The organism is Dulcicalothrix desertica PCC 7102 (genome assembly GCF_003991905.1).
In the GTDB taxonomy this organism is placed as follows: Bacteria; Cyanobacteriota; Cyanobacteriia; order Cyanobacteriales; family Nostocaceae; genus Dulcicalothrix; species Dulcicalothrix desertica.
In genome coordinates this window covers 230,687-461,372 of the sequence record NZ_RSCL01000001.1, presented here as the reverse complement: position 1 = coordinate 461,372, position 230,686 = coordinate 230,687, and the positions used below count along the sequence as shown (strand labels likewise).

Annotated in this window: 207 protein-coding genes, 1 tRNA gene and 6 pseudogenes (1 of these 214 only partly in view); 106 read left to right on the top strand and 108 right to left on the bottom strand. The window is 39.3% G+C overall.

Annotated elements, in window-relative coordinates:
- Positions 1-1,258, bottom strand: the 5' portion of a protein-coding gene (locus DSM106972_RS02020; RefSeq protein WP_127079107.1) for a 1-acyl-sn-glycerol-3-phosphate acyltransferase. Its footprint begins 152 nt before the window's first position; 1,258 of the gene's 1,410 nt are visible here — the first part of the coding sequence; its start codon is at positions 1,256-1,258; its stop codon lies beyond the left edge, outside the window.
- An 83-nt stretch (positions 1,259-1,341) separates the two neighbouring features.
- Between DSM106972_RS02020 and proS the strand changes: the two genes are divergently transcribed.
- Together proS and DSM106972_RS02010 are read left to right on the top strand one after the other, a co-directional pair.
- Positions 1,342-3,147, top strand: a complete 1,806-nt coding sequence (gene proS, locus DSM106972_RS02015) for a proline--tRNA ligase (protein ID WP_127078332.1) — start codon at positions 1,342-1,344, stop codon at positions 3,145-3,147.
- Between the two features lie 232 nt (positions 3,148-3,379).
- On the top strand, positions 3,380-4,369 hold the full coding sequence (locus DSM106972_RS02010) for a nuclease A inhibitor family protein (protein WP_127078330.1): 990 nt from the start codon (positions 3,380-3,382) through the stop codon (positions 4,367-4,369).
- A gap of 119 nt (positions 4,370-4,488) precedes the next feature.
- On the opposite strand, the gene DSM106972_RS02005 is transcribed toward DSM106972_RS02010, so the two are convergent.
- From DSM106972_RS02005 to DSM106972_RS01970, 8 genes are all read right to left on the bottom strand, one after another.
- Positions 4,489-5,196 (bottom strand): calcium-binding protein, encoded by a 708-nt coding sequence (locus tag DSM106972_RS02005; RefSeq protein ID WP_127078328.1) that lies wholly within the window; start codon positions 5,194-5,196, stop codon positions 4,489-4,491.
- A gap of 376 nt (positions 5,197-5,572) precedes the next feature.
- The gene (locus DSM106972_RS02000; RefSeq protein ID WP_127078326.1) at positions 5,573-6,433 is read right to left on the bottom strand and encodes a TrbL/VirB6 family protein; all 861 of its coding nucleotides are present in this window, start codon (positions 6,431-6,433) and stop codon (positions 5,573-5,575) included.
- Between the two features lie 472 nt (positions 6,434-6,905).
- Entirely contained in the window at positions 6,906-7,685 is a 780-nt protein-coding gene (locus DSM106972_RS01995; protein WP_127078324.1) for a M10 family metallopeptidase C-terminal domain-containing protein, read from the bottom strand.
- A 258-nt stretch (positions 7,686-7,943) separates the two neighbouring features.
- Complete coding sequence (locus DSM106972_RS01990; RefSeq protein ID WP_127078322.1) at positions 7,944-8,621, bottom strand: SAM-dependent methyltransferase; 678 nt, start codon at positions 8,619-8,621, stop codon at positions 7,944-7,946.
- A gap of 203 nt (positions 8,622-8,824) precedes the next feature.
- Positions 8,825-9,211 (bottom strand): cyclic-phosphate processing receiver domain-containing protein, encoded by a 387-nt coding sequence (locus DSM106972_RS01985; RefSeq protein WP_127078320.1) that lies wholly within the window; start codon positions 9,209-9,211, stop codon positions 8,825-8,827.
- Positions 9,212-9,467: 256 nt separating this feature from the next.
- Positions 9,468-9,767: a hypothetical protein gene (locus tag DSM106972_RS01980; RefSeq protein ID WP_127078318.1), complete on the bottom strand. Its 300-nt coding sequence runs from the start codon at positions 9,765-9,767 to the stop codon at positions 9,468-9,470.
- A 1-nt stretch (position 9,768) separates the two neighbouring features.
- On the bottom strand, positions 9,769-10,005 hold the full coding sequence (locus DSM106972_RS01975) for a hypothetical protein (RefSeq protein WP_127078316.1): 237 nt from the start codon (positions 10,003-10,005) through the stop codon (positions 9,769-9,771).
- A gap of 96 nt (positions 10,006-10,101) precedes the next feature.
- Positions 10,102-10,686 carry a TetR/AcrR family transcriptional regulator gene (locus DSM106972_RS01970; protein WP_127078314.1) on the bottom strand — a complete coding sequence of 195 codons (585 nt, stop codon included), beginning with the start codon at positions 10,684-10,686 and terminating at the stop codon, positions 10,102-10,104.
- 108 nt (positions 10,687-10,794) lie between these two features.
- Here DSM106972_RS01970 and DSM106972_RS01965 point away from each other — a divergent pair, with 108 nt between their 5' ends.
- Positions 10,795-11,352 carry a carboxymuconolactone decarboxylase family protein gene (locus DSM106972_RS01965; RefSeq protein ID WP_127078312.1) on the top strand — a complete coding sequence of 186 codons (558 nt, stop codon included), beginning with the start codon at positions 10,795-10,797 and terminating at the stop codon, positions 11,350-11,352.
- A gap of 8 nt (positions 11,353-11,360) precedes the next feature.
- Positions 11,361-11,654, top strand: coding sequence for an isochorismate lyase (locus DSM106972_RS01960; RefSeq protein WP_127078310.1), 294 nt, complete (start codon positions 11,361-11,363; stop codon positions 11,652-11,654).
- A 90-nt stretch (positions 11,655-11,744) separates the two neighbouring features.
- Here the strand turns inward: DSM106972_RS01960 and DSM106972_RS01955 are convergent, their stop codons facing one another.
- The 3 genes from DSM106972_RS01955 to DSM106972_RS01940 form a co-directional block, all read right to left on the bottom strand.
- Positions 11,745-12,431 carry an N-acetylmuramoyl-L-alanine amidase family protein gene (locus DSM106972_RS01955; RefSeq protein WP_127078308.1) on the bottom strand — a complete coding sequence of 229 codons (687 nt, stop codon included), beginning with the start codon at positions 12,429-12,431 and terminating at the stop codon, positions 11,745-11,747.
- Between the two features lie 122 nt (positions 12,432-12,553).
- Positions 12,554-12,871 carry a sigma-70 family RNA polymerase sigma factor family protein gene (locus DSM106972_RS01945; protein WP_145837634.1) on the bottom strand — a complete coding sequence of 106 codons (318 nt, stop codon included), beginning with the start codon at positions 12,869-12,871 and terminating at the stop codon, positions 12,554-12,556.
- On the bottom strand, positions 12,837-13,073 hold the full coding sequence (locus DSM106972_RS01940) for a hypothetical protein (protein WP_127078304.1): 237 nt from the start codon (positions 13,071-13,073) through the stop codon (positions 12,837-12,839). The genes DSM106972_RS01945 and DSM106972_RS01940 overlap by 35 nt, the downstream gene beginning before the upstream one ends.
- A 211-nt stretch (positions 13,074-13,284) precedes the next feature.
- Between DSM106972_RS01940 and DSM106972_RS01935 the strand changes: the two genes are divergently transcribed.
- Together DSM106972_RS01935 and DSM106972_RS01930 are read left to right on the top strand one after the other, a co-directional pair.
- Positions 13,285-13,632, top strand: coding sequence for a type II toxin-antitoxin system Phd/YefM family antitoxin (locus DSM106972_RS01935; protein WP_127078302.1), 348 nt, complete (start codon positions 13,285-13,287; stop codon positions 13,630-13,632).
- Complete coding sequence (locus DSM106972_RS01930) at positions 13,633-13,929, top strand: type II toxin-antitoxin system RelE/ParE family toxin (RefSeq protein ID WP_127078300.1); 297 nt, start codon at positions 13,633-13,635, stop codon at positions 13,927-13,929. It abuts the gene before it with no gap.
- A gap of 50 nt (positions 13,930-13,979) precedes the next feature.
- Here the strand turns inward: DSM106972_RS01930 and DSM106972_RS01925 are convergent.
- Together DSM106972_RS01925 and DSM106972_RS01920 are read right to left on the bottom strand one after the other, a co-directional pair.
- Positions 13,980-14,330: pseudogene (locus DSM106972_RS01925) on the bottom strand (carbohydrate porin); the annotation flags it as partial.
- 39 nt (positions 14,331-14,369) lie between these two features.
- On the bottom strand, positions 14,370-15,266 hold the full coding sequence (locus tag DSM106972_RS01920) for a helix-turn-helix domain-containing protein (protein WP_127078296.1): 897 nt from the start codon (positions 15,264-15,266) through the stop codon (positions 14,370-14,372).
- 422 nt (positions 15,267-15,688) lie between these two features.
- Here DSM106972_RS01920 and DSM106972_RS01915 point away from each other — a divergent pair, with 422 nt between their 5' ends.
- The 4 genes and pseudogenes from DSM106972_RS01915 to DSM106972_RS01900 form a co-directional block, all read left to right on the top strand.
- Entirely contained in the window at positions 15,689-15,997 is a 309-nt protein-coding gene (locus tag DSM106972_RS01915) for a hypothetical protein (RefSeq protein ID WP_127078294.1), read from the top strand.
- A gap of 79 nt (positions 15,998-16,076) precedes the next feature.
- The gene (locus tag DSM106972_RS51100) at positions 16,077-16,259 is read left to right on the top strand and encodes a hypothetical protein (protein WP_127078292.1); all 183 of its coding nucleotides are present in this window, start codon (positions 16,077-16,079) and stop codon (positions 16,257-16,259) included.
- Between the two features lie 559 nt (positions 16,260-16,818).
- Positions 16,819-18,426, top strand: a complete 1,608-nt coding sequence (locus DSM106972_RS01905; protein WP_127078290.1) for a mechanosensitive ion channel — start codon at positions 16,819-16,821, stop codon at positions 18,424-18,426.
- Positions 18,427-18,626: 200 nt separating this feature from the next.
- A pseudogene (locus DSM106972_RS01900) lies at positions 18,627-18,935 on the top strand (Uma2 family endonuclease); the annotation flags it as partial.
- An 83-nt stretch (positions 18,936-19,018) separates the two neighbouring features.
- Here DSM106972_RS01900 and DSM106972_RS55630 read toward each other — a convergent pair.
- Genes DSM106972_RS55630 through DSM106972_RS01885 form a run of 3 tightly spaced genes read right to left on the bottom strand, consistent with a single transcriptional unit; the run spans position 19,019 to position 23,771 of the window.
- Complete coding sequence (locus DSM106972_RS55630; RefSeq protein ID WP_459178363.1) at positions 19,019-19,138, bottom strand: hypothetical protein; 120 nt, start codon at positions 19,136-19,138, stop codon at positions 19,019-19,021.
- A gap of 60 nt (positions 19,139-19,198) precedes the next feature.
- The gene (locus DSM106972_RS01890; RefSeq protein ID WP_158632746.1) at positions 19,199-21,934 is read right to left on the bottom strand and encodes a BamB-related PQQ repeat family beta-propellar protein; all 2,736 of its coding nucleotides are present in this window, start codon (positions 21,932-21,934) and stop codon (positions 19,199-19,201) included.
- A complete protein-coding gene (locus tag DSM106972_RS01885; RefSeq protein WP_127078285.1) occupies positions 21,921-23,771 on the bottom strand; it encodes a P-loop domain-containing protein in 1,851 nt (616 codons plus the stop codon). Before DSM106972_RS01885 ends, DSM106972_RS01890 begins: the two co-directional genes overlap by 14 nt.
- 762 nt (positions 23,772-24,533) lie before the next feature.
- Here DSM106972_RS01885 and DSM106972_RS01880 point away from each other — a divergent pair.
- Positions 24,534-24,824, top strand: coding sequence for a hypothetical protein (locus tag DSM106972_RS01880; protein ID WP_186538583.1), 291 nt, complete (start codon positions 24,534-24,536; stop codon positions 24,822-24,824).
- Positions 24,825-24,832: 8 nt separating this feature from the next.
- Here the strand turns inward: DSM106972_RS01880 and DSM106972_RS01875 are convergent, their stop codons facing one another.
- Positions 24,833-26,620: an ABC transporter ATP-binding protein gene (locus tag DSM106972_RS01875; protein WP_127078283.1), complete on the bottom strand. Its 1,788-nt coding sequence runs from the start codon at positions 26,618-26,620 to the stop codon at positions 24,833-24,835.
- 8 nt (positions 26,621-26,628) lie between these two features.
- Between DSM106972_RS01875 and DSM106972_RS01870 the strand changes: the two genes are divergently transcribed.
- The 3 genes from DSM106972_RS01870 (at position 26,629) to DSM106972_RS01860 (ending at position 29,016) form a co-directional block, all read left to right on the top strand.
- Positions 26,629-27,171, top strand: coding sequence for a GNAT family N-acetyltransferase (locus DSM106972_RS01870; RefSeq protein ID WP_127078281.1), 543 nt, complete (start codon positions 26,629-26,631; stop codon positions 27,169-27,171).
- Positions 27,172-27,539: 368 nt separating this feature from the next.
- A complete protein-coding gene (locus DSM106972_RS01865; RefSeq protein ID WP_127078279.1) occupies positions 27,540-28,337 on the top strand; it encodes an LmeA family phospholipid-binding protein in 798 nt (265 codons plus the stop codon).
- A gap of 64 nt (positions 28,338-28,401) precedes the next feature.
- Entirely contained in the window at positions 28,402-29,016 is a 615-nt protein-coding gene (locus DSM106972_RS01860) for a GerMN domain-containing protein (RefSeq protein WP_127078277.1), read from the top strand.
- 54 nt (positions 29,017-29,070) lie between these two features.
- Here DSM106972_RS01860 and DSM106972_RS01855 read toward each other — a convergent pair whose 3' ends face one another.
- The 3 genes from DSM106972_RS01855 to efp all read right to left on the bottom strand — a co-directional run bounded on the left by DSM106972_RS01855 (position 29,071) and on the right by efp (position 30,776).
- Positions 29,071-29,415, bottom strand: coding sequence for an ArsR/SmtB family transcription factor (locus DSM106972_RS01855; protein WP_127078275.1), 345 nt, complete (start codon positions 29,413-29,415; stop codon positions 29,071-29,073).
- A gap of 65 nt (positions 29,416-29,480) precedes the next feature.
- Positions 29,481-30,011 carry an acetyl-CoA carboxylase biotin carboxyl carrier protein gene (gene accB, locus DSM106972_RS01850; protein ID WP_127079105.1) on the bottom strand — a complete coding sequence of 177 codons (531 nt, stop codon included), beginning with the start codon at positions 30,009-30,011 and terminating at the stop codon, positions 29,481-29,483.
- A gap of 207 nt (positions 30,012-30,218) precedes the next feature.
- Positions 30,219-30,776 carry an elongation factor P gene (efp, locus tag DSM106972_RS01845; protein WP_019493184.1) on the bottom strand — a complete coding sequence of 186 codons (558 nt, stop codon included), beginning with the start codon at positions 30,774-30,776 and terminating at the stop codon, positions 30,219-30,221.
- 336 nt (positions 30,777-31,112) lie between these two features.
- Here efp and DSM106972_RS01840 point away from each other — a divergent pair, with 336 nt between their 5' ends.
- Positions 31,113-33,635 carry a sigma 54-interacting transcriptional regulator gene (locus DSM106972_RS01840; protein WP_127078273.1) on the top strand — a complete coding sequence of 841 codons (2,523 nt, stop codon included), beginning with the start codon at positions 31,113-31,115 and terminating at the stop codon, positions 33,633-33,635.
- 99 nt (positions 33,636-33,734) lie between these two features.
- Here DSM106972_RS01840 and DSM106972_RS01835 read toward each other — a convergent pair whose 3' ends face one another.
- From DSM106972_RS01835 to DSM106972_RS01825, 3 genes are all read right to left on the bottom strand, one after another.
- Positions 33,735-34,031 (bottom strand): hypothetical protein, encoded by a 297-nt coding sequence (locus DSM106972_RS01835; protein WP_127078271.1) that lies wholly within the window; start codon positions 34,029-34,031, stop codon positions 33,735-33,737.
- A gap of 27 nt (positions 34,032-34,058) precedes the next feature.
- Positions 34,059-34,313 (bottom strand): hypothetical protein, encoded by a 255-nt coding sequence (locus DSM106972_RS52425; RefSeq protein WP_201800662.1) that lies wholly within the window; start codon positions 34,311-34,313, stop codon positions 34,059-34,061.
- A gap of 155 nt (positions 34,314-34,468) precedes the next feature.
- On the bottom strand, positions 34,469-34,942 hold the full coding sequence (locus DSM106972_RS01825; RefSeq protein ID WP_127078269.1) for a DUF2500 domain-containing protein: 474 nt from the start codon (positions 34,940-34,942) through the stop codon (positions 34,469-34,471).
- 349 nt (positions 34,943-35,291) lie between these two features.
- On the opposite strand from DSM106972_RS01825, the gene DSM106972_RS01820 reads away from it, so the two are divergent.
- Positions 35,292-36,983 (top strand): potassium channel family protein, encoded by a 1,692-nt coding sequence (locus tag DSM106972_RS01820; RefSeq protein WP_127078267.1) that lies wholly within the window; start codon positions 35,292-35,294, stop codon positions 36,981-36,983.
- Here DSM106972_RS01820 and DSM106972_RS01815 read toward each other — a convergent pair.
- The 4 genes from DSM106972_RS01815 to DSM106972_RS01800 all read right to left on the bottom strand — a co-directional run bounded on the left by DSM106972_RS01815 (position 36,980) and on the right by DSM106972_RS01800 (position 43,329).
- Positions 36,980-38,437: an RDD family protein gene (locus DSM106972_RS01815; RefSeq protein ID WP_127078265.1), complete on the bottom strand. Its 1,458-nt coding sequence runs from the start codon at positions 38,435-38,437 to the stop codon at positions 36,980-36,982. The two genes, DSM106972_RS01820 and DSM106972_RS01815, sit on opposite strands and share 4 nt — an antisense overlap.
- Positions 38,434-39,735 carry a protein kinase domain-containing protein gene (locus tag DSM106972_RS01810; protein ID WP_127078263.1) on the bottom strand — a complete coding sequence of 434 codons (1,302 nt, stop codon included), beginning with the start codon at positions 39,733-39,735 and terminating at the stop codon, positions 38,434-38,436. The genes DSM106972_RS01815 and DSM106972_RS01810 overlap by 4 nt, the downstream gene beginning before the upstream one ends.
- A gap of 152 nt (positions 39,736-39,887) precedes the next feature.
- Positions 39,888-42,092: a CBS domain-containing protein gene (locus DSM106972_RS01805; protein ID WP_127078261.1), complete on the bottom strand. Its 2,205-nt coding sequence runs from the start codon at positions 42,090-42,092 to the stop codon at positions 39,888-39,890.
- Between the two features lie 358 nt (positions 42,093-42,450).
- On the bottom strand, positions 42,451-43,329 hold the full coding sequence (locus tag DSM106972_RS01800; RefSeq protein ID WP_127078259.1) for an MBL fold metallo-hydrolase: 879 nt from the start codon (positions 43,327-43,329) through the stop codon (positions 42,451-42,453).
- A 201-nt stretch (positions 43,330-43,530) separates the two neighbouring features.
- On the opposite strand from DSM106972_RS01800, the gene DSM106972_RS01795 reads away from it, so the two are divergent.
- The 3 genes from DSM106972_RS01795 (at position 43,531) to DSM106972_RS01785 (ending at position 45,161) form a co-directional block, all read left to right on the top strand.
- Positions 43,531-44,673 carry a cysteine desulfurase family protein gene (locus tag DSM106972_RS01795; protein WP_127078257.1) on the top strand — a complete coding sequence of 381 codons (1,143 nt, stop codon included), beginning with the start codon at positions 43,531-43,533 and terminating at the stop codon, positions 44,671-44,673.
- Between the two features lie 109 nt (positions 44,674-44,782).
- Entirely contained in the window at positions 44,783-44,977 is a 195-nt protein-coding gene (locus DSM106972_RS01790; RefSeq protein ID WP_127078255.1) for a DUF6888 family protein, read from the top strand.
- The gene (locus tag DSM106972_RS01785; protein WP_127078253.1) at positions 44,964-45,161 is read left to right on the top strand and encodes a DUF6887 family protein; all 198 of its coding nucleotides are present in this window, start codon (positions 44,964-44,966) and stop codon (positions 45,159-45,161) included. The genes DSM106972_RS01790 and DSM106972_RS01785 overlap by 14 nt, the downstream gene beginning before the upstream one ends.
- 79 nt (positions 45,162-45,240) lie before the next feature.
- Here the strand turns inward: DSM106972_RS01785 and DSM106972_RS01780 are convergent, their stop codons facing one another.
- A complete protein-coding gene (locus DSM106972_RS01780) occupies positions 45,241-45,450 on the bottom strand; it encodes a Uma2 family endonuclease (RefSeq protein WP_127078251.1) in 210 nt (69 codons plus the stop codon).
- Positions 45,451-45,524: 74 nt separating this feature from the next.
- On the opposite strand from DSM106972_RS01780, the gene DSM106972_RS01775 reads away from it, so the two are divergent.
- The 8 genes and pseudogenes from DSM106972_RS01775 to DSM106972_RS01740 all read left to right on the top strand — a co-directional run bounded on the left by DSM106972_RS01775 (position 45,525) and on the right by DSM106972_RS01740 (position 51,337).
- Positions 45,525-46,265, top strand: coding sequence for a DUF1995 family protein (locus DSM106972_RS01775; RefSeq protein ID WP_127078249.1), 741 nt, complete (start codon positions 45,525-45,527; stop codon positions 46,263-46,265).
- A 509-nt stretch (positions 46,266-46,774) separates the two neighbouring features.
- A complete protein-coding gene (locus tag DSM106972_RS01770; protein ID WP_127078247.1) occupies positions 46,775-47,620 on the top strand; it encodes a DUF4388 domain-containing protein in 846 nt (281 codons plus the stop codon).
- A gap of 21 nt (positions 47,621-47,641) precedes the next feature.
- The gene (locus tag DSM106972_RS01765; protein ID WP_127078245.1) at positions 47,642-48,178 is read left to right on the top strand and encodes a GTP-binding protein; all 537 of its coding nucleotides are present in this window, start codon (positions 47,642-47,644) and stop codon (positions 48,176-48,178) included.
- Positions 48,179-48,353: 175 nt separating this feature from the next.
- Positions 48,354-48,920, top strand: coding sequence for a roadblock/LC7 domain-containing protein (locus DSM106972_RS01760; protein WP_127078243.1), 567 nt, complete (start codon positions 48,354-48,356; stop codon positions 48,918-48,920).
- A 151-nt stretch (positions 48,921-49,071) separates the two neighbouring features.
- Positions 49,072-49,629, top strand: a complete 558-nt coding sequence (locus DSM106972_RS01755) for a protoglobin domain-containing protein (protein ID WP_127078241.1) — start codon at positions 49,072-49,074, stop codon at positions 49,627-49,629.
- A gap of 323 nt (positions 49,630-49,952) precedes the next feature.
- A complete protein-coding gene (locus tag DSM106972_RS01750) occupies positions 49,953-50,453 on the top strand; it encodes a GTP-binding protein (protein WP_127078239.1) in 501 nt (166 codons plus the stop codon).
- A 29-nt stretch (positions 50,454-50,482) separates the two neighbouring features.
- Positions 50,483-50,851: pseudogene (locus DSM106972_RS01745) on the top strand (roadblock/LC7 domain-containing protein); the annotation flags it as partial.
- A 24-nt stretch (positions 50,852-50,875) separates the two neighbouring features.
- A complete protein-coding gene (locus DSM106972_RS01740; protein WP_127078235.1) occupies positions 50,876-51,337 on the top strand; it encodes a hydrocarbon-binding protein in 462 nt (153 codons plus the stop codon).
- Between the two features lie 104 nt (positions 51,338-51,441).
- On the opposite strand, the gene DSM106972_RS01735 is transcribed toward DSM106972_RS01740, so the two are convergent.
- Positions 51,442-51,846: a ChuX/HutX family heme-like substrate-binding protein gene (locus DSM106972_RS01735; protein ID WP_127078233.1), complete on the bottom strand. Its 405-nt coding sequence runs from the start codon at positions 51,844-51,846 to the stop codon at positions 51,442-51,444.
- A 139-nt stretch (positions 51,847-51,985) separates the two neighbouring features.
- Between DSM106972_RS01735 and DSM106972_RS01730 the strand changes: the two genes are divergently transcribed.
- Together DSM106972_RS01730 and DSM106972_RS01725 are read left to right on the top strand one after the other, a co-directional pair.
- Complete coding sequence (locus DSM106972_RS01730; RefSeq protein WP_127078231.1) at positions 51,986-53,473, top strand: serine/threonine protein kinase; 1,488 nt, start codon at positions 51,986-51,988, stop codon at positions 53,471-53,473.
- A 130-nt stretch (positions 53,474-53,603) separates the two neighbouring features.
- Positions 53,604-55,181, top strand: coding sequence for a serine/threonine protein kinase (locus DSM106972_RS01725; RefSeq protein WP_127078229.1), 1,578 nt, complete (start codon positions 53,604-53,606; stop codon positions 55,179-55,181).
- Positions 55,182-55,208: 27 nt separating this feature from the next.
- Here DSM106972_RS01725 and DSM106972_RS01720 read toward each other — a convergent pair whose 3' ends face one another.
- The 12 genes and pseudogenes from DSM106972_RS01720 to DSM106972_RS01665 form a co-directional block, all read right to left on the bottom strand.
- The gene (locus DSM106972_RS01720) at positions 55,209-56,162 is read right to left on the bottom strand and encodes a PhoH family protein (RefSeq protein WP_127078227.1); all 954 of its coding nucleotides are present in this window, start codon (positions 56,160-56,162) and stop codon (positions 55,209-55,211) included.
- Between the two features lie 213 nt (positions 56,163-56,375).
- A pseudogene (gene rpsU / locus DSM106972_RS01715) lies at positions 56,376-56,556 on the bottom strand (30S ribosomal protein S21).
- A 98-nt stretch (positions 56,557-56,654) separates the two neighbouring features.
- On the bottom strand, positions 56,655-57,110 hold the full coding sequence (locus tag DSM106972_RS01710; protein WP_073616803.1) for a KH domain-containing protein: 456 nt from the start codon (positions 57,108-57,110) through the stop codon (positions 56,655-56,657).
- Entirely contained in the window at positions 57,091-57,351 is a 261-nt protein-coding gene (gene rpsP / locus DSM106972_RS01705; protein ID WP_127078223.1) for a 30S ribosomal protein S16, read from the bottom strand. Before rpsP ends, DSM106972_RS01710 begins: the two co-directional genes overlap by 20 nt.
- Positions 57,352-57,517: 166 nt before the next feature.
- A complete protein-coding gene (gene ffh, locus DSM106972_RS01700; protein ID WP_127078221.1) occupies positions 57,518-58,990 on the bottom strand; it encodes a signal recognition particle protein in 1,473 nt (490 codons plus the stop codon).
- Positions 58,991-59,154: 164 nt separating this feature from the next.
- The gene (locus tag DSM106972_RS01695; protein WP_127078219.1) at positions 59,155-60,489 is read right to left on the bottom strand and encodes a glycosyltransferase 87 family protein; all 1,335 of its coding nucleotides are present in this window, start codon (positions 60,487-60,489) and stop codon (positions 59,155-59,157) included.
- Positions 60,490-60,558: 69 nt separating this feature from the next.
- Positions 60,559-62,013: an NAD(P)/FAD-dependent oxidoreductase gene (locus tag DSM106972_RS01690; RefSeq protein ID WP_127078217.1), complete on the bottom strand. Its 1,455-nt coding sequence runs from the start codon at positions 62,011-62,013 to the stop codon at positions 60,559-60,561.
- A gap of 59 nt (positions 62,014-62,072) precedes the next feature.
- Positions 62,073-63,143, bottom strand: a complete 1,071-nt coding sequence (locus DSM106972_RS01685) for a glycosyltransferase family 2 protein (protein WP_127078215.1) — start codon at positions 63,141-63,143, stop codon at positions 62,073-62,075.
- Between the two features lie 475 nt (positions 63,144-63,618).
- Positions 63,619-64,515: a glycosyltransferase family 2 protein gene (locus DSM106972_RS01680; RefSeq protein ID WP_127078213.1), complete on the bottom strand. Its 897-nt coding sequence runs from the start codon at positions 64,513-64,515 to the stop codon at positions 63,619-63,621.
- Positions 64,516-64,560: 45 nt separating this feature from the next.
- The gene (locus DSM106972_RS01675) at positions 64,561-66,102 is read right to left on the bottom strand and encodes a lipopolysaccharide biosynthesis protein (protein WP_127078211.1); all 1,542 of its coding nucleotides are present in this window, start codon (positions 66,100-66,102) and stop codon (positions 64,561-64,563) included.
- Positions 66,093-67,295, bottom strand: coding sequence for a glycosyltransferase family 4 protein (locus DSM106972_RS01670; RefSeq protein ID WP_127078209.1), 1,203 nt, complete (start codon positions 67,293-67,295; stop codon positions 66,093-66,095). Before DSM106972_RS01670 ends, DSM106972_RS01675 begins: the two co-directional genes overlap by 10 nt.
- Positions 67,296-67,307: 12 nt before the next feature.
- The gene (locus tag DSM106972_RS01665) at positions 67,308-68,366 is read right to left on the bottom strand and encodes a glycosyltransferase family 2 protein (protein WP_127078207.1); all 1,059 of its coding nucleotides are present in this window, start codon (positions 68,364-68,366) and stop codon (positions 67,308-67,310) included.
- A gap of 487 nt (positions 68,367-68,853) precedes the next feature.
- Here DSM106972_RS01665 and DSM106972_RS52420 point away from each other — a divergent pair, with 487 nt between their 5' ends.
- The 3 genes from DSM106972_RS52420 to DSM106972_RS55295 are packed head-to-tail and all read left to right on the top strand — an operon-like array spanning position 68,854 to position 69,637.
- On the top strand, positions 68,854-69,090 hold the full coding sequence (locus tag DSM106972_RS52420) for a recombinase family protein (RefSeq protein ID WP_201800661.1): 237 nt from the start codon (positions 68,854-68,856) through the stop codon (positions 69,088-69,090).
- A complete protein-coding gene (locus DSM106972_RS52415) occupies positions 69,091-69,378 on the top strand; it encodes a recombinase family protein (RefSeq protein ID WP_201800671.1) in 288 nt (95 codons plus the stop codon). It abuts the gene before it with no gap.
- Complete coding sequence (locus tag DSM106972_RS55295; protein ID WP_127078205.1) at positions 69,350-69,637, top strand: hypothetical protein; 288 nt, start codon at positions 69,350-69,352, stop codon at positions 69,635-69,637. The genes DSM106972_RS52415 and DSM106972_RS55295 overlap by 29 nt, the downstream gene beginning before the upstream one ends.
- A 276-nt stretch (positions 69,638-69,913) precedes the next feature.
- On the opposite strand, the gene DSM106972_RS01650 is transcribed toward DSM106972_RS55295, so the two are convergent.
- Together DSM106972_RS01650 and DSM106972_RS01645 are read right to left on the bottom strand one after the other, a co-directional pair.
- Positions 69,914-71,287, bottom strand: a complete 1,374-nt coding sequence (locus tag DSM106972_RS01650) for an aminopeptidase P family protein (RefSeq protein ID WP_127078203.1) — start codon at positions 71,285-71,287, stop codon at positions 69,914-69,916.
- 102 nt (positions 71,288-71,389) lie between these two features.
- A pseudogene (locus DSM106972_RS01645) lies at positions 71,390-72,712 on the bottom strand (aromatic ring-hydroxylating dioxygenase subunit alpha).
- A 185-nt stretch (positions 72,713-72,897) separates the two neighbouring features.
- Here DSM106972_RS01645 and DSM106972_RS01640 point away from each other — a divergent pair.
- Complete coding sequence (locus DSM106972_RS01640) at positions 72,898-73,347, top strand: DUF4332 domain-containing protein (protein ID WP_127078201.1); 450 nt, start codon at positions 72,898-72,900, stop codon at positions 73,345-73,347.
- 121 nt (positions 73,348-73,468) lie between these two features.
- Here the strand turns inward: DSM106972_RS01640 and DSM106972_RS01635 are convergent, their stop codons facing one another.
- Positions 73,469-74,080 carry a TetR/AcrR family transcriptional regulator gene (locus DSM106972_RS01635; protein ID WP_127078199.1) on the bottom strand — a complete coding sequence of 204 codons (612 nt, stop codon included), beginning with the start codon at positions 74,078-74,080 and terminating at the stop codon, positions 73,469-73,471.
- Between the two features lie 205 nt (positions 74,081-74,285).
- Here DSM106972_RS01635 and DSM106972_RS01630 point away from each other — a divergent pair, with 205 nt between their 5' ends.
- Both DSM106972_RS01630 and DSM106972_RS01625 read left to right on the top strand, forming a co-directional pair.
- The gene (locus tag DSM106972_RS01630) at positions 74,286-75,923 is read left to right on the top strand and encodes a M16 family metallopeptidase (RefSeq protein ID WP_233787296.1); all 1,638 of its coding nucleotides are present in this window, start codon (positions 74,286-74,288) and stop codon (positions 75,921-75,923) included.
- Between the two features lie 41 nt (positions 75,924-75,964).
- Positions 75,965-77,437, top strand: coding sequence for a M16 family metallopeptidase (locus DSM106972_RS01625; protein ID WP_127078197.1), 1,473 nt, complete (start codon positions 75,965-75,967; stop codon positions 77,435-77,437).
- Positions 77,438-77,775: 338 nt separating this feature from the next.
- Here the strand turns inward: DSM106972_RS01625 and DSM106972_RS01620 are convergent, their stop codons facing one another.
- Positions 77,776-78,885 carry a glycosyltransferase family 4 protein gene (locus DSM106972_RS01620; protein ID WP_186538581.1) on the bottom strand — a complete coding sequence of 370 codons (1,110 nt, stop codon included), beginning with the start codon at positions 78,883-78,885 and terminating at the stop codon, positions 77,776-77,778.
- A 374-nt stretch (positions 78,886-79,259) separates the two neighbouring features.
- Between DSM106972_RS01620 and iscB the strand changes: the two genes are divergently transcribed.
- From iscB to DSM106972_RS01605, 3 genes are all read left to right on the top strand, one after another.
- A complete protein-coding gene (gene iscB, locus DSM106972_RS01615) occupies positions 79,260-80,657 on the top strand; it encodes an RNA-guided endonuclease IscB (protein WP_325052144.1) in 1,398 nt (465 codons plus the stop codon).
- Positions 80,658-80,694: 37 nt separating this feature from the next.
- Positions 80,695-81,174 carry a DUF2141 domain-containing protein gene (locus tag DSM106972_RS01610; RefSeq protein ID WP_233787295.1) on the top strand — a complete coding sequence of 160 codons (480 nt, stop codon included), beginning with the start codon at positions 80,695-80,697 and terminating at the stop codon, positions 81,172-81,174.
- 156 nt (positions 81,175-81,330) lie between these two features.
- Positions 81,331-81,663, top strand: a complete 333-nt coding sequence (locus DSM106972_RS01605; protein WP_127078195.1) for a hypothetical protein — start codon at positions 81,331-81,333, stop codon at positions 81,661-81,663.
- On the opposite strand, the gene DSM106972_RS01600 is transcribed toward DSM106972_RS01605, so the two are convergent.
- The 3 genes from DSM106972_RS01600 to DSM106972_RS01585 all read right to left on the bottom strand — a co-directional run bounded on the left by DSM106972_RS01600 (position 81,649) and on the right by DSM106972_RS01585 (position 84,526).
- Positions 81,649-81,864, bottom strand: coding sequence for a type II toxin-antitoxin system HicB family antitoxin (locus DSM106972_RS01600; protein WP_127078193.1), 216 nt, complete (start codon positions 81,862-81,864; stop codon positions 81,649-81,651). The genes DSM106972_RS01605 and DSM106972_RS01600 overlap by 15 nt on opposite strands.
- A gap of 175 nt (positions 81,865-82,039) precedes the next feature.
- Positions 82,040-83,275, bottom strand: coding sequence for a peptidoglycan-binding protein (locus DSM106972_RS01590; RefSeq protein ID WP_170213541.1), 1,236 nt, complete (start codon positions 83,273-83,275; stop codon positions 82,040-82,042).
- A 198-nt stretch (positions 83,276-83,473) separates the two neighbouring features.
- Positions 83,474-84,526 (bottom strand): DMT family transporter, encoded by a 1,053-nt coding sequence (locus DSM106972_RS01585; protein ID WP_127078191.1) that lies wholly within the window; start codon positions 84,524-84,526, stop codon positions 83,474-83,476.
- A 159-nt stretch (positions 84,527-84,685) separates the two neighbouring features.
- Between DSM106972_RS01585 and DSM106972_RS01580 the strand changes: the two genes are divergently transcribed.
- A complete protein-coding gene (locus DSM106972_RS01580) occupies positions 84,686-85,696 on the top strand; it encodes an acyltransferase family protein (RefSeq protein ID WP_127078189.1) in 1,011 nt (336 codons plus the stop codon).
- A 46-nt stretch (positions 85,697-85,742) separates the two neighbouring features.
- On the opposite strand, the gene DSM106972_RS01575 is transcribed toward DSM106972_RS01580, so the two are convergent.
- Together DSM106972_RS01575 and DSM106972_RS01570 are read right to left on the bottom strand one after the other, a co-directional pair.
- Entirely contained in the window at positions 85,743-88,037 is a 2,295-nt protein-coding gene (locus DSM106972_RS01575; RefSeq protein WP_127078187.1) for a hypothetical protein, read from the bottom strand.
- 390 nt (positions 88,038-88,427) lie between these two features.
- Positions 88,428-90,077 (bottom strand): Ppx/GppA phosphatase family protein, encoded by a 1,650-nt coding sequence (locus DSM106972_RS01570; protein WP_127078185.1) that lies wholly within the window; start codon positions 90,075-90,077, stop codon positions 88,428-88,430.
- Between the two features lie 198 nt (positions 90,078-90,275).
- Between DSM106972_RS01570 and DSM106972_RS01565 the strand changes: the two genes are divergently transcribed.
- Both DSM106972_RS01565 and DSM106972_RS01560 read left to right on the top strand, forming a co-directional pair.
- A complete protein-coding gene (locus tag DSM106972_RS01565; RefSeq protein WP_127078183.1) occupies positions 90,276-91,157 on the top strand; it encodes a 4-hydroxybenzoate solanesyltransferase in 882 nt (293 codons plus the stop codon).
- 17 nt (positions 91,158-91,174) lie between these two features.
- Positions 91,175-91,645: a CRR6 family NdhI maturation factor gene (locus DSM106972_RS01560; RefSeq protein ID WP_127078181.1), complete on the top strand. Its 471-nt coding sequence runs from the start codon at positions 91,175-91,177 to the stop codon at positions 91,643-91,645.
- Between the two features lie 78 nt (positions 91,646-91,723).
- Here DSM106972_RS01560 and DSM106972_RS01555 read toward each other — a convergent pair whose 3' ends face one another.
- Together DSM106972_RS01555 and DSM106972_RS01550 are read right to left on the bottom strand one after the other, a co-directional pair.
- Positions 91,724-92,476, bottom strand: a complete 753-nt coding sequence (locus tag DSM106972_RS01555; protein ID WP_127078179.1) for a hypothetical protein — start codon at positions 92,474-92,476, stop codon at positions 91,724-91,726.
- 1,250 nt (positions 92,477-93,726) lie between these two features.
- The gene (locus tag DSM106972_RS01550; RefSeq protein WP_127078177.1) at positions 93,727-94,683 is read right to left on the bottom strand and encodes a glycosyltransferase family 9 protein; all 957 of its coding nucleotides are present in this window, start codon (positions 94,681-94,683) and stop codon (positions 93,727-93,729) included.
- A 125-nt stretch (positions 94,684-94,808) separates the two neighbouring features.
- Between DSM106972_RS01550 and ispD the strand changes: the two genes are divergently transcribed.
- The 3 genes from ispD to DSM106972_RS01535 all read left to right on the top strand — a co-directional run bounded on the left by ispD (position 94,809) and on the right by DSM106972_RS01535 (position 96,570).
- Complete coding sequence (gene ispD, locus DSM106972_RS01545; protein ID WP_127078175.1) at positions 94,809-95,501, top strand: 2-C-methyl-D-erythritol 4-phosphate cytidylyltransferase; 693 nt, start codon at positions 94,809-94,811, stop codon at positions 95,499-95,501.
- Positions 95,502-95,571: 70 nt separating this feature from the next.
- Positions 95,572-96,105, top strand: a complete 534-nt coding sequence (gene scpB, locus DSM106972_RS01540) for an SMC-Scp complex subunit ScpB (RefSeq protein ID WP_073616846.1) — start codon at positions 95,572-95,574, stop codon at positions 96,103-96,105.
- A 117-nt stretch (positions 96,106-96,222) separates the two neighbouring features.
- Positions 96,223-96,570 (top strand): DUF760 domain-containing protein, encoded by a 348-nt coding sequence (locus tag DSM106972_RS01535; RefSeq protein WP_127078173.1) that lies wholly within the window; start codon positions 96,223-96,225, stop codon positions 96,568-96,570.
- A 57-nt stretch (positions 96,571-96,627) separates the two neighbouring features.
- On the opposite strand, the gene DSM106972_RS01530 is transcribed toward DSM106972_RS01535, so the two are convergent.
- Positions 96,628-97,848 (bottom strand): HhoA/HhoB/HtrA family serine endopeptidase, encoded by a 1,221-nt coding sequence (locus DSM106972_RS01530; RefSeq protein WP_127078171.1) that lies wholly within the window; start codon positions 97,846-97,848, stop codon positions 96,628-96,630.
- 234 nt (positions 97,849-98,082) lie between these two features.
- Here DSM106972_RS01530 and DSM106972_RS01525 point away from each other — a divergent pair, with 234 nt between their 5' ends.
- Positions 98,083-98,970 carry a LysM peptidoglycan-binding domain-containing M23 family metallopeptidase gene (locus DSM106972_RS01525; protein ID WP_127078169.1) on the top strand — a complete coding sequence of 296 codons (888 nt, stop codon included), beginning with the start codon at positions 98,083-98,085 and terminating at the stop codon, positions 98,968-98,970.
- A gap of 92 nt (positions 98,971-99,062) precedes the next feature.
- Here the strand turns inward: DSM106972_RS01525 and DSM106972_RS01520 are convergent, their stop codons facing one another.
- The 5 genes from DSM106972_RS01520 to DSM106972_RS01500 form a co-directional block, all read right to left on the bottom strand.
- On the bottom strand, positions 99,063-99,326 hold the full coding sequence (locus tag DSM106972_RS01520; RefSeq protein WP_127078167.1) for a CopG family antitoxin: 264 nt from the start codon (positions 99,324-99,326) through the stop codon (positions 99,063-99,065).
- 197 nt (positions 99,327-99,523) lie between these two features.
- Complete coding sequence (locus tag DSM106972_RS01515) at positions 99,524-99,775, bottom strand: DUF4926 domain-containing protein (protein ID WP_233787294.1); 252 nt, start codon at positions 99,773-99,775, stop codon at positions 99,524-99,526.
- A 60-nt stretch (positions 99,776-99,835) separates the two neighbouring features.
- A complete protein-coding gene (locus tag DSM106972_RS01510; protein ID WP_127078165.1) occupies positions 99,836-101,563 on the bottom strand; it encodes a sensor histidine kinase in 1,728 nt (575 codons plus the stop codon).
- A gap of 430 nt (positions 101,564-101,993) precedes the next feature.
- Positions 101,994-103,256 (bottom strand): methionine adenosyltransferase, encoded by a 1,263-nt coding sequence (gene metK, locus DSM106972_RS01505; RefSeq protein WP_127078163.1) that lies wholly within the window; start codon positions 103,254-103,256, stop codon positions 101,994-101,996.
- A 276-nt stretch (positions 103,257-103,532) separates the two neighbouring features.
- A complete protein-coding gene (locus DSM106972_RS01500; RefSeq protein WP_127078161.1) occupies positions 103,533-104,537 on the bottom strand; it encodes a phosphoribulokinase in 1,005 nt (334 codons plus the stop codon).
- Between the two features lie 632 nt (positions 104,538-105,169).
- Here DSM106972_RS01500 and DSM106972_RS01495 point away from each other — a divergent pair.
- The 5 genes from DSM106972_RS01495 to DSM106972_RS01475 all read left to right on the top strand — a co-directional run bounded on the left by DSM106972_RS01495 (position 105,170) and on the right by DSM106972_RS01475 (position 111,129).
- Positions 105,170-105,769 (top strand): IS607 family transposase, encoded by a 600-nt coding sequence (locus DSM106972_RS01495; protein ID WP_127078159.1) that lies wholly within the window; start codon positions 105,170-105,172, stop codon positions 105,767-105,769.
- On the top strand, positions 105,654-106,832 hold the full coding sequence (locus DSM106972_RS01490) for an RNA-guided endonuclease InsQ/TnpB family protein (RefSeq protein ID WP_233787340.1): 1,179 nt from the start codon (positions 105,654-105,656) through the stop codon (positions 106,830-106,832). The genes DSM106972_RS01495 and DSM106972_RS01490 overlap by 116 nt, the downstream gene beginning before the upstream one ends.
- 266 nt (positions 106,833-107,098) lie before the next feature.
- Positions 107,099-108,355 (top strand): bifunctional rod-capping linker CpcD/ferredoxin--NADP reductase PetH, encoded by a 1,257-nt coding sequence (gene cpcD/petH / locus DSM106972_RS01485; RefSeq protein ID WP_127078157.1) that lies wholly within the window; start codon positions 107,099-107,101, stop codon positions 108,353-108,355.
- Between the two features lie 236 nt (positions 108,356-108,591).
- Complete coding sequence (locus tag DSM106972_RS01480) at positions 108,592-109,887, top strand: homoserine dehydrogenase (protein WP_127078155.1); 1,296 nt, start codon at positions 108,592-108,594, stop codon at positions 109,885-109,887.
- 195 nt (positions 109,888-110,082) lie between these two features.
- Complete coding sequence (locus DSM106972_RS01475; RefSeq protein WP_127078153.1) at positions 110,083-111,129, top strand: S-layer homology domain-containing protein; 1,047 nt, start codon at positions 110,083-110,085, stop codon at positions 111,127-111,129.
- Positions 111,130-111,221: 92 nt separating this feature from the next.
- On the opposite strand, the gene DSM106972_RS01470 is transcribed toward DSM106972_RS01475, so the two are convergent.
- Both DSM106972_RS01470 and DSM106972_RS01465 read right to left on the bottom strand, forming a co-directional pair.
- The gene (locus tag DSM106972_RS01470) at positions 111,222-111,653 is read right to left on the bottom strand and encodes a CAAD domain-containing protein (RefSeq protein ID WP_127078151.1); all 432 of its coding nucleotides are present in this window, start codon (positions 111,651-111,653) and stop codon (positions 111,222-111,224) included.
- Positions 111,654-112,131: 478 nt separating this feature from the next.
- Positions 112,132-112,473: a helix-turn-helix domain-containing protein gene (locus DSM106972_RS01465; protein WP_127078149.1), complete on the bottom strand. Its 342-nt coding sequence runs from the start codon at positions 112,471-112,473 to the stop codon at positions 112,132-112,134.
- 205 nt (positions 112,474-112,678) lie between these two features.
- Between DSM106972_RS01465 and DSM106972_RS51095 the strand changes: the two genes are divergently transcribed.
- Positions 112,679-113,812 carry an Alr2735 family protein gene (locus DSM106972_RS51095; RefSeq protein ID WP_158632745.1) on the top strand — a complete coding sequence of 378 codons (1,134 nt, stop codon included), beginning with the start codon at positions 112,679-112,681 and terminating at the stop codon, positions 113,810-113,812.
- Between the two features lie 71 nt (positions 113,813-113,883).
- Here DSM106972_RS51095 and DSM106972_RS01455 read toward each other — a convergent pair whose 3' ends face one another.
- The gene (locus DSM106972_RS01455) at positions 113,884-114,714 is read right to left on the bottom strand and encodes a DUF2382 domain-containing protein (RefSeq protein ID WP_127078145.1); all 831 of its coding nucleotides are present in this window, start codon (positions 114,712-114,714) and stop codon (positions 113,884-113,886) included.
- Between the two features lie 161 nt (positions 114,715-114,875).
- Positions 114,876-115,958, bottom strand: a complete 1,083-nt coding sequence (locus DSM106972_RS01450) for a WD40 repeat domain-containing protein (RefSeq protein ID WP_127078143.1) — start codon at positions 115,956-115,958, stop codon at positions 114,876-114,878.
- Between the two features lie 113 nt (positions 115,959-116,071).
- On the opposite strand from DSM106972_RS01450, the gene DSM106972_RS01445 reads away from it, so the two are divergent.
- The 5 genes from DSM106972_RS01445 (at position 116,072) to DSM106972_RS54720 (ending at position 118,925) form a co-directional block, all read left to right on the top strand.
- Entirely contained in the window at positions 116,072-116,707 is a 636-nt protein-coding gene (locus tag DSM106972_RS01445; protein WP_127078141.1) for a bifunctional 4-hydroxy-2-oxoglutarate aldolase/2-dehydro-3-deoxy-phosphogluconate aldolase, read from the top strand.
- 111 nt (positions 116,708-116,818) lie between these two features.
- Entirely contained in the window at positions 116,819-117,331 is a 513-nt protein-coding gene (locus DSM106972_RS01440; protein WP_127078139.1) for a L,D-transpeptidase, read from the top strand.
- An 84-nt stretch (positions 117,332-117,415) separates the two neighbouring features.
- Positions 117,416-118,189, top strand: coding sequence for a 1-(5-phosphoribosyl)-5-[(5-phosphoribosylamino)methylideneamino]imidazole-4-carboxamide isomerase (gene hisA, locus DSM106972_RS01435; protein WP_127078137.1), 774 nt, complete (start codon positions 117,416-117,418; stop codon positions 118,187-118,189).
- A 401-nt stretch (positions 118,190-118,590) separates the two neighbouring features.
- Positions 118,591-118,713: a hypothetical protein gene (locus DSM106972_RS54725; protein WP_267901040.1), complete on the top strand. Its 123-nt coding sequence runs from the start codon at positions 118,591-118,593 to the stop codon at positions 118,711-118,713.
- A gap of 89 nt (positions 118,714-118,802) precedes the next feature.
- Positions 118,803-118,925, top strand: a complete 123-nt coding sequence (locus DSM106972_RS54720; protein ID WP_267901039.1) for a hypothetical protein — start codon at positions 118,803-118,805, stop codon at positions 118,923-118,925.
- Positions 118,926-118,968: 43 nt separating this feature from the next.
- On the opposite strand, the gene DSM106972_RS01430 is transcribed toward DSM106972_RS54720, so the two are convergent.
- Together DSM106972_RS01430 and DSM106972_RS01425 are read right to left on the bottom strand one after the other, a co-directional pair.
- Positions 118,969-120,072 carry a hypothetical protein gene (locus tag DSM106972_RS01430; RefSeq protein ID WP_127078135.1) on the bottom strand — a complete coding sequence of 368 codons (1,104 nt, stop codon included), beginning with the start codon at positions 120,070-120,072 and terminating at the stop codon, positions 118,969-118,971.
- A gap of 122 nt (positions 120,073-120,194) precedes the next feature.
- Positions 120,195-121,166: a coiled-coil domain-containing protein gene (locus tag DSM106972_RS01425; protein WP_127078133.1), complete on the bottom strand. Its 972-nt coding sequence runs from the start codon at positions 121,164-121,166 to the stop codon at positions 120,195-120,197.
- A gap of 451 nt (positions 121,167-121,617) precedes the next feature.
- Here DSM106972_RS01425 and DSM106972_RS01420 point away from each other — a divergent pair, with 451 nt between their 5' ends.
- The 6 genes from DSM106972_RS01420 (at position 121,618) to DSM106972_RS01395 (ending at position 130,985) form a co-directional block, all read left to right on the top strand.
- Entirely contained in the window at positions 121,618-122,370 is a 753-nt protein-coding gene (locus DSM106972_RS01420) for a winged helix-turn-helix domain-containing protein (protein WP_127079089.1), read from the top strand.
- Positions 122,371-122,536: 166 nt separating this feature from the next.
- Entirely contained in the window at positions 122,537-123,850 is a 1,314-nt protein-coding gene (locus DSM106972_RS01415; RefSeq protein ID WP_127078131.1) for a sensor histidine kinase, read from the top strand.
- 50 nt (positions 123,851-123,900) lie between these two features.
- The gene (gene phoU / locus DSM106972_RS01410) at positions 123,901-124,584 is read left to right on the top strand and encodes a phosphate signaling complex protein PhoU (RefSeq protein WP_073617086.1); all 684 of its coding nucleotides are present in this window, start codon (positions 123,901-123,903) and stop codon (positions 124,582-124,584) included.
- Between the two features lie 1,579 nt (positions 124,585-126,163).
- Positions 126,164-126,811, top strand: coding sequence for a Crp/Fnr family transcriptional regulator (locus DSM106972_RS01405; protein ID WP_411675268.1), 648 nt, complete (start codon positions 126,164-126,166; stop codon positions 126,809-126,811).
- Between the two features lie 144 nt (positions 126,812-126,955).
- A complete protein-coding gene (locus DSM106972_RS01400) occupies positions 126,956-128,533 on the top strand; it encodes an iron uptake porin (RefSeq protein WP_127078129.1) in 1,578 nt (525 codons plus the stop codon).
- A 718-nt stretch (positions 128,534-129,251) separates the two neighbouring features.
- Positions 129,252-130,985 (top strand): iron uptake porin, encoded by a 1,734-nt coding sequence (locus DSM106972_RS01395; protein WP_127078127.1) that lies wholly within the window; start codon positions 129,252-129,254, stop codon positions 130,983-130,985.
- A gap of 150 nt (positions 130,986-131,135) precedes the next feature.
- Here DSM106972_RS01395 and DSM106972_RS01390 read toward each other — a convergent pair whose 3' ends face one another.
- A complete protein-coding gene (locus tag DSM106972_RS01390) occupies positions 131,136-131,390 on the bottom strand; it encodes a hypothetical protein (protein ID WP_127078125.1) in 255 nt (84 codons plus the stop codon).
- A gap of 170 nt (positions 131,391-131,560) precedes the next feature.
- On the opposite strand from DSM106972_RS01390, the gene DSM106972_RS01385 reads away from it, so the two are divergent.
- Positions 131,561-132,154 carry a DUF3318 domain-containing protein gene (locus tag DSM106972_RS01385; RefSeq protein ID WP_127078123.1) on the top strand — a complete coding sequence of 198 codons (594 nt, stop codon included), beginning with the start codon at positions 131,561-131,563 and terminating at the stop codon, positions 132,152-132,154.
- A gap of 32 nt (positions 132,155-132,186) precedes the next feature.
- Here DSM106972_RS01385 and DSM106972_RS01380 read toward each other — a convergent pair whose 3' ends face one another.
- From DSM106972_RS01380 to DSM106972_RS01340, 11 genes are all read right to left on the bottom strand, one after another.
- Positions 132,187-133,128, bottom strand: coding sequence for a FliH/SctL family protein (locus DSM106972_RS01380; protein WP_127078121.1), 942 nt, complete (start codon positions 133,126-133,128; stop codon positions 132,187-132,189).
- Between the two features lie 321 nt (positions 133,129-133,449).
- Complete coding sequence (locus tag DSM106972_RS01375; protein ID WP_127078119.1) at positions 133,450-133,758, bottom strand: DUF4351 domain-containing protein; 309 nt, start codon at positions 133,756-133,758, stop codon at positions 133,450-133,452.
- A gap of 71 nt (positions 133,759-133,829) precedes the next feature.
- A complete protein-coding gene (locus tag DSM106972_RS01370) occupies positions 133,830-134,492 on the bottom strand; it encodes a DUF4351 domain-containing protein (protein WP_325052143.1) in 663 nt (220 codons plus the stop codon).
- Complete coding sequence (locus DSM106972_RS55290) at positions 134,461-134,823, bottom strand: Rpn family recombination-promoting nuclease/putative transposase (RefSeq protein WP_325052142.1); 363 nt, start codon at positions 134,821-134,823, stop codon at positions 134,461-134,463. The genes DSM106972_RS01370 and DSM106972_RS55290 overlap by 32 nt, the downstream gene beginning before the upstream one ends.
- A gap of 443 nt (positions 134,824-135,266) precedes the next feature.
- Positions 135,267-136,829 carry a hydantoinase B/oxoprolinase family protein gene (locus DSM106972_RS01365; RefSeq protein ID WP_127078117.1) on the bottom strand — a complete coding sequence of 521 codons (1,563 nt, stop codon included), beginning with the start codon at positions 136,827-136,829 and terminating at the stop codon, positions 135,267-135,269.
- Between the two features lie 223 nt (positions 136,830-137,052).
- Positions 137,053-137,514: a GNAT family N-acetyltransferase gene (locus DSM106972_RS01360; RefSeq protein WP_127078115.1), complete on the bottom strand. Its 462-nt coding sequence runs from the start codon at positions 137,512-137,514 to the stop codon at positions 137,053-137,055.
- Positions 137,511-137,669, bottom strand: a complete 159-nt coding sequence (locus DSM106972_RS51090; RefSeq protein WP_158632744.1) for a hypothetical protein — start codon at positions 137,667-137,669, stop codon at positions 137,511-137,513. The genes DSM106972_RS01360 and DSM106972_RS51090 overlap by 4 nt, the downstream gene beginning before the upstream one ends.
- The gene (locus DSM106972_RS01355) at positions 137,653-137,955 is read right to left on the bottom strand and encodes a hypothetical protein (protein ID WP_127078113.1); all 303 of its coding nucleotides are present in this window, start codon (positions 137,953-137,955) and stop codon (positions 137,653-137,655) included. Before DSM106972_RS01355 ends, DSM106972_RS51090 begins: the two co-directional genes overlap by 17 nt.
- A gap of 46 nt (positions 137,956-138,001) precedes the next feature.
- Positions 138,002-140,137, bottom strand: a complete 2,136-nt coding sequence (locus tag DSM106972_RS01350; RefSeq protein WP_127078111.1) for a hydantoinase/oxoprolinase family protein — start codon at positions 140,135-140,137, stop codon at positions 138,002-138,004.
- A gap of 132 nt (positions 140,138-140,269) precedes the next feature.
- Positions 140,270-142,006, bottom strand: coding sequence for a glycosyltransferase family 39 protein (locus DSM106972_RS01345; protein WP_127078109.1), 1,737 nt, complete (start codon positions 142,004-142,006; stop codon positions 140,270-140,272).
- A gap of 101 nt (positions 142,007-142,107) precedes the next feature.
- On the bottom strand, positions 142,108-143,346 hold the full coding sequence (locus DSM106972_RS01340) for a glycosyltransferase (protein ID WP_127078107.1): 1,239 nt from the start codon (positions 143,344-143,346) through the stop codon (positions 142,108-142,110).
- A 193-nt stretch (positions 143,347-143,539) separates the two neighbouring features.
- On the opposite strand from DSM106972_RS01340, the gene cofH reads away from it, so the two are divergent.
- The 3 genes from cofH to DSM106972_RS01325 all read left to right on the top strand — a co-directional run bounded on the left by cofH (position 143,540) and on the right by DSM106972_RS01325 (position 146,785).
- Entirely contained in the window at positions 143,540-144,700 is a 1,161-nt protein-coding gene (gene cofH / locus DSM106972_RS01335; RefSeq protein ID WP_127078105.1) for a 7,8-didemethyl-8-hydroxy-5-deazariboflavin synthase subunit CofH, read from the top strand.
- A 29-nt stretch (positions 144,701-144,729) separates the two neighbouring features.
- Positions 144,730-145,131 (top strand): photosystem II protein Psb27, encoded by a 402-nt coding sequence (gene psb27 / locus DSM106972_RS01330; RefSeq protein WP_127078103.1) that lies wholly within the window; start codon positions 144,730-144,732, stop codon positions 145,129-145,131.
- A 163-nt stretch (positions 145,132-145,294) separates the two neighbouring features.
- Complete coding sequence (locus tag DSM106972_RS01325) at positions 145,295-146,785, top strand: family 10 glycosylhydrolase (protein ID WP_186538577.1); 1,491 nt, start codon at positions 145,295-145,297, stop codon at positions 146,783-146,785.
- A 63-nt stretch (positions 146,786-146,848) separates the two neighbouring features.
- Here DSM106972_RS01325 and DSM106972_RS01320 read toward each other — a convergent pair whose 3' ends face one another.
- Complete coding sequence (locus DSM106972_RS01320; protein WP_127078101.1) at positions 146,849-147,565, bottom strand: hypothetical protein; 717 nt, start codon at positions 147,563-147,565, stop codon at positions 146,849-146,851.
- A 154-nt stretch (positions 147,566-147,719) separates the two neighbouring features.
- On the bottom strand, positions 147,720-148,019 hold the full coding sequence (locus DSM106972_RS01315; RefSeq protein WP_019493295.1) for a hypothetical protein: 300 nt from the start codon (positions 148,017-148,019) through the stop codon (positions 147,720-147,722).
- Between the two features lie 535 nt (positions 148,020-148,554).
- Between DSM106972_RS01315 and DSM106972_RS01310 the strand changes: the two genes are divergently transcribed.
- Positions 148,555-149,232 carry a sugar transferase gene (locus DSM106972_RS01310; protein WP_127078099.1) on the top strand — a complete coding sequence of 226 codons (678 nt, stop codon included), beginning with the start codon at positions 148,555-148,557 and terminating at the stop codon, positions 149,230-149,232.
- A gap of 95 nt (positions 149,233-149,327) precedes the next feature.
- Here the strand turns inward: DSM106972_RS01310 and DSM106972_RS01305 are convergent, their stop codons facing one another.
- Positions 149,328-149,885 carry an SRPBCC family protein gene (locus DSM106972_RS01305; protein WP_127078097.1) on the bottom strand — a complete coding sequence of 186 codons (558 nt, stop codon included), beginning with the start codon at positions 149,883-149,885 and terminating at the stop codon, positions 149,328-149,330.
- A 504-nt stretch (positions 149,886-150,389) separates the two neighbouring features.
- Here DSM106972_RS01305 and DSM106972_RS01300 point away from each other — a divergent pair.
- From DSM106972_RS01300 to DSM106972_RS01285, 4 genes are all read left to right on the top strand, one after another.
- On the top strand, positions 150,390-150,593 hold the full coding sequence (locus tag DSM106972_RS01300; protein ID WP_127078095.1) for a hypothetical protein: 204 nt from the start codon (positions 150,390-150,392) through the stop codon (positions 150,591-150,593).
- A 200-nt stretch (positions 150,594-150,793) separates the two neighbouring features.
- Positions 150,794-154,543 carry a PAS domain S-box protein gene (locus DSM106972_RS01295; RefSeq protein WP_127078093.1) on the top strand — a complete coding sequence of 1,250 codons (3,750 nt, stop codon included), beginning with the start codon at positions 150,794-150,796 and terminating at the stop codon, positions 154,541-154,543.
- Positions 154,544-154,899: 356 nt separating this feature from the next.
- Positions 154,900-156,387: a hypothetical protein gene (locus tag DSM106972_RS01290; RefSeq protein WP_325052141.1), complete on the top strand. Its 1,488-nt coding sequence runs from the start codon at positions 154,900-154,902 to the stop codon at positions 156,385-156,387.
- Between the two features lie 23 nt (positions 156,388-156,410).
- Positions 156,411-157,487, top strand: coding sequence for a DUF1822 family protein (locus DSM106972_RS01285; protein ID WP_201800660.1), 1,077 nt, complete (start codon positions 156,411-156,413; stop codon positions 157,485-157,487).
- Between the two features lie 87 nt (positions 157,488-157,574).
- Here DSM106972_RS01285 and DSM106972_RS01280 read toward each other — a convergent pair whose 3' ends face one another.
- Positions 157,575-158,171: a PEP-CTERM sorting domain-containing protein gene (locus tag DSM106972_RS01280; RefSeq protein ID WP_127078091.1), complete on the bottom strand. Its 597-nt coding sequence runs from the start codon at positions 158,169-158,171 to the stop codon at positions 157,575-157,577.
- A gap of 476 nt (positions 158,172-158,647) precedes the next feature.
- Here DSM106972_RS01280 and DSM106972_RS01275 point away from each other — a divergent pair, with 476 nt between their 5' ends.
- From DSM106972_RS01275 to DSM106972_RS01255, 5 genes are all read left to right on the top strand, one after another.
- Positions 158,648-159,766: a CHAT domain-containing protein gene (locus DSM106972_RS01275; protein WP_127078089.1), complete on the top strand. Its 1,119-nt coding sequence runs from the start codon at positions 158,648-158,650 to the stop codon at positions 159,764-159,766.
- 10 nt (positions 159,767-159,776) lie between these two features.
- Positions 159,777-161,093 (top strand): ankyrin repeat domain-containing protein, encoded by a 1,317-nt coding sequence (locus DSM106972_RS01270; protein WP_267901038.1) that lies wholly within the window; start codon positions 159,777-159,779, stop codon positions 161,091-161,093.
- 182 nt (positions 161,094-161,275) lie between these two features.
- Positions 161,276-162,013, top strand: coding sequence for a cyanoexosortase B system-associated protein (locus tag DSM106972_RS01265; RefSeq protein WP_127078085.1), 738 nt, complete (start codon positions 161,276-161,278; stop codon positions 162,011-162,013).
- Positions 162,014-162,299: 286 nt separating this feature from the next.
- On the top strand, positions 162,300-163,691 hold the full coding sequence (locus DSM106972_RS01260) for a polysaccharide biosynthesis/export family protein (RefSeq protein WP_411675267.1): 1,392 nt from the start codon (positions 162,300-162,302) through the stop codon (positions 163,689-163,691).
- Positions 163,692-163,749: 58 nt separating this feature from the next.
- Complete coding sequence (locus DSM106972_RS01255) at positions 163,750-165,900, top strand: GumC family protein (RefSeq protein ID WP_127078081.1); 2,151 nt, start codon at positions 163,750-163,752, stop codon at positions 165,898-165,900.
- A gap of 119 nt (positions 165,901-166,019) precedes the next feature.
- Here DSM106972_RS01255 and DSM106972_RS01250 read toward each other — a convergent pair whose 3' ends face one another.
- The 3 genes from DSM106972_RS01250 to DSM106972_RS01240 all read right to left on the bottom strand — a co-directional run bounded on the left by DSM106972_RS01250 (position 166,020) and on the right by DSM106972_RS01240 (position 168,348).
- Positions 166,020-166,691 (bottom strand): rhomboid family intramembrane serine protease, encoded by a 672-nt coding sequence (locus tag DSM106972_RS01250; RefSeq protein ID WP_127078079.1) that lies wholly within the window; start codon positions 166,689-166,691, stop codon positions 166,020-166,022.
- Positions 166,692-166,785: 94 nt separating this feature from the next.
- Positions 166,786-168,090, bottom strand: a complete 1,305-nt coding sequence (gene mltA, locus DSM106972_RS01245) for a murein transglycosylase A (RefSeq protein WP_127078077.1) — start codon at positions 168,088-168,090, stop codon at positions 166,786-166,788.
- A gap of 3 nt (positions 168,091-168,093) precedes the next feature.
- Positions 168,094-168,348, bottom strand: a complete 255-nt coding sequence (locus tag DSM106972_RS01240; protein WP_019493310.1) for a hypothetical protein — start codon at positions 168,346-168,348, stop codon at positions 168,094-168,096.
- A 233-nt stretch (positions 168,349-168,581) separates the two neighbouring features.
- Here DSM106972_RS01240 and DSM106972_RS01235 point away from each other — a divergent pair, with 233 nt between their 5' ends.
- Positions 168,582-169,373: a DUF1868 domain-containing protein gene (locus DSM106972_RS01235; protein ID WP_127078075.1), complete on the top strand. Its 792-nt coding sequence runs from the start codon at positions 168,582-168,584 to the stop codon at positions 169,371-169,373.
- A 57-nt stretch (positions 169,374-169,430) separates the two neighbouring features.
- Entirely contained in the window at positions 169,431-170,111 is a 681-nt protein-coding gene (gene surE / locus DSM106972_RS01230; RefSeq protein WP_127078073.1) for a 5'/3'-nucleotidase SurE, read from the top strand.
- On the opposite strand, the gene DSM106972_RS01225 is transcribed toward surE, so the two are convergent.
- The 5 genes from DSM106972_RS01225 to DSM106972_RS01205 all read right to left on the bottom strand — a co-directional run bounded on the left by DSM106972_RS01225 (position 170,100) and on the right by DSM106972_RS01205 (position 176,480).
- Positions 170,100-170,633, bottom strand: coding sequence for a restriction endonuclease (locus tag DSM106972_RS01225; RefSeq protein ID WP_127078071.1), 534 nt, complete (start codon positions 170,631-170,633; stop codon positions 170,100-170,102). The two genes, surE and DSM106972_RS01225, sit on opposite strands and share 12 nt — an antisense overlap.
- 185 nt (positions 170,634-170,818) lie before the next feature.
- Complete coding sequence (locus DSM106972_RS01220) at positions 170,819-172,390, bottom strand: NAD(P)H-quinone oxidoreductase subunit 4 (RefSeq protein WP_127078069.1); 1,572 nt, start codon at positions 172,388-172,390, stop codon at positions 170,819-170,821.
- 241 nt (positions 172,391-172,631) lie between these two features.
- Positions 172,632-174,719 (bottom strand): NAD(P)H-quinone oxidoreductase subunit 5, encoded by a 2,088-nt coding sequence (locus DSM106972_RS01215; protein ID WP_127078067.1) that lies wholly within the window; start codon positions 174,717-174,719, stop codon positions 172,632-172,634.
- A gap of 476 nt (positions 174,720-175,195) precedes the next feature.
- Entirely contained in the window at positions 175,196-175,588 is a 393-nt protein-coding gene (locus DSM106972_RS01210) for a thioredoxin family protein (RefSeq protein WP_127078065.1), read from the bottom strand.
- Positions 175,589-175,766: 178 nt separating this feature from the next.
- Positions 175,767-176,480 carry an NnrU family protein gene (locus DSM106972_RS01205; protein ID WP_411675266.1) on the bottom strand — a complete coding sequence of 238 codons (714 nt, stop codon included), beginning with the start codon at positions 176,478-176,480 and terminating at the stop codon, positions 175,767-175,769.
- Between the two features lie 259 nt (positions 176,481-176,739).
- Between DSM106972_RS01205 and DSM106972_RS01200 the strand changes: the two genes are divergently transcribed.
- The 3 genes and pseudogenes from DSM106972_RS01200 to DSM106972_RS53055 form a co-directional block, all read left to right on the top strand.
- Positions 176,740-177,750 (top strand): LysR family transcriptional regulator, encoded by a 1,011-nt coding sequence (locus DSM106972_RS01200; RefSeq protein WP_019493318.1) that lies wholly within the window; start codon positions 176,740-176,742, stop codon positions 177,748-177,750.
- Positions 177,751-177,843: 93 nt separating this feature from the next.
- Positions 177,844-179,220 carry a serine/threonine-protein kinase gene (locus tag DSM106972_RS01195; protein WP_127078061.1) on the top strand — a complete coding sequence of 459 codons (1,377 nt, stop codon included), beginning with the start codon at positions 177,844-177,846 and terminating at the stop codon, positions 179,218-179,220.
- 5 nt (positions 179,221-179,225) lie between these two features.
- A pseudogene (locus DSM106972_RS53055) lies at positions 179,226-179,508 on the top strand (phosphate ABC transporter substrate-binding protein); the annotation flags it as partial.
- Positions 179,509-179,553: 45 nt separating this feature from the next.
- Here DSM106972_RS53055 and DSM106972_RS01185 read toward each other — a convergent pair.
- Entirely contained in the window at positions 179,554-180,273 is a 720-nt protein-coding gene (locus tag DSM106972_RS01185; RefSeq protein WP_015114387.1) for a Crp/Fnr family transcriptional regulator, read from the bottom strand.
- 310 nt (positions 180,274-180,583) lie between these two features.
- Between DSM106972_RS01185 and DSM106972_RS01180 the strand changes: the two genes are divergently transcribed.
- Positions 180,584-181,390 (top strand): DALR anticodon-binding domain-containing protein, encoded by an 807-nt coding sequence (locus DSM106972_RS01180; RefSeq protein ID WP_127078059.1) that lies wholly within the window; start codon positions 180,584-180,586, stop codon positions 181,388-181,390.
- 310 nt (positions 181,391-181,700) lie between these two features.
- Here DSM106972_RS01180 and DSM106972_RS01175 read toward each other — a convergent pair whose 3' ends face one another.
- A complete protein-coding gene (locus DSM106972_RS01175; RefSeq protein WP_127078057.1) occupies positions 181,701-182,531 on the bottom strand; it encodes a Cof-type HAD-IIB family hydrolase in 831 nt (276 codons plus the stop codon).
- A 392-nt stretch (positions 182,532-182,923) separates the two neighbouring features.
- On the opposite strand from DSM106972_RS01175, the gene DSM106972_RS01170 reads away from it, so the two are divergent.
- The 3 genes from DSM106972_RS01170 (at position 182,924) to DSM106972_RS01160 (ending at position 187,315) form a co-directional block, all read left to right on the top strand.
- Positions 182,924-183,271 (top strand): DUF4114 domain-containing protein, encoded by a 348-nt coding sequence (locus DSM106972_RS01170; RefSeq protein ID WP_233787292.1) that lies wholly within the window; start codon positions 182,924-182,926, stop codon positions 183,269-183,271.
- 52 nt (positions 183,272-183,323) lie between these two features.
- Complete coding sequence (polA, locus tag DSM106972_RS01165; protein WP_127078055.1) at positions 183,324-186,347, top strand: DNA polymerase I; 3,024 nt, start codon at positions 183,324-183,326, stop codon at positions 186,345-186,347.
- Positions 186,348-186,511: 164 nt separating this feature from the next.
- Positions 186,512-187,315, top strand: coding sequence for a DUF6884 domain-containing protein (locus DSM106972_RS01160; protein WP_127078053.1), 804 nt, complete (start codon positions 186,512-186,514; stop codon positions 187,313-187,315).
- A gap of 449 nt (positions 187,316-187,764) precedes the next feature.
- On the opposite strand, the gene DSM106972_RS01150 is transcribed toward DSM106972_RS01160, so the two are convergent.
- The 3 genes from DSM106972_RS01150 to DSM106972_RS54710 all read right to left on the bottom strand — a co-directional run bounded on the left by DSM106972_RS01150 (position 187,765) and on the right by DSM106972_RS54710 (position 190,528).
- Positions 187,765-188,346: a pentapeptide repeat-containing protein gene (locus tag DSM106972_RS01150; protein ID WP_127078051.1), complete on the bottom strand. Its 582-nt coding sequence runs from the start codon at positions 188,344-188,346 to the stop codon at positions 187,765-187,767.
- A 66-nt stretch (positions 188,347-188,412) separates the two neighbouring features.
- Positions 188,413-188,679, bottom strand: a complete 267-nt coding sequence (locus DSM106972_RS54715; protein WP_127078049.1) for a Tn3 family transposase — start codon at positions 188,677-188,679, stop codon at positions 188,413-188,415.
- Entirely contained in the window at positions 188,639-190,528 is a 1,890-nt protein-coding gene (locus DSM106972_RS54710; RefSeq protein WP_267901037.1) for a Tn3 family transposase, read from the bottom strand. Before DSM106972_RS54710 ends, DSM106972_RS54715 begins: the two co-directional genes overlap by 41 nt.
- Here DSM106972_RS54710 and DSM106972_RS01135 point away from each other — a divergent pair.
- Complete coding sequence (locus tag DSM106972_RS01135; protein WP_233787291.1) at positions 190,422-190,742, top strand: zinc ribbon domain-containing protein; 321 nt, start codon at positions 190,422-190,424, stop codon at positions 190,740-190,742. The two genes, DSM106972_RS54710 and DSM106972_RS01135, sit on opposite strands and share 107 nt — an antisense overlap.
- 257 nt (positions 190,743-190,999) lie before the next feature.
- On the top strand, positions 191,000-191,137 hold the full coding sequence (locus DSM106972_RS53045; RefSeq protein ID WP_233787290.1) for a hypothetical protein: 138 nt from the start codon (positions 191,000-191,002) through the stop codon (positions 191,135-191,137).
- A 220-nt stretch (positions 191,138-191,357) separates the two neighbouring features.
- Here the strand turns inward: DSM106972_RS53045 and DSM106972_RS01125 are convergent, their stop codons facing one another.
- The 3 genes from DSM106972_RS01125 to DSM106972_RS01115 form a co-directional block, all read right to left on the bottom strand.
- Positions 191,358-191,738, bottom strand: a complete 381-nt coding sequence (locus tag DSM106972_RS01125) for a hypothetical protein (protein WP_127078045.1) — start codon at positions 191,736-191,738, stop codon at positions 191,358-191,360.
- 4 nt (positions 191,739-191,742) lie between these two features.
- Positions 191,743-192,144, bottom strand: coding sequence for an AlbA family DNA-binding domain-containing protein (locus DSM106972_RS01120; RefSeq protein ID WP_127078043.1), 402 nt, complete (start codon positions 192,142-192,144; stop codon positions 191,743-191,745).
- Positions 192,145-192,757: 613 nt separating this feature from the next.
- Positions 192,758-192,831 (bottom strand) — tRNA-Pro (locus DSM106972_RS01115).
- Positions 192,832-193,040: 209 nt separating this feature from the next.
- On the opposite strand from DSM106972_RS01115, the gene lipA reads away from it, so the two are divergent.
- From lipA to DSM106972_RS01095, 4 genes are all read left to right on the top strand, one after another.
- On the top strand, positions 193,041-193,910 hold the full coding sequence (gene lipA, locus DSM106972_RS01110; RefSeq protein ID WP_127078041.1) for a lipoyl synthase: 870 nt from the start codon (positions 193,041-193,043) through the stop codon (positions 193,908-193,910).
- A 65-nt stretch (positions 193,911-193,975) separates the two neighbouring features.
- The gene (locus DSM106972_RS01105) at positions 193,976-194,935 is read left to right on the top strand and encodes an NAD(P)H-dependent glycerol-3-phosphate dehydrogenase (RefSeq protein WP_233787289.1); all 960 of its coding nucleotides are present in this window, start codon (positions 193,976-193,978) and stop codon (positions 194,933-194,935) included.
- A 573-nt stretch (positions 194,936-195,508) separates the two neighbouring features.
- Positions 195,509-196,759 (top strand): RNA polymerase sigma factor SigC, encoded by a 1,251-nt coding sequence (sigC, locus tag DSM106972_RS01100; RefSeq protein WP_127078039.1) that lies wholly within the window; start codon positions 195,509-195,511, stop codon positions 196,757-196,759.
- A 452-nt stretch (positions 196,760-197,211) separates the two neighbouring features.
- Complete coding sequence (locus DSM106972_RS01095; protein ID WP_019493338.1) at positions 197,212-197,667, top strand: Fur family transcriptional regulator; 456 nt, start codon at positions 197,212-197,214, stop codon at positions 197,665-197,667.
- 138 nt (positions 197,668-197,805) lie between these two features.
- Here the strand turns inward: DSM106972_RS01095 and DSM106972_RS01090 are convergent, their stop codons facing one another.
- Together DSM106972_RS01090 and cobN are read right to left on the bottom strand one after the other, a co-directional pair.
- Positions 197,806-198,963, bottom strand: coding sequence for a peptidoglycan-binding domain-containing protein (locus tag DSM106972_RS01090; RefSeq protein ID WP_127078037.1), 1,158 nt, complete (start codon positions 198,961-198,963; stop codon positions 197,806-197,808).
- Positions 198,964-199,051: 88 nt separating this feature from the next.
- On the bottom strand, positions 199,052-202,792 hold the full coding sequence (cobN, locus tag DSM106972_RS01085; RefSeq protein ID WP_127078035.1) for a cobaltochelatase subunit CobN: 3,741 nt from the start codon (positions 202,790-202,792) through the stop codon (positions 199,052-199,054).
- Positions 202,793-202,930: 138 nt separating this feature from the next.
- On the opposite strand from cobN, the gene DSM106972_RS01080 reads away from it, so the two are divergent.
- Positions 202,931-204,871: a GAF domain-containing sensor histidine kinase gene (locus tag DSM106972_RS01080; RefSeq protein ID WP_127078033.1), complete on the top strand. Its 1,941-nt coding sequence runs from the start codon at positions 202,931-202,933 to the stop codon at positions 204,869-204,871.
- A gap of 55 nt (positions 204,872-204,926) precedes the next feature.
- Here DSM106972_RS01080 and csaB read toward each other — a convergent pair whose 3' ends face one another.
- Positions 204,927-205,964 carry a polysaccharide pyruvyl transferase CsaB gene (gene csaB, locus DSM106972_RS01075; RefSeq protein ID WP_127078031.1) on the bottom strand — a complete coding sequence of 346 codons (1,038 nt, stop codon included), beginning with the start codon at positions 205,962-205,964 and terminating at the stop codon, positions 204,927-204,929.
- Positions 205,965-206,209: 245 nt separating this feature from the next.
- On the opposite strand from csaB, the gene DSM106972_RS01070 reads away from it, so the two are divergent.
- The 3 genes from DSM106972_RS01070 to DSM106972_RS01060 all read left to right on the top strand — a co-directional run bounded on the left by DSM106972_RS01070 (position 206,210) and on the right by DSM106972_RS01060 (position 207,429).
- Complete coding sequence (locus DSM106972_RS01070) at positions 206,210-206,515, top strand: DUF2499 domain-containing protein (RefSeq protein ID WP_127078029.1); 306 nt, start codon at positions 206,210-206,212, stop codon at positions 206,513-206,515.
- Between the two features lie 10 nt (positions 206,516-206,525).
- Positions 206,526-206,846, top strand: coding sequence for a DUF3593 domain-containing protein (locus tag DSM106972_RS01065; RefSeq protein ID WP_127078027.1), 321 nt, complete (start codon positions 206,526-206,528; stop codon positions 206,844-206,846).
- Positions 206,847-207,024: 178 nt separating this feature from the next.
- Positions 207,025-207,429 (top strand): hypothetical protein, encoded by a 405-nt coding sequence (locus DSM106972_RS01060; protein WP_127078025.1) that lies wholly within the window; start codon positions 207,025-207,027, stop codon positions 207,427-207,429.
- 105 nt (positions 207,430-207,534) lie between these two features.
- Here the strand turns inward: DSM106972_RS01060 and DSM106972_RS01055 are convergent, their stop codons facing one another.
- Positions 207,535-208,497 carry a class I tRNA ligase family protein gene (locus DSM106972_RS01055; RefSeq protein WP_127078023.1) on the bottom strand — a complete coding sequence of 321 codons (963 nt, stop codon included), beginning with the start codon at positions 208,495-208,497 and terminating at the stop codon, positions 207,535-207,537.
- A 245-nt stretch (positions 208,498-208,742) separates the two neighbouring features.
- On the opposite strand from DSM106972_RS01055, the gene DSM106972_RS01050 reads away from it, so the two are divergent.
- From DSM106972_RS01050 to DSM106972_RS01005, 10 genes are all read left to right on the top strand, one after another.
- Positions 208,743-214,022, top strand: coding sequence for an ATP-binding sensor histidine kinase (locus tag DSM106972_RS01050; protein WP_127078021.1), 5,280 nt, complete (start codon positions 208,743-208,745; stop codon positions 214,020-214,022).
- Positions 214,023-214,060: 38 nt separating this feature from the next.
- Positions 214,061-214,540 (top strand): L,D-transpeptidase, encoded by a 480-nt coding sequence (locus DSM106972_RS01045; protein WP_127078019.1) that lies wholly within the window; start codon positions 214,061-214,063, stop codon positions 214,538-214,540.
- Between the two features lie 60 nt (positions 214,541-214,600).
- Positions 214,601-215,449, top strand: a complete 849-nt coding sequence (locus DSM106972_RS01040) for an STAS domain-containing protein (RefSeq protein ID WP_127078017.1) — start codon at positions 214,601-214,603, stop codon at positions 215,447-215,449.
- A gap of 17 nt (positions 215,450-215,466) precedes the next feature.
- Positions 215,467-215,877, top strand: coding sequence for an STAS domain-containing protein (locus tag DSM106972_RS01035; RefSeq protein ID WP_127078015.1), 411 nt, complete (start codon positions 215,467-215,469; stop codon positions 215,875-215,877).
- A complete protein-coding gene (locus tag DSM106972_RS01030; RefSeq protein ID WP_233787859.1) occupies positions 215,819-216,262 on the top strand; it encodes an anti-sigma regulatory factor in 444 nt (147 codons plus the stop codon). The genes DSM106972_RS01035 and DSM106972_RS01030 overlap by 59 nt, the downstream gene beginning before the upstream one ends.
- A gap of 1 nt (position 216,263) precedes the next feature.
- Complete coding sequence (locus tag DSM106972_RS01025) at positions 216,264-217,271, top strand: ATP-binding SpoIIE family protein phosphatase (protein WP_127078012.1); 1,008 nt, start codon at positions 216,264-216,266, stop codon at positions 217,269-217,271.
- Positions 217,268-219,412, top strand: coding sequence for an ATP-binding protein (locus tag DSM106972_RS01020; protein WP_127078010.1), 2,145 nt, complete (start codon positions 217,268-217,270; stop codon positions 219,410-219,412). The genes DSM106972_RS01025 and DSM106972_RS01020 overlap by 4 nt, the downstream gene beginning before the upstream one ends.
- Positions 219,405-221,369, top strand: coding sequence for a hybrid sensor histidine kinase/response regulator (locus DSM106972_RS01015; RefSeq protein ID WP_127078008.1), 1,965 nt, complete (start codon positions 219,405-219,407; stop codon positions 221,367-221,369). The genes DSM106972_RS01020 and DSM106972_RS01015 overlap by 8 nt, the downstream gene beginning before the upstream one ends.
- Before the next feature lie 220 nt (positions 221,370-221,589).
- The gene (locus tag DSM106972_RS01010) at positions 221,590-221,835 is read left to right on the top strand and encodes a hypothetical protein (RefSeq protein WP_127078006.1); all 246 of its coding nucleotides are present in this window, start codon (positions 221,590-221,592) and stop codon (positions 221,833-221,835) included.
- Between the two features lie 6 nt (positions 221,836-221,841).
- Complete coding sequence (locus DSM106972_RS01005; RefSeq protein WP_127078004.1) at positions 221,842-222,210, top strand: type II toxin-antitoxin system PemK/MazF family toxin; 369 nt, start codon at positions 221,842-221,844, stop codon at positions 222,208-222,210.
- Between the two features lie 66 nt (positions 222,211-222,276).
- Here the strand turns inward: DSM106972_RS01005 and DSM106972_RS01000 are convergent, their stop codons facing one another.
- Positions 222,277-223,881, bottom strand: coding sequence for an Hsp70 family protein (locus DSM106972_RS01000; protein WP_127078002.1), 1,605 nt, complete (start codon positions 223,879-223,881; stop codon positions 222,277-222,279).
- 260 nt (positions 223,882-224,141) lie between these two features.
- Here DSM106972_RS01000 and DSM106972_RS00995 point away from each other — a divergent pair, with 260 nt between their 5' ends.
- A complete protein-coding gene (locus DSM106972_RS00995; RefSeq protein ID WP_233787287.1) occupies positions 224,142-224,705 on the top strand; it encodes a hypothetical protein in 564 nt (187 codons plus the stop codon).
- Between the two features lie 61 nt (positions 224,706-224,766).
- On the opposite strand, the gene DSM106972_RS00990 is transcribed toward DSM106972_RS00995, so the two are convergent.
- The 6 genes from DSM106972_RS00990 to DSM106972_RS00970 form a co-directional block, all read right to left on the bottom strand.
- Positions 224,767-225,507, bottom strand: coding sequence for a DUF8692 domain-containing protein (locus DSM106972_RS00990; RefSeq protein ID WP_127077998.1), 741 nt, complete (start codon positions 225,505-225,507; stop codon positions 224,767-224,769).
- Between the two features lie 465 nt (positions 225,508-225,972).
- On the bottom strand, positions 225,973-226,101 hold the full coding sequence (locus DSM106972_RS55285) for an AMP-binding protein (protein ID WP_127079075.1): 129 nt from the start codon (positions 226,099-226,101) through the stop codon (positions 225,973-225,975).
- Positions 226,102-226,104: 3 nt separating this feature from the next.
- On the bottom strand, positions 226,105-226,230 hold the full coding sequence (locus DSM106972_RS54705) for a hypothetical protein (RefSeq protein WP_267901036.1): 126 nt from the start codon (positions 226,228-226,230) through the stop codon (positions 226,105-226,107).
- A gap of 75 nt (positions 226,231-226,305) precedes the next feature.
- Positions 226,306-226,854 (bottom strand): hypothetical protein, encoded by a 549-nt coding sequence (locus DSM106972_RS00980; protein WP_411675265.1) that lies wholly within the window; start codon positions 226,852-226,854, stop codon positions 226,306-226,308.
- Between the two features lie 88 nt (positions 226,855-226,942).
- A complete protein-coding gene (locus DSM106972_RS00975) occupies positions 226,943-228,292 on the bottom strand; it encodes a cytochrome P450 (RefSeq protein WP_127077994.1) in 1,350 nt (449 codons plus the stop codon).
- A gap of 37 nt (positions 228,293-228,329) precedes the next feature.
- Positions 228,330-230,216 carry a lipoxygenase family protein gene (locus tag DSM106972_RS00970; protein ID WP_127077992.1) on the bottom strand — a complete coding sequence of 629 codons (1,887 nt, stop codon included), beginning with the start codon at positions 230,214-230,216 and terminating at the stop codon, positions 228,330-228,332.
- Between the last annotated feature and the right edge of the window lie 470 nt (positions 230,217-230,686).

The following is a 230,686-nucleotide window of genomic DNA, read 5'->3' as shown; positions in this document are numbered from 1 at the left end:
TTGGGCGCCGAGAGGTATTTCCTTCAGTGATTCGTGTTACCATCTCCCATAAAATTAGAAGAGTTTCAGCGAAGCGTTCGGGTGTGGGATTTTCTCGTACATAACTGCCTGTAACAGCAACGAAGCTTTCAACTACGCGCATGTGCCACATTCGCATATTAGCTTCAAGAGCAGCACGATTGCCTAAACCTTTTTCTACAACAGATAATGTCTTAATATCTTTAAAGTCTTCTCTAAAAATACAGTTCCAACCAGCTTGCTCGACTCTTCGACATCTATCGTTTAAACTACCTTTGGGTTGTAATTTAAAAAAGTCTTCTGCTACTTGTAATATTACATCTAATAATGCACGTAACCGCGCGGCTATAGCTTCATTTTTATCACTTGGTAATTCGGCGCCACCGTTTGTTGATAATTTGCAGTGGTAGAACTTAGTGTAAAAGTTTTCCATTATTGACAGTAAATGTTCTGCTAAACGCAGCAAACGAGAGTATAAAGAGTGCTGAGTGCTGAGTGCTGAGTGCTGAGTAGAAGAAGTTAACTCCTCACTCCTAACTCCTAACTCCTCACTTTTTAACCCGCTTTTTACTTCGAGTTCGGTGAGTAAATCATTAATGGCGTCCCACGGTTCGGTTACATAACTATATTTAATTCCAACTGGTAATATTACAACTTGTTCGGTGCGTCCTGCTTTCTGTAAATCTTCAGCGCACCAAAATGCCATTTGCGAGATACCTGGTTCAAGTGGACTAACTATTTCTGACAAACCATTTGTAGCACCTTCCGGCGCCGCTGCCATTGGAAAAGCTCCGTTTGCGAACAAATCGCGTGCGCTTCTAAGTCCCGTCCAATCTGCTTTGCCACGTTGTATTGGTGTTCCTCCTAAATACTGCAATATCCACCCCATGTGGGCGCCTGCCCAAAGTGGAATGCCTCGGTCATAGATACAATGAGCGTGAACAGGCGCCGTGAATTTAATGCCTTTATGACGTGCAACTTCTGGTACGATTCGAGAAAACAAGTACCCTAATGCGATTGGGTCATCGGTTTTGGGGTGGCGAAATGCTAACATAAAACGGATTTTACCCGCTTGAAACTGACTGTACAAATCTACTAATGTTTCAACATTTTCTGCTTCTACCTTGGTAAGTGAGGTTTGCGCGCGCATCCACAGTGGTAGCAGCAAATGAGTAAGACGCAGAAATTGAGGGTTGTACTTGGGAGCGATAAATTCGAGAGGTGGTTGTGCTTGGTACATAAACATTGGGAAATCTAAAATTTAAAATATTTGCTTTAAACTTAACCGAGAACGAAATCAACTATAGCTAAAAGGGGACAACGATGCGACTGTCACAAATGTTATTCGTCACGCTTAGAGATGACCCAGCGGATGCTGAGATTCCTAGTCATAAATTGTTACTTCGCGCAGGTTATATTCGTCGCATCGGTGCTGGTCTTTATGCGTACATGCCGCTAATGTGGCGGGTATTGCAAAAGGTTTCTCAGATAGTGCGCGAAGAAATGAATGCTACTGGCGCCCAAGAGTGTCTTTTACCACAATTGCAGCCTGCGGAATTATGGAAAGAGTCGGGACGTTGGGATACATACACTAAAGCTGAGGGTATCATGTTTGCCCTTACCGATAGACGCGATAGTCAGGTAGCTTTGGGTCCTACGCACGAAGAAGTAATTACGTATGTAGCGCGCGATATGATTCGTTCGTACCGTCAGTTACCTCAACACCTTTATCAAATACAAACCAAGTTCCGCGATGAAATTCGCCCTCGCTTTGGTTTGATGCGGGGACGCGAGTTTATTATGAAGGATGGCTACTCGTTCCACGCTGACGAGGAAAGTTTAAAGAAAACCTATCAAGATATGTACCAAGCGTACAGTAACATGCTGCGTCGTTCAGGTTTAGCGTTTCGTCCAGTTGAAGCAGACTCAGGCGCCATTGGTGGAAGTGGTTCAACCGAATTTATGGTACTTGCCGAAGCAGGAGAGGACGAAGTACTTTACACTGAAGATGGGCAATATGCTGCAAACGTAGAGAAAGCAGTTTCATTACCTGCCGATGCAGAACCTTCACCTTTTACAAATTACGAAAAAGTCGAAACACCAGGAACCGAGACAATAGAAAAAATGTGTACGTTCCTCAAGTGTTCCCCTACCAACGTCGTCAAAAACGTTTTATATCAAGCTTCTTACGACAACGGCATGACGGTACTGGTATTAGTAAATATCCGTGGCGACCAAGAAGTTAACGAAGTCAAATTACAAAACGAATTAACCAAGGTAGCTTCACAGTATGGCGCCAGTGCATTATTAAAGCTAGTCGTTCCCGATGCCGATGCACAATCAAAATGGGCAGCAAAAGCTTTACCATTGGGTTATATTGCACCTGATTTAACAGACGACCATATTAAATCAGCTAAAGATATTGCGCCAAAGTTTTTACGCTTAGTCGATAAAACTGCTGTTGACTTAAAAAACTTTGCTACAGGCGCCGATACTGCTGGGTATCATGTTGTAGGCGCCAATTGGAACGAGCAAATTAAATTACCAGACATCACCGTAGATGTGCGTAAAGCTAGACCCGGAGACAGGGCAGTACATAACCCACAGCAAACAATTCAAAGCGCGCGGGGTATCGAAGTAGGTCATATATTCCAACTAGGAACTAAGTACTCACAAGCAATGGGCGCCACATTTACCAACGAACAAGGAGAAGAAAAACCCCTTGTTATGGGTTGTTACGGTGTGGGAGTTTCGAGACTGGCACAATCAGCAGTCGAACAATCTTACGATAAAGACGGAATAATTTTCCCCGTAGCTATCGCACCCTATCACGCGATTATTTGTATACCCAACATCAGCGATGCCAAACAAGTCGAAGCAGCAGAACAACTCTACACAGAACTTAATAAAGCAGGTATAGAAACATTGCTAGACGATAGAAACGAGCGCGCAGGTGTTAAATTCAAAGACGCCGACTTAATCGGGATACCCTTTAGAATAGTCACAGGTAAAGCCTTAGCAAACGGCAAAGTTGAACTAGTTCAGCGCAAAACCAAAGAAACACAAGAAATTGCAATTGAAGATGTTGTACCAACTTTAAAACAATGGATTCAAGAAGCAATTAAATAATATCTTGTATCTTGTGGAACAGGCATCCCTGCCTGTTCAAAATAAATATAAAGAGACGGGCAAGGATGTACATCCCACAAGAATTATTAAATTGTAGGTTGGGTAAAGCGTCAGCGTAACCCAACATAACATCTGTATAATTTGAACAAAAAACAGCACCATTAGAATAGGTATGGCGCCTTATTTAACAATTCTATCTAAATTATGTTATTAAGCAATATATCTTTTTACTATGAAATCTAGCAATATAGAATTTATACAGCAAGTTGTTAAACTAACTCAAAACATTCACTATCGTAGTCAGAGTGATGATGGGTTTGAACCATTTGTATGGGAATTAGCTGAAAAGGGAGACTTTACTATAGAGAAATTTCTTAAATCAGAAGGATTTTTATATCCTGTAAAATGTGATGATTTATTAAAATATGTTTCTTCAGAAGCTAGTTGGTGTGGTTATGATACACCTAATCCTGCTGAAACTGCCGCAGAAATGAGTTTGAGATATAAAGAGCTTATTAACTTCTGTAACTCTAATTTTAAAACCACAGAGATTTACTTAGTAAGGAACTTACTCATAGGCTCTAGAAGAAATCCTAATACACGCAAAGAATCACTAACAAAATCTCTAATCGGGAATCCTGATTTATTATATCAGTTATCAATAAATAAAAAGAACCAAAGCGAATTTTATAAAAGAGGGATTATTTGTTGTGAACAGGAAGCTTTTCACATTATCTTAGGAGAGACATTTGAACATGATTGGGTTGGCATTGCACCTGATATGGATATGTCTGGTTCTACGAAGAGGAAAGGGGGAAAAATTTTGCCACTTCCTGAAAAATCCACATTTTTAAATACAATAAATTTGAACAACTATATTGAAAAATTTGTTAAAAATATAGATTTCCCCGTAATACATTTTACAGCTAGGTATACCAAAAAAAGTGCTATTGTAGAAATGTCACATACAAAAGATAACTTATTAACTAGATTACTTTCCTCTTTACAACTCTTAAATATATCTACTTTTGATGATTATAGTTCTCTTGACCTTGAAGAAGCTGATAAGGAGAAGTTCCGACCTTTAGATGAATTTCTTAAGTCAAAATTAATAGATATGCGAGAATACACAATAGGGCTAGGTATAGTATGTGATATTTATAGTATTGGTCGTACAATCGAAGGCGATTTGCTTGGTATTTCAACTCGTGCGAATTGGTAGATACCTCAATACTTAAATTTTGATGACTATCTCACAAAAATGCGAGAAAATAACTCATAAATTTTCAAGGACGGGCAGGGATGCCCATCCTACAAAAGTTAAGGAGTAATAATCAACCCTCACGCAATAAAACTCTTAGGTTGCACAAAGTCCACTTCTTTCAGTTGATTGACTGAAACATTTTGAAGTTCCGCCAAAGAATTACCCTGATAGTTAACAAAAGTATTTAGTCCATTCTGTGTGAGAGTTAGTTCGTTATAATCGACCACTCTAAACGAAGATGTAGCACTTCTGGCATTTATTACAACAGTTGTTAGCGAAGGCAACTGTAGTTTATCAGTTCCAATTTGAAAGTCCTGAATAAAGCTTTGCCCCTGCACTGGGTTACGAGTACTAGGGGACGAAAAATAGATAGAAGGTATAACAAAAGTATCATTACCTTCGCCACCAATAAGCGTATTATTGCCCTCAGCGCTAAGAACATCGTTACCATTACCTCCAATTAAAGTGTTGCCATCTCCCACTACATTGAAGACATCGTTACCTGACCCCCCATTTAATACATTATTATTACCCGTCACATTTAGGGTGGCGCCTCCTGCTGCCGCATTTAAAGTATTACCACTTCCAACCACATTAATGACGTTTCTGCTTTGGGCAGTATTGTCTGTACGCTGTTGAGGAGAACTCGCACGCGATAAACTTGTCTGAGTAACCAAACCTGGGTCAACACCAGAATTTAGTAAATTAGTATTTAAAGATGTATTCGTTGGCTGATATGAAAGGCTCTGACTGCTATTGCCAGAATTGTAAACGGTTAATTCCATATTAATCCCTGGTTTGAGGTATCGTTTAAGTCTCACCACCTATGAGCAAGCACTTGTTAAGTCAGTGTAATTCTTACGAAACCTTCCATTTGTTTGCCACCGTAATTTTTCGCAAATATTCAGAACAGCTTAGTTCAAAAAGTGCTAAGTAGTAAATTGTAATTTGTGGATTATAGGATTATAGATTGTGGAACGGGCGTCCCTGCCCGTGTCATAATATTAAAATTCACTGCAACAAAAATATAAAAAACCTAACCCCTAACCCCTTCCCTACTTCGGGTTGGGGAACAATTAGATAAAATATTAAAAACTATCACGCCTCTTATAAAATAAAGAGATTATTATCTGAACTATTTACTGACATTGGGACAGGATTTCAGCTAAACCATTTTAAAAACTGGTTTTTATATACAATTGCGAAAAAGAAAAATATAGCTGAAAGACCCGCAGCAATTAAAGAAATTTCTTGTTTGCCATAAACATAAGCCATTACAAAACCATTAATGACACCTAATAAAGCAATAACCAAAACTGCTACACCATAAATAAACGAAAATAAACTATTTTTAACCGTTTCTCCGGCTTTGGCTACATTTCCTGCTACAGCATTGGTTGCTTGCGAAGCTGTATTGACAACTGCATCTTTGGCTCCCATAACTGTACCAACTACTACCGTACCACCATGTGCAACGGCGCCACCAATAGTTTCTCCTGCCTTAACTGCGGTTGTAGCAACAGAAGAAGCAGCTTGTGAAGCAGTATTTATAACTCCTCCTCCAATACCAGCTGCTGTACCAACTATTACCGAACCTCCATGTGCAACGGCGCCACCAATAGTTTCTCCTGCTTTAACTGCGGTTGTGGCAACAGAAGAAGCAGCTTGTGAAGCAGTATTTATAACTCCCCCTCCAATACCTGCTGCTGTACCAACTACTACCGAACCACCATGTGCAACGGCGCCACCTATCATTTCTCCTGTCTTCACAGCAGTGTGCGCTACAGCTTGCCCTGTATATACTGCTGCACCACCAACTGCTTCTCCAACTCCAACTGCGGTTCCAACTACTGCTTGCCCAGCACATACGGCTGCGCCACCAACTGCTTCTCCAACTCCAACTGCGGTTCCAACTACTGCTTGAGTAGCTTGTGATGCAGCATTACCTACTGCTTCCCCTGCTTGTGATGCAGTTTTTGTAACAGATTCAAAGGTGCCTTGAGTTAATTTGAAAAAATCCATTGTTAATCACGAAGTAAAAACTTATGCTTTACTTACATGATTCCCTTCAAAACAATAAAATTAATACAGTTCTGAAAATCATTAAAATTTCCGTAATGCTACTGCTTTGCTGCTTTCTAAGTAAATTTACTAGTTATGATGCTAATTATAGCTAAACTTAACTAAGAATTAATATTCTAAATTTTAATATTTTCTTTTTAATTGAATAATTAAGTTTTGCAAACCTTCTAAATATTCATGTAAGTCAAATTCTATAAGAATAATTATAGCTTGGGTTTACGCGTAGCGAAAACCAATATATTACAAGATATTAACTGTGTTAACTTAAGGGACTACCAAAAATTAAATTCTTCCGGAATGTGGAACGGGCATCGCTCCGCTCAAGCGCAAGCTTTTGCCTGTTTTAAACGTAGGCGGGCAAGGATGCCCGCTCCACAAGAAAGTTTTGAAGATTTTTTGATGTGGAAGTCCTTTAGGAAGAAATTGTTACTCCTTGCAAATTAATGTTCTTGGGTTGTACAAAGTCTGTTTCTTGAAGTTGACTGGTAGAAATGTTTTGAAGCTCTGCCAACGGGTTGCCCTGATAGCTGATATCAGTATTTTGTTCTTTCTGTGTGAAAGTCAATTCATTGTAGTTGACTACTCTGAAAGAAGGTGTGGCGCCTGTGACATTTGTTACTGTAGGCAACTGCAATTTGTCAGTTCCTTGTTTAAAGTCCACAATTAAGCTTTGCCCCGGCGCCGCATTACTAGAAGACGACGAGTAGTCCGAAGGCAGAACAAAAGTATTATTACCTTCGCCACCAATAAGGGTGTTAATGCCAACAGCGCTAAAAGTATCGTTTCCTGAACCTCCAGTCACAGTATTGCCGTCTCCCACTACGCTGAAAGTATTGTTGCTTGACCCTCCATTTAAGGCATTGTTATCGCCTACTACACTCAAAGTGGCATTTTCTCCTGTTGCATTTAGAATGTTGCCAGTTCCAACCACGCTAATCATGTTTCCGCTCGCGGTAGTATTGTCTGCCACTTTACTAACCATACTGTTAAGGTTGGTGGACAAGATATCCAAACTTTGGGAAGCCGGAGCGCGCCACGACCTGATTTGATTAAACAGACCTGAATCAGTTCCAGTCAGGTTAAATAAGCCCTGAAGGGACGAGTTAAGTGAATTGCCATTCAGAGATACATTTGCTGGGTTAGTGGAAAAGCTGTAGTTGCCGTTGCTGGAATTGTAAGTAAATAATTCCATATTTTTCCCCTATTTGAGGTGTTGTTTGAGTCTCAGCACCTGTAGTGAAGCACTTGTTGTGTCTGTATAATTCTTACGAAGCCTTACATTTTTTACCACCGTAATTTTTCGTAAATTATGTATGCCAGTTTGGTTCAAATTGCGCTAAGTTAGTCCAGGCTTTTATATTGTAAAATTAAACATAATACGGTAACACGCCTGCAAAATTCAATACAATTTAAAATATTTATTTACGTAGAGACGCGATTAATCGCGTCTCTACAACACATTGATTTTCAACATTTGATTACCACCTTTTTGAAATTCGTAGGCAACGGGTTGAACAGAAGCGCTGAAACCTTTGCTCAATAAGTCTTGAATAACTGGTTCTAAATAAGGTGATAATTCACAGTCAAGATTGAGTAAAGGAAAAATCCTAACTTCTTTAGAAATTCGTAGAAGTTCATTAATTGAAGCAACATGAAAATCAAGAGATAACTTGTCTGAGTATAGAAAGAGTAAATGAGAACATAGGCATAATTCAAATTGATTATCTGCAAATTCTAATTTTGGTAAAGATTGCGGCAAGTAGCGTCCTGTAATTTTACCAGCTTCGTAATCTAATAAGAATCTTTCCATTGTGGCGAGACGGACTTGACCTAGTTCTTCGGCGCCATTAAAGTGTTTCCAAACATAACGATTTGGGTTTAGGTTTAATTGTGAAATGACTTGTTCGTAAGTTTCTTGCACACGCTGTCTAATTTGTGGCGCCGAAAATTGATATATTGGGTCAATGGACTTAACGGAGTATCCGAGTTCTGTGATTTCGGCATTAAAGCTAGCGGGTCCATCGCCACAACCAAGAATTGTAGCTCTCAAATCTGTCTCTGACAGGTTGAACATTAACTTATATTCTTCTAGCGTCCTGCCCCAAGGCACAACTTCATTTAGTTTCATTGCTCAAAAATAATGTTATTTTGACCAATCGTAGTTTACACCCAATTCGTCAATTTTAGCTCTAAGAGGATGTTTGAAAAGTCAGATAAGGTATAAATTGTCATTCTGAGTGGAGTCTTACGGAACGTAAGCGAAGCTTTCCCGAAGGGTAGAATCTAGGGTTTTGGACACATACTGAGATGCTACCCTGCGGGAAAACTGCGTTAACGTTCCTCAGCATGACATTCACGGGCACTTTTCAAACAACCTCTAAGGTACTTGAAATGCTTATTAGAGCGAACCATTCTAGATATAGGGTATGTAATAGCATCAAGGATAATTTTTAATATTTGCTTTACCCCTTTAGGATTGAGCGAATGTACAATTATTTTGGTGTTTGTGTTTCGAGATAACTTTATTTCCTTTGCTACATCGGCGCCGTTTAATTCTCCACGCAGATTGTAGTCGAGAGAAATAATATCAGTATTGACTAGCATCCACGCATGAGAGCGGTAAAGAGAAGTTAAAATACTTTGACGTTCTTCTGTATCTTCTATTATTAAAACCCTAAGCGAGACTGTAAACTGGTTCTGATAATTTTCTTGGGTCAATGTATTCTCCAAGTGCAACTGAAAAACAACTGTCTATTTTGTCGAGCGGAACATCTTGTCCTAAAAGTAAATAGTCACTATCAAAATCATCTACTAGGTAAATGCAATAAAATAGCTCACTCTCATCAAAAAGATAAGAAACAGCTACTTGTTTAGCTTCAAGAGATTCAAAATCTTCTTTTAGAGTCCAGATGCGAACATCACGGCATATTCTACCAATACAACCTTTAAGTGAAGGTGGAGCAAAGGATAATTTTTAAAGTTGATATATTTTTATAAACTCGTTACTTTCGATATTCATGGGCAATACTACAATTGATAGCTGTTCACCATAAACATCAAGCACATAAATTAAATTACCTTCAAAATGAAACTTTACTGCGCCTGAGTTATAAGAGAAGTACTCTGCTTCAGTAAAATGCCCACCTTCAAGAAACGATGGAAGGTCGATACCAAAAAAACGGTCAATTTCCACCAGTTTACGACCAATACATTTGGCAAGAAAATCTTTTTGTTTCAATGGTAGCAAATCTAATAATTCAGTGTCCGTTAACATATTATTCTGCTCCTTTATTCTTATCTCTTAATATTTTCTTAAATCGCTCGATAATATTTTGGATATCTCCTTGCGGGCCTTGTCTACGCAAGCCAAAATTAGTTGGGTCGTTTACAAAAACTGCACCATCGCTTCTTCGCACAAGAAATTGGAAATCGCCTACATTTGCACCTGCTTTTTTCAATTTTTGATAAATATCGTCTACTCTTCGATGGTAGTGCCCCCTTAATTGCTTCATCGCTATGAAGTATAGCGTTGAAATAGCGGTCAAAACAACATTTGAGTTCAATATATAGGGACTTTAAGGGATGTGAATGGCAGACTTGTAATCCTCTTATATAAGACTTTTATTTAAACTTGCATCAATTAAAACTGAAAGCGCGCTTTGAGCAAATGTTGCTCCATCGGGTGACTGTTCAATTGTTGCCATCAAACTGGCGCCACCAATCAATAATAGATACTGTCTAGAAAAAGCATCTGGGTTTTGCACTCCTGTTTCTGCTGCCAAACGCATGATAATTTGACGAATAGATTCACGTAAATCAATTGAAATATGGTGTGCTTTGTGCGATGCATCGGCGATTTCTAACACCGCATTAATAAACGGACATCCGCGAAATCCCGGTGATGCATACCAGTCTCGCAAGACATCAAACGTTGCTAATAGTCGCTCTTTCGGTGTGTTACCACGTTCAGTAACAGCATTTTCAAACCATTGAATCCACTGCTGCGCGCGGTGTTCCATCACAGATTCAATCAACTTATCTTTAGAGGGAAACCAACGATATAAAGTTCGTTTGGCTACACCTGACTCCGCAATCACTTCGTTTATACCAACATGCTGAATTCCCTTTTGATAAAAGAGTTCAGATGCTGTTTCTAAAATTTTTAGCCTAGCAGCACTCGTATCAATGGTCATATTTTTAAATAAATTAAGGTAGACAAGTTTGTCTCCATGCGTATATACTAGCATTCATTAAATGTAGACAAGTTTGTCTCCCTCAAGTTAATCACCGAGGAAAAACGCATGGAATTTACAGTTCACACCATAGAAACGGCGCCTTCTGCTTCCAAAGAAATGCTGGCTCATGCAAAAGATACGTTTGGCATAATTCCAAATCTTGAAGGAGTTTTAGCTTCGGCGCCTCCAGTATTGAAAGGTGGAATGATATTGTGGGATTTATTTGAGACAACTAGCTTTACGCCTACTGAACGGCAAGTTATATATTTGACTATTAATTACGCACATGAATGTCATTACTGTATGGCAGCACATTCTGCGCTTGCTACTAGCTGTATGTTGCCGAGCGATATAGATTTATTGCGTAATGGGGAAGTTCTAGAAAATGCGAAATTACAAGCATTGCAGAAATTTACTCGGCGCCTAGTTGAAGCACGAGGTTGGGTGGAAGATAATGAGGTTGAAGAATTTATCAATGCTGGTTATACGAAAGAACAGGTTTTAGAAGTAATTTTAGGAATAGCTATCAAAGTTATCCATAACTATACAAACCATCTTGCTAAAACACCTGTGGATAAAGAATTTAAACCCTATTCATGGGACAATGAAAGCAATGCAATTTAAATAGCACGATGAAAACACCTGATGAATGCGAGAATATGACAGATATTCGCACAGAAATAGACAATATCGACCATCAAGTTATTGCCTTGCTTAGTCAACGTTTTGGTTATGTTAAGGCTGCATCTAAGTTTAAAACAAGCGAAACAAGTGTTAAGGCGCCTGAGCGTTTTCAAGCAATGTTACAACAGCGTCGTGTTTGGGCACAAGAAGAAGGTTTAAATCCAGATGTAATTGAGAAAATGTATAGTGACCTGGTTAATTATTTTATCGAAGAAGAAATGCAGCATTGGCAAAATAAATAAATTTTCTCAACGCGCGGCGCCAGTATTCAGCTTTCGTTCTTATCGGGTTTTAATATTGCTCGAAAGCTACCGAGCGCATTAAAACAAAGTTTATTCCTGAGCTTTGTTAAACCACTGTGTAATAGCAAGAGCCAGAGTCAAGGCTAATTTTTTTTGTTCATCAGTGTTTGTTATCCACTCGAATTCTTCAGGGTTGCTAAAAAAACCCAATTCTAGAACTACTGATGGCGCTACTTCTGGACGTGTAAGCGCTAAGTTATTCCAAAAAACACCACCAGAAGAACGTCCGAGTTTGCGAGTCAGGTAGTTATGAATAAAGACGGCTAAACTTTGTGATTGCGGATGATACCAAAAAGCTCTTATTCCTTTAACTTTTTCTGCATCCTCATCATCTTCTGCAAAAGTATAATGTATGGTAACAGCAATAGTGGGTTCTTCTTGATTTATAATTGCTTGGCGCTCACTCAAAGATAAATCTCTATCATCATCCCTTGTCATCACTACTATTGCCCCACGCTTTTGTAACTCTACAGCTAATAGCTTTGACACTTTCAAATTTATGTTTTTGGCAAAATATCCATTTACACCTACGGCGCCTGTTTCTTGACCCCCATGTCCTGGATTTATTAGTATTTTTATATCAGATAAAGGTTTTTGGTTTTTGGTTTTTCTAACGGTTGCTGGAACGATATTTGCTTCGTGTTGCTGTTGCGCCAAAGTGAATGAGTTAAATAGCAATAAGCTAACAGAGCATAGTAATAACGATACAAGTTTCATTTAAACTCCATTTATGCTTGTGTACTTTATACTCGCATCAATTAATACAGAAAGTACACTTTGAGCTTCGGTTGCACCATCAGGTGATTGCTCAATTGTTGCCATTAAACTGGCGCCAGTATTCAGCTTTGATTCTTATCAGGTTTTAATATTGCCCGAAAACGCCCGTAGGTATCTGTCCCAGATGACCCACCCAATTTCTCAGGATTCACAACCACAAAAATAGATTGAATTCGACTTTCAACTACTTCCAAACTAATAGTACTATATAAAGATTCATTTACATAATTTACTATTCCTGGTTCTCCATTAACTAAGGCAATATTAGAAATTAAATCAGGAAACTGTTTATGGCGCCGAATTGCAATTAGAACACGAGCTACTTTGCTAGAACCATACAGTGGCTTAAATGTCGCTGGGACTATAAAGTACTTTTTCAACTCGAAGTACGTTTCCATTTAAGTCCACAACCTCTTTTACTTCTGCACAAGCGTCATTACTTATTCTAATTTCAAATCCTGCTGCCTTTATTTGTTTTATTGTTTCCTCGTATTGGGGGTGTTGTTCCATTCGGACGCTACCCTCACGAATAGTCTCAGGCGTAGGATTTTTTCCTGTTGTTGCTCCGGTCGTCAGTTTCAATTGTTTAGTGATAGATTCGTTAAGGTTCCCAAAACAATAGCCTTTGTTCCTAAAATCACGAATATGACTTAATCTTATTCCATTTAGGAGTCTTGAGGCTTGCCTGGTTTTGTACTAACAGTAATTATAATTGATGAGCAGCGCACAGAACGCATATAATTACTATAGTATTTAATTATGGCTTAATTTCGTACTGAATTTAATACTTTTTATGATTAATTTAGAAAATATTCATCCTCTAACAGATTTTAAGCGTAATGTCAAGCAGTTTATAGAGCGTACTAAAGCGACAAAATCTCCTCTTGTCCTCACTGTTAACGGCAAAGCAGAAATTGTTATTCAGGATGCAATAAGCTTTCAGGAAACTCAGAAGCGACTGGAGCAAGCAGAAGCAGAAGTGCGAAAGCTGAAGCTAGAAGCTTTGCAGCGTGACATTAACCTAGGAGCCGAACAATTACGTAATGGGCAGTACACGGAATATAATGATGAAACTCTGCCTGGTTTGCTACAAAAAATTAAAGAGCGAGGAGAACGCAGGTTGCATTCTCAGGAAGATTAAATGAATACCTATAGACTTTCGGAGCTTGCTGAACAAGATTTGGAGGATATTTGGGTTTTTATTACTGAGCAAAATCCACTTGCTTCTGACAAACAAATCGCTCAAATTCTTAATCGTTTGCCCATGTTAGCTCAATTTCCTGACATGGGTAAAAAGCAAGATGCTTTACTTAATGGACTCAGAAGCTTTCCAGTTAAGCCATATATTGTTTTTTACGTCAAAATTGAAGATGGCATTGAAATACTACGAATTTTGCATCAATCAAGAGATTTTGAAAGTCAATTTGGCAACGAATAAGTTGTAGTAAAGTACCATTACATCTCTTATCACTTGCTCGGTGATGCGGTCTAAAAAGAGAATACAGTTCGCAATGTACCTGTAAAAATTGTACCGTTATCTTCTTGGTTCGCAGGATTGGTAATTACTTGTATTAACGGTGTGATTCTAATGTTATCGGAAACGGGAAGATTATAGAATGCTTCAAAGTTTGTCTGAGTTGCATTACCTACTGCATTTTCAATAAATGGTTGACCTATAGCAATACCTGCTAAGGCGCCTTCTTTAAAAAGGTCTGGAAACGCAATACCTGCCATCCAGTAGCTGGGTTCAATGTCACCAAAAGCAGTGTCATTATAACTACCAAAACCATAACGACCAAAGACTGCAAACGAAGGTGAAATTGCTAGCTCAACGTTGGCGCCGAATACGTTGAACCGTCTTGCAAGTTGAGCAAATTCTTACTGACTTGAAATAAAAACTTTAGGACTGCTACCAAAACGGCGCCGGAAGTGGTAACTCAAATGGCTTTGATGAGTAAAGCCAACTAAAGTAGAAATTTCTGCAATACTCAATTTTCCCTCAAGCAGTAGTTGCTTGGCACGTTCGACACGATACCGAATTATGTACTGATGCGGCGCCAATCCAGTAGACTGTTTAAATAAAGTAGAAAAATAACTTGGACTCATGTACACAATTGCCGCTAACTTAAAGAGCGTTAAATCTTGATCTAGATGAGCGTGAATATAGTCCAGTACTTGCTGCAACTTGCGCTTTGGTAAAGCATTTTTACAGAAAGATTGTGTAGGGTTTTTAACAGAATAATTACGTAACAGATGAGCCATTAACGCTGTTACCAATGAATCAACATATACACGACCACCTAATTGGTTTGATTCCAATTCAGATTTAAGAGCTAACGCAATACCATGAATTAGTGGGTCGGGATGACTTAAGGTTGGCAATAACTCAACATTATCCACATCAATCGCTTCTGTAATGTATTGTATAAATATATTTGGTTCAAAAGCTAGTGTAATAAATTCATACTCCGTTTCCCAAAATGCCTTATTTCTTACATTCGCTGGCAAAACAGTAATCTTTCCCCAATTTATACGACTTGCTTGAGACACCCCTTCAATCGTTTCAATTATTGGTGATTGCAAAGTACAATGGTGCATGATGATGCAATTTTGGTTAGAGGAGTGTTCAGGCATTTCATACTGCGGTTGAGAATGATACCGAAAGTGAATATCCCAGTTAGATGCATAACTTGATAGCAACGCAGCACGCGGGTAAATCATTGAATCCCCGTCTTTTGTAGTAAAATCAACCATCAAAGGACTTTTTGACATCATAAACTTCTACCCCCAAAGTCAAGATAACTCGCTTAGATTAAACATAGTCGTAATGACTTCATATTAATAGATTTTTGAAGGAATAGCTTTACATATGTCCTATACATATTTTGATACTTAAAAGAGCATCTGTTCTAATAAATGTTTTCTTCTATCTTGCCAAGTTTGTACCTGATGATAAACGGCGCCTTCAATCAAAATTATAAGCTGACAGGGATTTACGAAACTGATAATGAATAGTTGTAATCATGAAGAGAGCGTTGCGGTTAAGAACTTTGTATGCAGCATCTAATAGCTTGGCAGCAGCAGCTTCCCTAATTGGGTTTTTATTTGATAACTAGTTTCGCATCCCTCGGCAGCAACGGTTAACCCCAGAATCACTACAAGCTTTAATACAGAAACTCAAAACAGGAGAGTGGTAAATGATAGAGCAAATCCTCCAAGATGAATTTCAAATAAATTCTCTTCAAATTGCCGACATTGTATCATACCTCAATCACAATGGGTGGCAGGCTGTTCCACATCCAAACCCGTATCTGTTAGTGTTTCAAGGTGGGACTGACGACATCGGCAACCCCATTCAACTGGTTTTACCTATCCAAAATACTTATGAAGATAGTCGAAGATTAATAGCCAAAGCAATAAACCTACTGGCAGTACTTCAAGCAAAATCCCCGCAAGAAATTATTAAGTTAATTACACAAACGCGCACAAGTTCCGTCACGTCATAAGAGCGAATCGAAGTCAAGGGCGATTATTTGACCCTTGGTTTCGCCATTATCGTCTTATGCTAGTTAATTAATAACAGTAATGGCGCCTATGTCAACACCTTACCAACAAACCATTGAACTTGGGGAGCAGGGAAACATTGTTCTTCCTGAATCTATCTGTCATCATCTCTCACTGCAACCCGGTGAGAAACTTATTCTCACCCTGGAACCGGATAATAGCCTACGTTTGACTAGTTTGCGGATTCAAATCCAAAATTTGTAAGGAATTTACAAAGACATCGCTCTAGGAATCAGTCTTGCTGGGGTTGATAGCAGGAACTAATTCAAGAACGTCATAGCTTACATCTTGCACCTCTAAGTGTAAACTACAATATTAATAATATATAGTAGCTAAAATAACAATGATTTCTTAGTCCTCTTTTAGAGGACTTGCGCTATTAGCATAGGGGTTTTCAACCCTATGCGGGTAAGAACGAAGCTAGTAATCTACAAATACACAAGTTTTGATTGTTACAACTATCTAGGCTGGTGCAAGATGTAAGTTAAAGAATTTGTTTGTAGCCATGCATAAATTATAATATTCCGCTCGTCATCAGGTTTTGGCTTGTATTCGCCATTTTGGATTTTTTCCAAAATATTGCCTTTAGCTTTGCAGCGAGTAAGATTGTCTTAGGAAATCCGCATGTTGTAGAGACGCGCTCCACCCAACCTACATCTATTGAAAATTTTGAATATAAGTATAGTATCCGACACAGGTTTACGAGTAAATACTGGTAGATTTTGAAGTCTCAGTGGTATTTAGGGTGAAACTCACAAAATTTATGAATATTACCTGGCAAGGCATACTGGCACAAACACCACAACCGGATTTATCTGTTCAACCTACACAATCGCTAAATAATGGGGTGAACTATATGCAACAGTTGTTGGCACAATTGGTTAGTTTTTTACCAACATTGCTTGCGGCAGTAGCTATTTTATTAGTTGGTTTGTTAGTTGCTAAGGTTGCAAGTACTATTGTACGAAAACTTCTCAATCGTACTGATATCGATAATCGCATTGCTGCTGGTATTCTAGGTCGTACAGACGGAAGGGATTTACCTAAAGTTGAGAAAGCAATCTCAACTTTTGTTTATTGGATTATTCTTCTCTTTACTGTTGTTGCTGTTTTACAAACACTCAATTTGCAGGTTGTTTCGCAACCTTTAAATAGTTTACTTAATCAAGTACTTGGATATGTTCCTAAATTAGCAGGCGCCGCAGCTCTACTTGCAGTTGCTTGGGCGGTTGCAACTGTTGTCAAGCTAATAACAGTACAAGGACTACGTAGTTCAAGACTTGATGAGCGTTTGAATTCACAGTTAGAAGATGGTGCATCGTCAAACCAGAAGCAATTATCTTTAAGTGAAACTATTGGTAATGCGCTTTACTGGTTTATCTTTTTATTATTTCTGTTGCCAATTCTGAATGCGTTAGAGTTAAATCAAGCGTTGCTTCCGGTACAGACTTTAGTTACAGAGATAATTTCGATTGTTCCAAATATTCTCGCTGCGGTATTAATTGCTGCTGCGGGCTGGCTGCTTGCTACGATTGTCAAACGAATTGTTACTAATTTAATTGCGTCTGCTGGAGGTGACCGTTTAGGCGCCTCGTTTGGTTTGCGTTCAACTACAGGGCAATCACTGTCAGGAATTATTGGCACGGTTGTTTACGTTCTGATATTGATTCCCGTAGCCATTGCAGCATTGAACGCTCTAAAAATAGATGCGATTTCTGTTCCAGCAGTTGCGATGCTGCAACAAATTCTCAATGCAATTCCCTTAATTTTCACGGCAGCATTTATAGTAGTAGCTTCTTACTTCTTAGCGCGCTTTGCTGCCGAACTCGTGACTAATATTCTTTCGAGCATTGGTTTCGACAATATCTTTTCTGTTCTGGGTATATCTACTCAACAAAAGGCGCCGTCACCTGCAACTACTACCCGCACACCATCCCAAGTCATGGGTACTGTGGTAATCGTAGGTATCATGTTATTTGCTACGGTTGCAGCTGTTGATATCTTAAAAATTCCCGCACTAACAGCGTTAGTTACTGCTCTAACTGTTGTTTTTGGCAGAATTTTATCGGGGTTAGCGGTATTTGCCGTTGGATTATTTCTTGCAAATTTAGCTTTTAGTCTTATTACCGCTTCTGGTAATCGTCAAGCTCAGATTCTAGGACAAATCGCGCGAGTGGCTATTATTGCTTTGGTTTCAGCGATGTCATTACAACAAATCGGCGTTGCTAGTGATATCGTTAATTTAGCATTTGGGTTATTACTCGGCGCCATAGCTGTTGCGATTGCTCTTGCATTTGGCTTAGGTGCGCGTGAAGTTGCAGGTGAACAAGTAAAAGAATTTCTTGCCTCTTTTAAAGACAAACGTAATTAATCATAAAAACCGTAGGGTGCGTGACTGCTACAAATCTTATAACTACGTTGAAATATTTTCGTAGCAGTCACGCACCGACAAGAGCGTTGTGGCAGTATCGTAACTTACATCTTGCACCTAGAACAGAAACCGGGCTTCTTTACGAAAAATTAACGTTTCATCGCAAGATTTTTGGCAAGAAGCCCGGTTTCTTTGGGCTTGTTACGAATGGTGCATCAGTACCGTTTGTAATTGAAGTTGTAAGCACCAACTGGTGGGACGATTACCATAAAAAGTTTGCGGACTAGAAATTATGGGCATTCCTGAGTACTGGATTGTAGATTATGCCGCATTGGGAAGTCGGGAATTTATAGGCGACCCTAAACAACCGACAATCTTTGTGTGCGAACGCTCTTGACGGGGAATACAGAAAGAAAATGTACGGAGGTAACGACTTAATTATCTCTCCCCGATTCCCCTATATTAACCTTACTGCACAACAGATTTTTGATTCTGCTTTGCCACGGTAAAATGAACGGCGCCGTTTAAACAGTTACTATCCCAAATTTTGGAATTTTTGGGATAGTAAAGTTAGCTTTGGTGGTGATGATACCTATATGCCTTCTAAGCGAAGAAAGTGCAGGCGCCCAGATGTTTCCCCTGCAACTATTGTGGCGCCATCTGAGGTAACTGCACAGCAATTAATACTACTTTCTCCAGTAAAACTGGCGATTTCTTTCTTAGATTGTAAATCCCAAACTTTTAGTGTCGTATCAGAAGAAGCAGAAATTAACTATTTCCCGCAAGAGGAGATAACAAAAGCGTTTACTGAATCTTTATGACCTGCAAGGCTAAAATTTTCTGCCTGATTTTTGATATCCCAAGCTTTAATAGTGCTGTCTGATGACGCAGTAATAATTTGTAATCCATCCTTACTGAAAGCTACAGCGTTTATTGACTTTCTATGACAATAAAAAGTCAAAACATTTTTGTGACTCAATAAATCCCATATTCTAAGCGCGCGATGCAATGAGCCAGAAGCAGCCCAAAGTCCATCATTACTCAAAGCTACAGCATTTATCAATTCTGTAGTCTTATTTACATCCTTATTTTTCTCATATTTTGTCAGATAGAGCTTGCCACTATCATCAAGAAATAAAGTATTCATGTTGCTATTAAAAGGAAAAATGCATGTTTCGTTTCCTGTTACTATTTCTACAACTATTAATTTATTGTTTGCGGCTATAATAGCCCATTTATCATTCGATGTAATTAAAACAGTATTCCATTGTTTAAAAGTTAATTTTTCATTTGTTTCTACATAATATATATTAATAATATAACCTGATAAATTTTGACGTTCAATATATGGTAATAAAAAGTTATACTCTATCTTTTTATAATTTTCATCCAAATATATTAAATTGTCAAAACGAATGTCTTTGTAGCGTGTATTATAATCAGATTCTTCCATTTTTTTAGATTCATCATTAATAGATAAGCTATTAATATGTAATGTACCATTAATAGATAAAAAATAAGTCCTTTTACCTGAGAGAGGATAATTACATATTTCTATTTTTTGAAAATTGTCAAAAATTATAATAGTATACTTACCAACATTAATCTTAAATTTATCATCAGAAGTAAAAGCGGAATAATCAGAAGCTTTCAAAACAATTTTTTCTCCTGTCTTTAAATACCAAAAATTTAAGTATTTTTTTTGTAAATTAATTTCTTTATCTGGTTTCAGAGTCGCCGACAATGCAAATAATCCTTTTCCAGTTGTTAAATTCCATAGCTTTAGCGTATTATCTTTAGAGGCAGAAATTAAACTCTTACCATTACCACTAATAGCAATTGCATTTACTTTAATATTATGACGAGTGAGGTTAGAAAAAGGTTTTGATACTAAGTTCCATCTCTTAATAGTATTATCAGATGAAGCAGAAATAGCTTGTTTTCCATCAGGGGTAACAACGACTGCATTTACCGCATATGCATGTTCAAAAAAAGTGAAATCTTCCTTACCTGTTTCTACATTCCAAACTTTAAGTGTAGTATCAGATGAGGCAGAAATAACTTGCTTACTATTGGGTATAATTGCAACAGCGTTTATTGAGTCATTATGAGCATTTTTACTAATTGGGTGCTTAAATATCTCTAAGTTCCAAACTTTAATAGTATGGTCAGAAGAAGCAGAAATAAATCGTTTACCGTCAGGAGTAACAACAAGTGCATTTATTGAGCCACCATGACTCGATGTGCTAAAAATTGTTTTACCTGTTTCTATATCCCAAATTTTTAAAGTATTGTCTAATAAACCGGAAATAACTGTAGACATATTTGGTGTAATAGCAACTGTGCTAACCCAATCATTATTCTTAGATGAGCTAAACAGTTGCTCTCCAGTCTCTAAACTCCAGTGTCGAAGATTGTTATTTGAAGAAGCGGAAATTACTTCTTTATCATCAAAACTAATAAATAGTGTTCTTATTTCCGAATTATGACGTTTGAATGTAAATTCTACTTGACCTGTTTCGAGGTTCCAAACCTTAATAATTCCGTCTGATGAACCAGAAATAACTAATTTATCATTTGAAGTTATAGCTAAAGTGTTTACTAAAGAACGATGACCATTTAAATTAAATTGTTTTTCTCCATTTTCCAGATTCCAAACGTTGATAATTTTATCTTCTTCTGCGGAGACTACTTGCTGACTCTTGCGACTAATACGAATGGAACTTATACGGCTACGATGACCATCAAAAGTTAATTTTTCTTCTCCTGTTTCTAAGTCCCAAACTTTTAGAGTTTTATCATAGGAACCAGAAATCACTCTTCTTCCATCAAAGGTAACAGCTACTGCTGTAACTGGGGCAGTGTGACCTAAGAGGTTAAATATTACTTCTCCTGTTTCTAAGTTCCAGACTTTCAAAGTATTATCTGATGAACCTGAAATTAATCTTTTACCATCCGCAGTAACGGTAATTGCATTAACTGAACCACTATGACCATTGAGGGTACGAACAAGGGCGCCTCCAGGGGGAGTTAAGCTAGCTGTTAAGGTGCGTAAGTAAAAGCTTCTAGTTGCTGCACAGGATTGTAAAAACGTTTGAATTTCTGGTGTGTCAAACGATAGCAGGCGCCCTGTTAACTGCCCAACTAGCTCAGTAGCATCTTGAATTAATACCGAAGCTGACAGTTGCAACGCACCTTGAATTAACTTTAAACAATACTTTTTATCCTCAGAAATCTCAACTTCAGTACGTAATAGCAAATCATAATCATTAATTAGCGCTTGCGGAGTCAAAGCGGAAATCTTAGCTTCAATAAAATCAAAATTAGTCAACCATTGGTAAAGCTGTTCATACCGACGAGCCTCACTCATGTAAGTTGTTAAGTGCCGACATGCTTGGTTTCTCTCTTCAGTATTTAAACTATTTAATTGTTTCTTAATATCTTTTGTTTCTACGCCTCCTGTTAGGTAATCCACCAATTCACCATACTTTTTCTTAAGAAATTTCATCTTCATAAGCTCCAGCAATCTCATCGCTTAACAGAAAATCTTGGAAGCTTTTGTGATAAATACTGTAGCGGCTTTCATTGCCAACTTTTACCTTGTGCAAAAACTGACCCCACTCGTCAAGTACACGCTGTACTATAAAAGGTTGTTTCTTAGATAATTGTGCAAGCATACGTACAGAAACTGGTTCAAGAGATATAGCTAGACGATATACAATATCTACTTTATCCATCGGTAAAGGTTGGGATATCATTCCCATACGCTGCCAATGCTGATAATAGTAACTTTGTAAGCCTTGAGGTAGGTTATTGATATTTAAACTCTGATAACTATTTGATTCTATCTCTGGCAAAATATAGTGTAGGTACATAAAGTTATTTTCGCTTTTATCTGCCAAAATTGTTACAAAATTCGCGTTTGTTACTTGCTGAGATTGAATCCAATTCTGTAAAGCTTGCTTTTGGTTAATGCGAAGTTTAATATAACTCTCTACGTCCTGACGACAGTTACTTTCATACCCACGCAGATTGAAATTTTTTACATTATTGACTACTAAAGGTAACTTTTGAGGTCGTTTAGTAAGAATAATATAGACTCCATTTGGTAAAGATTCGGGTAAATAAAGAACATTCACACCTGAACGATAATTACTAATATCAACTTCATCTAATGCATCAATAGCTATTATTAGTTTTTCTTGTATGCCTAATTTTTTACTAGCTTCCTGTAAAAGCTTAGAGAAAAATGTTCCATCACGTAAATTATCAGGGTGTATTGGAGTCGAATAGTTTGTTAACTGATAACGAGAAATTAACTGTTGACAAACACTTTCAATAAACTGCTCCGTGGTTACTCTGTTTTGTCTGATAATATTAAAGTAACCAATACATTTTGCTAACCGAATTAATTTGGCAATAATCGCACTTTTACCAAAACCTGGGTCAGCTTCAATAAGGAAATAACCCTTCTTTTGATTTAGTAAAAAATTCTTGATTTCATTGAATACAAACTGTCTACCTACAAAGTCTTGAATTTTCTCATTAATATAATCTTCAAAATCTGGATAAAACGGTTGGTTTTGTTTCAATAAAACAGCTAATCCATCTAGTTTAGTTTCAATTTTTATGATATGTTCGTAAAAAGATTGACTTGTTACCGAGCGGTTTAAAGCTTCGAGAATAAGAGCAAGTGCATCCTGCACATCTTTCTTACTTGCCGTCTTTCCTAATCGTTCAAGAATATATGAGTCATTTTTCTGCAAATCTTGTGTAGCGTCGATAATTTTACTCATCAACAACAACTGCATTTCTTTATAAGCTTGACCACCTCTACCAGCGTCATCCTTCAATACTTCTCGAACCGCTCTGGGAAATGTGGTATAGAGTTTTTCTGCAACGTGCTTCCTTAATTCTTCAGGAATCTCTACATTATTTAAAACACAAAGCCAGTTAAATATATCTTGCCAGTCCTTTTGTTCCAATAACCTGACTTTCTCAAACTCCTCGGTTTTTTTTGAAAAAATCAAAATTAGTTGATTTTCTCGAATAGGAGGAATTGGAATATCATCCCCGCTTTCTGTAGTCCACAACCACCAATTTTTACCTGTATTCCAAGAAATTTTGTGCAGTTCCAAAGAATATTGTGAAAACTCTTTTGCAACAGAATCAATTACAACTGCAATAGCCAAACCCACCACTTCTGTCAAGTCACGATGTTGCAAAATTTCTGAACTGTGACGTAAAACTTCCTCAAGATACTTAGGTAACTCGTTAGAAAAAATGTTGCTAATAACACCAATACCAGCACTTACTAGTGAGTTTGCTCCTAAACTTGGAGTCATTATTCCAGCACAGATCATAGCTGTACCACAGGTAAGTAGCCTGTTTTGAGTATTTTTTAAGTCCCTTAGCATATAGGAAATTTACACAAACCGAATGTAAATATAATAACTATTTTTACAGATAATTATAGCCCTTGATTGCAGTAAATTGACCGTACATCCCAAACTTCACGAGCCAAAGCCTGTCTTGATGATATGCGCGCAATCAGAAGACTGACCATAAGATAACGTTAATAAGCAGGCGCCCGCCAACCCACGGGGAATACAGCAAAATTAAGTATATGATGTACATAAATAATACACGCAACCTCGTAGAGACCGAATTAATTTTTTAAAAACACAAATACTATATAGTTCGAAATTAAGGTAGACAAAAAGCTGAAAGTATTGATAAATCGTTTGTTATCGAACGCTTACACTCAAATAAAACAGCAAAATGCTTGCCCCATATAGCTAATAAGCTCAAGCACAACCCAGGTGGGTAGACAAGTCTTTATAGAATCACCCTACGATACACTGTCTTGGAGAGGCGCCTCCATAATTTGTTACCAATGCGCTGTAAAATCACTCTCAACCTGGCTTTTCACGTCATGCGGAAAAACCAACGTAGAACCTAACCCCCCAACAGAGTTCCCTAAAAGGGAATTCCTGAGTATATTTGTTCCCCTCTCCTCGTAGGAGAGGGGTTAGGGGAGAGGTTTTTAATTTAAATTCGCATTTATATTTAACAATTAAATTCAATATCACGCTATTTTTCACTTTATGCCTGTAGACGAGAATACTAACAATAAAACTCATAAAAAACAGAGTGGTCATAAGCGTAACAACTCTGGTATAATCAATGTTAGTAAATTGGTGACACAAGCTGACCCCAATTTACTTCTTGATAAAAAACAATTATTAACCGTGTTACAAAGTGACTTCTCTGAAGGCATTAAGAAAATAGCTATAAAAGCGGCTATTCGGATAATAGAAGATACACAGGAACAACCAGAGCGCGCACGTGATGCTCACTATGTGGAAGAAGTTGCCGCGCCCTTTGCTTCTGTATAGTATTAATTTTAGGCTTGTAATGCTCTAAACCGCGCGTACATACCATTATGGTTTTGTAAAAGTTGATGATGATTACCAATTTCTACAATTTTTCCTTTTTCTAATACTACTATTCGGTCGGCTTTACGAATAGTCGAAAGTCGGTGAGCTACTACAAAGGTTGTACGGTTTTTCATTAAGCGTTCGAGTGCTTGTTGAATTAATGCTTCGGTTGCGGTGTCTACTGATGCTGTTGCTTCGTCTAATATTAATACTTTGGGGTTACGAATTAACGCGCGTGCGATGGCTAGTCTTTGACGTTGACCTCCCGAAAGTTTAACGCCATTTTCACCAATAAGGGTATCTAGTTGTTGCGGTAATTTATTAATAAATTCTAATGCGTTGGCATCAATAAGGGTTTGTTCTAGTTGCTTGTCACTAACTCCTTGTAACCCGTAAAGGATATTCTCGCGTACTGTGCCTTCAAATAGTATTGTCTCTTGGGGGACTATGGAGATAAACTGACGATAAGTTCTTAAGTCTAAGTCGCTCATGTCCTGCCCATCTAAATAAATTCTTCCTGCGGTTGGTCGCAAAAAACCAATTATAAGATTTAGCAAGGTAGACTTTCCGGCGCCGCTCGAACCGATAATAGCAATTGTCTCATTAGTATTTACTTGAAGAGAAAGATTATCAATCGCTTTATGGTAACTGTGTGGATAAGCAAAGCTAACTGCGTCGAATAAAAACTCTCCTTGTACTTGCTCAACTATACGCTTACCTTGATTAAGTTCTATATCTGGACATTCTAATATTTCACCTATCGACCGAATTGACTCAAACCCCGTGCCCATTTGCGGTAGTACTGTGAGTATTTGCACTACAGAGCCTGTAAGTGTATCAAAGTATCCTGCAAGTAACACTACATCACCTGCGGTAATTCCTCCGTAACCTGTATAAGCCAAATAACCTGATGTCACAAGACACACCGCATGAAACAACCGCAATATTACCCAACTTGAGGCGCCCGTAACTGCATTAATTCCATCTAACCGCATTGCAGCTTTTTTGACTGAGATTAAATGCGAACTTGTACGTTCCATCTCAGTTGCCTCTACTCCATGCGCGCGCGTCACAGGTACTAGCTTTATCATCTCAATCAAGTGCGCGGACATTACTTCAATTTTTCGCCGAAAATTATGGTTACGCTCAGTTATCGGCGCCTTCAAAATTTGTACTAAAATTACTGCAATGGGAATTGTAATTACAAAGAATAACAAAAACCACGGCGCCCGCATCGCAGTAACTACCACAGAAACTAAAATCGTTAATAATGCCGCAGGTACAAGCTGAAAAATATAAGTAGTTAGTATTTGAATTTCTTCTACATCTCGCAAAAGCTTAGACTGCAATACACCAGTACTGCGTTGCTTATAAAATCCAATACTGAGTTGCTGTAATTGCTGTGTCAAACTATACCGTAAATTAACTTCCATTTGGCGAGTTGCCGCGCTCATTGCCATAATATGCCAGTAATGAGTTGGTATATTTTGAACAATAGATACAGCTAAAACGGCGCCGTTAAGCCAAAGCTCAGTTAACTGATGTTGTTGGGGTCGAGAGATAATATCAACAATATTGGCAAAAACAACAGGACGTATCCACTCTGGACTGTGCTTGATTACATAAAACAGTAGTGATAGTAAAAGCTTGTGCCAATCATGGCGATATAGTAGAAGTAAAGTTTTGAATGGCGCCTGACTACGGTAAAAGTCTAACGTTAGTGTTTTCCCGTTATTTTTGCGGTTTAATATCATAAAACTGTATGGAATGGATATTACGTCTAGCTACGCATCAGGATATTCCTGCTTTACATGAACTTATCCCTCATTCAGTTCACCAATTACAAAAAGATTATTATTCTCTTGAACTTCGAGAAGGCGCCTTGGGTTCTGTTTTTGGTGTTGATAGTCAGCTTATCAAAGATAGTACTTATTTTGTAGTAGAAAACAATACTGGTATAATTGGATGCGGTGGATGGAGTTATCGCAAATTGCTATATGGTAGCGACCAACTTCATACTATAGATGAATATTCTTTACTTGACCCAAAATATGATGCAGCGAGGGTTCGTGCGTTTTTTGTAGACCCTAACCATGCTCGCAAAGGTATTGGTACTGCTACTTTAAGAGCTTGCGAAGAAGCTATTGTTGCTTCAGGTTATACTCGTGCTGAATTGGTTGCTACGTTGACAGGTGAGCATTTTTATGCATCGCATGGGTATGTTGCTGTGGAACAATATAATATTGAATTAAAAAATGGGCTAGTTTTGCCTGTTGTGCGGATGTTGAAAAGCTTTACCATGTGAGCAATTTAAACTTATAGGCGCCGAAATGTCCAAATACATACAGAAACCTCTGTAAGATAGCTTCTTGTCAAATAGCTTCTTGTCAAATAGCTTCTTGTGGGATGGGCATCCTTGCCCGTCCCAGTAAAACTTATGGTTGTTGGTGATCTGAAATTTTTTATGGGCTGCAAATTTTTATGGGCGGGCAGGGATGCCCGCTCCACAAGATAGACACAAGAGAGATAATTTTTGTGGGTTTGCTGCTTTGTTCGGAATCAAGCTTAAACATAATGAAGTAGTATATATCTCCTTGTCTCAACTTGATATTTTAATTATTAGTGCTACTCTACTGGAGGCTATATGTAATAAAAAGCACGTATTAACTGAATATGGAATTGTTGACTATACTTTTGTCTGGGTTACTGGGTTTAATAACTCCTGTTGGACTTGTGGTTGACCGCACCGCAGAAAAGGCAATTCGTTCGCAGTTTACTTCTGGACAATTACAAGTGCGTGTGGATAATGCACCAACGCATCAATTGCTACAAGGAAAACTTAACCGTGTTAGAATTGCTGGACGTTCGCTACAATTAAGGCGCCAGGATATTCGCATTGCCGCGTTGGAGTTAGAAACCGACGCAATTAAATTTAATCTTCAAAGCAGAGGGAAACGACCTTTTCTTAAGCAGCCTTTGCAAGCTGGTTTTAGGGTGGTTCTTACCGAAGCCGATGTTAATAAGCTTTTACAGTCAGAAACATTCTCATCGCGCATTAGTAAACTGAACATAGCTTCTATGGGTTCAGTCAATACGGTATCAAACCCTATATACCGTATTGTTAACCCTAGAGTAAAATTTTTAGCCAATCAGCGTGTCAATTTACAAGTAGAAATACTGGAGGAGGGTAATAATCAACCACTACTGGTAACGGTAGAAACAGGAATTACGGTAGTAGCAGGAAAAATCCAGCTAACTAATCCAGTTGCGAAAGCCAACTTAGAACAAGTCCCAGCTCGATTTTTAAATGTTATAGTAAATAACCTTAACCAACGCTTAAACTTACGTAACTTGGAAGCTGACGGTTTAATAATGCGAATTCTGAAATTTAATATGAACGCTAGTGAGTTAGAAATAGGTGCTTTTGTAAGAATTGAACCTTCTTCAAAATGGTTGAATGTCAGGTTATAAGTTTCGTCTTGTGCGGTAAATAGTCATTATACTCATGGTTCAAAGCGACAAGGAAGGTAAAAAAATGAGAGAACAGCCAAGAAATAATCGTATCTCTTCTGGTGTAATTGCGGCAGTCTCCGCTGCGGTTGTAGCTGTAAGTTCTGGTGTAGCTTGGATAACATGGCAAGCTACAAATAATACTCAGCCTGTCAATCCTCCTAAAGAGAGAGTTAGCCAGAATAATACTAAACCGCCAGCGACAACAGAGCAAACTGCCGAAATCTACTTGCTTAGAGATACTGGTAGAAATTTAGAATTAGTACCAATACCAGTAAGGGTATCAGCATCTAAAGATAAACCGTCGGAATTTCTACAAGCTGCATTCAATGGTTTATTGACTGCAAAAAATGATGGAGACACTAGTAGCACCATTCCATTGGGAACAAAAGTATTAGGAGTCAAAATAGAGAACGATGCTGTTCGGGTAAATTTATCTGAGGAATTTACTAGTGGTGGTGGAAGCGCGTCGATGACAGGACGTGTGGGACAAGTTTTGTATACTGCCACTAGCCTGAACCCCAATGCTAAAGTCTACATTGATGTAAACGGCAAGCAATTGGATGTTCTAGGTGGGGAAGGTTTGGAATTAGACCAGCCCTTGACTCGTGACAGCTTTGCTAAAAATTACCAGTTGTAATTATGTAGAGACGTGACATGTCGCGTCTCTCCATATACCTACACCCATAATTTTTCACTTTGTATTTAAGACGCGAAAGTTTTTGGCTTGCTGTTCGAGTCTGGTCGCAAGACGGTCACAGACTCGGTTGCAAAGTTCAAAAATCATTTCATCCTCTACCCGGTAGTAGGCACAGGTGCCTTCACTACGACGGCTAAGAATTCCGGCTTGCCACATCACCTTCAGGTGTTTTGAGACATTTGCCTGAGACGTCTGTGTTGCCTCCACCAATTCTTGTACGCATTTTTCTTCATCCCGCAATAGATGCAACAACTTTAGCCGCATTGGTTCACTCAGCAAGCTGAAATATTCCGCGACTTGTTGCACAACTTCTGGCGGTACAGGCAACATTTGTTTCATCAGGTTTGACCCGCAAGACTACACTGAATTAGTGAAAATTACATCTCCGTTATATAGATTAATACCTAATCGGGATTTATTCGCACCAGAGGTTGACCATATTCTACAGGTTCGCCATTTTGCACCAGAATTTCCATCACAGAGCCAGATATTTCGGCTTCGATTTCATTCATTAGCTTCATGGCTTCGATGATACAAACTGTATCACCTTTACGTACTCGACCACCGACTTCGATAAAAGGAGCTTCCCCAGGTGCAGACGCGCGATAAAATGTGCCTACCATTGGGGACGTTACTTCAACGAGTTTGGAATCGTTGGACGGGAGTGGATTTGTTGGGGGTGCGGTTGCACCATCCACGCGATTAGCAACAGATTCTACCACAGGAGGTGACACTATTACCTGTGGTGTCGCTGCCTGTGAAATTATTCCTGTGCTGCCTAACCCTGCTTGACCTATAGACAACATTTGATGAGGAGTACTAACAGCTTTACGTACTGTTATCTCAAAGTCGTCGCTTTTAAGCGTTACTTCGGCAATATCTGTTTGTGCAATAGTTGTTAATAATTGGCGGATTTCACTAAAGTCCAATGCCACAGTTTTTATTACCTCATCTAAAATATTCTGTTTGAATGTAGAAATCGCATTTTGAAATGGCGCCATTCCAAATATGTATCGCGTAGTTGAGCGCGCATTGCACAGACGGTAAGGAACCGTCCGGGCACATTCGCGGCTAGACACATAACAGGAGCGTACTCGAGTTGACCTATTTTTTTAAATAGAATCTGTACTAAGGCATTTACCTTATTCTCTACCTAAGTACTTATCTTCGCGTGTATCAATGCGGATGCGCTCTCCTTGTGCAATAAACAAGGGAACCATTACCGTGGCGCCTGTTTCTAACTTTGCTGGTTTACTACCACCCGTAGCTGTATCACCTTTAACACCTGGGTCGGTTTCGATGACTTCGAGTACTACTGAGTTAGGAAGTTCAACATCAAGCACTTGCTCATTCCAACGCACAACATTCGCTTCCATACCTTCCTTAAGGTACTTGACTTTATCGCCAATTTGTTGTGCAGTTAATCTACCCTCTTCGTAGGTTTCCATATCCATAAACACGTACTCGTCACCTTCTTTATAGGTGTGCTGCATCGTGCTTTTTTCAAGGTTTGCCTGCGGTACGGTTTCACCAGCACGGAAGGTTCGTTCTACGGTGTTACCACTTTGAGCATTTTTGAGCTTAGTCCGTACAAAAGCGGCGCCTTTACCTGGTTTAACGTGGAGAAACTCCACAACCCGCCATACAGACCCGTCTAGTACAATTGAGACACCAGGGCGAAAATCGTTACTGGAAATCATGAAACATTCAAATTTTCAAGACAATCGGCATTTATTGTACCCCTCATAAGGAGAAAATTGTTAATTAGTTGGCATCTTAGTATGAGAGTAAGGGGACTATCATTAACTACGGCTAAAAAATTATTCAGCCAGGATAATCAAACTTAATAGCACTAAAGGCGCCCACAAGTTGGGTATATCAGATACACTCATAAAGTAATAATTTTTACAGTCAGTCAAAAAACACCAATTTATAAAAATAAAGGTATACGCTTGTTGCAAAAAATTGAGTTTGTTCTAAGGCGCCGCTCCACGAGATAATTTAATAGATACACCAGCGCCCGTGGAGAACGCATTATGATATCTCCTGATACTGCGATATGGTTACAGGAACGCACAGCTTTAGGTATTTTATCCCCTGCGGTATTGGATGCTATTGCCGAAGTCATCGAAGAACAAGTTGTACCTGAGCAAACCCAACTCGTAAATGAAGGAACACAGCCAGAGGCGTTGTACATTATTAAAGAAGGTCGTATAGAAACAAGTAGCACCTCTAATAATGCGGCGCCTTGTTGTGGTTTACTTGCTGGTACTGTTGTTAATCTCAAAGAGTTTTTACTTCAACAAGATACTCAATACACAGTTACTACTCTAAGTGAATGTCATTTATGGGTAGTTCCAGGGGACAAATTCCGCGAAATAATTAATCAACATCCAGAAATTGCCCAAGCTGGAAATATATTACTAAAAGACGAATTAGCGCAGTTAGCTTCTGCTTTATCTTACGAACAGGAACGTTCGTTAGAATTGCGTCCATACTTAGTGACTAAAGCTAAACGTGGTATAGTTGGCGCCAGTAGGTACGCAACAAAACTACGCTCCCAAATTCGTGAAGCAGCAAATAACCGTAAGTCGGTGTTAGTTTTTGGTGAACCTGGTTTAGAAAAAGATAATATTGCCGCTTTAATTCACTACGGCTCAAATTACCGCCGTGAGCCTATTATTAAAATTAATTGTGGTATTCTGCAAACTAGCGGCGCCGATTTGTTTGGCAGGTATGGTGGTAAACCAGGACTATTAGAATATTTGGGCAATGGGACCTTAGTTCTAAATAATATTCAAGAATTACCAAAAGAACTTTTTCCAAGTATAAATAATTTAATCAAGAATGGGACTTATAAACCTGTAAACCGCTCCGAAGAAATAGAAATCGAATATCGAGTCAGTAATGCCCGCATAATCATTGTCTCAGAAAAATCATTACCGCAAGTTGAGCGCGCAGTTGGAACAATAATAAAAGTACCACCATTACGGGTACGCAAAGCTGATATCAAAGCGCAGGCTGATTACTATATTAGTTTGTACACAATAGCACGGGGAATTCCCAAAGCGCGTGTTACACCCGAAGCACTACGTCGGTTACAGTCATATGACTTTCCTGGCAATTTAAAAGAGTTAGAAAACTTGGTTGAACGGGCAATAGTTCAAGCACAAGAGCAAAATGAACTAACCGAAGAAATCTTTTGGTCAGCAGACACCAAGAAAAAACGCTTTCGAGTCAATCTATTAAATATATACCCGAATTTACGAAAATTCCTTCGCAGTGACTGGTACCCAGACCGAATAAACTATGGTTTTACGACTTTCGCGTTTGCTTTTATCGTCCTGGTCTTATTCCTCGGTCCACAAACGCGCGATAAAAACTTTGTATTAAATTTATTCTGGTCGTGGTGGTGGATGGGTTTTTTGTTTTTATTCCCCTTCCTTGGACGTATATGGTGCGCGTTTTGCCCTTTCATGATTTACGGTGAAATCACGCAGAAACTCTCACTAAAACTGTTTCCAAGACAACTTAAAAAATGGCCACGTGAAAAAGCCGAGAAATGGGGAGGTTGGTTTCTATATGGTTTATTTACTCTCATATTTCTGTGGGAAGAACTTTGGCATTTAGAAAACACCGCTTATTTATCTGGGTGCTTGCTGCTACTTATTACTGCTGGCGCCATGATTTTTTCAGCTATCTTTGAAAGAAGGTTTTGGTGTCGCTATCTTTGCCCTATTGGAGGAATGAACGGGTTATTCGCGAAACTCTCCATGACCGAACTACGCGCACAACAAGGTATTTGTTCAGCAACTTGCACCACCTACCAATGTTATAAAGGTGGGCCACAAAAAGGTGAAGGAATGGAAACGAACGGTTGTCCGCTATATTCTCATCCTGCCCAACTCGAAGATAACCGTGACTGCGTTTTGTGCATGACCTGTTTAAAAGCATGTCCACATCGTTCAGTTGAATTTAACTTACGTCCTCCCGGTATAGAACTATGGACTTCCCACATCCCACATACATACGAAGTCGCTTTGCTATTTTTAATGTTAGGAGGAGTATATTTACACCGCTTACCCGAAATACAAGCAAAACTCGGCGTAATCGTAATAATTGACTTCAGTCAATTCCAGCAGCACTTAGCATTCTCACTACTAGCTTTAATAGTGCCCATACTAATCCCCTTTGCCGCATACAGCATAATTAAACTTCAAAAGATTAAAAATCGTAAATTTATCGAACTCGCATATGGATACCTACCATTAGTTCTCGCAGGTAACTTAGCGCACTATCTACGCTTAGGTTTAGGAGAAGGTGGACGTATATTACCTGTAGCATTTGCAACCTTTGGAGTAAACGGTGAATTTTTACCCGTCGTAGTTGCACATCCTGCGGTAATTGCATTTTTACAAGGTTTCACATTAATATTAGGAGCATTCTTAGCCTTTGTACTGACGCAGAAAATAGGGCGCCAACCCATACGAATATTAATTTGGCAACATTTGGCAACAGTAATTTTAACAGCAAGCTTGTGGCAGATAATCGTGCTGTGATATTTAACGTATAAACGTCATATGTAGAGACGTTACATGTAACGTCTCTACGTAAACGTAAACAGGATGAGAAAATTAGCATTATTGTGCATCAACGTACTATCTATTTAAAACAAATTGTTCTGGAACGATAATAAAACGATAACGTGAACGTCCTACTGACCGAATTATCCAACTATATCCTTCAGGAGCTTTTGATTTAATGGAATCAGGTAAAATGTTTCGATAGCGAAAGCTGTAAATCACATCGCCAACGTTTTTAGGTGCCTCTATACCTAGTTCTTGAGCAACATCTATAATATCTTGACGCGCAAAATCTAATTCGGTCATCCCTTCTTGGTACTTAGAGAGAAAAATGCGCTCTATGATTTGTTCGTAGCGGTTAGAGGGTTTCATTACAACTGCTTATCACTAAAAGGGTAACTATTTGATGGCATTTTTCCTGACCAGCGAAGCAGCACAACTTCTTCTCGCATTTGTATCTTTTGTGGTTGTTGATAAGCGTGTACGAAATAAATCAATTCCAACTACTTCATAACCCAAACCTTGAGCTATATCAGCTAAAAGCGAACCTGTGCGAATCATCACTTGTAAAAAAGATTTTTGGTCGCCAACTATGTAAGCAAGCTGGGCGCCGGGACGTAGAATATATCTTAAATCAGCTAAATGCTTTGCCATCCCTCCAAAATATAATTTCACTGTTCGATGATAAAGTCGCTCAAACCCGCTTGTTTTACCTAGTTCTATTCGACGTTTTTCAATCTCGTTAGCAATTTGCTGAATTTCTAAATGTTTCGATACCCATATATCTAAGAAATCATCTTAATACATGCTTAATTTATATGACGCTTAAATTCTTTATACCAGGTTCCTTGTGAATGAAGTGTCCCTGTATCCCCTTCTGCAATTAATCCATATTCACGACTATTCAAAGCAAATTCTTCGCGACTACCATCAGTAAATTCAAAAGTGATGTAGTAATGAGTTGATGTGCTGGTATCTCCTGCTCCTCCTGAAACATGTTGTCGTTTACTTACTACTTTTGCTTCTCGGTTAATTATTGGCTGTTTCTTATTATATGCTGCGGTGGATATGCCTTTATAAATTGCAAAACCAAATAAGCCAAAAACTGTGGCAAATATACCAATGACAAATATTGGAATAATTAGAGAGAAAATTGAAAGTATATCAGAGCTAGAGGGTTGGGTTGGTTGAGTATTTACCTGAGAAAGTATAATTGTTTCTATATTAGTTTTGTTGTTGGGAACAATATACTTAGGGTTATTATGTATAAATAAGTTTGGCATATTGTTTATGTGCTTATATTTATATGTATATAATTATATACAATATGCGGGAATTTGATTCCGCAATAAGAATAGTATTTTTACAGATACTCTTGTGGAGCGGGCATAGAAAGCCCGCCTCTTACAAAATCAACTATCAAGCCACTGTATCAAATTAACTATCAAGCTACTTTTTTAATTAACGGGCAGGGATGCCCGTTCCACAATAAAATTAGTTCCACAAGATAAGACAAGAGAAATTTACCCTTTCAGATTAAGTGTTTACAGCTACAGCAAGTTTTTTTAGAAGCAAGTAAAAATATTAATAATCAATATTTGAGGCAGCTTCTCTTTACTATTGCTGCTGATTATGAAACCACGTATTATTGTTTGTGGCTTAGGACGCACTGGATATAAAGTGTTTCGTTTACTCCGTCAGCAGGGTGCAATGGTGGTGGGTATTCATCAGCGCCCTATTGCTGGTGAAACGGGACATGATGTGATTATTGGTAATTTACATACTGCTGCGACGTTGAAAGCAGCGGGTATTGAAAGCGCGCACACTTTGGTGATAGCTGGCCCCGATGATGCTATTAATTTGTCGGTGACTATGCAAGCGCGCGTTTTAAATCCTAATATTCGTATTATTAATCGCTTTTTTAATACTAGTTTGGGTGAACGTCTTGACCAAACTTTGCCCAACCATATGAGTATGAGTGTCGCAGGTTTGGCGGCGCCTGTATTTGCTTTTACTGCATTAGGTAGTAAAACGGTTGGACATATCAAGCTGTTTGAACAAACTTGGCCTATTCACGAAGAATATATAGATAACAAACATCCTTGGCACGGGCGCCAAATAGATGATTTGTGGGAAAATCGTTCGCGAATGCTAATTTATTATTTACCTGTAGATGGCGATAAAGATTTAGTTTCAGCAGTTTTAGAAAGACGACGTTTGCGCGAAGGGGACAGAATTATTGTTGGCACTAAACCAAAAGTACGCTCGAAGCGCAGGTCAATAATTGCTAAATTTCTCAAAATCATCACTAACATACAGCGCTTCCAAGAACATGCTAGCCCGCTAATTGCTATGACTACAGCACTTGCAGCTATTGTTCTGTTTGCCACGTTTATTTATACGTATACCAGTACTAATGTTTCAATTGTTGATGCATTGTATTTTGCCGTAGGGATGATAACAGGCGCCGGTGGTAACGATAAAGTTGTTGAACACGCTTCTACTAGCATTAAATTATTTACTGTAATTATGATGCTTGTAGGCGCCGGCGTAATTGGTCTACTATACGCGCTTCTTAATGACTTTGTTTTGGGTACTAGGTTTCGAGAATTCTTAGATGCAGCGCGCGTACCTCCACGTAACCACTATATAGTATGTGGACTCAGCGGTACTGGTATAAAAATTGTTCAAACTCTGCATGAAAGCGGACACGAAGTAGTTGTTATTGAACCCGACGCAAACAACCGCTTTGTTAATAACGCTCGCAGATGGGGAATACCAGTAATTAACGGTGATGCAACTTTTCCAACGATGCTCTCTGGTGCCAATTTAGAAACTGCAGCAGCACTATTAGCAGTTAGTGGTAACGATGCCACTAATTTAGAAATAGCCCTAAATGCTAAAGGGATTAAACCAACTGCACCAATAATAGTTCGCTACGCAGACCCAGACTTTGCGAGAATGGCACAGCAGGTATTTGACTTTGACGCAGTACTGAGTCCCGCAGAACTCGCGGCGCCTGCATTTGCTGCTGCTAGTTTGGGTGGACGCATTCTCGGTAACGGTATTACCAGAGATAGTCTTTGGGTAGCTTTAGCAACTTCCATATCTATTACCCATCCCTTCTGCTGTCTAAAAGTTCAAGATGCTGCAATGTTAGCCGACTGCGTACCCCTATACCTTGAAACCAATAATCAAACATTACACGGTTGGGATTTACTCAAAACCAATTTATGCCCAGGAGACATTCTATATCTAACCATGCCCGCTACTAAATTACACATGCTTTGGCGCCATAATTCAGTAATGAGTGCTGAGTACTAAGGTTTTGTAGATTGCTGTGGATTGTAACAACACCCAACCGAAACCCTCAAAGATACATTTTCACCATTTCTATCAACATTAAAATTCAACACCGTATCCAGACCACTAGACTGAATAGCATTTTGCACCTGCTTAAGATTACTCACATTATTACCATTAATGCTCAATATCACATCTCCAGGCTTAACACCACTTCGCGAAGCTGTCGAATTAGCATTTACACTCAAAACCAAAACACCATTATCTGTAGTTACTTGGAAAGGTAAATTACTCTTTTGATTCACTTCGTTTCGTTTCTCAGGTGTAAGTTCCACCATATTAATCCCTATAGAAGGATAACCAAGAAACTTTCTTTCTACAGGAGACTCAGTTAGTGACTTATTGGCGCCACTTAACGAGTAATTACGCAGAACAACTGAGTTATCTGGTCGTGTGGCAATTAAAAAGTTATCAGGTGCGTAAGTAAGATTAGGAGTGTTAGTTTTAACATCAATTGGGTTATTACCGACTAAAACCAATCCCTTAGCAGAAGACCAAAGCGTCATATTTTGTCGGACAGTCTGAGTTACACCATTATCACCAGGAAACCTAACGGCCATTAAACCAGATGTACCCCGCATTGATAATAAAGCTTGATGTTGTACAACACCGTTGGCAAAGTTTAGCTCCCACACTCCGTATATAGTGGTGTTTGCTGGTAGTAGTTCTCCAAAGAGTGGATTTTGCTGATTATTGTTTTCACTAAGTATATTAGGTAATGGTGTTGGAGTATTCGTTGGCGCCGTTTGAGTGTTTGATGATATAGGAGATACAGTATTTGTGGAAGCTGTACCAGGTAATTGTCCAACCACAACACGGCCTAAAATAATGTAACCCACAGCTAGAGCAATTAAAGATTTCCAAGGTATGTTGACTGGTTCTCCACCACCGTTAACTACTACACATCGAGCAATCATATCGTGAAGCGCTTGCTTTTCTGGCGTGAAAAATACCATTAAATAACCAACAAGAGCAACACCGAGAGATACCAAAATTAACAATCCGGCAAAAGCTAAGTAAGCAGTGTTTGCTTTGCCTGCACTAATAGTTTGTGACCTAACGGCAACAATTAGTGCAAAAATAAAAATAATTAACCACAAAGATTTTGCTAAATATCTGAGCGTCGCGCGACCAAAAGATATTTTTTTCCCATCCGTATCGGTGACAATAATCGATAGTAAGCGTTTTCCAAAAGTTGCTTGCAGTGATGAACTTTCCATAACTGCAAAATATACCCAACCAATTAACGTTGCTAATACATTTGCCGCTATTCCCTTGGGTGTAGATAATTCTTCACCAATAGGTGGTTTGCCATAAGCGATAAAGAACACTACTTGTAGTAAAAGACTATCGATTAATACAGCAACAAATCTTTTACCGATACTGGCATAGTGAGTTGTTGATATTGTAGTCATCTTGATTTCCTAATTACTAAAGATTTGGAAACAATATCGTGTAAAGTTTGTTTTTTAGTCGTAAATCCAGCAATAAAAAAGCCAAACAAAAATGTTATATATGATAAAATTTTCGAGAAGTATCTTTTGGCTGATTGCTCAAAAGTAATTCTATTTCCCGAAGCATCTGTAACCGCAATACCCAAAAGCATTTTACCTACAGTTCCCTGAATTGCAGAGCTTTCCATTACTGTGGCATAAACAAACCCAATAACTATATAGTAAAAAAATAATCTACCCCAAAACCCATCAGCATTTGCGGCGCCGTTTGTCATAAAATCAAATATAAAGCTGGCAATTATCAAAATTGTCTTATCAATTATATCTGCGGCAAACCGCGTTGAAAAACCTGCATAGCGAATATTAGGGACAGTCGAATTGATTACCTGTGGTGGTGGAGTTTGTCTGACACTTGATGGTAAAACTGTTTGCGTCAGTTCACGAATTGCCTGTAAAGCAAGGGTTGCGTTTTGATAGCGTTGCGACGGATGATAAGCTGTCATGGTACTTAAAACGCGCGCAAAATCTTCTGATACCAATACTCGTGGGCGCCAAATTACTTCAAACGTGTTCGGGTCAGTACCTAACTCGTGCGGAAACACACCCGTTAATGCTTCAATTCCAATCATCCCCACTGCGTATATATCACTACACAACATTGGATGCCCACGCATCTGTTCTATTGGCATGTAACCTTGTGTACCCACAACATACGTTGTTGATGCTACTTGCCCTTGAGTATTAAATACTTGCGTACTAATTTGTTTGACGGCGCCGAAGTCAATTAAAACGATTTGATTATTCGGCTTTTGCAGTATCAAGTTATCAGGTTTAATATCGCGATGCACGACTTCATGTTGATGAACGAACTCAAGAACTTCTAAAATATTTTGCAGTATAAAAATAACTCTGTTCTCATCCCATTGTTGCCCACGTATTAAATGTGACCTGAGATTATCCCCATTAATAAACTCTTGGACTAAAAAGAATTCCTGCTGTTCTTGAAAAAAACCTAACAAGTCAGGAATACGTGGATGTCTACCGAGTGCTTCTAACATCCGAGCTTCGCGTTCAAACGCCTGCTCTACCCACTGCATGGTAGATTGATTTTGAGGTTTGAGACGTTTAACTACACATTGCCGATTAAACTTAGATGTATCAATTGCGAGGAAAGTGTCTCCAAAACCACCACCTCCTAGTTGCGATATTACTTGGTAATGTCCCTGTAGTGTCTCTCCAACTAGGTTTTGCTGTAACATTTTTTTATAAAAGTCTAGATTCTGAGTTTATGTTTTTTATAAAGCACAAATACTAATACACAGATAGTACCGTGTTTTTATCCAGATGATTGCTAAGTTTTTATAAATTGTTGATGCTGGGGTTAATGTTGGGTTCCGTTCCTCCACCCAACCTACAAACGTTGTTGGGTGGGTAAGCTAATAACAAACTCGGTATCTTGTCCTTCGGCAGAATGGCAACTAATTTGACCGTGATGTGCATCTGAAATGATTTTATAGCAAATCGATAAACCTAAACCTGTTCCTTGACCCGGCGCCTTTGTTGTAAAAAATGGGTCAAATATTTTAGATATAATTTCTGATTTGATGATGGCGCCATTGTTAGAGATTCTAATCACAGCATGTTGATTTGTAAGCTGTGTTATAATCCGAATAAATGGATGTATACTTTGTAACTCTATATTGGTACTTTTTTTAATCTTTTCTTCGATAGCATCAATTGCGTTTGCAATTATACTGATGAATACTTGGGTAATTTGACCAGGGTAGCATTCTACACTTGTCTTTAAGTTGTATTCTTTAATTATTTGAATCGATGAACGGTGTGATTGTGATTTAAGACGATGTTGCAAAAGCTGCACTACGGTGTCAAGACTTTCATGTATATTAATTTTTTTATACTTAGGGTTGTCTGTGCTAGAAAAAGCCTGTAATAACTTAACTATTTTACTAATACGTTCGGCGCCTTCTTGGATTGAACCAAGCAATTTAGGAAAATCTTGGCTAATATATTCTAAATCTATTGCTGCTTGTTGTTGGCTAATTTCTGGAACAGGCTGAGGATAGTGTAACTGATACGATTTTACTAAGTTGAGAAGTTCTTGGGCATATTCATTCGCTGGTTGAATATTGGCATAGATAAAATTATTAGGGTTATTAATTTCGTGAGCAATACCTCCAACCATGCGACCTAACGAAGCCATTTTTTCATCTAAGATTAATTTAACTTCTGCACGCTTGAGTTCGGTTAAAGCTACTTCGAGTTGTTGTGCTTTTTGACGTTCTTGAGTTTCACTAATTTGTAAAGCAACTTCAAGATATTTATGTCTACTAATATCGCGCGCTACCCATAAAACTTTATTTTCTGCAATTGGAGAAATATTTGCACTAAACCATCTTTCGCTATTATCACACTCTAAGCTATAATCTAAATTGATAATTTGCTTTTTTCGTAATGCTTCGGAAACTTTCTCTAACCACAAAGGCGCCGTTTGCTGTTTATGAAAGCATTCAACCATTTCAGCAGCTAAATTAATTTTGAATTCTTCTTCATAACCGTAATAAGTTGGTAGTATTTGAACTGCTCCAACTTTGGCACCGTCTATATTTACTATTAATATAATATCGCTCATTGCCTCAAACAATGCCCGCATTTGCTCTTCGGAAGAGCGTAACTTAGCTTCATAAAGCTTGCGATGCTTAACTTCACGCTGTAATTGCTTGTTTAATTTGTTTAATTCTGATGTTTGTTCTTCCACAATATCTTGTAATGTTTCTACTGTTTGTAAAAGTTCTACATAATTAATCGCTTCTAATATTTGGGTTTGAGTAATGAGTCCAACTAAATAATTTTTGTCGTCTGTAACAACTAAGTGCTGAACTTGACGTGTTTGCATAATTTGATTCGCATTCCACATCGAATCAAATGCTTTTATTTGGAGTAAGGGTTTATTTATCAGTGTTGAGACTTTTGTCGTCAAATCTAATTTCTGATTGCAAAACTCGACAATATCGTGTTCGGTAATAATTCCAAGTGGAATTTTAGCAACTGTATCCTCAACAATTACAACACAACAAACTTGTTGTTGAGCCATAGTTTGCGTTAATTCCAAAATAGAAGCGTTTGCAGTTAAGCTAACTACATTAGGTGTCATCACTTCTGAAACCCGCTTTTGCCTAAGTAAATCGAGTGGTTGAATAATTTCTCGAATAGTTTGCGGGGTAATTACTCCGATTAAATTATTTTCGTTATCTACTACAGGAAGATGGTGAATTTTGTGGTTACGAAACTTAGTCAGCGCTATAAATATATCTTGTGATTCTATTTCTGTAATATTAACTATTTTTTGATTCATCACACTATCAATTGTGATGCTATTTAAATCCGTTTGGTTTGCAGCGAGTTGTACCAAATCTCTTTCTGTAAATATTCCTATTAATTTTCTGGCTGATGCATTGCTTGCTTGATTTTGATTAACTATAAATAAATAATCACTGTGGTTATAGCTCATCAAACTCAGCGCTTCAAATACAGTAATATTTGGCGTAGCGGTGAGTACATGATGGTTAACAACCGAACGTTTTTCGTAACCTATCATAAAGCATTTATATTAATTTCATTTGTTTTTTCAACGCACCCAAACTATTTCAAATAATTTGCGTTCTTGATGTTAATTTTATTGCTTAATATAGAGAATTATTATTATCAAAATAAATATGAATGGGAAACATCACACTTTAAATGTGTGTATAGCTTATCACAATATATAAACATTGTGTAACCCGTTTTATGAAAAAAATATAATATATCATTAATTCTTTTAAGTAGGCGCCTATCTTAGGTCTCTGTTCTCTGTGCCCTCTGCGACTAATAAGGTAATAATGTTTACCGCTAAAAGGAATAATACGATAAAGTAAGTTGGGTGAAAAGCCAACTTACAAGCACTAAAGTGCTTATTACGATAGTGTTTCCATCCAGGTTAGGCATTTTTGCATCTGAGAAAGCATTGTTTCTGGGTCTGCATGATACCTACGACCGTGACCAGGTAAAACCCATTCAAATGTATACTCAGCAACACGACGCATTGATTTAATTTGTTCTGAGTATGAGTACCAGCAGTAGTCACGAAAAGCTATGAGTTGATGATTTGTTTCTGACCATGCTAGGTGGTCACCAGTAAATAGGAACTTGTTCTTGTATAGTAAAACTGTATGCCCTTTACTATGACCTGGTACAGGGATAATTAGTAAATCCTGCGGCGCCAACTCTATAGGTTCGGTACCTGTAAGCTGAATTTCCACATCCCTTGTACCGGATGTAATATCATCAGTATGAAGAATCCGCTTACACTTGAAATGTTCGGCAAACTTTTTATGGTCAGCTACATCATCACGGTGTGTTAAATACATATAGCGAATTCCTCCCAGTTCCTCAAGTCGCTTGACTAACGGTGGAGTAAACCGAGGAGAGTCTACTAATATATTTCCCTCTGGTAACACAATCAAGTAACTCGCGGCGCCATAAGAATTTTCCGAATGATACCCACAATGGTAAACATTATCTTCTACAAGTATAGGAAAACTCTGTTGTGCCTCTTTAATATCTCGCGGTTTCTCCACAGTCCCTATCGAACCGGTAGGACAAGCTAACAAAGCTTGAAGCGCCATTCTTCTTTCAACATCATTTTCAGGCTGATGAAAAACAGCCGACTGTTCACCATCCTCCACAAATACACTAGGCGCCATCCACCGACAAGTATCGCAATCAATGCAACTCGTATCAACATAAAAATCACCACTGACATTTTCTGGGCGCCTTCCTTCCAAATGTGCCATCTCGGTAATAAGGACTTCAGTCCTTCCCTAAAAACCCATCCTAACAAAACCAAACTCATAACGACATTGCATTGAATTCAAAAATCTATCTAAAAGTACAGACACAGCTATGCGAAAAGGGGTGAACATTTGCAATACAGAACTATGTAGCCTGAAAATGAAATTAACTCGTTGCCTCTTAAAGTTAAAAATTGATTAAGTATGCAAATTTATCTAGACTATAGTGCTACCACTCCGACTCGAATTGAAGTCATCACACTTATTCAATCTGTGTTATCGCAACAGTGGGGCAATCCTTCCAGCTTACACGAATGGGGGCAGCGAGCCGCTACAATCATGGAAACCGCGCGCTTACAAATAGCCTCCTTAATAAATGCCACAGAACCAGAGTCCATCGTATTTACATCAGGTGGAACAGAAGCCGATAATTTAGCAATAATGGGAGTAGCACGTTTATACAGCCAGCCTCAACACATAATAATTTCCAGCGTCGAACATTCAGCAATTACCGAACCAGCGCGCATGTTGGAACTATGGGGATGGCAAGTAACACGCTTAGGAGTTGACGCCAAAGGGCAAGTAAACCCCGAAGACTTAAAAGCAGCGATAAAAGAAAACACCGCATTAATATCTATAGTTTACGGGCAAAGCGAAGTCGGAACCGTTCAACCAATAGCCCAACTAAGTCAAATCGCGCGTGAAAAAGGCGTATTATTTCATACCGATGCAGTACAAGCCGCAGGTCGTTTAGCAATTGATGTGCAAGCAATGCCTGTAGATTTACTTAGTTTGTCTAGTCATAAAATATATGGCGCCCAAGGAGCAGGCGCCTTGTATATACGTCCAGGTGTAGAAATAGTGCCACTAGTATTAGGTGGTGGACAAGAAACGCGACTACGTTCAGGAACACAAGCAGTTGCCATGATAGCAGGGTTTGGGTTAGCAGCATCACTCGCAGCAGAAGAAATTAGCAAAGAGGCGCCGAGACTAGTAAAATTGCGTGATAGCTTATTTTCACAAATATTAGATATACCAGGATTAATGCCAACAGGAGATTTATTACATCGTTTACCACATCACGTTAGCGTTTGTATAGAAACAGGAAATCAAGAAAAAATCAACGGAAGAAACTTAGTTAGACAAATGAACTTAGCAGGAATAGGAATTAGTGCAGGTTCAGCATGTAGCAGTGGCAAAATTAGCCCCAGTCCCATACTTTTAGCAATGGGGTATTCAGAAAAAACAGCCGTTGCAGGTATTAGAATGACACTAGGAAAAGACACCACACAACAAGACATAGATTGGACAGCAATGGTATTAAAACAAATTATAAACAGACTCTAAAAATAAAAAAAACTCTTGTGGAACAGGCATCCCTGCCTGTCTTATGCTCAAAATCATTAACACACCTTTCACGGTATTGTAGTGTTTGCTATAATATTAAAAATCGTATATGCCAACAGTAGAACAAGCTTTTGCTTGTGTGAGAGTGTTTTCAATGCTCTCAACCGGATACCAGCCAGTACATCTTTTCAGATACAATCCAAAAACGGGTATAATTTATATTCTTGCGGGTGTAACTGAAAGCATAGAAATTTTGATTCCCCCAGATGGAGAATGGGAATTTGTTTATTATGATGAAACCTGACTTTAGTAAAATGACTAGGCAAGAGCTTCGAGCTTATGTACTAGAAAATCGAGAAGATGATGATGCTATCGAGGTACTGATTAAAACAGCAAACCCTAATGCTGTGAGATATTCATACCATCTAACAGATGAGCAAATGAATGAAATTTTGAAAAATTACCTTAAGAAAAAGCAAGGCAACTAATTACTATATCTCTTGTGGAACAGGCATCCTGCCTGTTCATTCATATTATTATGCCAACAAATCCCCGACCCGCACGCGCCTAAATACGTTTCTTATAACTTCTATCACGTTCAAGAGTTGAATCAGCAATTTCCACAACCAAAGCCAAATCATTAGAACCAGGATGAAGCTCAGTATAATCACGATTATTGCCTAGTATAATTACAACATCAGGCTTAGGTTCACTATCTTTTAAAGTAACAGGTTCTTGAGCATCAACGTACCAACCAGCAAAAACAATTTCTTCCAAAGCCGGAGCGAACTAACTTGTAAAATAAAAAGTTGACGATTCAAACCCAATATAGATTTTTTATTAAAAACAAAATGGCTGAATTACCAAAGACTTTAGAAGACGCTGTTATTCAAGCGCAGCAGGCAACTCAAGCTGCAATAGCCGATGGTCAGACACGCTTACAGGTTGAGTTACTGTTTTCCGAACTCAAGTTTATGCTTGTAGCCGAGCAATTTATTCCAGGATTTGAAACTTACGGCGATAAACTTAAGGTTTTGTTCGCAGATGCAGGCGCCAGTGCCCTTGCGCGTCGTGACTGGGGAAGCGTACCATATAAAATTGAAGACATTGGCACAGGTAGAGCAGCTTCGCTTGAATCTAAAATTCAGCCCGAAGATGAACTTTTCTTATTTATCGCCCCAACTACGCAAGAAGTACCCCAATTAGAACAGCTTTGTCAAATAATTGGTGATGCGCGTCCCTTTGTAATGTTAAACCCACGTCTCGAAGATGCAGGAACCGTAGGTATTGGCTACGCTGCCCGTCAAATTCGTGAAAGATTTATCAAAACTATCGAATCATGTTACTACCTGCGTCCAATTTTTGAAGAAGCAGCAGTGTTTCGATGCTATCCAGGAATGTGGGAAATATGGGTACAAAACAGCGGTAACTACGAAAAAGTTGCAGAATTACCCCAAAGACCCACGGGTGAAGAAATTGATGCAATTATTGCCAAAGGACAACGCACTACTGCCAACGGCGAAACGGCGCCTACTAAAAAACCTAACATGTTTAGAGATTTACAACGGTTTTTAAAAGCGCTGAGTAGCTAGCTTGCAACGGATGGGAACGGATGTAACAGATGATTTATTAATTAAAAATAACCCATCCGTTACATCCGTTGTATCCGTTGCCAGTAATTGTAAACAAATATGAATTATTCTCTGATTAAGTACTCATAGATATTTGTCTATGTGTAACATAGAATTAATATAATGTAATGATTACATTGTAAAAATAAATATTTGCCCGTACTGCTAATATTTGCTACTGTTTTCCGACATTAAACGGGCAACAAAATACCACCAAAATGAGAATTGTCTTTTATAAAACAATAATTACTTACGTGTTAGTGTATTAATTTTAAAAGAGAATAAGTGATAGCACTTACATAGAACCCTTAGTAAGCTTACTTAACAGTGTTATTACTTATTTTGATATCTGAAAAATGAACTATCCTTTTATGTAGTACAGAGACATCTCGTTATAAAAAGGTTGTAGCGAGCCAAATATTTCACAAGGTGCAGCTTTGTATAAATTTATATACAGTAGCTATAAAAAAATGAGTCTATCTAGTTCTTTCACAGATTTTTCTTTAGCTGAACTATTTCAGCTGATTGACCAAGGAAAAAAGTCAGGTTGTTTGACGGTTTGTACTTTACCTAACTTGAAAGTTATTGGCTCAAAATCGCAGCACTACTACATCTGGTTTCGACAAGGAAATGTAGTTGCAGCGACAAGTAAATTAAATGGACTTGGGTTAGTCGAAAAGATTGTACAGCGAGGTTGGGTAAACGAACGTACATTAAAAAGACTTCGTTTGCAAGCAGCAACAAATACACCTTTAGGTTTATATCTCAAAACTTTAGAAATTTTAAGCGCAGAGCAGTTAAACTTGTTGTTTGCAAGTCAGTTACAGCAAGTTAGACAGTTATTTGAAATCCAAAAGGGTGTTTTTAAGCTCGATAGTAAAGCAATTTTACCTACGAGCGAAATGACTGGGATAAGTTTACGCGCGACAGAAGTGGCTTTAATGGCTTTACGAGTAATTAAAAATTGGGCAGCTTTGGCTGATGCTTTACCCAACCCGACTTCGGCAATCGAAGGAATTACACCCGCTAAAACCCAACTTCATCTGCATCCCCTTGAATGGCAGCTATGGGAATTTGCTGATGGAAATGTTAGTTTAAACACACTTGCATCTCAACTTAACCAACCTATTGCTACTATCCAGCAAGTTGCTTTCCGATTGATGGTTGCTGGTTTGGTGGAAGAAATTCCCTTATCATCGCATTCACAGAGCTTTGATGGTTATATGTCCACTTACAGTCCTCAAAAGTCTCAACCTTTAAAGGTAAGTACTTCGTTTTTACAAAATCTAGTTGGTTTTCTGAAGAGTAAAGCTTAACGACTCTATAAATTCACTGTTATGGAAATTCTACGGATTGTAGTCACAGGAAGTGTTGGTGCGGGAAAAACAAGTTTCATTCGCACTATTAGCGAAATTGATGTTGTTGACACCGATAAGCGTGCAACTGATGAGATGGCAGAAATTAAAGCTAACACTACTGTAGCTTTAGACTTCGGGCGCCTAACAATCAGTCCAAAACAATCGCTTCACTTATACGGTACACCTGGACAAGCTCGGTTTGATTTTATGTGGGATATTTTGATTCAGAGAGCTAATGCTTATATTTTATTAATTGATGCCCACCGTCCTGAACATTTTCGCCACAACCGTAAAATTCTTCAGTTTTTTAAAAAAAGAGTAGACATTCCTTATTTAATTGGCATTACACATTCTGATTGTGAAGGCGCCTGGGAAGCGTCGGATATTGCCCTGAGTCTGGGAATGCTAGACGAACAACCACCCATTGTAACTGTTAACGCAACAGAAGCAGCATCAGTCCGAGAAAGTTTAATTAATGTTGTTGAGCTATTGACAAATTGCTATCAACATCATTAGTACAAAGAATCATTGAAAAACAAATTGTAATATATAGCACATTCATTATTATTTCTTAAAGTATTTTTCACCTGAATATTGTTGAGTTTTGCTCACTATATCGGGATAATACTGCTAATGTATATGTGGTGATAAAAACATCAGAAAGTCACAAAAAATCAGTACATAAACCGCTATGGCTTTAGGCAGAATCCTGAAGCTACTCATGGGTGGGTTTCAGCAGTCTCCATCTGAAATTTTGCCGGAGCCGCAGAAAACCGAGTCTGACATCAAACCAGACGAAGTAGAAGCAACCGTCATTCCAACTCCAGCCATTGAGTTACAATCCCTTGATTTAACAGCTATTGAATTACCAACTTCTCTAGGACAAGACATGATTAATATTTCGATGTTGCAACAAGAGTTGCAAAACTTTGTCACAGGCGCCTCAGATGTTCAAGGTGCTGCACTAGTAAGTCCAGATGGTCTTGCCCTAGCATCAGTACTTCCTGGTGGAATGGATGAAGAACGTACTGCCGCCATGTCAGCTTCAATGCTGTCGCTTGGTGAGAGAATTGGGCGTGAGCTAGCACGCGGAAACGTTGAACGTATTGTAGTCGAAGGCGAAAAAGGTTACGGTGTTTTAATAGGATGCGGTAGTGAGGCTGTATTACTAGTGCTAGCAGGCGCCGCAGTCAAGCAAGGAATTTTATTTTTGGAACTCAAACGGGTGGTGGCAAGAATTGCCCCTTTGTTAGCATAACTAACAATCCTTACTCAGATACTTGGATTACTGAGTTTAAGTGATGCTGACATAACATAAAAATGTTAAAGGTTTATCAGTGGAAAGCATCGAATAATTTAATCTTCACAAACAATTTATTTCTAGAAAGCAGTCAGGAGTTTATAATATCATGGCCTTAGACCCACATGTCTTTATGTCCACCCTTGAAAAGCGCGTTGGCTTAACGGATGCTGACAAAGCTTTATTAAAATCTGAGGCAGAGTGGGGTGCAAAATTAGCTCCAGAAATGGCCGACCACTTTTATGCTTATCTTGGACGTGACCCAGAAATGGACAGCATACTTAATGGTGATGGCTCAGGACGAGTTCATCGTTTACATGAAACCTTCGTTAACTGGTTCCAAGAAATGTTTACAGGTATGGACGGATGGGGTAATGCATACGCAGACCGTCGTTGGAGAATTGGTTTAGTTCACGTCCGTCTTGGTATTGGACCCCAGCATGTCGTTCCTGCAATGGCAACAGTTGTACACGAAGTTGGCAAACGTCTCAAAGCTGATGCTAAAACCGAAGAACTCAAAGACGCGCTGGGACGAATTTGTATGATTGATTTAGCTTTTATTGAGCAAGCATATGTAGAAGTCTCTTCCTCCGCAGTCCTTCAAGAAACTGGTTGGAGCGAAGGTTTGTTCAGACGCTTAATTGCTACTGGCGCCAAATCAATGTAATATTTACTTTCATCCCCCTTGTGGGGGATGTACGCAATAATTTTTTTGAAAAATGTATCACAATATGCTAGTCAATTCTTGAAATATATATAAATATTTATCTATATATAAGTAAATAGAAAGCAAATATAAGTAAAATCAAACAAGGGTAAAGACTTTAAAAGGTAGATATTATATACACACTATATTTGTGTAAGCAGGATGTATTTGCCAATGTAGTAAATAATGCAAGCTATAATAATTTAAGGGAGTTTAATGTTTTCAAGTCAATTCGCTGTAGCTAAATGTTTACAGGCACCGAGTTCACAGTCTAATCAAAATAGATGAGAATTTTACGTGTTGTAGTTACGGGTAATGTAGGTGTTGGAAAAACAACCTTTATCCGCACAATTAGCGATACCGATGTCATAGATACTGATAAAAAAGCTACTGATGAGACTGCTAAACTCAAACCAAAAACAACGGTAGCAATGGACTTTGGTACTTTAGCGCTATCTAACAAAGATTCATTGCATCTGTATGGTACACCGGGACAAGCTCGGTTTGAATTCATGCGAGATATTCTAATAGAAAACGCAACTGCTTGTGTTGTACTAGCAAATGCAACTCGCAAAGCTGACTTATTATATGCGCGTGCGGTAGTTGAATTGATTGATGAGCAATTGCAAATTCCATATATAGTTGGACTGACGCATACAGATTCGCATTCTCAAGAATTATCGGATATTTCTGCTTTATTCGCTTTGGCGCCGATAACTCGAGTCAACGTTACCGACCGAATTTCAATCAAGACAGTGCTAACCAAATTATTAGAGCAATTGTAATAACAAATAAATCGTGTAGGAGGATAACCATGATTAATACTTCAATGCTACAAGATGAAATACAAAACTTTGTTACTGGTGCATCAGATGTTCAAGGTGCAGCATTAGTAAGTCCAGATGGTCTAGCACTTGCATCGGTACTACCAGGGCCAATGGATGAAGAACGCACAGCAGCAATGTCAGCGTCAATGCTTTCGCTTGGTGAACGCATTGGACGCGAACTCGCACGTGGCAGCGTTGAACGTATTGTAGTCGAAGGTGAAAAAGGTTACGGTGTATTAGTTGGTTGCGGTAGTGATGCCGTATTACTCGTGCTTGCTAGTGCAGGAGTTAAGCAAGGTATTTTATTTTTAGAAATCAAGCGAATTATTAGTAGACTGGCGCCGTTAATTGGATAACAAACTTTAACAGGAATTTTAACAATGTTACGTCCTAATTTAGGTGATTTTAGCAGTATTATTTGTTTTAAAGCTGCGATTGTGGGAATGGAAGATGCTTTAGGAGATAAAGCAACCGCAATTGCATTAACAACAGCAGGTCGCAGTCGCGGTAGACAGCTTGCAACTGAACTTGGTTTAAGTGGTTCAATGATGTCGCTTGATGATATCGGTTACAAACTTGGTTATGCCTTGGGTAAAACCGGTACATGTTTATGTAGCGTAGAGAAAATTGTCTCAGAAGGTGATGTCATTAAAGTCTACACCAGCGAAACTTTATGTTCAGCAGGAGAACCCCAAGGTTCTGAACGTAAATGTACATATACTCTTGGGGCTGTTTGGGGCGCCTTAGAACAAACTCTCGGTAAGCGCTTTCAAGGTAAACACACCGAGTCAGTGCTGCGTGGTGGCACTCATGATGTATTTGAATTTACTGAATTCAAATAACCCTGGCAACGGATGATACACGCATGTAACGGATAGCTAATTTTAAATAACTAGGCTTTCTTTGTAACAAATAACTCATCCGTTACATCCGCTCTCATCCGTTGCTAAAGCACAACAGGCGCCGTTTCCCACATTTCACCATACTCATCACGCAAAGCTTGCCAAGCTTCCACTTGTCCAGGTTCATATTCTCCTGGTTTGCCCCATTGTAAAAATAAACTCAATGCTGACTCTTGCTTCTCATCTAAAAATCTAATTGCGTAAGTTGTAAAGTTACCACGCTTCGCTTCACCTGTTTCAAACTTTACTTGCTTAATCAAGTCCATATTCAAATGAAACTCAAAACCCTCAGTGTGCATATTCGCGTATTTGCCCTTCGCCAACTCCGCATAGAATATTTTTTCGACTTTTCCGCGCGCTTCTAACACTGCGGCGCTACTTGTAACAATTAAACGCAAAGTACCTAAGCTCTCGCAAGCTTCCAAAAACTCTTTTAGTGGTTTAGCCATTTTCAATAGTCCTTTTTATAAAACTGCCATCTCCACAATACCGGGTTTACTGTACTTATTGAAGAAATGTAACGAAATGAATAAATCTCAAGACTTACATTTGTAATAGATATGTAATACCTTAAAAGTCGGCGTAACAATGGCAGATCAACTTTTAACTGATGCGAACCAAAAGCTGCACGACCGTTACATCGTAATTAGAAAAATCGCAGAAAACGGAAACCGACGCACGCTGCTTGCTGATGACTCTCATCATGGCAACCAAGTAGTCATTAAAATTTTGTTATTTAATGAAGAATTTCGCTGGGAAGATTTAAAATTATTTGAAAGAGAAGCAGAAACGCTTAAGCATCTGTCGCACCCAGCAATTCCTCAGTACCTTGATTATTTTGAGCTAGATACATCTGAAATAAAAGGATTTGCGCTTGTACAGACTTATTGCAACGCAAAATCGCTTCAAGAATATATAGACACGGGGCGAAATTTTAGCGAGTCAGAAATAATTCAATTAGGTAAATTATTATTGGAGATATTGCATTATTTACATTCACGACACCCAGCAGTTATTCATCGCGACATCAAACTCAGTAATATCTTACTTAATAATACTTCTGGTAATAATGTTGGGGATGTATATTTAGTTGATTTTGGCTCTGTACAAACCAGTATTAAAGCACGTGGTACGAAGACTGTAGTTGGTACTTATGGTTACATGCCACCTGAACAGTTTGGTGGAAGAGCTTTTCCTGGGTCTGATTTATATAGTTTGGGAATGACATTAATTTACTTAGCTACCAAAAAACACCCCTCAGAATTACTTGGTGATGATTTAAATATTAAATTTGAGCAAATACCAAATATCAGTCCTGAGTTAAAAGCTTGGTTAAATATTATGATACAACCTAGTATTAACAGTCGTTTTGACTCAACAACCGCAGCATTACATGCTCTAGATAATTTATCTAATATACTATCAAATGATGATTATAATTTGTACTACAGAGATATTCATTTCTCAAAGTTTAAAAAACCGTTGCATAGTAAAATTAAAATCAAGAAAACCGTAAATAAGTTAGAAATTATATTCCCAACAAAGACAATCAAGCAAATTGTTGGTAATATACTGGGTGCAATAATACCAAGTGCAATTATATTATATGTAGGATATTATGTATTGTTTTATCCCACTAAATATCTAATTGGATTTTTGCTACAAATATTTATAATTAATTACATAATCATATTTTTATGCACTTCGCTGGTTTTATTCCTAAGTTCCTGCCTACTAATTCACTTATTCGGCAGAACAAAATTAGTAATTGACGAAAAACGTTTAATTGTAACAACAAAGGTATTTGGCAGTCAAGCATTAGCAGGTGCCGAGCGAAAAATTATTGCTAGAGAGCATATCTGGAAGCTAGTATCCAGCGCACAAGAATATAAATTAGTTAACTTAAAAAATGATATTGAAAAAACAGTCAAACCTCCAAGTTTAATTATATGGGAAGGTACATTTAGCAATCATGATTTGAGTCAATATTTAAATCAACCTTTAACCTTACTAGAACGCGATTGGTTAGCGCAAGAAATTAGCGACTTTTTAGATATCCAGATAATTAAAGAGTAAGAAACCTGGTTTCTTTTGACTAAGTACAAAAAATTTCAATATTAACGAACAGAAACCAGGTTTCTATTTGTCACGAAAAACCGATATCCAAAAATTTCAATATTAACGAACAGAAACCAGGTTTAGAAATATGACACTTCCAAAAGAATTATTTAACAATCGCTACCAAATTAAAAAAGAATTAGGACGCAATACTGGGCGCCGTACCTTTTTAGCTCAAGATTTAGAAACTAAACAACTAGTAGTAATTAAACTACTGATATTCAACGATAATTTTCGTTGGGATGATTTAAAGTTATTTGAGCGCGAAGTCGAAACACTTAAATCTTTATCACATCCAGCAATTCCTAAATATATCGAATACTTTAGTGTTGATACACCTAGCATAAAAGGATTTGCATTTGTACAAAGTTATATAAATGCTCGACCTTTACAAGAATACTTAGACAGTGGTAGAACATTTAGCGAAAGCGAAGTTAAACAGTTAGCAAAATCTTTATTGTTAGTATTAGATTATCTTCACTCACACCAACCACCCGTTATTCATCGAGATATTAAACCAAGTAATATTTTATTAGTTAATCGCTCTGCCCATCATATAGGTGATGTTTACTTAGTTGATTTTGGCTCAGTGCAAACCGCAACTCCTCATAATGGAACCATGACTATAGTTGGCACTTACGGTTATATGGCGCCGGAGCAATTTGCTGGTAAAGTATCTTATGCCTCAGATTTATATAGTTTAGGAGCAACGCTAATTCATTTAGTAACAGGTGTCGAACCAATCGATTTACCTTCATCTAATTTACAAATTCAATTTGAAGAAGCTGTAAATATTAGTTCTACATTTAGAGACTGGCTCAAATTAATGACTCATCCTAGTCTCAACAAGCGATTTAACTCGGTACAATCTGCTTTAACAGCTTTAGAATCTGGTGAGTTAACCATCAAAAAGCCACCTTTGAGTAATATAAGTCTTAAAAAAACAGCAGATTGTATCAATATTTGTATCCCTTATGGCTCATTTCCATCTACAAAAAAATCTTATTGGCAAGTCATTAATAATATCAAAAAAGATTATCGGCAAGCTTGGTATGGAAAAATCTTTGATATGGTCAGTCTTCGTGGTTTTTGGACATGGTTAATTTGTGTTTTCCTTTGTTCAGTTATAGCAATAATATGTGTTGGATTTCCAATGATAGCATTCTTAATGGTATTACCAGAATCAATACGCTACCTAGTTCTATTTTTAGCTGCTACCTCTGTAATTATGTCCATAACAACTCCAAACTTCTCTTTTAATCTTAAAGATTTTTATAAAGCTACCATACCTGATGAGAAGATTCGATTCGACATAAAAAATTTAACATATGTAGACGCATTACATCTAAACATCAATCAGCAAGATATAACATTAGCATTTACTTATCCTAGTCAAGCTCAAACAACAGAAAACTATATCATTTTTAAGCAGCCTCGACAAAACATTTCTAAAATAACTTTTGAAAACAAGAGTTATAAAATAATTGTAACTGGAACCGATGAGAATGGTAAAAAGCAAACAGAACAAAAAGAAATACCACCTCGCTTATATATATGGGTAGATCAAAACAGATATGGACTAAATTATAAACTAAGTACACCAGAACTTTACTGGTTAGCAGAAGAACTTAGCTATTTTTTAGATATACCCATCACTTGGGAGTAAATAGTAGTCTCTACAAATGTAACAATGCTACTGTTCGTATTTTTCATACGCAGCAACAATGCGTTGTACTAAAGAATGACGCACAACATCTTTTTGCGTAAATTCACTGAATGCAATTCCTTCAACGCCTTTTAAAATACGTAATGCGACAGCTAGCCCAGATTGTTGGCTTGGTAACAAATCTGTCTGCGTCATGTCTCCTGTAATAACCATACGCGAACGGAAACCCAAGCGCGTTAACACCATTTTCATTTGCGCTGGTGTTGTATTTTGAGCCTCATCTACTATGACAAAAGCGTTATTTAAAGTTCGTCCTCGCATGTAAGCAAGCGGCGCCACTTCAATAATACCCCGTTCAATTAACCCAGGTACTTTCTCAGAATCAATAAATTCGTTAATTGCATCATAAAGTGGACGCAGGTAAGGATTGACTTTTTGCTGCAAATCCCCTGGTAAAAAACCAAGCTTTTCACCTGCTTCTACTGCTGGACGAGTTAAAATTATTTTCTCAAATTGATTGGCTAGTAATGCCTGTACTGCAACAACTACCGCCAAAAATGTTTTACCAGTACCCGCAGGCCCAGTACAAAATATTAAATCATCAGTACGCAACGCTTGAATATACTGCCGCTGACGAAACGTTTTAGCTCGAATTTCTTCACCACGACGAGTTTTTGCAACAGTATCGCGCTGTAATTCGTGCAAATCATTTTCACGGTGAGTATCTAGTGCTTGAATTGCAGCTTGTATATCTGTACTGTACACATTTTTACCATGACTCCATAACTCTTCTAAAGAGTGGACTATTTGTGAGGCACGGTCAACTTGATTTTGTGTACCAGAAATTAGTAGCTCTTGCCCACGCAGTGCAACACTTGCCCCTGTATGGCGCCCAATTAGTTTAAGATTTTCTTCGTAGTTACCCGCAAGTGCGAGTGCGCTTTCAATACTGGGCAGTTGAATTAGAGAGGCGCCTGCCATAATTAATTTTAAAAATAAATCATAAAAAATTGAAAGCAGAGACGCAATTAACGCCTCTACTTACTTCAAACTAATCAATCCTAGAAACCGGGTTTCTTGGTCGATAACTTGTAATAATCACGATGATTGTAAATAGAAACCGGGTTTCTTCTACAGAACAGATAGTAAAAGTGAAACGCAACGACTAGGAATATATCTTAGAAATATATCTAGTTAGGAAATGCGTCCACTTTTACGTGCGGCTTCCGCTTTGAGCATGGGAGCGCAAACTGGGTTTTTCATAACGTTCTCGGCGCCGGACTTCAGATAAAATTCCAGCTTTTTGGATTTTTTTCTTAAAACGTCTTAACGCGGAGTCAATTGTTTCATTTTCACCCAAACGGATTTCAGCCACTTTCTGCTTTCACCTCCTTGAAGTTAAACTTAATTGAATCAAACTTTAATCTAGATTGAATTAATTAACTATCACAGTTTTCTCGAAACTAAATTTAACTAAACCTGGCGAGAGCGAGGTTTAATGAAGGGGCGCTGCCCATTAGTGCCGCTGCTACTACTGCTGCTATTGGTGCTAATAGTACGTCTATCTCTTGTATCTCTTGAGCGAGGGGGTGCATATCGCTCTTCGTTGTCTTCATCAAAGGACATTTCGTCACGACTACCACCGCTACCAAAAATATCTAAGTAAACGGATTGTCCGGTTAATTGGGCAAAAGACATTAGACACGTGCGAATCGCTTGAATATTGCGTCCACCTCGTCCAAATACTTTTCCTTTGTCTGCACTTGAGAAGGCGACACGAATCCAAATTCGATTACGGTTACTAGACAGTTCGCAATCGATACTCAAAGACTCAGGAGATTCTAAAAACGGTTCTATGAGATACCTGACTAAATCAGTATAGTCAGGAGCGCTTGAATTAATTGCTACGTTATGACGCGGGTTTTGCACTGACCTTTTCCAAGACGTTAGCTTTCTCTAAAATGTAACGCACAGTATCTGTAGGTTGGGCGCCTTGCTGTAAGCGCCTACGAATTCCTTCTTCATCCAATTTTACTTCTTTGGTTCTGGGGTTGTAAAATCCCAATTCTTCTAATGGTCGTCCATCGCGACGGGACAAACTATTCATGGCGACAATACGGAAAGAAGCTTCCCTCTTTTTACCGAATCGCTTCAAGCGCAATTTAATCATAGCTGAGGTTTAGGTTTTGTCGTTTGCAGTTATTTGATACTGAAATGCTAATTTTAGCATTGGATATGGATTATTGGGTACCGAAATGCTAGAAACCAGGTTTCTTATTCTTTTCTTGTAATGAAAATAGCGATTTTGCTCCCGAAACCAGGTTTCTTCGGTTTCTTTAAAGCGTTCCAAAACCCTTTTTCTTTTTATCCTTTTTCTGTTTCTTTTTGCCAGCGGCGGCGCCACCATTATACCCACGCCATCCAGGTGCTGCTGGACGACCACCTGCTGCATATGGGTCTGGCATACCACCACCCATACCGCCAAACATTCCTCCAGGCATTCCAGGAAAGTTTCCTTGACCCATTTGCTGCATCATTGAGCGCATTCGTTGAAAATCACTGACTAATTTACTCACGTCAGGTTCTTTATACCCCGAACCACCCGCAACACGGCGCCGACGACTAGGAGAACTCGCAAGTAAATCTGGGTCGCGACGTTCTTTAGGGGTCATGGAATTTATCATCGCTTCGCAACGCTTCAACTGAACTTCACCCTGTTTAAGCTGGTCGTCGCTTATTTTGCCCATACCGGGAAGCATTTTCATAATTCCCCCCAGCGACCCCATATTCTTTAACAAACGTAACTGTTTGAGAAAGTCGGTAAAATCAAACTTCGCACTGAGAATTTTTTCTTGCATTTTCTCAGCGTCAGCGAGGTCAATTTCTTCCTGCGCTTTTTCCACCAGGGTTAAAACGTCACCCATTCCCAAAATTCGCGATGCCATCCGGTCAGGATAAAATGGCTGTAACGCTTCGACTTTTTCCCCTACACCAATAAACTTAATCGGTTGTCCAGAAATTCGCCGTACCGACAACGCCGCACCACCACGGCTATCACCATCCATCTTGGTTAAAATGGCGCCAGTTATTCCAATTTGTTCGTGGAAGGTACGAGTTAAAGAAGCAGCTTCTTGTCCCGTCATCGCGTCCACGACTAATAAAACTTCGTCGGGTTTGACGGTTTCTTTAATACTGGCAAGTTCCGCCATCATATCAGCGTCAATAAACAGGCGCCCAGCAGTATCTACAATTACAGTATCAATACCTTCAGCTTTAGCTCGCTCAACACCTTGACGGGCAATTTCTACGGGGTTGCCATCGCTACCCATATCAAATACGGGTACATCAATTTGCTTACCCAAAGTTATTAACTGGTCAATCGCGGCAGGACGATAAACGTCGGTCGCCACCATCATACAAGTACGATTGATTTTACGTAAATGCAACGCTAACTTTGCCGTAGCTGTGGTTTTACCAGTACCTTGTAACCCAGCCATTAACACTACTGTCGGAGCATTATACGCCTGTGCCAAAGGAACATTTTCTTCCCCCATGACCGCTAGCAGTTCGTCGTAAACAATCTTAATAAACTGCTGGTCGGGCTTAACACCAGAAATTACTTCGGCGCCTTGCGCTTTTGTTTCAACGTCGTTAATAAAGTCCTTGACAACCTGGAGGTTAACATCAGCTTCCAACAGCGCGCGGCGCACTTCCCGCAAAGCATCTTGAATATTCGATTGAGAGATTTTATCTTGACCTCGGAGTTTCTTCCAGGCTGATTCTAAACGGTCTGATAGTGCGTCAAACATACAAGGATTTTTACAAGTAGGCTATATATCCAGCTTAGTAGTTTTTGAGCCAGACTGTCATATCTCACAACGCTCAAACGCCCTCAATCATCGCAAACTACCAATATACTCTTAACTCTCGACAACAAAAAAATCATCAAATTTATACTGTAAGCGGTTGAGAATTAAAGTTTTTTAGGTAAAATTGGGATACTACCTTTTATAAATATTACACTCATCAATATCATTGACCCTAGCATGATAAACTCACCAACTTGGATTTCGTATGGTAACCAAGCAAACATTCCATTTAGGGTTAAAAAACCAATAAACATCAACATAGTGCAGCTTAACATTTGAGTATTAAATGGGTTCATGTTTTTTAACAACAAAATTAAAGGAATTAGATAAAAAAGGTTGTTATAAACATGTCTAGGTGCAGGTATTAAATAATCAACGATTAAAACATTTATTATGCTAATAAAAAAGAATAGGTCGATTTCTTTAATATTGGTTTTGTTATTACTGTTATTGCGATATTGATAAATTATAAAACTATATATTAATAAAATCGTGGCAATAATTATGACAAAATATTTGCTTTCTAGTTGTAAAGATAAGCTGTCTTTTAAGAAAAATTGCAGTGATGAATTAGAATTAGGTATTCCTCCATTAAAGTCTTGTAAATTATTCATTCCCTCAACAATTTTAGGAAAAATCTTTTTGACATCAACTCCATCTACTTTCAGAGATTCTATATTAAGTTTGCCATTAGTTGCCATTGCCGAAAAATAATTCTGCCAAGCTGGTAAACCTGTAAATAGTATAGATACTACTAAGCAAAAGAAAAAACTCAGCAGTGTAGCTGTTAACATTTTAACTTTTTTGAAAATTATCATTGGTAGCACCATGATAATAAGAGGAAATCGAAAGCAGGCAGCTAGACCAATGCAAAAGCCTCCTAAAGCGTTACCATATTTGATTTTTGAACTGAAAAATTGATAAGCTAAAGCTAATAAGAAAACGAGAATAATATAAAATTGCCCGACATCAACGTGTATTCTCCAGATTGAACTGCCACATATAAATATTAAAATGCTAATTAGTATTGATTTTGTTCGGAAATCGTGTAAATTATTTTTGATAAATATAAATACGGATGCTATTAAACAAAACCACTGTATTACAAACCAAATTATTCGTTGAGGAAAGTAAGGTAGATTTGCAAAAAGTGAGTGAAATAATAATACACTAGGATTAACAGTAGTCCTTGTAACAGGTATAGTTGGCCAATCTAACGGGTCAAGCAATCTTTGGTCATCACTTGGAGTCCACTTAAAATGATATGGGTCTAAACCTTTGGTTAAAAGTCTTGCTCCTACAACTCGATTTCTTAAGTCGATTCCCCCAAATTTGAATGTATTTCGTATATCTGTGACGAAACCAAGTAATGCAATTATCAGTGCAAAAACAAGTAATATGTTTACGAATTTGTTTAAATGTTTTTGGTTAATTTGCATATTTTTTCTGCGAAATTTAATTACATAATTGCTGCTTGTGTAAGTAGGGCATAGCCCCACCTACATGATTTATTTTGCCAAAGCTTGAACTTTTTGCTTTGATTCTTCTACTGTAAACTCTTCATGATAAGAGCGTTCGGTATTGACATTCCACAAATCATGGTTTTCTCCCAAAATATTTTTGACTGCCAACATACCTGTCAGCATTGAGTGGTCTTGATTATTGTATCGATGCATTCCATTTCTACCAACTGTTTGAAGATTTTCAAACCCTTCTAGATAAGTTTGGATAACTTTCAAATGCTTTTGGTATTCACCATCGTATACTGGATACGCTTTATACTGTCTAATCACAGTACCATCTTCAATTTTGTTTATATTACTAACTAAACCAAGGTTAACAACTTCACGACTAGCAAGTTCTATTAACTTAGAGTCAGACATTTCCCAAAGTTCATCTCCCTGACTGCAAAAGTATTCCATCCCTAAACAAGTATAAGAAGCATCGGGTACCATTGCCGGACTCCAATTCTTAAAGTTTTGAATCCTTCCTACTTTGAACTCGGGACTGTGGATGTAAATCCAGTTGTCAGGAAATAAATCTTTTTCATCAATGATTAATGACACAATTAAGAAGTCTCGATACTTTAGACCTCGCGCTGCTTCCAACACATGTTCAGGAGGTTGAGGATCCATCCGATGCAGTAGTGCGGTTACTGGCATTGTAGATATAAAGTTGGCGCCCGTAATTTGAATTGTTTTATCTGCTTGTAGTACTGTGATACTTTTAATGCGATTTCCCTCGCGTTCAACACGAGTTACTTGGGTTTCCATTAATACAGGAGAACCTTGACTTTCTACTTTTTCTTGAAATCGCTCCCACATCATTCCCGGCCCTAAAAGCGGGTAATCGAATTCTTTAATTAGGCTTTTAGCATTTTGGCTACCAAACAAAGCATTAATAACTGCTCTTTTGAGTGACATACCTTGAATACGCTGTGCTGCCCAGTCTGCACGAATTTGAGTACAAGGAATTCCCCAGACTTTTTCGGTGTAGGTTTTGAAAAAAGTCTCATACAGACGACTGCCAAAACGGTCTGTTACCCATTCTTCAAAGTTTTCTGCTTCCCAATTGGTTCGCATTCTTGCTTGTACCTTTGCTTTAAAATAACTTAATAAGATTAAAGCACTGTTGACAATACCGATGTTCTGAAGCGTATTAAATAGAGTCAGTGGGTAGTTAAAAAACTTACCTTTGTAGTAGATGCGTGACATACGTGGGACTTTGATGAATTCATCTCCCATCACTTCGTACCAAAGCTTTTCAACTTCAGTAACTTTAGTGAAGAAGCGATGACCACCAATGTCAAAACGATAACCTTTGTATGTCTCTGTACGAGATATTCCTCCAACTTTGTCGGATTGCTCTAAAACAATAGATTTTATGTTCTCCTTCATTAGTTGATAAGCAGCAGTAAGACCAGCTGGTCCAGCACCGATAATAACTACAGGATATTTTTGCATTGTTTAAATTCCTAGGTATATTGATTGAGATTATTTTGTTGGATGAAAACTTGAATTAATTAGAGCGAAGTCTTAGAAGCATTAACAATGTCGGGTTTAAAAAACTTATATTGCTGCCAAAAATAGCGAATTGTTCCGAGAACGATAGCTAAACCACCATATAAGTAATAAAACCAATGCCAAGGTATAACGCGCAGTGCAAACCAAAACCCACGTTTTTCATAAAAAAATCTATAGACAGGTAGATTTAAACCCAGAAGGAGTAAACTTAATGCCAAAGCTACTATCAAAAATTGAGGCAACCACAAACTTGCTATTAAAGCTAGAGTAAGAGTATAAACTGCAATAACGCTCAAACGACTTTTAATACCTAAATTTAAATCATTTTTCGCGCCATCACGCAATATTAATTCAACCCAAGGTAACGCGCGGTAGAAAAATTCTGCTTTCAACAAAGAAACTGGAGACCAGTGTTTTAAATGTTTCACTAGTATATCTTTACACAGGCGAATTTTATAGCCTGCTTTTTGCAACCGATAACCCAACTCTATATCTTCAATGCTTGGTCGGCGATAGCTTTCATCAAAACCACCAACAGCAAAGAACACGTCACGACGTATTGCACCACAGGCGCCCCAAAAAGTGAACGCTTCTTCGTTAGCCGTTTGATGTGTATAGTGGTGAAAAAGATTTTTGTACTGCGATAAAAAGTTGGGTTCCCCAGGTGTATCATCGTAAGAGCCAATAATTGCAGCTAGTTCTGGCTTGTCTATAAATATTTTTTCTACCCGCTCAATAATATCTGGGTAAACAGTCACATCAGCATCAATGAAAAATAAAATATCGCATGAAGCAGCTTGCGCTCCTAAATTACGCGCTTTTGCTGGCCCGTTACATGTTGTAAGTCTCAACACTTTGGCGCCGAATTGTTGGGCAACCAACCATGAATTATCAGTATCGCCATCAGCAACAACGATTATTTCGCATGGAGGTGGCATCATAGATGCTAAATTAGACAAGCAGCTTTTGAAGCTAGCCCCACCATTGAATACTGGAATAATCACTGATATTTCCAATTTCTTCGATGAAGTACTTAAAGACATATTTGAATTATGTATATTATCAGTCATAATAACCGTTATTAGTTTTTAGTTTCATGAGAATATTCTCATCAAAATATTTAGACCGCTGATAACTCTTAGCTTCAGTACTTATCAGTATGCGATAGATAATTATAATAACATAAATTGGTTAGTTTGCTAACATTAAGTTTTCGTATCTTTGCCAAAACTTTAAGTTTTGTTGTCTAAATCTTCAAGCTCTAATTATTTATGCCAAACTTTTACCAGAAGTAAAAAAATCACCCATAGCTATATAATTATTAAGCCGACATCTATCCTCTAAAAATTTTGACAACTTCTAAATCAACACTCATTTTTTATCCCTCTTTATCGAGATTATAGAAATATATATCTATCTAGAGACATATTTAAAAAATATTCTCTTCTTAGAAATATATACACACATTATAAACACATATTATAAACATATTTACAACTCTCTTTTCCTTGAAAAATAAATACACAACGGAAAAAAATTCTAAATTCAGCTGGGAATCGATGGGCTGTGGCTCCGTTCCCAGAAAAATCCGGCTGCATTTGCTATTTGTGATATAAAAATTAAGGCTGTTACTAACACCCCGATTTTGCTTGATAATCGTGAAATCGGATAAGTCAACAAATCTAGATAAAACGATAAAGGCTCTACCTTTATAGGCTGACTAATTCTGTTTGACCTGATTTTATGGAAGCAAAAAGCACCACGACCATAGTTAAAGTGCTGGCGCCATAATTTACGCAAAGTCAATTCATGAGTATGATAAACTTGTACTTCTGGTGCATAAATCATTTTGTACCCTTTATATAACCAACGGTCGCAAAATTCCCTGTCTTCCGCAGCAGCAAGAGGAAAGCTGGTATCAAAACCACCTAGTAAGCGAAAAGTTTCGGCTCTTAGTGCTATATTATTCGAGGCAAAAAAGTTGGGTTGTAGGGAATTAGTATTGTAGTATTCATACAAGTAATCTATCAGTGTTTGACTAGCAATAGAATATAGATTTTCTTTCAAAGCGTTAATAGTATGACCACCAATCATGACATCTGGCGCCGACCAAAAGCGAACTGCGAGTTTTGAAAGCCAATCAGATGCAGGGGCACAGTCATCGTCGGTAAAAACTAAATATTTACCTTGTGCTTTGGAGGCGCCTGTATTGCGTGCGCTAGCGGGTCCTGCATTAATTTGCCTAACGAACGTTAGGTTGAGTTTATCTTTTACTGCCGCAACCACAGGTTCTAGAGACATCTTGCTACCATCATCAACTACGACCACCTCAAAGTCAGCGCGCGGGTAATCAATTTGTGTTAACGAATCAAGACAATTTGATAGCCGTTCTGGACGGTTGTAAGTAGGGATGATGATTGAGAACAAATATTGTTGTGCCATGATTTAATGAATGAGGTTTGCGTTTTCTTAAAAACTGAGACGAAGCTAATTGTGTTTAAATTTTGAAATTAACTGTTTTAGTTTGATTAGTATTTCTGTCTTAACCTCCCTAGTACTTGGAAAAACAAGCCATATTGAAAAATAAGTAATTCCAAAAACTGTCAGCTTAATAAGTAAATTTAAAATGATATTCGTAGTATTAGGTAAAACGAATCTACTTGCAAATAACACAACTCCACCCGCAACGGAAGCCAATGCAGAGGGAGCAATAGCACTTAGAAAGTCATTTATAGAAAGAGGCGATGTTTTCAGGCAGTATGTAATACTGGGAAAAGCAAGCAAGCAAGTTGCTACTGCATACCCCATCGAAATACCATAAGCACCCCAAGTAGCACCAACTGCCAGCGCGAAAATCATTACAGGACTAGAAATAAGACTCCAATGAAACTGCCTTTGGGTTTGACCTTCCGACACGTAGAGCCACTTAGTAACCCTATCTGTACTGTTGAAAAACACAGCCACTGTTAATAGTTGGAAGATTGGAACTGCCTCTAACCATTGATTTCCTAACAGTAAAAGAATCACTTCACGAGCTTCTACAAAACAAAACGCTAGCGCTGGCATACATAAAGCAAAAATAGGCATTAACCCTCGACGGCAGTAAGCACGGTACAAGTCCGGGTCATGCTGCACACGGCTAAAACTCGATACAGCCACATCGAACAAAGGCATATAAACCAACTCGAATGAAAAATATGCCCACCGATAAGCGACATCGTAAAGACCTAAAGCTCTGGCGCCGCTAAAGTAACCAATTAAAATACGGTCTAGTCTCTTGCTAAGACGAGTAAAAACTCGGAAGGCAGTAAGATTTCCTCCATAAGCAAACATCGTCTTTTTGTTGGCATCTAAGGTGAGAAAATATGAAGAATAACGAGCAGGGCGCCAATCGCAAGCAAACCAACACGCAATACTTTGAATAAATTGTACGATAACAACCTGCAACACTAATGCCCAGTAATTAAAACCAAGCCAAGCTGCCAACAGCGCACAACCATTACCTATAAATAACGAAGCAACATCAATTGCTGTTAGCGTTCCAAAGCGCATTTGCCGCTTTAACAGGGATTTATGCAGAAATGTCAAACACTGGCTGAAAAACCCAACAGCTAGCACCAAAGTAACTTCTGTTAACCTTGCCTCTTTGTAGAACCAAGCTAGGAGAGGGGCTGTTAAAACCATTAGCCCAAACACTACAACATTAACTCCGAGGGACAGCCAAAAGATAGCGCTAAGTAAAGTATGTTCTAGCTTTTCTTTATGTACTGTTGCTGTCTCCATTCCCAAGTTGCTCAAACTATCTGCAAGCAACAACAGAGGAGATACCATCGCTAGCAAACCAAAATCAGCAGGTGTCAGCAAACGTGCCAACATAGCTGTTGACCCAATACCAATAGCCAGCTTTATCGGTTGGGCACCAAAAGTGATTAACCCAGACCGTAGCGACTTCTGTTTGAGGTCAGCGTTTGAGGCATCATTATCGACATACTGATGTTGATTAACTTTTGATTTCGGGTTTATGTCCATCCGAGTTGGTATTGGTATTTTGCTCGCAGTTCTTCGTAAATTGCTAAAAAGTTTTCAGTACGACGGTCTTCGCTAAAGTGAGTAACAGCTCTTTGATGTCCCGCTTGCCCCATTTGTTCTGCTAAATTTTGGTTCAGCAACAAACGTAACAACGCTGCCGTTAATGCGGACACATCATTCGGCGCCACTAAAAAGCCTGTTTTACCCTCACTTATTATTTCTGGCTGGGCGCCAACTGCACTGGCAATTACCGCAGTACCCCGCATCATTGCCTCGGTTGTGACATTTCCAAATGGTTCTTCCCAAAGTGATGGCACTACCTGTACCCAAGCTCCATCAAAATGCCGCTCCATTTCTTCTCGTCGTACATGACCTAACCATGTAATGTTTGCTAATATACCTAATTCCTCCGCAAGCATTTTTAAAGCAGCTAACTCTGAACCTTGACCTGCAATCACTAACCTAGCTTGAGGAACTTGTGCCACAACTGGTGCAAATGCTCTGAATAAAAAATCCACTCCTTTTTCTGGTACTAGGCGCCCTGCAAACGCAACCGTTGGTGGTGTAGAAAGAGGTGGACGCATCGCTCGTGCGGGTACACCGTTATGAACAACTTCAACAGGTGAAATTCCCTCGGCTTCTAGCTTCGCTTTCATCTTATAACTCAGAGCAACCACCACATCGAAAGCCGAACGCCAGCGCAGCCAAAGTTGGCGTTGTACCATCAGTACTACCCAGGATTGTGTTAAACAGCGGTTACGCAAACAAGCTATTCCCGCAGGGTCATTACAAGGACTGCCATCCGGTAAAACTTTAGTACCCAACGGACAAATAGCTTTATACACAGCAGTTTGGTATAAGCACGGAAATGGACGCAACAAAGGTAGAATTAGTGGCGAAAGCTGCCACATAAACATTCGCACGTGGACGACATCAGGTTGAAATTCTTCCAAGATGCGACGCAAGTTGAAATAAGCAGAAAAATTCGCAGCTTGGGAAAGTACTTGTAACGAATTAGTTATGCCGAAGCAACTGTAATCTGACAATATTTGGCTATTGGCAACTGGTAAACCGGAACTTGTAAACAAGCGAACATCGTGCCCGCGCTTGCGTAAATCTTGACGCAATGCCAGCATCTGTAATTCCGCTCCTCCAGTCGCCGTACCGTAATCGTGAATTAGGAGAATTTTCATTTAACTACGCCTTTAGCTATGCAGTACAGCTGTTTCTGCTAGTTCTCCTAATAATTTTGGTGAATCTGTACTGTGTGACTTTAGATGCTTTTTCGCATAGCTTGATGTTAGGTAACGATTCAGGAGTTTTTCTACTGGCGCTAGCAAACCGAACATCAATATTTTTTCGAGTAGTTGGTTCTTGATACCAAAAGTAAATTTACGGATAATTGGCGAAAGGATTGTATCTCTACGTCTCCATCCCAAAGATTTGTACTTGTGTTGGAAATATCCATCCTCAGCCAAGCCCCATTTTTCACGCAATCGACTCAAGCTAGCCAGTTCCCAAGCATCGCTCCAGCGCAACATGTAAAAATGTAAGTCTGTCCATTTGAGAGGCACCATCGGCACATAAGTAATGACACTTGCTGGCTCAAAGTACACTGTTTCTCCGGCTTGAATTACATTCATGCAGAAATCAAGATGTTCTTTAGAATTAAGTATTCTTTCATCGAACATGCCGAGCCGCTCAAATATTTGAGTGCGAACAAACATGCAGTGAAACTCGCACAATTCTGTTTGTGTCCTCTGCATCTTAGGAAGCAGATCCGCTACCTGATGCCCTTGTTTGTACATCTTTTCTCGCAATCGGCGCCTACCCGTTGCGTCAACAATTATATGTGTTTCGCCACCTGCACAGTGAACGACTTCATGTACTGGTTCCTCATGACACATCAGAGGTCCAATTACTGTGGCGCCTGTTTCTTCAGCACATTGCACTAATGCTTCTAGCCAATTTGGTGAAACAATAACATCGTTATCTAAAAAAACAACATATTTTGTACTAACCTTTGCCAAACCCATATTTCTGGCATGATTTGGTGAAAGATAGTAATCTGTCCGAACTAACTCAAAATTCTTTTCTTGTGCTTGCTCTTGCAAATATTGCTGTACCTTTGCTGGTGAGTTACCATCTACATAAATCAACTTAAAAGGGACTGTTGTGTATTCATAGATACTTTCAAGTGATTGACGAGTGTAGCTGAAACGCTCACGCGGCACTACAACAATCGTAACTTGTGGATTTGTCATAAGTATTAGTAAATATTGTATTCACACAGTGAAACTAGCTTAACTATCCAAGCAAAGCAAAATCACTGTTTACCATAACTGCAACTTACAAAGCAGATGGCGTAGCATTACTTAGCTTATACGAACGTCATACGAACAAAGCAAGGAGTTTTGACTAGCTAAATTGAAGCTATAATGCCTCAGTATAATATTAATATAATACCAATTATTTGTTCTTGAGAATATTCACAGTAACTTTACCAATTCTTCATCATTTTACATAACCGCTTTGTATCGACTACATTTTTTACTTATGAAATTACATAAGTTTTGACATTAATTTAAAATAGATTCCCCATTAGCCCCATTTTTAAAGGGGTTGGAGGGAATTAAAATTCATTCACGCTCGCAGTATGATAAAACTTTACTCATTCTATAGGCTAACTCGCGTCAGGTATAGTATAATCTTCCAGACATGACATGAAACTATCTGCCGGTCGCCAAGTATATGGGCATTGCCTACCATACTGCTTGGAAGCACTACAAAAATAATTTAATTCCCTACCCCACACGGCAACTTCCATCCGGAGCAGTAATTGTAGACTTCGATCCAAAAAACGAACCTGGTTATAAAAAATACACCAAGGCTGCAATTTATGCGCGCGTGTCCAGTGCTGAAAATAGAAAAAATCTTGAATCCCAAGCTGAGAGATTGTGTAGGTATTCGGAAGCAAAAGGGTATTAAATAGTTCATATTGTTAAAGAAGTCGGCAGCGGTCTAAATGATAATCGTAAAAAACTAGAAAAACTTCTAAAATGGGATGACTTCGATGTTCTAGTTGTTGAACATAAAGACAGATTATCTCGTTTCGGCACTAATTACATGGATTTACTTTTGTCTCGACTTGGCATCAGGCTGGAGATAGTAAACATGGCAGAAAATGGACGCTTGGAGTTAATGACAGATTTAGTTGCAATTATTACATCTTTCAGCGCACGGTTATATGGACAACGCAGAATCTTACACATCTAAGGCAAGTTTTATAGATAATGATTTTATTCCCGTACATGGTAACAAACCCGTAGATTGGATTCCATCAGGTAAACGGGTAAAAAGAGGATTATATATTTCCCAGAATGGTATTGCTATAAATGCGGATATCAACGGCAGTTATAATATCCTTAAAAAAGCATTCCCCAAAGCCTTTGGGATAGGGGATAGAGAGGTGTTAGTTACCCCCAGGAAGGTAAATTTAGAAGGTTATGCGCCCACAATGGTGATTCCCTTTTAGATTAGGATTCAATTCCAATCCTTCTACAAGGTTTTGTGAAGAAGTAGAAGTTATCTATTATAGAAAACTACGTCTGCCTATATTAGACTATACAAAATCGAACTATTGTCCCTAATTCTTGCACTCAGGAATCTTAAAAATAGGCTTTGAGTAGTTAATATGTTTCAAGTAAAAAAGTATTCCTCCTAAAGATAGATTAAGTTATAAAAATATTAAATTGTTTTTGAAAAAAATCGCGCGTATCTGTAATATCTAAGATGAGCATTCCCTTAATGCTCATTTCGGTGCCACTGGGGCTACGAGTTGTTCAATTTCAGTGGAACTGGTCGGCAATGCTTTTGTTAAAACTTCGGCGCCTGTATCTGTAACTAATACATCATCTTCGATGCGGATTCCTCGGACATCAGCAAATTGTTCCAAACGCTCCCAGTTAATTAAATACTGGTATTGTTCGCGCGCGGAATTTAAAATTGCTGGCACCTGATAAAATCCTGGTTCGATGGTTACTAACATTCCCGGACGTAGGGGACGACTTAACCTGAGATACCCCAAACCGAACCGTGCGCTTCTTTCTCTCCCTTCTTCATATCCCGCTAAATCTCCTAAATCTTCCATATCATGCACGTCTAACCCTAGTAAATGACCTATACCATGAGGAAAAAACACCGCATGAACATCTTTTTCGACTAAATCATCAGGTTTACCCTGTAAAATTCCCAAATCTACCAACCCTTCGGCAATTGTTTTACAAGCTAAAAGGTGAATATCAGCATATTCTACACCTGGGCGTATAGCAGCAATACAAGCATCGTGCGCCGCTAGCACTACATTATATATATCGAGTTGGGTAGAAGAAAATTTTCCAGACACAGGAAAAGTACGAGTAATATCAGCTGCCCACCCGTTTCGAGTTTCGGCGCCAACGTCAGCTAACAGTAAATCACCTGGTTGAATGGTATTATGATATTCTTCGTTATGTAAAACTTCACCATGAACAGTCACTATACTGTTGTAAGAAGTTTGGCAATTATGGGCAATAATCACCGATTCCATTGCCGCTCGAACTTCGGCTTCGGTTTTAGCCCTTTTTACTGCTGCCATTCCAGCTTCATGTGCCTTTACACTAACAGCAGCAGCAGAACGTAATTCAGTTAAGGCGCCTTCATCATGAGTCAAGCGCAATTTAATAACAGCTTTAGCTAATTCTAAATCAATACCTTGCGGTGGTAATTGCGGCAAAACCATCCGGTCGAATATTTGTGTTTGACTAGTCCATGTTGCAGCATCTTGCACGGCAATAGTAGCTGCACCTTCAACTCGATAAGCTAATTCTGCCATTGGGTATGCAGCATCCGCACCAATTTTATTTGCAATTTCATCACGTGATGGTGTAACACCATGCCAAAGTGCGCTGCTTGGTTTGGGGTCATCAATAAAAAGTTCCAGCTTACCTGCTTCCAAACGAATTGCTGCATTCGCTAAAGGCAACCCAGCAAAGTATAGAAAATGACTACTTGCACGGAAAGGAAAGACATTGGCAGGAAAATTGCGAGGACTGCTGTTTCCTGCCCAAAGTATTGCTGGAAAATTGATTAAGTCGGCAAGACGCTGGCGCCGACCACGCAGGGTATCAATTAAAGATAAAGTCATAAAAGACTGATATAAACGATTAGATTTATGTTGGGTTATGCAGAGCCTCTACCCAGTGTGAGTAAGGTGGGCAGTCCCCACCCTACATTGTAGGTGTGAAAATTATTTATGAGCATGAATATAATCGACGAAGTAAAATTTAGGTTCTAACCATAATTTTAGTCCTGCGTAAGCTCCTAAACCCAAAAGTGCCAAAATTATCAGAGAAATACCTAATGTCTGTCGAAGAGCATCGGGAAGGACTGCAACAATTGATACTGAAATTGCAAAGTAGGCTAAAAGAAAAATTTGTAAACATTAGATATTTTTCAAGGCGCCTCTACAGCTACTACAATTTTGAGTATGTTGCGTATAACGATTCAGAATTTCTTGCCGATTAATATTAATACTCGTATTTTCCAATGGTTTGATTCCGACTTGTTCCCAAGGTAATTTGCCTTGGCAATACTTATCAAACCAATTACGAAATTCTATAACTAAGCGGTCTGCACTGGTTGGCATTTTGTAGGCATTTTTCCAACTTTCAAAATTCTGCTTTAGTAGATACTCTTGAGTTTGTAAAAGCACCATATCACCATCTAGAATTTGGTTGCGCTCCATAATATGTTTCCACCAGCGAGGTGTAATTTTGTGCAGTGTTGGGGCAAAATTACGGGCAAATAAAGCGACAATGCGCGACTTACCGGGACTGACTGGAATACAATAAGTAATTAAACCTAATTGTTTGCCTTCACCAAACGGAATTGCATATTCTAACCGACAAGGCGCCTCAAATGTAATTGTAGTCTTAAAACCTCTTTCAACAGTCGCCTCAATTAAATCAGGGGTACTAGTAGAAATTTTGATTGGAACAGGAAAAGCTTTGTTGCGGTTTCCCTGTACACCGTGATGGGCAAAAGGAACATGACTAGGGTCTGCGACGTTTTCGATTAAAGTTTGCCAATCATATTCCAAATCGCGTACCATAGAACTCCAAAAGAAGCCCTTGCTCGTGTCAGCATAAGGCGATAATGGTAATGGAGTATTATCTGCCAACTCTCTAGAATTTGTATCAAGCCATACCCAAAGTAAATCGTTTGCTTGACGAACTGGTAAAGAAGTTACGCTAAAATGGTCTTTATTTTTACTAACTATATCAGTATTTTATGCTTGAGGAATATTAGTGCAAATGCCATGCTCATCAAATTGCCAACCGTGGTAACTGCACATCAAGTTACCCGTTTTATCATCAATTCTACCTTCACTCAAAGGCGCCAGACGGTGAGGGCATTGGTCTAAAAACACCTGGTATGTATCAGATGATTTAGGTTTCCAAATTACAAGTCGAATACCTAGAATAGTAACAGGAGTAGGGCATTTAGAGTCTAAGTCTTCGACTGGAGTTAATGGATACCAGTGCTGAAAAAAGTTAAATTCTGATGACATTGCTTGCACCGACTCTTTAATTATGAATATTAGAAACAGTTATAAAAGTTAACACATTATTAATATACTATTCAAATTATCCAATCAAATTGTTTATATTTATCCAAATCATCAAAACTATAAAATTGCATTCTGCTATTTACTTGCCACAATAGTAAAAAGAGTGTTTATTTGAGCTTTATAAAATGACTGTGCAAAAACAAACCAGGATGAGCCGTATCTCGTCCTGCAATTGGTCAGTTGAAGAATTACCAGGGTTAAGCGAACAAGATAAATTACAACTACAAAACTGTGGAATACACAGTACTAAAGAACTTGTCAAGGAAGGTAAAACCTTGCAAACGAGGACAGAGCTAGCAAGCAAACTACAAATGCATTTAACTTATATAAACAAGTGGATAGCTTTAGCTGACTTAGCACGTGTACCAAGCATTGGAACACAATACTGCGGGTTACTGCTTCATGCAGGTGTTGCTTCGGTAGTACAGTTAGCACAAATACCCACACACCGTCTTCATAAACAAATTGTGCGGTTACAGGTGGCTACCATGCAACGAAGTGATTTATGTCCTGCTGTTGATATAGTCCAACAATGGATTCAAGAAGCAAAAGTAGTGCTGAGTGAAAAGTGCTGAGTGCTGAGTAGTAAATAATTTCATAACTTTTCACTCCTAACTCCGTTCCTCCTAACTCCGTTCCTCAGCACTCAGCACTCAACACTCAACACTCAGCACTCAGCACTCAGCACTCATAACTTTACTTTGCCAGTACACCATTTAAGAAAATGTCAGCTAAACCTTCAGCCATTGATTGCATTTCTTGAGGTGAGGCATTGGGTGATGCAATTGTTTCGTTTGAGAAGCCTGCAACTGCAAACATTCCCAGAAATACCTTCGCAACTAAATTGGCATCCATCTTGCGATAGATTCCTTTATCCATTGCTTCTTGAAAAAATGCTTCAGCAACACCAGTCATTTTCTCAATGACTTCTTGCTGAATTCTTTCGCGTAAGTCAGGATGAAATTGTGCCTCCATAAAGCAAACTCGCATCATGTCAGCGTTCTTACGCATGTTCCACATTCGACGCTTCATGACTTGAGCAACAGCTTTGTAGCTACCCATTTCGCTCAACTCGGTTAGTAAATCAGTAAGAATTTCTACCCATCCTTGGGTTGCAACTTCGACTAAAATAGCTTTTTTATTGGAAAAATGACGAAATAAGGTTCCTTCTGCAACTCCTGCAGCCTGCGCTAAGTCGCGCGTTGTGGTACCGTCGAAACCTTGGGCAGCAAACAAACGTTGCGCTGCAGTTAAAATACGATCACGAGTTTGTGCTTCAGAAGATGGGGGGGAATTGAACACGCGCATAGAAGTTATCGTAGTATTTTCGGAACTGGATGTGTAGCATTATTGTCTAACGATAAAAAGCGAAAGCCAAGAAAGCTTAATACAAGATTAAGGCTCTAGCTGTACAAAACGTGATTTTCGCATCTGAGGTTTTCATTTTTTGATGAGTAATAACGCAGTAATGCAATTGCAAATTGGTTTAATGTCTTAAGGTTAGAGAACAGTTATGAACCGAATAAATGGCTTCCGGCTAAATGTGAGTTATCAAAACGCGCTTATTATTAATGGGATATTCGCAAGGATAAACCAATTATTGAAGCAGCGACAGCAGTTACTGTTAATTTTTGTAACTGTCATCTTTTTTTCCTGGGGATTTTTACCCGAAATTGCTCTTGCCAAAACGGCGCCACCAACCAAAGCAAATTCAGCTTCAATTCAGCCATATTTAGACCGGGTAGTTAAAAACCTTACCGAGTTTCGTCTCGACAATGGCTTGAAGTTTATTGTTTTGGAGCGTCATCAGGCGCCTGTAGTTTCATTTGTAACTTATGCTGATGTCGGTGGTGTTGATGAACCCGTTGGACAAACTGGTGTAGCACACTTTTTAGAACACTTAGCATTTAAAGGCACAATACGTATCGGTACAATCGACTACAAAGCCGAAAAACCGCTACTTGATAAATTAGAACAGCTAGACTCACAAATCCGTGCGGCAAAAGCTGCGAAAAAAACGGATGAGGTGGAAAAACTACAAGCACAGTTCAACTCTGTAGAGTCACAAGCAGTTAAACTCGTTAAGCAAAACGAATTAGGGCAAATAGTTGAACAAGCAGGTGGAGTTGGTTTAAATGCCAATACCTCTACCGAAGCAACTCGTTATTTATACAGCTTTCCTGCAAATAAATTAGAGTTGTGGATGTCGTTAGAGTCAGAAAGATTTTTAGAACCTGTACTCGGTCGCGAATTTTACAAGGAGAAACAGGTAATTTTAGAAGAACGTCGGTTACGGGTAGAGAATTCACCTATCGGGTTAATGATAGAGAAATTCGTTGACGCAGCGTATAAAGTTCATCCTTACCGGCGCCCTGTAATTGGTTATGACGAAGATATTCGCAATTTAACACCTGCTAATATTAGAGATTTCTTTGCAACATATTATGTGCCAAGTAATTTGACAATAGCTGTGGTTGGTGATGTTAACCCAGCACAGGTAAAACAATTTGCACAAATTTACTTTGGACGCTACAAGTCTAGCCCTAAACCAAAGTCTAAAATTGCTACTGAACCGAAACAAACCCAAACACGCGAAGTAACAGTCAATTTCCCTTCACAACCTTGGTATTTAGAAGGATACCACCGTCCAGCTATTACGCACCCTGATGAAGCGGTATATAACATTATTGGCAGGTTGTTAAGTGATGGGCGTACTTCAAGGTTGTATAAATCTTTGGTTGAGGAGAAAAGATTAGCGCTTGCTGCACAAGGTTTTAGCGGTTTCCCTGGCGATAAATACCCAAATTTAATGTTATTTTACGCGCTTACTGCTCCTGGACGTTCGGTTGATGAGGTTGCGACTTCGTTAAGGGCAGAAATTGAGCGTTTGAAAACTGAACCTGTAACTGAAGCTGAGTTAAAGCGGGTGAAAACTCAAGCACGTGCTGAGTTGATTGAAGCGCTTGATTCTAATATGGGTATGGCACAACAGTTGTTGGAGTATGAAGTCAAGACTGGTTCGTGGCGAAATTTGTTTAAACAGTTGGGACGGTTGGAAGCTGTAGGTGCTAGGGATGTGCAAAGAGTTGCCAGAGCGACTTTTACACCGCAGAACCGAACTATTGGTAAGTTGTTACCAAAAAGTAAGTAGGAAGAAAACGAACCGCAAAGAACGCAAAGGACTATTGGAAGATGAGGTTGAAGAAAAGTTTTGTTTATACGTTGGTTTTGACTTTTTGCTTTTTGCTTTTGACTTTTAATTATTCTTGGGCAGCTAGTGGAGAGGCGAAGCATTATACTGATTTGCAGTTACCACCGTTGCCGGAGGTGAAGTTACCAAAGTATGAGCGGTATGTTATGAGTAATGGCATGGTCGTTTATTTGATGGAAGACCATGAGTTACCTTTGGTAAGTGGGACTGCGGCCATTAGAACTGGGGATCGGTTTGAACCAGCAGAAAAAGTTGGGTTAGCTCAATTTGTTGGCACTGTGATGCGAACAGGGGGAACGAAAGAACATACTCCTGACCAGCTTAACGAACTACTCGAAGCGCGTGCTGCTGAGGTAGAAACGGGTATTGGTGAGAGTATGGGAACTGCTAATTTCCAAAGTTTGAGCGAAGATTTAGAATCTGTGTTTGGGTTATATGCTGAGGTGTTGCGAACTCCTGTTTTTGCTCCTGAAAAGTTAGAGTTAGCAAAGACTCAAGAAAGTGGTAGTATTTCTCGTCGTAATGATAGCCCAGATGAAATTGCCCAACGCGAGTTTAAGAAGTTGGTTTACGGTAAAACTAGTCCTTACGCGCGCATTACAGAGTTTACAACGCTGTCTAATATTACTCGTGATGATTTAGTAAAGTTTTATAACTCTTACTTTTATCCCAATAATATGATTTTGGGTATTGCTGGAGATTTTGATTCGCAAAAAATGAAATCGTTAATCCAAGCAAAATTTGGCGATTGGAAACCAAGCCCAACACCTATTAAACCTCAATTACCTGAAGTTAGCCAAGCAAGTAGCGGTGGTGTATACTTTGTTAATCAGCCACAGTTAACACAAAGTAATGTTTTAATTGGTCATTTAGGTGGACAATTTAATAGTCCAGACTATGCAGCGTTAGATGTACTCAATGGAGTATTGAATGGATTTGGTGGGCGCCTGTTTAACGAAGTACGTTCGCGTCAAGGTTTAGCATATTCTGTATACGGATACTGGAATCCTAAATTTGACTTTCCGGGAATGTTTATCGCTGGAGGACAAACTCGTAGTGATGCAACAGTACAATTTGTCAAAGCCATCCAAACAGAAATAAAACGCTTACAAAGCGAACCAGTGCCAGCGAACGAATTAGCATTTGCCAAAGATTCGACGCTCAACTCATTTGTATTTAACTTTCAAGACCCAGCGCAAACTCTATCGCGCTTAATTCGATACGAATACTACGGATATCCTGCCGACTTTCTATTTACTTACCGTAAACAAGTAGAAGCAACAACAATTGCCGATGTCCAAAAAGTCGCACAAAAATATCTCAAACCAGATAATTTAGTCACACTTGTAGTAGGAAACCAAACAGCCATTAACCCTCCACTTTCACAACTAGCTACCAAAGTAACACCTATTGATGTAACAATACCTAGCCCAACAGCAACATCACAAAGTTAGCAACGGATAAAACGGATGTAACGGATTGTTATGAGTCGCGAACGTAAACGGAGTTTTCCCGCTATGAAGGGATATCCGCTTACGGTCTGACTTTTCACGCTATGTGGAAAAGCATATGAAAAACCTAACCCCCCTTCCCTGACAAGGGTAGGTTTTTTCCGCTCCAAACCCCAGACACGGGTGACAGGAAGACAAGTAGACTCTTGAGGCGTTTTTCTACCTTGTCTACCTTGCCTTTTCACCTTTTTTAGAAAAAAAACCTACCCTTATGAGGAGGGGTCGGGGGAGAGGTTTTTAACATAAGACGTAGCATCTCAAGAATGTCATATTGATATCCGTTACATCCGTTGTATCCGTTGCAAAATATCTTCAAACCACTGAAGAAATCTGGCGCCCAAAGGAAGAAGTGAAAATTCTGTCTCAGCTTGTTTTCTACATTCATAACGGTCGATACTATCTAAACGTTTAACAGCGTCTATTAAACCTGTTACACTATCAGGTTCTACTAAAAACCCTGTTTTGCCATCTTTAACTATTTCCGCAGGACCACCACGCGCGTAAGATATTACCGGAACACCACATGCAAGCGCTTCTATTGCTACATTACCAAATGCTTCTACCCACCTTGGCGCCATTAATAACGCTTTACACTCACGCACAACTTGCTGCATTTTATCAGTTGGTAGAAATCCTAAATACTCAATAGGCGCCCCTTGATAATCGTTTATAATTTTTTGCCAGTATGCTTGATCTTGAATTTTACCCATTATTTTTAACGGTATATTCGTCTGTGCTGCTACTGCTACCGCATCTTCTAAACCCTTTTCAGGTGAAATTCTTCCTAAAATTGCCAATTGTTCTTTGGGTTCGGCGCAAAATTGATATAGCGATAAATCAATACCACTGCTTAAGTAATATAACGGAGGAGTTAATGAAGGAAAAGTGGCGCCTTGCGAAGGAGTGTAAAATCCAATTGTGCCAGGATATAACTTGGAGATTTGAGCAATAACTGTGTCGAGAGCATTACTAAGCGAACCCATACTCACAAAGTGAGCTATCGGTGTTTGAAAAAACGGTGTGAGGTAAAATGGCAACCAATCGTAAGCAAAATTTACAATCAAGTCATACTCGTTTTGAACTGAGCGTGCGTATTCCCACATATTCGCCAATAGCGAGTTATCAGGCATAGTTATAGGGGTATCACGTTCTTGAATTTGAGCAATAATCTGTAAATTACCAGTAATTTCAACTATATTGAAAATATCTCGATTCCACAATGAACCAGAGGGAGCAACAATTTGCAGTGTATGACCTTGCTCTATAAAGTATTTTGCAATGTTGTATAAACTAAGTTCAACACCTCCACCCAGTCCAGTTCCAAGTCCTCCGACTGGGGTTGAGACGAAAAGTAACTTTAAACGCTTGGGTAATGGTGATATATTCTGCATGGTACTTGAAACATCAAGGTAAACTTTAATTTTATGAGTAGCTAATAAAGCGGAGCAATCCGACGTAAATCACAATTAATCAGTATAAAATCTGGGCAATCTGTGATTAATGGAAGGTAGGAACCTACCCGGCTACACCAGACTCAGCCAGATGGCTACGTTTAAGGGTACTAGGAGCTTAATAGGATTCGCTAGTCCTAAGCGCTCGGATGAGGAACATTATCTAGTTTATGAAGGAGAAAAACCAAAATCCGCGAACTGTCTTGGTTAGACGTGACAAAAACCTTAAACATTGTTGAAGCAAACTTTACCCTAAAAGAGCGGCGTAACTGCCAAAAACTTTACCTCAAATGGAGTACTTGCCAAAAAACAAAATGCTGACAAATCACGTTTTCGTATTGAATGCGGATAAAAGTTTCTTAAATATGGTGCATCCGGCACGGGCAAGAAAGCTTTTAACTCAAGAAAAAGCAGCAGTTCTCAGAACTTATCCATTTGTACTAATTCTAAAAAAACAAGTTTTTAACCCCACTCTTAAAGAATATTTTCTTAAAATCGATCCCGGCTCAAAATGGACAGGTTTTGCAATACAGTGTGGTTCAGACATTGTATTTCGTATGGAGCTACAACACCGTGGAATGCAAATTCGTTCGGACTTATTAACTAGAGCAGGATTTAGACGGGGTAGACGTTCCAGAAATTTAAGGCATCGGAAAAAACGTTTTAATAAGCGCAAACGTTTAGGGTGGCTAGCACCGTCTTTAATGCATCGCGTATTAACAGTAAAAACTTGGATTAAAAGGTTTTGTAAGTTCTGCCCAATTGTTGTAATTGAAATCGAACAAGTCAAATTCGACATGCAAAAATTAGCTAACTCTCTGATCAGCGGTATCGAATATCAACAAGGCGAGCTGATGGGCTATGAAATCAGAGAATACCTCTTAGAGAAATGGGGTAGAGAATGTGTGTATTGTGGGGTAAAAGATGTGCAATTAGAGATAGAACATATAACTCCAAAGTCTAAAGGTGGTAGTGATAGAATCAGTAATTTAACGTTGGCTTGCCATAATTGTAACCAACGTAAAGGAGATATGAATATTTCTGATTTTTTAGACGACAGGCAAAAATTGTCGAAAATTTTAAACCAAGCCAAGTCTCCTTTAAGAGATGCTGCTGCTGTAAATTCAACAAGAGAAGCAATATCCAATATGGCATCAAAATACAACAATGTCAAAAATTGGACAGGTGGCAGAACTAAGATGAATAGAGTCAAACAGAATTTATCCAAGGCTCATAGCATCGATGCGGCTTGTGTTGGTGAGTCTGGCAGCAACATTAAGATATTGACTTACCAACCTCTAATTGTAATATCTAAAGGGCATGGTAATAGACAAAGTAGAAAGACTAACGAGAGGGGATTCCCTGCATTAATTACAGAAACATGTCAGAAAACAGGTAAAGAAATTGTTAAGAAAAATCCCGATGGAACTGTAAAAACAATAGCGCCAAAGAAAAAGTATACCCACATACATACAGGCGATATAGTCAGATTCAAGCTAGATAAACCTTGTATGACAAAAGGCAACAAGAAAAAAGGCATTGAGAAGAAAGTGAGAGTTCCATGTGGTTCTTATACTGCAAGAGTAAAAACACCAACCCCCAAAGGGTTTGAAGTTTTAATTAATAACGAAAGGGTAAATGTTTCTACAATGAGAAACGTTAGTTTTGCATATCGTGCCGATGGCTATGACTATAAATTCGCCCACGTCTAATACAGATTTACGATGTTTTCCCAGAAATTATTACGCTATGTCGCCATTAGATACTATGACGAAACGATTCGGAATTAACTTGGCATGGGCGCCGTTGTTAGGGTTGTTATTCTCTACAAGCGCAAAAGCTGATTTTAAAGGTAGTCTTAATGTTGAAATCGACGGTTTGAGAAATAACGCAGGTCAAGTTTGCATCACTCTTTTTGGCAGCAGCAAAGGATTTCCAAATGAGGGAAAAAAAGCTCTACAAGATAAATGTTTCAAAATTACAGAAATTCCCTTAAATATTAAATTTAACCAACTCAAAGCAGGTAGTTACGCTGTTGTTTTATTGCACGATGAAAATAGCACTAAAACTATGGAAATGGACAGCTTAGGAATGCCACGTGAAGGTTTTGGATTTTCTCAAAACCCAGAAATTACAAATCGGGCGCCGAAATTTAGCGAATCAGCATTCTTTATCGCAGGCCCTGAAACTAATATCAAAATCAATATAAAATATATGTCAGGATTTTGAGCGCTTACCCCTAACACCAACAAAAAATAAGCATAAGTAATTCTGATAACTATTAACTTAAGTAACCATCCAATCTGGCAAGAATTTACGGAAATACTTAACGAAATTGATTTAGATGCACTTGTTGCAAACCATCTGAAAGCTTGCAATTATAAAGTGATTGGATACCAAGATGAAAATGATTTTTATGAAGAAATTGAATTTATTACCCCAATCGAAGCAAATTTTATCAGTGGTTCCTTAAATGTAACCAGCGAAAAAAAAGATGAGTCTGGCTGGATAACAATTAATTTTATGCTCAAAGCAGCTACATTAACTCAGGATGGTAAATCACTTCATCACCAAGATGAAATAGATGAAATAGCTGAATTAACATTGATTTTTGATTCAAAAATGAAATGTATCGATGAAAATTGGCTAATTTATATAGAATCTCCTTTTATTGTAGCCAGAGCTAAAAACTCTATGCAGGAATTAAGCCCTGCTTGAGATTGTTATTGGTTGCGGCAGCGGTTTTTCTTGTGCTTGGTAATCTTCTATTAATAACTCTAAAACTTCCTCAGCATTTTTAAGCGCTGAAGCATAAGTATCCCCATGAGTATGTGCATATGGGCCAAACTCAGGTAAGCTTACAATGTATTTATTGTCTTCCATTGACCACTGAATAACAATGCTATATTGCGAATTCATTCCTCGTTAATCGCTGTAGTATTGGTTAATAATTTCTTTAATTTCGTTTGCCTCTATATCTTCCCGATCAGATTTTGAATAAATTGTTATTAGTAAGACGCTGGTGGGTGATTCGACTAGATATATTACGCGATACCCAGCACTTTTACCTTTTTTAATTCGTGAAAAGTTAAAATTATTCTTCGGGGGAAGTATCTGGCGCCAGTGAGCGAATTCGATTCATTTGTGATAGTGCGTACTTTGCTGTTGCTTGTACATTCGCGTCGTTATCGTGGCTGGCGTGATATAACATTTGACTTAATTGTGTCATCATGTCGTATACGCGCGTTAAATCACGAATTGCGTTTTGTCGAACTTCTGGACTTTCATCTTGGAGTGACATTGCTAACGCGCGGTTCATTGGTTTAAGGGTACGAGTACCAATTTCAGATAAAGCTGCTAATATCAAGCTGCGCTGTTGCGAGTCAGCGTCTATCATTATATCTACAAGCGGTTGAATTGCGCGTGAGTCTCCTTGCTGTCCTAAATCCCAAATTGCTTTGCGTCGTTTGTTGGGGTCGGTACTACGAAGGTCTTTAACTAATTCGTCAACTATGTTAACTTTGGCAAGACGAGAAGTTGTTTCTGGCGCCAGTAATTCGCTTGAAGTTACATCTGGGTCATGCAAATCGTTATGTAAACCATTTTGCGGTTCTGGCTCAACTGTTGACTCAATAACTGGCTCAAAATCTTGGATAATTGTTTGTTTTTGTGGTGGTAAAGCCATTACCTTGGGTTCTTGTGGTTCGATATGGCTTAAATCTTTGTATGTTGTCACTCCTTCACTATAGTCTGTGCTTAAGACTTCTGAGTTTATAATTTTGAAACCACCTATATCTGGTTTTGGTGGGCTAAATTTTCGCAATAAGTAAGCAATAGCGCCAGTTGTTCCTACTAACCCCAGTCCAACTAGCGCCCACCAAAATATACCTCTTCCACCCTCTGAAGGCGCCTTGGTAGTTGCAGTTGGACTAGCTGTTGGTGTCGGTTGTGTTTTCTGTAAAACGGCAGCATCGAGTTTTGAACGAGTTGTGGCGCCGAAAATACCATCTGCGGTTAAATTATTGTCTGCTTGAAACCTTGATACTGCTATCCGCGTACTAACACCATAATCGCCATCTATGTCATCAGTATATAACCCTAACTGTTTGAGTTTGGTTTGCAATGCTTTAACTTCCGCACCTGAATTACCAGGTCTTAATAAACGCTGGTTACTTGTTTCAGCATTTGTGCTGAAGAGTGAATTTGTTGGTGTTGCTTGTGCGAATTTGACAGCATCAGGCAACTTTTGACTCGATATGGCAATTTGACTTGTGCTAAACCCAGCAAGCAAACAGCTAGTAATCAGGATGGAAGAACCGCATAGCCTCATATCAGAAAGTTTGAGTCAGTACATGTATTGTAAATTACCGATTAATACGATAACTTCATTTGTAAGTAAATGTTAACTTTTATATGGACAGAAAAATTTTATTGGTGCCTTGAATCAAATAAATCATCAGATTTATGATTTTGGAACCTAGAATCACCCGTGCGTAATTAAGATATCACGCCAACTCAGTAGCTACACTCAAGAACGCATTGCTTCTGACTCTGTATGCTTTACAGGCACGGTTAAAGTAGTTTGTTGCGCTGCGCTTATTTCCTTGACGGGGATTTTTGTTTTGGTGAGCGCTAGGGTATCACGTTGGTTAATCAGGTAAATACTAATTAACGTTAAACCGACACCTGTCCATTGTATAGAGTTTAGAACTTCTCCGAGCAATAAATTACCGAAACATAAGGCAAATACTGGCGTTAGAAAAGTTAACGAACTCAAAGACGTCAAATTACCGCTTGAAGCAAAATAGAAAAACAAAGCGTATGCTATCGCACTTCCAAAAACTGTAGCGTAACTGAGTGCGATCCAATCAGAACTTACCAAGTTAGACCATTGGTGTGTTTCAGTAACCGCAGAAATTCCCCATAATGGCAAGCCACCTATAATCATATGCCATCCAGTTGCCATTACTGGGTCTGCATGTTTTGTAACGTACCGAATCAAAACTGTTCCCACTGCCATTGATAAAGCGGCTAGCAGCATTAACCATTCTCCACTTTCAAACAGTGAGTAAGGTGATAGTAACAATGATGTCGGCTCAAAAGTAACGTCACTTGAAATTAAGCTCAGAATTAATTGCTCAGGTAAGCCGATAAAACTAATACCCCCAACACCTAGACTTAAACCCAACCATCCCCACAGTCCTATGCGTTCTTTGAATAGCCATAGTGACATAAGCGCAACTGCCAAGGGTTGTGAGTCAATCATCACCGAACCTAAGCCGGCGCCTGTACGTACTAATCCTTGAGCGAGGAATCCTTGAAACATCGCTCCATCTATCAAGGCAAATAGCGTAATCCATAACCAGGCTTTTTTAGAGCGTGGTTGAGGTTTACCCATTAGGGCACCTGCAATTAAAATCATTACACCTGCTGGTATTATTCGTACCCCAGCCATAAACATCGGCGTAGTATGGTCAATTACACCTTTCATTGCCACCATCGCCGTTCCCCAGAGGAAAAACGGCGCAATTAAAAGTATTGGAGCTAGGGGAAGGCGTGATGCACGCTCGTTCAGTTGCATGGGATTGGCGAAGCCTTTATTTTAACGACGCATAATGATTGCTTTACCTAATTTTACCGGGCACATTGCGATTTGTGAAGGAATTTGTACTTATTCATTGTGAGAATCGCTTGGTTAGTGGGAATTATATCTATCAGATGTGAGTTTACCTAGAAACCGATGAAGATAGAAAGAGACACAAGATTAGACGCATTAAAAGCAATTAGCATTATTTTTGTCTTAATTTGGCACCTACGCCCTATTAGCTTTTTTGTCAATAACGATACGCATGTAATGATTGTCGTTATTGCTCGAATAGTTCGAGATTTGGAACTACAGCTGTCTTTATTAGCAGTCCCTCTATTTTTCCTTGTTTCCCTTTACTTATTTTTTATTAAAAAGCCAGACAGAGAATATCTAAAAATTAGATTAATTAAGCTTTTTAAATTATTCACATTTTGGTCTATATTTCATAATATTTTCTTATTTACCGTTACTAGAGAAGTTCCTGATTTCTCTTGGGATATTATTACAGGCTTAAAGCCCAGCTTACCCTTTGCTGGCGATTCTGTATTTTATTTCTTATTTAATTTAATGGTGTTAACGATAATTAGCTTTTTGTTTTTTCAAATCAAGTCAGATAAATTTATTAAATTATTATCGTTTGTCACTATTATATTTTCTTTGTTATACTTTGAGACTGTTGGTATAGCAAATTCTAGTATTCCCTATCATTGGCTATCAAATTTTATTGTTTATATTCCAATAGCTTTTTACATTGCTAATTACTCAGATAAAATATTAAAATTTAGATTTTACTACTTAGTGGCATACATTTTATTTTCACTTCATGATATATATTTACGTATTTATGGTTACAACCAAAGTATTTATGGAAGAATTTCGATAGTATGCGGCGCCTTAACTCTGTTCTGCTATGTTTACACGCTCAAAATTCCCGAAAATTGGTATATACAAAAATTATCTCAATACTCGCTAGGACTATTTGCAATACATAAATATTGGCAATCTTTGCTATTTTTGCTAGTTCAACATTATCAAATAAGTTTACTTCCAAGTTTAGTTCCTTTAAATATAATGTTTCCTTTAATGGGCGCCTTGGTTGTGTTGTTAACTATAGTATCTATTTATTTGTTAAAGTCAACTAGTTTGAAGCAGTTTATAGGTTAGCACAGCAATTTATAGGTTAACACAGGCAGGGATGCCTGTGCTACAATTAAAATTGGATTGGTAGTAATACACCGACACCAAATGTAGTTTCATTGTCTGCGCGCACTCTGAGACTATCAAAAGGATTGGAGCCGAGGCGATTTGTGAAGTATGCTTCTAATTCTAGACCGTTGATTATATTACCTAAAAGCGAAGATGGATTCCAACGTAAACCTACTGTCCAAGGAATAATTGATTCACGCTGGTTGCCAATAAAAGCGTTACCGTTATTTTTGAGATTCACACCAACTTCAGCAATTGCATTTAAGTCTTTTGACAAAGGAACGGAACCCCCAAAGTTTAATCCGGCAATTTCCAATCCATCACGCTGTATAAAACCTAAAGTTGGGGTTAACCAAACTGCACTTCCTCCCTGAAATTGGTAGTGCATGGGAGCAGAGATACTATAAACAAATAACTCTCCTTCCCTTTCATTCCTAAAAGCAAATCCACCTTTCTTTAAACCTAACTGCTTAAATCGGTTACGATTATTATTTACAAAGTTTGTTAAAACGTTATTCGAGCGTGCAATTGTGCCTGCCAAACTTAATGTAAATGGGTTGCCTGACTTTTGATGCAGAAGACGAACTTTTGTGCTAAAGCCAAATTGCGACTCATCGACAGTACCGGGAATACTACTTAAAAAAGCACCAATTTCTAAATCATCTAACAACCCATAACGAATGTTGGGTAAAAGTCCTTGCCCACCTGCTTGAAAAGTTGTTAATAATTGATTTTTGCGAACTGTACCACCATCTAAAAATCCAAATCCTGCGTATGAAGAAGGTGCTGGTTGCTGTGTGGCGCCAAAATGCTCAGGATAGCTACGGTTGGCATTTGTAATTCCTGGTACATAATTAACGCCAAGTCCTATCGCAGTATATTCTCTATCGGCAATTAAAGATAAGGCGCCTGTATTGCCTAAAGCATTAGAAACAAATAAATCTGTAGAAAGTCGAGGATTAATTACATACCTTAAACCTGCATTATAAGCAATAGTTTTCGTTGCTAATCCAGTATCTCGGTTGATGGTGTTATTTCCAGAAAATGGCACAAAAGCATCACCCCAAATTATGAAGCGATTACTCAATTTATAACTGATACCAGATGCCAAACCAAAGGTAGTTCCAAAACCTGAGTTAGAATTAGGAAATTTGTTTAAATATAAGGCATTATCTTCTGGTAAAAAAGCAACCTTGGGAGAAAGGGTAAATTGCCACTGGTCGTTAGGTGTGATGGTATAAGGCAGTTCTAGAGAAAAAACAGTTTGTTTATTAAGTCCTGCAACAGAAAGACCAGCGTTATCACTAAACCTATATGGACGACCTCCACCTGCTCTTGAAAGTGCAACTACACCACTCAGAGCTTGTGTACCATTTTGACTTTGCCAAATTTGTTGTTTTGCTTGCAGCGTAGTTTCTTGAAAAAAGTTAGTAGTGCTTTCTGAGTTAATTCGTTGAACACTAAATTTACCCTGACGAACAGGCCCGGAATTATCAATTGTTTGTACATCTAGGGTCAATTCTAAATTATCGTTAACACCCCAGCTAACACCAATAGTTGGTTGGTCTGTCAAACCATCTTTAGCTGCACTTCCAGTTTGGATAAAGCGACGGTTGCGGATAGTTGTTAAAATTTCTCCGCCTCGTAGGTGTTCTGCTGTTGTTAAAACAGGGCGCCGACTTGGTATAATCGCAAGAGCCGTATTAACAATTGGCGCCGAATCTACCATTGAATTTACTATTTTTAATAAATCATTAGACTCATCCAGTAATGTAACTTTATAAAATTGGTTATCTTGCTGCCAAATAATTTGCGAATCTGGTAGTCCGTTTTGTCCTTGACCCTTTAATAAATATCCCTGAAGATTATTTGCTATAGTTATTGGTTTGGCAATATTCTGAAATTGTTTAAATTCTTGCAAAGCTTCATCCGAGCTTGTATTCGCTACACTAAAACTACCAATAAAGCAACTATACTGCTGCTGTTCACAATCGTAAACATAAACGGTTGAACGAGATTGAGAAGTGCTAAATACTTCTACTGTATAATTTTTGGTATTTTTGCTTAATAATATCCCGGATGGTAAACGCATTCTCAAATCAGACGGTAAATTCTGTTTTATTTTTTCAATGTGAGCAGCAAAAATATCGGTATTTGAAGAAGAATTAGATGCAATACTGGAAACCGTTATAGTAGAGTTAGGGTTTACTTGATTCAGGTAAGAATTATTTTGAACATGGTTTATTTCTGGAGCAGCAAAAGCTAACAAACTATAGGCAGCCAAATTTAACATCGACATTAAATTAACCTCGCGTTATCTTCAATATTGCTTTAACAACGTAACCAGATAGAATGCGCGACAAAAGCATATATTCTCGCTTTTGATATGAAGCGAGATTGAATAAAAATTATTTATAGATAGTTGAAAAAGTATGTTTATATACTTAAATGCTATCGGTACACCCTTAATAACTTAGAGTCTACTATTATTTCCAGTAATGGATTAATTTAATATGTATCAATGCGTGAAAATAAGTTTTTATATTTACTCAATTGGAAGAAAAATATATATTTAATCAAATGATAGTTATTTTAATTTTGTATCAATTTGAGCTTGATATTTTTTGGGGTGATTTTGTGGGATGGGCGGGCAGGGATGCCCGCTCCACAAGAGAAATTTACAAGAAGTTTAACTGACTTTGACTACAGTTGGTTCTAAGATGGGGGAGACTTTGAGATTAAACTCTTGCTCAAACACTTCTTTGCTGTAATCTAAGCTCCAAAGTTCTAGCGCACAATCATCGCTAGGGTTTGATGGATGAATTCTTAACTTAAAAAGCTTTTCTTGTTGGTTGTAGTCGCAATGAACGCGCGCTACTGCTCCAATTTGTCTGCGGTCAAGGGCAGTTGCTAGACGCAATATAGCACTTAATTGGTCTACCATTAAACGATGCTCTTTGTTTACCAAAATGCGGTAGTTTTCATGTTTTTTCTTTGGTGGAGATTTTCGTTGGTAGCGCGCTATGTTGGCGATAATTTCAATTTCAGTTTCGCTGTAACCTAGTAATTCGCTGTTGCGAACTAAGTAGTATGAGTGTTTATGGTGGGCAGAATGGCTAACGTAGTGACCACAATTATGCAAAATTGCTGCTGACCATAGTAGCTGACGTGTTTCGTTATCCCAGTTGTGTAAAATACATGAAGTTTGGTCGAATATACTTGTCGCAAAGTTTGCTACACGGTCGCTATGAGACAAATTAACGTGATACTTCTTGGCTGTTTTGAGTACGCTACGTTGACGTACCGAACCTTGGTAGCGCAAACGGTCTTCTATTAAACCGTGAGTCAGCATCCAGTCAACAATTACACCTTCACGCAACGAACGTTCACAAACAGTAATGGCTTCACATCCTAGCAGCGTCATTGCTTCCTGTAAAATAACTGCTCCTGCGAGTATTACTTCTGAACGCTTTTCTGGCATTCCCGGAACTGTTGCTCGCTCGACGTTGCTCATAGTTTGTAAACGAGCTACTAACTCACGTAAGTCTCGCAATGGAAACTGATAACCGTTGAGCGTTGAAGGAATAAAACCTAAATGTTCGCGCGCATGAATTGCTGCGAGTGTTTCGATAGTTCCCGCTGTCCCTACTAAACGTGGATACTCACCCAGTCGTAAGTCTGCTCGTACTTCTTCTACCGAACGTTCGAGCATTCCTCTTGAATATGCTTGGAGGTAGTCAAACTCTGCTGTAGAAATTGGGTCAGTGGTAATTAGTTCAGTTGTTAAGCGCACGGCGCCTATTTTTGTACTAGTAAGAACTCGTTCTTCGTGGCTATCACCCAAAATAATCTCGGTAGAACCACCACCAATATCGATTATCATGTGGGGCTGGTTGTTAAATTCCATTCCCGATAGCACACCCAAATAAATTCGTCGTGCTTCTTCAGTACCGGATATTAAATCAACCTCTAATGCTAACTCAGTTTCGATTTGATGTAGAAAATCTCTACCGTTAGGCGCCTCACGTACAGCAGAAGTTGCCACAGCGATCTGAGTTTCGGCGTTGAAGGTTTTCGCAACATCCTGAAACCTCCGCAGTGCAGCAATTGCCCGCTTCATAACTTCAGGCTTTAAATTACCTGTCTCTAAATCTCGGTCACCAAGTCGAACTGTTTCTTTTTCTCTAGCAATAATGCTAAATGCTGGTAATGTCGGTTCAATCCGTACAATTACCATGTGCAATGAATTTGTTCCCAAATCAATTGCAGCAATTATCCGTTGTAGGTCAGTTGTTGTTAATCCAACTGAAAAGCTAGCCGACGTAGCTGTATCCACCATTTTTAGTTATCTCTATGAACGAACCGCAAGCTTTAAACCAACAAAATATGACATTCACTTAGCTGCTTACCATCAACACAACAAATTAAATGTATTTAAAAGGTTATGTTGATGAATCATCTTAATCAATAGCAAAAAAAGTTATCCTATAAATGTGAAGATGTATTAAATATTGTTCGCAAATCATTTTTCCTGTTCATGCTAAAGTCACTCGAAAACCACCAAAACACGGCTGTTGCCATAATTCAGCTTTTGAGGTGGCACAAGCCCGAAGGAAGATTAATCTTAATGATTCCTGCCTTGTGGGCTGTATTCCTAGCAGCAGCGGGAAAACCTCCACTACCTTTAGTTGGCGTCATTGTGCTTGGCACCCTTGCTACTAGTGCTGCTGGTTGTGTAATTAATGATTTATGGGATAGAAACATTGACCCAGAAGTTGAGCGCACTAAAAACCGTCCTTTAGCTTCACGCGCACTTTCTGTAAAAGTTGGTATCGCTGTTGCTATTATTTCTTTTGTTTGTGCGGCAGGTCTGGCTTTTTATCTCAACCCGCTCTCATTTTGGTTGTGTGTTGCTGCTGTTCCAGTTATTGTTCTTTACCCAGGCGCCAAAAGAGTATTTCCCGTTCCACAATTGGTACTATCCATTGCTTGGGGTTTTGCCGTTTTAATTAGCTGGAGCGCTGTTACAAAAAATATAATGCAGCCGACTTGGTTATTATGGGGTGCCACTGTACTATGGACTTTAGGGTTCGATACTGTATACGCTATGAGCGATAGAGAAGACGATAAACGTATTGGCGTTAATTCTAGCGCCTTGTTTTTCGGCGCCTATGCCCCCATTGCAATTGGTCTTTTTTACATTGGTACTGTTGCTCTGCTTGGCTGGTTAGGTTTTGCTATTCACCTTCATATTGCTTTCTGGTTAAGTCTTGCACTTGCTGCACTAGGCTGGGCTTGGCAATTAATGCGTCTAAAAGATGACAGCCTCACTAGTATAGCATATGCTGAAATGTTTAAGCAAAATGTTTGGATAGGATTTATTTTGCTTGCAGGCATGATAGCTGGTAATTTGTTATGAAAAGCGCGAGAAAGTAAATGTCAACTACAATTACAGTAAATATTGACCAAATTAATACTTTGGACATTTCACCCGCTGTTGAGGTAATAGAACAAATTAGTTCAAAAAACGCAATTCTGTCAAACGAGCAGCAGCTAATTTTCAATATTGACTATCCAAGAGAAGACGGAGACCCACGCGAACTTTCAGAAATACCCGAAATTCGTTTGTGGTTTGTTCGTTTAGATACACGTTACCCGTGGCTACCATTTTTTTTAAATTGGCAAGAAAAAGAATTTACTCGCTATGCGGCAATGTTAGTACCGCACCAATTCACAAAAGAAGGAATACAATACAACCCAGAAGCACTAGAAATATTCTTGATGAGCAAGATTTTTATTTTAACCGACTGGCTTAAAAAACAAGAAATACCGCACCAATCTAGACTTAAAGCAATGGCGCAGTTATTAGGATATGACCTAGAAGATGGTCTATTTTCAATGTTTTAATCGATGTAGAGACGCGATAAATCGCGTCTTTACAACATGTATTTAGACGCGATAAATCGCGTCTCTACGTTATTTAATTTACGCAATGCGACTTAAGGCAGTATTGAAAGCATATTCAACAGCTTTTGATTCGCTTGGTAATAAAGCTTGCCAAATACGATAATCATTTAAATCTAAGATTAAATTGGCCATATCATCAATTTTAACTTGTCTGAGAATTTCGTGCTGCATGTACTCAAATTCAAGAGAGTTACCACCCGCTTCTAAAATAGATGTAGCAGCTTGAATAAATTTTTTCATAACCGCTTGCATATATTTTTCACCTGCGGTTTCGGCAAAAATTGCTGAGGTATTAAATACTTGATACTCTCTATATAATAAATTAGAAATTTTTCTAGCTTCAGTATTATCCCAGCCTAATGGCAATTGAACATCAAGATATTTACCTTCTTGATAGCGATACTCAAGGTACTGATTGATGTTAATTGTTTCTTGCGCGAGTTTATCACCTGCTAAAAGTCGATAGAGCGGTTTTAGACTTGTGTCAATTCCAGAGTCCGGGAATACATTTTCTTGACCTTCTGGACATTCATATAACATGTAAGTCCATATTCCAGGATGCTCTACTTCCGATTTATCTGCCTGATAGAAGGTAACTGTACCATCTTCTTCACAATAATAATAAGCATTACGGATATCATTAAGGCTACATTTACGTAATTTAATCCACTCCGTGATTTTTTTGAATATGCCAGTGATATGAAGTGGTTGACTGTCAACTTGGATGTATCGTTTTCCGGTAATAACAAAGCTATGTAATTTAATCGCCATTATATTGTCCCCTTGAGAATATCAAATCTATCAGTAGACGCACGCCAATCACTTTTAATTTGGTTAATCAGCTATTCAACCCATACATCTCCTTTTAGGAGTCTTCCAGATTATCTAATTATCTATCTTTAGATAGATGTCATTTGGATTCAATCTGGATACTTTATCAATTGTTAAATGGTATACTTGACAAACTAGGGTTGATAATAGAACCACAATGTTAATTTAGATAACAATGTGTAGAGACTGACTTTGTATTCGTCTCTAATTTCAGTCCTATATAGTGTTCCCAAACAGTTGCCGAAACTAACAGATTAATTAAAAAAATTTCTATTTTTTTGGCTGATGCCGCTGAAACCCTTACGATATAAGCTTTTTAAACTCAATGTTAGTGTCATGTTTTACAATTACTACTTATGTGAGTAAGCTAAACAGGCACCTTAATGCTACAAAGAGTTGATATATGAACTCTCTAATAGGAAAGAAACCTATGAAGCTGATAACAACTTGATGCACTAACCTCAGAACCAAAACCTTCGTTGAAAGATTAATATATTACTTAGCTCTACTCTGACTTGTACAGAGGGGTGAGACCACTCATTTTATTTTTTTAGGTATTATAAATTACAATCATCACAAACTTTCGACTTGCTACTGTAATGTTACGCAACGCACTTGATTATGAGCATTAGAATATCTTATGCTCAGTCAATTACCATACATAAAAGTTACTTTACTCGCAATCGAAGAATATTTAATACCTATATAAAAGTCTGCCAAAATATAAATACAAACATACAGTTTCAATTCCTGAAAGTTTCTTTAATTGGTCAAATCACCCTAAGAACGTATTTGAGGTACCAGCATCAAATACAACTCGATATTCAATCAACTCTCGCCAACTTAGCTTTAATTAACCGAATTGAAAAATTTACTGTTAACTTAGTTTGTAACTTGATTAAAGAAAATTCAAGTAGTCGCAATATACTTTTTATCCCACATAACCAAATATCAGTCTTTAGGTATAGACTTATCTTTCCTCAAGGAGTTGTAGTTAGCTTTATTTTTCTTCAAAAAACTAAATCAAATCTTAAATCAAAAGAAAATATTAAACTGTTTGCTTAACTACAACAAGCCAATTTCTAGTTTTTCAAGAGATAAATATTTTAAATGGCTAGAGGTTGTAAAGAAAAATATTAAATCATGTAATTTGTATCAAGGCAGACTAGTTTGCCTGCCTATAGAACTAATTAACCACCCCAGATTTTTTCTAAAACGGTTTGACTTGAAATATCCGCTATATTACCAGTGGGTGATTGAATAGCGAGGAATTTATCGTTTTTTGGTAACAACTTGGTGCTGTTATTGGCGCCTAATAAGGCAACAGTGAAGGTTTGAACCGCGACGCTTAGGTGCATTGGGTAGCTAGAGTCACATACCATTAAGTTGGCACCTGCAATCATGGCAGCTAGTTTACCAATATTGTCAGGGACGGTAACCTTGAAATTTGGCGCCGACTCTTTCAGGGTACGTATCAACTCTTCGCTCTCTGAGGTCGCAACAGCAATTAATGGCATATCAGGTTGTTTGAGTTGCCAATTTTGAATGATTTGCAACCAATTTTTCGTTGGGTAAATATTATTCAATCCAGTTTCAGACGAAGACTCGGAGGTACCGTATAATAGTACGTACCCAGTATCTTTAATACCAAGGCGTTTTTGTTCATTCGTTGCCCATTCAATATCTGGCTTTGGGACTGAGAGTGCTAATTCTGGGCAAGGTGATTTAATACCCAAGCCTTGAACAAGTTCATGATATGTAGTAGCAAGGTACTGTTGGGAGTTCATAGGTATTTTATAAGTTAAAAACCCAGAACCAAAACTAAGAAAGCCAACGCGGGTAGGAATTCCGGTTAACCATAGCATTAGACCAACAGCCCAGCTTTGTTCAAGGGTAATTGCAACATCGTACTCACGGTCACGAATTGTACCAACTAAGTTACCCCAGTCAGCTAAACTATTACGGTCTTCAAAATCAAACGTTAACACTTCTGACACTGACTTACTTACCCGGTAAGCAGCCTTTGAACGGCTTGATGCAACGACATCGATTTGCGCGTCTGGATAATGGCGCCTAATTGTATCAATTGTGGGGAAAAAGAGAATTTGGTCGCCTATTCCACCTGAGACAAGGGCTACTACTCGCATAATTATTTTTAAGGCTCTTAGGGCTACTCGCTAATCATTTTATTAGTTGTTTGCTGCGAATGGTAACTTCCGCAGCGATTAGGCATTATATTGAGTATTCTTGTTTTTATTAGCTTTTATTAACTATGTATCTACTAATTCCTGCTGCGGGTATGGGTAAGCGGATGGGAAGCGACCGCAATAAACTTTTACTATCGCTTCTAAAGCGTCCTATTCTCGCTTGGACGTTATTAGCGGCTTCTTCATCTGTGGAAATTAACTCGATTGGCATTATATCGCAGCCTACAGACTACGAAGCAATAAATACAATTTTAGAATCATTAAATTTGAGCAAACCAGTACAATTGATTCAAGGTGGCGCCACTCGTCAAGAATCTGTATACAATGGCTTAAAGGCTTTGCCACCAGAAGCACAACAAGTATTAATTCATGATGGCGCCAGATGTCTTGCGACTCCAGGTTTATTTGATAGATGTGCTTTTTCAGTACGTGAATGTGCTGGTTTAATCGCAGCAATACCCGTAAAAGATACGATTAAAGTTGTTGATTCTAGTGGGATAATTACTGGCACACCCGACCGTAAAAATTTATGGGCGGCGCAAACTCCACAAGGGTTTGATGTTAAATTACTTATTGAGTGTCATCAGTTAGGAGTTGAAAACGGCTGGGAAGTTACCGATGATGCGGCTTTATTCGAGAAATGCGGTTACAAAGTCAAAGTTGTGGCTGGGGAGGAAACCAATTTGAAAGTTACTACACCCCAAGACTTAGCCATCGCCGAATTTATACTAAACCAAAGAAAGATTAATCTTGGATAAATACCCTTGACGCTACCAGTATATAATGGTAAAATCCGTGCCACTCACTTGTTATTTGTCTTGGAAGCCAATGAGTATAGCAGCGGCAAAAATCGAAGCAATTCTCTATTTAAAGGGTAGACCCTTGTCTATTGGCGAAATAGCCGAATATGCAGCATGTGACCGAATGACGGCACAAGAGGGAGTTATCGAGCTAATTGATGAATATGCCCATCGAGATACTGCTTTAGAAGTAGTTGAAACTTCAGGTGGTTACTGTCTGCAAGTACGTTCAGATTATCAAGATTTAGTGCAAACGCTGATTCCTGTAGAGTTAGGTGTAGGCGCCTTAAGGACTCTAGCAGCGATTGCACTTCATAGTCCAATTAAACAAAGCGATTTAATCAACGTGCGTGGTTCTGGAGCATATCAACATGTTCAAGAATTAGTTGAGCAAGGCTTTATTCGTAAACGTCGTGATAGCGATTCTCGCTCGTACTCGCTACAAACAACTGCAAAATTTAACCAGTACTTCCAAATCGACCAACTTCCACAGCCTTTTGTAGCACGGCAAGAAGAGCGTCAGTTAGAATTAGAACTCTTACCACAAGCAGAAGCAAGTTAATAACAGCACGCTTGAGTAGGGACACTTTCAATAGTGCCTTTCACACCTTGGAATGTGGCTCACTCTTAATGCTATGGTTTAGAGTAGAATTAGCAACTCAGCTAAAAAAAATAGCCAATGGTATTTGACCCTAACTTTTTAAATGACAACTTCGATGGCCGCACTTCGGAACTCATGAATGAGAGCTTTGAGGAACATCCAAATCCGTTACTCAATTACCTCCAGCACCAATCACCGGAAGTTCTAGCGCGCGTCGCCCAGTCAGTCAGTCCCGAAATTAAGCAAATCATATCGCAAAACGTCCAAGGCTTAGTAGGGATGCTGCCTCCCGACAACTTCAACGTACAAATTACAACCGACCGCGACAATTTAGCCGGACTGTTGGCATCGGCGATGATGACGGGATATTTTCTTCGCCAGATGGAACAGCGGATGCATTTAGATAATTTAAATAGCAGCCATTAATTCAAATTAATTAATTAATGGCTTATCTAACGGCACTTAAAACTGCCATAAGCGCAATTAACTCTTCGGGTAAGTTCCCGACTGGATTTTGAAAGCCTGAATTTTATCATTACGGTTGACTTCTATTTCTAGAATGTCGCCGACCGAGCTTGATTCTACGAGCTTTTGAACTTGAGCGGCCGTTCTTACGGGTTTGCGATTAACCTTGACAATTAAATCGCCTACTTGAAGTCCGCCTTTCTGCGCTGGAGATTTTTCGGTAATTCCTTTAATCAATATCCCCGTATCTTGCTTGATACTTAGGTTATTTTCTTGATTGATTTGCTGTTTTTTGTTTGGACTTAAATCTACCATTTCAATTCCCAGAAAGGGATGCTCAACGCGCCCTTTCGTAAATAGTTCGCCAGCGATACGCGCAGCAGTTTCTATGGGTATAGCAAACCCCAAACCTTGTGCATCAGCACGAATGGCAGTATTTACACCAATTACCTCACCAGTAGAATTGAGAAGTGGGCCACCTGAGTTACCAGGGTTGATAGCAGCATCAGTTTGAATAAAGCTGACTCGTTTTTCTGGCACACCAACTTGGGCGCTTGTACGGTCAGTTGCGCTAATAATGCCAATAGTCACGGTATTATCTAAACCGAGTGGATTACCGATTGCAATTGCCCATTGTCCAGGAATTAAATTTTGTGAGTTACCTAGTTTTACCGTTGGTAGCTTAGAACCTTCAATTTTGACGGCAGCAACATCCGTAACCGAATCAACTCCTACAACTTTTCCCTCAAAAGTCCGACCATCTTTGAGTGTCACCTGCACTGTGTCGGTATCAGCTACAACATGAGCATTTGTAAGTAATTGACCATCTTGACTCAAAATAAAACCAGAACCAGTACCTCGTTCAATTCTTTCTTGGGGTACTGGTTGCTCATTTTCACCAAAAAACCGCTTTAATATTGGATTTTTGAATGCGTCTGAAATGGGGTTTGCGACTTTGCGAGTGGCATTAATTCGTACAACTGATGGGCCTGTACGTTGAACCGCAGCAGAAATAAAATTGACATCTTGCTCTCCAACTGCCCCAATTACACCTCTGAAAGAAGGCGCCACAATTGTATCTGGGGTTGAGGTAACTGTAACATTTCTTAACTCTTGAAACTGGCGCCTTGCTTGTGGAGCAAGAAAAGAATTAGCAAACATTGCCATAGTACCACCGAACATTCCACCGACCGTCACAAGAGAAAAATAAACAATTAATTGCTTTAAGGATAATTTCATAGTAATAACACGTAAGAGACAATAATTTTAAGAACAAAGCAGCGAGCAAGTACTAATTTATAAGTTTAATCAAGCAAAAAGCTTGTTGCCAGGTAGTCATAGCCATGTATTCATTGGTTCTATGGCAATAACCGTATTATATGAAGGTGCCCCCTGAACGATTACTACCAAATCGCCATCTAAAATCTAAAATAAAACCTAAAATTAATAAGACTGCTGCACTTGGATTCATGCATGAAATCTCCTATCTACTTACCGATAATTTGTTACGTATTTAACATATTTGCCGTATTATTAGCACTTCCATCAAATACGCTAGCTCAAAGTAGTAGCAGTTGTCCAAGAGCTGCATTATCGCGGTTTTTGCGACATACGGTATCGAGTGGTGAAACCCTTGAAACAATAGCCCAAAAGTACAATCTCACGCCTAAATCAATTCTTACCATGAATCCGGGGCTGCAAAACCGTGCGATTATTGCAGGTACTCAAATCTTGATACCTCCCTACAACGGTATCATCGTTGAAGTCCCGCGTGGAATGACCTGGCGTGATATCGCAAAGCAATATAAAATTCGTGCCGATGTACTATATGAAATTAATGGTTGCCAATCTATACCCCGACTAGTATTTATTCCATCAAGGCGCCCTTCTGAGCAATCTGACCAAATATCAACAGCCAATACAAATAATTCGACGTCTAATTCTACGTCCACACGCTTCGCTGTTTATCCGCTTACTTCATTGGCAACAATAGCTTTACCCTACGGATGGCAAAATAATCCTAAAAACGGCGAAGTATTTTTTCACAGTGGAATAGACCTACTGGCGCCATTAGGAAGCGGAGTACAAGCAACAGGAGATGGAACCGTAGCATTTGCGGGTACACAAGGTAGCTATGGAAACTTAGTAATAATCAACCACGGAAAAGGAATACAAACTCGTTACGCTCAATTAGAAACTATTAAAGTCACAGCACGTCAAAAAGTTCAACAAGGTGACATCGTTGGAACCGTCGGTACCACAGGAAAACCAACATCACCCCAACCTCATTTACACTTTGAAGTTCGTACCAGTTCTGATTTAGGTTGGAAAGCCCTAAACCCTCAAGATTATTTAAAATAACAACCTAGCAAATTGTGGCAAATTGTGGCACAGGCATACGAACTGTGCAAACAACTTCTTGTAAATATACTTATAAATGTACTTAAATGACTCTAAGACTTACCTAGTGCAGTACGAATTTTTTCTAAAACCCATTCTCGAATTAACTCTGTATCACTCACTCCTCGTTGCCGAGCAGTTTCTCTAACAGCTTCTACATCTTGAGGCTGTAATTCTATTTGCAGTATTGTTTTCCGCTCAAATACTGGTTCTGTTACTTCTTCTAACTCATCCTCAAAATCTGTTAAGTCATGGGTCTGCCAAAATTCGGCTAACTCTTTAATGGAATCAGTTTGTGGAAGCTTTTGACTTTTCATCGGTTTTATTATTAATAGCAATATTATTAATTCTAGAGGTTGGCGCCAATTTTATATCTCCTCAACTCCCGCTCTGTGTACTAGAAGTCTCTGTGGTAAAAATAAAGCAACGTATGTAACGGATGTAACGAATAACGCATCCGTTGCAAACTTTGCTGATTGGAGATTCTTCTCTACGTTCAGAATGACAAATTAAATTAATTAAGTACGAATTGACTTAGGTATGAAATAGGTTCGTGAAGTAGAAGCATTAATTGTTGAGACGTTAGGTTAAGTTCGGCAAAAGTTTGTCCGGATGTGTCGCTAAAATCGACTTCAAACACATTTTCAGCCACTATATCAGTAACAGTACCTACTTGACCGCGATATATTCCATACTCAGGCAAATCTTCGACTAAAGCGACAATATCGAGCAATCTAATTTCCGCGTTTATTGTTCCAATGTTCATAGTTTTCAGTCTTTTTGTTGAAGTAAATAATTTGAAGTAAATAAGTTGAAGTAAATAAACTTAGCCTTCTGCCATAAGTGGTAAACTAACTGTGAAAGTGGAACCGTTACCAGGTTCACTTTTAAGCAGAATTTCACCACCCATCATTTGGCAAAAATGACGGCTAATAGCTAACCCTAAACCAGTACCACCGTACTTTTTAGTAGTCGAAGCATCACCTTGGGTAAATGGCTTAAATAATTGCTGCTGCTGATGGTACGTCATGCCAATACCAGTATCGCTAACGGTAAAGATTATTTTTTCCTGTGGGTATTCGCCACCTCTATCTTCTTTTTCCGTGCGTACTCTCAAACATACTTTGCCATTCGTTGTAAATTTAGCAGCATTACTGAGCAAATTCAATAATACCTGACGGACGCGCGTTTGGTCAGCATACATTGTTCCAAGTTGCGGGTCGCAGTCTATCTCAAAAACATTACCATTTTTTTCGATTGATGGTTTGACTGTTAGAACAACATTATTTATTAACGTTGCAATTTCAAACGTTTCCGGATAAAGAGTCATTTTACCCGCTTCAATCTTCGATAAGTCGAGAATGTCGTTAATAAGTTCGAGTAAGTGTCTACCTGCGGAATTAATAGTTTCTAAGTCAGTAGCAAAATCTCCTTCTAACCCCATGTCGGCAGCGTCGTCTTGTAGCAACTGACTCAAACCAATAACAGCATTGAGTGGGGTACGCAACTCGTGACTAACGTTGGCAAGAAATTGACTTTTTGTTTTGCTCGCTGCTTCCGCTTCTTCTTTTGCCTGCTGTAGTTCTTTTGTTCTTTCTGATACTCTTTCTATCAATCTATTAAGGGATTTTGCTAGTAACCCTATTTCATCTTCGGTTGTTACTGGCGCCCTTAAATCGAAGTTGGATTTTCTTGCGACCTGTTCAGCGACCTGGGTAACAATAATAACAGGCTCGGCGATATCACGTGAAGTTCTCCAAGCTACGATAGCAGCAACGGCAACCGAAGCTAACATACTCAAGATAGTAATTAAACGTTCATAAGTTTTGGCATTTTCAACATCTTTATAACGTTTCTCGCTTTCAATTTGAGCAGCTTCAGCAGTTTCAAGCAACCTTTGTGATAGTTGGTCTAACTGTACAGCAGTTTCTTGGCGCATCACCGAAAGTAACTCGTTCGTAACCGTCGCAGCAGATTCACCTTGGAGTGGTTGTTTTGCTTCTACATCTTGTAAAATTGACTCAACTTGCCCAACATAAGATTTTAAGTTATCAGCGTACTCACTTAAAAAAGTACGTAATGCTTTTGGCCGCGAACTGGAACGCGGATTATCATCAAGGAAAGAAGCTAATTTTTGCTCGGATTTTTGCGCTCTAGTAAAATTATCTCGAAAGCTATTTTGCGCTTCGAGTAATTGCTGCTTATCTTGTACGACAGCAGGTAGCTTATAGCTAATAAGCAATGTCCGCATAGCCGCATCTTTATAACTAGCTAAAAGTTTAGACTGTTGACTAGCTTGGTCTAACTGTCTAATTTCGTGTCCTCGGTAATAGTTAGCTGTAATAAACCCAGTTAAAGAACCTAAAAATCCAATGCCAATTGCCAGAAAATAACCGTAGCCGATTTTTTGGTGAATCCGCCATGAGCTAGCTTTGAGTTTCCCGCGTGTGGGAAATTCAATCGTCGGCAGTTCATCGGTTGAGGGCTGATTTGGTGGCACTGTTTTAGTTTCGGAACGTTTATTGAAAGCGGTCGGCTGAAGCTTCGTTCGCATCCCTCAATCCTCCCTTGCCCTCCCGCATTGGACATTTATATATAAGCGTAAATTTGCTGCTTTGTGTGGATTTCTTATATTGATACTTATTAAATTAAATTAGAAAGTAGTGGGGTGCCAAAATTTCTTATTTTTGACCAAAAATAAGTATTAATGACTAATTACATACTTTCAACACAAATGCACCTGAGCTTCATCCATGATTCTCAAATCAACAAAGCAAATATTATGATATCAAAAGAATTTAGTTTTCTGAAAAAAACCCAAGAAACCAAAGAAACCCGGTTTATTGTTGATGTCTATGTTACTAAATGACGATTTTGCGAGCGAAACCGGGTTTCTGATACATCAAAGGGTATGCAGGAGTTGCTGCATACCCTGTTGTTGCCATCAAATTACAGCAAGCGTTCTCGCGGGCAACATTAAAGCTTTACACAACTGCTGTTAATTGCAAGTTGGTAGCTGCGGCTTTGAGTATTTCGGCTTTGTCGGTTTTTTCCCAAGGTAAATCTAAATCGTCTCGACCAAAGTGACCGTAAGCCGCGACGTCCTGATAAAAACGTCCGCCTCGTTCGTTTGGCAAGTTTTTAAGATTTAGGGTGTGAATAATTCCTGCTGGGCGCAATTCAAAGTTTTCTTTGATTATTTCTAGCAAGATATCATCGCTAACTTTACCTGTACCGAAGGTTTCAACAAAAATACTTGTTGGTCTTGCTACACCGATAGCATAGCTTAACTGTACTTCGCATTTTTCTGCCAAACCAGCAGCGACAATATTTTTAGCGACATAGCGACAAGCATATGCTGCACTGCGGTCTACTTTTGTGGGGTCTTTTCCAGAGAAGGCGCCACCACCATGTCGAGAGTAACCACCGTAGGTGTCAACAATAATTTTGCGTCCAGTCAAACCAGCATCACCTTGAGGTCCACCAACAACAAATTTACCAGTGGGGTTGACTAAAAAGCGTGTTTCTGAGTCTGGCTTAATTTCTAAATCGCCAAACACAGGTTCAACGACGGCGCCCCATAAGTCTTGTTTAATTTTGGCTTGAACAGCTAATTCGTCGGTGATATCGCCAATTACGGCATCGTGCTGAGTTGAAATTAGAATAGTGTCAATGCCAACTGGGCGACCGTTTTCGTAAATGACAGTAACTTGGGTTTTACCATCTGGACGAAGGTAAGGAAGTAGTTTTGTTTTACGAACAACAGCTAAACGACGCGCGATACGGTGAGAAAGCGAAATTGGCAAAGGCATGAATTCTGGAGTTTCGTTACATGCGAAACCGAACATAATACCTTGGTCGCCGGCGCCAACTTTATCAAAAAGTTCATCGCTGGTTTGTTCGCGAGTTTCTTGAGCAGTGTTTACACCTTGAGCAATGTCAGGTGACTGTTCATCTAACGCAACTAAAACCGAGCAACTTGTAGCAGAAAAGCCATTATCAGCATCGTTGTAGCCAATTTCAGCGATTTTCTGACGCACTAATTTAACGTAGTTGACGTTAGCTTTAGTTGTGATTTCACCTGTAATCACTACCATGCCAGTATTGACGACAACCTCAGCAGCTACACGGCTTTGCGAGTCTTGTGCAAGCAGTGCATCCAAAATAGTATCTGAGATTTGGTCGCAAACCTTATCTGGGTGCCCTTCGGTTACAGACTCAGAGGTAAATAAATTTCTACGTGACAAATGAACATTCCTCCAAAATAGGTTTATACTAAGCTGCCATATTCAGTCTGTATACACAAACTTGATTTAGCCGCTTTAATCAGCAATCATAACAACATTTCTACTTTGACAACGAGCGAGTTTTGTTATCTTCATCAAAATCAAGTGTTTTCACGGAATAAATTTAATCAATATATGACTTTTGGTAGATACACATTTAATTAGATAGTGATGTTACATAAAAAAAGGCACCCAGGAAGGCGCCCTTGATTTTGTATTGATTTTTTATGTATTTAGTTACACATTAACGGCTAATTTTGCTTCTTTTGCAGTTAAGCGTTCGTAAGCGGCACGCATTTTCAAGCCAGTCAGAACTTGGAACAAGCCAGTACCATTGTTGGAGCCAGGATATTCACGGTGCTGAACCAATAAGTGGGTCATTTCACCCTCATACTTGGTTGAAGTCTTACTGAGGTGAGTTTCAATGTAAATCACTTCGTCGAGATTATCGAACTGACCATCAACCTCTAAAACAGAGACATAACGACCGTAGTATACATCTGAACCGTAGTACAGTTGCATACCTGGGTAAGAACATGACAACTTGCGTCCACAAGGAGTCCAGTTAATAGTTGAGCCTTCATCGAATAGATACACTGGCTCAAATCCTTCCTTGCCTTCGCGTTGTAGCATTCGCACACGCAGAACTTTACGCTCTTCGTCGTTTTTAATTAAGTTGGTGGGCAATACTTGAAGAACAACATCCGCGAATTCGCGTTGAGGTTCAATATATTTTTGGAAATCTGGTCTACGCGAGTTGATGGCTTGTAAAACATCTTCGTAGCTATGACCACGTTCAGCCATATCGCGCTGAACTTTCCAAGCAATTTTAACTTCATCGCTTATATCAAAATAAACGCTGAAGTCAATTAGTCCGCGTACCCGCTCGTCATATAAAGGATGTAAACCTTCAACCACAATAATGTGATTTGGCTCGATTTTTTCCGGCGGGTCAATCATGCCGGTTTCGTGGTTGTAGATAGGCTTCATAATTTCCTGACCATCTTTGAGCGTTTTGATTTGCTCATACATCAGGTCAAAATTATTTGCTCGTGGGTCAAGTGCAGTTATTCCTGTTTCTTTGCGTTGTTTACGGTCGAGACAATGATAGTCATCCAAACAAATAACAGTCATTAATTCTTCACCGAACAAATCTGTCAGGCGACGCAAAAACGTAGACTTACCACACCCAGAGTCTCCAGCAACTCCAATCAGCACCACACGTTCCGGCTTACTTGTCATAAATCTCCTTACTTATACTAAAACAATGAATTACAATGATGATTTTTCACACAAAAGACCTTTCGGAGTGAGGTTTGGAGTTACCCCACTGGCATCCTTAAAAGCGTTTCTGCCACCCAGCGCAAAGCCATATCACAAACCGCAGGTAATAACAAATATTTGTTTTACCTGGAGTTGCTAATTGTGAGATTTGTTGCTGGTAAGTATTTAATCCTAGTGCTATTAGGGATTTTAACAGAAGGAGGTGAATCTATACAAGGCTTAATTTTTGTAAGAATTATCTTAAGTCCACATCTTACTTACGGGTTATTGCAATATGAGCAGAAGCTATGAAGCTATTAGTGTTTGTTAAATGGTAAAATAATTAATTTAATTTGAGGCATACTCACGATAAAAGCCCCGAATAAGGTATAATTATAATTTTTTAAGATTTTTGCTCTGAATTTGAACAATTGTGTATAGTGTATTGAAAAACGAACCGCTAAAACAGTCAACTGATAACGGTTGACAGATTTTTCACATCAAGTAAAACTTAATATTGTAAGTTATTGCGCTCCGCATGTGGGAAGGTAAGGTTGACAACTAGTTGGCTGTTTGCTACCATTTGCTCGTAATCGCTGATAAATAAACAAATGGGATTTGTACCACTCAGGAAAGCAATCGAGTTTCTGGGTCTAAGTGCAAACACGTTAAGGAAGTACGCGGATGAAGGGAAAATCAGGAGCATCAAAAACGAAGCGGGGCAAAGACTCTATGATGTCGAGTCATACATCAGAGGAGGTTCACCAGCTCGAACTACCACTATTTGCTACTGTCGAGTCAGTTCCCCAAAACAGCGTTCAGACCTTAATAGACAAGTCATCTACATGCAGTCCCTCTACCCAGACGCAGAATTTATCCGAGACATTGGTTCAGGAATTAATTTTAAGCGTAAAGGACTGCAAACCTTACTGGACAGACTTTTGCGGGGAGATAAGTTCACACTTATTGTTGCCTGTCGTGACAGACTCGCACGGTTTGGATTTGAACTTATACAATACATGGTCGAGCAAAACGGTGGAGAAGTCGTGGTTCTCGATAAAACTGTATATTCCCCAGAGTCAGAGCTATACTGCGATTTACTCTCAATCCTTCACGTCTTTTCATGTAGAATGCACGGACTTAGAGAATACTCCAAAAAAATCAAGGAAGATTTATCTAAGGTTCAACCCGGAACAGAAAGCGATAATTAGAAATTGGTTTGGTGTTGCTAGATTTGTTTACAATCAAACGATTGAATTGTTACGGGATGGAGTTATAAAAGCCAATTGGAAAAAAGTAAAAGGTAGTATCCTGGCTAATTTACCGGATTGGTGTAAAGACACTCCATATCAAATTAAATCAATAGCAATTAAAGATGCTTGTAAAGCAGTAAGCAATGCCAAGCTCAAATTTCAAAACACAGGTGTGTTTTCTGACTTTAATTTTAAGTCGAGAAAAGACCCTAAACAATCGTGTTATATTCCGAAATCTGCCGTATCAGAAAAAGGAATATATCACACAATATTAGGTTCAGTTAAGTACACTGAACCATTACCTCAAAACTTCGGAGATTGCCGTTTAGTATGTGCGTATGGTGATTACTATTTAGCAGTACCTGGAGAAAGTCTACAACTAGAAACCGAGAATCAAGGACGTGTTGTCGCTTTAGACCCTGGAATCAGAACATTTTTAACATTTTTCTCTGAGTCGTCATTTGGTTGGTTAGGTAAGGATGCCAACATCAAGATTCAAAAACTTTGTTTTAAGTTAGATGAATTGTGTAGTGTAATTTCCAAATCGACTGGACAAGTAAAAAGACGATTCAAAAAAGCAGCTAACCGAATCAGGGCTAAAATAAAAAATCTGGTTTCGGAACTGCATAAAAAAACGGCTTTATTTTTGATAAAGAATTTTGATGTGATTTTACTACCGACCTTTGAAACCTCTCAGATGGCAAAAAAAGGAAAGCGTAGAATCAGGTCAAAGTCAGTACGTCAGATGTTAACGTTATCTCACTATAAGTTCAAAGAATTTATTAAACATAAAGCTTTAGAACATAATAAGATAGTTATAGATGTCTCGGAAGCGTACACCTCAAAAACAGTAAGCTGGTCTGGAGAAATAGTTAAAAATTTAGGTGGGTCTAAAATTATTAAATCCGAGTCCACAGGTCAACAAATGGACAGAGATTTAAATGGTGCGCGAGGGATATTCCTTCGTGCATTGGTTGATACGCCTTTTCTAAGAGAGAATCTTAGATTATGTATTTGTTAACATGTGTTGGGAATTGTTAACGAAAAAGTATCGGAAGAAAAGATTAAATTGACTCATTATTAACATTCTCCAATAGACTTATCCTTTACTTTAGAAGGTACACAGGTGTGTTTTTTCAGTACCTGCATGTCTATGGCGAGTGTTCCGACGCAAGGCATTGTTACGGAGATGCCGATTTTACAACGGTAGTGCTGGTTAGTTAGCCACATTGACCGTAGAGAGGGTTTGAAACGTATGTTAAGTAAAAATCGGAGTGGTAAAACGAAATGAACAATACAGGTGCCGTTGAGGGTGCTGCCATTACATCTGATGGTAGTCGTTTATTTATATATGAAGTAGTGGGTCTGCGCCAAAGTGACGACACCGACCAAACAAGCTACCCAATTCGTAAAAGCGGCAGCGAATTTATCAAAGTGCCTTACAGTCGCATGAACCAAGAAATGCGGCGGATAACTCGTCTAGGCGGCAAAATAGTTAGTATCCAACCAGCTGGTATATTAGAACTACCATTTGGTAACGGTTCAAATCAAACTGCGGTTGCTACTATTGAAGGGAACGGAAAAGCCACATCTGACCAACAGCCCAAGAAGAGTAAAGAAGGCAACAGCATGACTCAAGCGAAAGCCAAACACGCTGACGTTCCCGTAAACATTTACCGTCCGAATGCTCCTTTTATTGGTAAATGTATATCGAACGAAGCGTTGGTTAAAGAAGGTGGTATTGGTTTAGTACAACATCTCAAGTTCGACCTCACAGGAGGCGACCTACGTTATATCGAAGGTCAAAGTATCGGTATAATTCCACCAGGACTAGATAAAAACGGTAAGCCCGAAAAATTAAGACTTTACTCCATTGCCTCGACTCGTCATGGTGATGATGTAAATGATAAAACTGTTTCGCTTTGTGTTCGCCAGTTAGAGTACGAACATCCAGAAACAAAAGAGAAAGTGTTAGGTGTATGTTCAACTTTCTTATGTAACCTCAAACCTGGTGACGAAGTTAAAATCACAGGGCCAGTCGGTAAGGAAATGCTCTTACCCGAAGACACCGACGCTAAAGTTATTATGATGGCAACTGGTACAGGTATTGCGCCAATGCGTGCGTACTTGTGGCGGATGTTTAAAGACGCAGAAAGAGCAGCTAACCCTGAATATCAGTTCAACGGTTTTGCTTGGTTAATTTTTGGTGTTCCTACAACTCCAAACCTTCTTTACAAAGAAGAATTGGAAGAAATGCAACAGCGTTATCCAAATAACTTCCGTCTCACGAACGCTATTAGCCGTGAGCAAAAGAACCCAAGTGGCGGTAGAATGTACATCCAAGACCGTGTAGCAGAACATGCAGACGAGTTGTGGAAACTAATTAAAGAACCAAAAACCCACACCTACATTTGCGGTTTACGCGGTATGGAAGACGGTATCGACGCAGCTTTAACTGCTGCTGCTGCTAAAGAAGGTATCACCTGGAGTGATTACCAAAAAGACCTCAAAAAAGCTGGTCGTTGGCACGTTGAAACCTATTAATTAGTAAAAAGTGCTGAGTTTTGAGTGCTGAGTGCGCTTGTAGAGACGTGATTAATTGTGTAGAGACGCGATTAATCGCGTCTCTACTGGTATCGTGGTCGTATGCCACCCTATAATATTTTTTATTGTTGATAAAAATTATCGAGTTCTTTTTTCTGACTTCTGATTGTTGACTTTATCAAAAACTCAGCACTCAGCACTCATTACTCATCACTTTATTTTGGGGTGTTTTATTTGTGGGTATAAAATTAGGAATATTAGGATTAGGTACAGTTGGAACTGGAACTGTACAACTACTTCAAGATAATGTCGGGCGCCATTCGCTGTTACAGTTAGTTGAAATTCATCGAGTTGGTGTAAAGTCCCTCGATAAACCTCGTGATGTCACGTTAGCTAAATCAGTAATAACTACAGATTTGGAATCAATTGTCAATGACCCAGAAGTAGATATTGTCGTTGAATTAATTGGTGGATTAGAGCCTGCGCGCGAGTTAATATTAAAAGCAATTCAAAACGGTAAGCACGTAGTCACAGCAAACAAAGCTGTAATATCAAGATTCGGTGCCGAAATTTTTACTTTGGCAAACCGTCAAGGTGTATACGTCATGCTCGAAGCTGCGGTTGGTGGTGGTATTCCAGTTATACAACCGTTGAAACAATCTTTGAGTGTTAACCGAATTCATACAGTTACAGGTATTGTCAACGGTACCACTAACTATATATTGACGCGGATGCAAACCGAAGGCAGCAGCTTTGACGCAGTTTTAGCAGATGCTCAAAAATTAGGTTATGCCGAAGCAGACCCTACTGCCGACGTTGATGGATGGGATGCTGCTGATAAAATTTCTATATTGGCATCATTAGCTTTCGGTGGACGCATCAACCGCGAAGAAGTAAGCTGTGAAGGTATTCGACAAATTAGTAAAACAGATATTACTTACGCAAACAATTTAGGGTTTGTAATTAAATTACTCGCTATCGCCAAAAAAGTGTCTCCTACAGACTGTACACTATCCGTTCGTGTTCACCCCACACTCGTCCCCAAAACTCACCCGCTTGCTAATATCAACGGTGTATATAACGCAATACTTGTAGAAGGAGAACCTTTAGGACAAGTAATGTTTTTCGGTCCCGGTGCAGGTGCAGGCGCCACAGCTAGCGCAGTATCATCAGATATTCTAAATTTAGTCGCGCGGTTACAAACAGGACAAATTTCGGCGCCATTAGACCCACTTTTAGGTTGTTCGCATCAAGATTATTGTCAAATAGCTCCTCAAAGCGAACTAACAGCAAGATTTTATACAAGATTCTTAACTTTAGACCAACCAGGAGTAATAGGCAAACTCGGAACCAGCTTCGGAAAACACGGAGTTAGCTTAGAATCTATAGTACAAACAGGATTTCAAGATAAACTAGCCGAAATAGTAGTCGTAACCCACGACGTCAAAGAAGGAGACTTCAAACAAGCGCTAGAAGAAATACGTACATTCGAGGCAATAGATAGCATCCCCAGCAGCCTGCGCGTATTGTAATAAGCACTGAAGTGCTTTCTTACATTAAAAATAATTCCCCGATTGTTACATTTGCCCAGCAACCTAGTACGCTGTAATTAATAATCGCTCTGTAGCAGCAATTCTTTACTTAGTGGCTATGTTCGTGTAACTATTTCCTAGTTACATACAGATATTTATACACAGTACCCAACACTAAGCACCTTTTTTGGTAATATGACAAATTTACCTCCTAGTGGTCCTAGGTCGCCTCAACGAAGTCCCCTTGACTTTGATGAGTTTATTGGAATAATAGTTGCATTTACAACTATAGGCGCCATTTTATTCTGGGCATTTTCGCGTCGAGACACAGGTTGGAATTTGGGGTCATTACTTCCAACCCAACCAACTCCAGGTGTACAAGTTTCACCAGGCGCCTCTAATAATGTAATACCTGGATTACAAAATTCAGACGGCAAAGTAACACTACCTGTCATTCCACCAGTTGGCACCAACCCAGATTCAAATTCCGATTCAAATATTTGGCCTCCAGTAAATAACGAGCAAAATCTTGAACCCAACGTTGGAGTCGCGCCTCCTATAATACCTGGTGTAGTAGTACCAGTACCCAACATTAACCCGGTGCCTCAAATTACAACTCCAGTAACGAGTTTACCTGTAACTCCACCACCAAGAGCATTTACAGATGTACCCGATAACTTTTGGGCTAGACGCTTTATTGATGTATTGTCGTCACGTAAAATTATTGAGGGATTTAAAGACTATTCATTCCGTCCAGACCAACCAATTACACGCGCTGAATTTGCTGCTATTGTAGAACGCGCTTTTAATAAAGACATTGGACAAACAAAGCTCGCGTTTACCGACGTTCCGGGAAATTACTGGGCAACTGGTGCAATAAATGATGCCATCGCCACAGGTTTTTTGAAAGGATATCCTGATAAAACCTTTAAACCTGAACAAAAAATTCCTCGCGTTCAGGTATTGGTTGCACTCGTTAGCGGTTTAAACCTTAAAACATCTGCGGCGCCAGATAAAGTAGTCAGTATCTACTCTGATGCCAAGGACATTCCTAAATACGCCATTGATAGAGTCGCAACAGCAACCACAGAAGGACTGGTAGTAAACTACCCCGACCGAAATGCTTTTGCACCAAACCGAGAAGCAACGCGCGCAGAAGTCGCAGCAATGATTCATCAAGCATTAGTACGAGAAGGTAGATTACCAGCAATTAAGTCAGAAAATATCGTTCAAGTCAAATAAATGTAGGGTGGGCACCCTCCGGGTTCACCAGTTTGACGCGCACGGAAACCGAGACGCGCCAACTGGTTCACTGCCCACCTTACCATGACTACCTAGTTGACAACTTCTTTACCAACAACTTGCTTTTTAATGGTTGTGATTTCAGAAGTTAACTCTTGACGACTCGAAGCTTTGAGTAAATAACGGTAGACAAACCAAGCTGAGTAGCCAATTCCAATTAGCTCAAAAGTGGGCGCCACTAAAGGAATATCATTTAATGCATCTAATACAGCAAGCACTACCTTTAAAGTCACAATGGCAGCAACAATCAAGCCTAAGACGGTTAAAGGCTGTTTATATTTGTTAAAAATTGTTCCAGCATATTCAGGAAGGGTTGCTAGAAAGCTAGAAACCTGCTCTCCATACTTAAGCCATTCGTCCTGTGACGGTGAGGGCTGGATTTTGGTAATCGTTCCCGTTTGGTTATTTAATTCTTGCATCTTAGTTTCTGGAGATTGAGTTTCCATGATTTCCGGTTCTTGCATTGTGTAGCTCCCATTAATGATGACACGTTCTAATCACAATAATTGCCTCTAAACTACTACATAATCACCCAATAAAACAGAAGATATGCAGTAAGGTAGAAGTCAGTCTTACTCTTTGGAGATACAATACGCAACTGCAAGTTCGTTATTTGTAATCTCAAAGTTCCTTGTTCGTATCGATTTTAAGCTGTGTCAGTAGCAATATCACAAAACAAGGCGAGAAAACTTGTTCACTTTTCTTTTATACAAGTCATCATGCCGCTTTTGTTAGACATTAAGCTATATTAAGATACTTTTAATAATTTAAATCCTTGTCGCAGTATATTTACTTAAGTAAACAAGTATTCGTTTCTATAATTACCATTTGTTAAATATAGGCTTTTTGTAGCCAGCACTACAATTTTCTTGTGGAACAGGCATCCTTGCCTGTTTAGGGGAGGTGTTTGTTTGGATGCCCACCCCAGAAGAGTATTTCTAATTACGCTGCATTAGTTTTTCTCTTTTGGGAAGATTTATCAGGCGCCTTCGCTTCAGTGCTTGAGTTTTTAGAACTAATGTTCGCTCCCGTATTTGAACTTTGGTTTTCTACATACTCAACCATATCAAACGGAGTTATTCGCTCATTAATTTGCGATAACTCATTAATGCCTGCACAAAGTTGCACCCAGCGCTCACCACTAATTTCTGGTAGCAGCGTTGCTTTTTTCAACAACGATACAGAATTTGGAGTAATTCCCAAATATTCGGCAAGGTCCTTACCTTTAATTCGGTGCCGCGCCATGATTTCATTTAGTTTCCAACGAATCGAACCACTGCTCATAACAAACTCCACATCTATTTAGTACTTACGTTCTATTAAAAAATATCAAAACTGTACGCTTATTTATAAATATATCATATAAATAAATGTAACTAATTAGTTGATAAATAAATACTTTAATTGTATAATAATAATTGGGCAAATAAAAACGACCGCGCGATTCCAAAAAGAATTTTGCGGCCGCCCACAAAAAAATGAGACTACTATGATTACACAAATGAACAGTTTAAACACCGGTATTGAACTCGATGATTTAGCTTTTTGGCACGCACACGTAAACAGTGCGATTGAAGCGGCGAATAATATTGGCACCATTTTTGGAGCAACAGCACGTATAATTTACTACGCATTTTGGCTAGCAAACCAGAAAGCAATTCTTACCAGAAAAGAATTTAAGAAAATTTTAAGCGTATTAGGTTGGTTAGGAGAGGAAAAAATTTATTTAAAAATTGCCTGTGCGTTTGCTGCGTATGAGCCGCATGAACTCGCGCAAATCGAACCAAGAACTATTTTTCTGCTAGCTGGAAACCTAAAAAGATACCAATGTGTAATAGATCAATTTCATACACTTACTGCGATTACCCAAGATGGTGTGCGTGATTTAATTGCATCAACACGCCAGTCACAAACTCGCAAACTTCAATCTCAATCTCAATCTCAATCTCAATCTCAACCTCAACCTCAACCTCAACCTCAACCTAGTGTCTGGCATTATGCTGCTGATGGCGGACGTGTATGCCAAATAATGATTTATGACGAAAAAACTGGTGTGATGATAGAACAGATGGCAAAGTCTGAAAGTAGAACCTTTCAGTATGTAGTTGGTGATAGTGTCGAACTTCGACAAGCTTATATTGACGGGCGCCTTATTTGGGCTAGTGACGTACAACAAGATGCGGCGCCTATTGATTGGAGCGAGGAAGAATATGAAGTTGAAGGTGCCTGGACTTTTGAAGTCGATGAAAAAGATTATGATATAGAAAATGTTGTGGAAGAAGCTTTGGCACCAGCAGTTTCTAATGATTCAGATAAACAAGGTGTTGAAAAATTGATTGAAGTATTACAAACGGCGCCCTCTTGGCAAGAAGTTAGCGTAGCGTTAAAAGATTATGAAGAGTTTAAGCTACAGGCTTGGGAAACATTAACACCTGTAGAAAGGCACCGGGTAGTTTCAATTACACCAATTGAGGTGAGAAAGTTATCGCAAGCGAAAAGAAATGGAAAAATAATTGATTTTTGCGAGATACGTGAGGATGTATACAAAGTTCAGTATTCAGAATATATATTCGGAGAGATAATTTACAAAGATAAACTAAATGACTTTTTGGCGCGGTTGTGAAAATACAATAGGGGCAGTTTATAAAAATGCCCCCGTTATGCGCGTCCATTTGAGGCGCCTCTGAAAAATTACTACATATTGGTCTTTTTGTCGTTGATATTTAAATCGCCTTGAGTATCGATGTCTAATTCTTCGCGACGAATTGTTTCTTTGGCTTCAAAGTTTTCTTGCTCAACTATTTTTTTGATTCGCACTTCTTCGCGTACATATGCTTCTTTACGAATTTCTGGTGTTTCTTCGTAAACTTCAATCCGCGCGATTTCTCCTTCTTGGAAGTTTATTATTGTAGAATCTACAACTGCTTCGCTAGATGGTGTTGAAACTCTTTCAATTACTACTCGCTCTTTTTCTAGCGGGACTGTAACTGTTGCGGTTTCTGTTTCGATATGTTTGCCAAGAGTGACTTCTCCAGCTTTGACACGATTTTTATTGGCAATTAATCGTTCTTCGTATAATTTGAATGTCTGATTGTCGCGTGCGTCCAAATCGTACAAGTTAGAGTCTTGTTGATAATTGTAAGTGTCACGGTTGTATGTTGTATTCTGCGTGGTTGGACGATACGCTTGTCGTACTCCTTCTTCATAGTCGTAATCAACTACCATGCTGTCTTTATATTCTGGTAGATGTTCGACTTGTTCTTTACTCAGCCCATCGACATAGACGCGCGATTCGTTATAGGCAATTCGAGATAGTCCAATTGGTAATAAAATAGTTTTATTTGTTGAGCCATGCATTGTATTGATAACTAAATAGCGAAACTTTCCTTCGTCATCAACTAATGCATCATCAACTGAACCAATGTGAGTACCGCCTTCGGTATATAGTTCTAAGCCTTTAACGTCATCACCACCAAATGTTTCTTTATAAGTTGGGTCGAAGCTTTCAAGTTTATGGAGAGGCATATTTTTAACTACAATATTTTTAATGTTTGTTGTTATGAGCTTAAATTTTTATTTATGCCATTGCATCTTGCTCGCGACTGAATTGAAGGTAGTATCTTTTGGGATGGGCGGGCAGGGATGCCCGCTCCACAAGACAAGATAGGAGAAGAAAAGAGGAATAGCTATATTGGTTGTAGGTTTATTTGGAATTGGGAGTTATAGGCGCCTCCACCATGTCCAATGGCGATGGTTTTACCGTCTGGGCTAAAGCGAACGCTGCTGGGGTATATACGGTCTAAGTTTTGATTATTGGCAGCAGGGACAACAGTTTTTACAAGTTTTCCTGAAGCTAGATTCCATAATCGTACTGATGCATCTAAAGAAGTTGTAGCTACGGTTGTACCATCGGGACTAATGGCAATTGCTTTGATTCCTTCGGCTGATGGTGCTTTTATAGTATTTATTAACTCACCGTTTGAGACGTTCCATGTTTTGATGGCGGTTTCATCACCACTAACTATAGTTTGTCCATCAGGTGTAAAATTTACAAAACTAACGGCATTAGTATTTGCTGTAATACTGCGAATTAGTTTTCCGGTGCGTAAATCCCATAGTTTAATAGATGTATCGGTATTCTCTGAAAGCGAACCACCTCCACTTACTAGGGTGTTACCGTCTGGACTAATTGCAATTGCTCGCACCCAGGCGCCATGTCCCTTTAACGTATTAATTAGTTGGCCTGTGTTTAAATTCCACAGTTTGATGGTTTTGTCATAACTTCCACTAACGAGAGTTTGCCCATCAGGGCTTATACTTAAAGAAGTGATACCTTGTGTATGACCTGTTAAAGTGCGAATCAGTTTACCTGTTTTTAAGTTCGTGATGCGAATAGAAGTATCAGTATTGGGTTTCGCTGAACCACCCGCATTTGCTAAAGTTAGTCCGTCAGGCGTTAAAGCTACGGCATTTACACCATCTTTATTACCGGGTAACGACCGTATTAGCTTACGCTTCGATAAATCCCATACTTGAATCGTTTCGTCTAAGCTACCACTGACTAAAGTTTTTCCATCTTTTGTGAACGCTAAATCTGAGACATCCCATATATGTACTCGTAAGCTGTATGAATTGCTTAGAGCGATTTTTGATGTTGTTGGGGGTGTAATTTTTTGGGCTTTTGATATCGTTGGCGCCAAGCTACAAGTTATCGCCAGAAGTGAAACCATACCAATGGCTGTTTTGTCAAGTATTTTTTTTGCTATCATGCAAGCACAAATATAAACTGTTTTTACGTGTATTTAATTAGAATACATTTGTAGAGAGAAAAATAAAATTAATGTAAATTGAATTAATAAGTTTATTTAATAGTCAAGAATTGATGGTTGATAATTGGTTATCGATATTACGTAAAAATCGTGCATTTGCTGTAATTAGGGCGCCTAAACTTGAGATGGGACGGCAAATGGCGCTTGCGGTTGCAGCATCAGGAATGCGTTTAATTGAAATTACTTGGAATAGTGATTCAAGTGCAGATTTAATTACCAAGCTGCGTTGTGAATTGCCAGACTGTATTATTGGTACAGGAACAGTACTTAATTTACAAGATTTGGAATTGGCGATTGATTGTGGAGCGCAATACATTTTTACACCACACGTTGACCCTGAACTAATTCGTGCTGGTATGGCTCAAAATATACCAGTTATTCCCGGTGCCTTAACTCCTACAGAAATTGTTACAGCTTGGAAAGTCGGCGCTGCAACGGTTAAAGTATTTCCTGTTCAATCACTCGGTGGCGCCGATTATATAAAAAGTTTACAAGGGCCTCTCGGACATATCCCCCTCATTCCTACGGGAGGTGTCACTATAGACAATGCATTACAGTTCTTTAAAGCAGGCGCCGTTGCAGTAGGGTTAAGTGGAGAACTATTTCCAAAAGCATTGATAGAAGCGCAAAATTGGGAACTCATCACTCAAAATGCGAAAAAACTTCTCCAAACCCTAGATGTTGGGTAATTTGATGTGTTAAAAATGAAACGAACGAATAATACTATGTAATTAGAGCTACCTCACACACCACGGCAATATGCCGATATTTGCTGAAAAATCATTAACTGAATGCAAATCATGAAAAATTGGATTCCTAACAATTGGGTGCGTCCCCTAACAGCAATATTTGTTGGTGCAGCAATAACTCTCGGTTCTCTGGGTGCAAGTTCTACAGAAGCTTTAGCGCAATCAAAGGGTTCTAGAATTCGTCAATCGATTCAAAGACTCAAACAGTCAGAGCGTCGTTGGATTCAGGTAGATTTATCTGAACAAAAATTAGTGGCTTGGCGAGGTAGAAGTCCTATTTATTCGATGCGGGTTTCTACTGGAAGAAGAAAAGACCCAACATTAACAGGTGTTTTTAATATCCAAAGTAAACACCGCAAAGCGAGAATGCGTGGTGAAGACTATGACAGGAAGAATGTTCCTAGCGTCATGTACTACGACGGAAGCTATGGTATTCACGGCGCCTATTGGCATAATAGCTTTGGCACTCCAGTTAGTCGCGGTTGTGTAAATTTACGACCAAGACTTGCCAGAGCATTATATAGTTGGGCATCGATTGGTACACCTGTAGTTGTACATCGTTAAGTTCCATCACTGTAAAAAATATATGTAAAGGGGAGAGAATACAAAAGAGAATTCTCAATCCCCTTTTCTTTATATAGGAACGCTATGGAAGTTATTCCAGCAATTGATTTACTCGAAGGACGTTGTGTACGACTTTATCAAGGAGACTACGCGCAGTCGCAAGTTTTTAATTCTAACCCTGTTGAAGTTGCTCAAGAATGGGTTGCAGCAGGCGCCACTCGATTACATTTAGTAGACCTAGACGGCGCCAAACAGGGTAAACTAGTAAACCTCGAAGCAATACAAGCAATTACCCAAGCAGTCTCAATACCTGTAGAAGTTGGTGGAGGGTTACGCGACAGAGAAAGTGTTAAACAGCTTTTTGATGTAGGTGTACGCTACTGTATATTAGGTACTGTCGCAGTTGAAAAACCTGAATTAGTTCAAACGCTAGCACAAGAGTATCCCGGTCAAATAATTGTTGGTATTGATGCTCGCAATGGTCTTGTCGCTACACGTGGTTGGCTGGAAACTTCAGAAATACAAGCAACCCAACTCGCAATACAAATGCAAGAATTAGGCGCCGAGGCTATTATATACACCGATATCCATCGTGATGGTACTATGCAAGGCCCCAACCTTGACGCACTTCGCGAACTTGCTAGTAAAATCTCAATTCCAATCATCGCTTCTGGTGGAGTTAGTTCTATCACCGATTTACTTAGCTTACTTGCTCTCGAACCCCAAGGTGTAACAGGTGCAATTGTTGGACGCGCTATTTACACAGGTGATGTTAACTTGCGTGAAGCCATAAAAGCAGTAGGCCCCGGACGCATTCAAGATATTCCTCCAAACCTAGACTTTTCTACCTTCGCATAATAAAGACACGTGGAACAGGCATCCTGCCTGTTCTAAAATCTTTTACTTTAATATTTTCCAATATTTCCGGATTCAGAATTTACCAAAGTGTATCTCAAGTTATGGATAGTTACAAAGCCTGTGTGTTCCTTATTTTACTCCAGAGCTTCTCAGCTATCTTTCAATTTGTAATTTCAATATTTTTTTCAATATCTTTTTCAATATCTTTATAAATAAACAAAAATTTAATGGGTTTCCTCTTTATAGAGACGCAGTGCGTCTCTATTTTTGTTTGCAATAACTTTAATATTTCAGCATTAATACATAGTAACTAATGTCAGAAAAATATCTTTCATTTCCGGATTCAAGAAAACAAGATATGTAGTAATACCTGTAACCAACCACAACAAAGGTAAACTAAAATGTCACGAAGAAGACCAACTCCACCCACAAAAGATAGACCATTTAAAACAGATAACGGGTTTACTGTAGATACGAATAAACCCAATGGTGACAAAGACAAAACCAAAAAATCAACTCCATAAATTCTTTATTCCCTAATTTTTTAATTTTCTCACTAAATACGACAAATAAACATTATCAACTGTAAACACAAATTACCAAGGAGATTATCATGGCAAAACCTAAAAGACAAAATCCACCACCAGTAGGTCAACCAATAATTCGCGAAGCAGGTTTTACACCAGGAAATGATTCATCCAAACAAAATAATAATAGCAAAAAGAATAAGCATTAAGAGTTTCTAGAATTTGGGTTCCGTCATATCGGAACCCAATTTACTATTTAGCTTTCATTTGACTTTTGGCTTGTTCTAAAGCAATTTCTTTCATTGCTTGATAAGAGTTTACACTCGAAGAACCTTCTATTGCCTTGACTGCCAAATCTTGAACTTGCTTTAATGCAGATTCAAGCTGTCTGGAAAGATTTTGAATGCGTGCGTCTTGGTTAGAAATAGTTTGCTCTAAAGATTGAAGTCTTTGTTCGTAGAAGCGCTTTTGTCCGTCTACGTCTTTTGCTAACAAGTCAGATTTAATTTTGGCTTGGTAATATGCAATTCCTTTACCTTCTTCAGTTGCTTTCTTAATTGCTGCTTCTTTTTCTTTTGGCAAAGCTTCGACTTTCGCTTTTAATTCTTCAAATTTTTGTTCACGCTCAGAAATACCTTTTTCGCGAGTTTCCCATTGTTTATTCGTTTCTTGCTGTAATTCTTCTAACTGAGTATATAAAGCTTTTTGTTGCTGTTCGTACTCGTCTATTGCGAGTTTGCGTTGCAGTTCTAAGTCATATTTATACCCAGATTCTTCACGCTGACGAGTTCTAGAAAGATTATCATTACGTTCTTTGATTGCTAACTTATGCGCTTCTTGTTCCTTTTGCCAAGAACTTCGCATTTCCTGAATTTGCTGCAATAGCGTTTCTGACTGCTTTAAATACTCTTCTTGGTAAGTTTTAGAGTTATTTTCATAAGTTTCGACAAGAGTATCTAGGGTATTCTCTTTTACTTCTAGCTTATGTAGTTCTTTAAGTTGCTGTACTTCTTGTTCAAAAGATTGCTTGACTTCTGCAAGCTTTAATGCTCTTGCTGTTAATAGTTCAGATAATTCATTCGCAGCACTCCCAAACCCCATTTGAATTTTAATCAAGTTTTCAATCGTCGAGTTCATTTTTTGCTGAATGCTTGCTCCGGAATTCATAGTTGTTTTCTCTGCTACTACTGGTTTTTCTTTGACTGTGGTTTTAGGCGCCTTTTCTGTACTATTATTTGAACTATTTTTGGTTGCATCAAGCTCTGTTTTCAATGCTGACTTCTCTTTTGCTAACTCTTCGTATGCTTGGAGGATTTCAGCTTTAGTGTTTTTATCTGTTGGTTTTTTCGCTGGCACTGTTACTCTCCTTTTTTGTTGTTCCTTTTTTGTTGTTCCTTTTTGTTGTTCCTTTTTGTTGTTCCTTTTTTGTTGTAATAAAGTACTTTAGTACTTTCCCAGTACTTTCTAGCACTAAAGTGCTAATTACTACTAAAAGCACGCATTGCTAAATCTTGTGCTTGTTTGAGCGTTGTTTGGAGTTGGGTAGAGATACTTTCGATTTGTTCGACTTGTTTTTGGATTGTTTCTTCGAGAGACTTTACCTTGAGTTCGTAGCTCTGAAGAGCTCCCTCCCACTCTTTCTCAAGTAAGTCAGCTTCAACTTTGGCTTTTTGGCTTGTGTCTTTTATTGCTTCTTCGCGTGCTTTCTTAACTGCTTCTTCTAATTCTGCTGGGAATGCAGTAACAATATTTTGATATTCACCCAACAATGTTTGATTTGCTTTCAGGGTTATCTCACGTTCTGCCCAATCTTTTTCTCTTGTTATGGCGCCAAATTGTAGTTCGCGTTCTAAGTTACGCTTTTTAGCTTCGTATGCGTCGGTATTAATTTTACGAGTATTTTCGAGTTTATACTGATAGTCTTCAGTTTCCTGCTGACGCTGTTTGAAAAGCAGTTGATTATACACTTGTACCGCTTCATCAAACTCGGCTTGTTCCTTGAGCCAATCTTTACGAGCTTGTGCTGCTTCCTTGGATAATGCTTCGCGCTTATTTTGGGTATCTTGTTCAAGAGTTTTCAATTTCTCTTGATGCTCCTGGGTCAAAATATCAACCGCATCTGCAACGACTCTTACTTGTTGAATTTCTTGCAACAGAGTAGTTTCAATCTCTATACCTCGGTTGAGTTCATCGAGCTTCGAGTTCTCTTTGGCTAACTTCTCAGATAAGCTATTGACAATGCCACCAAACTCTAGCTGTAAATCTGCCAAGCTTTTAACTATACTATCAACAGTATATGTAGAAGCGGCTTCGAGAATTTGTTTATTTTTAGCTTTCTCCGCGACTTCGAGCTTTGTAGCTATCTTCGACTCAAGCTGTTTACGCTCTGCAATAATTTGCTCAAAAGCTTGCATTAACTGCCGTTTCACGTCTTTATTCGCAACGTCCATACAAACAAACTCCTAATATACGAAATCTGAAATTCTCGCATTCATAAGCCAATACCAAGGCATTACCCATGCAGACATTAGGCTAGCCTTGAAATGCTTATTTTTGGTAGGGTGAAAATGCTGAAAACGACTTCATTAAGCCTTTTGAAACATAGTTCCTTACGACTTAATTTAGTTCTATTGTACTAAATTAAGTATACAAAGGAAAATATGGCTTGTCAAGGGAGTGATGAAAAATAGAGATAAGGTTACGGCACCGCTTATTATTGGTACTTTGACCACGAACGAGAACGAACTTCTCATGATTTCCACTGAGTTTGGTCTATAATTGGGTGGGTGTCTTTGTGTAAATTACTTTTTAAAAGTTTTAGTAATTACTCCGAACCATTTAGTACGCATAAGCAATAATCAAGATTTCTGCAAGCGAAAACCTCATAAAATGATATCATCAATGTATACTAATGAACTAAGTAAGTATCCCTCGAATACGGAGTTCGTACAAACAAGCCGCATTTTGGTAGTAGAAGACGAAGAATTGATACGCGAAATGCTACTGATGGCTTTAGAGGGTGAAGGGTATGTGGTAGTAACGGCTTCGGATGGACGTTCGGCAGTTGATTATTTGAAGGCTAACGAATCGAATTTAAGTGAGAATAACTTTGATTTGGTGATTTTGGATTTAATGCTGCCGCAAATTAATGGTTTAGATATTTGTCGATTTTTACGTCAACAAGGTAATCCTGTACCAATTTTAATGTTGAGTGCGAAGGGTAGCGAGACCGACCGTGTGTTAGGTTTAGAGGTTGGCGCCGATGATTACTTGACTAAACCGTTTAGTGTTCGAGAGTTAGTGGCACGTTGTCGGGCATTATTACGGCGCCAGCGGTTGAGTGCATTACCGCAATCTCCTGTTTTACAATATAAAGAAGTAACATTGTACCCCCAAGAATGTCGGGTTTTGGTACGGGGACAGCAAGTGAACTTATCACCAAAAGAATTTCGCTTGTTAGAAGTATTTATGAGCTATGCACGACGAGTTTGGTCACGTGAACAGTTATTAGACCAAGTATGGGGGCCAGACTTTGTAGGTGATAGCAAAACAGTTGACGTACATATACGCTGGTTGCGCGAAAAGCTCGAAAAAGACCCTAGTCACCCAGAGTACATTGTAACTGTACGTGGTTTTGGATATAGATTTGGATAATTAATTGAGTGCTGAGTGCTGAGTGCTGAGTGCTGAGTGCTAACTATTAATTACTAACTCCTAACTCCTAACTCCTAACTTTAAAATCTTAACTTTTAACTTATACTCAGCACTCAGCACTTTCTACTCAGCACTCTATTATAGATAAATGAGCAAGTGATAGGTAATGGTGTTATTGAGTTTTTGTTTGGGTTTGGTGGTTGGTTTGAGTATTTGGGTGTGGCAGCAGTTTCAACTAAACCGCTATATATCCCAAGTACTGCGACCCCTAACCGCTCAATCATCGAAAGTGGCGCTACCATTAATTCCCCGGTTGCGTCATGAACTTGCATTGGTAAAATACCAAGGGTTACAGCTACAGCAGCAATTACAAACTTATCAAGATTTGTTAGAGTTCGCACCAATTGGTTATTTACAGCTAGATGACCAAAATCAATTGTTGTGGTGTAATGAACAAGCACGCGAAATATTGTATTTACAGCGTTGGCAACCAGGACAAGTTAGATTACTGGTAGAACTGGTGCGTTCGTATGAACTGGATAGATTAGTTGAACGAACACGCGAACGTCAACAGTTACAAATTAAAGAGTGGGAGTATCACCCCTCTTGTGACAATGCGGCGGCAATGTTAGATGTAAAGTCATTAGTTCTTCGTGCGACTGGATTGCCTTTACCGAAAGGTCAAGTTGGTGTGTTTCTAGAAAACCGTCAGCCATTACTCGAAGTTAATCAGGTTAGAGACCGGGCATTTTCTGACTTAGCACATGAGCTAAGGACACCTTTAACATCGATTCGGCTTGTAGTAGAAACTTTACAAGACCGTTTAGATTCACCGTTGAAGCGCTGGGTTGACCGTTTGATGCTCGAAGTTGACCGCTTAATTAATTTGGTGCAAAGCTGGTTAGATTTAACCCAACTCGAAACCAATCCGACGATGCAGTTAGCTCGACAAACCGTAGACCTACGCTCGTTGATAATTTCTGTTTGGGAAACACTTGAACTCAGCGCGCAACAGCGAGAAATGCATTTTATGTATTCTGGGCCTGACCATGTATGGGTTAGTGCTGACTCTTCGAGAATGTTTCAAGTATTTATTAATTTACTTGATAACTGCATTAAATATAATCCGCCTGGTGCTAAAATTCATGTTGATGTGAAAATTGACCCTCGCAAAGAGCAAGTTGAAGGTAACACCAGTAATTATTTGCCAAGTGTGGAGATTAATATAGTTGATTCTGGATTTGGGTTTTCAGAAGAGGACTTACCCCACGTATTCGAGCGATTTTACCGAGGTGATACTGCCAGAACTCGCGCCACGGCATCAGAAGAAAGCATTACGACAATTGGTACTGGTCTTGGGTTAGCTATAGTTAGGCAAATTGTAATAGCACATAATGGCTCAATTAAAGCTATGAATCATCCGGAAACTGGAGGCGCCTGGATGCAAATAGTCTTACCAGGGATAATGGCAAAATTTTAAAGTTGATATTATTGTTAGAATTATCTTCTCTATTTGAGAATTACCGAAGCGTGAAAGCTCCACTTTCTAATCACGGCAGTAACAGCAGTAACAATTCTGAATCTCAGTTAACGCGCGATATCCGGCGCCTTGAGCGAGATGTACTGCGTATGGGCGCCTTAACAGAGAAATCTTTTCGCCTTAGTCATCAAGCATTGTTCGCTCGCGACCTTTCAGCAGCCCTTGAACTGCCTCAAATCGATAAAAGAATCGACACTTTTTATCGGCAAATTGAGTTAGAATGCACATTGATAATGACAAGTCTTGCACCTACCGATAGAGATTTAAGGTGTTTGAGTGCATTTATGCAGCTAGTGCGAGATTTAGAACGTATTGGCGATTATGCTGAAGACTTGGGAGAAATAGCAGTTAAAATATTTCCTTATCCTCAACATCGTTTGCTTCCAGAAATTGCGCTGATGTCACACCATGCACAAGCAATGTTAGCAACTAGTTTAGTTGCACTTGCCGATTTAGATGAAGTTAATGCACGTAACATTAAATATCTTGATGACACAGTTGATAACGCTTATGAACGAGTTTATAACGCTCTGGCTCAACAACGCGATATTAGCGGCGCCTTAGAACCATATTTACTTTTAGGATTAGCAATTCGTTGCTTAGAGAGAATGGCAGACCATGCCACCAATATCGGTCAACGAGTCGCGTATATAGTCACAGGGCAACGTTCTTAATAATCTTGTTATATTTAGCTGCGTATCGTATTGAATCATTATTTTATAAACTAAATAAATTACTACTCAAGGTAGATATCGTAAACAGCACTTAATCAGTTATACCTAATAAATTAATGCATCTACTTAAAATAGTTTATTATTTTAGATAGAGTAGTAAAGTGATTCGTTATACATGCTTTGAAAGTTTATAGAGACTATAGATAAAAATATATATTAGTTACCTAATATTTATAAAAAAGCATAGTATTGTGATTTTTGAGTTTGAGTATTTGAATAAAGTATTAAAAGTTACTTCAAATATGAAGTAAGTCTTAAGATATATGGATGTAAAATTTAGGTATAAGTTTTGACTGTCTCAATTTTGAACTCTACAATAATTACCAAACAAGACTTTGCCGCGTTACGTACTTGCCAGTTAGATTTGTTACTCAAGTTAAATATCGGTTAAATGACATACATTTTATGTAACGCTTACCTATTCTTAATCTTGTCAGATTAAATTAGCAGAGGCACCAATAAAGTGTTTATCATGGCACTCATCGGTCTGGTACAATTACGAAGAACAGATATTGCTAACACAATGTTCTTACTTCTTCCAAAAGTTATATAAATAACTTTGGCGCCAGACAAAATGTGAGTGGATATTCATTCTATCAGATAATTAAGTGCTGGTGCGAAATTTTGATAAAAACATCAGGGAAAAATCGAATACGCTGATTCTGTAGATATTACATGCCTACAAGCATTTGTTAACCAGACTAAGCGCCGTTAAATTCAACATGCAAACCTGACATTGAATAGTTTGTTACCATAAATAAAACCAATGTATAAAAGGTGACAGACAATGACGTAAAAAAGCACAATAATGCGATTGAACGTCAAGCTCGTTACAAAGGAAGATTCACAACAATATGTGAATCGTATCGTTGAGCGAAATATTACAGGTTATTGATTCCTTGCAATTGAGGAATATTGTATGTGGTGAGCAGTTAGAAAATTAATAGTCGCTGCCATTAAATACAACTTGCAATAAGTGTAAGTGAAGGTGTTTTGCAACTTTACTTGGGCAGCATTGCTACAAATCAGTACTGGAAAGAATAAGCTGCGCGATTCGGTTGAATCTGAGCAAAGTAATTATTTGACAATAATTCTCAAGTAATTTAGAATACATCAGGAAGAACAAGTTCTGTCCTGAGTAGCTATTGCGAATGTAGTTTAAAGTATCAGTTTCTCTTAGGTTTAAACAAAAGCAGGTGTGTATTGAAGTGTTGCTCAGATAAAAATATCAACAATCAATCAGTCACAGTTACTAAGTAATAATTACGACTTAGCTTAAGAAATGTGATTGTTAGATGACTAAAAAGTTTTGGTTGATATATTTAGTTTCTACCAGGGTATTAAAGTATAAGCCTTTAGGCATCTATCTTTGGGTATAACCGTGCATTCGTGCGCCAGCTAAATTGCTAGATGTTCCTAAATGAATTCTGCCATTAGTAGGTTATTTAGGGCAGTGAGCCAGGATACCTTCGACAAAGTTTAAATCGACAAAACACATTAATTTACCTAATCCCCAACTATGATGTATTCCACAAGCCGCAACACAAATGGTATTCCACAGAATTCAGCTACCAACACCAACACAAACACCAGTACAAATACATCTGGTTTGCAGCAACGGTTATTTACTCGTCGCGAAACAATTCCTGCACGTAATGACGTGTTATGGAAAATAGAGCGTGGCGCCGTTCGGACTTTGACATGGAGTGAAGATGGAACGTTCATCACCTTGGGATATTGGGGACCTGGAGATTTAATAGGCTACCCTTTGTCACGTGTAAAGCCTTATCAAATTGAATGTCTGACCAGCGTTGAAGTTAGTGTCGTTCCTCCTCAGTTGTGGCATCAAGACATTAACTCATTCTTGTCACACATTCAGCAAGCTGAAGAGTTGTTGAGCATAGTACACCGTAAACCTATTTCTCTACGCTTGTGGCAATTCTTAGTATGGTTGAGCGAGAAATTTGGTCGTGACGTTGAGCAAGGTAAATTAATTGACCTCAATGTTACTCATCAAGAAATGGCTGAAGTATTAAATACTACTAGAGTCACCGTAACTCGTTTGTTGCAACAGTTTGAAGAAGAGAACACAATGATTCGTCACAAGCGTCGGATTATCTTACGTACACCAGCAAATAGTAACCAGAATACCATTCAGCGAAAATAAATAAAACGTGCGGTGGCTGACAGAAATCAGCCATCGCCTCTTGCTACACTTCGTTTGGAAGTCATAAGTAAATTCTCGTAGAGAAAAAAGACTATGAGAAGCAACTCAATGATCAAACCACTAGGTGTGAGTGAGAGAAAAATAATGACAAAGCTATTCTGGAACGTTATCAAGTTGGCGCCAGTTTTAGTTGCTGCAACATTCATTGCTTCTAACAGCGCATTCGCAGTTGAAGCAAACGAAACATCAGTAGCTAAACTAGCAGAATCGAACAACATCGGACAAGTAACTTCCGTTTCACAGTTTTCCGATGTACAGCCTACCGATTGGGCTTTCCAAGCATTACAGTCTTTAGTAGAGCGTTACGGATGTATCGCAGGTTATCCCGGCGGTACATTTCGTGGTAATCGCGCAATGACTCGTTATGAGTTTGCGGCTGGTGTAAATGCGTGCTTAGACCGTGTAAACGAATTGATTGCCACAGCCACCGCAGATTTAGTTAGAAAAGATGACTTAGCTGCACTACAACGCTTACAAGAAGAGTTCGCTGATGAACTCGCAACCCTACGTGGTCGCGTTGATGAACTTGACGCACGCACCGCAACCTTAGAAGCGAAGCAATTCTCCACCACCACCAAACTTAAGGGTGAAGCAATCTTTGTTGCATCCGATCTTTTTGGTGGCGAGAACAATAAAGTTGGAGAAAATACTAACGCTATTTTCTCTAACCGCGTTCGTCTAACCTTGGAAAGCAGCTTCTCTGGTACAGATAAGTTGCAACTTCGTTTAAATTCTGGCGACATCGCTAGTAATGCAGCTTCTTCGGGCACTAACATGACCCGTTTAGGATTTGATGGTAATACCTCTAACGCCGTTTCAATCGACAAAGCTAACTATAGCTTCAACTTGAGCGATAAATTAGCTGTTAAAGTTGATGCTACTGGTGCTGAGTTAAACGATAACGTCACTAACTTCAACCCTGACTTCCAAAGCAGTGGTACTGGTGCGATCTCTCGTTACGGACGTTTCAGCCCCATCTACCGTTCTGGTTCCGGTGGTGCTGGTGTTACTGCTACCTTTAACCCCAAAGGTAAAATCAGCTTGACTGGAGCTTACTTAAGCAACGATAACAGCAATCCCGGTGTAGATCGGGGTGTGTTTAATGGTGATAATGCTGTATTTGGTCAGTTGGAAATCAAACCCAGCGACAAACTCAGAGTTGGTTTGACCTACGCTCGTACTTACACTGATAGCGTTGGTGGATTTGACAGTTTTGCTAGTGGTACAGGTAGCGCTAAAGCGAACAATCCCTTTGGCACAACTGTACCTGCTACTTCTAATAACTACGGTGTACAAGCCAGCTTCAACCTCACTGATAAAGCAACTCTTGGTGGTTGGTACGGTTTTGCCAATGCTGAAAGAGTTAATGGTACAGCAAATGCTGATATCAACTACTGGGCTGCTACCTTGGGCATCAAAGACTTTGGTCGTGAAGGTAATACCTTGGGTCTAATCTTTGGTCAGCCTCCTAAGTTAAGTGGTGGTAGTGCTAATGTAACAAAAGATGCTGACACCTCTTACCATTTAGAAGCTCTTTACAAAATGCAGTTGAACGACAGAATCCAGGTAACACCTGCTTTGTTGGTCATCTTCAACCCAGAACACAACAACAATAATGACACCATCTACGTTGGTACCGTTCGTACCACCTTCTCTTTCTAAGATTTAATCAATCTTAGTTTTCTGTATTTCTCCAGTAATCCTCTAATAATCTAATCCGACCCCCATTCTTATCCAGATGGGGGTTTTCTGGCAACGGATGAGAGCGGATGTAACGGATGATTTACTTGTTTATAGCAGGCGCCGCGTCCGATGACTTTCAATAAACCGGGCTTCTTCACGATAAATCAACGTTTTCTAGCAATATCCTTGACAAGAAGCCCGGTTTCTCGGGTTTTATGCGTAAGTCCTGGATATAAAAAATAGTTATTTAAAATCAGTTATCCGTTACATCCGTTTATCATCCGTTGCCAAGTTTACCTTATTGACAAAAATATACTTTATTAATTATGTTGAGATAGGCGATTTTTGAACAAGATAATAAAAGACGCTACATATAACTTATTTGTGCCCAAACTTTTCTAAAATTTTCTGTAAAAAATGTTACATACCAAAATCTAGATTTCATCATACTTCCATAGCTTTATAGGTAAATTTTCAGGCGCCATAACCTGACTTTAACCTAGCGTCAAGTAAAATCATCACTCATCTTGAACTGGCTTGACAAGGGTGAAATGCGGCATTTCAGAGACTTGCTGAATTGTCAAGAGCTTAATTTATAAAATTTATGCAAACAATTTAAATTAAATCTTTGTATAAGTGAGAAAAAACTCCCAGACACATGTAAAATAATTACGTAGGTGTGAGTGAGAATACAAAGATGCGAAAAATACTTTGGAACACGATTAAGTTAAGCCCAGTTGTTGTAGCTGCGGCATTTGCTACTGCAAACAGCGCTTTCGCTGGCGAAATGGGTCAAAATGTGCCTTCGGTTAGCGAAATGGCACAAGCGCAAAAGACCGACAATATAGGTCAAGTAACATCAGTTTCACAATTTTCAGACGTACAACCTACTGACTGGGCATTCCAAGCATTACAGTCATTAGTAGAACGTTACGGTTGTATCGCAGGTTATCCCAACGGAACCTACCGTGGAAACCGCGCATTAACTCGTTACGAATTCGCAGCAGGTTTAAACGCTTGTTTAGACCGCGTAAACGAATTAATCGCAACCGCAACCGCTGACTTAGTTAGAAAAGAAGACCTAGCTACATTACAGCGTTTACAAGAAGAATTTAGTGCAGAACTAGCAACCCTACGTGGTCGCGTTGACAACTTAGAAGCACGCACCGCTGAATTGGAAGCGAACCAGTTCTCTACCACAACCAAGTTAGTCGGGGAAGCAATCTTCAGCGTTTCTGATGCTTTTGGCGAAGAACAAGCAGTTAGTTCTCGTACATTAGTTACTGGCGCTCCAGCTACAAGAAGAGATTTAGACGAGAACAGCAACACCGTTTTGTCGCAGCGTGTTCGTTTGAACTTACTTAGCAGTTTTAGTGGAAAAGACCAGTTGCAAATTCGTTTGCAATCAGGAAACACTGTAAATAATAGCAGTGTTACGGGTACCAACATGACCCGTTTAGCTTACGATAACAACACTAATAACGGTGTTGAAATCGATAAAATTAACTACGCTTTCAACTTGAGTGATGCGATTCGTATCAAAGTTGATGCTAACAACGGTGAGGTGTGGGAAAACATCAATAACTTTAACCCAGACTTTGCTAGCTCTAGCCGTGGTTCAATCTCTCGCTATGGTCGTTTTAGCCCAATTTACCGCCAAGGTGCTGGTGGTGCCGGTGCGACCATTACCTTTAACCCCAGTGGTGCAATTTCCGTATCTGCTGCTTATCTAGCTGGTGGACGCGAAAATCGTGCGAGCAGTCCATTAGATAGAGATGGTCTTTTTGAGAGTAACTACGCTGCAATTGGTCAGATTGCTTTCCAACCCAGCAGACAATTAGGTATAGGTTTAACTTATGCACATAGTTACCAAAATCCATTTACTGCAGCTACTGCTACAGCCGCTAGAACTGCAGGTGGTGGTGTAAACGTATTTGAAAGTTTAGGTAGTACTTTGGCTAGCCAACCTTTTGGTAATATTGCGACTTCTTCAAATCATTACGGTGCCCAAGTTAACTTCCGTCTAAGTGACAAAATCGCGATTGGTGGATGGTACGGTTTGGCTGATATCTCAGGTGAAACAGGAGTAGATAACAATAGATTAGATGCAACTGCTACATACTGGGCTGCAAACTTAGCACTTAGAGACTTTGGTAGCAAAGGTAGTTTACTAGGTGTTACTTTTGGGCAACCTCCTAGAATTACAGGTAGCAATTTTAGAGGAATAGACGCAACTGGTCGTGCAGGTAACGCAGCTGGTATACGTCAAATAGATGAAGATACTTCTTACCACTTAGAGACTTTGTACAGATTACAACTTAATGACAACGTTTCGGTAACTCCTGCATTGTTGGTAATCTTTAACCCTGAGCATAACAACGATAACGATACCATTTACATTGGTACATTACGTACAACCTTCACATTCTAAAAATACGAACATGTTGTGTAGAGACGTGATTAATCACGTCTCTACGAATGTGTTAATTTGATTGAATTTGCTGTAGCTCACCGAATGGTGGGCTTTTTGTTTATATTTTTGTTGGGAGATTTTTTGTTGGGTTCCGTTCCTGAAGCCAACCTACAGTTCGTCGTCTGGTTTTTTTAAGTTGGTGGGTGGTCTATCATTACTCCAAGCCCACCAAACACCACCGCACTGGCAACGGTAAAATTCTTGCCATTTACGTTTATAATTTTCGGTGGTTACAGGCGCCCGTCGGTTAATCCAAACTTGTGTTGCTTCCAAACTACTCGAATGGCATGTGGGACAACAAAAATCGTAAGCATGAATTGCCTCCGAAGTCCATTCAGGCGGAAAAAATGCAAAAGCTTCCATAGTATGTTGAATTAGAATTGATTTGATTTGTATGTGTGTGGGTTTGATTTTGAAGTTTTTTATGTGATATTTATTAATCAAGATTATTTGATTATGTAAAAAATATTACTGTAGTCCAATGATTCCACGCTCGTTGCTTGTTTTAGTAATCACAATTTTATATCAAAAATATGGAGCAGAACATTGAGATTCGCCGCTTGTTGGAAATAATGCCAGCATCAAGCAGGATGACAGTAAAAATAATCAGCAAGCCAGAGCAAGCTAAAGTAATAGATGTAGCTTTGCCATTGCCTTGGAATTCAGATAGACCTATATATATTAACTTTGATTTGTGGCGCCGACTAACTAAACCCCAACGCGACATGTTATTACTGCGAACGGTGAGTTGGTTAACTTCTGTAAAATGGTTTAAGCCTGATATCTATCAAGGTGTAGCAGTCGCTGGGTTATTGGGTGGGTTTGTCGAACTAGCACAACGAGATGTTGTAGGTATTATAGCTGCTGTGGGTTTAAGTTCAATGGCTGTATTACGAATATGGCGCCAAAATAACAACCAAGACTCAGAAATTATAGCTGACACTGCGGCAATAAAAATCGCACAACGTCGAGATTATACCGAAACCGAAGCAGCAGAACATTTGCTAAATGCTATAGAAATAGTAGCAAAAATAGAAGGGCGCTCTAGTTTAGATTTTATCGAATTAATTCGCACCCAGAACTTGCGCGCGACTGCTGGGTTGTCTTCTATGGGTATTCCTAGGTAAAATTGAGCAGTTCAAAACAGGATTGTGGCAAGCTAACTAAAGCGATTAATTAACTCTTCGCGAGATAATTGCAGCAATAAACGGGCACATTCCTCTGTAGGTTGGGTTAAGAGTGATGGAATAATATTAGTTAACTCAGGATCAAGTGTTCCAAAACGAGCTTTGAGCAAATTTTCCACCAAAATACGTTGACCTTGCTCGATACCTTGCTCGATACCTTGCTCGATACCTTGCTCGATACCTTGCTCGATACCTTGCTCGATACCTTGGCGCCTGGTAGCTTGTTCCCATTCCTGATAAGCTTTTGATACTATCATTTTGAACTCCAAATCTTCCGAAGTTGGTTGTGGTATTAAATCTATACTAATCCTCCAAGTCGATAATAGACGCAGTGCTTCGTTGCGCTGATTATCATTTTGTTCCAGAGTTAGAACTTCGTCTATTGCTTCTTCTTGGACTTCACCGCGTCCAAACAGTCTTAACCACATTGTGTCTGGAGCTTTTGGCAGTTTGTTAACTGATACAATTCTTGTGTGGAAACCTTTTGAGCAAAAGTATATGCCCGATACCCATTTACTGCTTGGTCGGGCGCCATAATGGTTGAGTAACTCATCAGATGCTGAAGGTGCAATTATCCATAGCTTTGGGGATTTTTCATTACTAACAATTTCATTAGTATGCCCAAAATCACGCCTATACTCCGCGCGCACAGGAAATAACTTATTTAAACAGCTTTCAACATCATCAAAATTTGGTTGGTTTCGGTAAGGTTCTAATAAACACGGTGATGATGCAATGCGACGTATTAAACCAAGAGACTTTGGTATCTTTGTTGGTTTTACAGTTGGCGAAAAATATATATCTATAAGCGTAGGTTCTCCGGGTACTTCCTCACTAATTTTGACTTCACCATATGGACTGAGGAAGGTTTCAAAGAACTGCTTAGAAAATTGGTCAAATGGGTTTTTCGTCATCTAATGACCCTGGCTTTTAATGTGTAATTTTTGCAGCGAGAACTAAGCGCCTCTATCAACGAAAGGCGCCATAATCTACTAGATATTTTTTATACTTTATAACCTCTATAGCATTATTGTACTAATATATCTTGTATCAACTAGTATTTTTCTATCTTCATAGAAAATTTATAGATGAGCAATTACATAGGGTAGCTTAAGCCACCTTGCTATTACCTACCAAAACCTCCTCCTCCTGGGGTTTCGATGATAAATATATCTCCTGTAAAATGCGCCCATTTGTTATATTGTGAAGGCGCCTGCAACCAGGTGATATACAATTTAAATGCGCGCGAGCCAGTTCTTTAAATCGGTAATTGAATTAAAATCTAACAGCGCTTCCCCTAATTCTTCTAAACGTTTTCTGGAAAGACCTTGAATACGTTCCTGCTGAATTTGGCTTAAGTTGCCGAAACGATGTTGAAGTAGGTGGAGAACAAACGATGCAACTGCACTTTGCCTACCTAGTTCTATGCCTTCTTCCATACCTAGTTTAAAACCTTCTTCCCAACCTATTTTAAAACCTTCTTCTCTACCTAGTTTTATACCCTTTTCTATACCTTTTTCCATCCAGCTAGTAACAATTTCCATAACTTGCCTCCAATGTAAAAGGCGCCCATTTTTTGTATTGTGGAGGCGCCAGCAACCAGGTGATATACAATTTAAACGCGCGCGAGCCAGGTTCTTAAATCGGTAATTGAATTAAAATCTAGCAGCGCTTCCCCTAACTCTTCTAAACGTTTTGCAGAAAGACCTTGAATACGTTCCTGCTGACTTTGATTTAAGTTTCCGAGACGACGTTGAAGTTGGCGTATGATTAGCTTTGCAGTTCCACTTTGCTCACCTAGTTGCATCCCTAGTTGCATACCTTCTTCTCTACCTTCTTCTCTACCTTCCTCTCTACCTAGTTCCTTGCCCCTCTCTATACCCTTCTCTATACCTTTTTCCATCCAGCTAGTGACAATTTCCATAACTTGCTCCTTTTTCTCTGATTCTATGGTAGCAATTTGTGAATTAAACACCTCTTCTTCCTCTGTACTGAGTTTTAGGTAAGTATCGATAAATCCAGAGATTTGTCCGACTTGTGCAGCATTTAGTCCCAACGAAGTAAGTAATTGTAGCGAAATTAGCTTTACCATTGGACGTTCTGCAACATCCATTTGCATTTTTGACATCAAAGCACTCGCAACAGGGTTTTGTATATTCACAAAGTCCTGCCAGTTGAGTTGGTTTAACTGAACAACTTCATAATCGAACTGCAATACATTCTTGCCTCTAGCGCTGATGTTGAAGCTAGACGGTTGCACAGTTAACGGTTGCATCATGAGAGAAAATCACGATTGGTATTATTGGAATTCCATAGATTTTAAATAAATCGGCAAAGTATAAAAACATTCGTTCACTAAAGTCTTTTTGAATATAAGACTGATGCTCGATGTGTATAATAAATAGCGTCGTCTCGTTTTTGTATTTTGCTTGGACTAATACATCTATAATCTTTTTCTCACCTTTTCTAACATCTGTCAGTATCTCTTGTGGTAAAAATGTTATCGAGTCTTTGTCCAAAACATTACTGATATCTGGAAAGAATAACTCAATAAAGTCAATAAAAAAATTCTGTATTAACTTTTTAAACAAGCCATCGTGGTCAATCATGAAGTCACTTCACCTTTTTGTGCAACCTGGATGGTATGAAATTATTAAACAGCAAATATTCTGAATACAACGAATTTTAATAAGTCTTAATAATTAAAGTTATCTAAGTAGTATATGTAAATGTAGCGGCGCCTGAGAGGTTGTTTGAAAAGTTATATTTAATACGCAATTCTTGGTTTAATCCCCCCTAACCCCCCTTAATAAGGGGGGAAATAGCAGCTTTTACCCCCCTTATTAAGGGGGGAAGGGGGGATTTCTTAAGGCTATAGTTGAATTTTATACTTTTCAAACATCCTCTGTATAAGTAATTTTAATTATCAATAAATAATCATCATAAATGCTGGCGTAATCGTGAGTTATTTAATTAATTGAATGATTTGGGGGCGGGTTTACAAAGATTGTTTTTTGGAGAGAAGGTTGTGGGTTAACCCGCCCGTACAGTATTATGATGATGCGGCGCCGAATCCTCCTCCTCCTGGTGTTTCGATGATGAATATGTCTCCTGGTTGCATTTCTACTGTTCCGGTACTGCCTAATATTTCTTCGTTTCCATTATTACGTTGTATTGAGTTATGTCCTAGTTGTCCGTTTTCGGCACTTTGCAAACTAAAGGGGGGAATTAATCTATGATTAGAAAGAATATTTGCCGTCATTGGTTCTAGGAATTTAATTTTACGAATAACTCCGTTTCCACCTGTATATTTTCCTTTTCCTCCGCTGTTTTGACGTATCCCAAAACTTTCTACCATAACTGGATATCTTGTTTCTAATACTTCTGGGTCGGTTAAGCGAGAGTTTGTCATGTGGGTGTGTACTGCGTCGGTTCCATCAAAGTCGGCGCCTGCTCCACTTCCACCACAAATTGTTTCATAATATTGATAGCGTGCATTACCGAAAGTAAAATTATTCATTGTTCCTTGAGATGCTGCCATTACTCCTAACGCACCATATAAAGCGTCAACTATCGTTTGAGAAGTTTCCACGTTACCCGCAACTACTGCTGCTGGATATACTGGGTTGAGCATTGAGCCTTCGGGTATAATTATCTCTAATGGATTAAGGCATCCTGCGTTGAGAGGAATGCTATCATCCACTAATGTTCTAAATACGTATAAAACAGCCGCTTGAGTAACGGCTTTAGGAGCGTTAAAGTTTGTACTGAGTTGCTGAGATGTTCCGGTAAAATCTATTACAGCGCTACGATTTTGTTTATTAATTGTAACTGTAACTTTTATGACTGCATCGCCATCCATATGATAAGTGAAGGCGCCGTCTTTTAGAACATCAATAGCGCGTCTCACTGCTTCTTCAGCATTATTTTGTACAAATTGCATATAAGCTTGAACAGTTTCTAAACCGTATTGAGAAACCATGCGTTGCAGTTCTTGGACTCCGCGTTCGTTTGCGGCAATTTGTGCTTTCAGGTCTGCTATATTTTGGTCAGGGTTACGCGCAGGATAACGATGGTCTGCCAGAACTTCGCGTAATTGTACTTCTTGGAAATTTCCTTCTTCGACTAAAAGAAAATTATCAAACAAAATTCCTTCTTCCTCAATGGTAGTACTATTAGGAGGCATTGAGCCAGGAGTTATGCCACCGATATCAGCTTGGTGTCCCCGCGATGCTACATAGAATATAGGAGAGGATGATACATTGGCGCCGTCTATATAAACAGGTGTAATTGCTGTAACATCAGGAAGGTGAGTACCTCCGTTGTAGGGGTTATTAGATAAATATACATTCCCCGGTTTAATCGAATTTCCTTTATCGTGAATTAAACTGCGAACACTTTCACTCATTGACCCTAAATGTACAGGGATATGAGGAGCATTTGCCACTAATAAACCGGAAGTATCAAATATTGCACAAGAAAAATCTAATCTTTCTTTGATGTTTACTGAGGTAGCGGTGTTTTGCAACACTATCCCCATTTGCTCGGCAATAAACTGATATAAGTTTTTAAAGATTTCCAAACGTACAGGGTCAGGTTGTGATGGTATATTCATTGTAAAATCCTTGATAAATGTATTTTTGAAACCTGAAACCTGGTTTCTTTAGCACTGAACACGATAATCCTCAACAAAACGAAAAGAAACCAGGTTTCTTTGATTATGAGGGTCGCAAAGAATAAGAGGTTAATTACGACTATTCGTTGGTGCTGAGAAACCAGGTTTCTTTTCGTTCTATTGAAAATTGTTGTGTTCAGTGCAAGAGAAACCTGGTTTCCTTTTAAATAAACTTTTCCATTTGAAAATTTATAAATGTTTGTCCTCTTGCCTCAACTTGTTGTTCTTTTATAACTGAAAAACCCATACGTATAAAAAAGTGTTTTGAGGTAATACTTGCTTCTGTATATAAACGATTAATTCCTAACTCGCGCGCTTTTGTTTCTATCGCACTATAAATCTTACTACCAACACCCATCCGCTGATAATCTTTGTGACAGTAAAAACAATCTATATGACCATTTGTTTCTAATTCACCAAACCCAGCAATAATAAGTTCATCATCAGCAACAAAAGTAAACTTACTTGAACAAGCTTTTGCCCAGTCTCTAAAATTTATATCATCCGGCGCCCATGCTTCAACCTGTTCAAGCGAATAATCACGAATATTGACTTCGCGAATAGTATCATGAAACAAGCGCGCTATTTGTTCGGCATCCTGAACCTGAAATAAACGTATTTTCATAACTTTTCAACCCGTTCAGTTGTGCATTCTATCAGTTCTCGCATCCAAGCGGGTAAAGCATTACTTAACTCGTGTTTTGCCCTTATTAAAAAATAACAATATAGCTTGCCCTGAGAGGTTTGGCGCCTAGCTTCCGACTTACCATTTGTATTCATTTTCCCTTCCCCACGCAATCCATGCTTGAGCCATTTGGTCGAGTCTGCCACGCTGTTCTTCTTTTACAGGATTTGCACCTGTAATAGCAGTTAATGCCCAAAACCAATGGTCTGGTTCACGTTCAAGTTCACGCATAATTAACGGCACAGCAGGTTGCCCGATTTTAATTATTGTTTGATATGCAGGATGCATTGACATTTTGGATGTGACAGAGAGCATCCCAGTTTCACGGCGCCATTGTTCTCCTAATTCTAAAAAAGTTGTTTCTATTTCTGTAGTTGACATCTTATTTTATTCATTTGGTGATGTTGTATGGTTGCCAATGGCGACCTTACTTCGTAGCAGTGCCCACTTTACGCTCTAAAATTAAATGATTATGTTCTGTTAATTTTGCTTGCCAATTAGGCTCAACTACAATTGTGCTAATTTTCTCTACAATAATCGCGGGTCCATTTACGTTATCTCCTGGTTGTAAATGGTCACGTTGATAAACTGGAGCATCATGCCATGTATCTAGAGCAAACATTTGTACAGTATCTACACTTTGAGGCGCCTCATCGAGAGAGCGAGTACGACTAATCAACGGTTCTTCTGGAGTATCCATTTTTTGAATAACTTCCACGCTTACCGACTCAACAATTAAATTCTTACCAGATTGAATAAAACCGTAGCGCGTCTTATGTTCAACCTCAAATTCTTCCTGCATAACTGTTACATCAAAGTCAAAATTAACAGTCAGTATCGAATTTGTCCCTTCATACTTTAAATTAACTTTCCTAACTATCTCCTCCATTTCTTGCCCCCTCCCCTGTAGGGGAGGGTTGGGGAGGGGTTCTAACTCACCCTTACATTGTTTCTCCAAACCTTCCATCAACACCCGTAACTCTTGTATTAACTCTTGCGTTAAAACTTGTTCCACAGCAGCCTCACGAAGCGCACGCACATCAGCAAGTCCCATCCCATAAGCCGAAAGTACTCCTGCATAAGGATGTAAAAATATCTTTGTCATCCCTAAAGTATCAGCTATTAAACATGCTACCTGCGCTCCGGCGCCTCCAAAACAGCAAAGTGCATACTGCATTACATCATATCCACGTTGTAAACTAATCTTTTTAATTGCGTTTGCCATACTCTCTACAGCAATGGCAATAAATCCAGCAGCTACTTGTTCAGGGGTACTATTATTTCCCGTCTTAGTTTTTATTTCTTGTGCTAACTGTGTAAATTTCTCAATAACAATATCTTTATCTAAAGGTAAATTCCCATCTACACCAAATACAGAAGGAAAATATTGGGGATGGATTTTACCTAACATTACATTCGCGTCTGTTACAGCTAATGGGCCACCACGTCGATAACAAGCAGGCCCTGGATTTGAGCGAGCAGATTCTGGACCAACGCGATAACTGGAACCATCGAAAAATAAGATTGAACCACCACCTGCTGCGATAGTATGAATATCTAATACAGGTACTCGCATTCTGGCGCCTGCAATTTCGCTTTCTAACTGTCGTTCATATTCGCCTTTAAAATGGGCAACATCAGTACTAGTGCCTCCCATATCAAAGGTGATGACTTTAGAAAAACCCGCGCGTTTGCTTGTTTGAACGGCGCCGACTATACCACCAGCGGGCCCACTTAATATACTATCCTTACCTTGAAACTGTTCTGCGGCAACTAATCCCCCGTCAGATTTCATAAACATTAATCTAACTCCAGGTAGATGACTTGCAACTTGATTAACGTAATGCCGCAAAATCGGAGTTAAATAAGCATCAACAACAGTTGTGTCTCCTCGACTAACTAGTTTCATTAAAGGACTTACTTGATGTGATATAGATATTTGTGTAAATCCAATATCTGAAGCTAATTGTGCAACTTGTTGTTCGTGTTGAGGGTAACGGTAAGCGTGCATAAATACTATTGCACAGCTACGAATGCCTGAATTATAAGCTGCTTGTAAGTCTTTTTTGACTGCTTCGATATTTACAGGCAAAAGTTCAGTACCGTGAGCATCGTAACGTTCGTCAATTTCAATAACCTGCTCATAAAGCATTGTCGGTAAAACAATACGACGGGCAAAAATATTAGGACGGTTTTGATAACCTATCCGCAAAGCATCTTTAAAACCCTTAGTAATAGCAAGAACAACACGCGAACCGTTCCTTTCTAACAGCGCATTTGTTGCTACAGTTGTTCCCATTTTTACCACTTCTATTTCTTCACAGGGAATAGGCGCCTCACCTGAAAGCCCTATAATATCTCTTATTCCCTGAATTGCGGCATCCTCGTATAATTCGGGATTCTCGGAGAGAAGCTTATAAACGATTACCCACTGATTACTTTCTAATGGCACAATTAAAAACCGCTCTGGATGATTTGAGAGGTTATCTATAATTTCTCTATTATCTGTAACAGCTACTAGGTCTGTAAATGTACCACCCCGGTCAGCAAAAACTTTCAACATAACTATATTTATTTTGCTCTCACTAAAGTTCTACAGTACTTCTTACTCTGTTTCTCTGCGTAAGAGTGGTGAAATTATGCATTTTAAGATTTTTTTACCCATAGAGGCACGGAGGGCACAGAGAAAAGATATTTACCTACATCGATAAACTTTGTACTCATAACCGTTTACTGCTGGCAACGGTTTACTATTGAGCGAACAAGTTTCTAGTTCTTCGGGGTCGTCGGCAAAAAAGTTCACCTTCCATAAATCAAATGGACGAGGTAGGGTTTTTACGGCTTTGCCTAATGTTTTTGATGAAGCGCTAGGATTATCATCTTGATGTGCTAGTAGAAACTTTGTATTAGTTAATTTCTGATTTTTTTTCAATTCCCTTGCTACACCCATCATTTCCCCTATATGTACATGGGTTTTTTGTGTGGTGGCAATCAATACTGGTTGGCTAGATACTCTCTGAATGATACCAATGAATAAATCAGGACGATAGTATTTTTGATAGCCTAAGTTATTAACAACTGTTATGCCGCTCGCTAGTGACATCAGCCAAATTATTAACACGGCTTTTTTCCCTGATATCCGCCATTTAAACATTTTGACTGTTTCTAGGCGCCAACAAATAGCTAAACTTGCTCCCACTAGTATTATTACTGCCGGAAAATAAATAAAGTTATAGCGGGCGCCACGTGTTAAATCAATACCTAAAAAGTAGGTAAATATAGCAAATAACAGCAGTGCGCTAATTATAAATCCAATTAAGACCTTGGTGATAAATTTGTTTTCTGGTTCATTGAGTCTAGCTTTTAAACCGCGAACTAATACTGGTGTTGCCCAAATAAAAAAAGCTAGCATTACAACTCCCGAAGCAATCATCACAGCTAACCGTGGAGACTCAACGGGCAGTAACGAAATCATTGTAATCCAAGCTGCTAAACCTTGAAAAATTGGACTCAACCAAGCAAGTCCAACTCTATCACCTTGAATCCATTCGGTTAATTTTCCACCATAGCTATTCTGTAAAAATACGGGTATCCAGACGGCACCTGAAGAAGCTGTACCTGCTGCCACCGCGAATATACGGTACCATACACTTTCTAATTCTTTATTTTTTATTTGTTTTACTAAAAGGAAAAGTAATACAATCGCTTCACAACAAAGAGTTAAAACAAAGAAATAATGTGTAGCTATACCCAAAGCGTTAACTACAATCCATGTTAAAGCGACTTTAATAGGTAATTGACTACGACTTTGAACGTGGCGAACGGCACTGATAAAACAAGCGAGCGTTGCCATTACCCACAAAATAGGTAAAGTATAGTGCCGTGTTTCTTGAGCCAAAAATATTGCGTAGGGTGAAGTCGCCATAAAAGCAGCAGCTAAATGACTGACTAACCGTGAACGATACAGCTTAAAACTGAGTGCATAAATTGCTGGAACACTCATAGCACCAAATAATGCAGCCAACGCACGGGCGCCCCAAACCGACACCAACCCAGCATCTGTTGGAAATAGTCGCAGCCACAAATGCGTCAATATAAAATAAAGTGGGGGATGATTACTTTCTGTAAATAAGTGCTTCAACACATCTTGTACACCAGCACCTACGCGCGGTTGCAGTGGCTGTAAAAGTGTATCAATACCAATAGGTTGGTCGAGCGGTACATTTAAGAAGCTATTACCAAGACTAAATACCAAAGTTGAAAACTCATCAGTCCAAGGTGGTTTAGCATCCAAATTAATGAAGCGTAAAATAGTACCAACAGCAAACCAGAATAAAAGTAGAAAGTGCTGAGTGCTGAGTGCTGAGTATTTAGTGTTAAGTGCTGAGTGCTGAGTATTTAGTGAAGAGTGAGAGAAAAATTTTTTCAACATAAACGTCAGCATGGGGTAGAGAGCAAGGAGCAGTAAAAATAGAATAACTTAAACGATAAATCAGCACGAGCGCACTCAGCACGAGCGCACGAGCGCACTTTTCACTTCTTCACATCAGTTACACGCCAACTGAGCTTGAGATTAACCCAAAAGTTCCACAAAACTACTACTGCTATCGCAATTAATTTTGCTAGATACTCGTTGACCTTCAAAACGTTGTAGAGCAAATTTACTATCAAGGCTTGTAAAATGACTCCAGCCAAACAAATAACGTTGAATTTCAAAAATCTTTTTAAACGGGCGCCTTTTCCCGTTTGCCTGCTTGAGATATCGTGGAATGTCCAGATATCATTCCATAGGAAGTTGTTAATGATTGCGGTTTCTGCTGAAAGTATAGTGCTACGTGTCAGTCCTAGCTCGAAAATTTGCCGCAGTATATAAAATACCGTCAAATCGACTCCTAAACCGCTAAAACCAACTACGCCAAACCGCAAAAATCTACCAATAGGAAAATTCAAACGTTTATTCATACGTTCCAAGTGTCCTGTAGTTAGACGCAAGCGGATTAAATGGCGTAAGTAATCTATATACTGTTTCCATGTGACTTTGCTTTCACCTTCGACGCGCTCGTTAAAAACATACCCTACTTCAGCAATTTCTTGAATATTACCTCGTCCAATTATTTCCAACAGTATTTTGTAACCAACCGGATGAAGTGTAATTTCAGCTACACTGTTTCTTTGCACCATGAAATAGCCGCTCATCGGGTCAGATACTCTACCTAAAACTCCTGGTAAAATAATTAGACCTAATACTTGGGCGCCTCGTGATAAAAATCTTCTAACTACACTCCAACTGCTTACCCCACCTCCATCTACATGACGACTACCAACCGCTAAGTCGGCGCCTTCTTCTACTGCGCGTAGCAATTGCAACATTACATGCGGTGGATGCTGTAAATCTCCATCGATAACTCCCAAAATACGTCCCTTTGCCACTTGCCAACCGCGAATTACCGCTTGTGATAGTCCTCTTTCTCCAACTCGACGCATTACCCGTAATTGAGGGTATGAAGTCATTAAAGAAGCGGCAACCTCCCAAGTACCATCAGGACTATCATCATCTACAACAATTAGCTCGTAATCTCCATATATCGACGAATCGAGTAACTTCGTCAACACCTGTATAACGTTTGTTATATTGTCGCGCTCGTTATAAGTGGGAATTATTAGTGAGAATAAGATACAATCTTTACTACCAGTAGAAATGGCAGGATACTTTGGAACCCGTAATGCACCAGATGGCGCCGATAGCAATGGATTTGGTTCAATAATACTCATTCAATAAGATGGTGGAATGTCCAAGGGTGAGCAGAGAGATGAGGTTATATAAAAATTTATCGCTCTTGATTTTAAGTCAAAATCAGAATTTCACAAGCATTGGTTACACTTTCCAAAACGATTAATGGTTGTATATATTACAATTAATAAAGTGATTTAATATAAATAAACCCATTACAAACAAGTGAGCGCTGTGGTTGTTATAAGTGTTGACGCTATTTTAGAACGCGCTAAAGAGTTTGATTTGTCTCCACAGGAAGGCGTGTTCTTATTAAAACAAACTGACCCTAGTATTATTGCTGAAATTGGCATAGTTGCTGATAAATTACGTCAACAGCAAGTAGGAGATACTGTAACATACGTCGTCAATCGCAACATCAATTTTACTAACATTTGTGAACAGCACTGTAGTTTCTGTGCTTTCCGTCGAGATTCAAATTCAGATGGTTCATACTGGTTAGATTGGGAGCAAATTAGAGCTAAAACAATTGACGCAGTAGAACGAGGTGCCACAGAAATTTGTATGCAGGGTGGTTTAAACCCAGAAGCTTTAATCAACGGCAAGTCATTGAACTACTATATAAAGCTTGTCGAAATTATTAAACAAGAGTTTCCACAATTACATCTCCACGCATTTTCACCCCAAGAAATTCAGTTTATCGCCAGACTTGATAGAATTTCTTACGCCGAGGTAATAACAGCTTTACACGACTCAGGTCTCAACTCAATGCCTGGAACTGCCGCCGAAGTGTTAGATGATAATGTTCGTGCTGTATTATGCCCTGAAAAAATTAATTCAGCAACTTGGTTAGAAATCGTCGAAACAGCCCATAAATTGGGTTTACCCACCACCAGCACAATGTTATCGGGACATATCGAAACACCCTTACAGCAAATTGAACACTTAGAGAAACTCCGCACGCTTCAGCAAACTGCCATTAAAAACAACTATCCAGCCCGAATTACCGAATTTATAATATTACCCTTTGTAGGAGCATTAGCACCAAAACCTTTACGGCGCCGTGTTGGTCGTGACCAACCAGTATTACTTGACACACTTTTACTTACAGCCGTTGCTCGAATATATCTAGGTAATTACATACCAAATCATCAGCCCAGTTGGGTAAAACTTGGTCTAAATGGCGCCAAAGAGGCATTGACATGGGGTTGTAACGATATTGGTGGCACCTTAATGGAAGAACACATTACCACAATGGCAGGCGCTATTGGTGGAACCTGTATGTCCGTCTCAGATTTACAAAACGCAATATCAGAACTTGGGCGCCCATACAAACAACGTGACACCCTATATAAAACCCAATTTGTTACCAATCCAAGATACGATAAAGCTTGATTTAAGTATTTTTTCACTCTTGATTGCTTATGAAGCGCTATTTGTCACGCCTACTTGCCTTGGTTTTGGTTGTAACTATTGGTTTGATGGGTTGTTCGTCTTCTGACCCCAACAGCTTAACGGGGAATTATAGCCAAGACACGTTAACTGTAGTCAACATTATACGTAATGCAATTGAACTACCGAATGATGCGCCTTCTAAAGCAGCAATTCAAACCGAAGCACGTCAAAAAATTAATGACTTTTCGGCACGCTACCAGCGTAACACCTCTGTTGCAAGCTTAAGTTCTTTCACCACCATGCGAACTGCCCTAAATTCTTTGGCAGGACATTATAGCTCTTATCCTAACCGCCCTGTGCCCGAAAAACTTAAAACCCGTTTAGAACAAGAGTTGAAACAGGTAGAGTCTGCTTTGCAACGTGGTGCTTAACCATTTGTCGTGCTGTACTTACTGTACTTGCTGTGGGTTGGGTGTTACCCAACCTACTATAGAGAACCTTTATATTAAAAGAACTAAATTAGATATATAAAAGAATTAATTATTGACTCATCTTGGCTCAATATTTAAAATTAAATTAAATTAAATTCCATCTATGTCTCTACGTCCTTTGGATGTTGTAAAAATGTTCTCTTGGCGACGCTTCGGAGCTGCAGCTTTAATTAGTAGCTTATTAATTCCCTTTTTGGGACAACCTTCAGAGGCTCAACTAAACGAGTATTGTCAGTTACCTAACAAGGCAGTACAACAAAAGGAAAACTTACGTATATCAGCGCTTCGAGGAAACTTGTCGGCGCATAAAAAGTATCAAAATTTACTACAAAAACACGGTGAAGCCGTTCGAGGCTGCCGTCAAAACAATTGGTTGCAGGTTCAAGCGATTTGGTTACGTTTGTATCCTTGTGATATTCAAGCAGGCGCCCTCGACCGGATTATGGATAGAATCGTTAATAAGGGTTACAACGCTGTCTATGTAGAAACTTTTTATGATGGACGGGTAATGTTACCCTCAAACGATAATCCTACGGTTTGGCCTTCTGTTGTAAGGGCGCCAGGACAAGAAAATACTGATTTACTAAAGAAAGCGATTCAGAAAGGACGCGAACGTGGTTTAAAAGTGTACGCTTGGATGTACACCGCCAATTTTGGTTTTAACTACGCTCAACGAAAAGATAGAGAAAGTGCAATTGCGCGTAACGGTAAAGGACAAACCAGTTTGTACGTTGTCGATGGTGGTAGTCATGTTTTTATTGACCCATACAGCGTAACCGCTCGAACAGATTATATACGCTTGGTACAAGCAGTCGCTCGTAGGCGCCCAGATGGTATTTTATTCGACTATGTGCGTTATCCGCGTCAGGCAGGTAGTAACTCAATAGCTACTAGAGTTACTGATTTATGGCTATATACAGAAGCAACTCAAAAAGCTTTATTTAGAAGGGCACAAAACACCAAAGGATTAGATTTAATACGCCGCTTTTTAGGCAAAGGATATGTAACTACTAGTGATATTACTGATGTAGATAGATTATATCCAAAAGAAGGCGAACCAATGTGGCAGGGCCGTACTCTGCTTGCTAACAAATCAATAAGCACGCTTCCTCAACGTCAACAACAACTTCAATCAGATTTATGGCAGCTAACGGTAGCCCACACCATGCAAGGAATTATTGATTTTATCACTTTAGCCGCATATCCAGCACAACAAATGGGTGTTCCCGCAGGCGCCGTCTTTTTTCCTGAAGGCAACCAAATTCACGGTCAAGGTTACGATTCACGCTTACAACCGTGGGATAGATTTCCTAGTAACTTTGAATGGCATCCAATGTCTTACGCGAACTGTGGAAACGTTGCTTGTATTGCTCAACAAGTTCAGCGTGTTTTAAGTATGTCAAGACCAGAAACACAAATTATTCCTGCTGTCGCTGGTACTTGGGGTAAATCTGTTAGCGGGCGCCCATCATTAGAAGTTCAAATGCAAGCACTCCGTCAATTTGCCCCTCGTGTACGTTCCGTTAGTCACTTCGCCTACTCTTGGCAAGACCCACAACACGATAGCGAACGTAAATTATGCCGCACACAGTAAAGTGCGCTCGTGCTGAGTACTATTCTCTTTACTCAGCACGAGCGCACTTTCTACTCAGCACTTTTAAGAAGCAATTGATAATGCAGTTTGCACTCCCGCCATTTCGATAACTCTAAATGTGAAATCTAAAAGTTCAGCGTCGTTTAACTGTCGGCGTGAAGTTTTTGCGTAATTTTGCTGTAAGTATTTACGCCCCATTTCTGGTGTCCAATTCAACTGCGCTAAATACTTATCTATCTGTGCCATCATCATGGCGCGAATTTCAGTGTTTTTACTCGTACTGACTTGCGCGGTTTGAGTTTGTGATGCGATAGTCTCTATTTTGGCGCTAACTCTCTGCTCTAACGCTTGCAAATCAATTTCTTTGTGTCCACCCCAACTAAAATCAACGACTCGATATGTCGCTGGGTCGTAAATGCTGCAAAATACTACCGTTTTTTCACCAGGACTGACCGCAATTGTTAAAGGATTACGCAGTTGCTCAACAGTCAAAGCATCAAGCGACAGCAGTAAACTCTTGGAAAAATACGATGAGTTTCCCGAACGTATTATGCAAGGTGTTGGCGCCAAAATCGCTAAGTCGGTTTTATAAGTTGACCCGTACTGCGTTTCAACGCTCTTATTACACTCAATCCCAGTAATTACACCTGTTAAAGCTTTTTCATAAATTGGTACTTGCTTACCGTCTTCTGAAAGACTATACCAGCAAGCATCACCTTCGCGACTCACAAAAACATATTGCGCTTTTGGAACCGTTCCAAACCCTAACTTTATATCCATACATACGTCCTCTCTTGCACGCTACAGTAAGTGTACCCAGACGCGAAAACATTCTAACAACGCACGCATCCAGTTATAATTTATTTATAGTACTAATATACTGCAATTGATTAAAAAAGGTAGGATACTTCTCACATATACACCTCAGTACTAATTATTCGGGAGACCCTTGAATCATTGTCATCAAGCGGTCTAAAGTTTGTGTAAGCTGCGAAAGCTTTTGTAGAGAATCATCTTGAGTTTCAGCCAAAGTTTGCACTGCGTCGCACAATGCCAAAATTTGATATCCCTGTTGTTTAATTTGCTTTCCTTGCTCTTCAATCTGTCCACTTAAATTTTCAACACGGTCTCCCAACCGCTCAATTGTCTCCGTAGTCGCAAGTACTGCTTCTCCGATTTGTTCGACAATCGACTCTAAACGACCAACTTTTACATCAAATCCTACAGCAACCATTTTTTTAGCACCTCTATCGATAGCACGAGCAGAAAGCAATTGTAATTGCCTGTCCTGGAACATATAGTTATTCGGAATTTAAGTAGTAGTAAAATTTACTACCTAAATCCCAAACTTAATCAAGATTTTATACAATGGTTTCTAATGTTTAACTTAAATTGACATAACAGTCAAATGTATACATTACACTAAGACGACTTTTTATCAGACATATTGTAAATATTTAAGCTAAATAGGTGTTTAACCCGTTACTTGCGTGTAATTTATACATTGGCGAATGAATTTATTACACGTAGTTTACTGGTAGTAAACTATAGCACAACTACCTCAAATAAACACAACATAAAAGATTTTTCATCCTTCATAAGATATATTAAATTTACTTTATATAAGATTTATAAAAAATCATCATAAGCTCTATGCTGATGAAGATTCAGTGAATATACGGTTGATAGTAATTATATTTAGGAAAGTCAAGTCTATAGTCTAATTAAGCTTACGTAGATATACGTTTTAATAAAAATTCGGCTTTACAATGTATCAAATACTATTTACAACCATAGTTCAGGGTGCAGCATCTGAAACTTGGGATAATCAAATTCAACACCACCCTTCAGTCAAGTCTAAATTTAAACGTTGTTTAGATGTTGTGGGTAGCATAGTCGGGTTAGTTATTTTAAGTCTCGTATTCATACCTATAGCCATTGCGATAAAATTTGACAGTCCCGGGCCTGTTTTTTTTGTACAGGAGCGTTATGGGCTACATGGAAAGACATTTAAAATTCGCAAATTTCGCTCAATGGTAGTGGAAGCTCCACAGCTAAAGAACTTGGTAGAGAACGAAGCGAACGGATTATTTTTTAAAAACAAGAACGACTTTAGAGTCACAAAATTCGGTCGTTTTTTGCGAAGCACAAGTTTAGACGAGTTACCTCAGTTCTGGAACGTTTTAATGGGGGATATGAGCTTGGTTGGTACCCGTCCCCCAACAGCAGACGAAGTGATGAACTATAGTCAGCATCACTGGCAACGCTTAAATGTTAAACCAGGTTTGACAGGTGAGTGGCAAGTCAACGGTCGCTCTCACGTCAAAGACTTTGAGGCAGTCGTCGATTTAGACTTACACTATCAAAAGAAATGGTACCCAATGTACGACGTATTAATAATCGTTAAAACTATTTATGTCATCCTAGCCAAAGTCGGCGCCTTTTAATAGTTAAAAGTGCGCTCGTTAAAAGTGCTGAGTTGGTAAGAAGTTATAACGAGCGCACTTTCTACTAAAAACTTGTTTACCTGATACATTAGTTCTTATTGACCTAACATGAGTACTTGTCGCATTTTACGCATATTAGCAGGCAATTCAAGGTTCATGGCTTGTTGAATTAAAATTGATGGTACAGGAATTGTGGGTGTTGCCTGAACTGCGTATTTTAACAAGGTTCCATTACCAAAATCAGATAGCTCAAGATTTGCCGTAAAGTCATGGAAAGTACCCTTTTCTAATTTAAATTGGATACGCTGTCCTAATTCCTCTACTACATTCAGGTAAATTTCAACTTGGGCAGTCAAAAATAAAAACGCTTTTTGTGCAGCTTGATACAGACGTTTAACTTCGCCCCGTTGTATAATCTCACTTTTTGTCACATCGGGGAAATATTGCACCCAGCGAGGATAATCTGTTAATTGTTGCCATACTTGGTTTCGCTTCATTGGCAAATACATCCACGCTGTCACCGCTCCACCCCAAGCACTATGAGATGAAGTTTCAACAAAAACCTCACCTTGTAGCATTTTCGCTTGCTTGTCAGGACTCCAAGCTGTGCCTTCGGTATATATCACTGAATCAGAAGTATGGGATATAAACATAAAATTTTCAATCACTCCTCAACACATTTACTACGATAGTACAAACAAACAGACGAAACTTTTGAAATAGCTATTAGCTGTAAGCTGTAAGCTAATGGCTAGCAGCTAACCGCTTGTATAACGCACTAGTTCTCATTCCACTACATTATCTAAATTGTCCGGAAATAGTGCTTTGTTGCCATATTATTCCCGAAAATTCACCAAAAATATGTCTTTTTTATCAACAGTATGTTTTTTATGTAAAAATACTGAAGCATTTATTGAAATAAGCAACATCAAATGTAGTTAGCTGCAAATAGAGACGTTACAATAGCACAAAAAGCATAACGAGTGCGTCTTGTCTTAAGAGTTGCCTAACGTCTGAAATCTCAAATTCTATAGATAAAGAGCGTTCAGGCGCCATACCAAGTCCAAAACAGCGTTAGCAAGAGCGTTAATGAAAACAAAAAACCAAGATAACTATTTATACTTCATTAAATCTTTATAGTAGTTGGAGAGACCGAAATGTCACAGTATTCTAAATTAAACCGTTTATTAACACAAGCATTTGGAATCTTTTTTGGTATCGCTCTTGCCGTCTGGATACTGCGAGGGCTTGGCGTTGGAATTTTAGCTGCCATCCCAGGAGGAATCATTTGGCTGCTACTTGGACTCGCAATCGTATTCGCTATTCTTGCTTACGTACAAAAAACTTGGTGGCGCTTCTAGGCAACGGATGTAACGGATGTAATGGATGTAAGACAGGCGCCTCAAGCTGCTGGATGCGATGGAGGGTTATCCGCAGGTGTACAGTATCAACCTTTTAGTTGTAATATTTAGACATAGATATCTTAACAATAGTATAGAATTATTAGAAAACTTGTTACTTGAATTTTTGCACGTCAGGTACAAGTATTATTTCGATAATTATGAATAAAAACTTTATTAAAATCTTATTGGTCTTAAGCGAGCAGAAAGATGTCGCTTTACCAATTAATTTTATCCAAGAAGAGAATTTAGATATCCAAATCGCGACTTCAACTCAAGAAGCTATCACAGCAATTGTCTCACCTCCAGATTTAATAGTGTTGGATGTGACAACAGATAACATAGATGAAGTTGAAATATATAAAAATTTAAAAAATTTAAAAGATAAATCCCAAGAAAATTTACTTGCTGATATTCCAATTATCTTTATTACCGACATTAATCATAATCTCTCGTTTATAAATAATATTGATGTTAATAGTTTGAATTTTGATTATTTAAAAAGACCGTTTACACCAAATGAATTATTAGTTCGAGTTCGGCAAAATTTACGAATTATTAAACTCGAAAATAAATTAGAAATAAAAAAACAACAGTTATGTACTGAGCGCGAAATTAAATCGATTGCAGCGCAGTTGGAAATTACGGTATCTCAAGCTAAACTTTTGGAGCGTTCCAAACAAGCTCGTCGTGCTGAAGCTAAATTAGCATCGGCTTTTCGCTCATCTCCAGACCCTATTGCTTTAGTAACATTCCCTGATATATATTACATTGAAGTTAACGATAATTTTTGCCATGTGTTTGGTTACGAACGTTCAGAAGTTATTGGTAGTAGTACGAAATCTATTGATATTTGGGTGAATCCTTCTGAATGTAATACGATTCTCGATATTTTACGAAATGCTCGCAAAATTCGTAATTATGAAGTTCAGCTTCAATCGAACAATAATGAAATAAGAACAATGTTGTTGAGCGCAGAACTAATTGAAATTGAGGAGCAGCAATATTTATTAGGAACTGCCAGAGATATTACCGAGCGTAAAATAGCTGAAGCTGCACAGCAATTAAGCGAAGAACGATTACAACTAGCACTAGAAGCTAGCGACTTGGGAATGTGGGATTGGAATATTGCTAGTGGTAAAGTATATAGGGACTGGCGCTGGTTCAAAATGTTAGGATATGACTCAACGGAAGTCAATGACACCCGTCAAGGTTTCCTTGAATTAGTACATCCAGATGATTTAAATTCAGTAAATACTGCTTTAAAACAGTATTTATTTGGTAACACCCCTGTTTACAAAGTTGAATTTCGGATGCGTTCTTCTTCGGGTGATTGGAAATGGATAGAATCGTGTGGTAAAATTTTCGATTATAATGAACGCGCTGAACCTTTACGTTTAACTGGCACTCATAAGGATATTACCGAACAAAAAACTTTAGAGCGGACACTCGCAATTCATCAAGCACGCTTGGATGCTTTTTTTAATAATGCTCCTGTTGGTCAGTGTATTGTAGACGAACAAATGCGCTTTGTACAGGTTAATGAGTTGTTAGCACAAATAAATGGACTAAGCATCGAAGCACACAATGGTAAGTATATATACGAAGTTTTTCCGGCTCTTGCATCTGTAATTGAACCGATTTATCGACGAGTATTAGAAACGGGAGAACCAGTTCTCTGCCAAGAAATAAGTGCTTACTCTCCTGACAAACAAAAGTCTTTGCGCCATTTTTTAACTTCTTATTTTGCTATTCAAGGTTCAGACGGGCGCCCTAGCAATGTCGGCACAGTTGTTGTAGAAATCACAAACCTCAAACGTGCAGAAGCTGCTTTACGCTCTGCTGCTGAACGCGAGCGCGCTATTACACAAGCAATTCAACGAATGCGGCAAACGCTCGATTTAGAAACAATATTTGATGCCACAACTCAGCAATTACGTCAAGTTATTAACTGTGACCGCGTTGTTGTTTATCGATTTAATCCTGACTGGAGTGGGGAATTTGTCGCTGAGTCTGTCGGTTCCGGTTGGGTTTCACTTATAGAAGAACATAATACCAACCCCAACTTAACTAAAGGCGCCCTCGATGCGGATACTTGTGTAGTAGAAAAAATGAACAGTAACGATAATCAAGTTATCGATACTCATCTCCAAAATACTCAAGGAGGAGTATATAGTCGTGGCGCCAGCTTTTTATGTGTTCCTGATATTTACAACGCAGGATTTGAAGACTGTTATATTAAACTGCTAGAACGATTCCAAGCCAAAGCATATATTACCGTGCCCATATTTTGCGGCAGCAAACTCTGGGGATTGCTTGGTAGTTATCAAAACAGCAGCTCGCGCTCTTGGGTTCAGGGAGAGATTAATATTGTAGTTCAAATCGGCAACCAACTTGGTGTCGCACTTCAACAAGCAGAACTATTAGCACAAACACAACTTCAATCGCAAGCACTACAACAAGCTGCCGTCGCAGCTGAAGCTGCCAACCGCTCGAAAAGCGAATTCCTAGCAAACATGAGTCATGAGCTACGAACTCCACTCAATGCTATTTTGGGGTTTACGCAGCTAATGAGTCACGATAATGATTTATCTGAAGAAAATCAGCAAAACCTCAGCATTATTAACAAAGCAGGTGAACATCTCCTCAACCTCATTAACGACATTTTAGAAATGTCAAAAATTGAAGCGGGTCAAAGCCACCTTAACATCAGTAGCTTTGATTTAATTAGCTTACTCGACACTCTCAAAGAAATGTTGCTATTCCGTGCAACAGCCAAAGGTTTAATGCTGACATTTGAATACGAAAGCAATGTCCCTCAATATATTCAAACCGATGCTAGTAAACTTCGCCAAGTTCTATTAAATCTTTTAGGTAACGCAATTAAATTTACAAACAATGGTAGCGTTAAGCTGCGCGTATGTATAAGACAAAGCAGACAAGGAGACACTCAATACCTTGTGTTTGAAGTTACAGATACAGGACCCGGTATTTGTCCAAAAGAAATTGGGTTAGTTTTTGAAGCATTTGGACAAACTGAAACTGGTAGAAAATCACAACAAGGAACTGGGTTAGGTTTAGCGATTAGTCGTAAATACGTCAAAATGATGGGAGGTGATATCACACTTAATAGTACTTTAAACTTAGGTAGTACATTCACTTTTAATATCGAAATGTTATCTGCCTTACAAGATGACATTTCCACAAATTCCTTTCCTAATCAAATTATTGGTTTGGCGCCTGACCAGCCGACTTACCGTATTCTAATTGTAGATGATGCTGAAGATAGCCGTATATTTATCGTAAAACTACTGAGCTTAATTGGTTTTGCAGTCAAAGAAGCAGTAAACGGAAGAGAAGCGATATCAATATGGAACGAATGGCAACCAAATTTAATATTAATGGATTTGCGAATGCCAATGATGGATGGTTACGCCGCAACGCGAGAAATTAAACTGCGTGACTTACAAAAACACTCCTCTCCATTAAATCGCACAGTCATCATAGCGCTCACAGCCAACGTTTTTTCTGAACAGCGTCACGCAATCCTCGAAGCTGGGTGTGACGACTTTATTAACAAACCTTTTCGCGAAGAATTTCTCCTCGAAAAAATTAGACAGCATCTTAACGTGGAATATATATATAAAGATGCAACGAGTCAAACTAGCGAAGCTCAATATCCTCAAACTCTATCCGATGCTCAAGTAGTTAAAATATTGTCCAAGCAACCGCGTGCATGGGTAGAACATCTATATCACGTTGCCGCTAGTTGTAGTGATAACCTAATTTTTGACTTACTCAAACAAATACCCACACCACATGTTTCGTTACACAACTTTTTACAAGATTTAACGACTAGTTATAACTTTGAGAAAATTATGGAACTAGCAAATTTAGCATTGAAATCGTAGCACAGGCATCCTGCCTGTGTAATAAAAGTAATTATTTTTACAACATAGACGCAGAGTACACAGAGAGAATATTTTTCTAGAGGATATATTCACATCCAACTTATCCTCGCTTGAATTTCGGCGCCATTCATGATTTTCCTAGAGGATATATTCACATCCAACTTATCCTCGCTTGAATTTCGGCGCCATTCATGATTTTCCTAGAGGATATATTCACATCTAACTTATCCTCTAGGAAATTTGGTACCATCCCCGTATATCCGTGGTGAAAGTCATTACCATTACCACTTTGAGCAATTAAATATTTTTATACAACTCAACTGCATAAGCATGATACTTTCACAACTATATAATTAGTGTATTTACATATTGGGCAAATGCCAGGAGCAGGTGTAATGAAGGGTGCTTCACCAAGATACTGGAAAATATACCGAATTAATCCAACACGAACTCATAATGGTTATGAGCATTCTGTTGTTTCTGCCGCCCAAGTATTTTTGCAACAAAGCATTTCTGAATCTGAGGATATACAATCAGCACTGCTAACGTGTTTCTATGCTCCAACTAATGATGTTAAAAGTCGCGCTTATGCTGGGTTGTGCTTACGGTGCTTTGTCTCAGAACCCATATTAAAAGCTTGTAAAAAAATTCATAATCTTTTTGCTAGCGATAAAAGCTTTACATATCAAGACTTATTGGGTTTTGTTTTGAATGATGACGGTCAAAGTTTGGTAATTACAGATGATGACCGCAAAGCACAACTCGTTGTCAATAGCGAAGGAAAAACAGACACAGCTAAGTATCAATTTTTTACAGTCAAAGTCTTACAAACGTTTAAAAGCGATTTGCGTGTGCGTTTATCGTTAGAAAACTGGGCTTACTTACAAACGAAGCAAAATCCTGAAGTTAAAGACTTTTTATCGGAGTTTGGCTTTAAAAATTTGAGTGACTGGGCACTTTTAAACCGTGTTCGACCCAAGCAAATAGAACGATTATCAAAACAAGACGCAAATCTTGTTGAAGTTTTTCATTGTTGTTACCGTCGCGACCGAATACAACAACGTAAACAAAACCGCTCATTCGGCGCCAAATGTCCCGACCCTAGTGAGTGCCAACTTCAAGAAATGCTGGCGTTACTGCAAAAACGCGGAGATAATGCAGTAAATAATACTAAACAATTACTCAAAGCACTGAAATATGTGGCAATACAACTGCGGCAATACGACATTTGGAGTTACCGTGAGTCACTAGAAATTCAAGACCCAGAAACAGGAAGCTATGTAACAAGGACAGATTTAGCATACAACTCAACTAGCGAAGTCGATGTAGAGCAAAATGAAATATTAGAGTTCTTACACTCTCAACTCGAAATTACTTTAATAAACAGTATTGAGCAAGAAGTTGAAAGTAGTATTTTAAGATTACAGAAAAGTAAAAAATATGCTCCTTTTGCTGCAAAGTTTATTCCTGGTTTACAGCTATACTATCAAGAGGGAAAATCGCTCAAAGAAATTACCGATATTTTACAAATGTCGAGTTGGGATCAAGCACGTCGTGTGTTTAACCCTGGTGAACTATTGGCAAAAGTCCGTTCCAAAACAGTTGAACAGCTACTCGACAATATTTTAAAAAAAGCATGTGAATTAGGTCTAACGACTTTGCCTCCTGCACCCGACTATCTCAAAACTTTAGCAGAACAAATCGAATTGTTTGCCGATGAGGAAGTATTTCAAAGCGCAGCAGAAGAAATTCGCGCAGGTAAAAATCGTGTGATGAATAGTCGCTACGCTCATTTTCTGTGCCACAATTTACAGCTTGCGTCAGTGATTTCAGTTGCATCATAATTTATTTCATAGGAGTTTCATAAATGTTGTTGGCAAATTCAACTGATAATTTGAGTGATATAAGATTATTAATACCAGAAACAATTTGGCTAGAGATAGAACATTTTGACCAAGCACAAGCACTAGTAAATAAAGATATAGACTCGATTAAAAACTTAACTACCAATGAGTTACAGCAGTGGCAAGCTTATTTGAATGCATTAGCGTTGTTTGGTTTAGAAGCATGGGTAAAAGAACGTATCAAATGTCCAACAATTTGTGAGACTAAAACTATTTCACAATATGGTATTATTAAAGTTGGAGAATTTAGAATTTGTCTTATCGCTACAGAACAAGTACTGGATGAAGTTGTAAATATACCTCAACAAGCATTAAATAATTCAGAACCAATACACTTTTATTCACTGCTAGAAGTCAATGAAGAACAAGAAGAACTAATAATTCGTGGATTTATTCGTCACGACCAGTTAGTTAATTACCTTAATACTTCATCTAATAGATTATATAATGAGTGCTACCAACTACCTTTAACTTTATTAGATGCCGAACCATCACATTTATTATTCTACATTCGTTATATTGAACCAAGCACAATTAACTCACAAATTGGCGCCTCTCAACAAAATGTCGTAAAAAATAACTTAAGCACAGTAGAAATAACTACTAAATTAAGTAATTGGCTGCAAAATATATTTGACGACACATGGCAATTAATTGATACAATGCTTAACCGCGAAGCTAGTTTAGCTTTTAGTACTCGCAGCATTGAAAAAAATATTTCCTCGTCAACGCGCGGAAAACTAATAGATTTAGGAATGCAAATTGATAACCAAAAATTAGCGCTACTAGTTAGTCTAACAGAACAACCAGAAGGTATAAATGTTTTAGTTCAATTGCATCCAACTAATGGCGAACAAACTTTGGCGCCAAATATAACCTTAACCTTACTCTCAAAAGCCAAGAAAAATCTACAGCAAGTGCAATCTCGCGCTTCAGACAACTATATTCAACTTAGACCTTTTCGTGGCGAAGTTGGCAAAAAATTTAGCATCGAAGTTAAATTCAACAATGCTACTATTTGCGAAAACTTTGAATTATAAAAGCTAACTTTTCTTGTAAAGTGAATTTTCTTGTGGAGTCAATTTTCTTGTGGAGCGGGCATCCTTGCCCGCCCTCACTATATAACATTACACAGTTTTCAATTCCATAGCATTAATCGAAAAAGGAATATGAATACCTTGCTCTTTGGCAGATATAACTAACTTCTTAACTCTACCTTTAACATCTAATAAAGTTAAAGGAATAGCGCCAGCATCTAGTTTTTGACTGAGTGCAGAATGTTTAACTTTATTAATACTAGTGTCTAAGCGGTCAAACGCTTCTATAGAGACAGAATAATCGGGGTCATTGACAACATCTGGCTGAATTCTCATGTTGACTCCATATATTGGTTGTTCAAACACGATTGTCATGGGTCCAGGGTTACCATGACCTGTACATAAAAGCGCATCACCAATACAAAAATCCAAAGGTTCAGAGGATGTCTGGTCTATTCTTAACAAATGCCCAGCAGCAATACTTACTAAAACTTCACGACCTTGACGTGACTTGACTAACATTGTTGTTGGCAAAGAAGTTAAAGCTTTACCAAGCACTTGCCAATCAATTACATCATCAGCCTGAAAATAATCTCTATTTTCCTCTCCCTCTGCCTTAATTGAATTCGATGTCATATTATTTGCAGTTGTAAGATATTGGGTTTTAACGTCAGAACCGATAATCATAATTTTGACCGTGCCTTTTAATATTTACAGATTACTGAATGATAAGCAAGACTTTAATAGCTTCCTACTTGAAACCACACCAATACAATTATTTTCAACTAGATAAATTTTGATGTCTGTATATGTTATATGTAACTTCAGCAAACTTTGTGACTCATATTGCTTGGGGACAGTTATTTGCATAACAATTATTCAAGCGTCGATAAAGTAATTATTAATTGTATTGTTTGTTGTTTACTACTCAATCCGTTGCTGTTATCTTCAACTGCGAAATTCCTCATTCCGGAAATGTATCTCAACATTTTTTTCACGGACTTATAAGTGATTTATTATACTGAATACTGAAAATTGAAGTAGATTGATGCTTTTTTATTTAATAGTGGCTAAATAAAAATCTCCTCTTACGAAAAAGAATATTTTTTACATGTAGGAAACAGCATAATACTAGTTCACATGTAAAAAATAAGTGTATTCTCATGAGTAAGTCTGTTGTCATAAGTTTGGGACACGGTAACTTAAATCAGGGATTCCCAAGAGTAACAGTGCAGGTTTGGGAAACTAATAACCCCCATAGAGAACAGTTTATTGGAAGCTTGCCACCCGCTCCACAGTTAGACCAGTTGTATAAAAACTGGAGAATTATTTATCAAAGTTTATGTGACCGTAAGTTACTTCGGACACCAAGTACTGATGACTTGGATGATTATTTAGAGATTGGTAACGGCGTTACGAATATATCTCAACATAACTTTACTGAGTTGTGTGCGGGTTTGGAGGCAGAAATGGATACCTGGCTAAAATCTGAGGGAATACTTGGTCTAAGTCGTAAATTACGTTCTGCATTACATTTAAACGAAGAAATTAACGTAATAGTAGAAACTGACGATGACTTAATGCGGCGCCTACCTTGGCATCGCTGCGACTTTTTTCGTGATTATTCTAAAGCCGAACTTGCCATATCACGACCTGAGTACATGCGTCACAATGATTTAGATTTGCAACCAAAACGTAATGTAGTTCGCATTTTAGCAATTCTTGGTGATAGCGAAGGCATTGACTTAGGCGCCGAAACCGAATTTTTACAAGGCTTGAACGAATGTGAAGTTGTATTCCTCCAAACTCCAACTCGTCAAGAGCTTAATACTTCTTTATGGGATAATCTCGGTTGGGATATTATTTTCTTTGCAGGTCACAGTCGTACCGAAGGCGCCACTGGCAGACTATATATAAATAATGGTACTGATAACAGTATTACTATAGAAGAACTCTCTGAAGCACTCAAAGCTGCAATTGAGAAAGGTTTGAAATTAGCTATTTTTAATTCTTGTGATGGTCTTGGAATGGCACTTGCACTAGAAAAATTACATATTCCAACGGCTATTGTAATGCGCGAACCTGTTCCTAACCGCGTTGCTCAGGTTTTTTTCCATAACTTTCTCACTGCGTTTGCTATATCACATTTGCCTTTATATACATCATTTCAAATGGCACGCAGACAGTTACAAGGTTTAGAAAATGAATTCCCTGGCGCCTCGTGGTTGCCTATAATTTGCCAAAACCCTGCTGTGGAACCACCTGTTTGGACAAAAATATAAGGCCGGTTTGGTGTATTACTTCGTTGTAAAATTATTCATGGCGTCACGCACCCTACATATGAATCAAAACGTTTTGCTGTTGGCCGCACAAAGTGGTGATATTAAAAAAGTACACACGTTATTGGACACTGGAGCGTCTGTTAATGTTTGTGATAATTATACTGGTACAAGCGCATTAATGTATGCTGCTAATTATGGTTATGTTGAAGTAGTGCGTGCGCTGATTAAAGCAGGAGCAGATGTTAATTTACGACGACGACAATATGGGTTAACGGCATTAATGTTAGCTGCGGCAGCAAACCAGGTTGATGTTGTAAAGTTACTTGTCGCCGCGAACTCAGATGTGAATGCTACAAACGAAGATGGTAGTACTGCTTTAATGGTGGCGACGAGTAAGGGTTATATTGAAGTTGTTAAAATACTTCTTGATAACGGCGCCGACCCAAATATTATAGATAATGACTCAGATACAGCGCTGCGATTAGCGGTAAAGCTTGGTAATGTTTCTATTATTAATTTGTTGTTGTCAGCAGGTGTAGATATAAATACTCAAGATTCTGATGGTGAAACTGCCCTGATGTTAGCAGTGGACTTGGGAAAAATAGATATTATTCAAACTTTGCTTAATAGTGCTTCGGAAGTAAAATTACAAAATCAAGATGCAGGAACAGCACTGTCAGCAGCAGTAGCAGCAGGAAATAGTGCGATAGCATCGTTACTACTACAAGCAGGCGCCGAAGTCAACCATCAAGACTTCTTAGGTGAAACCGCGCTTCATATTGCTGCTTTAGAAGGATATGTTGATGTTGCTGAAGTTTTGCTAAATAGAGATGCTGATGTCAATATTAGAAACAAAATTGGTGATACTCCATTACTAGTAGCAGCATTACAAGGTCATAATCGAATAATAGAAGCTTTACTACGACGCGGTGCCGATGTAAATGTTAGTAACTTGAATGAAACTCCTTTAACGCTGGCAGTAGCACAAGGACACACTGATATTGTTAAAACACTATTAGATTTTGGTGCCAACCCCAATACAGTGAACACAGAAGGTAAAAGTATTTTGCTCAAAGCATCAGAACGTAGTCATACCGACATCATTCAATATTTAATAGAAGCAGGCGCCGATGTAAATTTTCAAGATGCAGCAGGTGCAACACCACTAATGTGGGCAGCATCACGGAACTCACTACCAGCATTACAAATATTACTTCAAGCAGGCGCCGATGTCAGTTTAAAAAATAAAGGTGGATACACAGCGCTAATGCTCGCAGAATATAACAATTACCCAGATATCATAAAAGTGCTGAGTGCTGAGTACTGAGTGCTGAGTGCTGAGTGCTGAGTGCTGAGTGCTGAGTTTTATATTCCGTTCCTCCGTTCCTCCACTCAGCACTCAGCACTTTCTACTCAGCACTACTAGTTACTCCTACTGAACTCATAATTCAGTTAAAAATGTAATATAGATACTTAGGTAATTTAATTTATACACTCTAATATATATAAATGGTTTCTTTATCTAAACTTGTGAAAGAACGCCAATATCCTCAACTTGCGGCACTATTGTTACTGATATTGTTACTTGTGTTTGCAGCAGTACCAGGATATTTGAGCGGAAAGTGGCAATGGAAACAACCCCCAGCAATTCCTACGCTCAAAGAATTAAGACAAATACGCAGTCAAGGTTTAAATATACCAGGATGGCAAACTGTCGAACAAACCGAACATACTATTGGTGAACGCAAATGGTCGTTACAGACGATTCTTAAAGTTGGCGCCAATAATACCGATAATAAAAATAAAGTTATTTTGCTACTGTTGCCGCAAAATGGTCCAGCAGACCAACCCCAAGTTGAATGGTCAGAAGTAAATAGTTTTTGGCAATGGGATACTGCTCAAGAACGTGACGTTGAATTTACCGTTAAACCACCAGCCGGTTCAACTGTAAAAAACGATGTGTTAGTGAAAGCGAGATTTCTTCGGGGTTCAACAAAGCAGCAAACCTTTAGCGTTTTACAGTGGTATGCTTGGTCAGATGGTGGCAACCCATCACAATTAAAATGGTTTCTTGCCGACCAGTCAGCACAATGGCACAAACATCGTGCAGCTTGGGTTGCTGTGAGTGTTCAAATACCAATGGAACCTTTAGGACAAATAGATACGACTTGGGAGCAAGCGAAGTCAATAGGTCAAACTATACAAACTCGCTTAATGCAAGGTGTGGTGTCAGCAGTTAAGAGTTGAGAAACCGGGTTTCTAACTCAAATTGATAAAGATTTGGTATTGTGCATTTTACAATTTGGCTGTAATTTGTTGTTTATGCAGCCAAAGGGATTATTTTTTAAATTTCTTGATTATAAAATTAGCAATTAATTGTTACTAAGTATATAACCGTATTTGTGCTTCGCTATTTTACGTGTGAGGCTCTTTCGGGAACTTCTCAAATGAAACAAGGGACACAATTTATTCGGTTTGGAGAGTAGAATAGCATATCGGCGCCTTCTCTCTTTAAAGAAGCATCATAGTATCAATGTTTATGTCTTTGATTTGGAAAATACGTGGATACCGCGCTTTATGTGCCGCTAGTCTCCAGGTGGTAGTTTATGCAGCAACAATTGCGAATGATGCAGCTTTTGCTCAAAACAACCCACAGACAGCACCAGCACCAATACAATTACCAACAACAGGAGAATCACCATTACAACCAGCTCCACCTCCATCGAGTGTTGAGTTTACACCACTAGATATTAATGATGGAAATTCACCACAGTTTAGTCGATACTATTTAGGATCTGGTGATGTAATCAGCATCGCGGTTCAGCGTCCTCCAGGTCCATATGTTTTGGGGCCGGGTGATGCTGTTTCTGTCTCGGTACTGCGTTTTCCTGATTTAAGCTTTAGCGCACAAATCAATCCAGAAGGTAATATCGTCGTACCGCTATTAGGGACAGTACGCTTACAAAATTTGTCGCTCTCCCAAGCGCAAGAAAAAATCCGCGTTGGATACAATCGCTTTGTTGTTAATCCAGAAGTGGTATTAGCGTTAGCAGGTCAGCGTCCAGAACAAGCGTTTCAAGTTCAAGTTAATACTGAAGGTAATATTGCTGTACCACAGTTGGGAACTATTTCGGTACAAGGTTTGACGTTAGAAGAAGCCCAAGAAAAAATTCGCGTTGGATTGAGTAAAATATTAGTACAGCCTGTAGTTACTGTATCTCTATCTGCCCCACGACCAGTGCAAATTACTGTGAGTGGTGAAGTTTTCCGACCCGGTATTTACCCAGTTGGTTCATCTGTACCGCGTATAACAGACGCTGTATTAATCGCAGGTGGTTCAACAATGATGGCTGATTTGCGACAAGTTCAGGTACGAAGGCGCCTGGTTGATGGTACTGTGATTTCACAGAATATAAATCTATATGCGTCAATACAGAATGGCGGTTCAGTACCAAATTTGCGCTTACAAGACGGTGACAGTATTGTAATACCTCGTCGCGAAGTAGGAACGGAGGATGGTTATGACCGCAACTTGGTCGCACGTTCGTCTCTAGCAGTACCTCAAATTCGTATACGTATATTAAACTATGCAGGTGGAGGCTTGGTGACACAAGCATTACCCAATGGTAGTAGCTTTGTTGATGCCATATCAGGAATTAATCCAGATAACGCGAATTTGAGCGATATTGCCCTAGTTCGGTTTGATTCCGAACGTGGAAAAGCAGTGACGCAAAGACTTGATGCAAAAAAGGCACTTTCTGGGGATGTAACGCAAAACGTGCCACTTCAAGACAATGATGTTATCGTGGTTGGTCGAAACTTACTTGGTAAAATTACGAACGTTTTGAGTACGATTACAAGACCATTTTTTGACATACAATCGTTTATTCGCTTTTTTGAAACCTTCGGTGGAGGAAGGTTTTAAAACACGCTTTGTGGGTGAGATTCCCACTTAAACACTCAAACATTATGCAGTTACGGCAATGGCACCACCAATTGTTAAGCGCTACCTAATAGCATTCGATAAATATAAATGGATAGGACTAGCAAGTTTTGCGCTAGTGATTGCAGGTTCGACGGTAGTCGCTATGCAACCAGACCCACCTGCAAATTTTGTAGGTGATGCTGCGTTAGCTTATTCAGGTCCACCAATCTCGTTTTCAGCAATTGGTAGTGAAATTCAGCAGAAAGGACAAAGTTTAACTGAAGCTGATTTATTGTCAGAACCAATTGTGCGGGTGTTGGTAGATAAAACAAGGTTAAAACCTCAGCAGTTAGCAAATACAATTGCTATCGCGTTTCCCAAGCGTACAAAAACAGGCGAGTTAGAATCAAATATTATTGAGCTTAAATATCAAGATACCGACCGCAAAAGAGCAGCAGAAGTTTTAACAATAATGTTAGAAGAATCTGTGAAGTTGAGTGCTGACCGCAACACGGGTCAATTAAAAACAATTATTAGTAAAATTAACGAGCGCTTACCAGATGCAAAAAAAGAACTTGAAGCTGCTGAAAAAAAGCTTGAGCAATATGACCGTATAGAGCGTCCAGCAATTTTAGCCGCAGAAAACGGCAGTTTACTAAGCGCTGTGACAGTCAGTCAAAACCAACAGCGTCAATTGGTGCAAACTTTAATTGGTATTGATGCTCAAATTCGTAGTCTCCAAGAAAAATTGGGTATGGACGCAACAAGCGCTTATGTATCTAGTGCGCTTAGTGCAGACCCGATATTAAATAATTTGCGCTCCCAAATTTTTCAAATTAAGTCACAAATGGAGCCATTGCAAAAGGAAGTACGAGCTGAGTATCCAGCAATGGTACAGTTAAGGCGCCAGCTTGAAGCAGCAGAAAAGTTATTTAACGAGCGCGTCGCACAGGTAGCAACAGGTGGTGGTAACGCAGCACCTTTACCAGGAAGAGTTACAGACCAACTAGCTCGTAACAATTTAGACCCAGCGCGTCAAGAACTAGCAAATCAACTAGTAGCGCTACAAACTCAACGCGATACACTGCGTCAGCAATTAGGTAACGAAACAAGTCAAGAAGCGCAACTGCGTCAACAATACGCGCTTATTCCTAATAAACAATTAGAGCGTTCGCGTTTAGAGCAGCAAGTAGTTCTTAAAAGGTCTATTTTCGACCAAATGCAGGTCAAACTTACCGATGCAAGAGCAGCAGAAGCGGAAACGGTAAGTAGTTTGAGTATTGCTCGTCCACCGCGAATTATAGCCGATGTCAAACCACCTAAGAGCGTTCCCATTACCTTAGCAGCAGGTGGATTTTTTGGACTTGTAATTGGAGGTGGGGTAATATTCTTACTTGGTTCGCTCGAAGGTACCTTCAAAACCAAAGAAGATATTCGCGACAACTTGAAACAAAAAGAAGTTGCGCTACTGGGAGAATTACCTTTATTACCATTTGATTACGGTAAAAATACGGTACCTGTAATTGTTTCACCCGATTCAGGATATTTAGAACTCTACGAAAAATTCCGTAGTAACCTGCGTCGAGTTGGAGGTAGCAATGTCAAAGTAGTACTCGTAACGAGTACAGGCGCCTCTGAAGGAAAAACAGTCAGTGCTTACAACTTAGGAATAGCGTGTGCGCGTGCAGGAAAACGCACTTTAATCATAGAAGCAGACTTACGTTCACCTTCTTACTGTGAATCATTAGGAGTTAGTATAGACGCAGATGCAACCACAGAACCGCTACGTTACTACGCGAGTTTAGGGGAATGCATTCGTCTAGTTCCCGAAGTAGAAAACTTATACATCGTTCCAAGTCCGGGGCCAGTAAGGAATTCAGCGGCAATATTAGAATCAAGCGAAATGCGGCGCCTAATGGAAGACGTGCGAGCGAGGTTTGATTTCGTCATCTTAGACTCAAACCCCCTTGGTTTATCTAACGATGCCCTACTAATTCAACCTTACAGCGACGGTATGATATTAGTTGCACGACCCAACTTCACACAAGAAAACGTATTTAGTGAAGCCATAGACCAGCTAGTTGAGTCAGAAATGAACTTAATAGGCGCCGTCGTCAACGGAGCAGAAGACATAATTGTTACCTCTCAACCAGTAACAACTCTAGAAGACGAAACTGATAGAGTCATAGTAAACGGCAAAAGAGTGTAGAGTGTAGAGTGCTGAGTGCTGAGTGCTGAGTAATTAATAACAATTCTTAACTCCGCGCCTCCTAACTCCGCGCCTCCTAACTTCTACTCAGCACTCAGCACTTTCTACGAGCGCACTCATCAATATTCATCCTGCTTAAGCAAACCAAATATAGGGCCAAGAATAATACCAAACACAAACCCACCAATATGGGCCCAGTAGGCAATACCACCACCACCCATATTCGCGCCTGCTTGTAAACTCATAAAACCATATACAACATTACTAACCACAAAAAGTCCAATCACTACTAATGCTGGTAGACGAATCGTAGTCACAAAAAATAATAAAAATACTAGAGTTACAACTTGTGTTCGTGGAAAGCGTATAAGATAGGCACCCAAAATTCCTGCTATTGCACCACTGGCGCCTAAAGAAGGAATATTGCCATTTATATCAATTACCCACTGACACAAAGCCGCCAATGCACCACAACTTAAATAGAAAATTAGATACTTAAAGTGACCCATACGGTCTTCGATATTATTACCGAAAACCCATAAATACAGCATATTAAAGGCAAGATGCCACCAATCGCCATGTAAAAATTGTGACGTAAATAACTTTACCCATTCAACATCAGGAAACCGAGTTAGCTGACGTGGAACCACTGCATAAAGCCGCAAAAACTGGTCGAGTTGAGCTTCAGACAGGCGTACTTCGTGCAAAAACACCAGAACATTGATACCTATCAGCCCATAAGTAATGTACGGAGTGATTTGCGTTGGATTTTCGTCGTATAGAGGAAACACAAGAGGTTTTTTCTATATTATTGTTATAAATGCACTATAGCCTGAATCTTTATATAAGCGTGGAACGGGCGGGGACGCCCGTTCTACAAAATTGCTATTTCAACAGCAAATAATACAATTGTCCATTACCACCAGTAACACCAGCCCTATTACCAGCCATTTCACCAGTACCCATAAAATAATCAACTCTTCCAGGGCCTTTTATTGCACTACCAGTATCTTGGTCGAGAACAAAACGACTAACTTGGCGCCTAACCATACCTCCACCTGGTGCAGGAAATGGGAAAGCGTTGTTAACCAAAGCAAGGGCGCCTGGAGGCATTAGTGATTTATCGGTAGCAATCGAACGTTCGGCTGTTACAGGTACGCCGATACTACCGGTTGCTGGGGCGCCGTTAGTTTCTTTAAAGAAAACAAACCGCTCCCATTTAGGTAAATAAACATTCATATCTTTTGGTACGCGGCGGAAGTGACTAATTAAAGCAGGCATAGTAGCATTTTGAGGGTCTAATTTGCCGTCTTTAATTAATGCTCTACCAATACTCGTCCAAGGGTAGTCAGTGGCGCCTGCAAAACCGACACTCGTTTTTGTACCATCAGCGAGCCTTAGTTGTGCTGACCCTTGAATGTGAACCATGTAGGCGTCTAAACGGTTGCGGAACCAAAACATTTCTGAGCCGCGTAATGGACTCTTCTCGCCTAACAAACCATTTTCGCCTTCGAGTTGTACTCGTGTTGGGTGAGGTTTTGCCCACTGGCTGAGGTCAACAGGAGGTTTATAAAGTGGGTATTTATACTGAGATGAGCGAGTTCGGCTAGCAGTATAAATAGGCTCATAATAAGCAGTAAACTTTACAGTACCATTACCGTCGTTACCGATTGACTTATAAAAATCAAACTCACGTTTAACAGCTTTTTGTAATTGTGCAGGTGACTTGGCGCTAACAACCAATTGCCGGAACCGCACTAAACTTCTGCGTACCCGGTCAAGCGTAATTCCTTCAACAGGAAAATTTTGATACACTGTAGCCGCTCTCGGTGTATTCAAATAGCGCAAGCTATAGTCAATTGACGTTAATAACGCTTTGCGGTCTCCTGGCTTACCTTTGCTCCAAAAAAGTTGCTCATCCCAACCAATACAACCACGCGCGGGCTGGCAATTCAAATCCAACTTGACTAGTTTGAGTGGTTGAACAGGTTGAGGTTGAACTTCCCCTCCAGGTAATGGAACACCTTGAGTGGGTGGTGGTAACTGGGGAGGTAATTGGGGTGGCAGTTGAGGTGGACTACTCGGAATTCGTATTGGAGGTAATGTTGGAACCTGAGCAACCACAGATAAAAAAGGTATAAAAGCGGCAATACCTAGCAAACCCGAAAATAAAGCAAGCGTTTTTCTCATCGTTTAAGTAAATCGTTCGACACTAGAGCTAAAAATAGGCTCAACACGAATTGCCACGACTCTGGAAGGTCGGACAACCATGTATTCACCTTGAATATTTTTTATAGGGACGCTGATGAAATCATCCGAAGCAGCCTTGGGCATTAATTCGCCACTGTACCACTTTTGGAATTCTTGAATCGTAGGGAAGCGGACTTCCTCCCTATGACCACTTTCCATCATCATATGTACTACGTATTCGTTCGGTGTTCTAGGCATAGGTTGAATAATTTATAAATACATCCAACCCCTTTTTAACTTCCCAACTCGCTGAATGGGAAGAGCAAAAACAATGGTACTTTATGCTATTTCTCATTTGGACGCTCGTTTACCCAAATACAGTTCCCCCAAATGGTTAAGTAATTTAACTAAAATCAATAAGCATAATAGTTTTCACACTTCCCATCAATCCGCATACAATATTTTTGATACTGTGCGAGGTACATACTAGGGTGGACGACGATTATCAGACTTATTTAAACCGATTAGCGCGCATGACGCTGCCTGAGTCTTACCAAACTCAAGTTCAACACATTCATGAGTCCTACAAATACTCTTCGGCGCCTAATGGATCCCGACAACCTACCCCATTTCCGGGTTATACAATCATTACCCCACCAAGCGAGGATGATAAGGATAATGCCGACTTCTATGCTGCGTTACAGGAATATCAATCTCAAATACTAGATTTATCAGTAAGTACAGAGCTTATTGTTCCATTACCATCTAAGAGTTTTCACTTAACTGTTGCTGATTTAATATGGGATAGTGCTTACCGCGACGAGCATTCACGCAATCCTAATTACGAATCAGATTTACAATCATGCTGCGCTAAAATATTTGATACATACAAACAAACGGCGCCTGCAGATAATGAGGTTCGGTTTGGTGTACTAGGAGTAATGGTAATGCCAAGGGCAATTGGTGTTTGTTTGGCGCCAAGTACACGCAGCAGCTACGAACAAATCATTAATTTTCGTCGCACTTTATACCAAAATCCGCAATTAATGAGTTTAGGTATCGAACAAAACTACCATTTAACGGCTCACATTACCCTAGGTTACTTTGGAGAAGTGGCGCCTGACTTAGACCGTACATCTTTAGCCGAAAAAATAACCGATTTAAATCAAAAATGGTTAGGAAACCTCCCCGAATTTATAGTACATCGCGCCGAACTACGAAAATTCGACGACATGACTCGCTATTATCGTCAACCCGAATGGGCAGCAATTGATTTTTCGTAAAATAGTAAGGTGGCTTCAGCCACCCTACTCCTAACTCCTAACTCCTAACTCTTCCACATGACTTTTATTCTCACCAATGACGACGGTATAGACGCTCCAGGAATTCAAGCACTATTAAAAGCCGTAGAAGGTTACGAAACAATTATCGCCGCTCCAAAGGATCATCAATCAGGTTGTGGACATCAAGTAACCACAACGCACTCAATACCACTTTTACAACGTTCCGAACGTGAATATGCTATTGGTGGCACACCTGCTGATTGTTCCCGAATCGCATTAACTCATATTTGTAAAGGCGCCAAATATGTATTATCAGGTATCAACGCAGGCGGTAACTTAGGTGTTGATGCGTACATTTCTGGTACCGTCGCCGCAGTTCGCGAAGCCGCAATGCTAGGTGTACCGGGCATAGCAATTTCACACTACCGTAAAGGCAAACTCAACTATAACTGGGATGCAGCATCAAAATTTACCACAAAAGTTTTGGAAGAATTATTAAATAGTTCATGGGAACCTGGCACATTTTGGAACGTAAACTTACCGCACTTGCAACCAGAGGAACCAGAACCAGAAATTATATTTTGCCAACCTTGTACAAAACCCTTACCCGTAAACTACCGCATTGAAAACAACGAGTTTTATTACGTTGGTGACTACAGCAAACGTGAACGCACAAAAGGAAGTGATGTTGAAGTATGCTTTTCAGGCAACATCGCAGTCACTCAGCTACGAGTATGATAGTTTTTGATTATCTCCGCGCGCCATTACTATCAAATCAAATAACTGGCTTCTATCGCATAAATCCACATCACCACTAGCGGCAAGTTTATAAGCTCCTTTTGTAAAGCGACTATTAGTAATTACCAATGCTTTGTCAGCATTATAGTACTTGACGGCGCCCAAAACTTCTTGTATGGCTTTCACTCCAACAGATTTACTATACCTTTTAGCTTGAACAACAATTTTTAAACCATCTTTAAAAACTATTAAATCTGCTCCATAATCACCACTATCAGCAGTTTGATACCCCCAATATCCAAACCTTTCTAAAAGGCGTAGTAAAAAAGATTCAAATTCTTTTCCCAACATTCCATCAATCTTATTTATAAGCTGAGAATGATTTAAATTCAAAAGCTTGATTATATCCAACTCTTTCTTCTCAACTTCTTCTGTTTTAGAAGCCGATTCATAAAGATAAATTGCCAAATTTAAAACCCATAAACATGTAGCACAAATCAAAAAAGTACTCATTAATTCCATGTTTTCATTCCTTGAATTTTTTTTTAACCACCCATCCGTTACATCCGTTAAAATCCGTTGCCAATGGGCTTACTATTTATTATTCCCAGGCAAATTAAAAAAATATCACTGTAAAATATTTTGAAAAAAAAGAGTAGGCGCCTCGCGTCCTACTCTAAATAATTAATGAAATTTGAGAAATATTATTATTCGCTTATAGCAGGCGCCTTAAGCGAAACAGCAGGTGATTCTTTTTGTGCTATCGTAGGCACTGAATCACGTAATCTTGCGGTTAGCTGTACCGTAGTGGAATCATAAACTTGGGTTAACATCTTAGGATATAAACCAATTCCGATAATTGGTACCAGCAAACAAGCAATAATGAAAATTTCGCGCGGTTCAGCATCAATAAGGTTTTGATGCGATACGAGTTCTTCATTTTCTTTACCGTAGAAAATCTCGCGCAGCATCGACAGCAAGTAAATTGGGGTAAGAATAACACCAATTGCCATCAAGAAGATTACAATCACTTTAAAAGTTGGGCTATAAGCATCGCTAGTTGCAAAACCAACAAATACCATCAATTCAGCTACGAAACCGCTCATTCCAGGCAATGCCAAAGATGCCAGCGAACAAGTTGTAAACATCGCGAAAATTCTACCCATACGCTTACCGACACCACCCATCTCATCAAGCATCAGCGTGTGAGTACGGTCGTATGTGGCGCCAACAAGGAAGAATAAACTAGCCCCTATCAAACCGTGAGATATCATTTGGAGTACGGCACCGTTTAAACCCAAATCGGTAAATGTAGCAATACCAATAGTTACAAACCCCATATGCGAAATCGAAGAATAGGCGATTTTACGCTTGAGGTTACGTTGGGCAAACGATGTTAAAGCAGCGTAGATAATATTTACGACACCTAATATCACCAGCACAGGCGCAAAATAAGCATGAGCATCAGGTAACATCTGAGCATTCATGCGAATTAACGCATATCCACCCATTTTCAGCAGAATACCAGCAAGCAACATGTGGACAGGTGCTGTTGCTTCCCCATGAGCATCAGGTAGCCAAGTGTGGAGAGGAATGATAGGTAATTTTACCGCGTAGGCAATTAAAAAGGCGCCGTAAAGCAAAAGTTCAACATTGAGCGCATAGTCTTTAAGTCCTAACGCTTGCATATTGAATGTCACCGTATCGCCATAAAATCCCATTGTTAGGGCAGCGAGTAAAATAAACAGCGACCCACCTGCTGTGTACAAAATAAACTTGGTTGCAGCATACTGTCTCTTCTTACCACCCCATATAGACAGCAAGAAGTACACAGGTACAAGTTCAAGTTCCCATACCAAAAAGAACAGCAGCATGTCCTGCACAGCGAATACGGCTATTTGTCCACCGTACATCGCCAAAATTAAGAAGTAAAATAGCCTTGGTTTCAGGGTTACAGGCCATGCAGCCAAAATTGCCAGCGTCGTAATAAACCCTGTCAAAATAATAAGGGGCATCGACAAGCCGTCTGCCCCTACTGACCAATTCAAATCAAGTTGTGGGACCCAAGGGTAGCTTTCTACCAACTGCAAATCTGGATTAGAAAAATCGTATCCGGTGTAAAATGCAGCAACAATCAATGCAAAATCAACCAGTCCAACGATTAGCGCGAACCAGCGTACTGTTTTGCCATCTTTATCTGGGATAATTGGTACTAGTAGCGACGCCGCAATCGGCAAAAGAATAATCGTCGTCAGCCACGGGAAATGAGCTGTATTCATCGGAAGTTTTTGAGTAACGAATAATCAAGTTTCGGCTATTATCCACTAGCTATTTAGTAGCAGTTTTTTTTAGCTTTCGCCCAGATTGTTAGGTTGATTTAATAAAAATGAAAAAACATGAAGGATAATTACACACTCCCCCATGTTTACGTTAAGTATTATTAAAATTTTTATAGATTTGACATCCCTCGTTAGATGTAGAGACGCAATTTATCGCGTCTCCACACTTCGGGTGCCATTATTAAGTAACACCAAACACAATAACGAGTGCCAACACCGCGCCAAATATAATCAGAGCGTAGAATTGTGCGCGTCCGTTTTCGATATACTTGAGTCCTTCACCACTAACAAGCGTGAAAAAACCAGTCAAGTTAACGGCGCCATCAACGACGCGGAAGTCAACTTCCATAACTTGACGGGCAAGGCGCCGCAATCCTAAAACAAAGACTTTGTGGTAAATATCGTCGAAATACCACTTATTGAGCGAAAGTTCGTACAACGGCTTAATTTGAGATGCAATTGCAGCAGGGTCAATTTTCCGCATTAAGTACATCAACGAAGCCAAGGTTATGCCAATCAACGAAATACCAACCGAACTACCCGCCATTACATAAAACTCTTGGGGGTTGAATTCGGCAGCTTTTTCTGCAATTTCTGCTACCGATTCGCTAGGAGCGTGGATAAATTCCTCGAAGTAATTAGCATAAGGTGTACCCACTAAACCAATTAACATCGAAGGAATAGCAAGTACAGCTAATGGTAAAGTCATTGTCCAAGGCGACTCGTGGGGTTCGCTACTGTGTTCATGACTGTGGTCGTCATGACCACCACCTTTCGCTTCTAACTCACCTTGTTTCATAGCACCTGGTCCAAAATTTGGCGCCAGCGCTTCACCTTCGACCAAAATGGTTGCAGCTTTCTCAAGCTTTTGAATTATCTTCTTATCAGTACCCCGGAACCCACCTTCAAAGGTAGAAAAGTACATCCGGAACATGTAAAAAGCAGTGATACCAGCGGTTGCATAACCAATAAACCATAATAATGGGTTGGCTGCAAAAGCGGCACCGAGAATTTCATCTTTTGACCAGAAACCAGCAAAAGGAGGAATACCAGAAATAGCCAAACAACCAATTAAGAAGGTAAAACCTGTAACTGGCATGTATTTCCGTAGTCCACCCATTAACCGCATATCCTGGGCTAAAGCTGGATTGTGTCCTACAACACCTTCCATACCGTGAATTACAGAACCCGAACCTAAGAACAACATCGCTTTGAAGTAAGCGTGAGTCATTAGGTGGAATAATCCGGCACTATAGGCGCCAACACCCATTGCCATGACCATGTAGCCAAGCTGGGAAATTGTTGAATACGCCAATCCTTTTTTGATGTCGTTTTGAGTTATGGCAATAGTAGCTCCCAAAAACGCGGTGAAGGCGCCTGTGTAAGCAATTACATTCATAGCTGCGGGTACATGTTCAAACACAGGGTACATGCGTGCAACTAAGAATACACCAGCCGCCACCATTGTTGCTGCGTGGATAAGCGCGGAAATTGGTGTAGGGCCTTCCATCGCATCCGGTAGCCAAACATGAAGCGGAAACTGTGCTGATTTAGCAACAGGTCCTAAGAATACTAAAATTGCTAGCAAAATCGCCAGAAAATTGCTCAAAGACCCATTTTGCACAAGTTCTGCAAGACGGGTACCCATAACGTCAAACTCAAAGCTTCCTGTTGCCCAGAAAAGCCCTAAAATGCCCAACAATAAACCAAAGTCACCGACGCGGTTAGTAACAAATGCCTTTTGACAAGCGTCTGCTGCTGCCTTACGGTCATACCAAAAACCGACTAGCAGGTAGGAACACATCCCTACAAGTTCCCAAAATACGTAAACTTGTACGAGGTTAGGACTGACTACCAAGCCCAACATCGACGAACCGAATAAGCTCAAGTAAGCGTAGAAGCGCACATAACCAGGGTCATGCGCCATGTAACCATCCGTATATATCATTACGAGGAAGGCTACAGTTGTTACAACTACGAGCATCAAGGCTGTAAGATGGTCAATCGTGTAACCCATGCTGAGGTGGAAGTTACCAGCTGATGCCCATTCAAAGATACTACTGTAGGGAGCGTGTCCTTGAATTTGGCTCCATAATATAGCAATCGACAGCCCCATCGCCACACCCATCAACGAGATGATTAATGCGGAGTTTAGCTGTCGTGCTTTGTTTGTTGCCTGATTTAGAGAGAGTAATCCTAGCCCTACCAGCATTGCTCCAAGCAGTGGGAGTACTGGAATTAGCCAAGCATACTGATAGATTATTTCCATCACTGGCGCCTACTTTTAGAATTCACTGATTAAGTTATTTGTCGGAACTGTTAATAATTGTGACACACACCTTTATTCATAAAATACCCCACCAGAAAGGAATCTGGTGGGTAGTTAAGCCAATGTTTAGATTTGAACAGATTGTTGGGGTGACAAATTTTGAGTCCTGTACAATAAGACACAAATTATTTTCGTAATATAGAAAATATTTTACTGGCACCGAAAATAAACCTCGCGCTGCGTCTTGACTCTACTTCAAACTTAACCCATGATTAAAGCTTTCTACTTAACCATCTTATCTAAGCATAAATTGGACAAAAGTCTCATAACGCTTTGTAATGACAAACATTACTAATATACTTGGCTATACTCACAATGGATGATGTCAGTCTACTTTATCAATTTGAGATTTATACTCAATTTTTAAACGTGTCAAAAAAATCGTAGTGCCACTTACATATGTAAGCACCCTGCTTTTAAAAAGAATTGGAGGCTACATTACCGCGCGCTGCTTTTGAACTACTGTGGTTTCGGGGAGTTTGAATGTAGCTTTCTTTGATTCGTTCTAAAGCATCGAGCAAATCCTCACGTCCCTTAAATCCTTCAAGCCTTTGCCGAACCTGCCCTTGTTCAATCAAGATTAAAGTTGGTAGCGATTTGAGCCTGTACTGATTCGATAGTTTAAAATTTTCATCAGCGTTGATGCCAACGAGTTTGATTTCTTTTCCACACTCTCGGCTGAACTGTAACAGTAGAGGGTGAATAATACGACATAACCCGCACCAAGGCGCGCCAAAATTAACTAAAACAGGAACATGAGATTCTAAAACTTCTTGAGTAAATGTCCGCTCACTAACCGACAACACCATGACGCCTCTACGATTTATAGGGTTTTTATATTAAAGGTATCTCACAATCCCACACTGACCGGCAGGGCAGTGTAGGCAGTTGACTTCATCGTACATTGATTTTGCTGTATTTGATAACAGCAAACTCAATGCGTGTAATTAGTTTTGGTCAGTCTGTCAATAGACTATGTGCTAGTATTCAAAACTGTATCTTACTTGTTGACACTAAGAGCAAAGGGTGTAACCACCAAAATAGCAGTACAAAAAGTGTAACGCCTAAATAGGCAGGACGGACGAATTCTTGCCACAAAAGTTCCTGGCGCCCGTCAAGAATTGCTAACAATGGAATAATACTAGTGCGTTGTCTTACCAATTCAAAAGCTTCTCCGTAGCGAGCGAGTAGGCGCCGATCACCGTGCCAAACCGCAAATAAATGGTGCAATATTAGACCAATCGAAGTAACGAGTGTAAAAGTTGTGCCTATCCATAGAGTATGGGCAATGCACCAAATTACCTGTCCAACCATTTGGGGGTGGCGGGTAATACGAATAATACCTGTCTCGTACAAAAGAACTTGGGGCTTTTGAATGGCAGCAATTTCTAGTAGATTGAATGTGGCAGGATACAAGAACAAAAACGATATCGCCGATAGCACCCAAACGAATGTTTGTACCCCTGGTAGTCCTTGGACTTGCCAAAGTTGCAACCCATCATAACGGTGATTAAAAAAGTAAACAACCAATATAACAGCCAAAGGTAGGCTGATTAAAGCAAAAATAACGCGATATAACCTTGCACCTGTATACTTTTCTGCCCACGGACGCAGTGCAGCGCCTCCGCTGTGCGCGATTGCAAATACTATTTGTAATCCAAGCATCATAAAATGACTAGGGGTTAACCAATCTGGCATCATCACGCGACATACGCTCCGGTAATTTAAATCAACGCTTATTTCAGTACAATCAATTTCACAAAGTGTTTAAAGGGGGACAATAGTCAAGATGTTGCTTATGTTGCCTTTTTCGACCAAAGCCTCCAAGCTGGTTGATGCTTAAAAACAAGTCCAGTAGAGTGGAGAATTATTTTAACCGCACTCGTTTTATAACGGGCGCCAATCCTGCACTTAATTATCAATTTTCGTTGCTCCTTTCAACGTTTGTGTGTTGAGCCTTATGTCTGACCTTCCTTTTACTCTAGATCAGTTACGTATTCTCAAAGCGATTGCCGCAGAAGGGAGCTTCAAGCGTGCCGCTGACAGCCTTTATGTTTCTCAACCTGCTGTTAGTTTGCAGGTGCAGAACTTAGAGCGTCAACTTGATGTTCCCTTATTTGACCGTGGAGGTAGACGCGCGCAATTAACCGAAGCAGGACATTTATTACTTAGCTACGGTGAAAAAATCCTTAGCTTATGTCAAGAAACCTGTCGCGCTATCGATGACCTGCAAAATCTCCAAGGTGGTACCCTAATTGTCGGCGCCTCTCAAACAACAGGCACTTATTTGTTGCCACGAATGATAGGCATGTTTCGACAAAAATACCCCGATGTAGCCGTACAATTACACGTCCACTCAACGCGACGCACAGCTTGGGGTGTCGCCAACGGACAAGTCGATTTAGCTATTATTGGTGGTGAAGTTCCTGGTGAACTTGCCGAGTCACTGGAAACGATTTCCTACGCAGAAGACGAATTGGCATTGATTTTACCCGTATCTCATCCTTTCGCAAAACTGGAAAAAATTCAAAAAGAAGACTTATATAAATTACAATTCATTACCCTCGATTCGCAATCCACTATACGCAAGGTTATCGAACAAGTGCTATCGCGCTGTGATATCGATACGCGGCGTTTTAAAATTGAAATGGAGTTGAATTCCATCGAAGCCATCAAAACAGCTGTGCAATCAGGTTTGGGAGCAGCATTTGTTTCCACCTCAGCAATTTCTAAGGAATTGCAAATGGGAGTACTGCACCGCTCACCAATAGAAGGTGTAGTAGTCAAGCGAACGCTATGGCTAATTTTTAATCCCAACCGTTATCGTTCCAAAGCAGCAGAAGCCTTCAGCCAAGAAATTTTACCTCAATTTGCGGCACCGGGCTGGAATATGGAAGTGTTAAAATCAACACACAGAGAAATAGTGGTTGCTGCTTTAAATGGTGAGGAGGCAGTTTTGGACGATGATTAAGTTCGTTTTGTCACGCAGTCTGGCGCTGTAATACGGGGATGCCCACGGCTGCAAGTGGGTTATCTCACCAAATATAAATGGCAATTGCTAAATATGGAAGTTTACTGCACTCGTCCGCATTGTCCGCGTCCGCTAAATTATTTTGCCGACCTAGACGAAACTACTGTAATTAGAACCGTGCAGCAGAAATACTGTACTAGTTGCGGAATGCCATTAATTTTAGCTGGACGGTATATTCCAACTAAAGTACTTGGTAGAGGTGGATTTGGTGCAGCATTTTTCGCACGTGACCGTTATACTCCAACGATGCGCTCTTGTGTAGTCAAGCAATTTTTGCCATCAACTTCTTTAAGTCCCACACAACTAAAACTCGCGCAAGACTTATTTGAACGCGAGGCAGTGGTTTTAGAAGAAGTTGGCTACCAGCATGACCAAATACCCAATTTGTATGCTTACTTTCCGGTTATTGTCGAAAGTTCACCACCTGGACGGCAAGAGCAGTATTTCTATTTAGTCCAAGAGTACATTACCGGAGAAAATCTAGAACAAGAACTAGTACAAAAAGGTCAGTTTTCCGAGTCTGATGCCCTATTTATACTGAGTTCAATTTTAAAAGTACTTGATTTTGTTCATAACCAAGGCATCATTCACCGTGATATTAAACCCTCGAATATCATGCGTGACAAGAGCGGCAAACTCTTTTTACTCGACTTTGGCGCCGTTAAATTAGTGACAAATTCTCCAGTTGGAAAAACAGGCGCCTCAACGGGGATTTATTCAATGGGATTTGCGCCACCCGAACAAATGTCAGGTGGTCAAGTATTTCCATCCACAGATTTATACGCTTTAGCAGTAACTATAATCATTCTCCTTACTGCTAAAGATGTTACAGAACTATTTGATTCCTACACCAATCAGTGGAAATGGCAAAATTTTGTGACTACTAGTCCAACGTTAACATCCGTTTTAAATCGCATGTTACTTCCTGCTGCAAACCAAAGGTTTCAAAGCGCCACTGATGTACTTGAAGCTTTAAGTACACCACAACCACAACCACAACCACAACCACAACAACATCCAACACAACTTCAGTCATCACAAACAGGGACAGTTAGTAAGTCAAAACGAAAATTTTCTCTACTAGAAATATTAACAGGAGCAGGATTTAGCGGCTTTGAAGGCGGTTTAATTGCAATAGCGGTTTTTACTTTGATTGAATCTACACCAATTAGTTTAGTTATATCACTAGTAGTAATTAGTGCTATGATATTTGCTCAATTCCGACGTTGGGTAGGTGGTTCAGATTTAATTATTTTTCCAGTCATAACTTTACCGATAGTTTTATTTTTTCTACGAGGTTCGCTAACCATAGCTGAAGTTTTATTTTACGCGGTTATTGCTGGCTTAATATCTATTGCCATTACTTCACTATTTCGACTGATATATAAACTTTTATCAATAATTTTGTAATTAATGCCCCAGATATTGTTCCTCAATGTTCAATCAAACCAGTGCCGTTGGGGCGGAAGCAAGGGTAAAAAGTTGCTCCATACATTGAACCATTCATCCTCCCAGCAGAATGTCCAGGTAAGCGCAACAAATTGAACATTGAGGCATTTCAATCTGGTAAGTACCCAAATTGCTCGCAATTTGTTCGTAGTCGTCAAACAAAACGGGCAAATTGAGCAACTTTTAGGTGATGCATACTCTAACTTACTTCTTTCCGAGCAGGGGCAGGAATTGATATCCCAAGCTGGGGAAAGTCAAAATTCGCTCTCCCCCTGCTGCTTTAAAACTAGAATGTTAGCTAGCTCGGTTAATCGACTCAGCAGGCAAGCAGATTAAATTATCCCCTTGAGTTAATATCAAACCGCGTTGACGCAGTTTACCCATCAAACGAGTTACGGTAACACGGGTTGAACCAATCGCGCTACCAATTTGAGCATGAGTTAGAGGGAATGGCAAACAGTAACCACGAATTACATCTGGGTCGGTTTCGCTCATCGCCGGCTCACCGTATTCCTCAATTAACAAGGTCAGGAAACCGAGGAGTCGGTCGATAGTGCGTCGTTGTCCCAAGGCACTCAGCCACAATAGCTTGCGTTGGTGCTGGTATCTAAAGGCGTCCATTACTTCGCGACGGAAGTGTGGCCAGTTGTCCAAGTCGTGCCAATACATCCACAACACTGCTGTTTGGTCAACGTGAGCGTAAGCTTGGAGTGTGAATGGTGACTGAGCAACTATTTCAAATGGCTGTCCGGCGCCAACAAACCCTAAGAAAGCTTCTTCAGGGGTTCGATTAATACGACGAGACGTTAGCTGACTAGCAGTCGCACTAACTTGTGCAGTCCCTACCATGCGGATAGCACCTCTTTGCACCAAGTACAACAAACCAGGTCTAGCTGGAATGCGTTCATCTTTGCTAAAGGTACGACAGCGATAGTGTTCTTGGGCCCAGTCAAGAATACGTTGCCAGGTCAAGAAAGGACGTGATGCTTCTGAAAAGGAGGATGGAGATTGCATAGGTAACAAAGAGCGTTCGGCTGAAGACAAAGACAGGCGTCGTCAAAAAGGTGCAAGGAGTGTCTTTGCGTTGGCATGTCAGGCTTAACACCTAACGTGCCAGCCATAACAGAGTAGAAATTAAATCCCTACTCTTTTGTTATACTTCTTACTGTACAATGATGGTAGTAAAATTTACCCATCTTTCATCAAATTTCATGGAATTCTTATTTTTCTCCCTCTAAATTAAAGTTATGCCAAAAGGTAGATAGCGTAAAAATGCGTTGTTTGGTATGTACAGGGGTTCTTACAAACTTACTATGTGTATATTATGATACTAGTTAGCAAATACACAGCAATTAAACAGCAAGTAAGAGGTTATTTGTTAGAAGTCTTAAGCATTTATACCAACGAAAATAAACTATTACCGTTTGCGCCTGCGGAAGTTTGGGTACGCAAAAGTAAAGAAACATGTAAAGTTTTGTATATTTCCGAAGTAGCCTTTAAAGCAGCAAAAGTATATGGGATAAGCGCTTCAGTCATTGCGTCTCAACTTGTCTCTCATTTTTGTGATTGTAACGAGAATTTTATGTTGAAGGCAGTGGCAGGTTTGATTTATATCGAAGTCGCTCCAAATGCTATAGCAGGCTGTCTACAAAGTGTGGTAGAACAATACCGCTTTCTCCCACTCCCACACTCCCACACTCCCACACTCCCACACTCGGATACTCCTTCATTTTTAATCCAATATGCCCACGCGCGTTGTTGTTCATTGCTGCGGCTAGCTAGGCACGAGGGGTTAATATCATTTGACCAGCCATTACAAATTCCTTGGTTAGACAGTCAAGCTAAATTTCGCTTCAACTCACACGAGTCACAACGTTTAATAGCGACAAGCGTGGAAATAGTAGATGATTTGGTATGTATTGATGTACGTTCACCAATCTATTGGCATTCCAAAGCGTTAAATTTGGCAATGGCTTTAGAATGTTTTTGGCGCCATACTCGTATTTGGGGCCAAGTAAAAAACCAACCCGAACTAGTCAGGGCGTATATAGGGCTTATAGTAGTTACTCAACAGATATTAAGATTTTTATTAGAAGAGAAATTAAATTCCCCCGCTTGCTTTGAAATATAAATTGTGAATATTTTTATAAATTAGGCGAACAGGACTTAATCAACTAATTAAATAAGTAGCCAAATTATTAAAAATATAAAAAGTTTTGTAAAATCTATTGACTCATTAAAGAGGTCGAGATATAGTATCAGGTGTGTGAGGAGCGAACCAGTAAGGGCACCGAGACGAAACACGGCCAGTCGTCGGTGCCCTTTCTGATTTTTTATAAAACGTATCTCCTTACATTAATTATTTTCAACTATAGATAAATCTAAATGGTAATGGTTAATTAATCGTGATGACTAAGCATTAATGATTAACCATTTAGATGTTAAGCAAGAATAAACTTGTTAATAGCGGCAGCAACTCCATCATTTTCAACAGTCGGAGCAACCCAATTAGCTTGTTCTTTGACTTGGGATGGCGCCCCACCCATAGCAACACCAGTACCAGCGTATTGCAGCATTTCGATGTCATTAAAATTATCACCAATCGTCATAACATTGTTACTTTCAATACCTAGGAGTTCTTCAGCTAGATATTTAACGGCTACTCCTTTATTTACTAACGGGTTAGTAGCTTCAAAAAAAGTTGCAACAGATGTAGTTAGGTAAAGTTCAGCGGGAGTATATTGACGACGTAAATTACCCAGCAGGTTGTTTATGACATCAGTGTCGTCACACAAAGCCAGAATTTTAGTTGGTTCGTTATCAAGACACAAGCGCAAGTCACCAACTGCGATAGGAGTGATATTAGAACGTTTCGCGTAAATATGAGTTTCGCGTGTTATCGAGCGCACGTAAAGTTCATCATTTATATAGAAGTGTACAGAAAGCAACTCGCGCAGTTCTGGTTGCTCGAAATAATCAAGTAGTTGTATTGCGGTTGCTCGGTTGACTGGGTAATGTCGATGAATTTTATTCGAGGCTGGGTCTTGTATCCAGGCGCCTTGATAAGCTATGAGTGGTAGCGTCGAACCAATTTCGAGATGGAACCGTAACGCAGAACGATACATCCTACCCGTCGCGACAGCAACTTGAACTCCAAGAAGCTTAACTTGCTGGATAGCATTTTTCACTCCTTGACTGATTTTGTTCGAGTGTCCGGCGATAGTACCGTCAATATCTACTACTAGTAGCTTGATATCTGTTTTTGAGTGCATATCTCGGTTGATGATTTAAGTGAGCCAGTACAAAACTATCAGGTAAAGGTACGTATAAACTTGGTCAATTAAAACGGTTGAAGCTACGCAATTAAAAGTGTAAGCCTAAAATTATAAGCTATGTAGTCTCCAATAATACGCCCTATTAACCCAGTTTGCGCGCGTAATACTGAAAATTTGATACAGACTTTTTTGTTTTCGTTAATCAGGTCAGTAATAATACGAAAATTACTCAGTAATTTGACAGATATTTTCTGAAAATTTCCCCACAAATAGCTTAATTAGAACTGTAAAAGCCAACTTTTATAAAGACTGAGCAAAAAAGGTTTTTAGATATCGACATTTAGTTTAATATTGAGTTACAAAGTATACATTAAGACGACCAAGTTACGGTGAGCGATTTGTTTGGAAGCATTGCTGGTACACAACTGAACTTCTTATTGAGTCGGATGGATTTAACGGGGGGACAAGCGGTACTCGGTGGCGCCGACCCAAGCCAAAATATTGATAAGTTACAACATTTGATGGCATATCAAGTTGGCGACTACTTGTTAATGGGGTTTGAAGACATCATTGGCGGTGGTGACTTAGACTTTAATGATGTAGTATTTGTGGTTGACTTCGGTAAAGGTAACTTGACTAATCAAGCAGTACCAGAACCAGGAACAATGGCTGCACTCTTGGGTGTAACGGGCGCGAGCATGTGGATGCGTCGTCGTAAAAAGCAAGCTTCAGCTTAACTCCCAAGAAAGATGTTCTGTGGCGGAAGCAACTGGTTACAATTAAAGTATTATGTCAGATACTAATACATCAAACCAGTTGACTTCCCAATCTATCGCAGAGCAACCCACGTTCATCCTCGTCGATGGACACTCACTAGCATTTCGTTCCTACTTTGCCTTCGCTAAAGGACGCGATGGCGGTTTGCGAACCAAGTCGGGGATTCCCACTAGCGTATGCTTCGGTTTTCTCAAGTCCCTGCTAGAGGTAATAGCGAAAGAACAACCTTCGCACATAGCTGTCGCATTTGATTTAGGTTTACCGACTTTCCGTCACGAAGCGGACGATACCTATAAAGCTGATCGTCCAGGGACTCCCGAAGATTTTATACCCGACCTTAAAAATCTGCATGAGTTACTGGATGCGCTCAATTTAAAAATATTGACTGCATCCGGTTATGAGGCAGATGACGTACTTGGTACTCTTGCTAAAAAAGCTTCTGATGCTGGTTATCGCGTCAAAATTCTCACAGGGGACAGAGATTTATTTCAACTCGTTGACCCTGAAAAAGAAATTAAAGTATTGTACTTAAATAAAGAAGCGCTTCAACGTTCCTCTACATCAGGCCCTACCGAGTTTGGACTAGAAGAAGTAAAAAAGAAACTCGGTGTACTTCCATCACAAGTTATTGACTATAAAGCTCTTTGCGGCGATACATCAGATAATATACCTGGAGTAAAGGGAATCGGTGACAAGACAGCAGTTGACCTGCTATCTAAATACGGTTCCCTTGATAATATTTATAATTCCCTAGATCAAATCAAAGGCGCCGCTCAGAAAAAGCTCTCTGCGGGTAAAGAAGACGCAGAAAAATCCCGTTATTTAGCCACGATAGTCCAAGACGTTCCATTATCGGTAAATCTCGAAGAGTGTAAACTCCAAGGTTTCGACACAAACAACCTCACACCACTCCTCGAAAAACTCGAATTTAAATCCTTCCTAGGCAAAATCAACCAAATTCAAGAACGTCTCGGTGGCGCCACACAACAATCTCAGCAAGAAAACGAAACCTCTGGTAGAGACCGGATTAATACGGTCTCTACAAACGGTGTCTCTACAAACGATGCCTCTACAAATCATACATCCACTTCGCGTGTTTCTTCATCTAGTAGCGATTATGACTTATGGTTTTGGAGTGCAGAAGATACTGACGCATTTCAACAGCAAGAAAAATCAGAAATCCAACCACGCATTATTACTTCCCAGTCTCAGCTAGAGGAATTAATCAACATACTTAAAAAACATACTAGTGCCGAAACTCCTGTAGCTTGGGATACAGAAACAAGCGACTTAGAACCACGCGATGCAAAACTAGTTGGTATCGGTTGTTGCTGGGGAACTAAGCCCTCGGAAGTTGCTTATATACCTCTTAATCATACCCAAGGTGAAAACTTTGACTTAGAAACAGCACTGAATGCGCTAAAACCAATTTTAGAAAGCGATAAATATCCCAAAACTTTCCAAAACGCTAAATTTGACCGCTTAGTTTTTCGTTGCCAAGGAATAAATTTAACTGGGGTTGTATTCGACCCAATGCTCGCAAGTTACATTATTAATCCTGATGCATCTCACAGTTTAAACGGAATCACCGAGCGTTACTTAAAGTTAACACTCACAAGCTACGAAGACTTGGTGCCCAAAACCAAAACTATTGGTGACATAGATATAAAGAGTGTAGCTGATTATTGCTGCTCACAAGTACACGCTACCTACCAACTTGTTCCTAAACTACGTGAAGAACTCAATAAAATACCAGATTTATCAAAGCTATTATTAGAAGTCGAGCAACCACTCGAACCAGTTCTAGCTGAGATGGAATATCGAGGTATACGCATCGATAGTGATTATTTAAAAGAACTGTCCAAGCAGTTAGAAACTGATTTAGCTAAGTATGAACAGCAAGTCTATGACCTTGCTGGTGAAAAATTTAACTTAGGTTCACCCAAAAAGCTCAGTGAAATATTATTTACAAAATTAGGATTAAGCACCAAACACTCGCGTAAAATTCAAACAGGCTACTCAACCGATGCAGCAACATTAGAAAAGCTGCGCGAAGTCGATGATACAGGCATTATTGAAGCCATTAGCGAATTTAGAACCCTCTCCAAATTAAAATCTACTTATGTAGATGCACTGCCATTAATAGTACGTTCAGATACTCATCGCGTCCACACCAACTTTAACCAAACGGCAACATCAACTGGGCGCCTATCATCATCAAATCCCAACTTACAAAATATTCCCATACGTACAGCCTTCAGTCGTCAAATTCGTAAAGCCTTCATTCCCGAATCTGGATGGTTACTAGTAGCAGCAGATTATTCGCAAATCGAATTGCGAATTTTAGCGCACTTGTGCCAAGAACCCATACTAGTAGAAGCATACAAAAACAACGAGGATATTCACACCGTTACCGCGCGCTTAATGTTTGAAAAAGATGACATTACCTCAGACGAACGTCGTGTAGCCAAAACAATCAACTTCGGCGTTATCTACGGAATGGGTTCATTAAGATTTTCGCGTTCTACAGGTGTAGACAAAAACTTAGCTAACGAATTCATCAAACGCTTTTATACTCGTTACCCCAAAATATTTGAATATTTAGAAGGAGTCAAAAAGCAAGCAATTAGCCAAGGTTACGTCGAAACAATCATCGGTAGGCGCCGTTACTTTGACTTCACAACAGACAGCTTACGTAAACTAAAAAACAGCAAACCCGAAGACATCGACCTCACCAAACTCAAAAACCTTGGAAACTTCGACGCAGGACTACTACGTTCCGCCGCAAACGCCCCAATTCAAGGCTCAAGCGCCGACATCATCAAAATCGCAATGGTAAAAATGCACCAACTCCTGCAAAACTACCAAGCGCGCGTACTCCTCCAAGTCCACGACGAACTAATATTTGAAGTCCCCCCCAGCGAATGGGAAGAACTACAACCCAAAATTCAATCAGTCATGGAAAACGCCGTAAAACTAACTGTACCCCTACTAGTAGAAGCACGCGCCGGCGAAAACTGGATGGATACAAAGTAAAAGATTTCCAAAAAATAAATTATCGGCACTTACAAAATGGCATTTATCTTGTGGAATGGGCATCCTTGCCCGTTCCATATCAGCAAGTAAAGTTAGAAATGCAGGACAAGTACTCACTATAAATATGCTAGTGACACCGAACCAGTGTAATATAATCTATTTTCATGTGTTTTGATCATAACTGCCTGGAAGATAAATTTGATAACCTCACTCCTTCAACTCTCACACATAAACAAAATCTACTGATTCTTGGCTGCTGCCAACGCAAGAGTTTTGACTCAGGATTGTTACCAGCTATCTCTAGATACAATGGTCCAACCTTTCAAGTACTGCGTAAATTTCTGAAGCAGCAGCCCCAAAATTTGAATTTTTTTAGTATTTATATATTATCAGCAGAGTTTGGTTTGATTCCTCAAGATTTCCTCATCCCGTATTATGACCGACGAATGACACCAAGTAGAGCTATGGAGTTGCAATCAAATACGATAGAAAAATTAGGTGAGATTGCCAATTCTAGACCCTACAAAGAAGTTTTTATTTGCATAGGTCAAAGTTACTATCGAGCGATACAAGGATATGAGAAAATACTGCCTGCAAATTTAAATGTACAAGTAGCCTCTGGTAGTTTGGGTAGAAAGTTAGGGGAATTGCATGAATGGTTGTATGGGAAACCACCACAGCTACCCCAAAGCTCTCAAAAAAAGATAGATTTAGGCAAAAACCTAACAATTAAAGGCATAGAAGTAGTACTGACTACACAGCAAGTACTTGATATTGCTTACCAGTCACTAGAGAAAAATAATCAAGAATTCGCTAACTTCCAATCTTGGTATGTTGTTGTAGGTAATAGGCGTGTGGCGCCTAAGTGGTTAGTAAATCAGATAACAGGATTACCTGTGAGCAACTTTACAACGAAGGAGGCACTACGATTGTTAGTGCAATTAGGTATTGAAATTCACAGAGTATAGAAAAAATACTTAAATGCGCGTGATAAATTAGAGCGTCAGCAGATAAAGATATTGTCAGTAAATTACTTGACAGTTCTATTCCACTGCCAGTCAAGCTCAGTATCCAAGCCGTTAGGCAATTAGCGGTCGAATTAGGAATTAATGCGAGCGAGCGATTCTTGGATATATTTCGAGATACCGCCATTACTTTATCGATGGGACGCAGCCACAATAGAGCGCAATTAGCCGCTGCCCGCCAACAAACAAGTCGGCATAAGTCCATATCGAATAATCGCCAACCAATAGAGAAAAAGACGTTGAGCCGAGATACGTGTGAAAAGCTGCACTCCGGGTCTGGAAAAGCTTGCTGTATCTTATTTTGAGCAATTTTAGCTTATTTATTTATAAGGCTTTCTGCACAGTCGCGGCACAGATACTTGTTAGTAGTCTTTAAGAGAGAACATTTATTCTTATTCACAAATTTGGCGATTACGAACAACACTGCCATCTGGCATAGTGGTGCTGGTGTATATAATAGCTCCGCTAATGTTGGCATTTTTAACACCAGTCAAATTAGCATCAGTAATGTTAGCGCTGTCGAGAGAAGCTCCGCTCAAATCAGCGTCGGTGAGATTAGCGCCAACTAAATCGGCAACATTCAAACCCACATTACTGAGATTGGCTCCACTCAAATCAGCTCCTCGCAAAATGGCGGTGAACAATTCGGAACCACTAAAATTAGCACCAACCAAGTTAGCGTCACTGAAGTCACACTCGGTCAAATCGGAACCACTCAAATTGGCATAACTCAAGTCGGCACATTCAAAGGTAGCACTCATGACCATACTCTTACTCAAATTAGCCCTACTAAGGTTAGCATTGGTGAAATTAGTGGAAGTAAAATCGGATTCACTCAGGTCAGTACCACTGAGATTAACACCAGTCAAATCGCTGTCGCCAAAATAAGTATCCCTAAAGTCTCTCTCTCCGGCAGCATACCTTTCCAGCAATTCTTCAACTTCCAAACTTGGGAAAAAATCTTCGTCTTCCACAACTCAACTCCTGCATATAAAGATAACGAGTAATGAGATAAGATACGTATATTAACCCTACTGTATCTAAGTTTTAAAGATTTCGGGTGGTAGATTAATCGCTGCCTCTAATGGTTGCGGAATATTCTGTAAATTCACTACGTAGTCTCCGTATCTTTTGATATGCCTAGTTAAGTATGGACTTAAAGCAGCCAGATGTCGCATTGGAATCACTTCCCCTCGTGACATTAACGTTTGAATCGCCAACGACATATCAACCGTATTGTGTAAAATAACAGCAGAAGCTATCAAATCAAGGTACTTTAACCGTTTTTCTTGCTCCCAAAAGGTCATTCTCAGTAATGGCGCCTTGTTTACCGAAAAACACCCAATCAAGAAAACTGTGGTATGTCTCAACAATATTTGTGATTGCGTTAATTTCTTGTCGCATCCTAATATCGGAGATGTAATCTAATAGAAACATAGTTCGCACAGCTTTACCCAATTCTAAAAATGCCTGGTAAAGACGGTTCTTTTTACTGTAACTATTCAACTTACGTAATAATGTCGAAGGCATCACCTTTCCTGCTTTTATCGACAGCACGACCCGCATCATGTCGTACCAATGGGTTTTGATTAAATTCCAGTTGACGACATCCGTAAACAACGGGTCAATGTAACTGTAGGTGATATCAGCGCTGGGACGCACAAAAGTATAATCCTTCCAATTACGTATACGCGGCATCAATTTTATACCAAGAAGGTAAGATAAGGCAAACACGGGTCCCGATTGACCTTGAGTATCCGCATGTAACGTGTCAGGTTGAATGTCAGAGAGATTTTTGAACAACCCATCTAAAATATATATTGCCTCCCATACACCACAAGTAATAAAATGAGTGAATAGAGCAATATATTTATCAGAAACGTGGTGATAAGCAATACCACCATACCCGCCATAACGGATGTGGTATTCGCTATGCAGATTGTTCTCATATATCTCAAATTTACTACCATCGGCAGCCGCCTTCTTCCCAGTACCCCAACAATTTGGGAGGTTAAAACGGTTGAAGGCGTTAATAATGTCTCGAATCGCAGCCTCTAAAATAGAAGTATTAATATGGCGCCGATTTGTATAAGAAATCATGTGAGAAGTCACTACGCCTCTGGAATGGCGTGCCATTTGGTTTGGTCCAAGATTGCATCCGTAAGCAAATGTTGTAAAAATATAACGTTCTACAGGTTCTTTTAACTTTGGCTGGCTACCTGACAACGGACCAAAATGTCTTGTCCAATTTAACCAATGCTCAACATTAGAAAGAATATCTAAAATACTACGTTCAGGCATCAATTCACGAATTTTTTCTTCTAGTTCTTCTACTTCCTCTGATTGAGGAGGAGTTTCTAACCGCTTGAGTGAAGGTTCACCTTTACTATTAATTGTAAATTGTTTACCATCCGCACAAATTTTATCTACTTCGAGAGAAACTCGTATTAATTCAGTACGTAAATGCTCAACAAAATCTTCTGGATTATTTGGATAGCCAAGTAGATTACAGTACTCTTCTATCAATGGTGTACATTCAGATTCTAATAATAATTGGTCGCGGAAATCAGCATAGCTTTCTGACCCAACGACACAGGCATCTCCGGTCTTCAAATCTTCTGCAAGGTAAGAAAAAATACAAATCTCCAGTTGCTGACGTTTTAAAACCTTGTTTCCCTTAACTTCTGCTATAATCAAAGCACGCCAATGTTTACCCACAAAACTCAAATCAATTTCAGCGGGGAAATGTGGGACACGTTTGTGTTCGTTATCTAACAAAAATTTTATAGCATTAATTACTGATTCATCTGCGGAAGTTGAGAGGATATCTAAAGAACGAACTAAATCAAATAATACTTTACGGTGTCCAGAATAAAAACGCCATACTAAAGGTAGGTGGTTGTTTGTATTGTAAGCCGCTATCTCTTCAAATTTCTCTAATAATAAATCAGTACCACCACGTTCATCTAAAATATACTGTACCTTAATTTCTTCTGGTGTCGGAGTATAAAGCTCCGCAAGCTCCTTGGCATCGGGGAATTGTTTAAATTTGGGGCTGACAACAAAACTCAACCGCAAAACACTACAGGGCATTGCAGTTGGGTTAGGGGCGCCTGTTGAGTATCTAGAAGCCGTAATCAAAGGTTCCTCGGTCAAACCAGTCCAAGGAGTAAGATTTTGCCCTCGATGTTGGAATCCTGGTAGTGCTACTGATGAAGCGTGGAGTAATATTAAAGCTAAGTATTGTTATCTTTGTGGGACACAACTACGTTCTAGTTGTACTAACTGTGGCGAACTAGTAATGTCGTTTAGGTATAAATTCTGCGCTGTATGCGGAAAACCATATAAACAAGTAAGTCAAAATAGTTGAAACCTAGATACAGTAGGACTTTCCAGACCATCTTGCAGGTTTTTACACGTATCTCGGCTCAACGTCAAAAAGATCAAAAATAATACTGAAGTCGATAAAACATAGATGATACAAGAACATCGCCGTACTATAATTTCTCAGGCTGTAGAATTGGTATATCAAGAAGCTGGACTGGAGTTAAAAACCTTAAACCTGGTGTTATCCCACTGTATGACTTAATTCGGGCTTATCCAATTAGGGTAGCGGAAATCAAAGAAATGACCATTCAAAGTGTTTCTGAATTTTTAGAATTAGAAACTGGGCAAAAGCTACCTTTTACAGATAGCGAAAACCAAGATTTAAAGTTAGCTGGATACTTATATTTACTAGAATACAATGGTATTCAAGCCATTTAGACAATACTACTTATCGTCCTCTTATCAACAAATTAATTGAAATATGTTTATAAAATTATATTACCATTAAGTTTTTAGCGGAGTTCGTAACGCACGTGTCTTTTTGAAAATATTGCGTTACGTTGTCTTTAACATCCTACCTATATTTTCAAAAATCAAATCGGATTTCTATAGTGCAAGAACATAGTCGTACTAAAAAATCTCATATTATAGTAAGTTTTTACTTTTTAGTACTATATGCCTGGTCGGGGTGGGTTAGTTTATTTGGGTATCGTAATTCTAATTGACCCATCTTTACCATTTTGCTAAGGTATCCGAGCCTTAGCGTATTATATGAGCGACCTAACAATTCTTGAAGTTGTTTATGGCTTAAAAATCTTCCTTCACAAACTTGGAGAATCGTTGCTTCCATAACTTGAGTTGATACCTTACTTTTATTTCTGACGGCAGCAGCAATTGCTAAAAGCAATTCCCAATCATCAGAGCTAGGCGCCAAATCATCAGAGCTAGGCACTAAATCATCAGAGCTAGGCACTAAATCATCAGAGCTGGGCACTAAATCATCAGAGCTAGGCGCCAAATCATCAGAGCTAGGCGCCAAATCGTCAAAAATTTCTTCTGGTATAATGTCCTACATAAACAGGTCGTTGCGACCGTCGCGCTCGTGGAACTTCAACACGAATAATTTGTTTACTCTGTACTTCAATAACTTCAACCATTTTGTTGGTAAGCAAATTAATACTTATCCGTTGGTGATTATTAAGTCCATCCCAAAGGGTTTTGAGAACGCGATCTGGAACTGCGATACCTGTGGTGCTAAATTTTCCTTTAGGTTTCTCCTCAATGCCTAAAAAAATTACACCACCGTAGGTGTTAGCCATTGCAGAATAAGACTCAAAGAAGCTTTTAGGCAGTTCACCTTGCCCGTCTCTGCCGGATGCTTGTTTGGCTTCAATATCACAACCTTCTGCTAGTTCTTCAATATCCAATATCGATAGGCTTGCCATCGTAAATCCTCAAACAGCCAAAATATAATCACACCACTTTCGAGAAAGTCTGTTAATTAATTTAACAGTGACGTGTTAAAAATTTTGTCAATTCTTGTAAATCTTTGATTGTTTTAACTGCTTTCAATAGTCATGCTAATAAATTTGATTATAAACCCACCGTATAAATTTTAACAATTATAGTGATAACTAATTAGTTAATGAACAAAACTTGTTGACAACAAAAAATGATGCTTTAATCAAAGAACATTTAGCAATAACTATTTATAAATATTGGTATTTAAGCCATTTAGACTTATGCAAAACGGAGTTGCACGACTTTATGAAAACAGACAGTAAATATAACAGTTATATAATAACTCGAAAAAAATAGCTACAAAGCTTGCGGTGTAAGGATTTAATTAATTACACCTTCTCTTCCAGTCACATGAAGGTCACATAACGTTCACATAAGAAAATTATGCCCAAAAACGAATATATTTAGCGTGTTTACGAGATGTTCGGCGCCATTTTCTGAACTAACATATTAACAATAATCACAATACTAATAGTTAGCCATGCACAACATAGCTTTTATTACGTGTAATGTATTATACGATTAACTAAATAATTATCGGGATGACTGGATTCGAACCAGCGACCCCTTCGTCCCGAACGAAGTGCGCTACCAAGCTGCGCTACATCCCGGCATAGTTTTACTAGCCTATATTGAAGTGTACCACAAAGAAAGAGAAATGAGTGCTGAGGGCTGAGTGCTGAGTCATAGCTCCTAACTTCTAACTCCTAACTTCTAACTCCTAACTCTACTCAGCACTCAGCACTCAGAACTTTTTACTCTGGCTTACAACTTGCTACCATTAACTTTGTATATCTATATAAATGGGTAGAAGTTGATTGTGGCTGTAAAACCAGATTGGTTGCGGGTAAAGGCGCCTCAATGGGAGCGTGTCGGTAGTGTTAAAGAAATATTGCGGGATTTAGCTTTAAATACAGTCTGTGAGGAAGCGTCGTGTCCGAATATTGGTGAGTGCTTTAATGCAGGAACCGCGACGTTTCTAATTATGGGACCTGCCTGCACACGCGCTTGTCCTTATTGCGATATCGACTTTGAAAAAAAACCCAAACCCCTTGACCCTACTGAACCCGAACGCTTGGCAGAAGCAGTGCGTCGCATGAAGCTTAACCATGTGGTAATTACCTCAGTAAACCGCGATGATTTACCTGATGGAGGCGCCTCTCAATTTGTAAAATGTATCGAAAATATCCGCGCATTATCACCTCACACTACTATCGAATTATTAATTCCCGACTTGTGTGGCAACTGGGGAGCGCTAGAAATAATTCTCTCTTCACAACCCGAAGTTCTCAACCATAATACAGAAACTATTCCACGCTTGTATCGTCGAGTGCGTCCACAAGCTAATTACGAGCGCACCCTAGAATTACTCAAGCGCAGTCGTGAAATTGCACCTGGGGTTTATACAAAATCTGGCATTATGGTGGGACTTGGTGAAACCGACGAAGAAATTCGTCAAGTTATGCAAGATTTACGCGCAGTCGATTGCGATATTTTAACCATCGGGCAATATTTACAGCCTAGCCAAAAACATCTACAAGTTAATGACTTCGTTCGTCCCGAACAATTTGATGCATGGCAAGCATTCGGTGAAGAAATCGGTTTTTTACAAGTTGTTTCATCACCATTGACACGTAGTTCGTACCATGCAGAACAAGTCCGAGAACTAATGCAGCGCCACCCACGATAACGTAAGGGCGGGTTAACAGATATCCTAAAATTGTATTAAAAATCTAACTAAACCCGCCCCCTATCTTGAACCACCCCAACACACAACAATTAAAAATCCCAAATCCAAAATCAGTAGTTATCCTCGGCGCCGGCGCCTGGGGAAGCAGCCTAGCCTCCCTGGTATCATCAAACGGTCATAAAGTAAGTATCTGGTCGCGTCGCAGTAACTTACAACTCGCGTCTACAGTTAATGATGCCGATATTATTGTTAGCGCTATATCTATGAAAGGGGTGCCTGATGTCATTGCCCAACTTCAGCTTCTAAAGCTTCCAGATAAAGCAATTTTTGTAACTGCTACAAAAGGTTTAGACACTCAAACTACATGCACACCCTCACAAATTATCCAAACAGTGTTTCCTTCGCATCCCGTTGTAGTGTTATCGGGTCCAAATTTATCTAAAGAAATAGAACTTGGTTTACCTTCTGCAACGGTAGTAGCAAGCCATTCGGGAACTGCGGCAGAATTTGTACAACTCGTTTTCTCTTCACCACGGTTTCGAGTTTACACAAATCTTGACCCTTTGGGCGTTGAGCTAGGTGGCACTTTAAAGAATGTTATCGCTATTGCAGCAGGCGCCTGTGATGGTTTGCAATTAGGAACTAACGCTAAAGCTGCTTTAGTCACTCGCGGACTTAGCGAAATGGTTCGTATCGGTGTCAGTTTAGGCGCTAAAGCTGAAACATTCTATGGTTTGTCAGGATTAGGTGACTTACTCGCAACTTGTAACAGTCCTCTTAGTCGCAATTACCAAGTCGGTTATCAGCTAGCTTGTGGCAAAACTCTTGCTGAAATTCTTACCCACTTACAAGGAACTGCGGAGGGGGTAAACACTTGCTCAGTATTAATTACGCAAAGCATAGGGCAAAATATCTCAATGCCCATTACCGAACAAGTTTATCGTGTCCTGCAATCAGAATCCACACCCCGTCAAGCTTTAGAAGAATTAATGCTTCGCAACATCAAGCCTGAATACTACGGGTAAACAATACATATATTTCAACTATATTTCTATGGGGCACCTCAATATATCGGGGTTTAGGAGCAATCCTTAGAAAACACGAACAATACTTAACGCAAAATCAGTCTCGACCCACACTGAAACCTTCAGGAAACTACAAAAAGCTTCCTGTATATATAACCATGACACAAATAAAAAAATATTTCCACTTACTTCTACTTAATTTATGATTATATTCCGTCAAAAAAGCTACCGTCAACATCTACGCTTATAAAAATTAAATTTAACACTGTAACCCAGAGCCTGAGTCATTTTTTACCTAAGACAAATCGAATGATTGAGCTGTCATAGCGGTCTGTACTCGCCAATGTTACGTATTAAATAATACTAAAAAGGCTCTGAGCTAGGAAATTTACCGCAAAAATCTTTTCAGCTGGATGTTAGTTTCTGTGAAATTGCGGGAATGATATCAACAGTTGATTATGCTGACCCTTTGTTGACCCTTTGGGTTCGCAGTTGCGCTTTAGGACAACCTCCCTGAATGCGCGTGCTGCCCACCACAATCTATTGTTACCTGGAGCCATTGAGACGAGCCTTATGCCAGCAACATCTTTTTACGCCGCAGATGCAGAAGAAGCCCAACAACCTAACCAAGCATTTGACCCAGACCTCGTAGTTGATGAGAATGAGTTGTCTGTAGAAGATTTGGAGGAGCTGGAAATGGTATCGCAAGACCCAGCCAGCTATGCTGCAACCCCTAACCGCCGCAGTACCGATTTAGTACGCTTGTATCTTCAAGAAATTGGGCGGGTTCGTTTGTTAGGACGTGATGAAGAAGTTTCAGAAGCTCAAAAAGTTCAACGCTATTTACGCTTACGGATATTGCTATCCAATTCTGCCAAGCAGGGCGATGATATTATTACTCCCTACCAACGGATTATTGAAATCCAAGAACGTCTAACATGTGAATTGGGTCATCGTCCTTCGCTCGAACGCTGGGCAAAAACAGGTGATATGGATGTTTTTGAACTCAAGCAACTTCTCGCTAAAGGCAAACGTCGCTGGGCAGAAATTGCGAAGTTAACTGTCGAAGAGTTAGAGCAAATTCAAAGTCAAGGACTTCAATCCAAAGAACACATGATTAAGGCGAATCTTCGTCTTGTTGTGTCCGTCGCCAAAAAATATCAAAATCGCGGTTTAGAGTTATTGGACTTGGTTCAAGAAGGTACTTTAGGTTTAGAGCGTGCAGTAGAAAAGTTTGACCCAACCAAAGGCTACCGCTTTAGTACTTATGCTTACTGGTGGATTCGTCAGGGTATCACTCGTGCCATTGCTACAAGCAGTCGTACCATTCGACTCCCTGTCCACATCACAGAAAAACTCAACAAAATCAAAAAAGCACAGCGTAAAATTGCTCAAGAAAAAGGTCGCACACCGACTTTAGAAGATTTAGCTATTGAACTCGAAATGTCACCAGCACAAGTTAGAGAAGTTTTACTGCGCGTACCTCGTTCAGTCTCTCTCGAAACTAAAGTTGGTAAAGACAAAGATACCGAATTGGGTGAACTTCTTGAAACTGATGGTGTTACCCCAGAAGAAATGCTAATGCGCGAATCACTTCAACGTGATTTACAGCACTTGTTAGCTGATTTAACCACTCGCGAACGCGATGTTATTCTCATGCGCTTTGGTTTAGCTGATGGTCATCCTTATTCGTTAGCTGAAATTGGACGCGCTCTAGATTTATCTCGCGAACGAGTACGCCAAATCGAATCTAAAGCATTGCAAAAACTACGTCAGCCTAAGCGTCGTAACTTAATTCGCGATTACTTGGAGTCTTTAAGCTAGTTTTTCACTCTTTCTTTCGACTTTAGTGTGACCTTATGACTTATTACAATCCCCCTCCCTTTTGGGAGGGGCGTAATAAAACTCAACCAATTTACTTATGAATCGATTGTTGAGAAATTTACACAACATTTAATTTTTCGTTACAATATCGCTTTTGATCTCGATTGAAACTGCAAATAGTTCTAAATCAAGACTAATAGCCAATAGTTTACAATAAACAAACACTATGATTTGTATATCATTTGTAACATTTTGGCAATCTATAGCAATAAATTTGCAACTAATGTAATAGTAATTCTCATAAAAACTGTTTGCAATAACTTGTAAACAGAGAAAGCCGTTTGGTTTACGACTAAGTACTTGAAATAATTATCAATAATGTCTAATTGTTGCAACTTGGCCTAAATATTTGTTATATTCTCAATTGACAGCCTTTATTGAGAAAGATTAGTATGTCTGTCTACACATCTGCTTCGCTTAAGGCAGAGCTTAATGAACGTGGCTGGCGCCTAACTCCCCAAAGGGAAGTTATATTACATATTTTCCAAGAACTTCCACAAGGAGAACATCTTAGTGCAGAAGACCTTTACGAAAGGTTAGAAGAACAAGGAGAAGGCATCAGCTTATCGACTATTTACCGCACCCTCAAATTAATGGCGCGGATGGGGATTTTACGGGAATTGGAACTGGGAGAAGGACATAAACATTACGAAATCAACCAGCCATATCCACATCATCACCATCACTTAATTTGTGTAAGGTGTAACACCACGATTGAGTTTAAGAACGATTCAGTTCTTAAAATTGGCTCAAAAACAGCCCAAAAAGAAGGTTTTAGCCTTCTTGATTGTCAAATGACTATTCATGCTGTTTGCCCGAAGTGTCAACGCGCTTTAATGCCGTTGTAATTTATTGGGTAAGTACTTGGGTAAGTTTTTTAGGGGAATCTAGAACATATATGGTCATACAAAAATCCCACGCTGCTCCCGCGTGGGATTTAGCCATCGTTGATAAATTTTCAAATCCATTAACGCGCAATAAATATCTTAATAGCGTCCAGTTCTTACATCATTAAGGCTAATGCCGTAAAACTCTTGTGCTTGTTTAATTGCACGCTTCGTATCGTTACCCATTACGCCATTGAGTGGACCTTTATAAAAACCTCGTTCTCTCAACCGACGTTGAATTTCTAGCACATTAAATTCGTTACTGTCTCCATTGTTAGTGCTTGCGTATAACTTAGCACGTGTTGTTGGACCTGCAATTCCGCTGGCTGCTAAATAATTCTCTGCCTGAAAGCGTCTGACGGCATCTGCTGTAAATGGGCCGAAGTAACCGTTTGGCTGACCTTCTAAGTATCCAGCTTTAATTAATTGTTCCTGTAATACTCGCACGGCTTCACCACGGTCGCCTAAACGAAGTTTATCACTCGAAGAGCGCCGATTTTGTGCGTCTTCACCATAACCAACACCTACAGGAGGCAGTCGGCGTAATGTTGCAGGCCCAACTAATCCATCTGCCTCTAATTTATAAGCTTGCTGGAAGCGTTTAACTGCATCTTCGGTTATTGGTCCGAAAATACCTGTGGAATTGCCATAATAGTATCCCGCAACTCGTAACCGTTCTTGCAAATTACGAACTTCTTCTCCTTCGTCACCTTTACCAACAATTCCGGAAACGCGACGTTTCGTTTCTGATGCCGATTGCTTCTCGGTACGAGATTGGGCGTTTTCAGCACGTGGTCTCGAAGTCTGAGTATTGACTACGTTTTGCGCTTGTTGTCTGACTCGGTTATTTTGAGCAACTGGTGGGCGCCAGTTGTCTAATTTTCCGATAGTTGTGGGACCTGCAATGCCGCTAACCTTCAAAGAAGCAGCTTTTTGAAATCGTTTTACAGCATCTTCAGTGCGAACGTCATATACTTGAGTGATAGGAGCATTATAAAAACCTGCTCGCTTCAAGTCTTGTTGTAATTCGCGAACCGATGGACCCTGGTCGCCTTTTTGCAGTGCAAAAGCACTACTCATCGCAGTCATCATCGATAAAGTCAAAGCTAGGGGCAACATATAGCGCCAAGCTCGACTCGATAACTTTTTCCAGTCTGGTGATGTTCCCCGATTGACTAAAAAGCTAAATTTAGCTAACTCAATCGATGGGCAGTCTTCGTAATCGAAAGCTAGGTGTAAATACGCAAGGTTTTCCATAGTTATTTTCCTAAAGTTTTCCTACACCACTTTTTTTCGATGCCAGCAGCACCGACATTTATAAAAAATTCGGCGCCAATTCCTACGTTCAGTTAGACCCGAAAGGCACTGGCTGTTCGATAGCTGCTTCAGCTTGATGTACTAAGTTTCGCAGATTTTCCAATGTTTGTATATTTACATCCTGCCATAAACCACGCTTGTATGCTTCAAGTAATCTCTCAGCGATATCACGCAGAGCATACGGATTTTTTTCTTCAAGAAATTTACAAACTCTTGAATCAAAAAGGTATGTCTTTGCAATTCCTTCATACATGTGGTCTTCTACACATCTAGCAGTAGCATCGTAAGCGAACAAAAAATCAACCGTAGCAGCCATTTCAAATGCACCCTTATAACCGTGACGCATCACTCCAGCAATCCATTTTGGATTAATTACCCGTGAACGGTATACCCTGGCTATCTCCTCAGATAGTTGACGAACTCGCGGTTTTGCTGGCATTGAGTTATCGCCAAAATAAGAGGAAGGATTTTCCCCTCGAATCGAACGTACTGCTGCCATCAAACCGCCTTGAAATTGATAATAATCATCAGAGTCAAGCAAATCGTGTTCGCGGTTATCTTGGTTTTGCAGCACTACCTGCGTACTAAGTAAACGTTTCGAGAATGCTTCGGGTGCAGAACGTCCATCGCTTTTTCTTGTATAAGCATAAGAACTCCAATTTATATAAGCGCGTGCTAGGTCGGAATCATCTGACCAATTTTGCGACTCGATTAACCCTTGAAGTCCAGCACCATATGCACCTGGTTTGGAGCCGAAAATTCGGTAGAGAGAGCGTTCCGACGCTTCTGTTTCACTTAATCCAACTTTGTGCCAATACTCCATTTCTTCTAAAACTTGAGCGGCGAGTGGATTCAAGTCCTTCGGTTCATCCAATGCTGCCACAGCTTCTACAGCTTGGTCAAATAAGTTTATCAAATTTCCAAAAGCATCTCGGAAAAAACCCGAAACCCTTAATGTTACATCCACACGTGGGCGCCCTAGCACTTCTACTGGTAATATTTCTAAATCCACAACACGGCGTGCTGCACTATCCCACACTGGCTGTACACCGAGCAAAGCTAATGCCTGGGCAATATCATCACCCCCAGTTCGCATCGTCGCAGTTCCCCATAAAGATAACACTAGTGTCTTTGGATACTCTCCATGCTCTTGAGTATAACATTCTATCAGCGTTTCTGCTGCTTTCCTGCCTACATCCCACGCCGATTCTGTTGGAACCGCACGAATATCAACTGAGTAAAAATTATTACCTGTTGGTAAAACTTCTGGGCGCCCGCGTGTAGGGGCGCCGGATGGGCCACTAGGTACATATCTACCATCTAACCCACGTAACAAATTAATAATTTCTCTATCAGTTTGTTTTAGAGCGGGTAGGAGATGCGATTTTATCCAGGTGAGAGAAGTGCTGAGTGTAGAGACGTGATTAATCACGTCTGTACAATGAGTATTTTTAATTAGTTGTTCTATTAAATAGGCAGCGTGTAGTTCGAGTGCTTCGACTGCATCACCAATGGTGTGACAGGTATGCTGTGTTTTCTTGGCTAAAAGGTTAATTTGTGTTTCGTTGAGCTTTTCACTAAAATCCGAAGTTAAAGGATTTATATCTAAACTCCAGTCAGTAGCGATGGCACAGGTAATACCAATATGGCGCCGCGAAGGTTGTCTGGCTATGGCAATAATTAAATCACGAAGTTGCCGACCATCGGGACATTGCCCAAAAATATGTAACCCATCTCGAATTTGTGCCTCTTTGAGTTCACACAGATAACCATCTATTTTATTAATTGGGATTTCATCTCCCTTACCCATCCTAAAATCGCAACTTAGATTTTCTTGGGTGACTAATTCGCTAATACGCGCGCTTATTGCAGGTAATCTGCTAGGGTTTAAACTTAAAGCTTCGTAATACTCATCAATCAGATTTTCTAAGTTAGAGAGTGAACCATAAAGTTCTGCACGGGTTAAAGGTGGTGTTAGGTGGTCTATAATTACCGCTTGTGCGCGTCGCTTCGCTTGAGAACCCTCTCCTGGGTCATTCACGATGAAAGGATATAAATGTGGCATGGCGCCTAATGCCACTTCTGGGTAACAATCACTAGATAATGCAATGCTTTTACCTGGTAACCACTCTAAGTTTCCATGCTTACCAACATGAACTACTGCATCAGCTTTAAAGTGTTGACGTACCCAGTGGTAAAACGCGAGATAGTTGTGAGTTGGTTCTAGGTCTGGGGCATGGTAATTTAAACTGGGGTCAAGCTCATAACCGCGTGATGGCTGGATACCAATGAATATATTGCCGAGTTGGATACCAGAAATTGGGATTTGATTTTGAGTCTCTTCTCCCCAACGTTGACTTATTGCTTGTTGAACGGTTTCTGGTAATGATGTGAAATAAGTTTGATATTCTTCCCCTGAAAGGCTTTGGTAAATAGGACGTAATTCTCTACCTTCTGGGTCGTTGGTGACTCCTTGTGTGAGCCAATGTATTAATTCATCACCACTTTGAGGAATGTCATCTAAGTTATAACCGTTGTCTTGTAAGGCTTTTAAAATTTCTACGCAACTGGCGGGTGTATCTAAACCTACTCCATTCGCTATTCTCGAATCGCGGGTTGGGTAGTTGGCTAAAATAAAAGCAAGGCGCCGTTCTGATGACGGTTTATTACGTAGTCGCACCCAGTTCGCAGCAAGTTCGGCAACAAAATCGATACGCGAAGCTATTGGTTCATAACCAACTACATCAGTTTCTAGGTCAGGATGGCGCCTAATTACCGCTTTAAACGAGACAGCACGACTTATAATTCTGCCATCAACTTCAGGCAGTGCAACATTCATCGCCATATCACGCGGTGACAAACCCATCGAATCTGACTGCCACTGTTCTATAAAACCACCGCTCAAAATAACTTGCAACACAGGCACATCTAACTTTTGCCAGAGTTCAAGCTGCGGGGTTTCGGTTTCTAAACGCGCAAGTGAAAAGCTCGTTGTGTTGAGTAACAAAGTTAGGGGAGAAGCAGAAGTTGATTGAAAAATAGCTTCGAGTTCAGCTTGAACATCTTTTTCTCGTAGCGAAGATACAAAAACGGGGACTGGCTCTAAATTTCGTTTAATCAAAGCTTCGCACAAAGCATCAATAACTTTGGTGTTACCCACTAAATAGTGTGCCCGATAAAAAAGAATCCCAACTCTCTTGCCTAAGCATTCCCCCTTTCCCCTTGGCTCATAGACTCCCACACGCGGAACGACTTGAACAGGAGGTGGGTTAAATGTGGTTGATAAACAGCAGTCAGAAATATATTGGAATGCGTGAACAATATTGGATACCCCACCTTCGTTAAAATAACGCCATATCCGATTGACCTTGGTTTCGCCCAAGGTGGAATGAGATATTAAATAGGGGTCAAGAGCATCGTCTCCTGGCATTACAATTAAATCTATATGCTTACGTTGTACTAGTTCCTGCACAACTTCCAAGCCGTAAGTCCAATATGAGCGCCCCCCTAGAAGGCGTAAAATAATTACACTCGCGAACTCTAAAACTTGTTCTGCGTATGTATCAATGCTAATTTGATGTTGCAATTGTAATAAGTTAGCAACCCGAAGCGCAGGAAAGTTAGGTAATAATGCATAAGCGGCAGCAATACTTTGAATATCTGTATCTGCTGCCGTTAAGAATACAACTGGAGCAGGATTTTGTTCTACAAAAATAATGCCCTCAGATTGAGAAACAACACCAACCGATGTGGTATTAATACGATGCATAGTCGTGTATAACCGTTTTAAACTATATAAACTATAAATATTGCTTAATAAAGATAAATAAAACTACATAAAATTAAAGGCTATAACTCTCTTTGAATGATGACACCTCTCCCTGCCCTCTTACTCTCACAGATGAAAATGCTTAGTTCTCCAAATTTGGGCTTTTCTAGAACTTTACGTGTCGATACTTTTGATCAACTGGGGAAATTGCTAGAGCAAATGGCTTCTTCTGTGGAAAATACAGCTTTAGTTTTGACAGAAGCAGTACTACAGCGGATTCCACTTTCAAGCCAATGGTTGATAAAACGATTTACGGTGGTAGTCTCACAGGGTTTTAGTGCGTTGTTAACAGGGACGAGGCAAGTCAGTTCTGATGTTATAGTACAAAAGAATCTAACACAAAATAATGATATTGATGATGATGATTACTTGTTAGATACAAGCATTACTTTTGATAGAGGTCTAATCAGTTCCTTCCTGTTGGAACTAGGTGGGTTGTTTGGGCGCCATTCTCAAACATGCCAAGACTTGGAACACTACCGTGAGGTATTAGAGCCAAATAATGCAGCGCTGCAAGAGAAGTTTACATTATTAGTATTAGAATGTCTATTAACGCAACCTGAAGTTATACAGTCCGAAGAAAGTGATAATTTAAATTTTGCAGCATGTCAGCATGTGGAAGATGCACTTTCTAAGCAAATAGCTCAAGAAAGACTACTAAATCGTGTCACAACGCAAATCCGTAAAAGTTTAGATTTATCTGTAATTATGACGACGGCACTCGCGCAGGTGCGTGAGTTTTTAGAATTAGACCGTTTGGTAATATATAAATTTAATGAGTCAAATGTGACTCGTAATCATATATCTATACCGAATTTATCTTCTGCGTCCGCTTCAGTCGCAGCAACTAAGCAGTATGTAGAGTACAAGGGTTGTATTGTTTACGAAGTTCGCGCTAGTGATGCGATTTCATCAGTATTGAATTGTGAAGAAAAAAATTGTTTTACTCCGACTACCGAGTGTTGGACTAAATTCCTGAAGGGTTTCACGCTGGCAGTCAATGATGTTTACAAAACTTATGTTAGTGAAAGGTGTTTGCTTAACTTTTTGGAAGAGGTTAAAGTTCGTGCCAAATTAGTGGCGCCGATTATGTTTGAAAATAAGCTATGGGGGTTGCTCATAGCTCATCAATGTTACGAAGCGCGTAACTGGAATGAAAGTGAGAAAAATTTTCTAGGCGCCGTTGCGGAACAACTCGCTATTGCCATTCACCAAGCAGAGTTAATGAAGTCGCTGACCCAAGAAAAGCAAAGTCTCGAACAACGGGTAATCGAACGCACAATGGCGCTACATGACGCTTTGGTCGCTGCTGAAGCTGCAAGTCGTATACGTAGTGAGTTCTTAGCAACTATCAGTCATGAATTACTAACACCGTTAACTTACGTAATAGGAATGTCATCTACATTACTAAGATGGTCGTTTGGAGAATTATCGCAGCGTCAGCGCGATTATTTACAAACTATTCATGATAGCGGTGAACACCTGCTGGAAATGATTAACGATATTCTTGATTTATCACAAATTGAAGCTGGTAAAGCAGTACTAAATAATACAGAGTTTACATTAAAAGAAGTAGCAGAATTAATAATTAACTCATTGCAAGAAAAAGCAACAACTCAACAAGTAGATTTAAAATTAGATATACTCATTGATGAAAATCGTCGCTTTTGTGCAGATGTACGGCGAGTACAGCAAGTAATTAACAATCTTTTAAGCAACGCGATAAAATTTACACCCGAAGGTGGAAGTGTGACATTGCGGTTATGGTGCGAAGATGGTAATGCGGTGTTTCAAGTCGAAGATACAGGAATTGGGATACCTGAAGAACAATTACCACAATTATTTGAAAAATTTCATCAGCTTGATACTCCATATAGGCGCCGTTATGGAGGAACTGGTTTAGGGTTGGCTTTGACGAAGCAACTAGTAGAGATGCATCGCGGTAGAATCGAAGTCGAATCAACGGTTGCAGTTGGGTCAATTTTTACAGTTTGGATACCTGAACAACCTAGTGAATGAGATTGGGATGGGACGGGCAGGGATGCCCGTTCCACAAGAGTATAATATAAATAATTTAGGTTAAGGCATCTTCTAAGACAGCTTTGTGGATTGATGCTCTATCGAGTAAAAATTGTATTTTATCTGGTGATAGCGGGTCGCCGTTTGCGTAGTGTTCAATCCAGGTTTTACTAATTAAATTGGCATCATTGGGTAAATTTGCTAAATCCCAACCTGGCATATCAGTATCTTCCATTAAGCGGTTTACTTTTGGGTCGTAGCTGATGGCAAATGCTCGACATCCTTCGCTTGCTGCCATAATTAGGCTATGTAACCGCATTCCTATGGCCATTTCAACTCCGCGAAATACACCTTTCAAGATTTGCGGTTCTTCAAAATGTAATATTTGACTAACGTCTTTGAGTGCTGGTTGAATAGCTTGGGCAATTTCATAATCTTGTGCTTTCTGGAACGGTAAAAGCACAATAAACGTTTGTGTGGCTTTTTGAAAGTCAACTAATGCGCGTGTTATTGTTTCTAAGCGTGGCGCCGTTAGTAGCGGATGTGACCTTAAAGTAACAGCTACCCTTGGCGCCGGTAAATCCCAAAGACCTGGTGTTGGCTTTGACTCCATTGCCCATACAGGGTCTGGGGCAAGGAAATAACTCACGTTCCACTCATTTAATAGTGCAGCACTAGCATTATCGCGCACACTCACTTTAGTACAATTACTGAATGTTTGCCTTGCTACCCAACGCACTTGTGAACGTTTGAGTGGTCCAATACCTTGTGCCCATGCTACCGTTTTCAAACCCATTTTTTGCGCTAACGCCATTAAGCCAGCATAATAAAATGGACTTATAAAGCTTGTAGCATCTTGAATTAAACTACCACCACCCCAAATAAACGCATCACACGAACGTAAAGCTTTAATAACGCTACTCATAGACATACGTTCATGTGCCTCAACACCATAACGTTGACTCGTTTCATCAGGATTTCCTGACAAAACAACAGGTGTAACATGTGATGGTAGCATTTGTAAAAGTGTAGCTAACAGTGCCTCATCGCCACCGTTGCCTTTACCGTAATATCCAGATAGTAACGCGCGCATAATAATTTTATATTTTACATTACCGTATACCGTAGGGGCGGGTTAACCAATTAACCTTAAACATTACTAAAAATCTCGTAAACCCGCCCTTACAGGATTGTAGATTAACAGCATTTACATAAACCGGGTACGTGGCACCGATACAGAATTGCAATTGCATTTGGGGCAGGTTTAGTTTCGGGGCGGGTTTAGATATATCCTGGTAAGTATGGAAAATTAGGTTAACCCGCCCGTACATCATCATCATGCACGCTCTTTCGATACCCACTTGGATAATTCACGTTTCTAGCGTTATTGAATGGATAGCAGCTATTTGGCTAATTTGGACTTATGGTGAATTAACTCAAAATAAAGCTTGGTGGGGATTTTCGTTTGCTATGCTACCCGCGTTAGTCAGCGCAATGTGTGCTTGTACATGGCATTACTTTGATAACTCTCCGTCTTTGGAATGGTTGGTTACACTTCAAGCTAGTATGACGGTATTAGGTAATTTTACTTTACTATTAGCTGGATTCTGGATTTGGCGAACTAGTAAATCACAACAAGTCTAATTTATTTCGTATGTCTAAAGAAACATTGTTTGCCCTGTCGCTATTTCCTTACTTGGGTTTTTTATGGTTTATTACCCGTTCAAGACAAATGCCTAAGCTAGCTCTATATGGGTTTTATGGTACTCTTGTATTTGTAGCTGTTACAATTCCTGCTGGAATTTATGCTCAAGTCCACTATGGCACGTCTTTAGCCAATGTTGACTGGTTGCATGGTAGTGCGGAAGTATTTTTAACGCTGACTAATATATTGGTTGTGTTGGGTTTTCGACAAGCGATTATAGAAAAAAAACAAGTTTCAAAGGATGTTTGTGTACCTGCTCAAGATATATAACTAATTAGGTAGGTAGTATTTTTTGATATAAAAACATCCTCCAATCATACGATGTTGCCCTGGCAATGTGACACTTACGTAAGTTAAACAAGGCAATTTCTTTAATAAGTAATATTGTCTAAACTATAGATAAGGAAAAAACACATTTAGAAAACCTTAGTAAAGAGGTAGGTGCATAATGAATCCTATTAAGAAAGCCATTCTACCAAGTTTAATGGCTACAAGCTTATTTGGCGCCACATTATTACCAGCGCAACAAGCATCAGCAGACGACCGAGTTTTACGTGATATTGGTGTCGGTGCTGCTGCTGGCGCCGCTGCTGGTTTAATTACTGGTCAAGGTTCGTTTTTGGGTAATGCTGTTAACGGTGGTGCTGCTGGTGCTGCTGTAAATGCGGCACAAGGTACTGCAAAACAAGGCGCAAGTAATAGATCTCGTAGAAAGAACCGTAACGTAATTCGAGATGTTGGTGTTGGTGCTGGTGCTGGTGTAGCAGCAGGGGCTGTTAGAGGAAATAGAAGGACTGGTAATAATGCCATTACTGGCGGCGCTGCTGGTGCTGCAATTTACTTACTTAAGTAAGTAATTTCAATTAATTTTTGATCTTGTGGGGTGGGCATCCTTGCCCGCCCCATTATGTTTTATTGTGTTGGAACAGGCAGGGATGCCTGTTCCACAAGAGATGAATCAACTACCAAATTTTATTGACAAAGCTTTAATTTCCTCATCTTCCAATTTTTTAAATAAAGGTGGAATCAAGTCAAATTTATGACCTGGTTGCAAAGCTTCAAAATTAACGCTTTCGCGAATATTGGTCGTTCTGTCTATATGTGATAGATGTAACGCATCAAATAACTTTGACGATGTAAATGGAAGGATAGGCGCCTGTACAATTGCATAAATTCTAATTAAATTTATACATGTCCGTATTACTTGCGCTCCCCAACTAAGGTCACGGGTAATACATCTGTCTTGGAGTCCTTCGTTTAACCATCCAAGTGCGATTGATTTAGTTAAATTTGACCAATTAGGATGTTGTTCTACCCAATTTCTGACTTCATCGCTGAGTGCAGAAAGTTTTAGGAATAAATGTTTGGTTTTGCGAACTTCTAATTTTGTGCTTTTTGATATTGCTGAACGTGGTTCGATTAAGTCTGTAGGGTCTAGTACAGATGTGCAATTTTCGCATTGGTCTCCTCTTGCTGACTCATAACCGCAATGCGGACAAGTCCCAATGACGTATCTATCAGGTAGAAACCGTGCGTCATCAAGAGAATATATAAGATTTATTTCGCGTTCTTCGATATAACCGTTTTTATCAAGCAATTGATAGAAGTTTTGGGTTAATTCGTGGTTATAGCTGCTAGAGTTGCGACCAAAATAATCGAAAGATAAACCAAACCTTCGATAGATATCTAATTGGATTTGATACATGTTTTGGCAGAACGAAGCGGTATCCAGGTTAGCTTCTGATGCTGCGAGTTCTGCGGGTGTTCCATGTTCGTCGGTGGCACAAATAAATAGAACTTGTTCACCGCATTGCCTCAAAAAGCGCGCATATACATCAGCTGGAAGCATTGAACCGACAAGGTTTCCCAGATGCTTAATTCCATTAATGTATGGTAGTGCGCTAGTGATTAAATGTTTGATTTGATTGCGTTGAGGCGCCTTATATATATAGTTGCTGAAATTAGTCTTCCTGTTTTGTAGACAACTTGTATTGTTCTATATTACAACATCTCTTGTGGAATGTCTTGTGGAATGTCTTGTGGAACAGCCTTCCAGGCTGTTTTTTTTTACAATCATTCAGTTGAATCACTGAGTGCAAAAGTCTATAAATTAAGCAATCCTATGTATTGAGGGTAAGACTAAAATTATTTTATATCTGAGCATTTATGCTACGAACTTTAAATATTCCGGGTTATGAACTGCATGAAGTAATTAGCGAAAGTCCAAGTAAGCTAGTAATTCGGGCATTTTCGCAAGCATTACAAAAATTTGTTATCCTCAAAGTTCTAAAACCCAATTGCCCAACTGACGCTGTAGTACGGTTGAAGCATGAGTATCAAATTGCCAAAAAACTATTTAACAATCAACATATTCCTGGTGTTGTAAAAGTTTATAGCTTGGTTAAGCGAGAAGACACCTCATTTTTAGTGTTAGAAGACTTTGATGGCATATCGCTGAATAAAATAATTTCGTCGCATCCTCCAGATATAATTACATGCTTAAGCATTGCCGTTCAATTAGTGCAGGCATTAGTACTGGTGCATCAAAGCAGTATTATCCACAAAGATATAAAACCATCTAATATTATAGTTAACCTAAAATCTGGAGAAGTTAAACTTACAGACTTTGGCATTGCTTCATACAATTTAAGCGACGAGTCAGTAAAAACACAACAAGCAACACCCAATCAACTCGAAGGTAGTTTTGCGTATATGTCTCCTGAACAAACGGGAAGAATGAATCGCATAATTGATTTCAAGAGTGATTTTTACTCTTTGGGTGTAACTTTGTATGAAATGCTGGCAGGTAAATTACCGTTTGAGAGTGATGATGCTTTGGAATTGGTTCACTGTCACATTGCAAAACAACCACCTCCATTAATTGCTCCTGCTGCGATAGCTGCAATAGTGATGAAGTTGATGGCAAAAAATGCTGAAGCTCGGTATCAAAGTGCAACTGGACTTTTAGCTGACCTGGAGTTTTGTTTGACGCAGCTTAAAACTTCGGGTGTGATACCAAATTTTCAGCCAGGGGGTCGTGATAAAGCAGGGCAATTATCTTTTTCTAACAAACTCTACGGAAGAGAGCAAGAATTAGATGCTTTGCTTGCAGCTTTTACAAGAGTAAGTAGTGGTAGCAGCGAGGTTATTTTAATTTCTGGTTATTCGGGTATTGGTAAATCAGCGCTTGTAAATAAAATTCATCAACCAATTGTCCGTCAGCGAGGTTATTTTATTACTGGTAAGTTTGACCAGTTTGAGCGTAATATTTCTCATGCAGCATTTTTCCAAGCTTTTGAATCTTTAGTGCGAACTATTTTAGTTGAAGATTCAAAGAAGTTATCTCAATGGCGCCAAAAATTGCTTGAAGCACTCGGTGATAGTGGACATCTAATAATAGAAGTGATTCCAGAGCTTGAATTAATTATTGGTGAACAACCACCTGTACCTCAACTAGGTTTGAACGAAGCACAGAACCGTTTCAATTTAATTTTTCAAAAATTTATTAGTGTATTTGCTCAAAAAGAGCATCCATTAGTAATTTTTCTAGATGATTTACATTTTTGCGATGCAGCTTCGTTAAATTTGATGAAACTGCTGGTTACTAATAATGATAATCAAACTTTATTATTAATAGGCGCCTATCGTGATAACGAAGTGTGTTCACAACATGCTTTGATGCAGTGCATTCAAGAAATCGAAAAAGCTAACAAAATAGTTCGCACTCTTAGCATTAATCCTTTAGATTTAAACGATACTATCCAACTGCTGTGCGATGCGCTGGATACAGATAAAAATGATTTGATTATAAAGCTTGCATCACTACTACTACATAAAACCGCAGGTAATCCGTTTTTGCTGACTCAAATTATCAAAACACTTTATAGTGAAGGGTTTATCAAGTTTGACTTTGCACATCAATGTTGGAAATGGGAATTATCGCAAATTCAAACAGTGGGAATTACTGACTTGAGTGTAGTTGAACTGATGGTGCGTAATCTCAGTAAACTTACTACAGAAACTCAATCGATATTAAAATTAGCAGCTTGTTTTGGCGAAAATTTTAAGTTGACCACGCTTGCTGTTGTAGCTGAAATGTCGGTTGCGGAGGTTTCCGAGCAATTGAATGCTGCTTTAGTACAAGGGTTGATTTTACCAGTTAACAACGGTAATTGTTCAACCTCATTACAAACGAAATTAGAATATCGTTTCTTACATGGTCGTGTACATCAAGCAGCATATTCTCTTATTGATGATGGACTTTATGAAATTACACATTATAAGATTGGTAAATTATTATTGGAAAATACAGAAACACAACCAATAGAAGAAAACATATTTGATATAGTAAATCAGCTTAATTTAGGAATTTCTTTACTTAAGAATGAATCAGAAGCTTTATATCTTACAGAATTAAATTTACGCGCAGCACGCAAAGCCAAAGCTTCGATGGCATTTACTACAGCAGCTAAATATTTATACGAAGCTATAGAACTTATGCCTGTAGATAGTTGGCGCCACGAATATAACATAACTTTAAATATATATCAAGAACGTGCAGAAGTTGAATTTTTGAATGGCAATTTTGAACTTGCCGAAATGTTGACGTATACAGCTATTGAAAAAGCACACTCAAATCTAGAAAAAGCAAATTTTTATAATCTTTTAGTATCTCAATATACACTACAAGGAAGATTTAACGATGTACTCGACTCGGCAAAAAAAGGCTTGAGTTTACTAAATATATTTTTACCGAAAGATGACTGCGAGTACATCGCAAATAAAGAATTAATCATTGCGAAACAAAACTTAGATAAACTCGGTATTGACTCAATTGTTGACTTGCCAGCAATTGAAAATGAGCAAGTAGAAATAGCTATCAAACTTTTAATTAATCTGGAACCATTAGTTTATGCTGCGTCAAAATTCACACTTTATACATTCATTGTGAGCAAAGCTGTTAATTTATCGCTTCTATATGGCAACGTTTCAGAGTCTGTAAAAGCATATGCAAACTTTGGTCTAATTATTGGTTCTAATCTAGGCAATTATCATAGTGGTTATCAACTGGGTTTGTCAGCATATAAACTCAGTGAAAAACTTAACAATCAATCACAGCAATCAAAAGCTAGTGCATTGTTAACAGGATGGTTACATTGCTGGTCTAAACACATTAAATATGCTGCGGCAATAAGTCGTAAAGGTTATCAAGCAGGTTTAGAATCTGGCGAATTTATGTTTGCTGGTTGCAATTTATTCACACTTATTCATAACTTATTTATCCAAGGTTATCCGCTTCAATTACTTAATAAAGAAATATCAGATAGTTACCATGCTGCTGCTCAAATTAACAATATTATTGCGGTTGAGAGTATTATAGCGGTTAAATTTGCAGTCACTGACCTAACTAATACTGAGAATAATCTAAATCAAATAGAACTTGAAAATAAAAAATTTTCTAAATATGATATCATCAGCCAATCTAAACAAAGCCAATCTTTTTTGACATTATGTACATATTATATTTATCAAATTCAAACATTATACTTACTCAATCAAGTTTTAGATGCGCTCAACTATATCAATGAAGTTAAAGAATATTTACCAGCAATATTAGGTTTTACTATTTCTTCAGAATATTATTTTTATTATTCGCTCATCTTAACTGGATTATATCAACAGTGTGATATTCAAACGCAAAATAAGTATTTAAAACAAATTCATCAAAATCAGGAGCAATATAAACAATGGGCAGATAATTGTCCTGAAAACTTTTTACATAAATATTTACTTATCGAAGCAGAAATTGCGCGGATTTGTGGTAAAAATTGGCAAGCACTTGATTTATACGACCAAGCAATTAATTTAGCACACGAAAACGGATTTATTCAAAATGAAGCTTTAGCCAACGAACTTACTGGTTTATTTTGGCAAAATCAAAATAAACAAGATTTTGCTAAGATTTATTTGAGCAAAGCACATCGCTGTTACGATAAATGGGGAGCAAAAGCGAAAGTAAAACAATTAGAAACATCTTATCCGTATTTAGTTATCGACTTCAAAGAATCAATAACTGCTACCCAAAAAAAATTCTCGCTTGATATTGCAACCGTAGTTAAAGCTTCGCTAGCACTTTCTCGTGAACTTGTTCCTAGTCGCTTAAACAACAAGCTTTTACATTTAGTTCGAGAAAACGCAGGCGCCGAGAAAGTATACTTTATAATTAAACAGAATAATCAACTCATTATCGAATCATCGCTTGTGGGTGATAACGATGATAATACGGTATGGCAACGCATCCCTGTCACCGAAAGCTATCAGTTACCTGTTTCTTTAATCAACTATATCGAACGCACGCAAACGCACTTAGTATTAGATGATGCATCACAATCATTAGAATTTAGCAGCGACCCATATATAATTATTACTAAACCGTTATCGGTACTAGCTTTACCAATTATCCATACAGGTAAATTGTTAGGAGTTTTATACTTAGAGAATAATTTAGTTAAAGGCGCCTTTACAAGTGAAAGAGTCGAGCTTTTACAAGTTATTGCGTCACAAGCAGCAATATCTCTAGAAAACGCACGATTTTACGCCACCTTAGAAGCACGTGTTAGTACACGGACTCAAGAATTAGAAACAGCACTCGAAGAACTCAACCGCACCCAAATACAATTAATTCAAAGCGAGAAAATGTCAGGTTTAGGACAGTTGGTAGCTGGTATAGCGCATGAAATAAATAATCCCGTTAGTTTTATATTTGGTAATTTACTACATACAAAAGAATATACTGAGTATTTACTGGAATTAATTAAATTATATCAAGATGAACTTCCCAACCCTAGCACAACAATATTAAATAAAATTGACGAAATAGATTTAGACTTTATCTCAGAAGATTTACCTCAAATTATCGAATCAATGCATACTGGCGCCAAACGAATAAAAGATGTAATATTATCTTTACGAACCTTCTCACGTCTCGATGAAGCAATATTTAAAGAAGTAGACATTCACTTAGGTATAGAAAGCACCTTAATGATACTTCAGCAAAAGCTAGGAAATATTCAAATTATCAAAGACTATGGTGACATTCCACAAGTTAATTGTTTTGCTGGAGAAATAAATCAAGTTATATTGAACATACTTACTAATGCTATTGATGCTTTAGATGTATGTGACGATAGTACAATCTGGATAAAAACCTATCTTAGCCAAAATAATCATATAGCGATTGAAATAGCTGACAACGGTATTGGCATGAGCCAAGATATATTAAGCAAAATCTTCGACCCATTCTTTACTACCAAGCCTATTGGCAAAGGTACTGGTTTAGGGTTATCAATATGTTATCAAATTATTGTTGAGAAACATCAAGGTAAATTAACTTGTACCTCGGCGCCAAACCAAGGTAGTAAGTTTATAATTTTATTGCCCAGATGATTACCTAACTCTAAAAATATATAAAAGCAAATCAAAAAATGAAATTAAAAATATTTTTCCTTGCCACATTACTAACCCTCTCCATCACCGCACCCCCGAACCAAGTTTTAGCGCAATCCAAAACCAAAGGAATCCAAACCCAAATTCAAACTCTCAAAAAATCAGAAAAGCGCTGGATACTAGTAGATATATCGAAGCAAACATTAACAGCTTGGGAAGGAAGCAACCCTGTTTACGCAGTCAAAGTTTCGACAGGTAAAAAAAAGACTCCAACTTTAATAGGAGCTTTCAATATTCAAACCAAACACCGTAAAGCAAGAATGCGTGGCGCCGATTATGATGTTCAGAATGTGCCATATGTAATGTATTATGATGGCAATTATGGAATACATGGCGCCTATTGGCATCGTAGTTTTGGTACACCTGTTAGTCGTGGTTGTGTAAACGTGGCGCCGAACCATGCAAAATGGTTATATGATTGGGCAACAGTTGGAACTCCTGTAATTGTTCAAAAGTAGGGTGCGGGGCTTCTTACTGTATTAAGCTAATGAATAGGTTGCCCTTACCTTGTAGAAACGATGAGCGAAAGTAAAATACCACAGATTCTGGAAACCTTCGAGGCAGATTTGTTGTCGGAGTGGATGGCTGAGTTAGCCGCTATTAATATTCGGAGAGGTTTGATTAAAGAAGTCGAGCTAAAGGAAGAGTGTCGGGAATTCCTTAGTTTGTTTCGGGGCGCCGTTGGGCAGGGCAACTTGAGCAATATTCAGGCAGCAGCGTGGCAGGAGATGCGGGAGATGTTGAGTAGCATTTCTCGATCACGGTCACAAAAAGGCTTTACACCATCTGAAACGGCTACATTCGTTTTTTCGTTCAAGCAACCCCTGTTCAAGCGGATGCGTCAGCAATTGAAAGACCCAATTGAGTTCGGTGAAGAAATTTGGCTAGCCACAAACTTACTAGATCAGCTGGGATTGCTGATTATGGAAGCGTATCAAAAGGCGCGCGAAGAGGTGATTTTGCGACAGCAGGAAGAGTTGATGGAGCTATCTACGCCAGTAGTTAAACTCTGGGAGGGAATTTTGGCATTACCCATCATCGGCACCCTGGATAGTGCCCGCACTCAAATAATGATGGAGTCGTTATTGCAAAAAATTGTGGAAACAGGGTCAGAAGTTGCCATTATTGACATTACTGGGGTTCCTACTGTCGATACCCTTACCGCTCAACATCTGCTTAAAACCGTTACTGCTGCCCGTCTCATGGGCGCCGATTGTATAATCAGTGGTATTCGTCCTCAAATTGCCCAAACGATTGTCTATCTAGGCATTGATTTGGCTAATGTGATCACAAAGGCAACGTTAGCCGATGCCTTTCTTATAGCGCTAAAACGGTTGGGAGCGACCATTAGCTCTCAAGCTAAATAAGTGGATAGGAGAAACCAATGGAACGCATTCCCATACTCCAAATGGGCAATTTGCTGCTTGTGACAATCCAGGTGGATATGCACGATCGCCTTGCCATGACGCTACAGGACGACCTGACCAATCGCATCACTCAAACTCAGGCTCACGGTGTGCTGATCGATATTTCTGCCTTAGAAATTGTTGATTCGTTTATTGGTAGAATTTTAGGCAACATTGCCAAAATGTCACGGGTGCTGGATGCGGAAACGGTTGTTGTTGGGATGCAGCCTGCTGTCGCAATTACCTTAGTCGAATTGGGGTTATCACTGACGGGCATTCGCACTGCCCTAAATGTGTCCAAGGGCATGGCATTGTTGCGCTCGTCACTTAATGAAACTACAAATCAAATCAGTACTACTGGGCGTGTTTCGGACGATGGAGAGGACTGAAACGATCTTAATTCAATCTTCTACAGATGTAGTTTTAGTTCGGCAGTCCGTGCGCCAGTTTGCCGTGGAGATTGGCTTTGGCTTAGTAGACCAAACTAAAATTGTGACAGCCGCTAGTGAGTTAGCCCGCAATACCCTAGACTATGGGGGAGGCGGCACAGCCAAGCTAGAAACGGTTGAGTCTGGGAGACGACGAGGACTCAAGCTGACCTTTGAAGATCAAGGCCCTGGAATTGTCGATATTGATCTGGCGCTGAAGGATGGCTTCACGACGGGGAGCGGATTGGGTATGGGGTTGAGCGGCGCCAAACGACTTGCCAACGAGTTTGAGATTCAGTCTGTGGTGGGAGAAGGGACACGAGTAACAATTATACGATGGAAATAAAATGAACGAATCTGTCGCTATCACAATTACTGAGTCCAGCCAAACCGGGGAAGCCCGACGGGCAGCGATAGCTTTGGCAACTCGGCTCGGCTTTGAGGAAACCCAACGGGGTAAAGTCGGCATTGTGGTGACAGAGATTGCTAACAATTTGGTGCAGCACGCAGAAGGCGGAGTGTTGTTGCTGCGCGTACTCAAGCAGGATTTAGCCGTTGGCATTGAGGTTTTGTCGCTCGATAAAGGATCGGGGATGGTCAATGTAGATGAGTGTTTGCAAGATGGCTTTTCCACAGCCGGAACGTCAGGCAATGGAATGGGCGCAATTCGTCGCCTCTCTAATTTATTTGAAATTTACTCCATTCCCAACCAAGGGACAGCGCTCCTCGCCCACCTCTGGTCAAACAGTGCTACGAAGAGTGCGGAAAAAACCTTAGAAATTGGGGTGATCTGTTTGCCCAAACGAGGGGAGGACGTTTCAGGGGATACCTGGGCATGTGAAGTAGTGAATCGCCGCAGCCTGTTGCTAGTAGTTGATGGCTTAGGGCATGGACCTGTAGCTGCCAGTGCTGCTATCTTAGCCGTGAGAATCTTTACTGACGATCTTTATCGTTCTCCTGGTGCTTACGTCGAAGCTGCCCACGCAGCCTTGCGAAGTACACGAGGAGCAGTACTAGCCATTGCCGAAATTGACTTTGAACAACAGTCTGTCCGTTTTGCCGGAATTGGCAATATCGCTGCTACCATTTTCTCGTTTACTGAACATCGCAATTTGCTATCGCACAATGGCACGGTCGGGCATGAAATCGGCAAAATTCAAGAGTTTAGCTACCCTTGGTTCGAGAACGGACTTTTAATTATGCATTCTGACGGATTAAGCGCTAAGTGGCGCCTTTCAAGCTATCCCGGCTTGAGTCAAAAACATCCCAGCCTGATTGCAGGTGTGCTATACCGAGACTTTAACCGAGAACGGGACGATGTGACGGTGTTAGTAGCTAAAGGATTAGGCGAATGACAATCCTTTTTACGCTCGAAATCCACTATGAACAGGATGTTGTACGAGCTAGGCAACGAACTCGCTTACTCGCTTCCGCGTTGGACTTTGATGCTCAAGATCAGGTACGATTGGCAACGGCAGTTTCAGAAATTGCCCGCAATGCATTTCAGTATGCCAAAGGCGGAAGAGTTGAATTTTATTTGGCAAGAGAGCCTCAGACTTTTTTGATTCGGATACAGGATCAAGGTGGGGGCATTCCTCATTTGGCTCTTGTTTTGGCAGGAAGTTACACCTCTCACACAGGAATGGGGCTGGGCATCTTGGGTGCCCGCAGGCTAATGGATTTCTTTGAGATTGAATCGTCAGAACAGGGAACAACAGTGGTGATGAGCAAAAGGTTGTCGAAGCGTACACCTACTTTCACCGATTTCCAATTGCAACAGATCCGAGAAACCTTGATTGGGCAATCACCCCAAAATCCCTATGAAGAAATCCAGCGCCAAAACCAGGAGTTACTGCGGGCAATGGCAGAGCTACGAAAGCGCGAGGAAGAATTAACACAGCTCAACCGGGAACTGGAAGATACCAATCGCGGTGTAATTGCCCTCTATGCGGAACTGGATGAGAAAGCAAGTTCTTTGCAGCAGGCAAACGAGCTAAAAACCCGTTTTCTCTCGAACATGAGTCACGAGTTTCGCACGCCGATCAACTCGATTTTGTCGCTCTCTCGGATGTTGCTGGCACGGATGGATGGCGATTTGACCACCGAGCAAGAAAAGCAGGTAACATTTATCCGTCATGCGGCGAGCGGATTATCAGAACTGATCAACGACCTGCTGGATTTGGCAAAGGTGGAAGCTGGAAAAACTGAAGTGCGTCCCAGTTCCTTTAAAGTTAGCGACTTGTTTGGCACACTGCGGGGAATGTTGCGTCCATTATTGGTTCAAGGCGCCTCTGTCGCGCTGATTGTGGAGGAACCCGATGCCATACCGGAGCTTTATACCGATGAGGGCAAAGTCGCTCAAATTCTCAGAAACTTTGTCTCGAATGCGCTCAAATTTACCGAGCAGGGAGAAGTGCGCGTAACCGCTGTGCAAACAGGTTATACCGTAGCCTTCACAGTATCTGATACGGGCATCGGGATTGCTCCAGCTGATCTTGAGCGCATTTTTGAGGATTTTGTGCAAATTGAGTCCCCTCTGCAAAAGCAGGTGAAGGGAACCGGGTTAGGATTGCCGTTATCGCGCAAGCTGGCAGAGCTACTTGGTGGCAGCGTTTCGGTTACAAGTAATCTAGGTACTGGCTCCACCTTTACAGCATTTATTCCAATTGTCTACCCACACAGGACTGAATTTCCCACCCGGATGCAACCTCCGTCACTTGAGCCAACTCGCTTGCCCATTTTGGTGGTTGAAGATCATCCTGAAACACTATTTGTTTACGAAAAGCACCTTCAGGAGTCAATTTATCAAATTATTGCGACCCGCACCTTAGCTCAGGCTAGGCTTGCATTACAGCAACTTCAGCCGACGGCGATTATGCTAGATATTATGCTAGAAGGAGAAAACGGCTGGACGTTCTTGCGAGAAATCAAAGGAGATGGAACGACTCGCACCATCCCTGTACTCGTTATTACCATCATTGATAATGAAAAGCAAGCACTGGCGCTAGGAGCTGACGGCTTTCTAATTAAGCCTGTAGATAGATTGCCTCTGTTGAACAAACTCAATAGCCTAATTAATAAAAATAGGACTCAAAAAATCTTATTAATTGACGATGATGCCGCTTATAGGTATCTTATAAAACAGCTGTTGGTAAGCACACCGTTGAGTATTTTAGAAGCCGCAAATGGAGAGGAAGGGTTAAAAAAGGCACAACGCGAGCAGCCAAACGCGATTGTGCTTGACTTGGAGATGCCTTCTATGACCGGGTTTGATGTACTCAAGCAGCTTAAGAACAATTCCGTCACTGAGTCGATTCCTGTGATTATTCACTCATCTGCACAACTGGATGCAGAAGTGCAAAGGCGGTTAGCAGAACAAAGTATTGCCATTCTTTCCAAAGAAACAAGCTCTCAAACAGCAGCGCAAGTCCAACTTCAAGATGCGCTCGTTAAAGCCGGACTCGTTTTGGGTGGTTGGGGGAAAAACAATGTCTGAGCCACAGGTAACGATTTTATATGTTGACGATAACGAAGCCAATCGTTACATTGTGTCCCGTATTTTGCAAAATGCGAACTTTACTGTCGTGGAAGCAGCAACTGGAGCAACTGGATTAAAGGCAGTTGCTGAGTATCAGCCTGCTCTGGTAATTCTGGATGTGCAATTACCAGATTTCAGCGGCTTTGAGGTATGTCGCCAAATTAAGGCAAATCCCGAAACGGCTTTTATTCCGGTGCTACACCTTTCTGCTACCTTTGTCCAAAGCCAGGATAAAGCAGAAGGCTTGGACAGCGGCGCCGATGCTTATTTAATACAACCCGTTGAACCAATCGAACTGCTTGCCACCGTGCGATCTCTGTTGCGAATTCGACGCGCGGAGGAAGCTAATCGCACGTCAGCACGGGAGTGGCAAACCACCTTTGACTCTATCAACGACGGTGTATGTCTAGTAGACGAGTTCGGTATAATACTGCGCTGTAATCGAGCAATGACGCAGCTTTTTTGCAAGCCTCACCACGAAATCTTAGGTCTTGCTCACCATGAGTTGATGGGCGCAGAAATGGGAATGGGTGATGGCATCTGTTTTCGCCGTGCTAAAGAAACTCACCAACGGCAAGTTCTAGAATTTGAGTCCCAAGGACAGTGGTTTGCCAAAACCATCGACCCAGTATTTGATCAGCATGGGACTCTCACAGGCGCCGTTTTCATTTTGTCCGATATTACCGAACGTAAACAAGCAGAAGCATTACTGCAAGAGCAGAACTTAAGCCTCAATGAACTAATGCTTTCTTTGCAGCAACAAACTGAGCAAGCACAGCAAGCTAACCGAATCAAAGATGAGTTTTTAGCAGTACTATCTCATGAATTGCGCTCACCCCTAAATCCAATTTTGGGTTGGGCAAAAATTTTACTAACGACCCAGCAGGACGCAGGCAAAACTCGGTACGCCCTCGAAACAATCGAACGCAACGCTAAATTACAAGCACAACTAATTGAGGATTTACTCGATGTGTCGCGTATTCTTCAAGGCAAGTTGAGTTTGAACTTTGTTCCAATCGATCTAGCGTGTACCATCAAAGCTGCCCTTGAAACCGTGCGACTCGCTGCTGAAGCTAAATGTATTCAAATTGAATTAATATTTGAATCTGACGTTGGGCAAGTGTTGGGTGATTCCGGGCGCCTGCAACAGATTGTTTGGAATTTACTTGCCAACGCGATTAAATTTACCCCACAGGGTGGTCGAGTAGAGGTGCAATTAAAAAGGGTAAATGAAATTGATACTCATCCCTTGGAATACGCTCAAATCACTGTCAGCGACAATGGCAGGGGCATTTCTGATAATTTTCTGCCCTACGTCTTTGACTACTTCCGCCAAGCTGATGGCACAACGACCCGAAAATTTGGAGGGTTGGGGTTGGGGTTAGCGATTGTGCGTTATTTGGTTGAACTGCACGGAGGAACAGTTGAAGCAGCGAGTTCTGGAGAAGGGCAAGGAGCAACATTTACAGTCAAGCTTCCATTGGCTGCGGTAAAATCGAATCAAGATGATACTGCGTCATGTAATTGCTCAAACTTAAATTTAAATGGATTGCAAGCACTGCTTGTAGACGATGACACAGATTCGCGGGAACTCATCGCCTTTTTGCTAGAACAGTACGGGGTGCAAGTGACCGTAGTGGACTCAGCTAGTAAAGCTTTGAGCAGTTTGGGGCAGGCAAAATTTGATTTGCTGATAAGTGATATTGGTATGCCCGACATGGATGGCTACACACTAATTCGTCATATTAGAAACCAGGCGCCTGACCAGGGCGGAAAGATTCCAGCAATCGCCCTCACTGCTTATGCGGGAGAAATTGATCAACAACTTGCACTAGCCGCCGGATTTCAACAGCATATTTCCAAACCAATTGACCAAGAGGTACTAATACAGGCTATTTTAACCATAGTAGGATAGCTAACCGCCTGTCCATCAAATACGCTCGTACAGTTAGATGTTGTCGCTGTATTTGCTAAACCTTTTCGTCTTTTAAAATTGGCTCAAGAAATTGATGCTGTATTATTAACAAATTAATTTCTACGATATATAGGTGGCACTTACTTAACTTCTAGATAAACTTTTTTTCAGTTTTTAAGATATGATATATACAAATACAACATTAAACAAAATATAAATTATGAATAAAATAACCGATAATTTAAATGTGCAATTAATTGACATTATTTCACAATTGTCAAGTAAAGAGCAAAAAAAAGTTTTAGATTTTGCTATTTCATTGCATTATAAAGAAAAAATAAAAGAATGGGATAATATTTCAGATGAAGAAGCAGCTTCTTTAAAAGCAGAATTTGCTGAAGAAGATATTAACTTTACAGAAGCTGTTTTAAGTGATTACTTACTTCTCATTGATTCTGAGGACTAATTTTAGATGCGTGGAGATGTTTATCTAGCCGATTTAAATCCAAGTCGTGGTTCAGAACAAGCAGGTATTCGACCAGTTGTTATTGTTCAAAGAAATACTATTGACCGCTTTACACAAACAGTTGTAGTAGTACCTATAACTGGTAATCAGAGACGTTCTAGAATACCAGGTACAATTACTATACCTTCAGGGAATGGTGGTTTATTACAAGATTCGGTAGCGCTTTGTTATCAAATTGTCGCTATTGATAAGCAGCGTTTAACAAGAAAGTTAGGTACTTTATCTTCAGAATATCTATTGATGTTGAAGGAAGCGATAAAGTATACATTACAACTTGATGAGTTAGAGGATGATACTGCACCACCAACGGAATAATTTTTACAGTACCTGGTTTAAGAGCAAGGATGCCCATTCCACAAGAGTCCCAATATATAGAATACCTCAACTTAGTTGTGCTACTAGTTGGTTTTCTAATAAGGTTTCGTTAGTTAACAAATCCTCTACGGTAATTCGTAAAAACCGTTGTTTATCTACTTGAAAGTATATTTTAACTCTGTCACTGCCTGGAAAACCTGGAGGTGTGAGATTTGCAATAGTTCTGGCGCCTTCTGTATCATTAAGGGGTTTAACGGTAGTTGCACCGCTATCTAAGCGCCTAGTTATTAATCTATCTCCGTCAAAGAATACTTCAGTACCACCTGTTTCGGCGCCGAGTTCACCCATAATTAATTCTATGCTGGGTTGATTTTCTAACGAGGCGCCTAATAATAATTCTATTGGTTGACTCATTGGGTAAGGTTGTCCAGATTTGACGATGGGGTGCCAACTGTGACGACTGTTACGTTTATCCCAATAACGAATACCGTAGCTGTGATATAAGAAATCTTTGATTTCTACACCTTGCGTTAATTGTAAGGCGCCTTGAGCAATTGCTTCAAATGGACGCTCGCTCTTGATTTTAGTTGTATCAAAATAATTTTTTATCCATGTTTGCACTGCTGGTAACTGCGATGTTCCACCGACTAATAATACTGAGTTAATATCTGTAACCTCAATGCCCTGGCGCCGTGCTTGTTGGAGTAAACTTGTCATTGAGTCATCAAGACGTTCAAAAAATGCGTGTTGTTTGAGAATATTCTCGAACATCTCGCGGTTTAAATCGAGTTCGTAGGTTTCAAACGTTTGGTCATTAAAGTAAACTTCGCTTGCAGTGGTTTGCGTCGAAAGCTGAATTTTGACTTTTTCTGCCAAACGGGTAGTTAAGGGACTTGCCACTAAACCTGTGTTTTTAACGAAATAATCTACTACCCAGTTGTCTATATCGGTACCACCTAAGTTTTGACCTGCTTTTGCTAGTACACGCGCAGTTTTAACTTTCTGCTTAGAGTCAGAAGCTAAAGACTTGTTACCAAACTTTAATAAAAATCCTAATGGTTTACTGTTGGGTTGCTGTGCGCTTTTATCTAACCGTACCAATGATAAATCGAGTGTACCACCACCAAAGTCGATAACTAATAATATATCTTGGTCGGCAATTCCATAACCTAATGCTGCTGCGGTTGGTTCGTCTAACATCCGCACTTCTTGTACTGCTAAGTCTTGACAAACGCTTCCTAACCAGTGACGGTATGCTTCAAAGCTATCGACGGGTACCGTTAATACTAATGAGTCGGCAACTTCGGGTTGTGCTGTACTTAGCTGTGTGATGATTGAAGTCAAAAACCATTTCCCTACCTGCTCAAACGTGACATTTTGTCCATCGAGTTCAGGCATAAATCCTTGAATATTGGCGCCAATACCACGTTTGAAACTGCGAAAAAATCTTGGCTCGTTGGATAAGTCTAAACCTTTATCACGTACTTGTTGCCCAACCAATACTTGATTTTTAGCCGCATCCTCTATGTAAACCAAACTGGGAATTAAGGGGGGATTCAAGCTTTGCTGAATCGATAAACCCGGTATACTGAGAGTCTCTGCCTGCTGTGTGACAGGATTCCAGCGCGCGATGACGGTGTTACTGGTGCCAAAATCGATTGCTATTGTCATTGGTTCGAGGGCAAGCACTCAAAAGCGACTAATACCTTCTTATCTTACAACACATCTTGAAAGAAATTTTGGCAACGGATTATAAACGGATGTAACGGATGGGTTATGGATTGTTTCGTGAGTGTGGGGAAGGTCTTTTTGCGTATAAATACGTGTTTCAAACGAGTGGCATCCAAATATAATGTATAAAGCTGTACTTATAAGTGAATTTAAATATGGGCATCTTTAACAAAATTAGGGCAACTTTTGAGGAATATATAATGTTTAACTCAGAAGCTAAACAGTTGATTTTGAAGAAGAAAAGTGTTTTAGCTCTCTGTCAACAAGCAGAATCTAAAGTTGAACAGTTAAAAAGCTTACAACCAGATTCAGAGGAGGGATTTATTGCAGTAATCGAGCATAATAAAATTCAGGTGCAATTACATTTTACTCCTGAGAAAATAACTCTTTCCGAAGATAGTATTGAAGGGGAGCTTCGCTTATTGAAGGCGCCTCAATTTCAAACTGATTCTATAGTATACCGTTATCTTATTGCTGGTTGGAATATGTTTCTAGGAGGAAAAATTCCGAATGGAGCTTTACCAAATGGCGTTAGGGTTGAAAATAATAAGGTTTACTATACCCTACCTCGAAATCAAGCACAGCTCGTAGATGGTCTTTTCCATAACCTTAAAAACGGTTCTGCTTTAATAACGAATGTTAAACAAGGAGATTTAATTATTGAATCTTCTGTCAGCTTGAGTTGGAATGATTTCAAACTTCAAAATCTCCTCCAACTGTTCAATTCTAAGAAAGACAAAAATAAAGATGGCGCCGTAGTCTAATTGAAATCATATATAAAAGTATTATTGCTTATCTATATCATGTTGATAATGAAATAAAATCTCAATAGATATTGTTTGTAATTTCTTCGGAGGAAAGTTTTTTGTTATTTGAGAGTAATTTCTGAATTTGCTCGTAGCAACAATCTAAAAAATAGCTAAACCAAGTGACAATTCCTAATAATTTTGAACCATCTTCTATTGAAGTATGTAAAACCATCGTTTCTGGAGTACCAACATCAACTAAAACTGATAGTACAAAAAATAAAATTGCCATAATTACAATAGGATAATTTGTATTTTTGAATAGGTTTTTAAACTTTAGTAAATAAATTGAAATCAAAACAATATATATACTAAAAAACAATGATTCAAATAGATTGATAACAAATCTAGAATTTTTGAAAGCGCTTAAATTTATAAATGGATGATAATAATATTCATGAATCTGAAATAAGTCATCAAGAAGCATAAGCACTGTTATACAACCGGAAAACAATAAAAATCTTGACCATTTTCTTGTTTGTAATCCGTCATTTTTCGTGAGAATATAGGAAGTAAATATACAAATTACAGCAGACGCACACCAAAACAATACACCCAGCATAGAAATCATACCCGCATAGGGAGGTAAGCCAGCAATTTCGTTGGGGTCTCCTACTAATATATTTGTAGAAATGCCTTGAAGTCTAGATATCAACAGTACCGCTATAAAAAAAACCGTAGTTGGAAAAACAACCTTGAATATAACTGATGACAGATTTTTAAATAATCGAAAATTATTTGGATTTGATTTTATATTCATCTTAAATATCTTCCTCAATTAATAAAGGATTCTGTTTCAGGAAAAAAAGTTAAACCTATGTAAATCGATGAATTTCTGCATTTAAGGAATTTTGGCGTTCGACGTAAAAATTCTCTGACAAATGAAAATTCATCTCTGGAACTGCGGTCGAGGCAACTCCTCTATATTTGCTTAAACCCCTTGTTTTTGAGATGCATGATTAAGAATTGATTAAGGCAACATAATCAAATATTAAATCAAAATTTTAATAAAATCTTCATTGAAAAGAAATGTCATGATTTGATGACTTTTGGATTTTAGGTTTTGAGCAAGAATGTTGAACCCGGCAACTACCTATAAAGCAAGTTGAACGCACCCACCCATAGCGGAAGCCAGGTGGCGTGCGTTCGTAAGAGTTTTCTTCCAAGTAAAAAAAATAACGGCGAATATGAACAGAAGAAAACTGATTATGCTCAACTAGGTATGTCATTTATGCACATACACGTTTAAGACGCAGGCGCCAACACCTAAGTTGCGAAGATAGTGCGCTAACTGATTTGCTTTTTCATTGAGTTCTTGATAAGTGAGATATTTATCTTCAAAGACTACAGCTATGTTTTACGGCGCCTTCGAGACTTGTTCCTCAAACATCTGATGCACACAAATATCCTTGGTATTGTCCTCTTCTAGCCTTGAATTTATATGACGACTAGGACTAATGTATATATTGTCACTTGTTACCATGTTGAAATTAAATATATTTCTAGGAATAAATAAAGACGTTATATATAACGTCTCTACAGGTTTAAATGTAATAACTTAAGGTAAAATCACCAAACATTCACTTTTAACTTTGGTGAGCATATCTTGGAATGCGTTTGTGTAACATCCATTTTCATCAACGACTCTACGAAGTGTATATTCACCAATACGGACAGTTCCCCCAAACCAAAGGTTCTTTCGCTGCCATGTATCTCCGTTGTTACTGTTTGTATCTTGATACATTGTGGCATTTACGAGCCATTTTGGTATTGTTATTCCAAACGACAACGGTGTAACTTGCGCGCGCTGTAAGGTCTTATCTTCAAATTGGATTTTATAGCTAAATCGCGATATTTGGGCGCCAATAAGTAATAACCATCCTGGAATCGATTTATGAAATGTCCATTGGAGAGGAGCAAATACGGGTAAAAATAAAACTAGATTCTCTTTGTCCCATTCTAAGTTATACATGGTGATGCAATGGTCTGGAAGCGGATTACCATCCATAAAGAATACACCTTTTAGAACGGTTGGTAAGTCAGTTGATTTAACTGGAACCATCCAGGTTGCAATATTTGCAAGTTGTCGTGTTTCGATTGTAATCATTATTTCAAATATATAAGAGGTAGGGGGGCGGGTTTAGATGAATTTTTCGTTGTTAACTAGGATGTGACTTAACCCGCCCGTACAGGTATTATTCGTGTTGTTGGGTGAAGCCTTGTAAGATTAAGTTATTTGGAGTAACTGCGGTTACTTTTTGAAAATCCCATTTAACTTCTGTAAAAAATTCCCAGTTATATTTTTTAAACAGGTATAAACAAAACATCTTGATTATACCAACCGATAAAGACCTACCGGGACACGCGCGCTCATGTTCTTTACCGTTCCAAGATAAAATATCTGAAAAGTCGCGCTCTATGTTGAAGCTATCTGGATTTTCGTATTTTTTCGGGTCGCGATTTGCTGTGAAAATTGAGCCAAGTAATCGTGTCCCTTTTTGGAATGGACATTTTTGGCTGCCAATTGTAACTTCACCTGGTTGTTTTGCAAGTTGACTAACAAATCGTACTGGTGGGTAGAAGCGTGCGGTTTCTAGAATGACTTTATCGACAATTGCTAATTGTTCTAACGCACTTCCTGATGGTGTTTGCTCTCCATTCCAAACAGCGTTAACTTCTGATATTACATTGTTTCTTAGGGTCTTATCTAAACATAAAACCCCTATTACAGACCCTAATAGTGCGCTTGTTCCTGCTGTTCCGGCTATATGAATTGTATCAAAAAGACTGTTGGCTATTTGGTGTTCGTTTAATTGGTATTCGGCGCCTGTTTCAAGATAAGCTTTCCATTGAGGTGATTGTTTGTATTTCTCTATTAAGCGCTTACGATGTTGGATAATTGGTCTTGTTCTAAAACCAAGCAGTGTTTTACTAATAAAATTGGGCAAAGATGAAAGGGGCAATCCTTTGATATACCCTGCTGATGCGATAGTTTCTTCTTTTGATAATGATATATCAAAAACAAGTTTGTGCAGAATCCAAACCATCATTCTGGGCAAATCTTCTCCAACATGCAATTTGCCTTCTGTTGCAGCGTCTGCCAAAACTTTATCGACTAAATGCCCTAATACATCTGCTTTTTCAATTGGGTTTGGTAAGGCTTGTAATATTACAGCACGACTTCCTGTATGTTCCAAACCGTTCATTCCCAATGTTAGCGGATTGCCAAGCATGTAACTAGGAGCTAATATTCTAATAATGCCTAAATCATTTCCTCGCCATTGAGGTTCTGTTTGCATTAATTGTTTTACGTCAGCATGAGAAGCGTGCATTATTGCTTGGTCTACTGCGTAAAACTTGTCGCCAATATTTTGCTTGCGGACGTTGAGAACATCTGTCCATGCTCTAAGTATAAGCAAGCCATCTGTGTAATAAACCCATAAGCGTAGAAGTTTACCAATAGGGCTATTATAACCTACTTTGGCGATAATACGTGAAAGCCAAAGTTGACGGTCGTGTGCTTTAAGTATTTTTTTTGGTTCCATGATAGTTTACCAAGTGTTGTATATTTAAATGTTTATGCTAAATATTTATGCTTTGAGGAATTCGAGAAGGGAGCAAATATTCGTAAGTTGGACGGTGCAAATTACGGTCATTGATAATTTCTTCAATTTGGATGAGATTTTTTTGGAACTTATCCAACAATGGTGTTACCTGTGCTGGAAAGTGTCCTGGTGAATAATTACCTATATTTTTGTAATAAATAGAACCGAGCAAAGTCAGTACGTTTAGTTGTCTTTGAGCTTGTTCTAGAGGTGGAAGTAAATTCAGATAGTCTTGTTCTGTAACCTCACCTTTTAGTGTCGAAGCTGGCATATAACCTGCTAGCGGCGCCGCTGCTGCATAGCTCATCAAATCTTTTTGTGGATAGTTGACGGCGCCATGTTGTGCAGTTGCGGTAAAAATAATCAGCGTCGCAGCATCTATTAAGTAATTAAGCGTTTGGATACTACCATTCTCACCAAAATCAGGTACACGTCCCCCATCTAAAGCTTGAACTTCTGTTGCCCATGCTTGAAGGGCTGTATCATTTTGAACGTCCTGATTTGTCGAGTAGTAAAGACTTAAGTAGTCAGTTACCCATTGATGAATGGCATTCCAAATTAGGAGTGCATCATCTCGATAAGGATAAACAGGCAGTAAGTTGGGGTCATCTACTCCTCGTTGCTTAAGTTGTTTCGGTAACATGGCACCATTAAAACCATAGCTTCGTAACCCAAGTGCTACTAAAACCCGTGAGTTATCAATAGTTGAACCGAGCAATTGATCGACCGCACCAACGGGTGCAATTAAAAGTCGTTGAGCAGCATCGTTAATTGCTAAAGTGCCTTCAAAATGCGGACGCAAAAGTATGCTTAAAGGATGATTATCTGGAAGTTGCCGTCTTGTCGCTAGAACAAAAGCACCGACAAATAAGTGAGTTCGCCCAAGATGACTAACTGCTTCGTGGTAATTGGTGTCTGCTATAGTAACAATTGTTCTGGCAAATAACCAAGCGTATTTATTTGATTTGGGTGTAATAATTGGATGGGCGCCTGGATTTTGACCGCATTGAATAGCTACTGCTTGCAGTGAGCGATTGGAATCTTCAGCTTTAGGAACAGCAAAAAGCGCTATAGGAGCATAAATGTACTTTTGATATTTTGAATAAGTACCGTTGACTGCATTGTCTAAAATTTTATAGTCTGCTAAATAAAGTCTTCCTTCCTTGAGTGCTAGTTCTAATGAATCATCATTTCCCATTACAGCTTGATAATGAGAATCTTCAATGGGAAAGTTGGCGCTTTCTCGAGATACACGTTCAATCATTAGCGGGTTAAATCCAGCTACCTGCATGTAAGCAAAGCTTTCATCTTCAAGGAAAGTATTAGCAAATTGAGGTATATCAATTACTGGTAATAATTTACTGTAATCGTTAAGACTACTTACATGTCCGGTAGGATGTCCCCTTTCTAAACGGGTATTAATGCGACCTAACAAGTCTCTAAAAATGGAGAGTCCACAGTCTTTAATAACCGAAAGCAACAACTCGTCAACTTCACGGTAATCTTTGGACATTCTAGCAAGCAGCAACTGAGGTGCAATTTGTAGAACTCGACCCAATATATTAAGCTGAGTTGGAAGTGCTTCAGAGCGTACTGATTCAAAAATAAAATTTCTAATATCATCACGCAACGACTTAGAACCGCGATTACCTCGGTTCGTAATTAAGGTATTAACGAAAATAATTTTTAATTGCTTGACTAATAGACGATACCAAGTGATGGAAAAGTCTTCCTTTGCAGGAAGGGTATCAACCATCGCTAAAGGTGGAATGCGCGTATAGTTGTATTGATACTCGTGCTTTGTATAGTCTACATTGTTAGTAACCGAGGGGTTGTTGAAGTTAAACTGTGGTGAAGTAGGCATATATACTTCGTATTCGTATTATTTTAATAAGAGTTTGTATTTACTATTGCATTATCACAAGCTACAATCTGGACTTTTGCAATTACGGAAAGAAACTGGGTTTCTACGCAAAATCCTTATTTTCATCATAATTTATCAATAAAGAAACCCGGTTTGTTAGTTTCTTAATAGAAGATAACGTTAGATTAATAAAAGTTTAACTTTCTAAATATAACCATCGTAGTAAAAGGTCTATACGTAAAAGTTTTAAAGTAGTACTTGCAGAACAAAAACGGTAGGTATTGTAAGGAGTTAATATGTTTTTTTTGATGAGACTCAATAACAAGTTTTTTACATATAGGACTTACGCACAGAAACCTGGTTTCTACCAAAAATCGTCGTTTTTATGACAAATTATCGACCAAAAAACCAGGTTTCTAGGATTTTTGCGTAAGTCCTGACATATTTGAGTATTGCTTTGTAATTACGTT

Coding starts and splice junctions, on each gene's coding strand:
- DSM106972_RS01565 (WP_127078183.1), top strand. CDS start 90,276: ATGCTAAAGTCACTCGAAAACCACCAAAACACGGCTGTTGCCATAATT.
- DSM106972_RS01865 (WP_127078279.1), top strand. CDS start 27,540: ATGGAATTGTTGACTATACTTTTGTCTGGGTTACTGGGTTTAATAACT.
- DSM106972_RS01035 (WP_127078015.1), top strand. CDS start 215,467: ATGGAACGCATTCCCATACTCCAAATGGGCAATTTGCTGCTTGTGACA.
- DSM106972_RS01740 (WP_127078235.1), top strand. CDS start 50,876: ATGTTACGTCCTAATTTAGGTGATTTTAGCAGTATTATTTGTTTTAAA.
- iscB (WP_325052144.1), top strand. CDS start 79,260: ATGCTGACAAATCACGTTTTCGTATTGAATGCGGATAAAAGTTTCTTA.
- DSM106972_RS01820 (WP_127078267.1), top strand. CDS start 35,292: ATGAAACCACGTATTATTGTTTGTGGCTTAGGACGCACTGGATATAAA.
- DSM106972_RS01160 (WP_127078053.1), top strand. CDS start 186,512: ATGTGTTTTGATCATAACTGCCTGGAAGATAAATTTGATAACCTCACT.
- DSM106972_RS02000 (WP_127078326.1), bottom strand. CDS start 6,433: ATGGATTTTTTCAAATTAACTCAAGGCACCTTTGAATCTGTTACAAAA.
- DSM106972_RS01525 (WP_127078169.1), top strand. CDS start 98,083: ATGAAATCTCCTATCTACTTACCGATAATTTGTTACGTATTTAACATA.
- DSM106972_RS01620 (WP_186538581.1), bottom strand. CDS start 78,885: ATGCAGAATATATCACCATTACCCAAGCGTTTAAAGTTACTTTTCGTC.
- DSM106972_RS01510 (WP_127078165.1), bottom strand. CDS start 101,563: ATGCGAACGAAGCTTCAGCCGACCGCTTTCAATAAACGTTCCGAAACT.
- DSM106972_RS01880 (WP_186538583.1), top strand. CDS start 24,534: ATGCCTGTAGACGAGAATACTAACAATAAAACTCATAAAAAACAGAGT.
- DSM106972_RS51090 (WP_158632744.1), bottom strand. CDS start 137,669: ATGAATACAAATGGTAAGTCGGAAGCTAGGCGCCAAACCTCTCAGGGC.
- DSM106972_RS01665 (WP_127078207.1), bottom strand. CDS start 68,366: ATGACAAATCCACAAGTTACGATTGTTGTAGTGCCGCGTGAGCGTTTC.
- DSM106972_RS00990 (WP_127077998.1), bottom strand. CDS start 225,507: ATGAATATAAAATCAAATCCAAATAATTTTCGATTATTTAAAAATCTG.
- DSM106972_RS01550 (WP_127078177.1), bottom strand. CDS start 94,683: ATGCGAGTAGTAGCCCTTGTCTCAGGTGGAATAGGCGACCAAATTCTC.
- DSM106972_RS01785 (WP_127078253.1), top strand. CDS start 44,964: ATGATGAAACCTGACTTTAGTAAAATGACTAGGCAAGAGCTTCGAGCT.
- DSM106972_RS01690 (WP_127078217.1), bottom strand. CDS start 62,013: ATGCAAAAATATCCTGTAGTTATTATCGGTGCTGGACCAGCTGGTCTT.
- cobN (WP_127078035.1), bottom strand. CDS start 202,792: ATGCATCGTATTAATACCACATCGGTTGGTGTTGTTTCTCAATCTGAG.
- DSM106972_RS01765 (WP_127078245.1), top strand. CDS start 47,642: ATGGAAATTCTACGGATTGTAGTCACAGGAAGTGTTGGTGCGGGAAAA.
- DSM106972_RS01095 (WP_019493338.1), top strand. CDS start 197,212: ATGTCTGTCTACACATCTGCTTCGCTTAAGGCAGAGCTTAATGAACGT.
- DSM106972_RS01205 (WP_411675266.1), bottom strand. CDS start 176,480: ATGATGCCAGATTGGTTAACCCCTAGTCATTTTATGATGCTTGGATTA.
- DSM106972_RS01775 (WP_127078249.1), top strand. CDS start 45,525: ATGGCTGAATTACCAAAGACTTTAGAAGACGCTGTTATTCAAGCGCAG.
- DSM106972_RS01385 (WP_127078123.1), top strand. CDS start 131,561: ATGGAGCAGAACATTGAGATTCGCCGCTTGTTGGAAATAATGCCAGCA.
- DSM106972_RS01180 (WP_127078059.1), top strand. CDS start 180,584: ATGATACTAGTTAGCAAATACACAGCAATTAAACAGCAAGTAAGAGGT.
- efp (WP_019493184.1), bottom strand. CDS start 30,776: ATGATTTCCAGTAACGATTTTCGCCCTGGTGTCTCAATTGTACTAGAC.
- DSM106972_RS01675 (WP_127078211.1), bottom strand. CDS start 66,102: ATGGACATAAACCCGAAATCAAAAGTTAATCAACATCAGTATGTCGAT.
- DSM106972_RS01255 (WP_127078081.1), top strand. CDS start 163,750: ATGGCACCACCAATTGTTAAGCGCTACCTAATAGCATTCGATAAATAT.
- DSM106972_RS01515 (WP_233787294.1), bottom strand. CDS start 99,775: ATGAACATTGGAACAATAAACGCGGAAATTAGATTGCTCGATATTGTC.
- DSM106972_RS01375 (WP_127078119.1), bottom strand. CDS start 133,758: ATGGAAATTGTTACTAGCTGGATGGAAAAAGGTATAGAAAAGGGTATA.
- DSM106972_RS01825 (WP_127078269.1), bottom strand. CDS start 34,942: ATGCCAAACTTATTTATACATAATAACCCTAAGTATATTGTTCCCAAC.
- DSM106972_RS01030 (WP_233787859.1), top strand. CDS start 215,819: ATGAAACTACAAATCAAATCAGTACTACTGGGCGTGTTTCGGACGATG.
- DSM106972_RS01400 (WP_127078129.1), top strand. CDS start 126,956: ATGACAAAGCTATTCTGGAACGTTATCAAGTTGGCGCCAGTTTTAGTT.
- DSM106972_RS01750 (WP_127078239.1), top strand. CDS start 49,953: ATGAGAATTTTACGTGTTGTAGTTACGGGTAATGTAGGTGTTGGAAAA.
- DSM106972_RS01420 (WP_127079089.1), top strand. CDS start 121,618: ATGTATACTAATGAACTAAGTAAGTATCCCTCGAATACGGAGTTCGTA.
- DSM106972_RS01500 (WP_127078161.1), bottom strand. CDS start 104,537: ATGACAAGTAAGCCGGAACGTGTGGTGCTGATTGGAGTTGCTGGAGAC.
- DSM106972_RS01495 (WP_127078159.1), top strand. CDS start 105,170: ATGGGATTTGTACCACTCAGGAAAGCAATCGAGTTTCTGGGTCTAAGT.
- DSM106972_RS01390 (WP_127078125.1), bottom strand. CDS start 131,390: ATGGAAGCTTTTGCATTTTTTCCGCCTGAATGGACTTCGGAGGCAATT.
- DSM106972_RS01120 (WP_127078043.1), bottom strand. CDS start 192,144: ATGGCAAGCCTATCGATATTGGATATTGAAGAACTAGCAGAAGGTTGT.
- DSM106972_RS00980 (WP_411675265.1), bottom strand. CDS start 226,854: ATGATTACAATCGAAACACGACAACTTGCAAATATTGCAACCTGGATG.
- mltA (WP_127078077.1), bottom strand. CDS start 168,090: ATGAGAAAAACGCTTGCTTTATTTTCGGGTTTGCTAGGTATTGCCGCT.
- ffh (WP_127078221.1), bottom strand. CDS start 58,990: ATGTTTGACGCACTATCAGACCGTTTAGAATCAGCCTGGAAGAAACTC.
- rpsP (WP_127078223.1), bottom strand. CDS start 57,351: ATGATTAAATTGCGCTTGAAGCGATTCGGTAAAAAGAGGGAAGCTTCT.
- DSM106972_RS53045 (WP_233787290.1), top strand. CDS start 191,000: ATGACCATTCAAAGTGTTTCTGAATTTTTAGAATTAGAAACTGGGCAA.
- cpcD/petH (WP_127078157.1), top strand. CDS start 107,099: ATGAACAATACAGGTGCCGTTGAGGGTGCTGCCATTACATCTGATGGT.
- DSM106972_RS00975 (WP_127077994.1), bottom strand. CDS start 228,292: ATGGAACCAAAAAAAATACTTAAAGCACACGACCGTCAACTTTGGCTT.
- DSM106972_RS02005 (WP_127078328.1), bottom strand. CDS start 5,196: ATGGAATTAACCGTTTACAATTCTGGCAATAGCAGTCAGAGCCTTTCA.
- DSM106972_RS01050 (WP_127078021.1), top strand. CDS start 208,743: ATGCTACGAACTTTAAATATTCCGGGTTATGAACTGCATGAAGTAATT.
- DSM106972_RS01990 (WP_127078322.1), bottom strand. CDS start 8,621: ATGAAACTAAATGAAGTTGTGCCTTGGGGCAGGACGCTAGAAGAATAT.
- DSM106972_RS52420 (WP_201800661.1), top strand. CDS start 68,854: ATGGGCATTGCCTACCATACTGCTTGGAAGCACTACAAAAATAATTTA.
- DSM106972_RS01885 (WP_127078285.1), bottom strand. CDS start 23,771: ATGACTCCAAGTTTAGGAGCAAACTCACTAGTAAGTGCTGGTATTGGT.
- DSM106972_RS01735 (WP_127078233.1), bottom strand. CDS start 51,846: ATGGCTAAACCACTAAAAGAGTTTTTGGAAGCTTGCGAGAGCTTAGGT.
- DSM106972_RS01260 (WP_411675267.1), top strand. CDS start 162,300: ATGTTTATGTCTTTGATTTGGAAAATACGTGGATACCGCGCTTTATGT.
- DSM106972_RS01520 (WP_127078167.1), bottom strand. CDS start 99,326: ATGAAAAGTCAAAAGCTTCCACAAACTGATTCCATTAAAGAGTTAGCC.
- DSM106972_RS01760 (WP_127078243.1), top strand. CDS start 48,354: ATGGCTTTAGGCAGAATCCTGAAGCTACTCATGGGTGGGTTTCAGCAG.
- DSM106972_RS01080 (WP_127078033.1), top strand. CDS start 202,931: ATGCTTAGTTCTCCAAATTTGGGCTTTTCTAGAACTTTACGTGTCGAT.
- DSM106972_RS54715 (WP_127078049.1), bottom strand. CDS start 188,679: ATGACCTTTTGGGAGCAAGAAAAACGGTTAAAGTACCTTGATTTGATA.
- DSM106972_RS01635 (WP_127078199.1), bottom strand. CDS start 74,080: ATGCGCGTGTTCAATTCCCCCCCATCTTCTGAAGCACAAACTCGTGAT.
- DSM106972_RS51095 (WP_158632745.1), top strand. CDS start 112,679: ATGATTACACAAATGAACAGTTTAAACACCGGTATTGAACTCGATGAT.
- DSM106972_RS01680 (WP_127078213.1), bottom strand. CDS start 64,515: ATGGCACAACAATATTTGTTCTCAATCATCATCCCTACTTACAACCGT.
- scpB (WP_073616846.1), top strand. CDS start 95,572: ATGAGTATAGCAGCGGCAAAAATCGAAGCAATTCTCTATTTAAAGGGT.
- DSM106972_RS01020 (WP_127078010.1), top strand. CDS start 217,268: ATGACAATCCTTTTTACGCTCGAAATCCACTATGAACAGGATGTTGTA.
- DSM106972_RS01450 (WP_127078143.1), bottom strand. CDS start 115,958: ATGATAGCAAAAAAAATACTTGACAAAACAGCCATTGGTATGGTTTCA.
- DSM106972_RS01790 (WP_127078255.1), top strand. CDS start 44,783: ATGCCAACAGTAGAACAAGCTTTTGCTTGTGTGAGAGTGTTTTCAATG.
- DSM106972_RS01555 (WP_127078179.1), bottom strand. CDS start 92,476: ATGGCGATTAAATTACATAGCTTTGTTATTACCGGAAAACGATACATC.
- DSM106972_RS01470 (WP_127078151.1), bottom strand. CDS start 111,653: ATGCAAGAACCGGAAATCATGGAAACTCAATCTCCAGAAACTAAGATG.
- DSM106972_RS01320 (WP_127078101.1), bottom strand. CDS start 147,565: ATGGATATAAAGTTAGGGTTTGGAACGGTTCCAAAAGCGCAATATGTT.
- DSM106972_RS01305 (WP_127078097.1), bottom strand. CDS start 149,885: ATGTTTATATCCCATACTTCTGATTCAGTGATATATACCGAAGGCACA.
- DSM106972_RS01475 (WP_127078153.1), top strand. CDS start 110,083: ATGACAAATTTACCTCCTAGTGGTCCTAGGTCGCCTCAACGAAGTCCC.
- DSM106972_RS51100 (WP_127078292.1), top strand. CDS start 16,077: ATGGCGCCTATGTCAACACCTTACCAACAAACCATTGAACTTGGGGAG.
- DSM106972_RS01840 (WP_127078273.1), top strand. CDS start 31,113: ATGATATCTCCTGATACTGCGATATGGTTACAGGAACGCACAGCTTTA.
- DSM106972_RS01920 (WP_127078296.1), bottom strand. CDS start 15,266: ATGATGTCAAAAAGTCCTTTGATGGTTGATTTTACTACAAAAGACGGG.
- DSM106972_RS01265 (WP_127078085.1), top strand. CDS start 161,276: ATGGTTTCTTTATCTAAACTTGTGAAAGAACGCCAATATCCTCAACTT.
- DSM106972_RS01630 (WP_233787296.1), top strand. CDS start 74,286: ATGAACCGAATAAATGGCTTCCGGCTAAATGTGAGTTATCAAAACGCG.
- DSM106972_RS01295 (WP_127078093.1), top strand. CDS start 150,794: ATGAATAAAAACTTTATTAAAATCTTATTGGTCTTAAGCGAGCAGAAA.
- DSM106972_RS01040 (WP_127078017.1), top strand. CDS start 214,601: ATGAGCGAAAGTAAAATACCACAGATTCTGGAAACCTTCGAGGCAGAT.
- DSM106972_RS01215 (WP_127078067.1), bottom strand. CDS start 174,719: ATGGAAATAATCTATCAGTATGCTTGGCTAATTCCAGTACTCCCACTG.
- DSM106972_RS01590 (WP_170213541.1), bottom strand. CDS start 83,275: ATGAGGCTATGCGGTTCTTCCATCCTGATTACTAGCTGTTTGCTTGCT.
- surE (WP_127078073.1), top strand. CDS start 169,431: ATGACTTTTATTCTCACCAATGACGACGGTATAGACGCTCCAGGAATT.
- DSM106972_RS01875 (WP_127078283.1), bottom strand. CDS start 26,620: ATGATATTAAACCGCAAAAATAACGGGAAAACACTAACGTTAGACTTT.
- DSM106972_RS01580 (WP_127078189.1), top strand. CDS start 84,686: ATGAAGATAGAAAGAGACACAAGATTAGACGCATTAAAAGCAATTAGC.
- DSM106972_RS01000 (WP_127078002.1), bottom strand. CDS start 223,881: ATGACAATAGCAATCGATTTTGGCACCAGTAACACCGTCATCGCGCGC.
- polA (WP_127078055.1), top strand. CDS start 183,324: ATGTCAGATACTAATACATCAAACCAGTTGACTTCCCAATCTATCGCA.
- DSM106972_RS01970 (WP_127078314.1), bottom strand. CDS start 10,686: ATGACCATTGATACGAGTGCTGCTAGGCTAAAAATTTTAGAAACAGCA.
- DSM106972_RS54725 (WP_267901040.1), top strand. CDS start 118,591: ATGTCACGAAGAAGACCAACTCCACCCACAAAAGATAGACCATTTAAA.
- DSM106972_RS01060 (WP_127078025.1), top strand. CDS start 207,025: ATGAATCCTATTAAGAAAGCCATTCTACCAAGTTTAATGGCTACAAGC.
- DSM106972_RS01285 (WP_201800660.1), top strand. CDS start 156,411: ATGTTGTTGGCAAATTCAACTGATAATTTGAGTGATATAAGATTATTA.
- sigC (WP_127078039.1), top strand. CDS start 195,509: ATGCCAGCAACATCTTTTTACGCCGCAGATGCAGAAGAAGCCCAACAA.
- DSM106972_RS01200 (WP_019493318.1), top strand. CDS start 176,740: ATGTCTGACCTTCCTTTTACTCTAGATCAGTTACGTATTCTCAAAGCG.
- DSM106972_RS01175 (WP_127078057.1), bottom strand. CDS start 182,531: ATGCACTCAAAAACAGATATCAAGCTACTAGTAGTAGATATTGACGGT.
- DSM106972_RS01650 (WP_127078203.1), bottom strand. CDS start 71,287: ATGACTTTATCTTTAATTGATACCCTGCGTGGTCGGCGCCAGCGTCTT.
- DSM106972_RS01530 (WP_127078171.1), bottom strand. CDS start 97,848: ATGAAATTATCCTTAAAGCAATTAATTGTTTATTTTTCTCTTGTGACG.
- DSM106972_RS55295 (WP_127078205.1), top strand. CDS start 69,350: ATGGACAACGCAGAATCTTACACATCTAAGGCAAGTTTTATAGATAAT.
- DSM106972_RS01090 (WP_127078037.1), bottom strand. CDS start 198,963: ATGGAAAACCTTGCGTATTTACACCTAGCTTTCGATTACGAAGACTGC.
- DSM106972_RS01980 (WP_127078318.1), bottom strand. CDS start 9,767: ATGTTAACGGACACTGAATTATTAGATTTGCTACCATTGAAACAAAAA.
- DSM106972_RS01380 (WP_127078121.1), bottom strand. CDS start 133,128: ATGACGAAAAACCCATTTGACCAATTTTCTAAGCAGTTCTTTGAAACC.
- DSM106972_RS01965 (WP_127078312.1), top strand. CDS start 10,795: ATGGAATTTACAGTTCACACCATAGAAACGGCGCCTTCTGCTTCCAAA.
- DSM106972_RS01445 (WP_127078141.1), top strand. CDS start 116,072: ATGGTTGATAATTGGTTATCGATATTACGTAAAAATCGTGCATTTGCT.
- DSM106972_RS01730 (WP_127078231.1), top strand. CDS start 51,986: ATGGCAGATCAACTTTTAACTGATGCGAACCAAAAGCTGCACGACCGT.
- DSM106972_RS01365 (WP_127078117.1), bottom strand. CDS start 136,829: ATGAATATACCATCACAACCTGACCCTGTACGTTTGGAAATCTTTAAA.
- DSM106972_RS01600 (WP_127078193.1), bottom strand. CDS start 81,864: ATGAATTCGCAATATAGCATTGTTATTCAGTGGTCAATGGAAGACAAT.
- DSM106972_RS01975 (WP_127078316.1), bottom strand. CDS start 10,005: ATGAAGCAATTAAGGGGGCACTACCATCGAAGAGTAGACGATATTTAT.
- DSM106972_RS01340 (WP_127078107.1), bottom strand. CDS start 143,346: ATGAGTATTATTGAACCAAATCCATTGCTATCGGCGCCATCTGGTGCA.
- DSM106972_RS01640 (WP_127078201.1), top strand. CDS start 72,898: ATGACTGTGCAAAAACAAACCAGGATGAGCCGTATCTCGTCCTGCAAT.
- DSM106972_RS01350 (WP_127078111.1), bottom strand. CDS start 140,137: ATGTTGAAAGTTTTTGCTGACCGGGGTGGTACATTTACAGACCTAGTA.
- DSM106972_RS01275 (WP_127078089.1), top strand. CDS start 158,648: ATGAGTAAGTCTGTTGTCATAAGTTTGGGACACGGTAACTTAAATCAG.
- DSM106972_RS01240 (WP_019493310.1), bottom strand. CDS start 168,348: ATGCCTAGAACACCGAACGAATACGTAGTACATATGATGATGGAAAGT.
- DSM106972_RS01930 (WP_127078300.1), top strand. CDS start 13,633: ATGAATACCTATAGACTTTCGGAGCTTGCTGAACAAGATTTGGAGGAT.
- DSM106972_RS01725 (WP_127078229.1), top strand. CDS start 53,604: ATGACACTTCCAAAAGAATTATTTAACAATCGCTACCAAATTAAAAAA.
- DSM106972_RS01935 (WP_127078302.1), top strand. CDS start 13,285: ATGATTAATTTAGAAAATATTCATCCTCTAACAGATTTTAAGCGTAAT.
- DSM106972_RS01720 (WP_127078227.1), bottom strand. CDS start 56,162: ATGGCAGGCGCCTCTCTAATTCAACTGCCCAGTATTGAAAGCGCACTC.
- DSM106972_RS01890 (WP_158632746.1), bottom strand. CDS start 21,934: ATGAAATTTCTTAAGAAAAAGTATGGTGAATTGGTGGATTACCTAACA.
- DSM106972_RS01225 (WP_127078071.1), bottom strand. CDS start 170,633: ATGGAATTAATGAGTACTTTTTTGATTTGTGCTACATGTTTATGGGTT.
- DSM106972_RS01915 (WP_127078294.1), top strand. CDS start 15,689: ATGATAGAGCAAATCCTCCAAGATGAATTTCAAATAAATTCTCTTCAA.
- DSM106972_RS01370 (WP_325052143.1), bottom strand. CDS start 134,492: ATGATGCAACCGTTAACTGTGCAACCGTCTAGCTTCAACATCAGCGCT.
- DSM106972_RS01800 (WP_127078259.1), bottom strand. CDS start 43,329: ATGGCACATTTGGAAGGAAGGCGCCCAGAAAATGTCAGTGGTGATTTT.
- DSM106972_RS01575 (WP_127078187.1), bottom strand. CDS start 88,037: ATGTCGATGTTAAATTTGGCTGCCTATAGTTTGTTAGCTTTTGCTGCT.
- DSM106972_RS01355 (WP_127078113.1), bottom strand. CDS start 137,955: ATGTCAACTACAGAAATAGAAACAACTTTTTTAGAATTAGGAGAACAA.
- DSM106972_RS01695 (WP_127078219.1), bottom strand. CDS start 60,489: ATGCAAATTAACCAAAAACATTTAAACAAATTCGTAAACATATTACTT.
- DSM106972_RS01670 (WP_127078209.1), bottom strand. CDS start 67,295: ATGAAAATTCTCCTAATTCACGATTACGGTACGGCGACTGGAGGAGCG.
- DSM106972_RS01860 (WP_127078277.1), top strand. CDS start 28,402: ATGAGAGAACAGCCAAGAAATAATCGTATCTCTTCTGGTGTAATTGCG.
- DSM106972_RS01185 (WP_015114387.1), bottom strand. CDS start 180,273: ATGCAATCTCCATCCTCCTTTTCAGAAGCATCACGTCCTTTCTTGACC.
- DSM106972_RS01395 (WP_127078127.1), top strand. CDS start 129,252: ATGCGAAAAATACTTTGGAACACGATTAAGTTAAGCCCAGTTGTTGTA.
- DSM106972_RS00995 (WP_233787287.1), top strand. CDS start 224,142: ATGTTTAACTCAGAAGCTAAACAGTTGATTTTGAAGAAGAAAAGTGTT.
- DSM106972_RS01455 (WP_127078145.1), bottom strand. CDS start 114,714: ATGCCTCTCCATAAACTTGAAAGCTTCGACCCAACTTATAAAGAAACA.
- DSM106972_RS01810 (WP_127078263.1), bottom strand. CDS start 39,735: ATGTTACAGCAAAACCTAGTTGGAGAGACACTACAGGGACATTACCAA.
- DSM106972_RS01425 (WP_127078133.1), bottom strand. CDS start 121,166: ATGGACGTTGCGAATAAAGACGTGAAACGGCAGTTAATGCAAGCTTTT.
- DSM106972_RS01570 (WP_127078185.1), bottom strand. CDS start 90,077: ATGGTGGATACAGCTACGTCGGCTAGCTTTTCAGTTGGATTAACAACA.
- DSM106972_RS01815 (WP_127078265.1), bottom strand. CDS start 38,437: ATGACTACAATATCAACAACTCACTATGCCAGTATCGGTAAAAGATTT.
- DSM106972_RS01440 (WP_127078139.1), top strand. CDS start 116,819: ATGAAAAATTGGATTCCTAACAATTGGGTGCGTCCCCTAACAGCAATA.
- DSM106972_RS01560 (WP_127078181.1), top strand. CDS start 91,175: ATGTCAACTACAATTACAGTAAATATTGACCAAATTAATACTTTGGAC.
- DSM106972_RS01405 (WP_411675268.1), top strand. CDS start 126,164: ATGATGTATTCCACAAGCCGCAACACAAATGGTATTCCACAGAATTCA.
- DSM106972_RS01300 (WP_127078095.1), top strand. CDS start 150,390: ATGTCACAGTATTCTAAATTAAACCGTTTATTAACACAAGCATTTGGA.
- DSM106972_RS01835 (WP_127078271.1), bottom strand. CDS start 34,031: ATGAAACCCTCTAACCGCTACGAACAAATCATAGAGCGCATTTTTCTC.
- DSM106972_RS01685 (WP_127078215.1), bottom strand. CDS start 63,143: ATGACTGATAATATACATAATTCAAATATGTCTTTAAGTACTTCATCG.
- DSM106972_RS01415 (WP_127078131.1), top strand. CDS start 122,537: ATGGTGTTATTGAGTTTTTGTTTGGGTTTGGTGGTTGGTTTGAGTATT.
- DSM106972_RS01195 (WP_127078061.1), top strand. CDS start 177,844: ATGGAAGTTTACTGCACTCGTCCGCATTGTCCGCGTCCGCTAAATTAT.
- DSM106972_RS02010 (WP_127078330.1), top strand. CDS start 3,380: ATGAAATCTAGCAATATAGAATTTATACAGCAAGTTGTTAAACTAACT.
- DSM106972_RS01220 (WP_127078069.1), bottom strand. CDS start 172,390: ATGAATACAGCTCATTTCCCGTGGCTGACGACGATTATTCTTTTGCCG.
- DSM106972_RS01280 (WP_127078091.1), bottom strand. CDS start 158,171: ATGATTATCGGTTCTGACGTTAAAACCCAATATCTTACAACTGCAAAT.
- DSM106972_RS01805 (WP_127078261.1), bottom strand. CDS start 42,092: ATGATAGGTTACGAAAAACGTTCGGTTGTTAACCATCATGTACTCACC.
- DSM106972_RS00970 (WP_127077992.1), bottom strand. CDS start 230,216: ATGCCTACTTCACCACAGTTTAACTTCAACAACCCCTCGGTTACTAAC.
- DSM106972_RS01465 (WP_127078149.1), bottom strand. CDS start 112,473: ATGAGCAGTGGTTCGATTCGTTGGAAACTAAATGAAATCATGGCGCGG.
- DSM106972_RS01005 (WP_127078004.1), top strand. CDS start 221,842: ATGCGTGGAGATGTTTATCTAGCCGATTTAAATCCAAGTCGTGGTTCA.
- DSM106972_RS01070 (WP_127078029.1), top strand. CDS start 206,210: ATGCACGCTCTTTCGATACCCACTTGGATAATTCACGTTTCTAGCGTT.
- DSM106972_RS52425 (WP_201800662.1), bottom strand. CDS start 34,313: ATGGCAAAGCATTTAGCTGATTTAAGATATATTCTACGTCCCGGCGCC.
- DSM106972_RS55290 (WP_325052142.1), bottom strand. CDS start 134,823: ATGATTGACCACGATGGCTTGTTTAAAAAGTTAATACAGAATTTTTTT.
- DSM106972_RS01995 (WP_127078324.1), bottom strand. CDS start 7,685: ATGGAATTATTTACTTACAATTCCAGCAACGGCAACTACAGCTTTTCC.
- hisA (WP_127078137.1), top strand. CDS start 117,416: ATGGAAGTTATTCCAGCAATTGATTTACTCGAAGGACGTTGTGTACGA.
- DSM106972_RS01955 (WP_127078308.1), bottom strand. CDS start 12,431: ATGAAACTTGTATCGTTATTACTATGCTCTGTTAGCTTATTGCTATTT.
- DSM106972_RS01345 (WP_127078109.1), bottom strand. CDS start 142,006: ATGTTGAAAAAATTTTTCTCTCACTCTTCACTAAATACTCAGCACTCA.
- DSM106972_RS01025 (WP_127078012.1), top strand. CDS start 216,264: ATGAACGAATCTGTCGCTATCACAATTACTGAGTCCAGCCAAACCGGG.
- DSM106972_RS01045 (WP_127078019.1), top strand. CDS start 214,061: ATGAAATTAAAAATATTTTTCCTTGCCACATTACTAACCCTCTCCATC.
- DSM106972_RS01535 (WP_127078173.1), top strand. CDS start 96,223: ATGGTATTTGACCCTAACTTTTTAAATGACAACTTCGATGGCCGCACT.
- DSM106972_RS01755 (WP_127078241.1), top strand. CDS start 49,072: ATGGCCTTAGACCCACATGTCTTTATGTCCACCCTTGAAAAGCGCGTT.
- DSM106972_RS54705 (WP_267901036.1), bottom strand. CDS start 226,230: ATGGTAACAAGTGACAATATATACATTAGTCCTAGTCGTCATATAAAT.
- proS (WP_127078332.1), top strand. CDS start 1,342: ATGCGACTGTCACAAATGTTATTCGTCACGCTTAGAGATGACCCAGCG.
- DSM106972_RS01585 (WP_127078191.1), bottom strand. CDS start 84,526: ATGCAACTGAACGAGCGTGCATCACGCCTTCCCCTAGCTCCAATACTT.
- DSM106972_RS01610 (WP_233787295.1), top strand. CDS start 80,695: ATGTCGCCATTAGATACTATGACGAAACGATTCGGAATTAACTTGGCA.
- csaB (WP_127078031.1), bottom strand. CDS start 205,964: ATGCGCGCGTTACTATCTGGATATTACGGTAAAGGCAACGGTGGCGAT.
- DSM106972_RS01210 (WP_127078065.1), bottom strand. CDS start 175,588: ATGGTGTTGTCGGTTAGTGAGCGGACATTTACTCAAGAAGTTTTAGAA.
- psb27 (WP_127078103.1), top strand. CDS start 144,730: ATGAAGCGCTATTTGTCACGCCTACTTGCCTTGGTTTTGGTTGTAACT.
- DSM106972_RS01795 (WP_127078257.1), top strand. CDS start 43,531: ATGCAAATTTATCTAGACTATAGTGCTACCACTCCGACTCGAATTGAA.
- DSM106972_RS01315 (WP_019493295.1), bottom strand. CDS start 148,019: ATGGTTGCTGTAGGATTTGATGTAAAAGTTGGTCGTTTAGAGTCGATT.
- DSM106972_RS01325 (WP_186538577.1), top strand. CDS start 145,295: ATGTCTCTACGTCCTTTGGATGTTGTAAAAATGTTCTCTTGGCGACGC.
- DSM106972_RS01960 (WP_127078310.1), top strand. CDS start 11,361: ATGAAAACACCTGATGAATGCGAGAATATGACAGATATTCGCACAGAA.
- ispD (WP_127078175.1), top strand. CDS start 94,809: ATGTATCTACTAATTCCTGCTGCGGGTATGGGTAAGCGGATGGGAAGC.
- DSM106972_RS01360 (WP_127078115.1), bottom strand. CDS start 137,514: ATGAAAATACGTTTATTTCAGGTTCAGGATGCCGAACAAATAGCGCGC.
- DSM106972_RS01015 (WP_127078008.1), top strand. CDS start 219,405: ATGTCTGAGCCACAGGTAACGATTTTATATGTTGACGATAACGAAGCC.
- DSM106972_RS01855 (WP_127078275.1), bottom strand. CDS start 29,415: ATGAAACAAATGTTGCCTGTACCGCCAGAAGTTGTGCAACAAGTCGCG.
- DSM106972_RS01625 (WP_127078197.1), top strand. CDS start 75,965: ATGAGGTTGAAGAAAAGTTTTGTTTATACGTTGGTTTTGACTTTTTGC.
- DSM106972_RS01010 (WP_127078006.1), top strand. CDS start 221,590: ATGAATAAAATAACCGATAATTTAAATGTGCAATTAATTGACATTATT.
- DSM106972_RS01905 (WP_127078290.1), top strand. CDS start 16,819: ATGAATATTACCTGGCAAGGCATACTGGCACAAACACCACAACCGGAT.
- DSM106972_RS01065 (WP_127078027.1), top strand. CDS start 206,526: ATGTCTAAAGAAACATTGTTTGCCCTGTCGCTATTTCCTTACTTGGGT.
- DSM106972_RS01310 (WP_127078099.1), top strand. CDS start 148,555: ATGTATCAAATACTATTTACAACCATAGTTCAGGGTGCAGCATCTGAA.
- DSM106972_RS01870 (WP_127078281.1), top strand. CDS start 26,629: ATGGAATGGATATTACGTCTAGCTACGCATCAGGATATTCCTGCTTTA.
- DSM106972_RS01770 (WP_127078247.1), top strand. CDS start 46,775: ATGAGTCTATCTAGTTCTTTCACAGATTTTTCTTTAGCTGAACTATTT.
- DSM106972_RS54720 (WP_267901039.1), top strand. CDS start 118,803: ATGGCAAAACCTAAAAGACAAAATCCACCACCAGTAGGTCAACCAATA.